218 protein-coding genes, 1 tRNA gene, 3 pseudogenes and 1 riboswitch (2 of these 223 only partly in view) are annotated in these 227,412 nt (G+C 59.9%); of the genes and pseudogenes, 90 read left to right on the top strand and 132 right to left on the bottom strand.

The genetic code is table 11. The annotated features are described in order from the left end of the window. The 3 genes from ACZ5FP_RS05040 to rpsO all read right to left on the bottom strand — a co-directional run. Window positions 1-499, bottom strand: partial view of a class I SAM-dependent methyltransferase gene (locus ACZ5FP_RS05040; protein WP_464662521.1) — the beginning only. It extends 521 nt beyond the left edge of the window; only the first 499 of its 1,020 coding nucleotides appear in the window; its start codon is at window positions 497-499; its stop codon lies beyond the left edge, outside the window. A gap of 133 nt (window positions 500-632) precedes the next feature. Further along, window positions 633-2,777 carry a polyribonucleotide nucleotidyltransferase gene (gene pnp / locus ACZ5FP_RS05035; RefSeq protein ID WP_464662519.1) on the bottom strand — a complete coding sequence of 715 codons (2,145 nt, stop codon included), beginning with the start codon at window positions 2,775-2,777 and terminating at the stop codon, window positions 633-635. A gap of 214 nt (window positions 2,778-2,991) precedes the next feature. Next, window positions 2,992-3,261 carry a 30S ribosomal protein S15 gene (gene rpsO, locus ACZ5FP_RS05030; protein ID WP_105736700.1) on the bottom strand — a complete coding sequence of 90 codons (270 nt, stop codon included), beginning with the start codon at window positions 3,259-3,261 and terminating at the stop codon, window positions 2,992-2,994. A 307-nt stretch (window positions 3,262-3,568) separates the two neighbouring features. Between rpsO and ACZ5FP_RS05025 the strand changes: the two genes are divergently transcribed. Next, window positions 3,569-4,336: a class I SAM-dependent methyltransferase gene (locus ACZ5FP_RS05025; protein WP_464662516.1), complete on the top strand. Its 768-nt coding sequence runs from the start codon at window positions 3,569-3,571 to the stop codon at window positions 4,334-4,336. Between the two features lie 38 nt (window positions 4,337-4,374). After that, window positions 4,375-4,722: a gamma-glutamylcyclotransferase family protein gene (locus ACZ5FP_RS05020; RefSeq protein WP_464662514.1), complete on the top strand. Its 348-nt coding sequence runs from the start codon at window positions 4,375-4,377 to the stop codon at window positions 4,720-4,722. On the opposite strand, the gene truB is transcribed toward ACZ5FP_RS05020, so the two are convergent. The 6 genes from truB to rimP all read right to left on the bottom strand — a co-directional run bounded on the left by truB (window position 4,719) and on the right by rimP (window position 12,030). After that, window positions 4,719-5,693, bottom strand: a complete 975-nt coding sequence (gene truB, locus ACZ5FP_RS05015) for a tRNA pseudouridine(55) synthase TruB (protein ID WP_464662512.1) — start codon at window positions 5,691-5,693, stop codon at window positions 4,719-4,721. The genes ACZ5FP_RS05020 and truB overlap by 4 nt on opposite strands. Continuing rightward, window positions 5,694-6,167 (bottom strand): 30S ribosome-binding factor RbfA, encoded by a 474-nt coding sequence (gene rbfA / locus ACZ5FP_RS05010; RefSeq protein WP_223612059.1) that lies wholly within the window; start codon window positions 6,165-6,167, stop codon window positions 5,694-5,696. It abuts the gene before it with no gap. A 94-nt stretch (window positions 6,168-6,261) separates the two neighbouring features. Next, on the bottom strand, window positions 6,262-9,033 hold the full coding sequence (gene infB / locus ACZ5FP_RS05005; protein ID WP_464662510.1) for a translation initiation factor IF-2: 2,772 nt from the start codon (window positions 9,031-9,033) through the stop codon (window positions 6,262-6,264). After that, window positions 9,030-9,671: an RNA-binding protein gene (locus ACZ5FP_RS05000; RefSeq protein WP_374042649.1), complete on the bottom strand. Its 642-nt coding sequence runs from the start codon at window positions 9,669-9,671 to the stop codon at window positions 9,030-9,032. Before ACZ5FP_RS05000 ends, infB begins: the two co-directional genes overlap by 4 nt. 31 nt (window positions 9,672-9,702) lie before the next feature. Then, on the bottom strand, window positions 9,703-11,304 hold the full coding sequence (gene nusA, locus ACZ5FP_RS04995; RefSeq protein ID WP_464662508.1) for a transcription termination factor NusA: 1,602 nt from the start codon (window positions 11,302-11,304) through the stop codon (window positions 9,703-9,705). Between the two features lie 63 nt (window positions 11,305-11,367). Continuing rightward, complete coding sequence (gene rimP, locus ACZ5FP_RS04990; protein ID WP_464662506.1) at window positions 11,368-12,030, bottom strand: ribosome maturation factor RimP; 663 nt, start codon at window positions 12,028-12,030, stop codon at window positions 11,368-11,370. A 412-nt stretch (window positions 12,031-12,442) separates the two neighbouring features. On the opposite strand from rimP, the gene ACZ5FP_RS04985 reads away from it, so the two are divergent. Further along, window positions 12,443-12,607, top strand: a complete 165-nt coding sequence (locus tag ACZ5FP_RS04985) for a hypothetical protein (protein WP_165403430.1) — start codon at window positions 12,443-12,445, stop codon at window positions 12,605-12,607. Window positions 12,608-12,635: 28 nt separating this feature from the next. Here ACZ5FP_RS04985 and ACZ5FP_RS04980 read toward each other — a convergent pair whose 3' ends face one another. The 19 genes from ACZ5FP_RS04980 to ACZ5FP_RS04890 form a co-directional block, all read right to left on the bottom strand. Continuing rightward, window positions 12,636-14,153 carry a tripartite tricarboxylate transporter permease gene (locus tag ACZ5FP_RS04980; protein ID WP_463011878.1) on the bottom strand — a complete coding sequence of 506 codons (1,518 nt, stop codon included), beginning with the start codon at window positions 14,151-14,153 and terminating at the stop codon, window positions 12,636-12,638. Window positions 14,154-14,167: 14 nt separating this feature from the next. Beyond that, a complete protein-coding gene (locus ACZ5FP_RS04975) occupies window positions 14,168-14,650 on the bottom strand; it encodes a tripartite tricarboxylate transporter TctB family protein (RefSeq protein ID WP_464662503.1) in 483 nt (160 codons plus the stop codon). Continuing rightward, window positions 14,647-15,597 (bottom strand): Bug family tripartite tricarboxylate transporter substrate binding protein, encoded by a 951-nt coding sequence (locus ACZ5FP_RS04970; protein ID WP_464662501.1) that lies wholly within the window; start codon window positions 15,595-15,597, stop codon window positions 14,647-14,649. The genes ACZ5FP_RS04975 and ACZ5FP_RS04970 overlap by 4 nt, the downstream gene beginning before the upstream one ends. 236 nt (window positions 15,598-15,833) lie before the next feature. After that, the gene (gene trmB / locus ACZ5FP_RS04965) at window positions 15,834-16,541 is read right to left on the bottom strand and encodes a tRNA (guanine(46)-N(7))-methyltransferase TrmB (RefSeq protein WP_288191783.1); all 708 of its coding nucleotides are present in this window, start codon (window positions 16,539-16,541) and stop codon (window positions 15,834-15,836) included. Window positions 16,542-16,563: 22 nt separating this feature from the next. After that, window positions 16,564-17,829: a methionine adenosyltransferase gene (metK, locus tag ACZ5FP_RS04960; RefSeq protein WP_199537979.1), complete on the bottom strand. Its 1,266-nt coding sequence runs from the start codon at window positions 17,827-17,829 to the stop codon at window positions 16,564-16,566. Between the two features lie 165 nt (window positions 17,830-17,994). Further along, window positions 17,995-18,414 (bottom strand): helix-turn-helix domain-containing protein, encoded by a 420-nt coding sequence (locus tag ACZ5FP_RS04955; RefSeq protein WP_223612073.1) that lies wholly within the window; start codon window positions 18,412-18,414, stop codon window positions 17,995-17,997. A gap of 100 nt (window positions 18,415-18,514) precedes the next feature. Further along, window positions 18,515-20,104 (bottom strand): apolipoprotein N-acyltransferase, encoded by a 1,590-nt coding sequence (gene lnt / locus ACZ5FP_RS04950; RefSeq protein WP_464662498.1) that lies wholly within the window; start codon window positions 20,102-20,104, stop codon window positions 18,515-18,517. A gap of 57 nt (window positions 20,105-20,161) precedes the next feature. Further along, on the bottom strand, window positions 20,162-21,250 hold the full coding sequence (locus ACZ5FP_RS04945) for a hemolysin family protein (protein WP_346305927.1): 1,089 nt from the start codon (window positions 21,248-21,250) through the stop codon (window positions 20,162-20,164). A gap of 5 nt (window positions 21,251-21,255) precedes the next feature. Next, complete coding sequence (gene ybeY / locus ACZ5FP_RS04940; RefSeq protein ID WP_464662497.1) at window positions 21,256-21,753, bottom strand: rRNA maturation RNase YbeY; 498 nt, start codon at window positions 21,751-21,753, stop codon at window positions 21,256-21,258. Between the two features lie 161 nt (window positions 21,754-21,914). Next, a complete protein-coding gene (locus tag ACZ5FP_RS04935) occupies window positions 21,915-22,934 on the bottom strand; it encodes a PhoH family protein (RefSeq protein ID WP_463011880.1) in 1,020 nt (339 codons plus the stop codon). A 31-nt stretch (window positions 22,935-22,965) separates the two neighbouring features. Further along, complete coding sequence (miaB, locus tag ACZ5FP_RS04930) at window positions 22,966-24,405, bottom strand: tRNA (N6-isopentenyl adenosine(37)-C2)-methylthiotransferase MiaB (RefSeq protein ID WP_464662496.1); 1,440 nt, start codon at window positions 24,403-24,405, stop codon at window positions 22,966-22,968. Window positions 24,406-24,414: 9 nt separating this feature from the next. Then, window positions 24,415-25,281, bottom strand: coding sequence for a lyso-ornithine lipid O-acyltransferase (olsA, locus tag ACZ5FP_RS04925; protein WP_464663174.1), 867 nt, complete (start codon window positions 25,279-25,281; stop codon window positions 24,415-24,417). 4 nt (window positions 25,282-25,285) lie between these two features. Further along, on the bottom strand, window positions 25,286-25,789 hold the full coding sequence (rimI, locus tag ACZ5FP_RS04920; RefSeq protein WP_464662494.1) for a ribosomal protein S18-alanine N-acetyltransferase: 504 nt from the start codon (window positions 25,787-25,789) through the stop codon (window positions 25,286-25,288). Continuing rightward, window positions 25,786-26,475, bottom strand: coding sequence for a tRNA (adenosine(37)-N6)-threonylcarbamoyltransferase complex dimerization subunit type 1 TsaB (gene tsaB, locus ACZ5FP_RS04915; RefSeq protein ID WP_464662493.1), 690 nt, complete (start codon window positions 26,473-26,475; stop codon window positions 25,786-25,788). The genes rimI and tsaB overlap by 4 nt, the downstream gene beginning before the upstream one ends. A 67-nt stretch (window positions 26,476-26,542) precedes the next feature. Then, complete coding sequence (locus tag ACZ5FP_RS04910) at window positions 26,543-26,764, bottom strand: hypothetical protein (RefSeq protein WP_464662492.1); 222 nt, start codon at window positions 26,762-26,764, stop codon at window positions 26,543-26,545. Further along, the gene (locus ACZ5FP_RS04905) at window positions 26,761-28,803 is read right to left on the bottom strand and encodes a GAF domain-containing protein (RefSeq protein WP_464662491.1); all 2,043 of its coding nucleotides are present in this window, start codon (window positions 28,801-28,803) and stop codon (window positions 26,761-26,763) included. The genes ACZ5FP_RS04910 and ACZ5FP_RS04905 overlap by 4 nt, the downstream gene beginning before the upstream one ends. A gap of 167 nt (window positions 28,804-28,970) precedes the next feature. Further along, on the bottom strand, window positions 28,971-29,486 hold the full coding sequence (locus tag ACZ5FP_RS04900) for a DUF3859 domain-containing protein (RefSeq protein WP_464662489.1): 516 nt from the start codon (window positions 29,484-29,486) through the stop codon (window positions 28,971-28,973). Between the two features lie 6 nt (window positions 29,487-29,492). Further along, window positions 29,493-31,673, bottom strand: coding sequence for a malate synthase G (locus ACZ5FP_RS04895; protein ID WP_464662487.1), 2,181 nt, complete (start codon window positions 31,671-31,673; stop codon window positions 29,493-29,495). 107 nt (window positions 31,674-31,780) lie between these two features. Further along, the gene (locus tag ACZ5FP_RS04890; protein WP_464662486.1) at window positions 31,781-33,796 is read right to left on the bottom strand and encodes a hydantoinase/oxoprolinase N-terminal domain-containing protein; all 2,016 of its coding nucleotides are present in this window, start codon (window positions 33,794-33,796) and stop codon (window positions 31,781-31,783) included. Window positions 33,797-33,939: 143 nt separating this feature from the next. Between ACZ5FP_RS04890 and ACZ5FP_RS04885 the strand changes: the two genes are divergently transcribed. Further along, window positions 33,940-34,899, top strand: coding sequence for a cation diffusion facilitator family transporter (locus tag ACZ5FP_RS04885; RefSeq protein WP_464662484.1), 960 nt, complete (start codon window positions 33,940-33,942; stop codon window positions 34,897-34,899). Here the strand turns inward: ACZ5FP_RS04885 and ACZ5FP_RS04880 are convergent. Next, window positions 34,896-36,131 carry a DNA recombination protein RmuC gene (locus tag ACZ5FP_RS04880; RefSeq protein WP_464662483.1) on the bottom strand — a complete coding sequence of 412 codons (1,236 nt, stop codon included), beginning with the start codon at window positions 36,129-36,131 and terminating at the stop codon, window positions 34,896-34,898. The genes ACZ5FP_RS04885 and ACZ5FP_RS04880 overlap by 4 nt on opposite strands. A gap of 114 nt (window positions 36,132-36,245) precedes the next feature. Here ACZ5FP_RS04880 and def point away from each other — a divergent pair, with 114 nt between their 5' ends. From def to truA, 4 genes are read left to right on the top strand one after another with little or no spacing between them, the layout of a single operon-like run. Next, window positions 36,246-36,776, top strand: coding sequence for a peptide deformylase (gene def / locus ACZ5FP_RS04875; RefSeq protein ID WP_105737786.1), 531 nt, complete (start codon window positions 36,246-36,248; stop codon window positions 36,774-36,776). Window positions 36,777-36,785: 9 nt separating this feature from the next. Next, window positions 36,786-37,715 carry a methionyl-tRNA formyltransferase gene (fmt, locus tag ACZ5FP_RS04870; protein ID WP_464663173.1) on the top strand — a complete coding sequence of 310 codons (930 nt, stop codon included), beginning with the start codon at window positions 36,786-36,788 and terminating at the stop codon, window positions 37,713-37,715. Continuing rightward, window positions 37,712-38,209, top strand: coding sequence for a GNAT family N-acetyltransferase (locus tag ACZ5FP_RS04865; RefSeq protein ID WP_464662481.1), 498 nt, complete (start codon window positions 37,712-37,714; stop codon window positions 38,207-38,209). Before fmt ends, ACZ5FP_RS04865 begins: the two co-directional genes overlap by 4 nt. Then, the gene (gene truA / locus ACZ5FP_RS04860) at window positions 38,209-38,994 is read left to right on the top strand and encodes a tRNA pseudouridine(38-40) synthase TruA (RefSeq protein WP_346308141.1); all 786 of its coding nucleotides are present in this window, start codon (window positions 38,209-38,211) and stop codon (window positions 38,992-38,994) included. Before ACZ5FP_RS04865 ends, truA begins: the two co-directional genes overlap by 1 nt. Here the strand turns inward: truA and ACZ5FP_RS04855 are convergent. Both ACZ5FP_RS04855 and dapE read right to left on the bottom strand, forming a co-directional pair. After that, entirely contained in the window at window positions 38,946-39,557 is a 612-nt protein-coding gene (locus tag ACZ5FP_RS04855; RefSeq protein WP_464662479.1) for a hypothetical protein, read from the bottom strand. The two genes, truA and ACZ5FP_RS04855, sit on opposite strands and share 49 nt — an antisense overlap. 6 nt (window positions 39,558-39,563) lie before the next feature. Beyond that, entirely contained in the window at window positions 39,564-40,751 is a 1,188-nt protein-coding gene (gene dapE / locus ACZ5FP_RS04850; RefSeq protein WP_464662477.1) for a succinyl-diaminopimelate desuccinylase, read from the bottom strand. 101 nt (window positions 40,752-40,852) lie between these two features. On the opposite strand from dapE, the gene ACZ5FP_RS04845 reads away from it, so the two are divergent. Further along, window positions 40,853-41,881: a 2-dehydropantoate 2-reductase gene (locus ACZ5FP_RS04845; protein ID WP_464662475.1), complete on the top strand. Its 1,029-nt coding sequence runs from the start codon at window positions 40,853-40,855 to the stop codon at window positions 41,879-41,881. Window positions 41,882-41,886: 5 nt separating this feature from the next. Here ACZ5FP_RS04845 and ACZ5FP_RS04840 read toward each other — a convergent pair whose 3' ends face one another. Both ACZ5FP_RS04840 and dapD read right to left on the bottom strand, forming a co-directional pair. Continuing rightward, on the bottom strand, window positions 41,887-43,182 hold the full coding sequence (locus tag ACZ5FP_RS04840; RefSeq protein ID WP_464662473.1) for an MFS transporter: 1,296 nt from the start codon (window positions 43,180-43,182) through the stop codon (window positions 41,887-41,889). Between the two features lie 83 nt (window positions 43,183-43,265). Further along, complete coding sequence (dapD, locus tag ACZ5FP_RS04835) at window positions 43,266-44,120, bottom strand: 2,3,4,5-tetrahydropyridine-2,6-dicarboxylate N-succinyltransferase (RefSeq protein WP_223612111.1); 855 nt, start codon at window positions 44,118-44,120, stop codon at window positions 43,266-43,268. A 153-nt stretch (window positions 44,121-44,273) separates the two neighbouring features. Between dapD and ACZ5FP_RS04830 the strand changes: the two genes are divergently transcribed. Continuing rightward, window positions 44,274-45,116: an LOG family protein gene (locus ACZ5FP_RS04830; protein WP_223612113.1), complete on the top strand. Its 843-nt coding sequence runs from the start codon at window positions 44,274-44,276 to the stop codon at window positions 45,114-45,116. Window positions 45,117-45,202: 86 nt separating this feature from the next. Here ACZ5FP_RS04830 and ACZ5FP_RS04825 read toward each other — a convergent pair whose 3' ends face one another. Then, window positions 45,203-45,928 carry a pyrimidine 5'-nucleotidase gene (locus ACZ5FP_RS04825; RefSeq protein WP_464662471.1) on the bottom strand — a complete coding sequence of 242 codons (726 nt, stop codon included), beginning with the start codon at window positions 45,926-45,928 and terminating at the stop codon, window positions 45,203-45,205. A gap of 240 nt (window positions 45,929-46,168) precedes the next feature. Between ACZ5FP_RS04825 and ACZ5FP_RS04820 the strand changes: the two genes are divergently transcribed. Further along, window positions 46,169-46,846, top strand: a complete 678-nt coding sequence (locus ACZ5FP_RS04820; RefSeq protein ID WP_464662469.1) for a GGDEF domain-containing protein — start codon at window positions 46,169-46,171, stop codon at window positions 46,844-46,846. Here the strand turns inward: ACZ5FP_RS04820 and phhA are convergent. Then, window positions 46,843-47,676 carry a phenylalanine 4-monooxygenase gene (gene phhA, locus ACZ5FP_RS04815; RefSeq protein ID WP_464662468.1) on the bottom strand — a complete coding sequence of 278 codons (834 nt, stop codon included), beginning with the start codon at window positions 47,674-47,676 and terminating at the stop codon, window positions 46,843-46,845. The two genes, ACZ5FP_RS04820 and phhA, sit on opposite strands and share 4 nt — an antisense overlap. A gap of 122 nt (window positions 47,677-47,798) precedes the next feature. On the opposite strand from phhA, the gene ACZ5FP_RS04810 reads away from it, so the two are divergent. Further along, window positions 47,799-48,281, top strand: a complete 483-nt coding sequence (locus ACZ5FP_RS04810) for an Lrp/AsnC family transcriptional regulator (RefSeq protein ID WP_464662467.1) — start codon at window positions 47,799-47,801, stop codon at window positions 48,279-48,281. Here the strand turns inward: ACZ5FP_RS04810 and argB are convergent, their stop codons facing one another. Further along, the gene (gene argB, locus ACZ5FP_RS04805) at window positions 48,282-49,175 is read right to left on the bottom strand and encodes an acetylglutamate kinase (RefSeq protein ID WP_105737814.1); all 894 of its coding nucleotides are present in this window, start codon (window positions 49,173-49,175) and stop codon (window positions 48,282-48,284) included. A 183-nt stretch (window positions 49,176-49,358) separates the two neighbouring features. On the opposite strand from argB, the gene ACZ5FP_RS04800 reads away from it, so the two are divergent. Continuing rightward, entirely contained in the window at window positions 49,359-49,898 is a 540-nt protein-coding gene (locus ACZ5FP_RS04800; RefSeq protein WP_464662465.1) for a sigma-70 family RNA polymerase sigma factor, read from the top strand. Continuing rightward, a complete protein-coding gene (locus ACZ5FP_RS04795; RefSeq protein ID WP_464662463.1) occupies window positions 49,895-50,614 on the top strand; it encodes an anti-sigma factor in 720 nt (239 codons plus the stop codon). Before ACZ5FP_RS04800 ends, ACZ5FP_RS04795 begins: the two co-directional genes overlap by 4 nt. A gap of 22 nt (window positions 50,615-50,636) precedes the next feature. Here the strand turns inward: ACZ5FP_RS04795 and yihA are convergent, their stop codons facing one another. From yihA to rpmH, 4 genes and pseudogenes are all read right to left on the bottom strand, one after another. Further along, the gene (gene yihA / locus ACZ5FP_RS04790) at window positions 50,637-51,260 is read right to left on the bottom strand and encodes a ribosome biogenesis GTP-binding protein YihA/YsxC (protein ID WP_288191831.1); all 624 of its coding nucleotides are present in this window, start codon (window positions 51,258-51,260) and stop codon (window positions 50,637-50,639) included. Window positions 51,261-51,452: 192 nt separating this feature from the next. Beyond that, entirely contained in the window at window positions 51,453-53,291 is a 1,839-nt protein-coding gene (gene yidC / locus ACZ5FP_RS04785; RefSeq protein ID WP_346308421.1) for a membrane protein insertase YidC, read from the bottom strand. Then, a pseudogene (gene rnpA, locus ACZ5FP_RS04780) lies at window positions 53,275-53,674 on the bottom strand (ribonuclease P protein component). Before rnpA ends, yidC begins: the two are co-directional and overlap by 17 nt. A 48-nt stretch (window positions 53,675-53,722) precedes the next feature. After that, entirely contained in the window at window positions 53,723-53,857 is a 135-nt protein-coding gene (rpmH, locus tag ACZ5FP_RS04775) for a 50S ribosomal protein L34 (protein ID WP_040853797.1), read from the bottom strand. A 242-nt stretch (window positions 53,858-54,099) separates the two neighbouring features. Here rpmH and ACZ5FP_RS04770 point away from each other — a divergent pair, with 242 nt between their 5' ends. Both ACZ5FP_RS04770 and ACZ5FP_RS04765 read left to right on the top strand, forming a co-directional pair. Further along, complete coding sequence (locus tag ACZ5FP_RS04770) at window positions 54,100-55,599, top strand: ATP-binding protein (RefSeq protein ID WP_464662460.1); 1,500 nt, start codon at window positions 54,100-54,102, stop codon at window positions 55,597-55,599. A 14-nt stretch (window positions 55,600-55,613) separates the two neighbouring features. Continuing rightward, window positions 55,614-57,074: a phospholipase D-like domain-containing protein gene (locus ACZ5FP_RS04765; RefSeq protein WP_223612127.1), complete on the top strand. Its 1,461-nt coding sequence runs from the start codon at window positions 55,614-55,616 to the stop codon at window positions 57,072-57,074. On the opposite strand, the gene ACZ5FP_RS04760 is transcribed toward ACZ5FP_RS04765, so the two are convergent. Further along, on the bottom strand, window positions 57,046-57,891 hold the full coding sequence (locus tag ACZ5FP_RS04760) for an endonuclease/exonuclease/phosphatase family protein (protein WP_346308419.1): 846 nt from the start codon (window positions 57,889-57,891) through the stop codon (window positions 57,046-57,048). The two genes, ACZ5FP_RS04765 and ACZ5FP_RS04760, sit on opposite strands and share 29 nt — an antisense overlap. A 176-nt stretch (window positions 57,892-58,067) precedes the next feature. On the opposite strand from ACZ5FP_RS04760, the gene ACZ5FP_RS04755 reads away from it, so the two are divergent. Then, window positions 58,068-58,310: a type II toxin-antitoxin system HicA family toxin gene (locus tag ACZ5FP_RS04755; RefSeq protein WP_464662458.1), complete on the top strand. Its 243-nt coding sequence runs from the start codon at window positions 58,068-58,070 to the stop codon at window positions 58,308-58,310. Further along, window positions 58,307-58,531, top strand: coding sequence for a type II toxin-antitoxin system HicB family antitoxin (locus tag ACZ5FP_RS04750; RefSeq protein ID WP_464662456.1), 225 nt, complete (start codon window positions 58,307-58,309; stop codon window positions 58,529-58,531). Before ACZ5FP_RS04755 ends, ACZ5FP_RS04750 begins: the two co-directional genes overlap by 4 nt. Before the next feature lie 26 nt (window positions 58,532-58,557). Here ACZ5FP_RS04750 and ACZ5FP_RS04745 read toward each other — a convergent pair whose 3' ends face one another. Continuing rightward, entirely contained in the window at window positions 58,558-59,841 is a 1,284-nt protein-coding gene (locus tag ACZ5FP_RS04745) for an NAD(P)/FAD-dependent oxidoreductase (RefSeq protein ID WP_464662454.1), read from the bottom strand. Between the two features lie 147 nt (window positions 59,842-59,988). After that, window positions 59,989-60,894, bottom strand: a complete 906-nt coding sequence (locus ACZ5FP_RS04740) for a LysR family transcriptional regulator (protein WP_464662452.1) — start codon at window positions 60,892-60,894, stop codon at window positions 59,989-59,991. 124 nt (window positions 60,895-61,018) lie between these two features. Here ACZ5FP_RS04740 and hglS point away from each other — a divergent pair, with 124 nt between their 5' ends. From hglS to ACZ5FP_RS04715, 5 genes are all read left to right on the top strand, one after another. Then, complete coding sequence (gene hglS, locus ACZ5FP_RS04735; RefSeq protein ID WP_464662450.1) at window positions 61,019-62,422, top strand: 2-oxoadipate dioxygenase/decarboxylase HglS; 1,404 nt, start codon at window positions 61,019-61,021, stop codon at window positions 62,420-62,422. A gap of 88 nt (window positions 62,423-62,510) precedes the next feature. After that, a complete protein-coding gene (gene amaB / locus ACZ5FP_RS04730; protein WP_464662449.1) occupies window positions 62,511-64,022 on the top strand; it encodes an L-piperidine-6-carboxylate dehydrogenase in 1,512 nt (503 codons plus the stop codon). Window positions 64,023-64,346: 324 nt separating this feature from the next. Continuing rightward, window positions 64,347-66,734 carry an EAL domain-containing protein gene (locus ACZ5FP_RS04725; RefSeq protein ID WP_464662447.1) on the top strand — a complete coding sequence of 796 codons (2,388 nt, stop codon included), beginning with the start codon at window positions 64,347-64,349 and terminating at the stop codon, window positions 66,732-66,734. Between the two features lie 270 nt (window positions 66,735-67,004). Beyond that, window positions 67,005-67,298, top strand: coding sequence for a hypothetical protein (locus tag ACZ5FP_RS04720; protein WP_426136614.1), 294 nt, complete (start codon window positions 67,005-67,007; stop codon window positions 67,296-67,298). 41 nt (window positions 67,299-67,339) lie between these two features. Continuing rightward, a complete protein-coding gene (locus ACZ5FP_RS04715) occupies window positions 67,340-67,525 on the top strand; it encodes a hypothetical protein (protein ID WP_105737844.1) in 186 nt (61 codons plus the stop codon). Window positions 67,526-67,645: 120 nt separating this feature from the next. On the opposite strand, the gene ACZ5FP_RS04710 is transcribed toward ACZ5FP_RS04715, so the two are convergent. From ACZ5FP_RS04710 to ACZ5FP_RS04655, 12 genes are all read right to left on the bottom strand, one after another. Continuing rightward, window positions 67,646-68,818 carry a TrbL/VirB6 family protein gene (locus tag ACZ5FP_RS04710; protein ID WP_464662445.1) on the bottom strand — a complete coding sequence of 391 codons (1,173 nt, stop codon included), beginning with the start codon at window positions 68,816-68,818 and terminating at the stop codon, window positions 67,646-67,648. A gap of 3 nt (window positions 68,819-68,821) precedes the next feature. Further along, entirely contained in the window at window positions 68,822-69,007 is a 186-nt protein-coding gene (locus tag ACZ5FP_RS04705) for a hypothetical protein (protein WP_464662443.1), read from the bottom strand. Then, complete coding sequence (locus ACZ5FP_RS04700; RefSeq protein WP_464662441.1) at window positions 69,004-71,424, bottom strand: VirB4 family type IV secretion/conjugal transfer ATPase; 2,421 nt, start codon at window positions 71,422-71,424, stop codon at window positions 69,004-69,006. Before ACZ5FP_RS04700 ends, ACZ5FP_RS04705 begins: the two co-directional genes overlap by 4 nt. Further along, window positions 71,421-71,723, bottom strand: coding sequence for a VirB3 family type IV secretion system protein (locus tag ACZ5FP_RS04695; RefSeq protein ID WP_464662439.1), 303 nt, complete (start codon window positions 71,721-71,723; stop codon window positions 71,421-71,423). Before ACZ5FP_RS04695 ends, ACZ5FP_RS04700 begins: the two co-directional genes overlap by 4 nt. A 1-nt stretch (window position 71,724) precedes the next feature. Continuing rightward, a complete protein-coding gene (locus ACZ5FP_RS04690; RefSeq protein ID WP_464663171.1) occupies window positions 71,725-72,012 on the bottom strand; it encodes a TrbC/VirB2 family type IV secretion system protein in 288 nt (95 codons plus the stop codon). Window positions 72,013-72,074: 62 nt separating this feature from the next. Further along, complete coding sequence (locus ACZ5FP_RS04685) at window positions 72,075-72,824, bottom strand: lytic transglycosylase domain-containing protein (protein WP_464662437.1); 750 nt, start codon at window positions 72,822-72,824, stop codon at window positions 72,075-72,077. Then, a complete protein-coding gene (virB11, locus tag ACZ5FP_RS04680; RefSeq protein ID WP_464662436.1) occupies window positions 72,821-73,924 on the bottom strand; it encodes a P-type DNA transfer ATPase VirB11 in 1,104 nt (367 codons plus the stop codon). Before virB11 ends, ACZ5FP_RS04685 begins: the two co-directional genes overlap by 4 nt. A 51-nt stretch (window positions 73,925-73,975) precedes the next feature. Beyond that, a complete protein-coding gene (gene virB10 / locus ACZ5FP_RS04675) occupies window positions 73,976-75,274 on the bottom strand; it encodes a type IV secretion system protein VirB10 (protein ID WP_464662434.1) in 1,299 nt (432 codons plus the stop codon). Between the two features lie 3 nt (window positions 75,275-75,277). Next, window positions 75,278-76,045 carry a TrbG/VirB9 family P-type conjugative transfer protein gene (locus tag ACZ5FP_RS04670; RefSeq protein WP_464662433.1) on the bottom strand — a complete coding sequence of 256 codons (768 nt, stop codon included), beginning with the start codon at window positions 76,043-76,045 and terminating at the stop codon, window positions 75,278-75,280. Window positions 76,046-76,095: 50 nt separating this feature from the next. After that, window positions 76,096-76,797 (bottom strand): VirB8 family type IV secretion system protein, encoded by a 702-nt coding sequence (locus tag ACZ5FP_RS04665; RefSeq protein ID WP_464662432.1) that lies wholly within the window; start codon window positions 76,795-76,797, stop codon window positions 76,096-76,098. Between the two features lie 267 nt (window positions 76,798-77,064). Continuing rightward, window positions 77,065-77,949 (bottom strand): EamA family transporter, encoded by an 885-nt coding sequence (locus ACZ5FP_RS04660; RefSeq protein WP_464662430.1) that lies wholly within the window; start codon window positions 77,947-77,949, stop codon window positions 77,065-77,067. After that, window positions 77,946-78,560 (bottom strand): nitroreductase family protein, encoded by a 615-nt coding sequence (locus tag ACZ5FP_RS04655; RefSeq protein ID WP_464662428.1) that lies wholly within the window; start codon window positions 78,558-78,560, stop codon window positions 77,946-77,948. Before ACZ5FP_RS04655 ends, ACZ5FP_RS04660 begins: the two co-directional genes overlap by 4 nt. 109 nt (window positions 78,561-78,669) lie before the next feature. Here ACZ5FP_RS04655 and ACZ5FP_RS04650 point away from each other — a divergent pair, with 109 nt between their 5' ends. The 8 genes from ACZ5FP_RS04650 (at window position 78,670) to ACZ5FP_RS04615 (ending at window position 86,348) form a co-directional block, all read left to right on the top strand. Further along, on the top strand, window positions 78,670-79,560 hold the full coding sequence (locus ACZ5FP_RS04650) for a LysR family transcriptional regulator (protein ID WP_464662426.1): 891 nt from the start codon (window positions 78,670-78,672) through the stop codon (window positions 79,558-79,560). A 185-nt stretch (window positions 79,561-79,745) separates the two neighbouring features. Continuing rightward, window positions 79,746-79,822, top strand: a tRNA-Arg gene (locus tag ACZ5FP_RS04645). A gap of 328 nt (window positions 79,823-80,150) precedes the next feature. Continuing rightward, a complete protein-coding gene (locus ACZ5FP_RS04640; protein WP_464662425.1) occupies window positions 80,151-80,705 on the top strand; it encodes a heme NO-binding domain-containing protein in 555 nt (184 codons plus the stop codon). Continuing rightward, complete coding sequence (locus ACZ5FP_RS04635; RefSeq protein WP_464662423.1) at window positions 80,706-82,244, top strand: putative bifunctional diguanylate cyclase/phosphodiesterase; 1,539 nt, start codon at window positions 80,706-80,708, stop codon at window positions 82,242-82,244. It begins immediately after the preceding gene. 186 nt (window positions 82,245-82,430) lie between these two features. Further along, entirely contained in the window at window positions 82,431-83,459 is a 1,029-nt protein-coding gene (locus ACZ5FP_RS04630; protein WP_464662421.1) for a fatty acid desaturase, read from the top strand. A gap of 219 nt (window positions 83,460-83,678) precedes the next feature. Continuing rightward, the gene (locus tag ACZ5FP_RS04625; protein ID WP_464662420.1) at window positions 83,679-84,593 is read left to right on the top strand and encodes a hypothetical protein; all 915 of its coding nucleotides are present in this window, start codon (window positions 83,679-83,681) and stop codon (window positions 84,591-84,593) included. A 155-nt stretch (window positions 84,594-84,748) separates the two neighbouring features. Beyond that, on the top strand, window positions 84,749-85,252 hold the full coding sequence (locus tag ACZ5FP_RS04620) for an ankyrin repeat domain-containing protein (RefSeq protein WP_464662419.1): 504 nt from the start codon (window positions 84,749-84,751) through the stop codon (window positions 85,250-85,252). Between the two features lie 91 nt (window positions 85,253-85,343). Beyond that, window positions 85,344-86,348 (top strand): DUF930 domain-containing protein, encoded by a 1,005-nt coding sequence (locus tag ACZ5FP_RS04615; protein WP_464662417.1) that lies wholly within the window; start codon window positions 85,344-85,346, stop codon window positions 86,346-86,348. Between the two features lie 77 nt (window positions 86,349-86,425). Here the strand turns inward: ACZ5FP_RS04615 and ACZ5FP_RS04610 are convergent, their stop codons facing one another. Further along, window positions 86,426-86,683 (bottom strand): GlsB/YeaQ/YmgE family stress response membrane protein, encoded by a 258-nt coding sequence (locus ACZ5FP_RS04610; protein ID WP_464662416.1) that lies wholly within the window; start codon window positions 86,681-86,683, stop codon window positions 86,426-86,428. A gap of 160 nt (window positions 86,684-86,843) precedes the next feature. On the opposite strand from ACZ5FP_RS04610, the gene ACZ5FP_RS04605 reads away from it, so the two are divergent. Continuing rightward, on the top strand, window positions 86,844-87,302 hold the full coding sequence (locus tag ACZ5FP_RS04605) for a YidB family protein (protein WP_464662414.1): 459 nt from the start codon (window positions 86,844-86,846) through the stop codon (window positions 87,300-87,302). 61 nt (window positions 87,303-87,363) lie between these two features. Here the strand turns inward: ACZ5FP_RS04605 and ACZ5FP_RS04600 are convergent, their stop codons facing one another. After that, complete coding sequence (locus tag ACZ5FP_RS04600) at window positions 87,364-88,539, bottom strand: MFS transporter (protein ID WP_464662412.1); 1,176 nt, start codon at window positions 88,537-88,539, stop codon at window positions 87,364-87,366. 122 nt (window positions 88,540-88,661) lie between these two features. Between ACZ5FP_RS04600 and ACZ5FP_RS04595 the strand changes: the two genes are divergently transcribed. From ACZ5FP_RS04595 to ACZ5FP_RS04585, 3 genes are all read left to right on the top strand, one after another. Then, window positions 88,662-89,042, top strand: a complete 381-nt coding sequence (locus ACZ5FP_RS04595) for an ArsR/SmtB family transcription factor (protein ID WP_464662411.1) — start codon at window positions 88,662-88,664, stop codon at window positions 89,040-89,042. Beyond that, window positions 89,033-89,434, top strand: coding sequence for a (R)-mandelonitrile lyase (locus tag ACZ5FP_RS04590; RefSeq protein ID WP_223612180.1), 402 nt, complete (start codon window positions 89,033-89,035; stop codon window positions 89,432-89,434). The genes ACZ5FP_RS04595 and ACZ5FP_RS04590 overlap by 10 nt, the downstream gene beginning before the upstream one ends. Before the next feature lie 61 nt (window positions 89,435-89,495). Next, window positions 89,496-89,684: a hypothetical protein gene (locus ACZ5FP_RS04585; protein WP_223612181.1), complete on the top strand. Its 189-nt coding sequence runs from the start codon at window positions 89,496-89,498 to the stop codon at window positions 89,682-89,684. Between the two features lie 9 nt (window positions 89,685-89,693). Here the strand turns inward: ACZ5FP_RS04585 and ACZ5FP_RS04580 are convergent, their stop codons facing one another. Next, on the bottom strand, window positions 89,694-89,930 hold the full coding sequence (locus ACZ5FP_RS04580) for a hypothetical protein (protein WP_464662408.1): 237 nt from the start codon (window positions 89,928-89,930) through the stop codon (window positions 89,694-89,696). Between the two features lie 117 nt (window positions 89,931-90,047). Here ACZ5FP_RS04580 and ACZ5FP_RS04575 point away from each other — a divergent pair, with 117 nt between their 5' ends. After that, entirely contained in the window at window positions 90,048-90,941 is an 894-nt protein-coding gene (locus tag ACZ5FP_RS04575) for a LysR substrate-binding domain-containing protein (RefSeq protein WP_464662407.1), read from the top strand. A gap of 40 nt (window positions 90,942-90,981) precedes the next feature. On the opposite strand, the gene ACZ5FP_RS04570 is transcribed toward ACZ5FP_RS04575, so the two are convergent. Then, on the bottom strand, window positions 90,982-91,143 hold the full coding sequence (locus ACZ5FP_RS04570; RefSeq protein WP_105737901.1) for a Thivi_2564 family membrane protein: 162 nt from the start codon (window positions 91,141-91,143) through the stop codon (window positions 90,982-90,984). A 215-nt stretch (window positions 91,144-91,358) separates the two neighbouring features. On the opposite strand from ACZ5FP_RS04570, the gene ACZ5FP_RS04565 reads away from it, so the two are divergent. Next, a complete protein-coding gene (locus ACZ5FP_RS04565; protein WP_464662405.1) occupies window positions 91,359-91,772 on the top strand; it encodes a VOC family protein in 414 nt (137 codons plus the stop codon). An 8-nt stretch (window positions 91,773-91,780) separates the two neighbouring features. Beyond that, window positions 91,781-92,662, top strand: coding sequence for a DMT family transporter (locus ACZ5FP_RS04560; RefSeq protein ID WP_464662404.1), 882 nt, complete (start codon window positions 91,781-91,783; stop codon window positions 92,660-92,662). A 36-nt stretch (window positions 92,663-92,698) separates the two neighbouring features. Here the strand turns inward: ACZ5FP_RS04560 and ACZ5FP_RS04555 are convergent, their stop codons facing one another. Next, window positions 92,699-93,337 carry a glutathione S-transferase gene (locus ACZ5FP_RS04555; RefSeq protein WP_464662402.1) on the bottom strand — a complete coding sequence of 213 codons (639 nt, stop codon included), beginning with the start codon at window positions 93,335-93,337 and terminating at the stop codon, window positions 92,699-92,701. Window positions 93,338-93,559: 222 nt separating this feature from the next. On the opposite strand from ACZ5FP_RS04555, the gene ACZ5FP_RS04550 reads away from it, so the two are divergent. Together ACZ5FP_RS04550 and ACZ5FP_RS04545 are read left to right on the top strand one after the other, a co-directional pair. Then, the gene (locus ACZ5FP_RS04550; RefSeq protein ID WP_464662400.1) at window positions 93,560-94,744 is read left to right on the top strand and encodes an MFS transporter; all 1,185 of its coding nucleotides are present in this window, start codon (window positions 93,560-93,562) and stop codon (window positions 94,742-94,744) included. Window positions 94,745-94,815: 71 nt separating this feature from the next. After that, window positions 94,816-96,114 carry a hypothetical protein gene (locus tag ACZ5FP_RS04545; RefSeq protein WP_464662399.1) on the top strand — a complete coding sequence of 433 codons (1,299 nt, stop codon included), beginning with the start codon at window positions 94,816-94,818 and terminating at the stop codon, window positions 96,112-96,114. Window positions 96,115-96,118: 4 nt separating this feature from the next. Here the strand turns inward: ACZ5FP_RS04545 and ACZ5FP_RS04540 are convergent, their stop codons facing one another. The 5 genes from ACZ5FP_RS04540 to ACZ5FP_RS04520 form a co-directional block, all read right to left on the bottom strand. Continuing rightward, window positions 96,119-96,694, bottom strand: a complete 576-nt coding sequence (locus tag ACZ5FP_RS04540) for a hypothetical protein (RefSeq protein ID WP_464662397.1) — start codon at window positions 96,692-96,694, stop codon at window positions 96,119-96,121. Window positions 96,695-96,698: 4 nt separating this feature from the next. Beyond that, window positions 96,699-97,286, bottom strand: a complete 588-nt coding sequence (locus ACZ5FP_RS04535; RefSeq protein WP_464662396.1) for a hypothetical protein — start codon at window positions 97,284-97,286, stop codon at window positions 96,699-96,701. Next, a complete protein-coding gene (locus ACZ5FP_RS04530) occupies window positions 97,286-97,870 on the bottom strand; it encodes a hypothetical protein (RefSeq protein ID WP_464662394.1) in 585 nt (194 codons plus the stop codon). The genes ACZ5FP_RS04535 and ACZ5FP_RS04530 overlap by 1 nt, the downstream gene beginning before the upstream one ends. A 113-nt stretch (window positions 97,871-97,983) precedes the next feature. Next, window positions 97,984-98,862 (bottom strand): D-alanyl-D-alanine carboxypeptidase family protein, encoded by an 879-nt coding sequence (locus ACZ5FP_RS04525; protein ID WP_223612191.1) that lies wholly within the window; start codon window positions 98,860-98,862, stop codon window positions 97,984-97,986. 139 nt (window positions 98,863-99,001) lie between these two features. After that, window positions 99,002-100,042, bottom strand: a complete 1,041-nt coding sequence (locus ACZ5FP_RS04520; protein ID WP_464662392.1) for an L-idonate 5-dehydrogenase — start codon at window positions 100,040-100,042, stop codon at window positions 99,002-99,004. A gap of 256 nt (window positions 100,043-100,298) precedes the next feature. Here ACZ5FP_RS04520 and ACZ5FP_RS04515 point away from each other — a divergent pair, with 256 nt between their 5' ends. Beyond that, a complete protein-coding gene (locus ACZ5FP_RS04515) occupies window positions 100,299-101,105 on the top strand; it encodes a transglycosylase SLT domain-containing protein (protein ID WP_464662391.1) in 807 nt (268 codons plus the stop codon). 72 nt (window positions 101,106-101,177) lie between these two features. Next, complete coding sequence (locus ACZ5FP_RS04510) at window positions 101,178-104,018, top strand: DUF2339 domain-containing protein (RefSeq protein ID WP_464662389.1); 2,841 nt, start codon at window positions 101,178-101,180, stop codon at window positions 104,016-104,018. Here ACZ5FP_RS04510 and thiD read toward each other — a convergent pair. The 11 genes from thiD to ACZ5FP_RS04455 form a co-directional block, all read right to left on the bottom strand. After that, window positions 103,960-104,760, bottom strand: a complete 801-nt coding sequence (gene thiD, locus ACZ5FP_RS04505) for a bifunctional hydroxymethylpyrimidine kinase/phosphomethylpyrimidine kinase (RefSeq protein ID WP_464662387.1) — start codon at window positions 104,758-104,760, stop codon at window positions 103,960-103,962. The two genes, ACZ5FP_RS04510 and thiD, sit on opposite strands and share 59 nt — an antisense overlap. Then, window positions 104,757-105,419, bottom strand: coding sequence for a thiamine phosphate synthase (gene thiE, locus ACZ5FP_RS04500; RefSeq protein ID WP_464662385.1), 663 nt, complete (start codon window positions 105,417-105,419; stop codon window positions 104,757-104,759). The genes thiD and thiE overlap by 4 nt, the downstream gene beginning before the upstream one ends. 25 nt (window positions 105,420-105,444) lie before the next feature. After that, window positions 105,445-106,398 (bottom strand): ABC transporter substrate-binding protein, encoded by a 954-nt coding sequence (locus ACZ5FP_RS04495; RefSeq protein WP_464662383.1) that lies wholly within the window; start codon window positions 106,396-106,398, stop codon window positions 105,445-105,447. A gap of 38 nt (window positions 106,399-106,436) precedes the next feature. Continuing rightward, on the bottom strand, window positions 106,437-107,180 hold the full coding sequence (locus tag ACZ5FP_RS04490) for an ABC transporter permease (RefSeq protein ID WP_464662381.1): 744 nt from the start codon (window positions 107,178-107,180) through the stop codon (window positions 106,437-106,439). 111 nt (window positions 107,181-107,291) lie between these two features. Further along, a riboswitch (TPP riboswitch) is annotated at window positions 107,292-107,394 on the bottom strand. 55 nt (window positions 107,395-107,449) lie between these two features. Continuing rightward, window positions 107,450-108,457: a TadE/TadG family type IV pilus assembly protein gene (locus ACZ5FP_RS04485; RefSeq protein WP_464662379.1), complete on the bottom strand. Its 1,008-nt coding sequence runs from the start codon at window positions 108,455-108,457 to the stop codon at window positions 107,450-107,452. 125 nt (window positions 108,458-108,582) lie between these two features. Then, window positions 108,583-109,356 (bottom strand): ABC transporter ATP-binding protein, encoded by a 774-nt coding sequence (locus ACZ5FP_RS04480; RefSeq protein ID WP_464662378.1) that lies wholly within the window; start codon window positions 109,354-109,356, stop codon window positions 108,583-108,585. Then, entirely contained in the window at window positions 109,353-110,186 is an 834-nt protein-coding gene (locus ACZ5FP_RS04475; protein WP_223612200.1) for an ABC transporter ATP-binding protein, read from the bottom strand. Before ACZ5FP_RS04475 ends, ACZ5FP_RS04480 begins: the two co-directional genes overlap by 4 nt. Continuing rightward, entirely contained in the window at window positions 110,183-111,118 is a 936-nt protein-coding gene (nikC, locus tag ACZ5FP_RS04470; RefSeq protein WP_223612201.1) for a nickel transporter permease, read from the bottom strand. The genes ACZ5FP_RS04475 and nikC overlap by 4 nt, the downstream gene beginning before the upstream one ends. Further along, complete coding sequence (locus ACZ5FP_RS04465) at window positions 111,115-112,182, bottom strand: ABC transporter permease (protein WP_223612202.1); 1,068 nt, start codon at window positions 112,180-112,182, stop codon at window positions 111,115-111,117. Before ACZ5FP_RS04465 ends, nikC begins: the two co-directional genes overlap by 4 nt. Window positions 112,183-112,209: 27 nt before the next feature. Beyond that, a complete protein-coding gene (locus ACZ5FP_RS04460) occupies window positions 112,210-113,820 on the bottom strand; it encodes an ABC transporter substrate-binding protein (RefSeq protein WP_464662375.1) in 1,611 nt (536 codons plus the stop codon). Window positions 113,821-113,848: 28 nt separating this feature from the next. Beyond that, window positions 113,849-114,904 (bottom strand): dipeptidase, encoded by a 1,056-nt coding sequence (locus ACZ5FP_RS04455; protein ID WP_464662373.1) that lies wholly within the window; start codon window positions 114,902-114,904, stop codon window positions 113,849-113,851. Window positions 114,905-115,183: 279 nt separating this feature from the next. Between ACZ5FP_RS04455 and ACZ5FP_RS04450 the strand changes: the two genes are divergently transcribed. Continuing rightward, the gene (locus ACZ5FP_RS04450; protein WP_464662371.1) at window positions 115,184-115,462 is read left to right on the top strand and encodes a type II toxin-antitoxin system RelE/ParE family toxin; all 279 of its coding nucleotides are present in this window, start codon (window positions 115,184-115,186) and stop codon (window positions 115,460-115,462) included. 8 nt (window positions 115,463-115,470) lie between these two features. Then, window positions 115,471-115,761, top strand: coding sequence for a HigA family addiction module antitoxin (locus ACZ5FP_RS04445; RefSeq protein WP_464662369.1), 291 nt, complete (start codon window positions 115,471-115,473; stop codon window positions 115,759-115,761). Window positions 115,762-115,881: 120 nt separating this feature from the next. Here ACZ5FP_RS04445 and gyrB read toward each other — a convergent pair whose 3' ends face one another. The 3 genes from gyrB to ACZ5FP_RS04430 all read right to left on the bottom strand — a co-directional run bounded on the left by gyrB (window position 115,882) and on the right by ACZ5FP_RS04430 (window position 120,830). Continuing rightward, on the bottom strand, window positions 115,882-118,323 hold the full coding sequence (gene gyrB, locus ACZ5FP_RS04440) for a DNA topoisomerase (ATP-hydrolyzing) subunit B (RefSeq protein ID WP_464662368.1): 2,442 nt from the start codon (window positions 118,321-118,323) through the stop codon (window positions 115,882-115,884). Between the two features lie 271 nt (window positions 118,324-118,594). Continuing rightward, entirely contained in the window at window positions 118,595-119,023 is a 429-nt protein-coding gene (locus tag ACZ5FP_RS04435; protein ID WP_464662366.1) for a hypothetical protein, read from the bottom strand. After that, on the bottom strand, window positions 119,016-120,830 hold the full coding sequence (locus ACZ5FP_RS04430) for a S10 family serine carboxypeptidase-like protein (protein ID WP_464662364.1): 1,815 nt from the start codon (window positions 120,828-120,830) through the stop codon (window positions 119,016-119,018). Before ACZ5FP_RS04430 ends, ACZ5FP_RS04435 begins: the two co-directional genes overlap by 8 nt. A 281-nt stretch (window positions 120,831-121,111) precedes the next feature. On the opposite strand from ACZ5FP_RS04430, the gene ACZ5FP_RS04425 reads away from it, so the two are divergent. The 3 genes from ACZ5FP_RS04425 to ACZ5FP_RS04415 all read left to right on the top strand — a co-directional run bounded on the left by ACZ5FP_RS04425 (window position 121,112) and on the right by ACZ5FP_RS04415 (window position 123,682). Continuing rightward, a complete protein-coding gene (locus ACZ5FP_RS04425; RefSeq protein WP_464662363.1) occupies window positions 121,112-122,491 on the top strand; it encodes a cytochrome P450 in 1,380 nt (459 codons plus the stop codon). 86 nt (window positions 122,492-122,577) lie between these two features. Then, the gene (locus ACZ5FP_RS04420) at window positions 122,578-122,961 is read left to right on the top strand and encodes an MbcA/ParS/Xre antitoxin family protein (protein ID WP_223612210.1); all 384 of its coding nucleotides are present in this window, start codon (window positions 122,578-122,580) and stop codon (window positions 122,959-122,961) included. Further along, complete coding sequence (locus ACZ5FP_RS04415) at window positions 122,921-123,682, top strand: RES family NAD+ phosphorylase (protein WP_464662361.1); 762 nt, start codon at window positions 122,921-122,923, stop codon at window positions 123,680-123,682. Before ACZ5FP_RS04420 ends, ACZ5FP_RS04415 begins: the two co-directional genes overlap by 41 nt. Window positions 123,683-123,691: 9 nt before the next feature. On the opposite strand, the gene fghA is transcribed toward ACZ5FP_RS04415, so the two are convergent. Genes fghA through ACZ5FP_RS04395 form a run of 4 tightly spaced genes read right to left on the bottom strand, consistent with a single transcriptional unit; the run spans window position 123,692 to window position 126,798 of the window. Next, complete coding sequence (gene fghA / locus ACZ5FP_RS04410) at window positions 123,692-124,525, bottom strand: S-formylglutathione hydrolase (protein ID WP_464662359.1); 834 nt, start codon at window positions 124,523-124,525, stop codon at window positions 123,692-123,694. Window positions 124,526-124,552: 27 nt separating this feature from the next. After that, window positions 124,553-125,203, bottom strand: coding sequence for a DUF1345 domain-containing protein (locus ACZ5FP_RS04405; protein WP_464662357.1), 651 nt, complete (start codon window positions 125,201-125,203; stop codon window positions 124,553-124,555). A gap of 6 nt (window positions 125,204-125,209) precedes the next feature. After that, a complete protein-coding gene (locus ACZ5FP_RS04400) occupies window positions 125,210-125,686 on the bottom strand; it encodes a GNAT family N-acetyltransferase (protein ID WP_464662355.1) in 477 nt (158 codons plus the stop codon). Continuing rightward, a complete protein-coding gene (locus ACZ5FP_RS04395) occupies window positions 125,686-126,798 on the bottom strand; it encodes an S-(hydroxymethyl)glutathione dehydrogenase/class III alcohol dehydrogenase (protein WP_223612215.1) in 1,113 nt (370 codons plus the stop codon). Before ACZ5FP_RS04395 ends, ACZ5FP_RS04400 begins: the two co-directional genes overlap by 1 nt. A gap of 239 nt (window positions 126,799-127,037) precedes the next feature. Between ACZ5FP_RS04395 and hrpB the strand changes: the two genes are divergently transcribed. The 3 genes from hrpB to ACZ5FP_RS04380 all read left to right on the top strand — a co-directional run bounded on the left by hrpB (window position 127,038) and on the right by ACZ5FP_RS04380 (window position 131,485). Then, complete coding sequence (hrpB, locus tag ACZ5FP_RS04390) at window positions 127,038-129,485, top strand: ATP-dependent helicase HrpB (RefSeq protein ID WP_464662353.1); 2,448 nt, start codon at window positions 127,038-127,040, stop codon at window positions 129,483-129,485. Window positions 129,486-129,548: 63 nt separating this feature from the next. After that, window positions 129,549-130,853, top strand: coding sequence for an ActS/PrrB/RegB family redox-sensitive histidine kinase (locus ACZ5FP_RS04385; protein ID WP_223612219.1), 1,305 nt, complete (start codon window positions 129,549-129,551; stop codon window positions 130,851-130,853). Between the two features lie 68 nt (window positions 130,854-130,921). Next, on the top strand, window positions 130,922-131,485 hold the full coding sequence (locus tag ACZ5FP_RS04380; RefSeq protein WP_105737977.1) for an ActR/PrrA/RegA family redox response regulator transcription factor: 564 nt from the start codon (window positions 130,922-130,924) through the stop codon (window positions 131,483-131,485). Between the two features lies 1 nt (window position 131,486). Here ACZ5FP_RS04380 and ACZ5FP_RS04375 read toward each other — a convergent pair whose 3' ends face one another. Next, the gene (locus tag ACZ5FP_RS04375) at window positions 131,487-131,981 is read right to left on the bottom strand and encodes an MmcB family DNA repair protein (RefSeq protein ID WP_464662351.1); all 495 of its coding nucleotides are present in this window, start codon (window positions 131,979-131,981) and stop codon (window positions 131,487-131,489) included. Window positions 131,982-132,161: 180 nt separating this feature from the next. Here ACZ5FP_RS04375 and ACZ5FP_RS04370 point away from each other — a divergent pair, with 180 nt between their 5' ends. Continuing rightward, window positions 132,162-132,779 (top strand): L,D-transpeptidase, encoded by a 618-nt coding sequence (locus ACZ5FP_RS04370; RefSeq protein WP_223612221.1) that lies wholly within the window; start codon window positions 132,162-132,164, stop codon window positions 132,777-132,779. 48 nt (window positions 132,780-132,827) lie between these two features. On the opposite strand, the gene ACZ5FP_RS04365 is transcribed toward ACZ5FP_RS04370, so the two are convergent. Further along, window positions 132,828-133,241, bottom strand: coding sequence for a PIN domain-containing protein (locus ACZ5FP_RS04365; protein WP_464662349.1), 414 nt, complete (start codon window positions 133,239-133,241; stop codon window positions 132,828-132,830). Beyond that, the gene (locus tag ACZ5FP_RS04360) at window positions 133,241-133,495 is read right to left on the bottom strand and encodes a type II toxin-antitoxin system Phd/YefM family antitoxin (protein WP_223612223.1); all 255 of its coding nucleotides are present in this window, start codon (window positions 133,493-133,495) and stop codon (window positions 133,241-133,243) included. The genes ACZ5FP_RS04365 and ACZ5FP_RS04360 overlap by 1 nt, the downstream gene beginning before the upstream one ends. A gap of 167 nt (window positions 133,496-133,662) precedes the next feature. Here ACZ5FP_RS04360 and ACZ5FP_RS04355 point away from each other — a divergent pair, with 167 nt between their 5' ends. Further along, a complete protein-coding gene (locus tag ACZ5FP_RS04355; RefSeq protein WP_464662347.1) occupies window positions 133,663-135,291 on the top strand; it encodes an alpha-D-glucose phosphate-specific phosphoglucomutase in 1,629 nt (542 codons plus the stop codon). A gap of 77 nt (window positions 135,292-135,368) precedes the next feature. Here the strand turns inward: ACZ5FP_RS04355 and ACZ5FP_RS04350 are convergent, their stop codons facing one another. Both ACZ5FP_RS04350 and ACZ5FP_RS04345 read right to left on the bottom strand, forming a co-directional pair. After that, entirely contained in the window at window positions 135,369-136,583 is a 1,215-nt protein-coding gene (locus ACZ5FP_RS04350; RefSeq protein ID WP_464662345.1) for an Mrp/NBP35 family ATP-binding protein, read from the bottom strand. A gap of 134 nt (window positions 136,584-136,717) precedes the next feature. After that, complete coding sequence (locus ACZ5FP_RS04345) at window positions 136,718-137,176, bottom strand: carboxymuconolactone decarboxylase family protein (RefSeq protein ID WP_223612419.1); 459 nt, start codon at window positions 137,174-137,176, stop codon at window positions 136,718-136,720. 144 nt (window positions 137,177-137,320) lie between these two features. On the opposite strand from ACZ5FP_RS04345, the gene ACZ5FP_RS04340 reads away from it, so the two are divergent. Further along, entirely contained in the window at window positions 137,321-138,214 is an 894-nt protein-coding gene (locus ACZ5FP_RS04340) for a sigma-70 family RNA polymerase sigma factor (protein ID WP_464662343.1), read from the top strand. A 39-nt stretch (window positions 138,215-138,253) separates the two neighbouring features. Here ACZ5FP_RS04340 and ACZ5FP_RS04335 read toward each other — a convergent pair whose 3' ends face one another. The 9 genes from ACZ5FP_RS04335 to hutI form a co-directional block, all read right to left on the bottom strand. Further along, window positions 138,254-138,844, bottom strand: a complete 591-nt coding sequence (locus tag ACZ5FP_RS04335) for an SCO family protein (protein WP_464662341.1) — start codon at window positions 138,842-138,844, stop codon at window positions 138,254-138,256. After that, window positions 138,844-139,380 carry a copper chaperone PCu(A)C gene (locus ACZ5FP_RS04330; protein ID WP_464662340.1) on the bottom strand — a complete coding sequence of 179 codons (537 nt, stop codon included), beginning with the start codon at window positions 139,378-139,380 and terminating at the stop codon, window positions 138,844-138,846. The genes ACZ5FP_RS04335 and ACZ5FP_RS04330 overlap by 1 nt, the downstream gene beginning before the upstream one ends. 22 nt (window positions 139,381-139,402) lie before the next feature. Then, window positions 139,403-140,767, bottom strand: coding sequence for a PepSY-associated TM helix domain-containing protein (locus ACZ5FP_RS04325; protein WP_464662338.1), 1,365 nt, complete (start codon window positions 140,765-140,767; stop codon window positions 139,403-139,405). Window positions 140,768-140,881: 114 nt separating this feature from the next. After that, window positions 140,882-141,265 carry a hypothetical protein gene (locus ACZ5FP_RS04320; RefSeq protein WP_403169282.1) on the bottom strand — a complete coding sequence of 128 codons (384 nt, stop codon included), beginning with the start codon at window positions 141,263-141,265 and terminating at the stop codon, window positions 140,882-140,884. 86 nt (window positions 141,266-141,351) lie between these two features. Continuing rightward, complete coding sequence (locus ACZ5FP_RS04315) at window positions 141,352-141,870, bottom strand: HutD/Ves family protein (protein ID WP_464662336.1); 519 nt, start codon at window positions 141,868-141,870, stop codon at window positions 141,352-141,354. 32 nt (window positions 141,871-141,902) lie between these two features. Next, window positions 141,903-143,573 carry a urocanate hydratase gene (gene hutU, locus ACZ5FP_RS04310; protein ID WP_464662334.1) on the bottom strand — a complete coding sequence of 557 codons (1,671 nt, stop codon included), beginning with the start codon at window positions 143,571-143,573 and terminating at the stop codon, window positions 141,903-141,905. Then, on the bottom strand, window positions 143,570-144,376 hold the full coding sequence (gene hutG, locus ACZ5FP_RS04305; RefSeq protein ID WP_464662332.1) for an N-formylglutamate deformylase: 807 nt from the start codon (window positions 144,374-144,376) through the stop codon (window positions 143,570-143,572). Before hutG ends, hutU begins: the two co-directional genes overlap by 4 nt. Next, window positions 144,373-145,914 (bottom strand): histidine ammonia-lyase, encoded by a 1,542-nt coding sequence (gene hutH / locus ACZ5FP_RS04300; protein ID WP_464662330.1) that lies wholly within the window; start codon window positions 145,912-145,914, stop codon window positions 144,373-144,375. Before hutH ends, hutG begins: the two co-directional genes overlap by 4 nt. Window positions 145,915-145,916: 2 nt before the next feature. Further along, window positions 145,917-147,110 carry an imidazolonepropionase gene (hutI, locus tag ACZ5FP_RS04295; RefSeq protein ID WP_464662329.1) on the bottom strand — a complete coding sequence of 398 codons (1,194 nt, stop codon included), beginning with the start codon at window positions 147,108-147,110 and terminating at the stop codon, window positions 145,917-145,919. Between the two features lie 85 nt (window positions 147,111-147,195). On the opposite strand from hutI, the gene ACZ5FP_RS04290 reads away from it, so the two are divergent. The 10 genes from ACZ5FP_RS04290 (at window position 147,196) to ACZ5FP_RS04245 (ending at window position 163,378) form a co-directional block, all read left to right on the top strand. Then, window positions 147,196-148,578 (top strand): formimidoylglutamate deiminase, encoded by a 1,383-nt coding sequence (locus ACZ5FP_RS04290; protein WP_464662327.1) that lies wholly within the window; start codon window positions 147,196-147,198, stop codon window positions 148,576-148,578. Next, window positions 148,575-149,276 (top strand): GntR family transcriptional regulator, encoded by a 702-nt coding sequence (locus ACZ5FP_RS04285; RefSeq protein WP_223612238.1) that lies wholly within the window; start codon window positions 148,575-148,577, stop codon window positions 149,274-149,276. The genes ACZ5FP_RS04290 and ACZ5FP_RS04285 overlap by 4 nt, the downstream gene beginning before the upstream one ends. A gap of 251 nt (window positions 149,277-149,527) precedes the next feature. Beyond that, window positions 149,528-149,686 carry a hypothetical protein gene (locus tag ACZ5FP_RS04280; protein ID WP_223612239.1) on the top strand — a complete coding sequence of 53 codons (159 nt, stop codon included), beginning with the start codon at window positions 149,528-149,530 and terminating at the stop codon, window positions 149,684-149,686. Continuing rightward, complete coding sequence (locus tag ACZ5FP_RS04275) at window positions 149,667-150,173, top strand: hypothetical protein (RefSeq protein ID WP_464662325.1); 507 nt, start codon at window positions 149,667-149,669, stop codon at window positions 150,171-150,173. The genes ACZ5FP_RS04280 and ACZ5FP_RS04275 overlap by 20 nt, the downstream gene beginning before the upstream one ends. A 17-nt stretch (window positions 150,174-150,190) precedes the next feature. Beyond that, the gene (locus tag ACZ5FP_RS04270) at window positions 150,191-150,367 is read left to right on the top strand and encodes a hypothetical protein (RefSeq protein WP_346307838.1); all 177 of its coding nucleotides are present in this window, start codon (window positions 150,191-150,193) and stop codon (window positions 150,365-150,367) included. 226 nt (window positions 150,368-150,593) lie between these two features. Then, a complete protein-coding gene (locus ACZ5FP_RS04265) occupies window positions 150,594-151,625 on the top strand; it encodes a sulfate ABC transporter substrate-binding protein (RefSeq protein WP_464662323.1) in 1,032 nt (343 codons plus the stop codon). A 4-nt stretch (window positions 151,626-151,629) separates the two neighbouring features. Next, window positions 151,630-152,490: a sulfate ABC transporter permease subunit CysT gene (gene cysT / locus ACZ5FP_RS04260; RefSeq protein ID WP_403169255.1), complete on the top strand. Its 861-nt coding sequence runs from the start codon at window positions 151,630-151,632 to the stop codon at window positions 152,488-152,490. After that, window positions 152,480-153,364: a sulfate ABC transporter permease subunit CysW gene (gene cysW, locus ACZ5FP_RS04255; RefSeq protein ID WP_223612244.1), complete on the top strand. Its 885-nt coding sequence runs from the start codon at window positions 152,480-152,482 to the stop codon at window positions 153,362-153,364. The genes cysT and cysW overlap by 11 nt, the downstream gene beginning before the upstream one ends. A gap of 11 nt (window positions 153,365-153,375) precedes the next feature. Then, entirely contained in the window at window positions 153,376-154,413 is a 1,038-nt protein-coding gene (locus ACZ5FP_RS04250; RefSeq protein WP_223612245.1) for a sulfate/molybdate ABC transporter ATP-binding protein, read from the top strand. Window positions 154,414-154,774: 361 nt separating this feature from the next. Beyond that, complete coding sequence (locus ACZ5FP_RS04245; protein WP_464662320.1) at window positions 154,775-163,378, top strand: GH36-type glycosyl hydrolase domain-containing protein; 8,604 nt, start codon at window positions 154,775-154,777, stop codon at window positions 163,376-163,378. A 36-nt stretch (window positions 163,379-163,414) separates the two neighbouring features. Here ACZ5FP_RS04245 and ACZ5FP_RS04240 read toward each other — a convergent pair whose 3' ends face one another. From ACZ5FP_RS04240 to ACZ5FP_RS04225, 4 genes are read right to left on the bottom strand one after another with little or no spacing between them, the layout of a single operon-like run. Next, window positions 163,415-164,266: a metal ABC transporter permease gene (locus tag ACZ5FP_RS04240; RefSeq protein ID WP_464662318.1), complete on the bottom strand. Its 852-nt coding sequence runs from the start codon at window positions 164,264-164,266 to the stop codon at window positions 163,415-163,417. Beyond that, window positions 164,263-165,123: a metal ABC transporter permease gene (locus ACZ5FP_RS04235; RefSeq protein WP_464662316.1), complete on the bottom strand. Its 861-nt coding sequence runs from the start codon at window positions 165,121-165,123 to the stop codon at window positions 164,263-164,265. The genes ACZ5FP_RS04240 and ACZ5FP_RS04235 overlap by 4 nt, the downstream gene beginning before the upstream one ends. Continuing rightward, window positions 165,120-166,016: a manganese/iron ABC transporter ATP-binding protein gene (locus tag ACZ5FP_RS04230; protein ID WP_464662314.1), complete on the bottom strand. Its 897-nt coding sequence runs from the start codon at window positions 166,014-166,016 to the stop codon at window positions 165,120-165,122. The genes ACZ5FP_RS04235 and ACZ5FP_RS04230 overlap by 4 nt, the downstream gene beginning before the upstream one ends. Further along, the gene (locus ACZ5FP_RS04225; protein WP_464662313.1) at window positions 166,013-166,906 is read right to left on the bottom strand and encodes a metal ABC transporter substrate-binding protein; all 894 of its coding nucleotides are present in this window, start codon (window positions 166,904-166,906) and stop codon (window positions 166,013-166,015) included. The genes ACZ5FP_RS04230 and ACZ5FP_RS04225 overlap by 4 nt, the downstream gene beginning before the upstream one ends. A gap of 235 nt (window positions 166,907-167,141) precedes the next feature. On the opposite strand from ACZ5FP_RS04225, the gene ACZ5FP_RS04220 reads away from it, so the two are divergent. After that, entirely contained in the window at window positions 167,142-167,576 is a 435-nt protein-coding gene (locus ACZ5FP_RS04220; RefSeq protein ID WP_464662311.1) for a Fur family transcriptional regulator, read from the top strand. Between the two features lie 77 nt (window positions 167,577-167,653). Next, window positions 167,654-168,037, top strand: a complete 384-nt coding sequence (locus ACZ5FP_RS04215) for a cupin domain-containing protein (protein ID WP_464662309.1) — start codon at window positions 167,654-167,656, stop codon at window positions 168,035-168,037. Between the two features lie 6 nt (window positions 168,038-168,043). Here ACZ5FP_RS04215 and ACZ5FP_RS04210 read toward each other — a convergent pair whose 3' ends face one another. Next, window positions 168,044-168,901, bottom strand: coding sequence for a LysR substrate-binding domain-containing protein (locus ACZ5FP_RS04210; RefSeq protein ID WP_223612251.1), 858 nt, complete (start codon window positions 168,899-168,901; stop codon window positions 168,044-168,046). Between the two features lie 101 nt (window positions 168,902-169,002). On the opposite strand from ACZ5FP_RS04210, the gene ACZ5FP_RS04205 reads away from it, so the two are divergent. Beyond that, window positions 169,003-169,899 (top strand): DMT family transporter, encoded by an 897-nt coding sequence (locus tag ACZ5FP_RS04205; RefSeq protein WP_464662307.1) that lies wholly within the window; start codon window positions 169,003-169,005, stop codon window positions 169,897-169,899. Between the two features lie 246 nt (window positions 169,900-170,145). On the opposite strand, the gene ptsN is transcribed toward ACZ5FP_RS04205, so the two are convergent. From ptsN to lptC, 6 genes and pseudogenes are all read right to left on the bottom strand, one after another. After that, complete coding sequence (gene ptsN / locus ACZ5FP_RS04200) at window positions 170,146-170,610, bottom strand: PTS IIA-like nitrogen regulatory protein PtsN (RefSeq protein ID WP_105738035.1); 465 nt, start codon at window positions 170,608-170,610, stop codon at window positions 170,146-170,148. Between the two features lie 60 nt (window positions 170,611-170,670). Next, entirely contained in the window at window positions 170,671-171,264 is a 594-nt protein-coding gene (gene hpf, locus ACZ5FP_RS04195; RefSeq protein WP_091878871.1) for a ribosome hibernation-promoting factor, HPF/YfiA family, read from the bottom strand. A gap of 207 nt (window positions 171,265-171,471) precedes the next feature. Continuing rightward, window positions 171,472-173,136 (bottom strand): RNA polymerase factor sigma-54, encoded by a 1,665-nt coding sequence (gene rpoN, locus ACZ5FP_RS04190; RefSeq protein ID WP_288192576.1) that lies wholly within the window; start codon window positions 173,134-173,136, stop codon window positions 171,472-171,474. Window positions 173,137-173,303: 167 nt separating this feature from the next. Then, window positions 173,304-174,032: pseudogene (gene lptB, locus ACZ5FP_RS04185) on the bottom strand (LPS export ABC transporter ATP-binding protein); the annotation flags it as partial. Window positions 174,033-174,141: 109 nt separating this feature from the next. Next, the gene (locus ACZ5FP_RS04180) at window positions 174,142-174,777 is read right to left on the bottom strand and encodes an LptA/OstA family protein (RefSeq protein WP_288192577.1); all 636 of its coding nucleotides are present in this window, start codon (window positions 174,775-174,777) and stop codon (window positions 174,142-174,144) included. Window positions 174,778-174,821: 44 nt separating this feature from the next. Further along, window positions 174,822-175,559, bottom strand: coding sequence for an LPS export ABC transporter periplasmic protein LptC (gene lptC, locus ACZ5FP_RS04175; RefSeq protein WP_223612255.1), 738 nt, complete (start codon window positions 175,557-175,559; stop codon window positions 174,822-174,824). A 259-nt stretch (window positions 175,560-175,818) separates the two neighbouring features. On the opposite strand from lptC, the gene sppA reads away from it, so the two are divergent. From sppA to ACZ5FP_RS04100, 15 genes are all read left to right on the top strand, one after another. Beyond that, the gene (gene sppA, locus ACZ5FP_RS04170) at window positions 175,819-176,805 is read left to right on the top strand and encodes a signal peptide peptidase SppA (RefSeq protein WP_223612256.1); all 987 of its coding nucleotides are present in this window, start codon (window positions 175,819-175,821) and stop codon (window positions 176,803-176,805) included. Window positions 176,806-176,883: 78 nt separating this feature from the next. After that, window positions 176,884-177,165 (top strand): integration host factor subunit beta, encoded by a 282-nt coding sequence (locus ACZ5FP_RS04165; RefSeq protein WP_091878879.1) that lies wholly within the window; start codon window positions 176,884-176,886, stop codon window positions 177,163-177,165. Window positions 177,166-177,234: 69 nt separating this feature from the next. Continuing rightward, window positions 177,235-177,564: a LapA family protein gene (locus ACZ5FP_RS04160; protein ID WP_105738045.1), complete on the top strand. Its 330-nt coding sequence runs from the start codon at window positions 177,235-177,237 to the stop codon at window positions 177,562-177,564. Window positions 177,565-177,588: 24 nt separating this feature from the next. Next, entirely contained in the window at window positions 177,589-178,563 is a 975-nt protein-coding gene (lhpI, locus tag ACZ5FP_RS04155; protein ID WP_403169228.1) for a bifunctional Delta(1)-pyrroline-2-carboxylate/Delta(1)-piperideine-2-carboxylate reductase, read from the top strand. Between the two features lie 83 nt (window positions 178,564-178,646). Further along, window positions 178,647-179,753 carry an RsmD family RNA methyltransferase gene (locus ACZ5FP_RS04150; RefSeq protein ID WP_464662303.1) on the top strand — a complete coding sequence of 369 codons (1,107 nt, stop codon included), beginning with the start codon at window positions 178,647-178,649 and terminating at the stop codon, window positions 179,751-179,753. Beyond that, window positions 179,750-180,628 (top strand): TrmH family RNA methyltransferase, encoded by an 879-nt coding sequence (locus ACZ5FP_RS04145; RefSeq protein ID WP_464662301.1) that lies wholly within the window; start codon window positions 179,750-179,752, stop codon window positions 180,626-180,628. The genes ACZ5FP_RS04150 and ACZ5FP_RS04145 overlap by 4 nt, the downstream gene beginning before the upstream one ends. A gap of 5 nt (window positions 180,629-180,633) precedes the next feature. Next, window positions 180,634-181,137 (top strand): signal peptidase II, encoded by a 504-nt coding sequence (gene lspA / locus ACZ5FP_RS04140; protein ID WP_464662299.1) that lies wholly within the window; start codon window positions 180,634-180,636, stop codon window positions 181,135-181,137. Window positions 181,138-181,294: 157 nt separating this feature from the next. Next, entirely contained in the window at window positions 181,295-182,134 is an 840-nt protein-coding gene (olsB, locus tag ACZ5FP_RS04135) for a l-ornithine N(alpha)-acyltransferase (protein ID WP_464662297.1), read from the top strand. A 147-nt stretch (window positions 182,135-182,281) separates the two neighbouring features. Continuing rightward, complete coding sequence (mutS, locus tag ACZ5FP_RS04130; RefSeq protein WP_464663169.1) at window positions 182,282-185,002, top strand: DNA mismatch repair protein MutS; 2,721 nt, start codon at window positions 182,282-182,284, stop codon at window positions 185,000-185,002. Between the two features lie 111 nt (window positions 185,003-185,113). After that, on the top strand, window positions 185,114-187,924 hold the full coding sequence (locus tag ACZ5FP_RS04125) for a [protein-PII] uridylyltransferase (protein WP_464662295.1): 2,811 nt from the start codon (window positions 185,114-185,116) through the stop codon (window positions 187,922-187,924). Window positions 187,925-187,961: 37 nt separating this feature from the next. Next, the gene (murJ, locus tag ACZ5FP_RS04120; RefSeq protein ID WP_464662293.1) at window positions 187,962-189,560 is read left to right on the top strand and encodes a murein biosynthesis integral membrane protein MurJ; all 1,599 of its coding nucleotides are present in this window, start codon (window positions 187,962-187,964) and stop codon (window positions 189,558-189,560) included. Next, on the top strand, window positions 189,557-189,943 hold the full coding sequence (locus ACZ5FP_RS04115; RefSeq protein WP_346305976.1) for a VOC family protein: 387 nt from the start codon (window positions 189,557-189,559) through the stop codon (window positions 189,941-189,943). Before murJ ends, ACZ5FP_RS04115 begins: the two co-directional genes overlap by 4 nt. A 109-nt stretch (window positions 189,944-190,052) precedes the next feature. Then, the gene (gene trpS, locus ACZ5FP_RS04110; RefSeq protein ID WP_223612263.1) at window positions 190,053-191,132 is read left to right on the top strand and encodes a tryptophan--tRNA ligase; all 1,080 of its coding nucleotides are present in this window, start codon (window positions 190,053-190,055) and stop codon (window positions 191,130-191,132) included. 27 nt (window positions 191,133-191,159) lie between these two features. Further along, a complete protein-coding gene (locus tag ACZ5FP_RS04105) occupies window positions 191,160-191,648 on the top strand; it encodes a universal stress protein (protein ID WP_464662290.1) in 489 nt (162 codons plus the stop codon). 100 nt (window positions 191,649-191,748) lie between these two features. Further along, complete coding sequence (locus ACZ5FP_RS04100; protein ID WP_223612265.1) at window positions 191,749-192,327, top strand: NifU family protein; 579 nt, start codon at window positions 191,749-191,751, stop codon at window positions 192,325-192,327. A gap of 79 nt (window positions 192,328-192,406) precedes the next feature. Here the strand turns inward: ACZ5FP_RS04100 and ACZ5FP_RS04095 are convergent, their stop codons facing one another. The 5 genes from ACZ5FP_RS04095 to xylF form a co-directional block, all read right to left on the bottom strand. Then, a complete protein-coding gene (locus tag ACZ5FP_RS04095; RefSeq protein ID WP_464662288.1) occupies window positions 192,407-192,823 on the bottom strand; it encodes a PIN domain-containing protein in 417 nt (138 codons plus the stop codon). After that, the gene (locus ACZ5FP_RS04090; RefSeq protein ID WP_464662287.1) at window positions 192,820-193,068 is read right to left on the bottom strand and encodes a FitA-like ribbon-helix-helix domain-containing protein; all 249 of its coding nucleotides are present in this window, start codon (window positions 193,066-193,068) and stop codon (window positions 192,820-192,822) included. Before ACZ5FP_RS04090 ends, ACZ5FP_RS04095 begins: the two co-directional genes overlap by 4 nt. 138 nt (window positions 193,069-193,206) lie before the next feature. Next, the gene (locus tag ACZ5FP_RS04085) at window positions 193,207-193,986 is read right to left on the bottom strand and encodes an ATP-binding cassette domain-containing protein (protein ID WP_464662285.1); all 780 of its coding nucleotides are present in this window, start codon (window positions 193,984-193,986) and stop codon (window positions 193,207-193,209) included. Window positions 193,987-193,999: 13 nt separating this feature from the next. Then, window positions 194,000-195,307 (bottom strand): sugar ABC transporter permease, encoded by a 1,308-nt coding sequence (locus ACZ5FP_RS04080; protein ID WP_464662283.1) that lies wholly within the window; start codon window positions 195,305-195,307, stop codon window positions 194,000-194,002. 86 nt (window positions 195,308-195,393) lie between these two features. Then, the gene (xylF, locus tag ACZ5FP_RS04075; protein ID WP_223612268.1) at window positions 195,394-196,434 is read right to left on the bottom strand and encodes a D-xylose ABC transporter substrate-binding protein; all 1,041 of its coding nucleotides are present in this window, start codon (window positions 196,432-196,434) and stop codon (window positions 195,394-195,396) included. Window positions 196,435-196,648: 214 nt separating this feature from the next. On the opposite strand from xylF, the gene ACZ5FP_RS04070 reads away from it, so the two are divergent. Genes ACZ5FP_RS04070 through xylA form a run of 3 tightly spaced genes read left to right on the top strand, consistent with a single transcriptional unit; the run spans window position 196,649 to window position 200,679 of the window. Further along, on the top strand, window positions 196,649-197,893 hold the full coding sequence (locus ACZ5FP_RS04070) for an ROK family transcriptional regulator (protein ID WP_223612269.1): 1,245 nt from the start codon (window positions 196,649-196,651) through the stop codon (window positions 197,891-197,893). 24 nt (window positions 197,894-197,917) lie between these two features. After that, window positions 197,918-199,372, top strand: coding sequence for a xylulokinase (gene xylB, locus ACZ5FP_RS04065; RefSeq protein ID WP_464662281.1), 1,455 nt, complete (start codon window positions 197,918-197,920; stop codon window positions 199,370-199,372). Then, window positions 199,369-200,679 (top strand): xylose isomerase, encoded by a 1,311-nt coding sequence (xylA, locus tag ACZ5FP_RS04060; RefSeq protein ID WP_346305971.1) that lies wholly within the window; start codon window positions 199,369-199,371, stop codon window positions 200,677-200,679. The genes xylB and xylA overlap by 4 nt, the downstream gene beginning before the upstream one ends. A gap of 197 nt (window positions 200,680-200,876) precedes the next feature. On the opposite strand, the gene ACZ5FP_RS04055 is transcribed toward xylA, so the two are convergent. The 6 genes from ACZ5FP_RS04055 to ACZ5FP_RS04030 form a co-directional block, all read right to left on the bottom strand. Then, a complete protein-coding gene (locus ACZ5FP_RS04055) occupies window positions 200,877-201,674 on the bottom strand; it encodes an SDR family NAD(P)-dependent oxidoreductase (RefSeq protein WP_403169197.1) in 798 nt (265 codons plus the stop codon). Between the two features lie 217 nt (window positions 201,675-201,891). After that, window positions 201,892-202,662 (bottom strand): amino acid ABC transporter ATP-binding protein, encoded by a 771-nt coding sequence (locus tag ACZ5FP_RS04050; RefSeq protein WP_223612272.1) that lies wholly within the window; start codon window positions 202,660-202,662, stop codon window positions 201,892-201,894. A gap of 12 nt (window positions 202,663-202,674) precedes the next feature. Beyond that, window positions 202,675-203,337, bottom strand: coding sequence for an amino acid ABC transporter permease (locus tag ACZ5FP_RS04045; RefSeq protein WP_105738078.1), 663 nt, complete (start codon window positions 203,335-203,337; stop codon window positions 202,675-202,677). Between the two features lie 4 nt (window positions 203,338-203,341). Then, entirely contained in the window at window positions 203,342-204,004 is a 663-nt protein-coding gene (locus tag ACZ5FP_RS04040; RefSeq protein WP_223612274.1) for an amino acid ABC transporter permease, read from the bottom strand. Window positions 204,005-204,071: 67 nt separating this feature from the next. Then, window positions 204,072-204,917, bottom strand: a complete 846-nt coding sequence (locus ACZ5FP_RS04035; protein ID WP_464662278.1) for a transporter substrate-binding domain-containing protein — start codon at window positions 204,915-204,917, stop codon at window positions 204,072-204,074. A gap of 193 nt (window positions 204,918-205,110) precedes the next feature. Further along, the gene (locus ACZ5FP_RS04030; protein WP_464662277.1) at window positions 205,111-207,306 is read right to left on the bottom strand and encodes a transglycosylase domain-containing protein; all 2,196 of its coding nucleotides are present in this window, start codon (window positions 207,304-207,306) and stop codon (window positions 205,111-205,113) included. A 196-nt stretch (window positions 207,307-207,502) separates the two neighbouring features. On the opposite strand from ACZ5FP_RS04030, the gene ACZ5FP_RS04025 reads away from it, so the two are divergent. After that, window positions 207,503-207,700: a hypothetical protein gene (locus ACZ5FP_RS04025; RefSeq protein ID WP_464662275.1), complete on the top strand. Its 198-nt coding sequence runs from the start codon at window positions 207,503-207,505 to the stop codon at window positions 207,698-207,700. 365 nt (window positions 207,701-208,065) lie between these two features. Then, window positions 208,066-209,193 carry an acyltransferase family protein gene (locus tag ACZ5FP_RS04020; RefSeq protein ID WP_464662274.1) on the top strand — a complete coding sequence of 376 codons (1,128 nt, stop codon included), beginning with the start codon at window positions 208,066-208,068 and terminating at the stop codon, window positions 209,191-209,193. 17 nt (window positions 209,194-209,210) lie between these two features. On the opposite strand, the gene ACZ5FP_RS04015 is transcribed toward ACZ5FP_RS04020, so the two are convergent. Both ACZ5FP_RS04015 and ACZ5FP_RS04010 read right to left on the bottom strand, forming a co-directional pair. Next, window positions 209,211-209,828, bottom strand: coding sequence for a ribonuclease D (locus ACZ5FP_RS04015; RefSeq protein ID WP_223612280.1), 618 nt, complete (start codon window positions 209,826-209,828; stop codon window positions 209,211-209,213). A gap of 14 nt (window positions 209,829-209,842) precedes the next feature. After that, on the bottom strand, window positions 209,843-211,231 hold the full coding sequence (locus tag ACZ5FP_RS04010) for a M20/M25/M40 family metallo-hydrolase (protein WP_464662273.1): 1,389 nt from the start codon (window positions 211,229-211,231) through the stop codon (window positions 209,843-209,845). A 377-nt stretch (window positions 211,232-211,608) separates the two neighbouring features. Here ACZ5FP_RS04010 and ACZ5FP_RS04005 point away from each other — a divergent pair, with 377 nt between their 5' ends. Both ACZ5FP_RS04005 and polA read left to right on the top strand, forming a co-directional pair. Continuing rightward, the gene (locus ACZ5FP_RS04005) at window positions 211,609-212,214 is read left to right on the top strand and encodes a YdeI/OmpD-associated family protein (RefSeq protein WP_464662271.1); all 606 of its coding nucleotides are present in this window, start codon (window positions 211,609-211,611) and stop codon (window positions 212,212-212,214) included. Between the two features lie 60 nt (window positions 212,215-212,274). Further along, a complete protein-coding gene (gene polA, locus ACZ5FP_RS04000; RefSeq protein WP_464662269.1) occupies window positions 212,275-215,259 on the top strand; it encodes a DNA polymerase I in 2,985 nt (994 codons plus the stop codon). A 16-nt stretch (window positions 215,260-215,275) separates the two neighbouring features. Here the strand turns inward: polA and ACZ5FP_RS03995 are convergent, their stop codons facing one another. From ACZ5FP_RS03995 to ACZ5FP_RS03950, 10 genes and pseudogenes are all read right to left on the bottom strand, one after another. After that, window positions 215,276-216,859, bottom strand: a complete 1,584-nt coding sequence (locus tag ACZ5FP_RS03995; RefSeq protein WP_464662268.1) for an FGGY-family carbohydrate kinase — start codon at window positions 216,857-216,859, stop codon at window positions 215,276-215,278. A 34-nt stretch (window positions 216,860-216,893) separates the two neighbouring features. Beyond that, entirely contained in the window at window positions 216,894-217,580 is a 687-nt protein-coding gene (locus ACZ5FP_RS03990; RefSeq protein WP_464662267.1) for an HAD family hydrolase, read from the bottom strand. A 4-nt stretch (window positions 217,581-217,584) separates the two neighbouring features. Continuing rightward, on the bottom strand, window positions 217,585-219,063 hold the full coding sequence (locus tag ACZ5FP_RS03985; RefSeq protein WP_464662265.1) for a mannitol dehydrogenase family protein: 1,479 nt from the start codon (window positions 219,061-219,063) through the stop codon (window positions 217,585-217,587). A gap of 75 nt (window positions 219,064-219,138) precedes the next feature. After that, window positions 219,139-219,915, bottom strand: a complete 777-nt coding sequence (locus tag ACZ5FP_RS03980; protein ID WP_288192593.1) for an L-iditol 2-dehydrogenase — start codon at window positions 219,913-219,915, stop codon at window positions 219,139-219,141. A gap of 1 nt (window position 219,916) precedes the next feature. Beyond that, the gene (locus tag ACZ5FP_RS03975) at window positions 219,917-220,915 is read right to left on the bottom strand and encodes an ABC transporter ATP-binding protein (protein WP_464662263.1); all 999 of its coding nucleotides are present in this window, start codon (window positions 220,913-220,915) and stop codon (window positions 219,917-219,919) included. A 42-nt stretch (window positions 220,916-220,957) separates the two neighbouring features. Then, window positions 220,958-221,788, bottom strand: a complete 831-nt coding sequence (locus tag ACZ5FP_RS03970) for a carbohydrate ABC transporter permease (protein ID WP_464662262.1) — start codon at window positions 221,786-221,788, stop codon at window positions 220,958-220,960. A 4-nt stretch (window positions 221,789-221,792) separates the two neighbouring features. Next, the gene (locus ACZ5FP_RS03965; protein WP_105738108.1) at window positions 221,793-222,665 is read right to left on the bottom strand and encodes a carbohydrate ABC transporter permease; all 873 of its coding nucleotides are present in this window, start codon (window positions 222,663-222,665) and stop codon (window positions 221,793-221,795) included. A 101-nt stretch (window positions 222,666-222,766) separates the two neighbouring features. Then, on the bottom strand, window positions 222,767-224,077 hold the full coding sequence (locus ACZ5FP_RS03960; RefSeq protein WP_223612290.1) for an ABC transporter substrate-binding protein: 1,311 nt from the start codon (window positions 224,075-224,077) through the stop codon (window positions 222,767-222,769). 134 nt (window positions 224,078-224,211) lie between these two features. Continuing rightward, window positions 224,212-225,168 (bottom strand): sugar-binding transcriptional regulator, encoded by a 957-nt coding sequence (locus tag ACZ5FP_RS03955; RefSeq protein WP_464662259.1) that lies wholly within the window; start codon window positions 225,166-225,168, stop codon window positions 224,212-224,214. A gap of 104 nt (window positions 225,169-225,272) precedes the next feature. Continuing rightward, window positions 225,273-225,545: pseudogene (locus tag ACZ5FP_RS03950) on the bottom strand (Rdx family protein); the annotation flags it as partial. 571 nt (window positions 225,546-226,116) lie between these two features. On the opposite strand from ACZ5FP_RS03950, the gene ACZ5FP_RS03945 reads away from it, so the two are divergent. Beyond that, a complete protein-coding gene (locus ACZ5FP_RS03945; protein WP_464662257.1) occupies window positions 226,117-226,593 on the top strand; it encodes a hypothetical protein in 477 nt (158 codons plus the stop codon). Between the two features lie 164 nt (window positions 226,594-226,757). Here the strand turns inward: ACZ5FP_RS03945 and ACZ5FP_RS03940 are convergent, their stop codons facing one another. Beyond that, window positions 226,758-227,033 carry a hypothetical protein gene (locus tag ACZ5FP_RS03940; RefSeq protein WP_464662256.1) on the bottom strand — a complete coding sequence of 92 codons (276 nt, stop codon included), beginning with the start codon at window positions 227,031-227,033 and terminating at the stop codon, window positions 226,758-226,760. A 79-nt stretch (window positions 227,034-227,112) separates the two neighbouring features. On the opposite strand from ACZ5FP_RS03940, the gene ACZ5FP_RS03935 reads away from it, so the two are divergent. After that, window positions 227,113-227,412 carry the 5' portion of a helix-turn-helix domain-containing protein gene (locus ACZ5FP_RS03935; protein ID WP_223612294.1) on the top strand. Its footprint extends 33 nt past the window's final position, so 300 of the gene's 333 nt are visible here — the first part of the coding sequence; the start codon lies at window positions 227,113-227,115; the stop codon falls past the right edge of the window.

Raw genomic sequence — 227,412 nt, 5'->3', positions numbered from 1 at the left:
CGTCGACCAGCGTCGGTTCAGCCACAAGCGCCTCCACCTGCACCTCATCGAGAGCCTCGGGCCGGGTAAACCAGAAAGCCACCGCATGGTGCTTGGACAAGCGGTCGGTGACCGGCGCAAATTTCTCGACTGTCTTGCGGAAACTGTCGATACCAAGTTTCTTGTCGCCGCCCACCACGATCAGGCCGCCCGCTTCGACGTGGCGCAAAGCCTGCGCCAGCCATGCCTCATTGCGCCCACGATGCTTGCCAAGAAGGATCAGCGCGCCCTTGAAGCTTTCCCTACCCTCAAGACGGGAAACCGCCTGGAAGCCGGCTTTCTGCAAGGCATTGTAATCCGGCCGGAACGGCTGGAGCGCTGTCAGGACATCTTTCCACGCAGGATCGATATCGCGCTTCACCTCGGCGCCAAGGAACAGCCAGGCGCCGCCCGCGCCGGGAACCGGCAATATCCCGTCTTCAAAGGGCAGAAAGAGCGTCTTGAGTGCGCCGTTGGCCATGGCAATGTCCATCCATCAATAGGTCTGTCTGAAGCGGAATTGACTGGAATGGCAACTTTCCATGCCAATCGAACCCCGCCAAGAAAAAAGCGCGCCACGGGGGGCGCGCTTTCATCACGTCAAAGCAAGAGGCTTATTCAGCGTCTTCTTCAGCCTGCTTCTTTTCCTGAACGATTTCCTTGCCGGTTTCCTGGTCGACAACCTTCATCGACAGGCGAACCTTGCCACGTTCGTCAAAGCCCATGAGCTTGACCCAGACCTTCTGGCCTTCCTTGACCACATCGGAGGTCTTGGCAACACGCTCGGAAGCGAGCTGGGAAATATGGACCAGACCATCGCGCGGACCGAAGAAATTGACGAATGCGCCGAAGTCTGCAGTCTTGACGACCGTGCCTTCGTAGATTTCGCCGACTTCAGGCTCAGCAACGATCGAATGAATCCACTTGCGGGCGGCTTCGATTTCCTTGGCAGAGGAGGACGCGATCTTGACCGTGCCATCGTCTTCGATGTTGATCTTCGCACCGGTCTTTTCGACGATTTCACGAATGACCTTGCCGCCAGAACCGATAACGTCACGGATCTTGTCGGTCGGGATGTTCATGACTTCGATGCGCGGTGCAAATTCGCCGAGTTCCGAACGGCCTTCGGTGATGGCCTTGGCCATTTCGCCGAGGATGTGCAGACGGCCGTCCTTGGCCTGACCCAGAGCAACCTTCATGATCTCTTCGGTGATACCGTCGATCTTGATGTCCATCTGCAGGGCAGTGATACCGCTTTCAGTACCGGCAACCTTGAAATCCATGTCGCCGAGGTGATCTTCGTCGCCGAGGATGTCGGACAGAACAGCGAACTTCTCGCCTTCGAGAATCAGGCCCATGGCAATACCGGCAACCGGACGGAGCAGCGGAACGCCGGCATCCATCAGGGCAAGCGATGTGCCGCAGACTGTCGCCATTGAGGACGAGCCGTTGGATTCGGTGATTTCCGAAACCGTGCGCAGCGTGTAGGGGAACTGTTCCTTGGCAGGCAGAACCGGATGGATAGCGCGCCAGGCGAGCTTGCCATGACCGATTTCACGACGGCCGGGCGAACCCATGCGACCTGTTTCACCGACCGAATAGGGCGGGAAATTGTAGTGAAGCATGAAGGTTTCTTTGTACATGCCGGTCAGCGAGTCGACATACTGTTCGTCTTCGCCGGTGCCGAGCGTTGCAACAACGATGGCCTGTGTTTCACCGCGGGTGAACAGGGCCGAACCGTGGGTGCGCGGCAGAAGGCCGACTTCCGATACGATCGGACGAACCGTCGAGAGGTCGCGGCCATCGATACGGCCGCCCGTGTCGAGGATGTTCCAGCGGACGATCTTCGCCTGTACCGACTTGAACACGGTTGCGATCTGTTCGGCGGAGAATTCCGGCTCTTCAACACCTTCCGGGAAGAAGTGTGCCTTGACCTTTGCCTTGGCCGCATCAACAGCGGCATAACGCTGCTGCTTGTCGGTGATCTTGTAGGCAGCGCGCAGATCGGCTTCGCAAACCTTAAGAACCGCAGCTTCAACAGCAGAAAGATCTTCTGCCTGGAAATCGCGTGGCTCTTTTGCAGCAACTTCAGCGAGCTTGATGATCGCGTCGATAACCGGCTGGAAGCTCTTGTGACCGAACATCACGGCGCCGAGCATGACGTCTTCAGCCAATTCCTTGGCTTCCGATTCAACCATCAGAACGGCTTCGCCTGTACCGGCAACAACGAGATCGAGGCTCGATTCAACCATTTCGTCGATGGTTGGGTTCAGCTTGTATTCGCCGCCGATGTAGCCGACGCGTGCGCCGCCGATCGGACCCATGAACGGAACACCAGACAGCGTCAGCGCTGCGGAAGCACCGATGAGCGAAATGATGTCAGGATTGTTTTCGAGGTCGTGCTGGATAACCGTCAGGACAACCTGTGTGTCGTTCTTGTAGCCATCGGCAAAGAGCGGGCGGATCGGACGGTCGATCAGGCGCGAAACCAGTGTTTCGTTTTCGCTCGGACGGCCTTCACGCTTGAAGTAGCCGCCTGGAATCTTGCCGGCCGCGTAGGTCTTTTCCTGGTAGTTTACGGTCAGCGGAAAGAAATCCTGACCTGGCTTTGGTTCCTTGGCGGAAACAACGGTGGCGAGAACGACGGTTTCGCCGTAGGTGGCGAGAACTGCGCCGTCAGCCTGGCGGGCAATCTTGCCCGTTTCCAGAATGAGCGGACGACCGCCCCATTCGATTTCAACTTTGTGTTGATTAAACATATCTTGTCCTTCAGTGGGGAAATACGCGCATCCCTTTGATGCAGCATGTTTCGCCCGTTTCGTTTCAGACCAATCACGGGCAAGACAACGTGCAACTCGTTTGGCCGAGTTGCCTGCAATCCTGCCCCATGACCTGCCTCATGGTAGCGTTCATCCCTGTCGGGGATGAACAGAGACCGGCGGAGCGACTGAACGCACCCGCCGGTCCAATCCGTTAGCGGCGCAGGCCGAGCTTTTCGATCAGCGTCTGGTAGCGGCCTTCGTCTACACCCTTGAGGTAGTCAAGGAGACTGCGGCGCGTCGAGACGAGCTTGAGAAGACCACGGCGGGAATGGTTATCCTTCTTGTGGTCCTTGAAGTGCTCGGTCAGGTTGACAATGCGCTCTGTCAGAACTGCAACCTGGACTTCCGGGGAACCGGTGTCGCCTGGCTTCGTTGCATATTCAGAGATCAGTGCCTGCTTGCGTTCAGCGGTAATCGACATCGTATGTCCTTTCTTTTGAAGGGAAAACGGGATGCCCACGGCCGGGATGTCGTCCAGCGGGGGCCGGTTAAAGCGGCAGGCAAAGCCTGTCGCTGCGGGCCGTATAGTCGAAAATGTGACAAATTACCAGCCGCAAATGATTCGACGGCTTTTCAGCTGTCGAACCGGGGGCAAAACGGTCATATACATTTTGCCATCTTATATTAGACGGGAACTGCGGCATGAGCATGGCATGTCCCTGCCCGCCCCGATTCCGCCAACCCGCCTTTCCATACTGGTTGGCGGGCCAATGATCCGGAGTAAAATCATGAACACCATTCATCACGCCGCTGCCACGGGTTTTGCCGCTAAGGCCGATAGCTATGTCCTGGGCCGTCCGGACTATCCGCCGGCGCTCGATGCGTGGCTGCGCGATGAACTGGATCTGGAACCCGGTAAGACCGTCGTCGATCTCGGCGCCGGAACCGGCAAGTTTACGCGCCGGCTCATGACGACGGGCGCTGCGGTCATCGCCATTGAACCCGTTGCCGAAATGCTGCAAAAACTCACCGATGAGCATCCTGAGATTTCGGCCAAATCAGGCACTGCCGAATCGATCCCTCTTGCCGATGCATCCGTGGATGCGGTCGTCTGCGCGCAGGCATTCCACTGGTTTGCCACCAAAGCCGCACTCACGGAAATTCACAGGGTGCTCAAACCCGGCGGCAGCCTGGGGCTGGTATGGAACACGCGGGACGCGCGCATTCCCTGGGTGGCAAAACTTGCCGATATCTTTGCGCCCTACGAAGGCGACACGCCGCGGCACCATACCGGTGAGTGGAAAAAGCCTTTTCCGTTCAATGGCTTCAGCGCGTTGAGGGAACATCACTTTTCCAACAACCATACCGGTGCGCCAGAAGACGTCATCGTCAACCGGGTGCTGTCGACCAGCTTCATCGCCGCCCTGCCGCCGGAGAAACAGGAACGGGTTGCCGCCGACGTTCGCACCCTTATCGCAAACGAACCGACGCTCGCCGGAAAAGCGGAAGTCACCCTGCCCTACGACACAGCAGCCTACAGTTGCATCAAGGAATGATATTCGCCACTAAGGACGAAGCGCCCGAGGAGCACAGCATGAATGACACACCGGCGATCCATCTGTTTTCCTATGGAACCCTGCAGCAGGAGGGTGTCCAGCTGTCTTCCTTCGGCCGCCTTCTGCAAGGCACGCCGGATGCGATGCCAGGTTTCAGGAAATCGATGATCGAAATCACCGATCCCGATGTCATCCGTGCCAGCGGCAGCAATTTCCATCCCATCGTGGTACCAAGCGGCGATGCCGGCGACGAGGTCGCGGGGACGGTTTTCAAGATCACGGCGAGCGAACTCGCCGCGGCGGACGCCTACGAAGTGTCCGATTACAAACGCATCGAAGTGCGGTTGAAATCAGGAATCGATGCCTGGGTTTACGTGAAAGCTTAAGCGGTGAAAACGCGCTTGGGCTTGAACTGACCCTGTTCGATGAAGCCGATGGCAAGAAGCTTGCCCTTGCTCGTTACGCAGGCTTCGTCAGCCTCCACCGGCGCGTCGCGGCCACGCAGGATGACCGGGTTGCCCATGCGGATACGGTGCGCCTGATCGTCGGAGAGGGCGACCTGCGGCAGGCTCTCCAGCGCGGCGCCGGTATCGATCAGGAATGCATCCATCACCGAGAAACGCGCCTCGATGGCTTCGTAGGAACGGTCCTCCCCTTCCTCACCCTCGACAGGGGCCGGCGGGTGAGCCGCTTCCAGTTCCTCGAGCGTGACGAAATCCTGTTCGTCAAAGGGAGCAACTTCAATGCGGCGCAGATCGGAGATATGACCATAACAACCGAGATCCCGCCCCATGTCCCGGGCGAGTGAGCGGACATAGGTGCCCTTGCCGCATTCGACTTCGAAAATCGCGGTGGACGCGTCGGGCTGTTCAATCAGTTCGAGCCGGTCGATTTCGACTTCGCGTGAAGGGATTTCCACGTCTTCACCGCCGCGTGCCAAATCATAGGCGCGCTCGCCGGCAATCTTGATGGCGGAGAATTTTGGCGGAATCTGCTGAATCACACCGGTATATCTGGCAAGAATGGCCTTGATCGATGCCTCGTCCGGGCGATGCTCCGATGTGACGGTGATCTCGCCTTCCATGTCGTCCGTGGTGCGTTCAGCACCCCACGTGACCGTGAAGCGGTAAATCTTGGTTCCGTCCATGACATAGGGGACGGTCTTCGTCGCTTCGCCCAGCGCGATCGGCAGCATGCCGGATGCGAGGGGGTCGAGCGTGCCGGCATGTCCGGCTTTTTCAGCCTTGAACAGCCACTTGACCTTGGAGACGGCTTCGGTCGAGCCCATGCCCTTCGGCTTGTCAAAGATCAGCCAGCCGGAGACGGGCCGGCCTTTTTTCTTGCGCTGTCTCGACATTCAATTGTTTCCGTTGCCGTCAGGGCCATGTCCCGGCACATCGCCAGGGTTGGGATCATCATGATCATCATCGTGGTCGTGATGATCATCGAGATCGCGGGTCACCTCGGGCTTGCGCAGCAGCGCATCGATCTTGGCGTAGTTGTCAAAGCTCGAGTCGATGCGGAACCGGAATTCCGGCATGTATTTCATCTGCTTCAGATAGGCCGCTGCCCGGCCGCGGATGAATTTTGCATGCTGGTTCAGCGCGGCAATCACCGCATCGCTGTCTTTCGCGCCAATGGGCGAGACAAAGCAGGTGGCGATCTTGAGATCCGGCGACATGCGCACTTCAGAAATGGCGACAACGGCGTTTTCCAGCGTGTCATCACGCACGTCGCCGCGCTGAAGCACCTGAGAAACCGCGTGACGCACCTGCTCACTGACGCGCAGCTGGCGTTGCGAGGGGCCGGACGATGAGGCAAAACGAGACATATTTATCGTATCCCAAGATACAGGAGATCGCCGGTTTTTGTTCCGGCGATCCTGTTATCGATGATTTAAACGCTGCCCTTGCAGGGGCTTGGCGTCAAAGTGTGCGGGTAATGTGTTCGACGCGGAACGCTTCGATCGTATCGCCTGCGCGAATATCGTCATAGTTCTCGAACGCCATACCGCATTCCTGACCCGCAGGCACTTCGGACACTTCGTCCTTGAAGCGCTTGAGCGTCTTGAGCTTGCCTTCGTGAATGACAACGTTGTCGCGGATAAGGCGTACGCCTGCACCACGTTCGACCTTGCCTTCCGTGACACGGCAACCCGCAACCTTGCCGACCTTGGTAATGTTGAAGACCTCGAGGATCTCCGCATTGCCGAGGAAGGTTTCGCGGCGTTCCGGCGACAGCAGGCCGGACATGGCTGCCTTCACATCATCCACCAGATCGTAGATGATGTTGTAGTAGCGGATCTCGATGCCTTCACGCTCGGCCAGGTCACGTGCCTGCTTGTTGGCACGTACGTTGAAGCCGATGATCGCAGCATTGGAGGCTTCGGCAAGAGCAATATCGCTCTCGGTGATGCCGCCAGCACCCGAATGGATGATGCGCGCCCGGACTTCGTCGGTTCCGAGCTTGTCCAGCGCACCGGCAATGGCTTCGATGGAACCCTGTACGTCGCCCTTGATGAGCAGCGGGAATTCCTTCAGGCCGGTGACCTGCAACTGGCTCATCATCTGTTCGAGCGAGCCGCGCGAGCCAGCCTGACGTGCCACTGCCTTTTCACGGGCAAGACGCGTGCGGTATTCGGAAATCTCGCGGGCCTTGGCTTCGTTTTCCACCACGGCAAAGCGATCGCCAGCCTGGGGCGGACCCTGAAGGCCCAGAACTTCGACCGGCGTTGCCGGACCGACTTCCTTGACCGTTTCACCGCGATCATTGACGAGGGCGCGGACACGGCCCCATTCGCTGCCGGCAACGATGATGTCGCCCGGACGCAATGTACCCTTCTGGACGAGAACGGTCGCAACCGAACCACGACCGCGGTCGAGCTTGGCTTCGATGACCACACCTTCGGCCGTCCGTGAAGGATCGGCTTTCAGGTCGAGAATTTCAGCCTGGAGCAGGATCGTTTCGAGCAGCTTGTCGAGACCGGCACCGGTCTTTGCCGACACTTCCACGTCGAGCGTTTCACCGCCCATCGATTCCACGAAGACTTCGTGTTGCAACAGGCCATTGCGGACCTTCTGCGGATCGGCGGACGGCTTGTCGATCTTGTTGATCGCCACGATGATCGGAACACCCGCTGCCTTGGCATGGTTGATCGATTCAATCGTCTGCGGCATCACGCTGTCGTCGGCGGCAACCACAAGGATAGCGATATCCGTGGCCTGTGCACCGCGTGCGCGCATCGCTGTAAAGGCGGCGTGGCCGGGCGTATCGATGAACGTGATCTTGTGACCGTTCTGCTCAACCTGGTAGGCACCGATGTGCTGGGTGATGCCACCGGCTTCGCCGGACACCACGTTGGCCTTGCGGATGGCATCGAGCAGCGACGTCTTGCCGTGGTCGACGTGACCCATGATCGTGACAACAGGCGGACGGGATTCGAACGCACCTTCGTCATCCTGCACGTTGAAGATGCCTTCTTCAACGTCGGATTCCGCAACGCGGCGAACCGTGTGACCGAATTCTTCGGCAATCAGCTGAGCCGTATCGGCGTCGATCAGATCGCCCGGCTTCATCATCTGGCCTTCCTTCATCAGGAACTTGATGACGTCAACCGAACGCTCGGCCATACGCTGTGCAAGTTCCTGAATGGTGATGGTCTCCGGCAGAATGACTTCGCGCGCGATTTTCTCGCGGGTGTCCTGCTGCATGCCACGCTTGAACTTTTCCTGGCGGCGGCGCATCGCGGACAGCGAACGGCTGCGGCCTTCATCGTTCAGAGCTGTGCCCAGAGTGAGCTTGCCGCGACGACGCTCGTCTTCGCCCTTGACGACCTTGGGTGTGCGCACTTCCGGCTTGGCCGGAGCGGCACTGCTGCCACGGCGGGCACCCGCAGGACCACGACGTTCTTCTTCCTCGTCAGCGACGGGCTTGCGGACGGCACCCTTCGGCGCAGCGGTATCTTCGGCCGCTTTCGCGGTTTCAGGCTGGCGCTTGCGGGCTTCCTCTTCCGAACGCTGCTTGGCTTCGGCTTCCTTGCGCAGGCGCTCTTCTTCCTCGGCCTGACGGCGGGCGGATTCTTCGCGCTCCTTGGCGCGCAAAGCATCTTCCTCTGCACGGCGGGCAGCTTCGACTGCCGCACGCGCACGATCTTCCGCATCACGAACTTTTGAACCCTCGAGTGCCTTGCGGCGGGCTTCAAGCTCGGCGGACGACAATGTGTTCAGCACCATGCCCGAACGGTCGTTCGGACGCGATGAACGGTAGGGCTGCTGGGCAGGCCGCTGCGAATGCGCCGGAGCAGCGGGACGCGCGCTCGCGGATGCAGAAGCGGCTGAGGTGCTTGGCGCAGGAGCCGCCGGACGCGGCGCTGGCGCAGGAGCAGCACTTGATGTCGTCGCCTGCACGGGTGCAGGGGCCGGCTGGGGGGCCGCCGGGCGCACAACCGGTGCAGAAGGAGCAGGTGCCGCAGATGCGGGCGCCGGTGTTGCCGGTGCAGGCGCAGCAGGCGGCGTTACCTCCGGCTTCTGATCCGGAAGGCTAAACTTGCGCTTCTTGGTTTCAACGACAACAGACTTCGTGCGGCCATGACTGAAATTCTGACGCACAGTACTCTGTTCAACGCCAGGCCGCTTCAGGGTCAGGGTCTTTTTATTGACGCCAAGCGTCTTGTCGTCTGTCGATTTTGTATCGCTCATTCCGTTTCCGTTTCCTTCGCGGCAGATGCCGCTTTAGCGTCGGCCAGATCCGTACGGCCATCGCGAAAATGCTGTAGCAGCCAAGCTCGCTCGACGAACCCGGCAGCTGCCTTCCCCTTGAGTACGGCAGCATGTATCACATTTACCCCGCCTAGTGCCAAATCCATTTCACTGCTTTCAAACAATGAAAGGGCGGGAATTTCCGGTCCGCCGGCATAAACTACCGAACGGCGGGCCTGGTCAAGCTTGCGGATGCCATCTTCCGCTGCTTCACGGGCATGAAGAACCATCGCTGCGGTGCCGTTGCGGATAGCTGAGTCCACCTTTGCGGCCCCTGTTACCACAACACCGGCCTTGCGCGCCAACCCAAAACTGCCAAGCGCGAATTTTACCAGCATCTGCTCAACAACCAACCCGAAATCGTCCGGGACAGTCACATTGGTTTTCAATGCGCGCGGGAAGAGCTTTCGCTTGACCGCTTCATCAATATAACGCCGCTGGGCCTTCACCCAACACCCCCGCCCGGGAAGATTGCGCTTCAAATCAGCGACAACCGCCCCGTCCGGGCTTGCGACGAACCGGATCATGTCATCGACAGAACCGCCTTCGCGCGTGACAATGCATGTCCTGTCATTCATTTCCGGTTCCACGTACAAAGGCCTCTCGCTCTCAGCCAGCGACCTCTTCGTCCGGCACTTCATCCGTCTCAACAGCAACCAGATCGTCTTCGGTGATCCAGCCGGCCTTGAGGCGCGCTGTCAGAACCATCTGCTCCGCATCGGTACGGCTGACTTCGAAAGCCGAGAGAATGCCGGGATGGTTGATTGTCTCACCATCCTTGCGCTCACGCCAGCCGGTCAGTTCATCCACCGCATAACCGGCGAAATCTTCAATCGTCTTGACGCCGTCTTCGCCGACAGCAACCAGAATGGCATTCGTCATGCCAGGCAGATCGCGCAGTTCGTCCGAAACACCCAGCTCCTTGCGGCGGGCATCGCGTTCAGCTTCGATGCGGCCGAGATATTCCTGGGCGCGCTGCTGGATTTCGCTTGCCGTCTCCTCATCGAAACCATCGATGGAGGAAATTTCATCGCCATCCACATAGGCGATTTCCTCGACACTGGCAAAACCTTCCGATGCAAGAACCTGACCGACCATCTCGTCGACATCAAGCGCTTCCATGAACAGGTTGGAGCGTTCGACGAATTCCTTCTGGCGGCGTTCCGACTCTTCCTGCTCGGTGAGGATATCGATATCCCAGCCGGTCAGCTGCGATGCAAGGCGCACATTCTGGCCGCGACGACCGATTGCCAGGGATAGCTGGTCATCCGGAACCACAACTTCAATACGTTCCGCATCTTCATCAAGCACAACCTTGGCGACTTCCGCCGGCTGCAGCGCGTTGACGATGAAGGACGCCGGTTCAGGCGACCACGGAATGATGTCGATCTTTTCGCCCTGGAGTTCACCGACAACCGCCTGAACGCGCGAGCCGCGCATACCAACGCAGGCGCCGACAGGATCGATCGAGGAATCACGCGAAATCACGGCAATCTTGGCGCGCGAGCCGGGATCACGGGCAACCGACTTGATTTCGATGATGCCGTCATAAATCTCAGGCACTTCCATGGTGAACAGCTTCGCCATGAACTGCGGATGAGTGCGGCTCAGGAAAATCTGCGGGCCGCGCTGTTCGCGGCGCACGTCATACACATAGGCGCGAACACGGTCACCGTAGCGGAATGTCTCGCGCGGGATCAGTTCATCGCGGCGGACGATCGCTTCACCACGACCGAGATCGACGATGACATTGCCGTATTCAACGCGCTTGACGCTGCCGTTGATGATTTCGCCGACACGATCCTTGTATTCGTCATACTGGCGGTCACGCTCGGCTTCACGCACCTTCTGCACGATAACCTGCTTGGCGGACTGGGCGGCAATACGGCCGAAATCCATCGGCGGGAGCTGATCGGCAAGGAAATCGCCGGGCTGCGCATCGGGATTGCGGTCGCGCGCGGCATCCATGCTGATCTGCGTCACCGGATCTTCAACATCTTCGACAACTTCCAGCAGGCGCTGCAGCTTGATCTCGCCGGTCTTGGCATTGATATCGGCGCGGATATTGGTTTCCTGACCGTAACGCGAACGCGCGGCCTTCTGAATGGCATCGGCCATTGCCGCAATGACGATCTCGCGGTCAATCGACTTCTCGCGGGCCACCGCATCGGCGATCTGCAGAAGTTCTAGCCTGTTTGCACTGACTGCCATGTCTTTCTCCTTGAAGTTCCCCTTGGGGGTTCATCGCACCGCTTCTCCCGCGGCGTATGAAGATCAATCCTGTTTTGTCTGTTCCCGCTCAGCGGATTCGGCGTCGTCAGGCGCTACGGCGCCCTCCTCGGGAATCCGGCCTTCGCGTAAGTCCTTGTCGCGGCGCAAGGCATCGCGAATAAGATCGTCCGTCAAAATGAGCCGTGCATCCGAGATCAACTCGAATGGCACCTCGATCACCGGCTCATCACCATAACTCGCCTGATCGCTTTCTATCGTGACACTGTCATCGGTAACGGAGGCAATGCGGCCGCGGAATTTCTTGCGTCCATTCAGAACGGCAGATGTATCAACCTTGACGATGTGACCGGACCACGTGCTGAAATCCGACTTGCGCACCAGCGGGCGATCGATACCCGGCGACGATACTTCCAAGTGGTAATGACGGTCGATTGGGTCTTCCACATCGAGAACCGGCGACATCGTCCGGCTGACCAGTTCGCAATCCTCGACGGTCATGGTGCCATCGAAGCGTTCGGTCATGATCTGCAAGGTCAGGCCGTTCAGTCCGGAAAGCCGAACACGCACAAGGCGGAAACCAATGGATTCCAGCACTGGCTCGATAATACCGGCAATACGGGCATCGACGCCCGTCTCGGTGATAATGCGCTCTTCATGCGCGGTTGTTTCAACCGCTTGGTGTTCTGTTTTGGTGCCGTCTGTCACGCAGAATTTTCCCTGTTTCGGCCCCAAGAAACAAAAAAGAGCGGGACCTGTGTGGACCCACCCCTGTTCTATCGACCAAGAATATGACTTCTATATATCGAAATGAGGGGAGAGTTTCAAGCTCTGTGACGAATTTCTGCGCGTCCGCCACAGTTCGGCGATTTCAACGCCGCATGCAGCCGCACATACCGCTTCCCGCGTTGCAAGGGCCTGCCGTTCAAACCGCGATATGCCGGATTGGTCAAAAATCATCCAAACAAATGGATTCAGGCTTTTGTAAGGGCCGAAAATGCCGAATTCATGCCACCGCAATGCATTTTCGCATGGCTGCCGTGCGCTGCGGGGCCTAACCCTTTCGAGCCAACTCCCCTATCTATGCTGCATCGCAATATAACTGCGAAAGGAATGAGCCATGACCAAGAGACATATGCCTTACAAGATCAGCCGCTTTCTCAACGTATTCGGCAGTGCCGTTGCTGTTGCTTCTGCAACACGCCTCGGTCATCAGCCGATCCCGTCGGATCTGCGCAATCTTGGCATTGACCCTGTTCAGTTCAGCACGATCCACCGGAATTAATATCCCGGTGGACTGGGCTGATCACTGATCAGTCCTCGTTCGCAGCAAGCTGCGACAGTACCTTGCCTTTGCCCCGTGCCCGCAAGATCAGTGGCACGACCACGGCACAGACCGCCAAAACAAGCAGAATGATCGCAATGGGCGACCCGACCAGCACGGTAACGTCGCCCTGGCTGATCGCCAGCGCACGGCGCAATTGCTGCTCCGCCATCGGCCCGAGGATCAGGCCGACCACAACCGGCGCGATCGGATAACCGAACCGGCGCAGAATATACCCCATGACACCGAATGCCAGCAGCATGCCAAGCTCGAATGTCGACGGGTTGGCGCCGATGGTGCCAAGCGTGGCAAACACGAGAATGCCGGCATAAAGCCAGTGCCTCGGGATGGACAGCAAGCGCACCCAGAGCCCGATCATCGGCAGATTCAGCACCAGCAGCATGAAATTGGCCACGAGAAGACTGGCAATCAATCCCCAGACAATCTGCGGATTGGTGGCGAACAGCAGCGGTCCGGGCTGCAGACCGAACTGCTGGAAACCGGCCAGCATGATCGCTGCGGTTGCCGTCGTCGGCAGCCCAAGCGTCAGCAGCGGGACCAGTGTTCCGGCAGCCGATGCATTGTTGGCGGCTTCCGGGCCTGCAACACCTTCAATGGCGCCATGGCCAAATTCCTCCGGCTTCTTCGCCAGCTGCTTCTCCACCGAATAGGACAGGAATGTACCGATCTCGGCGCCGCCTGCCGGCATGGCGCCGATCGGGAAACCGATGACCGTGCCGCGCAGCCATGGTTTCCACGACCGCGACCAGTCTTCCCTGTTCATCCACACCGATCCCTTGACCGGCTCGATCTTTTCATCCCCGCCGTAGCGGGCAGCCGCAACACTGAGGGTCTCGCCGATTGCAAACAGGGCAACAGCAAGAGTGGTGACTTCCACACCATCCAGAAGGTCGGGAATACCGAAAGCCAGACGCGCCTGCCCCGTCTGGAGGTCGATACCAACCAATCCGAGGGCAAGGCCGAGAAAGAGCGCTGTGAGGCCGCGCAAGGTTGAATCGCCGAAGGCGGCGGATACGGTCATGAACGCCAGGATCATCAGGGCAAAATATTCGGCCGGACCGAACGACAGGGCAAATTTGACGATTGTCGGCGCAATCAGCGCAAGCCCAAGCGTTGCGATCAGGCCGGCAACGAAGGAACCGATGGCGGCCGTTGCCAGCGCAGGCCCTCCACGGCCGGCGCGGGCCATCTTGTTGCCCTCCAGCGCCGTAACGATGGAAGCGCTTTCCCCCGGCGTGTTCAAAAGGATCGACGTGGTCGACCCCCCATACATGCCGCCATAGTAAATGCCGGCAAACATGATGAGTGAACCCGCCGGGTCAAGCTTGTAGGTGACCGGCAAAAGCAGCGCCACCGTCAGCGCCGGCCCGATGCCGGGCAGAACGCCGACAGCGGTACCGAGCGTGACACCGACGAGCGCGTAAAACAGGTTCATCGGCTCCAGCGCGACCAGAAAGCCGTGGGCGAGGAGTGTAAATGTATCCATGGCTGTGATGCCTTTTAAATGAGGTGCTCAAGCGGCCCGGCAGGAAGCGACAATTGCAGCCCCTTGGCGAAAATGATCCAGACGACGAAAGAAAGGACGATCCCGATCGGAATGGTCATCCACAGCGGCCTTTTGCCAAAACCGCGGGCTGTCGCCGCAAACAATATGCCGGTTGCAATGGAAAAGCCGACCGTGTTCAGGAGCAGCATCTGCGCGGCAAGCCCGCCGACAATCCAGATGACAGGGCCAAATTCCTGCGCCTCGCGCTCGGGAAAATCCCCGCGCCAGGCTTCAATGCCGGTCCAGACGGACAGCACGAAAAGACAGCCGGATATGGTGTAGGGAAATGCGCCAGGGCCGATGCGCGTGGTGCTTCCACCGTGGGCGGTCGCTGTACTGTAGACGATGACAGCTGCAACCAGGGCGAGAACGACGGCTATGACAAGCGCCGCCCGGTCAGGGCGGCGCGTTGCGGATGCAGACACGTTGTTTGTCATTTTACAAGGCCGATATCTTTCAGGATTGCCGATGTTGCTTCGGTATCCTTCGCCAGCTGCGTCTTGAACGCATCACCTGCAAGATAGGTGTCTGCCCAACCCTTGGTGGCAAGCTGATCCTGCCACGCCTTCGACTTCACCATCTTCTCGACATCGGCGCTGATCACAGCTTCCTGTTCTTTGGAAATGCCGGGGGCCGCGGCAACCATGCGCCAGTTCTGGATGGCCACATCAATGCCGCCCTCCTTGAACGTCGGTGCATCGACGCCCGCTACCTTCGCATCGCTGGAAATGCCGATAATGCGCAGCGTACCAGCCTTGATCTGCGATTCGAATTCACCATAACCGGAAATGCCCACCGTCACCTGATTGCCGAGAATGGCAGCCAGCGCTTCGCCGCCACCAGAGAAGGCGATATAATTGACCTTGGTCGGGTCAACACCCGCTGCCTTGGCGATCAGGCCAGCCGTGATGTGGTCCGTACCGCCAGCCGAGCCGCCGCCCCACGACACCGAACCTGGATCGGACTTCAGCTTTTCCGCGAGATCGGCCATGCTCTTGATGGGCGATGCTGCGGGGACAACCAGCGCTTCGAATTCGCCGGTCAGCCGGGCGATGGGAGTAACCTGGCTGAGATTGACCGGCGACGCATTGGTCAGGATGGCGCCGACCATGACGTAACCGCCGACGATCAGCTGCGCCGGATCACCTTTTGCCGAATTGGCAAACTGGGCAAGACCGATGGTGCCGCCGGCGCCGGGAACATTGACCACCTGAACGCTTCCGGAAATCTTCTCATCCTGCAACACGGACTGGATGGTGCGGGCGGTCTGGTCCCAGCCACCGCCGGGGGCAGCCGGTGCCATGATCTTGTAATCGGCAGCAAAGGCCGAACCCGACACAATCATCGCGCCGGCAGCAGCGAAAGCAAGCAACATTTTACGCATTGTAGAAATCCTCCCGTGACAGCATTCCGCCGTCTGTTTTTGCTGGATCTTTGAAGAAGCCGGGAGGCGGCAACAGTCAAAGTCTTGAACTGACGTCAAGCGCGCAATTCAACGTACACCAATACACTATAGGACAGCCTCCCAGCGGTCTCCTCATGCTCAGATTGACAGGAGAAAACTGTCTGGAAGCTGTCACGTATTGGGGAAGACCGGCCAATATCGGCCGGATCGGCAATTCAGCGGCGTGAAAAAGTCAGGTAGGCACCGACACGCCCTTCGCGATGCGCTTTCTGCTCATAGCGGGTGCCGGGCCAGGCCTCATAGGGCGTGTGCCAGTCGGCGGATGTCTCAGCCTGCCACGCGAACGCCCCATGAGCGCGGCAATGCTGCAATGTCCAGTTGACGTAAGTATCGATATCCGATGCAAAACGGAACGGGCTGCCCGGCTTCAACACCCGGGCAAAACGGTCAAGGTTCTTCTGGCTGACGAAGCGGCGCTTCCAATGTTTCTTTTTCGGCCAAGGATCCGGATAAAACAGATCGATACCGTCAAGCGATGCGTCCGGCAGCCAGTCCAGGACCTGCGTTGCATCGTCATCGTACAGGCGAATGTTCTGCAGGGGATTTTCGTGCAGATCGACAACCAGCTTTGCCATGCTGTTGACGAAAGGCTCGACACCGATAAAGCCGGACTTGGGAAAACGGGCAGCTTCATGCAGCAGATGTTCGCCGCCGCCAAAGCCGATTTCGAGCCGAACCTTGTCGACCTCCGCAGTAAAAAGACTGCGAAGGTCGCCGGGTGCAGGTTCCGACAGATCCAGTTTCAGCAGCGGCAGCAACTCGTCGCGGATGGAGCGTTGCAGGGGCCGCAGTGTCTTGCCATTGCGTCTGCCGAAAAACGCTTCCGTTGAGCGCTCGCGCCTGGGCTCTTCTGTATCTGTCATCATCTTCAATCAAACTGGCTGCTTACGCAGCCAGTGCACTCTTCAACTGCTTGGCCAGATCAGTCTTTTCCCAGGAGAACGAACCGTCACGACCGGGCTTGCGGCCGAAATGGCCATAGGCGGATGTCTTGGCGTAGATCGGCTTGTTCAGGTCAAGATGCTTGCGGATGCCTGTCGGCGACAGGTCCATGACCTTGCGCAGGGCAGCTTCCACGGCATCTTCATTCACCTTGCCGGTGCCATGCAGGTCAACATAGACCGACAGAGGCTGAGCAACGCCGATGGCATAGGACAGCTGGATCGTGCAGCGATCGGCAAAGCCGGCGGCGACAACATTCTTGGCGAGATAGCGCGCCGCATAGGCAGCAGAGCGATCAACCTTGGTGGTGTCCTTGCCGGAGAAAGCACCGCCGCCATGGGGCGCCGCGCCGCCATAGGTGTCCACGATGATCTTGCGGCCTGTCAGGCCTGCGTCACCATCCGGTCCGCCGATGACAAACTTGCCGGTCGGGTTGATGTACCAGACGCAATTGTCGGCAATCTTGAGATCGCCCAGCGCTTCGCGGATGTAGGGTTCAACGACCTTGCGAACCTTCTTGGAATCCCAGCTTGCATCCAGATGCTGTGTCGAAAGAACGATCTGCGTCGCTTCCGCCGCTACGCCATCGACGTAACGAACCGTCACCTGGCTCTTGGCATCGGGGCCAAGCCGGCCAGCCTCGCCCTCGCCCTTGTGGCGGGCAGCGGCGAGAAGCTCGAGAATCTTGTGCGAATAATAGATCGGAGCCGGCATCAGGTCCGGTGTTTCCCGGCAGGCATAGCCGAACATGATGCCCTGGTCGCCTGCACCCTCTTCGCCCTGACGGTCAGACGCATTGTCGACGCCCTGCGCAATGTCGGCCGACTGCGGATGCAGCAGCACGTCAATCTTTGCAGTCTTCCAGCTGAAGCCATCCTGCTCATAGCCGATATCGCGGATCGCACGGCGGGCGGCAGCGCGGAAGCGGGAGGGATTGATGACCGGATGACCCTTGGCGTCATGAACAACAGCGCCGTTCTTGTCCTTCTTGAGCAGCGTGTCGGGGACACGCACTTCACCGGCAATAACAACCCGGTTGGTCGTTGCCAAGGTTTCACAGGCAATACGCACAGTCCACGGATCAACACCCGTTTTCTTTGCTTCCTTATAAATCATGTCGACGATTTCATCGGAAATACGGTCGCAAACCTTATCTGGATGACCTTCCGATACAGACTCACTGGTAAAAAGATAGGAACTGCGTGTCACGGGAAACCCCTCTTAAAACAAACGTACGCCCATTCCACAGGGAACGAGCCTGCGTAGTGTTTGCCAAGGTCCAAGGATTCAGTCAATCGCTTTCGTTTTCAAACAAACAGCATTGGAAGAATTTTTCTACTGTTTGAACGGAAAGATCGGCAGGCTAACGGGAATCTATCCTTCGGGATCTTCTTCGTGACTCAATGTCCGCACCAGATCGAGGATTTTCCGGCGAATCTTCGGGTCGCCGATCTTGGCGAAGGCACGCGCAAGCTGTATCCCCTCGGAGCTGTTGAGAAAGCCCACAACGTATGTGTTGTCACTTTCCTCCTCGAAACCCTGCACCTTCTCCGGCTGGTCGGGCATATCATCAAAGAAAAACGTGACGGGTACGTTGAGAACGTTGCCAATCGCTTGCAGACGGCTGGCACCTACCCGGTTGACACCCTTCTCGTATTTTTGAATTTGCTGAAATGTAATTCCCAGGCTATCGCCTAGTCTTTCCTGGCTGAGGCCAACCATGTTCCGGCGCAGACGGATTCGGGCGCCCACGTGGACGTCAACTGGGTTCGGTCGCTTTTTATTATCGGGCATGAAAATCTCATTCGTATGAAATGGGGCTGAAAACTAATTTTATCATCAATGTATCAACAGACCAAATATAACGGTATTCGACAGGGCAAAGGTAAAAAAGTCAACCGAGACGCCTTCTATCCCGATAAAAATACGCCAGTACGGCAGCAAAAAGCAGACCGAGTACAATCAGAAATTGAAATCTGCGTAAGCCTTCACTTAATGGTAGTTGAACCCTACCGGGAAGCGCCACATCGACCACACCCACTGCATTCAGTGCCAGGGCATCGATGATTCGACCGTAGGGATCGACAACCGCTGATAGTCCATTGTTGGCGGCACGGACAAGCGGCAAACCCTGCTCGACCGCGCGCAATTGCGCCTGGCGGAAGTGCTGATACGGACCTGGCGTATCGCCATACCATGCATCATTGGTCACATTGATGATCGCGTCGGCCGCCGGCCCCTGATACCCCATTTCAGCCGGAAAGATCGCTTCATAGCAGATGAGCGGCAAAGCGGTGAGATTGTCGTTCACCTTGAGCGACTGCTTGGAAGCGCCTGCGGTAAACCCGCCAGGCATTCCAGCAATTTCGTTCAAACCCAGGCTGCGCAGAATGCCTTCGAGCGGCAGATATTCCCCGAACGGAACCAGATGCACCTTGTCGGCAGCACCGGTAATCTCACCGGCATCATTGATGCTGTAGATCGTGTTGTAATACAGCGGCGGCTGATTGCCTCCCGGCTCCTCCATTCGCACGGCCCCGGCGAGCAGGACTTGCCCCTCTTTCAGCATTCCGGCAATGGCCCGCAACGCGTCGGGTGTTCTCGTCAGGATATAGGGGACCGCTGTTTCCGGCCAGACAATCACGTCGGGTGCCGGGGCACCGGATCGTGGCGGCTTGCCGCTCATGGCGAGATATTTATCAAGAATATCGCGGCGCGCTTCCACGTCAAACTTCAGATCCTGCGCGATCGACGGCTGAACGATACGAACATTGGGACCCTTTGCGACAAGGCTGGCTGTCTGCAGCCTGTAAAACCCGTAACCCGCATGGGCGCACACCAGGATCAGCGCGACGACCAGGCCCGTTCTGATATCCCGGCGGCCAGCAAGCAAGGCGGGCATGGAAAACACCGCGACGGCCAGCGCATTCATGCCCAGGAGGCCGACAAAAACCGATGACTGCATGAGAACGGGAACCGGCATCGCTGCATAACCGATCGCATTCCAGGGGAAACCGGTGAGCACAACGGAACGCAGCCACTCGGTAATACCGAAGGCAAACGCCAGCGACAGAACACGGCCCATCCCTTCACTCCAGAACAGTCGGGCCAGCGCTGCGGCAAAAGCGTAGAAAACGGCGAGAACGGCCGGCAGTCCAAGCACGGCAAGCGGAATTGCCCAGGCAAAGCCGGCAGCGTCCACCAGCAGTGCATTCCCCAGCCACCAGAGGCCAAAGACGAAATAGCCGAAACCAAACCACCAGCCAATCATGGCAGCCGGCCAAAGCCTGCGGAGAGGCCCGGCACCCGCATTGTCGACTGCACCGTCAATCAGCCAGACAAGAACCGGAAAGGAGATGAAGCAGACGGCAAAAAAATCATAGGGCGGCAGCGCGAAACTGGCCAGCGCACCCATGAGAAATGCCAGCGCAACACGCTTCCATCCCCACAGCAGGATGATTTTTCCGGCCAGACGCTGGATCATGCCATGCCCCACCCTCGGTGATTTTTCGTCAGTATAAGCGGGTGAGACTTGCGCCAATCATTCGTCCATTTCAGCGGGTTCATCCGCCGCGCCGGGACGCGGCGCGCGCGGGCGGCGCTCGGCATGGCGCAGCGGCACGATGCGAACCTTGCGGATACGGCGCGGGTCGGCTTCGAGCACATGGAACTCATAACCCGGAACCGCCTGGACCATCTCGCCGCGCACGGGAATACGCCCGAGAATCGAGAAGATCAGACCGCCGACCGTGTCGACGTCTTCGCCATGCTCGCCAACGACAAAGCCGGGCCCGATCTTTCCGGCGACCTCTTCAAGATCGGCGCGGGCATCGGCGATGAAGACGCCTTCCGGCTCCTCCATGATCATCACTTCATCGTCGTCGTGCTCGTCTTCAATATTGCCGACGACCATTTCGACGATATCTTCCAGCGACACCAGGCCGTCGGTCCCGCCATACTCATCGATAACCAGCGCGATCTGAATGCGTTGTGCCTGCATACGGCCCATCAGGTCATTGGCAAGCATCGAGGGCGGCACGAAAAGGATCGGCCGCATAAGACTGAGCTCTGCAATGGTCTTGGTCAGCTCGACATTGCCCAGATCAAACTTGGCAGCAGCCGGTGCCTTGGGTGCCTTCGCCGAAGTTCGGCGCTGGGTCTTCACCCTGGAAATCTTGGTGATGTAATTGACCACATCACGGATATGCACCATGCCACGCGGATCATCCAGGGTTTCCGCGAAAACCGGCATGCGCGAATGGCCGGATTTTTCGAAAACCTCCAGCAGATCGCCGAGAGTCGTGGTGATATCGACCGCCTCGATATCCGCGCGGGGGATCATCACATCCTCCACGCGCAATTCACGCAGGCGCAGGATGTTGTGAAGCATGGCGCGTTCTTCCGGCGAAAACGCCGTATCGCCATTATCCGTGCCCGCCAGCGCCGCATCGATATCCTCTCGCAGGGATGTGCCCGGGCGAGCGCGCAGAAAAGGAAAGATTGCAGTGAGAAGCGAGCGCTTTTCGGTTGCGGGCGCTCTGGTGCTACTTTGCCCCTCGGCGTCACTCTCCTGCCCGGTTATGCCCTTGGCGGGCGCGGCAGGATCGTTCTGGTGCGACGTGTCAGACATGGTCCTCAATCGGATTGATCGTCAGTGACCGATAGCGCATATGGGTCGGGAATGGCAAGATGCGCGAGAATTTTACGCTCCAGATCTTCCATCTCTTCCGCTTCGCTCTCGATAATATGATCATAGCCCAGCAGATGCAAAAAGCCGTGCACGATCAGATGCGTCAAATGATGGTCGAAAGGTTTCTGTTCATCGGCAGCTTCACGCTCGACCGTTTCCCGAGCGATGACGATGTCGCCGAGCATGGGGCCGGGTTTCTGGCCGGGCTTGATCGGAAAGGCGGGGAATGACAGCACATTGGTTGGCTTGTCCTTGTCGCGCCAGTCATTGTTGAGTTCGCGGATCGCCGCGTCGTCGGTAAAGACGAGGCTGAGTTCACTCGCCGGTTGCGGGCCGCCATCCAATGTCTGCCATGCGGCAGCAATGGCCCTTTCGGCAAGCGCCTGCAGGGTGGCCTCCTCGGGCCAGCCGTCGGTTTCAACGAGAATATCGGTATCGATCAAAATTGTACCATCAAGCGTTGGATATCTTTCGAGCACGCAGCCCGTTGAGTCGGATAGCGCGGTTTTCAAGAACCGGAGCGCCGTGGACATTGTAGTCCATAAACGCCGGAAGTGCAGAAAATCGCATCAGACGGCCAACGGGATGGAGTGATCGAAATATCTCAGGGCTTGGCGCCTTCCTTGTCGTAGGCACGGACGATTGCCGCAACAAGCGGATGGCGGACAACGTCCACATCCGAGAAGCGGACTGTGACGATCCCGCTGACGCCATCGAGAATTCTCAGCGCTTCAACCAGACCGGATTTCTGGCCAGGAGGAAGATCGACCTGACTGGGATCACCGGTGATGATCATGCGTCCGTTTTCACCAAGGCGGGTGAGAAACATCTTCATCTGCATGGCTGTCGTGTTCTGCGCCTCATCAAGAATGATGGCAGAATGCGCCAGCGTGCGTCCGCGCATGAAAGCCAGCGGTGCAATTTCGATGACACCGGCAGCAATGGCCCGCTCGACCTTGTCGGCGGGCATCATGTCATACAGCGCATCATAAAGCGGCCGCAGATACGGATCGACCTTTTCCTTCATATCGCCGGGCAGGAAGCCAAGACGTTCACCAGCCTCCACGGCCGGACGCGACAGAATGATCCGGTCCACCAGACCACGCTCCAGAAGCATGGCGGCATGGGCAACGGCCAGATAGGTCTTGCCGGTACCGGCAGGGCCGACGCCGAACACCATTTCCGAGCGGTCCATTGCCCGCATATAGGCATCCTGTGTTGGCGTGCGGGCAAAAATCGTCTTCTTGCGGGTCGATATCTGGGCTGCAGCCATCTTGCTCTTGTTTTCCATGCTGGGAAGCGTCAGTTGATCGTCGGCGGCAATAGCCATGCGCAATGCGCCATCCACATCGGATGCCGAAATATCATGGCCCTTCTGCAGCTGTTCATAGAGCTGATCGAGGGCCCTTCGGGCCTGTTCGGTCGCGCCCGGTTCACCGCGAATCGCAAGCTGGTTTCCCTTGGAGCGGACATCGACACCCAACTTCTGCTCGATGCGGGCAAGGTTCTCGTCGAACTGACCGAACAAGGCGCTTGCCAGCCGGTTATTGTCGAATGTCAGTACGATATGCGCCAGATCCGAGGCCCCTGACGGAGCGGGTTTCAGCTTTTCGGTGGCGGTCAATCGGCTCTCCTTACCAAAAGGTGTTCAGTGCTTATATAGTCCCGTCGCTTGTCGTTTCCATCTCACGAACCCCAATCAGGCTGTTGGTTCCCGTGCTGATGATTCGTACGCTGATTATGTCGCCGATTTCCCCGCCATGTACATCGATAATTACAGGTTGTAACCAGGGAGATCGGCCAACCATCTGTCCGGGTTCCCGCCCGACCTTTTCGATCAGCACGTCCATGGTTTGACCGACCAGACTGCGCTGGAATGCATATTGCTGTTCGGACAGCAGTGCCTGCAGGCGCTGCAACCTTTCGTCCTTCACGGCTTCAGGGACATGGTCTTCCATATCCGCACCGGGCGTGCCGGGGCGGGGCGAGTATTTGAACGAATAAGCCGCGGCATAGGTGACGTCGCGCACGATCTGCAGTGTCGCTTCGAAATCCTCGTCGGTCTCGCCGGGAAAGCCGACGATGAAATCCCCGGAAAGGGCAATGTCCGAGCGCGCCTCGCGAATCCGGTTGATCAGCCGCACATATTCCGCAGCCGTATGTCTGCGGTTCATGGCCTTGAGAATGCGGTCCGACCCCGCCTGTACCGGCAGATGCAGATAGGGCATGAGCATCGGTAGGTCACGGTGGGCATGGATCAGCGTGTCGTCCATATCGCGCGGATGGCTGGTCACGTAGCGCAGGCGCGCAATGCCGGGTATCTCAGCCAGCCGGTAGAGCAGCTCGCCCAATCCCCACTCGCGCCCGTCGGCGCCTTCGCCATGCCAGGCATTGACGTTCTGGCCGAGCAGAGTCAGTTCGCGCACACCGGCATCAGCCAGCTTTTCGGCTTCCTTCAAGATCTGCGCGACCGGTCGCGAGACTTCCGAACCGCGGGTATAGGGCACCACGCAGAATGTGCAGAACTTGTCGCACCCCTCCTGGACAGTCAAAAAAGCCGTCACACCACGGCTTCTTGTCTGCTCCTTGCGGGGGGCCGGCAGATGCTCGAACTTGTCTTCGATCGCATATTCCGTCTCGACGACCCGCTCGCCCTGCCGCACACGGGCAAGCGCCTGCGGCAGGCGATGATAGGTCTGCGGACCGACCACCAGATCCACCACCGGCGCGCGGCGGGTGATCTCGTCGCCTTCCGCCTGCGCCACGCAACCGGCAACACCGACGGTCAGCTCGCGGCCTTCTTTGGCGCGGGCATCCTTCATCTTGCGCAGGCGGCCGAGCGCTGAATAGAGTTTTTCCGAGGCTTTCTCGCGAATATGACAGGTGTTGATCAATACCAGATCGGCGTCCTCCGCCGTATCGGTGGGGCTGTAGCCTTCCGCCGCCAGACTGTCCGTCATACGCTGGCTGTCATAGACATTCATCTGGCAGCCATAGGTCTTCACATAGACCTTGCGCGTGTTCGCAAGTGCTGGCGAAATGGGTACGGTTCCGGATGTCTCGTCCGGTTTATGCGAGGTGCTGATATCGTCCATGCGAGGCTTCTAAAGCTTTTTGAGGCCTTTGAGAATAGCAGAGTCACCCGGAATGGCTGACTCCGGCGTTTCTCCTGCCGCCGTGACAAGATCCCGGCCAAGGAGCGACGACAACGTCATCTCCCTCACCCGCTTCTCCATCAACCGTGCCAGCATCTTGCGGTTTGTCTTGCTGTCGATGGTCATCGGTTCGCCGAACCAGACATCGACATCGATCGCACCGTCCTTCAAAAGCCCGATCAGGCTCGGTCCCAGCGGCACGTCGCCCGGCCAGGAAATGATCGGGCGATGGAAGCGACCCATCGGCACGCCATGCACCCGCGTATAGGCAATCGCGACGGGTTGCACCGTCACCGTTTCCACGCTGGTTTCGCGGATTGCCACTTGGGCGGCACCGAAAAGCGACGTCTTGAAGGGCAGGACACGATTGCCGTCGGACGTGGTTCCCTCGGCAAACAGCACCATGACGTCACCGGCGGCCAGACGCGTTGCAATCTCGCTCGCCTGATCATGGGTCTTGCCGCGCTTTTCCCTCTCCACGAAGACGGAGCGCTGCAGTTTGGAGAGCATGCCGAACAGTGGCCAGCTCGCCACTTCGATCTTGGCGATGAAGGACAATTCCTTGAGCGCACCCAGCACCACGATATCGGTCCACGATGCGTGGTTTGCCGCCAGCAGCAGCGGGCGCTGCGTTGCCATGTCCCCATGCATGTGGATGCGCAAGCCAAGCAGTTTGGCGACGATGCGGTGATAGAAAATCGGAAACCGCTTGCGCAAGCCCCAGCCGGCCTTGAGGAAAAAGTACTGCAATGGCACCGAGATCAGGGTGACCAGCGCAAAAGCCGTTGCCGTGACAGTAAAACGGACCCAGGACATCATGTCAGCGTGCCCGCTTCAGGTCACGGCGCATGGTCAGGGCCGCGGAACGGCCGCCCGCAGTTTCATAATAGCCGGGACGTTTGCCCACCTGTTTGAATCCAAGGCGGCGGTAGAGCGCCAGGGCCGGCATATTTGTCTCGTCCACCTCCAGAAACAGCATTTCCGCCCGGGCATTGTGCAGATGGCGCAGGGTCGCGTCCATCAGGGCATGGCCAAGACCACGCCGTTGCGCGGACGGCGCCACCGCAATCGTCAGGATTTCCGCCTCGTCGACAACGAGCCTTGCCAGCACGAAGCCGCCGGGAGGCGCAGATCGCCTGCCCTCTTCCCGCGCAATGAAACCGAAGACATTCCCTTGCATCATCAGCGCATGGAATTCCTCATCGCTCCATGGCTGGCTGAACGTCAGGGCGTGCAGCTTTGCCAGGTGAATCGAATCCGTGCTTGCCAACGGTTCAATGACAAAAGGACGGTTGCGCAGATTACCCAGGGGAAAGCTCATCATTCCGAGACCTTCCTTCGCAGGACAAAACCCTGCTGCGGCTTGACGTCGAGCCCGCGCAGATAAAGCGGCTTCGGCGCTTCGCCATCAACCGCGCGCAGAGCGCCCAGCCGGGCAAAGGCTTCAATCGTTCCCGTCGACGTGGTCACGGCCACAGCGAGCTTGTGTTCCTTGCCATCATTGACGAGAGCCGCACCCGAACCGGACAGCACGACATCGTCCGGCCGTTCCGACAAGGCAGAGAACACGTCCGGTAGGGTTGTCACACCGGGCACCGAACCGGCAGAACCATCCGGCGCAAAGAACTGCGCATAGATCTCGTCGCGCCGTGCATCGATGATCGACAGGACAGGACGTTCCGGAAACACACGCCGCGCGTCAAAAGCCAATGCTTCAAGCGTGCTGACACCCACGACCGGACATTGCAAGGCAAAACCAAAGCCGCGCGCCGTGGAAACGCCGACACGCACGCCGGTGAACGATCCCGGACCGATGCTGACCGCGATCTTGCCGATGGCACTGATCGGTACCGCTGCATGGTTCAACGTCTGTTCAATGAAGGCCATCAAACGCTCCGCATGTCCCTTGCCAATATCCTCACTCGTTGCGGCAAGCACTGTCCCGGTTTCGACATCGAGAACAGCAACGGAGCAAAGAGTGGAGGCCGTATCAAGCGCAAGCAGTTTCATGGCCAATCGCGTAAACAAGAATCAGCCAGCAAACAAGTAGTGTTCGGGGAGGCACGCATTAATCTGGTCAAAATTGCACGTTGAGTTGCAGACGAGCGGCAGCGGCAGCCAATCTCCTGTCTCTGCCCCACAGCCGCGTGCCGGGTGTTAGCCGCGTTGCCGCCAGCAAGTGCGCGTCGACGTAGCCGATACCAAGACCGAACAGCGCTTCGGCATCGATAAAATGTATACCAAAGTCGACCCATGCGCCGCCGACCATCCGCGCGGATTGACCAAAGATCTTGATCAATTGTCCATGATCAGTGCCAGCGGCGCCCTGAACCGCGCCACAAGCCCTTCTTTCTCATATTGAATATCGGCATCCCCGGTGCCCGACAGGCCGAAACGGATCAGGCGCGAGCCAAATCCTTTCTTTTCGGGAGCAGTTGCGGCCGGGCCGCCGCTCTCGCGCCATGTCAGGACAAATTCCATCTGCGACGGAGCACGCTGGATTTCCCAACTGATCTCCACCTTGCCCTGTGTGTTGGACAGCGATCCATATTTCAGCGCGTTCGTGGCAAGTTCATGCAGCAGCAGCGACAGGGAAAGAACGGCCTTTGGCCCGAGATTGAGATTGGGTCCGCGCAAGACAAACTGCGCTGTTTCGCCGTGCAGCGCCAGGACGCTCTCCAGTACCGAACGGATACGCGCCGCCGACCAGTTCTGGTGCAGCAGCACATTGTGCGCCGAGCTGAGCGCCATCAGGCGCTGCTTGAATGCCTCGACCGCGTCCTGCGGCGCATCGCGCAGCGTTTGCGTTGCAATGGCCTGAACCATGGTAAGCGTGTTTTTCAGGCGATGGCTCAATTCCTGATTGAGAATACCCTGTTCATGCTCGGCCTGCAGCTTGGCAATCGCCGCGTAGGTTCGGTCGGCAATGCTGACGACAAACTGAATCTCGTCGGTCTGCCAATCCCTCGGATTCTCGCCGTGAACAAACATCAGCCCCACGAGTTCACCGGCGTGCATCAGAGGTACATTGATGAACGACCGGGCTTGAAGGGCTGCATAGCCCTCGTAGTCCTGCGCCAGCCAGTCCGTTCCCGGTATGTCGGAGACGGCAATCGGAATCCCGATCTGCGAGTTCTTGATCGTTGCCTTGAAGTTCACCAGCGAGTGGCGGCCGGCCATGGACTTCAGTGCGGCCGCTGTCCAATCCCGCTCGACATTGAAAAGATCCGCCGTCAAATCGATGATGGCAAATCCCGCACGACCGGCATTCAGGTTTTCACCGAGAATCCGTGAGGCAATTTCCGCAGCTTCGCCCGTTGTATGGGCGTCGCGAATACTGTCACCCAGTTCGAGAAGGGCAGCCTGACGGATCTCCGCCTGCTTGCGCTTGGTGACATCCTGGACCGTGCCGCGGAAGAACGCGGGTTGGCCAACGTCGTCATAGGCAAGCTCGCCACGGCGGCTCAGCCAGCGCAGCGACCCGTCATCGGCGCGGCGGATCCGGTATTCGATATCAAGCATGACGTTTCCATCAAGGCGCGATGGTTGATCGGAGACCAGATGCCTGTCGTCCGCATAGGTCAGCACCTCGAACGTCGGAGCGGAATATTGCTCGCTCTCCGGCAGTCCGTATAGCCGGCACATTTCGGGTGTAACGCGCGCAATATTGGTTTTGAGATTGAGTTCGAATGCCCCGATACCCCCCGCCTGCTGCGCCGGACCAAGCCATCCGTCGACCCGGTACTGCTTGTTGCGCGCCGCTTCACTCGACAGGGCCCGTTTCAGGCTGGAGCGAATCGAACGCCGCTGCTGGAGAACAACGTCGTTGCGGTCTTCCAGCACCCGGCGCAGTTCGAGGATGGTAATGACCTGCTCGGCAAGGTCCTGAAGGGCCTCGGTCTGCGCATCGGTCAACCCGCCGGGGCGCGGCACGCTGTCGATCACGCACAGGGTTCCGATCGCCTCGCCGCTGGGTGTATTGAGAACAGCCCCGGCATAAAACCGGATATGGGGTTCTCCCGTCACCAGGGTGTTGTGCCTGGTGCGCTCATCCAGTGTGAGGTCCGGAATGACGAGGACGGAGCCCGTCGGCAGCGCATGTGCACAAACCGATTGCTCCAAAGGTGTTTCACACGTCTCAAAGCCGGACCGCGCTTTGAACCATTGCCGGTCTCCGGCGACCAGGCTGATCAAAGCAACCGGTGTCTCGCAAATCTGCTTGGCAAGAGAGACAATATTATCGAATGCCGGCTCTGACGGCGTATCGAGAACATCATATTCAGCAAGGGCAGCCAGCCGATGGGCGTCCTGAAGAACTGAATGGGGCAAATCGCTCATGGATAAACCCAATCGCCAGATTATGTGAGAGACACGGGAGTTTTCGTGATTATCAAATAGTCTAATTTTACTCCGTGACAATTGCTATTTGCGAATTCCCGCGATCCGCGTCGCCGCAGAGAGGGAAATGCTCATCCAGCCCGATATCCGGAAGGGCTCAGCCATTATCAGGATATGGGACAGCTGCCGGCGGTCACGTCGAAACTCCTGGTGGCAAACTCACGTCCATGCGTGTCCTGCAGGGAAAAGGTCCAGACACCGGAAACCAGTTCGTAGCTCTTTTCGAACACCCAGCCCGCATAGCGCTGCTGCCGGATAGCACCGTCGGGCCAGCTGCTGCGCTGCATGCTGCGGCCATCAGGCGTGTGAATCACCGGATGCCGGACAACGATCATGATCGGCACGACCTGGAAATCGGGGACATTGAACGCGGCATACATCACGCCGAAACTGGTCCCGAGGCAGGCGGTTATTTTGTCGGCCCTGACAACGTCCACCGGCCCATCCACGAGCCGGTTATATCCTGTCGGCGTATCCGGTGCCGCTTCAGTGCCGACATCCTTGGCCCGCGTCAGACCCCAGTTGAGGATTTCAATGACCGGTTCTGCGCCCTGCGGCCTCGCAAGCCCCGCCCCGGTCAACAATGCCGGAAACACCAGGGCCAGGAGGCGAACAGCGCGCATCGGCTGCTATGCAGCCGCGCGCTTGGCTTTCAGTTCCAGTCTGCGGCGGTGCAGGACCGGTTCGGTGTAGCCGTTCGGCTGTGCCCGCCCCTTGAACACCAGATCGCAAGCGGCCTGAAACGCCACCGATGCATCGAAATCCGCAGCCATCGGCTGATAGTGCGGATCGCCCTCATTCTGCTTGTCGACGACCCCGGCCATGCGCTTCAGCGTTTCCAGAACCTGCGCCTCGCCGGCAACGCCGTGATGCAGCCAGTTGGCGATGTGCTGGGCGGAAATGCGCAACGTGGCGCGATCCTCCATCAGGCCGACATTGTTGATATCCGGGACCTTGGAGCAACCGACGCCCTGATCCACCCAGCGCACGACATACCCCAGAATGCCCTGGGCGTTGTTGTCGAGCTCGCGCTGGATATCTTCCGGTGTCCAGTTGGGCCGCGAAGCGACCGGCACCGACAGGATATCACCGAGTTTGGCGCGGCCGCGCGACTTCAGCTTTGCCTGTACCTCGGCCACGTCAACCCTGTGATAGTGGGTGGCATGCAGCGTGGCGGCCGTCGGCGACGGCACCCATGCGGTGTTGGCACCGGCCTTCGGATGGGCAATCTTCTGTTCAAGCATGGCTGCCATCAGGTCCGGCATGGCCCACATGCCCTTGCCGATCTGCGCGTGGCCGGAAAGGCCGCATTCAAGCCCGACATCGACATTCCAGTTTTCATAGGCGCCGATCCACGATGCCTGCTTCATGTCACCCTTGCGGATCATCGGACCCGCCTCCATCGAGGTGTGAATCTCGTCGCCGGTGCGGTCGAGGAAGCCGGTATTGATGAAAACAACCCGCTCCTTCGCCGCGCGGATGGCTTCCTTGAGGTTGACCGTCGTGCGGCGCTCCTCATCCATGATGCCCATCTTCATCGTGTTGGGCTGCATGCCGAGCAGGGCTTCAACGCGCCCAAACAGCTCCGAGGCAAAGGCGACTTCTTCCGGGCCGTGCATTTTCGGCTTGACGACATACATCGAACCGGCGCGCGAGTTCATGCGGCGGCCCTTGGGGCCGACGTCGTGCAGGGCGATCAGGCCGGTGATTGCCGCATCCATGATGCCTTCCGGCACTTCGTTGCCATCCTTGTCGAGGATGGCCGGATTGGTCATGAGATGACCGACATTGCGCACCAGCATGAGCGAACGTCCGGGCAGCGTCAGCGGCTTGCCGTCTTTCCCGGTGTAGTCCCGGTCGGGATTGAGCTTGCGCGTGACCGATTTGCCGCCCTTTTCAAACGTATCCTGCAAATCGCCGTTCATCAGGCCGAGCCAGTTGCGGTAGACGACAACCTTGTCTTCCGCATCGACGGCAGCAACGGAATCCTCGCAATCCTGAATCGTGGTGAGTGCCGATTCCAGTACCACGTCGGCAATATTGGCCGGGTCGGTTTTTCCAATGGGATGATCGGCGTTGATGACGATCTCCACATGCATGCTGTTCTTCACCAGGAGAATGGAGGATGGCCTGGAAGCATCGCCCTTATAGCCAACGAACTGTGCCTGCTCCTTCAGCGACGGTGAGACCCCATCGGCGGTCTTGAGCACAAGCGTGCCATGATCAACGGTAAGACTCGCAACATCAGCCCAGTGTGCGCCATCGAGCGGCGCACTGTCGTCGAGAAAGGCCTTGGCCCAGGCGATGACCTTGGCGCCGCGCAGCGGATTGAATGCCTTGCCCTTTTCCGCGCCGTCGGTTTCTGGAATGGCATCGGTGCCATAAAGCGCATCGTAAAGCGAACCCCAGCGCGCATTGGCCGCGTTGAGCGCATAGCGGGCGTTCATGACAGGCACCACCAGTTGCGGTCCGGCCGTTACCGCGATTTCCGGATCCACATTGTCGGTCGAGACGGAGAATGTTCCGCCCTCGGGCAGCAGATAGCCAATTTCCCGCAGGAACGCTTCATATTGCTCTGGCGTATATCCTGCCTGCCGCTTTTCACGATAGAACGCATCGAGCTTTTCCTGAAATGCATCGCGCTTGGCGAGCAAGGCCCGGTTCTTGGGCGACAGATCATCGACAATTGCTGCCAGGCCCTGAAAAAAGGCGTCGGCATTGACCGATGTTCCGACCACCGCTTCATTAGCCACGAAGTCGTAGAGCTCTTTCGCCACCTTCAGACCATCGATCTCGACCCGCTCGCTCATACCATACTCCTTAAGATTTTCTGTTAGCGTACCCTTGAACACACCAAAGCATTCCCCGTCAATTCGGCCTAAATGAACATGATTTATGCCAGAAGGGAAACAATCAATCAGTGGGCAATGCGAGGCCTGCCGGTTGCGGTTGCGACCAGCACCGCTTCGATGAATTTTCGCTGGTCTTCAACAGTCGCAGCGCTGATGTTTCGGGCGATGGTGACCTGTGCCTCGTCGGTGCCAGCTTCCAGCGCGAAACTGCGAACCTGCCCTTGCAGCGTTTCTTCGGCGAAGGCAATCGCGAGATCTTCCTCCTGAAAATCCTTCACCGCCTCTCCCGCTGCCACGCGAAAAATCCCTTCGGCGGGCTGGCTGATGTAGGCTTCGACCGATACGCGCACCTGCCCGACCACGGCACCGAGCGCATTGGCAACGTCCGTATCGACAGGAACAATGCTTGGCGCACCCAGCATGGCTCCAACGGCGGGATAATAAACGGGAGCGGAAGCACCCAATCCGATCAGCGGCCGGTCAATATCAAGCTTGACGCCGGCAATACCACCCTGCCCGGAAAGCGCGCGCTGAGTCAGCGGACTGGCCACCATGTCAGGTCCATCCAACCCATCCTCGGCAAAGACGGTTTCCAGCACCACTTCCGATGAACGGCGAATGAGTGCGTCATAGGTGCGCCGCGAAATTTCCTCCGGCGTATCGCACAGCGGGCGGCCCGCACCGTCCTTGCGCCTGGCATAGAGAATGGCGCCATAGCGCCCCGCTTCGCCGTTCCAATTGTTCTGCAGATGGAGAACATGGCAGGCATCGGACGGCGTGAACCCCGAGAGATGAACAAGCCCCCGCGCGACCAGCCGATTGATCGTCGCGGTCTGGGAAACGGAGTTCAGAAGCCGGTCGAGCGGCTGCGGTTCCCGGGTAATCCGCTGATAGAGCTCGGCTTCGCCCTTGCTCAATCCGGATGCCATTTGCTCGGGAACGCCGGTCAGCAGGGCGAACCGGCCATCCAGGCGGCCGGGATTGGCCGTCTTCACCTGCCGCGCCAGATGATCGATGACGATGGCACCGTGATTGGCCGCAAGCAGGGACAGCGGCACCAGCCGCCTTGGTCCAAGCATGATGCGCGGTGCCATGGCATTGTCGTCCAGCGACACCTCAGAATCGCCGCCCAGTCCGAACGTGCGCATGGCCACCGCCTCGACCATGGTGCGGAAACCGCCAACGGTGGCGCCATTGGGATCGAGCCGTGGACGGCCATTGTCGAGAACGGCAACGTCCGTGGTCGTCCCGCCAATATCGGACACGATGGCATTGTCGAGGCCCGTCATGTGGCGGGCACCGACAAGGCTGGCAGCCGGTCCCGACAGGATGGTTTCGATCGGGCGGTGCCGAGCAAAAGCCGCCGAGACCAGTGCACCATCGCCGCGCACCACCATGAGCGGCGCATGAATGCCGCGCCGGTCCAGAAATCCTTCCGTTGCCGCGACGAGGCGGTCAATCATGGCGATGAGCCGCGCATTGAGGACCGTTGTCAGGGCCCGGCGCGGGCCGTTCAGCTTGGCCGAAAGCTCGTGACTGCAGGTAACAGGCAGACCCGTCTCAACGCGTACAAGATCGCGAATGGCAATTTCATGCTCGGGGTTGCGCACCGCAAAATAGGCGCAGACTGCAAAGCCTGTCACCTCCTCCTTGAGGCGCGGCAAGGCCTCCTGCAGCGCCGAGACATCGAAAGGTTGCGGGCGGCCGTAGACATCGTGCCCGCCGGGCAGGAAGACGACGGGATCGGAGCCAAGGGCAGACCCGAGGTCCGCCTTCTCCAGATCGGCCGGCGAGAACCCGACCATGACAAGCGCGATCCGTCCGCCCTGCCCTTCGACAAGGGCATTGGTGGCCAGGGTCGTCGACATGGACACAAGGCGGATATGGCCGGGATCAACCAAAGCCTCTTCGACAATGCGCTCGACAGCGCCGGCGATGCCGACACTCAGATCGTGGCGCGTCGTCAAAGCCTTGGCCTTGGCGATAACGCCGCGCGCCTCCGACCAGAGAACCGCATCCGTATAGGTGCCGCCCGTATCAATACCGAGGAAAATTGCGTTCTCTACCTGTGAATCAGCCATGATGCCCTGCGCCGTTTGTGGCAGGGTTATCCCATGACGGCACGAACGACTAGCGTCATTCCGACCATTTGCCGCCGCAACGACACAACACTGCCGGAACCATTCAAATCCTGCTACGTTGACGCGTGGGAAAAGGGGCTTCTATGGCATCACAATCTGGCAGTCATGCGGGATCGAAGAAGGTTATCTATGCCGCCATCCTCGGCAATCTTCTGATCGCGGCCACCAAGTTCATTGCCGCCTTCTTCACCGGCAGTTCCGCCATGCTGTCGGAAGGCGTTCATTCGCTGGTGGATACGGGAAATGGCGGCCTGCTTCTCTACGGTCTGCGGCGGGCCGCCAAGCCAGCCGACAAGGCGCATCCGCTCGGCCATGGACGCGAGCTTTACTTCTGGAGTTTCATTGTTGCCCTGCTGGTGTTTGCCGTGGGTGCCGGTGTTTCGTTCTATGAAGGCCTCACCCACATTCTTGAGCCGGAGCCCATCGCCAATCCCACTGTCAACTATGTCGTGCTTGGCTTTGCGCTGCTGTTCGAGGGCATCTCATGGACAGTCGCGCTGAAAGAATTCCGAACCATGAAGGGCAAGCTTGGCTATCTCGAAGCCGTGCAACAGAGCAAGGATCCGAGCGTCTTTACCGTCCTCTTTGAGGATACGGCTGCACTGCTGGGACTCATCATAGCGTTTGCCGGCATTTCAGCGGCGCAATTCTTCGACATGCCCGAATTCGACGGGGTTGCCTCCATCGGCATTGCCATCATCCTCGGTGCAACCGCAATTTTCCTCGCCCGGGAAAGCAAGGGCCTGCTGATCGGCGAGTCCGCGCTGCCGGAAGCGGAACAGCAAATTCTTGACATCGCCGGCAAGGACCCGGCCATTCAGCAGGCAAATGGGGTGCTGACCGTCCATATGGGACCCAAGCAGATCGTTGCCGGGCTCAGCATTGAATTTGAGGATCATCTTACCGCACCCGACATCGAAGCCTGCGTCGAGCGTATCGAAACAGCGATCCGTCAGGCCAACCCGGACATCGTGTCCGTCTTCGTCAAACCGCAGACTGCAAGTAGCTGGAAGACGCGGCGGCAAAAAATCGTTGAGGGCTAATCTTCATCCACCACGCGTAGGCGCAACTGGCCTGTTGCCGATGCCGCTGAGCGGTTGGCATCCGGCCCCTTCGCGGGTTCGCCGGCCGCCGGATCGACGAACTCCAGCGCCTCGATCTTCTGGCCGCGCTTCGTCACCTTGCTGGACGAGACGAGAATATCGTCAATATCCTTGCTCGCCTGACCGAAATGCGTCTGCAGCCGCCGGACCCGGTCGTCCAGGCGCCCGACATCTTCCATCAGGCGGATCACCTCACCCTGGATGAGATGTGCCTGCTCGCGCATGCGCACATCCTTGAGCACCGCCTGAATGACCTGAATGGACAGCATCAGCAGCGACGGCGATACGATGACGATGCGCGAACGATGGGCTTTCTGCACAATGCCTTCGAAATTCTCGTGAATTTCGGCAAAGATGGATTCCGATGGGACAAAGAGAAATGCCGTATCCTGGGTTTCGCCATTGATCAGGTATTTCTCTGAGACATCGCGAATATGGATTTCGATATCCCGGCGAAACTGGGCAAGCGCCAGTTTCTTCGTATCCGGTGTCTCGGACTCGCGGATGGCGTTCCATGCTTCCAGCGGAAATTTGGCGTCGATGACCAGATTGGGGGCGCCATTCGGCATGCGGACGATACAATCCGGGCGGCTTCCATTGGAAAGCGTGGCCTGAAACTCATAGGCCCCTTGCGGCAAGCCATCGGCAATAATGGTTTCCATGCGCGCCTGACCGAAGGCGCCGCGCGTCTGCTTGTTGGCGAGGATCGCCTGCAGCTGGACAACCTGTCCGGCCAGCGACTGGATATTGTTCTGCGCGGTATCAATGACCGCCAGCCGCTCCTGCAATTTGGCCAGATTTTCGTGGGTTGACTGCGTCTGTTCCGTCATGGTCTGGCCGATACGGCTGGTCATGCCGTCGAGGCGTTCGCGGATCGACTGATTGAGCTCCGCCTGGCGCGAACCAAACAGTTCCGCCATGGTCTGCATGCGGCCCTGCATCTCCGACTGGCTCTTCAGTATCTCGGCCATCCGCACTTCCGCATCACGCGCACGGTCTTCCGCCTGGAATTCCGCGATCAGCCGTACCCGTGCCGAACGCCAGAGAGCAATCCCGCACAGGACAATGGCAAGTGCAACGATGACAGCCGCTATTACCAGCGCGGTACCGACCGATATCGACGTGGCACCGAGCTGAAACAGTGGCTGGTCGAGTGAATGTGATGTTTCCATGGGAAGCAGACTAACCGATTCGGATGGCAAATGTGAGATCAAAACGAGAACATTTTCACAAATGCCATTTATGCCGGGATTGACGGTTGAAAGCCGAGATATTAGGTGATGCTCATGTCTATCAAACCGCTTGTCATTCTTCCCGATCCGCTGTTGCGCCAGGTTTCCAAACCCGTGGAGCGCTTTGACGCCGATTTGCGCAAATTCTCCAACGACATGCTCGACACCATGTATGACGCGCCGGGGATCGGCCTCGCCGCCATTCAGGTGGCGGAACCGCTGCGCATGCTGGTAATCGACCTTGCCAAGGAAGACGAACCGAAGGCACCTCAGGTTTTCATCAACCCCGAGATTTTGTCGTCGAGCACCGAACGCAACGTCTATGAAGAAGGCTGCCTCTCCATTCCGGACTATTATGCGGAAGTGGAACGTCCGGCAAAAGTGCGCGTTGCCTATTTCGATATCGAAGGCAAGAAGCACGAGATCGAGGCTGACGGTTTGCTGGCAACCTGCCTTCAGCACGAGATCGACCACCTCAACGGCGTTCTGTTCATCGATTACATCTCGCGGCTCAAGCGTGAAATGGTGATGAAGAAGTTCAAGAAGCTTGCCAAGGATCGCGTTCCGAGCCGGCTGGCGGTGTAAGCCATGAGTCTGCGTATCGTCTTCATGGGAACCCCGGAATTCTCCGTGCCGGTTCTCAACGCGCTCATTGGCCAGGGCCATGAGATCGTCGCCGTCTACAGTCAGCCGCCGCGTCCGGCAGGCCGGCGCGGACTGGAACTGACCCCCTCGCCCGTTCATCGCAATGCCGAAGAATTCGGCATTGAAGTGCGCACGCCCAAAAGCCTTCGAAGCCCCGAGGAACAGCAGGCGTTCCGCGATCTCAATGCGGATGTTGCCATCGTGGTGGCTTACGGCCTGATCTTGCCCACCGCCATTCTCGAAGGCACGCGCCTTGGCTGCTACAACGGCCATGCCTCGCTTCTTCCGCGCTGGCGCGGCGCCGCACCGATCCAGCGGGCCATCATGGCGGGTGACAGCGAAACCGGCATGATGATCATGAAAATGGATGAAGGGCTGGATACCGGCCCGGTCGCCATGGCCGAAAAGGTCAAGATCACACCCGACACGACCGCGGGCGAGTTGCATGACCAGCTTAGCATGATCGGGGCAGACCTGATGGTGCGCGCCATGGCCGCGCTGGAACGGGACAGCCTCACCCTGACCCCGCAACCGGAAGACGGCGTCACCTACGCGTCGAAGATCACCAAGGTTGAAACCCGCATCGACTGGACCCTGCCGGCCATTGACATCCATAACCGTATTCGCGGTCTTGCACCGTTTCCGGGCGCCTGGTGCGAGATGGAGATCGGTGACGGCCTCGAACGCGTCAAGTTGCTGCGCTCGCTGCTTGCAACCGGTGCCGGCGTGCCGGGCACGGCGCTCGATGACGATCTGCGCATTGCCTGCGGAGAAGGTGCAGTGCGTTTGCGCGCGCTGCAGCGGGCGGGCGGCAAGGCGATGGACGGGCAGGAATTCCAGCGCGGCGCCAAGATTGCGCAAGGGGCGAAGCTGCCATGAGCAGCATCACCATTCGTCGCGTACAGCCCGCGGACCGCGCGTTGATCTCAGCTATCGTCGAAGACGCTTTTGCGGGACCGGATGAGGCAAGGCTGGTCGAGCAACTCGGTGGCAACGGCGATATCGTGCTCGAACTGGTTGCGGAGTTCGATGGTGGCCTGGCGGGCCACATCCTTTTTTCAAGGCTGCGCGTTGAGAATGGAACCAGCTTTGACGGGGTTGCACTGGCGCCGCTCAGTGTCGTCTCCGGTCACCAGGGCAAAGGCGTCGGATCGGCACTGATCAGGGCCGCGCATCAGGAATTGGTGCTTATGGGCGAAACCCTTTCCATTGTCCTCGGCGATCCTGGCTATTACGGCCGCTTCGGCTATACGAATGCACGGGCATCGGGTTTTGCCAGCCAATATCAGGGCGAGTATCTCCAGGCGCTGGCTTTCGCTGATGCACCTCTGTCAGGAACGCTGGTCTATTCCAGAGCGTTCGAGGGCCTTTGATGCCGCGCTACAAACTCACCATCGAATATGACGGCACCCCCTATGCGGGTTGGCAGCGACAGGAAAACGGCCATACCGTTCAGGCAGCCATCGAGCAGGCTATCTTCAAGTTTTGCGGCGAAACCATCTCCCTTGGCGCAGCGGGCCGCACGGATTCCGGCGTGCATGCGATTGCCCAGATTGCCCATGTGGATCTGACCAAGGACTGGAGCAGCGCCAAGGTGCGCGAGGCGCTCAACGCCCATCTGGTTGTGGCCGGAGAAACGGTCGGGATCATCAATGTCGAGCGGATGACCGAGAATTTCGATGCGCGTTTCTCCGCGACGGGCAGGCATTATCTCTACCGCATCATCAATCGCCGTCCGCCGGCACCGCTGGAAGCATTCCGCGCGTGGTGGGTGAAGAAGCCGCTCGATGCGGAGGCAATGCACGAGGCGGCACAACGGCTGGTCGGAACCCACGACTTTACCACCTTTCGCGCCACCCAGTGCCAGGCAAAAAGCCCGGTCAAATCGCTCGATCACCTCAGTGTGCTCCGCAACGGGGAAATCATCGAAATCAGGGCATCCGCGCGCTCGTTCCTGCACAACCAGATCAGGTCATTTGCAGGAACGTTGAACGAAGTGGGTTGCGGGCGCTGGACAGCCGATGATGTCAGCGATGCCCTTGCCGCCCGGGACCGCAAGGCCTGCGGGCCTGTCGCGCCGCCTTACGGGCTCTACCTCGTCGGCGTGGATTATCCGAGTGTGACCGGCTCCGGCATGGCAATGCCCAGCACACTCTGAAGAACAACCACCAGAACAATATATCCAGTGACCAGAATGGCGAAGAACGCAGTCGTATAGGCGTAGGTTTTCTTCAATGCCACATGCGTCAATCGATAGGTCAAAACAAGCGCAACGGCGTTGAGGATGAGGTCGACACCCAGCGAGAGCTGGGGCCGAGTCGGAATGAAAATATGAACCAGTGTGGCCGGCACAACCAGCCAGTTCACCAATGCGGAACCCCAGTTGCTGGTGATCACATAGACACTGAAACGGTTGCGCAGGCCAATTCGCGGTGCAACAAACAGCAGCACCACCAATGGCAGGACCCACGCGGTCAAATCGACAAAGGCGATCCGGCCGATCAGGGAAAGCCGGGTTCCTGTTTCCGGCCGGAAGGCCACCGCATCATTGGCAAAAACAATCCAGCTCAAAATCAGGGGCGGCAGCGACACCGTGATGGCCTGGAATGATTGCCAGAAACCGTCTTCGGAAAGGTCGAAGAACTCCAGACCGTCGGCATGGCCGTTCATGATCCGCCACGAGCCCCAGAAATAACGCTGGATGTCTTCAAAATTCAGCATGGTCGCTCAGGCAAAAAAGTCGGCAATGAACCGCTCGTAAATTTGTGTCAGCGTTTCCAGGTCTGCGACCGCCACGCGCTCATCCACCATGTGCATGGTCTGCCCCACAAGCCCGAATTCGACCACCGGGCAATAATCCTTGATAAAGCGCGCATCGGATGTACCGCCCGACGTCGACAGCTGCGGCCGCTTGCCGGTCACGGCCTCGACCGAAGCCGTCAGCGTGCCGATGAGTTTTTCATCATGGGTGAGAAAGACATGGCTCGGCCGGTCGCGCCAGACAAGCTCGTAATTGACCGGGGTTTTCCGGCCCGGCCGCAGTTTGCGCCGCCCGGATGCCTTGTCGAGACGGTTGTGGATTTCCGCCATCAGCGTCTCATCGGTCCATGTGTCGTTGAAACGGATATTGAACGTTGCGGTTGCCTTGGCCGGGATGACATTAACAACAGGATTCCCGACATCGATCGTCGTGACTTCCAGGTTGGTCGCCTGAAAGTTCTTCGTCCCCTTGTCGAAAGCCGGATAAAGCAGGCTGTCCACCAGCGTCACCAGCCCGCGAACCGGGCTGTCGGCCAGATGCGGATAGGCCGCGTGCCCCTGGACGCCATGGACGGTGATTGTTCCCGAGAGCGAACCGCGCCGGCCGATCTTGATCATATCGCCCAGCTTGTCGGGATTGGTCGGCTCGCCGACGATGGCCGCATCCCAGGTTTCGCCCCTCGCCTTGGCCCATTCCAGCAATTTACCGGTACCGTTGATCGACGGGCCTTCCTCATCGCCGGTGATCAGGAACGAAATCGAGCCCTTCAAAGCACCGTTCTTCGCGATATGGCGGGCAACGGCGGCGGCAAAGCAGGCGATGCCACCCTTCATATCGACCGCACCGCGACCGTACATCTCGCCCTTGTGGATCGCCGCCGAAAACGGCGGATAGGTCCAGGCCGCCGCGTCACCGACGGGAACAACATCGGTATGACCGGCAAACATCAGATGCGGCCCGTTGCCCGAACGTCTGGCGTAGAGGTTTTCAACGTCCGGCGTCCCGTCTTCGCTGAAGATGGGGCGCTCGACGGAAAAGCCCAGCGGCGCCAGCATGGCTTCGAGCGTGGTGAGAGCACCGCCCTCCGCTGGCGTAACCGATGGACAAGCAATGAGTTGGGCGAGGTTTTTTACGGGATCTGTCGAGGATGTCATGTGCAAAGCGATAATCCAAAAGCAGCATCCTGTCACGCACTGGATCACAATGCGTGCATCTGTTTTAATGGCTGACGATTGCGTCAAACCGGGGCCCGCCAATGCTTGAAAACACCAGCCGCATTGTTGTCGCAGGTGCCGGTTCCATTGGCTGTTATGTCGGCGGGCAGCTTGCCGCCGCTGGAAAAGCCGTCACGTTCCTGGCACGGCCGCGCGTGGCGGAGGAAATCCGGCGCGCAGGCCTGAAAATTGTCAATCTCGACGGCACGGAGCGGCTTCTATCGCCGGACCGGCTTTCTCTCACGCAGGACCCTGCCACTGCCTTCGACAAGGCGCGGATCATTCTCGTTGCGGTCAAGAGCGGCGCGACACACGAGATGGCGGGACTGATCGCCAGATACGCTCCTGCTGACAGCATTGTCGTCAGCCTGCAGAACGGCGTTGGCAACGCTGACGTTCTGCAAAAGAACCTCCCGGAGAGCATGACGGTGATTGCCGGGATGGTGCCTTTCAACGTTGTCCAATCGGATGCGGGCGCACTGCCGCTGAGCGTACGCCGCACCACGCAGGGCACGATCCTTGTCGAAAACAAGGTCGAAGGCTTTGCCGAAGCCCTGTCGACGCCGGACCTTCCGGTCAGCCACCACGACAATATGCAAGGCATTCTCTGGGGCAAGCTGATGATGAACCTGAACAACGCGCTCAACGCCCTATCAAACCTGCCGCTTGCCGCACAGCTTGCGGACCGTGACTGGCGCGTCTTGCTTGCCGATCAGATGGGCGAAGGCCTAAAAGTCATGCGTGCACATGGCATTGTTGCAGCCCCGGTCCAAGGCGTATCACCCGCGATACTCCCATGGATTCTGCGATTGCCCGATTTTCTCTTCCGCCGCATCGCCCGCAGGATGCTGGCTATCGACCCGCGTGCCCGCTCATCCATGTGGGAGGATTTTTCCCGTGGCCGGACCACCGAAATCGATTACCTCCAGGGTGTCATCGTGAAACTGGCCCGGGAAAAGAATGTCCCCACGCCCCTGGCGCAAAAGGTCATTGCCTGCGTCAAACAGGCCGAGGGGCAGCCGGTCCGCTGCCATGCGGTGGCCGAGATCCGCCAGAAATTCGTCGCGTAAACGGTTCAGTCGATCGGCCTTCCCGTCTTGTCCTTCATGGTCAGAAGCGTCAGCGCGCTCACCAGCGCCGCCGCCATCACATAAAAACTCGGAGCCAGTTTCGTACCTGTCGCCTCGATCAGGAGCGTGACGATGACAGCGGCAAAACCGCCGAAAATGGTCACGGCGAAATTATAGGCCAGTGACAGCCCGGTGGAGCGCAGCCCGGCAGGAAACTGCTCGGCCAGCAGTGCCGGTGCCGGTCCGGTGAATGCGGCGAGAAGCAGCCCGAGAATGCCCTGGACAATGGCGAGAGTCATCAGATCTGGCTTGGCATTGACCCACGCGAACAGAGGATAGATCAGCACGCCGATGGCAATGGCGGCGGCCAGCAACAGCCGCTTGCGCCCCACGCGGTCCGACAAGGCCCCGGCAATGGGACAACCCAGCATCAGCACCAGCCCGCCAATGGTCGTCGCAACGAATGCATCGGCGAGCGGAATGTTGAGCTGCTTGACCGCATAGGTCGTCATGTAGAACAGCAGCACATAGGTGCATACCGTCCAGAGAATGGTGACGCCAAAGCCGGATGCGATACCGCGCGGATGATCCCTGAGCGCGTCACGCAGCGGCGACTCGCTCTTCTGCGTGTGGCTGTCGGTAAAGACCGGCGTCTCGTCGACGCGGGCACGGATATAGAACCCGACCGGTCCGATCAGCAAACCCAGAAGGAACGGCACACGCCAGCCCCAGCTGTCGATGGCAGCGGGATCAAGCGCGTGCGTGACGATGGTGCCGCAGATACCGCCGAGCACGACGGCCAGCGCCTGACTTGTCTGCTGCCAGCTGGCATAGAATCCGCGTTTTTCCGGCGGCGCATACTCGATGAGAAAAGCTGTCGCGCCGCCAATCTCTCCACCAGCGGAAAAACCCTGGATCAACCGCGCCAGAACAATAACCAGCGGTCCGACAATGCCTGCTTGCGCATAGGTCGGCGCGAAGCCGAGCAGTGCCGTGCCGAACGCCATCATCAGGATTGTCAGGGTCAATGCCGCCTTGCGCCCCTTCCGGTCGGCGTAGACACCAAGAACCACTGCCCCGACCGGACGCATGAAAAAGCCGACGCCATAGGTGCCGACCGTGAGCAGGATCGAGGTCAGGTCATTGATCGCGGGAAAGAACAGGCGCGCGATGATCGGCGTGAAGAAGCCGTAGACGGTAAAATCAAACCATTCGAGGCCATTGCCGATGGTGGCGGCGGCAATGGCATGGCGCCGCTTGGCGTCATAGTCGCGGGTCAGAAGGGAAGCCTGCACAGTCATACTGGTACCTCAGCTGAGATGGAATCGGCTTGGGTACCAGCTTCTGTCGGGAATCTCCGTCTGTCCAGATGTAAATCGCCTAATCAGTCACGCAGCAATTCATTGATCGAGGTCTTGGAGCGGGTCTTCTCGTCGACGCGCTTGACGATCACCGCGCAATAGAGGCTCGGGCCCGGTTCATTGTTCGGGAAAGGCTTGCCCGGCAAGGTGCCCGCGACAACGACCGAATAGGGCGGTACCTCGCCATAGAAAATCTCACCGGTGGCGCGGTCGACGATCTTTGTCGATTTGCCGATGAACACGCCCATGCCGAGGACCGCGCCTTCACGCACGATGCAGCCTTCGACCACTTCCGAGCGGGCGCCGATGAAGCAATTGTCTTCGATGATGGTCGGGCCTGCCTGCATGGGCTCAAGAACGCCGCCGATGCCGACGCCGCCGGAAAGGTGCACATGCTTGCCGATCTGCGCGCAGGAGCCCACCGTGGCCCATGTATCCACCATCGTCCCCTCGCCGACATAGGCGCCGAGATTGACGAAGGACGGCATCAGGATGGCGCCGGGAGCAATATAGGCCGAACGGCGGACAATCGCGCTTGGCACCGTGCGGAAGCCCGCCTTGCTGAACTCGGTCGCGCCCCAGCCATCAAACTTGGAGGGAACCTTGTCCCACCACGGTGCACCGCCAGGTCCGCCGTCGATGATGCCCATGTGATTGAGACGGAAGGAAAGAAGCACAGCCTTTTTGAGCCACTGATTGACGGTCCATGCACCATCCGCCTGCCGTTCGGCAACACGGGCTTCGCCGCTGTCGAGAAGCAGCAATGACGTGTCAACCGCGTCGCGTATTTCGCCGCGCGTTTCGGTGTTCACGGCATCGCGTTCGTCAAAGGCCTTGTTGATGGTCTTTTCAAGACTGGCCAGGTCGGGCTTGGACATTTTCAGGTCACTCCATTGCACGGGCGGTTAAGGCTGATGTAAGGCCTAGTAAGATAAGTCTGTGAGAGGGTCAATCGCAGCGCCACAATGTTGGACGACGAATAGGATTTAATGTCTGTAAGCGTCACTTGCGTCCGCAGAAGGAGAATATAATTGAATACTGATGAAAAAAACGGCTGGACGCCATTTTCCCACTCCACCGAAGCCGTACGGCGGGTAGAAACCGCTCCCGAGACCCCGCAAACACAATCGGACACCTATCGTCTTGCCTTTGCCGATCCGGAGTTCATGACACGCCGCGATCTGCGCGCAGTACGGTTGCAGCTTGAATTGCTCAAGCCGGAAATGGCACTGACCCAGCGGGGTATCCGTTCGACAGTCGTGCTTTTCGGCGGCGCGCGTATTCCCGAGCCCGGCGGTGAAGCCTGGGCTGCGAAGAACGAAGTGCAGAAGAAGAACCTTGAAGCCAATTCGCGCTATTATGCCGAGGCGCGCAAGTTCGCCCAGCTGTGCTCGACCTATTCCGCGACCACCTACAACCGCGAGTTTGTCGTTGTTACCGGCGGCGGTCCCGGCGTGATGGAAGCTGGCAATCGCGGTGCAGCCGATATCGGAGCGCCGACGATCGGTCTCAACATCGTCCTGCCGCACGAACAGGCGCCAAACGAATATGTGACGCCGGAGCTCTGCTTCAATTTTCACTATTTTGCCATCCGGAAAATGCACTTCCTGATGCGGGCAAAAGCGCTTGCGATTTTCCCCGGCGGCTTCGGCACCATGGACGAGACATTCGAGACGCTGACACTCATCCAGACAGGGCGCATGGAGCGCATCCCGGTCCTCCTCTTCGGCCGGTCATTCTGGGAAAAGGCGATCAATTTTGAATTCCTGGCCGAACAGGGTGTCATTTCGCCGTCGGACAGGGAATTGATCACCTTTGTCGATGACGCCGAAGAGGCGTGGGACGTGATCAAGACCTTCTACGAGCTGCCCTGACCCTCTGCCTCATCGCGGCTGCGGGGGCCGGGCCAGGACCCGGTACACCGCAGCGTCGATGACCGCTTCGACCGATGTAAATCGCTTCAGGCGGGCAAGCCTGCGCGGACCTGCCCCGGCTGGATCGCATTGAGGAACGACGCCAGATCGTCGGTCACGTAATCGACATGATCGGTATAATCCGGATCGCGTTCCCATATCTCGGAGAACGTCGGCTCGAAATTGTGCGGCACGATCAGGACTGTCTTCATGCCGAGCGCCTTCGGCTCGACCAGATTGCGCGCGAGGTCCTCGAACATGGCGCTGCTCTTGGCATCGATCCCGTGCAGATCAAGAAAGCGGTCATAGGCCTGCCGCGCCGGCTTGGGCATCAGTTCGGCCGCGACAATATCGAAAATATCGTCGAACTGGTCGAGGACACCGAGTTGTCGGGCCGCCCGCTCCGCGTGGCCACGGTCACCATTGGTGAAAATGAACTTGCGCCCCGGCAGATGTTTGATCGCCATGGCCAGTGCCGGATTGGGAACCAGCCATGAGTAATCGATATCGTGGACCTTCTGCAGAAAATCGTCCGGATCGATATTGTAGCGATCCATCAGCCCTTTGAGGGTCGTCCCGTAATCCTTGTAGAACTGCTTCTGCATCTGGCGGGCATCCGCATGGGAAAGTTGCAGGAGATCCGCGATATAGCCCGTCATCTTCACATCGATCTGCGAAAACAGATTGGAATGATGCGGGTAAAGCGTGTTGTCCAGATCGAACACCCAGTCCGTTACATGGGCAAAATTCAGAGGATCGGGATTTTTCGTCATGCATACTCGCCATTGCAAGGACATCGGTAACGGGACAGGCAGTCTGTTGCCATAACGACTCAATAGACGAAAAAAGTCCGAACTACGACCGTTTTTACATTTTCCGCTAACAGCCGCTTCATGAATGCAGCATAGTAATCAGGTAGCAGCATTAGGGGTGAAATGTTCAGAATTCTGTACAAATGTGCGCTTGTCACACTGATCGCGATTGTCTGTTCTTTGCTGATCACCGGGAGCATCATGAGTGCTTTCGACATGCACAACAAAATGGGCTTCGTGATCGCCACGATCTGTCCGTTGACGATTACCCCGCCGATCTCGCTGATGGTGTTCCGGCAGTCCGAGCGACTGCGCGTGACCCTGATTCAACTCAGTCACGTCATGCTGCAGCTTGAGGAAACCAATGCCAAGCTCCTGGAGAAAGCCTCCCGCGACAGCATGACGGGCTTGCTCAACCGTGAAGCTTTTTTCACTCATGTGGACAGGGTCCGCCGGCAGATACCCGGATCCCTGCTGATCATTGACGCGGATCATTTCAAGAAAATCAACGACCAGCACGGCCATTACAATGGCGACGGCGCGCTGACCGCCATTGCCCATTGCATATCACGCAGCATCGGCGAGAACGACAGCATCGGCCGCATCGGCGGCGAAGAGTTTGCGGTTTTCCTGGCGACGGAACACGAGGACGAGGTGCGCGCCATTGCCGAAATCATTCGCAAAGATGTGACGTTGATTGAATTCCGGACGCCTGAAAATGAGCGGGTTCCGCTCAGCGTCAGCATTGGCGGGGTGATCGATGTCTCGACAGGGGCGATCGCCGATCATTTCCAGACCGCCGATCGCAGGCTTTACGAGGCCAAGCGCAATGGCCGCAACTGCGTTATCGTGAAACCAGCGATGAAAACCGCAGCCTAGATTGCCGATGGGTCCAGCGGCGCGCTGTCCTTCCACCGGGCAACAAGGGTGGCCATATCGGCGGTTTCGAAGGCATCGCGCAGCGCGGCAAAGCTTGGGAGAACAAAATAGGCGCGCTGGAACTTGTCGATCTCGTAGGCGGTCCGCATGACCGTTTCCAGATCGAATGGAACGTGGTGTGCATCCGGGCTTTCGACCGCAAACTGCAATTCGCTGAACGATGACATCAGGCCGGCACCGAAAGCCTTGAGCGGGGCGCCCTCTTCCTGCATCAGACCGAATTCAGCCGTGTACCAGTAAAGCCGTGCGACCATCTGTTCACCGCCGATCCGGACCGCAGCGGCACCCTTTTCACCGTAGAGTTGCATGAAATCCGCAAACACCGGCTGGCTGAGAATGGGAACATGGCCGAAGAAGTCATGGAACATGTCCGGCTCGACGATGTAGTCCAGTTCCTTCTTGCTGCGCAACCAGTTGGTGACCGGGAAGCGGCGGTTGGCAAGATGATCGAAGAACGGCTCGTTCGGGATAAGACCGGGAACCGCCACGATCTCCCAGCCCGTCAATTTGCGCAGCCGTTCGCTTACTTCATGAAAATCGGGGATACGGTCGAGCAGGCCCAGCGCATCGACGCCGTCGAGGTAGCTGTGATGGGCAAGCCGCGACGTGAGCTTTGTCTGACGATCACAGAGGATACGCCACACCTCCTGATCTTCCGCCGAGTAGTCATATTGCTGTTCGACGGTAAAATCCGGCTGGCAGGCATGATAGTCACCGCGCAACCCTTGTGCTGCACATTCACGGGCATAGGCCTCAACACTGATGGTCATGAATTCCTCCTCAATTCCCATTCTGACATCCAGAATACTCCGAGAAATCGAGTGAATTTGACCTTATTGCCTCAATGAACCACTATCTGGAGAGGAAAATATAATATCCTGGAGAAAAACAAGTGACATCCCCTCGATTTGACGAATTTGAGATCAAGATGCTGCAGGTCCTGCGCGACAATGGCCGGGTGCCCATCACCGATCTGGCGCAGGCCATCGGGCTTTCGGCCACGCCCTGCGGTCGACGTTTTGACGCCCTGCAGGAAACCGGCGTCATCAAAGGCTTTGCCGCCGTGATCGACCGCCGGTCCATCGGGCTCATGGTCGAGGTCTTCGTTCAGGTGCGGCTGACATCGCACAGCGATGAATCGCCGGAACGGTTCATCACGGAAATCCAGCGCATGGACGAGGTATCATCCTGCTGGACGATGACCGGCGAGCACGATTTCCTGCTGCACGTAATGGTGCCCACCGTCGATGATCTCAACGATTTCGTCATGCACCGGCTGATGCGCCTCAAGGGTGTGCGCGACGTGCACACCCAGCTCGTGCTGCAGAACATCAAGGGGCCGGGCAAGATTCCGCTCGACCATCTGAAACGATGATCAGGGAACGATCAGCGTTCCCGCACCACGTTCCGTGAAGAGTTCGAGCAGAACCGAATGCGGGGTCTTGCCATTGAGGATGACGACCCCTTCGACACCGCGATTGATCGCATCGATGCAGGTTTCGACCTTGGGGATCATGCCGCCTGAAATCGTGCCGTCCTTGATCAGCGCGCGGGCCTGACCGACGGACAGTTCCTTGATGAGCTTCTTGTCCTTGTCGAGAACGCCGGGGACATCCGTGAGGAACAACAGGCGCGAAGCGGCCAATGCACCGGCAATGGCGCCCGCAAAGGTGTCGGCATTGATGTTGTAGGTATGGCCGTCGCGGCCTGGCGCAACCGGCGCGATGACCGGGATCATCTCCGAGCGGGCAAGCAGGTCCAGCAGGGTGCGGTCCACTTCGACCGGTTCACCAACAAAGCCAAGGTCAACAATCTTCTCGATATTGGAATCAGGATCGACAATCGTCTTCTTGGCCTTTTCGGCGAAGACCATGTTGCCATCCTTGCCGCACAGGCCAATGGCCCATTCGCCTTCCGCATTGATCAGCGCAACGATTTCCTTGTTGATCGAACCGGCAAGAACCATCTCGACGATTTCGAGCGTCTTCGCATCGGTAACGCGCAGGCCGCCTTCGAATTTCGATTCGATGCCCATGCGCGCAAGCATCGATGCAATCTGCGGGCCACCGCCATGCACAACGATCGGATTGATACCGGATTGCTTCAACAGGGCGATATCGCGGGCAAAGGCCTTGCCAAGCTCCACATTGCCCATGGCATGGCCGCCATATTTCACAACAACGGTCTTGTTTTCGTATCGCTGCATATAGGGAAGAGCCGCGGATAGAAGGCTTGCCTGAATTTCTGCGGTGTGCTCAGTCTCGGACATGGGGGAAGCAAGCTCCAGCTTGAAAAGGACGGGGTCTCATAACCCTAAAGACGGTCATGGGCAAACATGATTTAGGGTGGGCGGGAACGTTTTTGCATGCGGCCCATTGACAGGACAACATATCCGCAGATTTAACTTAGGGGCAGGACTCTGGATAGTCAAAGAGTTGGAAACGCCGGTCGCATGACACCCGAAGGCATATCAGAGCTGATTTCACGGGTCGCTTTGCGGGATCGCTCGGCGTTCGATAAGCTTTATACCTCCACGAGCGCGAAACTATTCGGCGTATGCCTGCGTATCTTGGGCAATCGCTCGGAAGCAGAGGATGCACTGCAGGATATTTTCGTCAAAATCTGGAACAAGGCTGACCGGTTTGCCGTCACGGATACAAGCCCCATCTCGTGGCTGGTGGCTATTGCGCGCAATCATTCGATTGACGTACTGCGTGCCCGCAAGCCAGCAACAGCTGAACTGGAAAAGGCGGTCGGTCTCGCGGAACCGTCCCTCAATCCCGAGCAGTCTGCCATTGCATCCGGTGAAACAAAGCGCATCAACGAGTGTCTCGATCAGCTGGATTCTGACCGGGCCGCAGCCGTGCGGGGCGCCTATCTGAACGGCGAAAGCTATGATCTCCTGGCGATCCGTCACCGGGTGCCATTGAATACGATGAGAACCTGGCTGCGCCGCAGCCTGATGAAACTGAAGGAATGTCTGGAACGATGAGCACGATACCACCCGATGACACAATGCCGGAAGGCGACGATTTCGTCGCAGCCGAGTATGTGCTGGGCGTGCTGCCGGATCAGGAGCGGCAGGATGCCGCCCGCCGCATCGAAACCGATGCTTCCTTTGCGCGCCTCGTATCCGACTGGCAGAACCGGTTCGACCCATTGAACGTGCAATTTCAGCCGGTGACGGCACCCAGCTATCTGAAGAGCCAGATCGACCAGCGCCTGTTTGGCATCGACTCGGGCCGCGTGGCGGCCGGCGCCTCCTTCTGGAACAGTCTGGCATTCTGGCGAACGGTTGCCGTTGCAGCGCTTGCACTGGTCCTGTTCAACTTCGGCAGGGAGTACGTTCTGCGCCAGACCGGACCAGCGCCTGCGCAGCTTGTTGCCTCCATGGCAAGCGACAGCGGTCCAATGCGAAGCCTTGCTGTTTTTGACAGCAAGTCGAGAAAGCTCAGGATTACGCTGGTTTCAGGAGATATTCCGCAGAACAAGTCGCTGGAACTCTGGCTGATTGCGGGAAAGGACGCTCCCGTGTCGCTGGGCGTTCTCAAATCGCCCAAGGTGACGGAGTTCGATGTACCCGCGCCAACTGCCGCAAAGCTTAGGGATGGAACGACCCTGGCCATTTCGGTTGAACCGGCAGGCGGCTCTCCAAGCGGAGCGCCCACCGGCGCTGTCCTCGCAGCGGGCGCTGTGAGCAGCATCTGAAATCAAGGAAGCTGGTAAGGCTCTATTCTTCGAGGAGAAGCGCGATTGCAGCGCGCAGCTCATCCAGCCCGCCGCCCTTTTCCGACGACGTGGCAAGGATCGTTGGATAGGCAGCGGCGCGCTTTTTGATGGCCTGCGCCGTTTCTTCCATGAGGCGCGGCACACCGGCAGGCTTGATCTTGTCGATCTTGGTCAGAACGATCTGGTAGGACACCGCCGCGCGATCCAGGAGATCGAGCACTTCCGCATCGTTCTTCTTCACACCATGACGGGCATCGATAAGCAGATAGACGCGCTTCAGCGTCGTACGGCCGCGCAGGTAATCGAAGACAAGCCGCGTCCATGCATCGACCTGTTCCTTCGGTGCTTCCGCAAAGCCGTAACCCGGCATATCGACCACAGCGAGCGGCGGCAGATCGCCATTTTCACCGGAATGGCCATCCGGGACGAAATAGTTGAGTTCCTGCGTGCGCCCCGGCGTGTTGGAGGTGCGCGCCAGACCCTTCTGGCCGATGATCGCATTGATGAGCGACGACTTGCCTACATTGGAGCGCCCGGCGAAGGCGATTTCGATGGGTCCTTCGGGCGGCAGGAATTTCATGGACGGAACGCCGCGAATGAAAACCCAGCCCTGCGCAAAGAGCATCCGGCCCTTCTCGATCAGCCGGTTCGTATTGTCGTTGGTTTCGCTCACGTTGTTTTCCGTCCGTTCATGGGGTGGCCGCAGCCATCTGCATTCAATGTTATCGCCGCCTTGTCAACTGAACGGCGCCGTTCACCGGCAAATGAAAAGCCCCCGGTATGACGCGGGGGCTTTCGGCATTCGAGTGAAACCCGCCTATTCCGCGGGTTTGGGTTTCTTCTTGAAGAGCCCCGCGAGATTGTCCCACAGTTCGATCTTCGCGCCCTGCCGCTTCATGATGATGCCCTGCTGGGTGATCGACAGGAAGTTGTTCCACGCCCAGTAAATCACCAGACCGGCCGGGAAGCTGGACAGCATGAACGTGAAGATCAGCGGCATCCAGTTGAAGATCATGGCCTGCGTCGGATCGGGAGGCGTCGGGTTCATGCGCATCTGCAGGAACATCGTCACACCCATGATCAGCGGCCAGACACCGATCATCAGGAACGCCGGAACAGTCCATGGAATGAGACCGAACAGGTTGAACACCGATGTCGGATCCGGCGCGGCCAGATCCTGGATCCAGCCGAAGAACGGCGCGTGGCGCATTTCAATGGTGACGTACAGCACCTTGTAGAGCGCGAAGAAGACCGGAATCTGGATCAGGATGGGCCAGCAACCGGCGATCGGGTTGATCTTCTCGGTCTTGTAGAGCTCCATCATGGCCTGCTGCTGCTTGACCTTGTCATCCGCATATTTTTCGCGGATTTCAGTCATCTTCGGCTGAACCAGCTTCATGCGCGCCATCGACGCATAGGACTTGTTGGCAAGCGGGAAGAACAGCGCCTTGAGCAGGACCGTGACAACGAGAATGGCCACGCCGAAGTTACCGATGGCCTTGTACAGCCAGTCGATGAGATAGAACATCGGCTCGGTGATGAAGTAGAACCAGCCCCAGTCGATCAGATTCTTGAACAATGGAATATGCAGGTTGTTCATATAGCCGTTGATCTTGCCAACTTCCTTGGCGCCGGCAAAAACGAGGTTCTCGATCGTTGTGGATTGGCCTGGCTCAATCGTTGTCGGATCGGACAGATAGTCGCTCTGATACTGCGGACGGCCATTGTCGAAGTAGGACATGCGCGCCTTGAAAGGCTTCGTTTGCGATGGAACAAGCGCAGCGGCCCAATATTTATCGGTGATGCCGATCCAGCCGCCAGTGTCCGTTTTCTCCGGAGAAACCTCTTTTTCCTTCTCGATTGCCGCGAATTTGTATTCGACCAGCTTTCCAGCGATCACGCCGATCGGACCTTCATGCAACACATAGGTGCTGGCATGCAGAGGCTTGTAGAACCGCGTGACACGACCGTAGGAGGCCAGTGAAACCGGTACGGACGTCCCGTTCGTCACGGCATCCTTGACCGTGAACATATAATTGTCGTCGACACTGAAGGTACGCTTGAAAACCAGGCCCTTTTCGTTGGTAAACGTCAGGGTAACCGGGGTCGACGGGCTAAGCTTGCTGTTGCCGTCCACTGTCCATACGGTCGTCGGACCGGGAACCGTGCCCGATGTCTCGTTGCCGGTGAACCCGATTTCGACAAATTGCCCGTCTGCCATTTGCGAAGGGCTTAACAGCTGAATGGTCGGTGAATTGTTGTCGACCGTTTCATGATACTGCTTGAGCTGCAGGTCATCCAGACGAGCGCCGGTCAGGCTGATGGATCCGCTGAGGCTTGGCGTGTCGATCTGCACGCGCGACGTCTGCCCGAGCGCGGCGGCACGGGTGATACTGCCGGCCTGAGCGGCATCCGGCGTCTGGCCGGGAATATTGGCACCGGGTGCGGCGGGTGTGGATGCCGGCAGATTGTTTGCTGGCGTACCGGCTGGCGTCGCGGGCTGCCCGGCAGCCTTGGTCTGCGCCTGGCGCGTGGCTTCAATCTGTGCCTGCTGCCGCTCGGCCTCGATCTTGGGGCCCATATAGAACACCTGCCACAGTCCCAGAATAACGACGGACAAGGCGATGGTGATAAAGAAATTACGATTGGTTTCCATTATCGGGTCCTGTTGGGCCGGTCATGTCTTGGGGAAACGCCGGTTTGGTATTTTTTGGAAACCCGTTTCGAGAGTTCCCGGGATAAGTCCGCAAATGGCGCATCAAGCGCGTCACGGCGAGCAACGATCACATAGTCGGTTCCGGGGGCCATGTCACCTGCAACATTGACGCGTACAGCCTCTTTCAGCCGGCGCTTGATGCGATTGCGGATAACGGCATTTCCGTTCTTTTTTGTGACTGTAAAACCAACACGCGGCGGACCTTTCCGGTCTTCGCGCTCCTTGACTTCGAGCAGAAAAAAGCCGCCGCGGCGTTTTTCTCCGGCCCGAACAGCCAAAAACTCCGCTCTCTTGCGAAGGCGGAGTGGTTTTTGATCATTCATTCCTGTAATGCCAACTTCGGCCAACCGCGCAAACCTGCGCGGAACGCCTTATGCCGACAACCGCTTGCGACCGCGAGCACGACGTGCAGCGATAACCTTGCGGCCGCCTGCAGTAGCCATACGGGCGCGAAACCCGTGACGACGTGCGCGGACAAGTTTGGATGGCTGATAAGTACGCTTCATTTGTTTAATACCGCGGTGTGCGGCCCTTCTTGTGGTCTGTTCTTTGACAGGAGCATATCAGGACCGCCATTGGCGCATACCAACACGCCGCCGGGGCGGTCAACCCGGACGTGCGCGGCTTATAGAGGCATGATACAGAGAAGTCAATTGATACCGGACAATTCACGCATAGGCAAAAATCGGGAAGTGATTTATTGTACGGGCGCAACGTTTGTCCTACATCGGGCATTGATGGAGCAAATATGGCGGTAACGCAACAGGATCAGCAACCGGCAGGCGCGCGTATGCACGCGGGTCGGCGCTTGCCGATCCTCAAACGCCTTTCGGGCAAGCTGTTGCGCCTCACCATCCTGTTCGGCCTCTTGGCCGAAGTGATGATTTTCGTTCCGACCATGGCCGATATGCGCATGCGCTGGCTTTCGGACCGCCTCAATACCGTTGCGGCGGCGAGTGTCGTGCTGGCGGCAAGCGACGACAAGGATATTCCGCAGAGCGTACAGAACGATGTGCTTCTTGCCACGGGCACCAAGGCGATTGCCCTGCGCGAAATGGGCGCGTCACGATTGCTGGCCGTGTCGGACATGCCGTCCAAGGTCGACCGGCATATCGACATGAGCGTCACTGACCCGTTGACCACGATCCGCGACGCATTCGATACACTCATCAATGGCGGCAACCGCATCATCCGCGTTTACGGTCCTATCGGCGAGACGGGCAAGGTCATCGAGCTCATCACGTCCGATGCGCCCCTGCGCAACGCGATGTTGCGTTATGCCCGCAATCTGACGCTGATTTCGATGTTCATTTCGGTCATTACCGCCGGCCTGGTCTTCCTTGCCATCAGCCACCTGCTTATCCGGCCGATCCAGCGCATGAGCGCAAACATGCTGGCCTTTGCCCAGCAGCCGGATGATCCGCAGCGGGTCATCCAGCCGGACAATCGCGAGGACGAGCTTGGCATTGCCCAGCGCGAGCTGGCCGACATGCAGCAGCGCTTGCAGCGCACATTGTCCGAGCAGAAACACCTGGCCGACCTTGGACTTGCCGTTTCCAAAATCAACCACGACATGCGCAACATTCTTGCGTCTGCCCAGCTCATGTCCGACCACCTCGCCAATGCCAGCGACCCCGCCATTCAACGCATGGTGCCGAAACTCGTACGGACGATCGACCGAGCCATCAACTACTCCCAGACCGTGCTTGCCTATGGCGGAACACAGGAACCGCCGCCACAGCGGCGCCGGGTGAAGCTGCACACCATCGTCAGCGACGTGGAAGAAATGCTCAATCTTGATACAAAGTCGGGGATTGAATTCAAAAACCTCGTACCGGAGAGTTTTGAGGTCGACGCGGATCCGGACCAGTTCTTCCGCGTGATTTCGAATCTCTGCCGCAATTCCGTTCAAGCCATGAGCGGCGTTACGGGTGATGACATCTCCATCGTCAAACGGCTGACAATTACGGCAGGACAAATTGGCGCCACATCGATCATCGGCATTGAGGATACCGGCCCGGGACTGCCGCCCAAGGCGCGCGAGAACCTGTTCACCGCATTCAAAGGCTCGGCCCGCTCCGGCGGCACCGGGCTCGGCCTTGCCATTGTGCACGAGCTGGTTCGGGCGCATGGCGGCACCATTGAACTGCGCGGCGGCGAAGGCGCCGGCACAAGTTTTGAAATCCGCATACCGGATCAACCCGTCTCTCTCGCCGAATGGCGCTCGCGCCGGGATTCAATATCGTGATATGACACTCGCAAATGAGTGATTATCTTCCCACCTACTGGCCCCAGATCTTCTTTGTCCTTTCCATCGTCCTCGGTGTTCCCGCCGCGGTCCATGCGGCCATGACGAAGGAGGAGGTGCGCGCGGCCATTGGCTGGGTCGGCGTCATCATCCTCTCCCCGGTGATCGGCGCGGTCATTTATGCGGTCGCCGGCATCAACCGGATCAGGCGCTCCTCCATAAGCTCGCAGCGCGCTTTCCTCCACGAAATCGGTCAGGATCACCTGATGCGTTTCGATGCGGATGAAGGGAATGTCCTTGCGCATTTCGGGCAACGCTTTGCCGCCATGAAAACGCTCGGCGACCGGGTGAGCCGCTGCCGCCTGACAACCGGCAACGACGTCGCCATGCTGCAAAGCGGAGACGATGCCTACCGTTCGATGATCGACCATATCAACGCAGCTCAGCGCAGCATTCTGCTCGAGACCTACATTTTCGACCGGGACAAGATCGGCTTTCGCGTGGCAGATGCGTTGATTGCCGCTGTTCAGCGCGGCATTGAAGTCCGTGTTCTCATCGACGCTGTCGGGGCCCGCTATTCCATACCGAGTATTGTCGGCTATCTGAAAAAAGGCGGCGTGCGCACCGACGTGTTCAATGGCAACATCATCATCGGCTTGCGCCTGCCCTATGCGAACCTGCGGACCCACCGCAAGATTCTGATTGTCGACGGGACGACGGCGTTTACCGGCGGCATGAACATTCGCGCCGGTTTTTCCGAAGAAATTGCCGGCAAGGACCATGCGCGCGATACCCATTTCCGATTGACCGGCCCGATTGTCACCGACCTCTTCCATATCGCGTCGGAAGACTGGCGCTTCACCACCGGCGAACAGCTGGCTGGCGATCCCTGGCTGATCGCTTCACCGGACACGCCGGCGGGCGATCCCGTCTTTATCCGGGCTGTCCCGGCCGGGCCGGACAAGAGCGTGGAAGCCAATCATCGCATGCTGATGGGGGCGTTTTCCGTGGCGCGAAACCATATCCGGATCATGTCGCCCTATTTCCTGCCGGATCGCGAACTGATCAGCGCTCTGGTGACCGCAGCGCGGCGGGGCGTCGAGGTTGATATCGTCGTGCCGGCGGTCAACAATCTGAAACTCGTTGATCGCGCGATGACCGCGCAATTCGACCAGATTCTCAAGAGCCATTGCCGCATCTGGCGCGCCAGCGGCAATTTCAACCATTCCAAACTTCTGGCCATTGACGGACAGTGGGCCTATGTCGGGTCGTCGAATCTTGATCCGCGGTCATTGCGCCTCAACTTCGAAGTTGACCTGGAGATCATAGACGCGGCATTTGCGGAAAAAGTGGAAGGGCTCATCGAGACGGCCATTGAAACCGCAAAGCCGGTCCTGTTGCAAAGCCTGCGCGCCCGTTCATTCTGGGTGCGGCTGCTCGACCGGATTATCTGGCTAGGCTCGCCCTATCTCTGATCTCCGCCGTTTCGGCCAAGGCCCCCTTCAGGTCGACATAGGCCTTGATCGGCAGGTGATCCGATGCCACGCGGGCAAGCGGCGTGTCATGCACCTCGATGCCAGTGACCAGACTGTGCGGATGGCCGAGCACGCGATCCAGCGCCAGAACCGGAAAACGCGAGGGGAAACTGGGCACTGCATTCTTCATCGGATCGAAGACCGGATGCAGGAAATGCAATGACGATCCCCTGCCGACACGCCATTCATTCAGATCGCCGAGCAAAAGCGTCGGGCGAGAAGGATCCGCATGAACTGCATCGAGGATCGCCTCGGATTGCTGCATGCGGGAATGCCGCAGCAGGCCAAGATGCGCGGCGATGATGCGCAGAGGACCCGCTTCAAGATCGAGGTCGACCACCAGAGCGCCGCGCGGCTCAAGCCCCGGCAGTCTCAGCTGCTGCACCCGCCGCACGACACCTTCACGGAAAAGCAGCAGATTGCCGTGCCAGCCGTGTCCCTTGGGGTAGAGCGACGCCACACGCACGGGCACAAGATTGTTCTCGCGTTCCAGCCGGGCAAGATCGAGCAGGCCGGACCGTTCGCCGAAGCGTTTGTCCGCCTCCTGCACAGCGACAACGTCTGCGCCAAGTTCACCGATGACGTGGGCAATGCGGTCCGGATCGAACTTCTTATCGATGCCGACGCACTTATGGACATTGTAGGACGCAATGACGGTATCGTTCCGCACGACCTTGGTCACGCCAGTCGGGCGCTTGTTGCGGTTCTTGACCGCCGCGAGGATGCTGGCTGAGACACTGGGTCTTGTGTGCCGCATTGGCTTCTTGCTGTCCATGCATAAGAGATATGTCGGGTTCGCGCGAATGGCAAGCAAATGAAGTGGGCGCGCCGCCAAGATAACGATTGCTCCTTTCGTCTCTGCTACCAAGGACCAATTTCACCCAGAATAATCCGCTGATACATAGTTCTGACTACAGCAACTGACATCAAGCTATGAGCAAACGGTTTGAGCAAATGCAACGCAATCCGAATGCCGATTGGCGGATTGAAGATGTTGCAGCGATTTGCATGGAGTTTGAACTGCGGTGCGAAAAACCTCGTTCCGGCAGTTCCCACTATAAAATCTCGCATCCGTCGCAGCGCGCAATTTTGACCGTGCCTTTTAATAGACCCGTCAAACCTGTATATATACGCAAACTCATTGAGTTCATTGAAGCGGTGAAAAGTGCACCATGACCTACTATGATTATTCGGTGATTGTTTCCCCGCTACCCCATGCAGACGGTGGCGGTTTCATTGCCTATGTTCCAGATCTACCCGGCTGCATGAGCGACGGGAACACGCCCGAGGAAGCGGTGCGCAATGCGCACGATGCCATAACGGCATGGCTCGAAGCCGCAACCGATCACGGATTGCCCATTCCACCGGTATCGCAGAAACCAGCGCTCGCGAAATAACGCTCGAAAACAGCTGCAGATTTGGTCTAAACCCGGTTGCCAACGAAATGCGCCAGCTGGGCACCCACTTCGTAGTATCCCTCGCGCAGGGTGCGCAGGCCTTCTTCCCGGGGTTTCGTCACCGGCAAAGGCAGGTCGGCATCGGATATCCTGCCGGCGATGTGTTCAGCCAGGACCCGGCCGAAGACCGTGCCCGGAGCGATGCCGCGTCCGTTGTAACCGCTGAAACTGATGATCTTCGGCGCGAGGGTGTGGAATCGCGGCAGGTTGTCGTTGGTCATGCCGATCTGGCCGTACCAGCCCGCCTCAAACGTCACATCCCTGATCTGCGGGAACAGTTTGCGGATCGACCGGGCAGCCCATGCCTTGTGGACGGCCATTCCCGTACCGCGCAGCGCACCCACACTGCCGAACACGAGGCGGCCGCGCTGGTCCATCCGGAACGAACTCAGTATCTCCTTGGTGTCCCAGCCGCCCTGGCGCTCGGGCAAAACCGTGTTGCGCACGTCTTCCGGCAGCGGCGTCGTGGCAAAATTGAAATAGGGCAGATGCAGGAGTTCGGCCCGCAGTTCCGGCCAGGGTGACGTCGTATAGGCGTTGGTTGCCACGACGACCCATTCGGCCGACACGGTTCCTGATGGCATATTGACGATCCAGCGGTCGCCGGAGCGGGTCGTGGATGTCACCGGGGTTCCCGTATGGACGGCAACGCCAGCGGCAATGGCAGCGGTTGCAAGGCCGCGCACATAGGCCAGCGGCTGGATCGTGCCGGCGCGATTGTCCAGCAGCGAAGCGGCATAGGCGGTCGAGCCGACCTTCTCTGCGGTTTCCTCTGCGCCCAGCAGGCGGACGGCCGCGCCGCGTGCCAGCCACTGCTCAGCCCGCTGTTCCAGCTGTTTGACGCCGCTCTTACCGACGGCGCAGTGCAAGGTACCCTTGCGCTCGAGTTCGCAGGCGATCTTGTGCTTGTCGACGAGATTGAACACGGATTGCGGTGCATTGCCGAGCAGTTCCAGCAAACGTTCGCCATGCACCTGCCCCAGAACCTGCGGCAGGTCATTGGGCATTACCCACATGCCGGCATTGACCAGACCGACATTGCGGCCTGATCCGCCATAGCCGATGTCGACGGCATCGAGAACGGCAACGCTTGCGCCTGTTTCAGCCAGATGCAGGGCGGCTGACAATCCGGTAAAACCGGCGCCGATGACGGCGACATCAACGGAAATATTGCCCGCCAGCTTCTGTGTTGCGGGCGCGGGCGGCGCGGTCTTTTCCCAGAGGCCGTGGGAGCGTTCATCATTCAGCATGGGGTCACCGTCGGGTCGGTCCGGCCTTTGCCGGCAATCTTGCACAGACTCATCGTCCATTCTGCTTATAAGCCGCGTTTTCGGCAACGAAAGTGAAATTCGTTGAAGAGGTGATGCGGTGGGCGAATGACCCACAAGGTCTGGACCCTAGGGACGTTTGCTGACCTGATCAGCGATCCATGCAAAAAAGCTCTGGGCCATGGGATTTTCTTTCTTGTGGTCCGGCACGACGAGATAATAGCTGTTCTCTGTCGTCAGCGGCTGATCGAACAACACCTGCAAGCGGCCGGACGCCAATTCGTGCTCGATGAGATAACGCGGCACCAGGGCAAAACCAAGTCCTGCCAGCGCAGCTTCGATCACCATGGAAAAATGCTCGAAACGATGGCCCTTATAGGGGCTGACCACCTCCGCCTGTACCAATTCAAACCAGTCGGCCCAGGCTTTCGGCCGCGTCGAAAGGTGCAGCAGCGGTGCCGAGCCGGCAAGCTCGGCCGGGGTGACGACGGGATTGGCGGCCAGCAGTTCCGGGCTGCCGACGGGAACAATCATTTCACTGCAAAGATATGTGCAGGTGGCATGAGCCCAGACCGGCTGACCGTAATGGATTGCCAGATCAAACGGCTCTTCCTCGAAATCAAAGGGTTGCGAGCGCGATGCAACGCTCAAGGCCATATCCGGATAGAGCCGCAGAAAATCCGGCAGGCGCGGCATCAGCCAGCGGCTGCCGAAGGTCGGCAATGTTGCAATGCTCAGGGATGACGCCGATTGCGATGCCGCCATGGCCCGCAGCATGGTTTCCTCGGTCAGCCCAAGCAGGCGGCGCACTTCGGGCAGGAATTTCTGCCCGGCGTCGGACAGAACCACCCTTTGCCGGATGCGCTCGAAAAGCAGGACGCCGATCTGGCTTTCCAGCTCGCTCATCTGGCGGCTGACGGCACTCTGCGTGAGGTTCAGCTCCTTTGCCGCCTGCGTGAAGCTGCCATGGCGCGCCGCGCACTCGAAGGTTTGCAGGATATCGATGTCAGGAATCAGACGGCGGCTCAACTTCATTCTTATCTCGCATCAACCCAGTTCAATTCATCGCAATCTTTGGCGATATCATCACTCTATAATCCAGTTTGAGCATGACAGCGATAGTTTATGCTGTTGCAGCAACAAAGCGGAACAGAACACGATGAAATCAGGCACGTTTACGTCATCCGACGTGATCAGGGCGTCCTTTTCGGCCGCCATGTCATCCATGTACCGGACAGAGGTTCCTGCCTATGGCACACTCATGTCCCTGGTTGCCGAGGTGAACGGCAAGACACTGGCAACATCCCCGGAACTGAAGGACCAGTTGCAGGAAACCGATACGCTTGACCGCATATCGGAAGAGCGCCACGGCGCGATCCGCGTCGGCACGCCGGAAGAGCTGTCCATGCTGCGCCGCGTCTTCGCTGTTATGGGCATGTATCCCGTCGGCTATTACGATTTGAGCGAGGCGGGTGTTCCCGTCCATTCCACGGCTTTCCGTCCGGTCGATGATGCCGCGCTGAAGATCAATCCGTTTCGGGTGTTCACGTCGCTGCTGCGCCTCAACCTGATCGGCGATGCCGGCTTGCGGAAAAAGGCGCGTGCCATTCTGGACGCGCGGCAGATTTTCACCGACAAGGCCATTGCGCTCGTTGAAAAGGCTGAAGCCCAAGGCGGCCTTGGTTCTGACGACGCCGCAATATTCGTGAGCGAAATTCTCGAGACATTTCGCTGGCACGACCGGGCGAGCGTCAGCGGCACGCTGTACCAGCGCCTGCACGATGCCCACCGGCTCATTGCCGATGTCGTCTCGTTCAAGGGACCGCACATCAATCACCTGACGCCGCGCACCCTCGACATCGATGCGGTGCAGGAGCTGATGCCGGAACACGGCATTTCTCCCAAGGCGGTCATTGAAGGCCCGCCCACGCGCGCCTGCCCCATCCTCTTGCGCCAGACATCGTTCAAGGCGCTGGAAGAGAATGTATCGTTTCAAAATCTCGACGGCACATGGGAAACGGGCTCGCATACCGCACGCTTTGGCGAAATCGAACAGCGCGGCATTGCACTGACACCAAAGGGCCGGGCCCTCTATGACAGACTGCTGAATGACACCCGCAAGATCATTCGTCCGGCGGCTGATGGCTCCAACGCGAAAGCTTATATCGCCGCCCTGTCGGACACGTTCAAAGCGTTTCCCGACAATTGGGCGGACATTCGCCGCGACGGTCTCGGCTATTTCCGCTATTCGGTCGTCGAGAGTTTTGCGGGCCGCGTGACCACGCGCGAGGCCGGGGATATCGAGATCTTGATCGCACGCGGTGCCGTGCGGTTCGACCCGATCGTCTACGAGGATTTTCTCCCCGTCAGCGCTGCAGGTATTTTCCAATCCAATCTTGGAGATGAAGCGAGCCAGAAATTTGTCGCCAGCCCCAGCCAGCGCGAATTCGAAAATGATCTCGGTACGGCGGTCCTCGACGAATTTGCCCATTATGCCGGGCTCGAACAGGCCTCCATCCAACAATGCCTGCAAATACTGCGCCCTGCGGCACTTGCAAGTTGAACACTCATTTGACCTTATTGCGGCCTCTCCGGCAAAAGTCCGGCGCTCACCGCACGGTCAGACAAAAGATATGTAAAGGGAAGGCAAAATGACGATTGCTCAAGATGTAAAAACACTCCTCGCAAAGCTTGGCGTGGCCGAAGCCGCCTATACCGGTGGAACAATGGCTTCCTACAGCCCGGTCACCGGCGAGAAGATTGCCGATATTGCCGTTCATTCGGCGGCCGATACAGCCAAGGCCATTGAACAGGCCGATGCGGCCTTCCGCGAATGGCGCCTTGTTCCGGCACCCAAGCGCGGTGAACTTGTTCGCCTCTTTGGCGAAGAGCTGCGGGCACTGAAGACGGAACTCGGACGCCTCGTCTCGATTGAAGCGGGAAAAATTCCATCCGAAGGGCTCGGCGAAGTGCAGGAAATGATCGACATCTGCGATTTCGCGGTCGGCCTTTCCCGCCAGCTCTACGGCCTGACCATTGCAACGGAACGTCCGGGGCATCGCATGATGGAAACCTGGCATCCCCTCGGCGTTGTCGGCGTCATTTCCGCCTTCAACTTCCCGGTTGCCGTCTGGTCGTGGAATACGGCGCTTGCCCTCGTGTGCGGCAACGCCGTTGTCTGGAAGCCATCGGAAAAGACACCGCTCACCGCCCTCGCCTGCCAGGCCATCTTCGACCGGGCGGTCGCGCGCTTCGGTGACGTGCCGGCCGGCCTGACCAAGACATTGATGGGTGACCGGACCATCGGCGAAGCTCTGGTCGATCATCCCAAGGTTGCGCTCGTCTCGGCAACCGGCTCGACCCGCATGGGCCGCGAAGTCGGCCCGCGTCTGGCCAAGCGTTTTGCCCGTTCGATCCTTGAGCTCGGCGGCAACAATGCCGGTATCGTCTGCCCGTCAGCCGATCTCGACATGGCGCTGCGCGCCATCGCCTTCGGTGCCATGGGAACGGCCGGTCAGCGCTGCACCACCCTGCGCCGCCTCTTCGTGCATGAAAGCGTCTACGACACGCTCGTTCCACGCCTGAAGAAGGCCTATGAGAGCGTTTCCGTCGGCAGCCCGATCGAGACATCGGCCCTCGTCGGCCCGTTGATCGACAAGGCCGCTTTCGACAATATGCAGAAGGCAGTGCAAGAAGCCGTCACCCACGGCGGCAAGGTTACCGGCGGCGCCCGCGTGGATACATCGCATCCGAATGCCTACTACGTCCGTCCTGCCCTTATCGAAATGCCGAAGCAGGCCGGTCCGGTGACCGAGGAGACCTTTGCTCCAATCCTCTACGTGATGAAATACAGCGATTTCGACAAGGCGATTGCCGATCACAACGCGGTTGGCGCGGGCCTGTCGTCGTCCATCTTCACCCTCGACCTGCAGGAAGCCGAACGCTTCCTCAGCGCGGATGGATCGGACTGCGGTATTGCCAACGTCAACATCGGCACCTCAGGCGCTGAAATCGGCGGCGCTTTCGGCGGCGAAAAGGAAACGGGCGGCGGCCGCGAATCCGGCTCGGATGCCTGGAAGGCCTATATGCGCCGCGCCACAAACACCGTCAATTACTCCAAGGCATTGCCTTTGGCCCAGGGTGTTTCCTTCGACATCGACTGATCGATATCCCTGACCGCAACAATACAGCCCCCGGCCTTTCAGTCCGGGGGCTTCTTATTGTCGAGACAAGGCTCAAGCAGCGTCTATTCGAATGGAGTCATCGCCAGCAGGCCGCATGTTTTATTAAAATTTTATACTTTGGGTAATCCCATCCATTCATTTGCGTAAATACTTCTTTCGCCCATTTTATATTTGTTTACTTAAATATCACTCTGACCATTTCAAACCTGTTCAAAACAGCAAATAACTCTCCTCTTAAGTTAGACTTAAGATGACAAACAATAGAGTTATCCAAGAAAAGAATTCAAAGCAGGGAACAAACGTATGTTGACAGTATACAATTGTATCGTCAATCAGCACGATATCAGGCTTGTCTTTCTTGCCGCCGCCATCTGTATCTTTTCTTGCCTGACAGCTGTTGATCTTCTTCGCCACGCCCGCAACTCGGCACATCAAGCCGTTTGGCTGAGCGTTTCCGCGGTTTCCTGCGGCTTCGGCATCTGGGCCACGCATTTCATTGCGATGATGGCGTTTTCACCCGGCCTGCCCAACGGCTATGATGGCCTTCTCACCATACTATCCCTCGTCATAGCCGTGCTCGTCACAGGTCTTGGTGCGTATACCGCAATCACCGCCAGATGGCAGAATGCGGATCTTGCCGGCGGAGCCATTATCGGCGCCGGTATCGCCGCCATGCATTTTACCGGCATGGCCGCCTTTGAGGTTGAAGGCAGAATTACCTGGGATCCCACTCTTGTCGCGGTGTCCATTGGTGCCGGCATTGTCCTTGGCGCTTTCGCCGTCCGCCTAGCGCTGGCCAAAGCGGAGGACAAAACCCGTCATGCGGCAGCCGGCATGCTGACCCTGGCGATTTGCAGCCACCATTTCATTGCCATGGGCGCGGTCGCGATCATTCCGGATTCGTCCATCTCCGTTCCGGCAAATGCACTACCCGCCAGCCTTATTGCCATAACCGTGGCGCTGGTGAGCACCCTTATTCTCGTCGCCAGCTCGATTGCGTTCACGGTCGACGTTCATAACCGCAGAAACAAGCTCGAACTGCAGCGCATGCACAAGCTGGTCAACGCAGCTGTGGAAGGATTGGTCATCTGCGACGGAGACCTCATTGTAACCGCCAATGAAAGTTTCCTGACATTGGCAACCATGGAGAGCGCCTCCCTTGAAGGCACCTCGCTGGCAACCTTCCTGCCCGATACGCGCCTGCGCTCCAAATTGCTGAGTGATCAGAATGAACTGATCGAGGCCGATCTTGTGGGCGGCGATGGCCAACTCGTCCCTGTGGAACTCATCGCCCACACGATCGACTTCAATGGCAAATGGCATCGCGCTCTTGCGGTCCGCGACCTGCGTTCGCGCAAGGAAGCGGAGGCGCACATCAGCTATCTCGCGCACCATGACGCGCTCACCGGACTGCCCAACCGCCGCAATTTCAATGCCCGTCTCGACCAGTTGATTGCAACTGCGGCAAGCGGCGAAGAAACCTATCTCGCATTGTTCTGCCTCGACCTTGACCGGTTCAAGGAAGTCAACGACCTGTTCGGCCATGCGGCCGGCGACGATATACTGCAGCGGGTTTCGGGGGCGATCACGCGGCTGCTCGGCAAGGACGACATGCTGGCGCGCCTTGGCGGCGATGAATTTGCCGTTCTCGTCCCCGGGCTCGTCACACCGACGGCGGCCTGCCGTCTGGCTGACAGAATCCTCGAAGCACTGCAGTCGGAGAATTCGAACTCCCCGATCGGTTTCCTGATTTCAACCAGCATCGGGATTGCCATCTTTCCTGTCGACGCGACCGATCGCGAAACCTTGCTAAACCAGGCCGACACGGCCCTTTACCAGGCCAAGGCGGAAGGCCGTAACACCTATCGTTTCTTTGAAGCAAAAATGGGGGCCCAGGCCAGGGAGCGGCGCCTGATAGAGCACGACCTGCGCAATGCCCTGCAGCGCAATGAGCTGCGGCTGGTCTATCAGCCGCAGATCCGGATGGACACGGGCGCGATCACCGGCTTCGAAGCCCTGATGCGCTGGCACAATCCGCGCCAGGGCGATATTTCGCCTACGGTCTTTATCCCCATCGCCGAAGAGAGCGGCATCATTTTGCAGCTTGGCGAATGGGCGTTGCGGGAAGCTTGCCGCGAAGCGGCCAGCTGGGACAAGCCCCTGTCTGTTGCCGTCAATGTCTCCGCCGTGCAACTCTACAGCCACGATTTTACCCAACGCGTGCACAGCGCCTTGCTGCACACGGGCCTGCCGGCACACCGGCTTGAGCTCGAGATCACCGAAACCGCACTTATAAAGGATACCAACCGCGCCCTGACCACGTTGCGCCAGTTGAAGACACTCGGCGTGCGTATCGCCATGGACGATTTCGGTACGGGCTATTCCTCGCTGTCGAACGTCCGCGCCTTCCCGTTTGACATGATCAAGATTGACCGCTCCTTCATCAAATCGGTCGACAAGAACGAACAGGCCGCCGCCATCGTCAAGGCGGTGCTCGGCCTTGGCCGGGGTCTGGGCATGCCGGTTCTTGCTGAAGGCATTGAAACCCCGGACGAACTGGAGTTCCTGATGGGCGAATCATGCAGCGCCGGGCAAGGATTCTATCTGGGCATGCCGGGCCCCATGGAGGGTTTCCGGCATCTCGTCAGCGACGGGACGCAACCGGTGGACAAGAAACTCGTCGCACTCTGACATCGTTCTGGACGCGGCGCCGCGCAGGGGAGCCGCTTTCCATCGATTGACCCACGGCACCTCTGTCCCATCCTTTCCCGCGACACGCTGTTCAGGCACGGGACTGCTTTACGCGTCGGAATATTGTCGCCTTATTTTAGAAACATCACGGAAACAAAACGCTACAAACCGGAAATATTGTCGCAATGTTCCCGCTCCATAAAGAGCAAGTAAAATGATTTTGTATTCTCGAATCACAGAAGAATACATTTCTTCTTCCCGCAGGTGGCCGTGAGAAATATTTCGACTTTACCAACAATACTGCTAGCCGGAATGATGCTCTCCACAAGCGCTGACAGTGTATTTGCTGCAGAGCGGCCACCATCACGCAAAGAGCTTTGCGTGAAATTCCAGGCAGAGGTTCATCAAGCAATCATCGAGCATGCCGAGGCTCCCCGGGCGGCCAAGGCAAAATCACTGCAGAAAAAGGCTATCCGCTTTTGTGCAAGCAATCGGCAGGCACAGGGCATACGGACCTTTGCAAAAGCACTGAAAGTACTCGGTGTGCAACCCGCCAATAATTGACGGTTGCATCACAACAGCCCCAACTGAGAGGAAACGGCATTATGAAAAAGTCACTCTACACAGCACTCGGTCTTGCACTTGCCCTTGCATTCTCTGCGCCTGTGCTCGCCACCAGCAGCACCACGGCATCGGCAGCACCGATGAAGAAGCATCATCACATGAAGAAGCATCATCGCCACATGAAGAAGCATCATCGCCATCATCGTCATCATGCAAAGAAGATGTAACAACAGCGGCTTGATTTGAACGACCCTTAAAATGATGCTGGCCAGCGGACGCCGTTGACTGGCATCATTTTGTTTTGACGCTTGATCATCTGCATTCTTGACCTGCCTCGGCGGGGATCACTACCGGTTGCGGGTCTGCCGGTTTATCGCAAGGTTCCGGTCCTGAATATCCCGTATCAACGTATCATTCATCTCGGACAGGGATGACGGGGCGCCCTGCATCCCCGGCGGAACGGGGCTCATGCCCGATGGTTTTGTGCGGATCGCCCTCCCGCTGTTTCCGCGCACGGCGGCAAGGGAGGCAGGGACCATCCGGCCGGCCCCGCCTTGCAAGACATCGCCGATCCATTGTTGGGCGCCGCCAGCTATGCGGGCGCTCAATGGGACAATCTGCGCGAGAAGAAACAATCCCGAAAAACAGACCAGCACAAAGGGCGCGATTTCCTTGATGGTTGGAACCGCCCCCTGATCCATCGACACTTTCAAGGCGATCACAACCTCTTTGATGATCAGCAGGAAGAAACTCAGAAACGCATAGAAGAAAATCGGCACGAGCATTGTCTGAATGGCAACGCTCAGCCAGCCGGAAAAGAACCGCGACACGCCCTGAAACAGCAGCATCACAATGAAACCGGGGGCCAATGCCAGGACAATCCACAATGCGAGCTTCGAGAACAGCATCAGGAAAACTGCATATCCGACAAACAAGGCTGCAGCGATCCAGACAATGCCGGAATGCAAGGAAGACAACAGCCCGTCTGCCGGCGGCGCTCCCCTGATGCCCGGGCCGGATTTGGCTGCGGGATCGGCATCCGGCGGCGCCTGTTTTGCCACCGGAACTGGCGTGACCACACCCGCGGCCGGCGCAGACATCCGCGCCGAAGCCATAAGCGCTATCTGATAGAAATCATGGAGATCCCGTTCAACCGTCGTTTGCGACATGGCGCCACGCCCGACATTGACGATGTTGTTCATCATGACCGCAGAGATGGCCGTGGGAATGCCCGAGATGACACCATAGGCCAAGGTTTGAATTGGTCCCCACCCCGTGGCAATCGAGAAGATGATGGCGATGCGAAACAGGCGGAAGGCGATGTCAATGACGCTGCTTTCACCCCGGCCCTGCCAAAACCTGAATCCCCAGAATACCAGGTAGAGCACCAGCAGCCCGGACAAGACAGGCGTGAGCTGATTGGCAAAAGCCCCGTATGTGGACGCCGTGAAACTTCTGCCAAGACGATCGATATTGTCCGACATCAGAGCGATGTAATTGGGTGCTTCCGGCAAGGCCATGGTTCAGGTCTCAAACCCGAACAAGGCAACCAGCGCTTCATTCACCGGCCTGAGCGGCCCGCAGTCGCGTGTCGTTGCGGCAAACGAGAACAAACCTGGGGAACAGGGGGCTTTCAACCTCTGATCGCTCCCGCAGGCGGTGCCCGTCATCAGGATGCACAGCAGCAGGCAGATGGTGCGAAACGTCATGTCTTGTCTCCGGGGCGGCAAAAGGCAGGCAGCCATTTCTGCGGATCATCACCCAGATGACGGCGCAGGGCAGTCAGTTCCTCGATTGTATCGGCGCGGGCGGATAAAACCTTGATCAGGTCATCCATGCCGTTCAGGCGCAGCCGTGCAATGACCGATTCCTGTCCATGCTTGATCAGGAACGACCGGCTTGACGCGTCGGCTGTCCGTATCCACTGAATTTCCCGTGCCGAGAGACCAAAGCCCGTGGTGTGGCTTTGCAGATCGGCATGCGGATTGGGGAAAAAGATGTGCGTTGCACTCTGCTCCATCAGCGTATTGGCAAGCGCAGAGGACGCGATGTCCGATGCACTTTGCGTGCCGAAGCCGACAACGCCGTTGAACTTCCGGATGGTCTTCATCTTGTCCTTGATGAAGGCGGCAAAAATATCGTCATCGAGAAGCCGCCAGCCCTCATCCAGGAAAATCAGCAGCGGGTTGCCGTCGAGCAATTCGTCCAGCCGATGGAAAATATACATCAGCGCCGCACTGCGGATGAGCGGGTCATCGAGCACCTTTGTCATGTCAAATCCCGCAACATCGGACCATGTGAAGTGATCCCTGGGGTTGTTGAACAACCAGCCAAGCTGGTCCGGGCGCAGCCATTTGTCGAAACGGGAGAGAAGATCATCGCCGCCGGCGCGCAGGCGCCCGCGCAGCAGGGAACCGAAGGCGCCCAACGAGCGCATGTCCGGACCTGAGGCAAAGATTTGCGCAATGGCCGAGCGGAGGACGCTTTCCTCCCCGGCGGGCAGCCTTGTGCCATCCGGCCGCCGCACCATGAGCGAAAACAGCTGGAACAGGAATTCGCGGTTGGGTCCCGTGTCAGGCAGGGACAGCGGATTGAAGCCCGAGGGCTCTCCGGGCTCCAGGACGGCATAATTGCCTCCCAGCGCCCGGATGAAGATTTCGGCACCGCGATCCTTGTCGAAGAAAATGCAGCGTGGCTTTGGCGCGATGCGTTGCGACTGCGCCATCAGAAACGAAAGGGCCACCGTCTTGCCGGAGCCGGAGGGGCCGATCATGGTGAAATTTCCAAGATCGCGCACGTGGAAATTGAAAAAATAGGCGGTTTGACTCGTCGTCTCCAGCAATGAAATCGCGCTGCCCCAATGATTGCCGTCGGATTTGCCGCTCGGGAAATTATGCAATGACAGGAACCCCGAAAAGTTCTTCGAGGAGATCATGGCCGAGCGGGCGATATAGGAGAAATTCCCGGGCAATTGCGCCCAGAAGGCCGGTTCGCAATTCAGGTCTTCGCGCAACCAGAGAATGGCCTGATCCGTCAGGGTGGCGCCGACGGCGCGGATGCAGTGATCAAGCTCTGTCTTGTCGTCGCCGAGGCACATGATGGAGAAATGGTGACTGCCGTAAATCGAACGCGCGCCCAGCAGTTCGTCACGAGCGCTGTTGAGCTGGCTGCCCACCACGGAACCGGCTTCATCGGCCATGGCGATCTGCCGGGAGACGCGCTCTATCTGCGCCTGCACCACAGGCTTGTCGACAATCGCGAAGCTTTGGCTGACGATAAACTCATGCGGGACCTTCAAAAGCCCATCGAGCAGCAGCGGTCCGGTATAGGGTGGATATTCCCGGATGGAAAGCATGGCGCCCAGCCTGCTGTTGTCAGGCGGGGTCGATCCGACGAACTCGATGGCATTGCGGCCGAAGTGCAGCCGTTTCATCGCCAGCGCCCCGTCAAGCGGCATGCGCGGCAACCGCATTTTGACCGGTTCCAGGCCGTTCACGATCTGGACGAGGAACTCCAGCGGTTCGGAAAAATAGACCCCCGGTTGCGGCTCGCGAATACCAAGGCATCGCGCGCCGTAATCCTGCAGGACATCCCGGATGTTGAGAACGGCATCCTGCAGTTCGCGCAGATCCTGCGCTTCGCCGGAGGCCCCGCCATCATCGGACGCCTTGGCAAACAGACGCCGCGTCACCTTGTCGATGACGCCGACCTGCCCGCGCAGGGGACGGCGGACGATGGTGACGTACATGTCATTGACGAACATGCGCTGCTGCTTGAGTTGCGCCATGTATCGCCGGTTCAATTCATCGGCGAAGGGGTTGTCGAACCTGCCTGCGAGGCCCGGTTGAATGCGGCGGCGTATCATATGGCCATAGACGGCATAGCGGCTGCTGCCGAGGGATCGCAACAGGGTGTTGCGTGCTTCCAGCTTGCCGTTCAACTGCGCCATATCGGCTGTCTCGAAACAGAAGCCGTCGAGTTTCAGAACACTCAACAGATAGCCATCCCGGGTGCGCAACACCGTGTCATCCACGTGGCGTGTATAGGGGATGTGGGCCGCAACGGAGCGCTCGCGCTGGCTCGACGAACCAAACCACATCTCCCGGCGGACGGGACGGCTGGTCATGGACGGTCACCGGCTGCATAGCTTCTGATGCCCCAGACCGCTTTGGATTGCGGCGGCGCCTTCGACATCTTCACGCGCAGAATGGTGAAAATCTGATCGTCCAGCAATGTGAGAAAATAACCAAGGCTGTGGATCGGCAGGACAAGCAAAAGCATGAGCAGGTTCTTCGTTGCCAGGAATGTGCATGCGGTCACGACGATGTTGAACATGGCGAACATGTAGGGAACCCCGAACAGCGTCGGCGCGCGGGTCAGGGCTTTGACCAGAGGCACGAGATCTGGCGCATCATCCGTGATCATCTCAGTGCCCCAACGCACTCTGGAAGAAGGCGACGATCTGCGTCGACCCGAACACCAGGACAATCCCCATGATCACCGACCCGGCAATGCCCCAGGTGAAGCGCCCGGTCCAGGCGAGAAACCCGCAGCTGATGACGGCCAGGATGGCAATCATCGAGGCAATCGGCCCGGTGAGGATGCCGATGAGGGTCTGCAGGACAGACTGCACCGGCTGCAGCCCCGTCTGGGCATGGGCGCCCTGGACCAGAACGCAAAGAGCTATCCAGGCCGCTATCCCGCGGGTGACGATACGCCCGGCGAGCGACGGCGACAGGGCGATTTTGACAATAAACGAATGAAAAAACACTTTGATTACTCCACGTGAAGAACAAATCCTTGCGTCCATGCGCCGATACTGACTGCATCGGGTTTGTCCGGCGCTTTCCTGCCTTGATGGGCGGCTTTCCCAAGCACTTTGCGATCACCGAGCGGCCGCCAGTCGTAGACGTCGGAAAGCACGGCCGCGATGTAACGGACCGTCTCTGGATAGAGCGGAATGCCACCGTTTTGCTCCACGGCAAGCTCGCCGGCATTGTAGGCGGCGAGGACATAGAGCGGATTGGCATATTTCGCTTGCAGGTGTTTCAGATACCGCACGCCGCCACGGACATTGTCCTCCGGGTCGCAAATATCCACCTCGAACCTGCGTGCGGTTGCCGGCATCAGTTGCATCAGGCCGATGGCACCGGCGCTGGAGACGCTATCCATGCGAAAGCCGCTTTCCTGCCGGGCCACAGCGACGACAAGCGCCACATCGGCATGCTCCTCCCTGGCGATGCGCTGGACCAGCGCCTTGCCATCTTCGGCCGAAGGCACGCGTTTGAACTGACATACCGCCATATCCGCCGCCGGTTGCGGTGCTGTGGTTCTTTCGCCGGATGCCGTGATCTTGACCGGCGGCATGCCGGGATCGTTGGCTTCGACGGCGCGGGCTGCTTCCGGGACAGTCAGGCCAAGCAGGCAAAGACCGATCAGAACCCGCCTTGGCCGATGCGCTGTGCGGGCAAAACGGCCTGTGTAGACGGCAGCAGGACTGCTGAACCTGTTTGCCACGCTGCTCATGGGGCACCGCGCGCGCGACGGCCGGAGGCGTTCCACAACATGTTTCCCTGTACGGCAGCGGGGCGCCCGGTCTGCCTGACATAGGGAGCGTAAAAAATCTCGGATACGGCGCCGGGCCGACCCTCTTTACGGCCCAGTTGCACGACAATCGGCAGCGTTGCATGCAGATGATCGATGATTTCCGGTTTTGAAAGACCGCCACCCCCGCCAAAGCCGCTTTGCATGACCAGCATTGCCAAGCGTTCATAGGCCGCACGCGGAGAATTTGCGTGAACCGTGGAAAGCGAACCGGGATGCCCCGTGTTGATGGCCTGCAGGAAATCCAGCGCCTCGCCGCCGCGCACTTCCCCAAGGAGCAGGCGGTCGGGGCGCAAGCGCAGCGACGCTTCCACCAAACGCCGCATGTCCACCTGTGCGATGTTCTGATTGCCCCGTGATGCGATCAGCCGGACATGGTTGCCATGCGGCGGCATGAGTTCGGGTGTATCCTCGATTGTGATGATCCGCTCATGCCCCGGTATTTCCCGCATCAAGGCGTTGAGAAACGTCGTCTTTCCCGTTCCCGTCCCGCCTGAAATGATTATGGAGATACGATGACGCAGCGCCGAATGGAGGAATTGCGCGATATCGCCCGCATCGAGGTGGTCGCACAGGGCCTGTTCCTCGTCGGTCAAGGCATCGGCCCCACCGGTTACCCGCGCGCAGAGAAGCGCACCGGCCTCGGCATAGTCGGAGAGCGACAGATCACGAACGATCTTCCGCCGGATGGCGATGGCGCCTCCGTCCGGTGCCGCGGGCGGCAGCACCACCTGAACACGCGAACCATCCGGCAGGGATGCGGAAAGCAGCGGTTCTTCTTCATTGACAAACTGATGACTGGCGGCGGCGACCCGCTCCGCCATGAAGCAGATCCGCTCGCGCGTCATCTCCGGAAGGTTGAGTGCAACCATACCCGCCTGCAGCGCGCCTGAACCATATTCGACGAAAACCCTGTGCGGTTCATTGATGCAGATCTCGATGACATCCTGCCGTTCCAGCAGCGATTGCAGTGGCGCAAAGGCCAGCGAGATCAGATCGTCGTTGCGGGAGACCATGCCCATCAGGAAGCCTCGTGCGGCACAAAACCCCGGAAGGCGGGTGCGTGCGGGTTTCTATTGCCCATAGCCGTCGCGCCCCCGTTTGAGCTCCCGCAGCTTTTCGCGCACCGGATCCGGGTAGAGATCGGAAAAATCGAGATCACGGCGGACAAAGATGGCAACCGGCGTTCCCTGATTGATGGTGATCGTGGGTGGAATGTTCAGTGATCCCTTCAAGGCCTCCCCTGCGACCTGAGCAAAGGTTTGCGTCGCAACCGCAGCGCCCTTTGCCGCCATGTTCGCGCCGATATCGATATTGGGACGGGTCGTGACGGTCCGGACTTCATTGGTCTTCGGATCAACATAGGTCGTCGTCACCGGGCCTGAATTCAGGCTGGACGATGTGTCCGTGGAAGCCAATATTTGACCGCCGGCGGAAATCGCACTGAGCAGGATCGCAGAACCATACCGCTCGAAAACATGCCTGTTCACATGGCCGTCCATTCCGGAGCGGCCAAGCTCATCCGTTCCGATGGAAGCGAGATTGATGGACACGCCGTCCGACCGCAACAGCCGGGTCCAGACGATGAATGCCCTTGTCTGTCCCTGCGCCAGTCCTGCGTTGTATTCGCCGATCAGCCGCGTGCCCGATGGCACGAGAATCCGCCTTCCGTCGAACGACCAGACATCATCCGTTGTTATGGCCCGCACCATTCCCGGCAGGTCGGTTTGGACTGACGTTTCGAGGACACCCCGCACAATAGTGCCCTGCGGCACCAGTGCGTCGATGCGCGGGTTCTTTTCAGCCTTGGCCGTTTCGGCGGATTTTCCGGACAGGGAGGCGAGAAACTGGTCGTTCGGATTGGCGGCCTGAAACGTATCCGGGCTTTTCGGTTTCTCGTCGGTACCCCTCTCATTGTGGGCCGGCTCACCCGCGGTGCCCAGTTCCGAAACGATCATCGGCGAACGGTAGCGGTCCTGTTGCTTCGCATGATAGGCCGCCTCCTCCGCCTCGGCACGGCGGCGTGCTTCTTCCTCGGCGCTGCGCCGCTGACGTTCCGCATCGTCACTGTTGCCCGCCCTTCCTTCAATCACCGCCGCGGCTTGCGGCAGAAGCGGTGCTGCTTTCCGTTCGGGCGGCGGCGTGAGATTGAGCTGGCCCGCACGGGATGGCAGGAAAGCTTCGTCGGACACAGCGCGCTCGCCTTGCGGCGGCCGCGGGTGGCTGAACAGCGGCAAGGCAAAAAGCCCGGTTGCCCCTGCCGCAAGACATAGGCCAACGATGCCGGCCCGCAACGTGCGCTTTGGTTCCAGCAGGCGGGAACCTGTCCCTGCCTCGATATCCAGACTGCGATGGTAGTCGAGATCGGGCATCGCTTATCTCCAGCGCCGCTTGGAGGCGGGAGCATCGGCGATGACAGCCGGCGCTGCGACAACCGATGGCGCTGTTTGCCTGTTCAGATTGAACAGGCAGGTCGCATAACCGCCGTGCCGCAGCATCCACTGCTTCGCAATCTTGTCGACAACGATATAGTCTCCCTCACGCCGGTAATTGGCGAGGATTTCGCGCTTGCCTCCTTCAACACTGAAGATCGCCGGAACATCGCCCCGGAACCGGAACCATGTCTTCACGCCGTCATCAAAAGCCTCGGCTGGTTTAAGCGCACGGTCGCCGCGAAAATGATAATCCGTATTGGCATCTTCATGGCGGAACCCGGCGCGGTTTGGTTCCGATACCAGCCGCTGCGCCTGAGCCAGAAGCTTGGCGTCCATCTCCACGTCGGGATACCGGAACCTGATCATGTAGGTCTGGTCAGACTGCGAATCCGGATGCGCACGCAGGACGAAAGTGTAGACATGCTTGTCGCTGACGATGTTCATGTTCGTCGCGGCTTTCGGCTCCACCGGCTTGAGGAAAATGATATTGCCCTTCTTGTTGGGCTCGATTTTCCAGGAAATACTGTCGCCAACGGCAACCGTTTCGATTTTTTCCGTGTCGCCCAAAACGATCATCGTCGACACGCCGTAGGTTGCATCGACCGCGACGACGTTGCTGGGGTTGTAACTCACCGTCCTGACACGGGCATCCGTGGTGCCGCGGCGCGGCACCACTTCCGCCTGCGCCACATGGACGACCGCTGCCATCGTTAATGCGACGCCAACCGGCAATACCATACAGGCGCGGGCACGTGTCCTCATGGCTGGTACCGGTCACCAGGCGTGCCTTGCCCGGACAGGCTTTCCTGATCCCGGCGATAGTCGACGACCTGAAAACCAAGCGGATTTTCGAACCGCCATTCATTGGGCATGGGCGCTTTGGAATACTGGAAATGCAGGAGAGAAACCCAGTGTTCCTCTGCGCCGGGCTCGCGGCCTGTCCGCTGTGTGGAAAACCGGACCACGGCCGTAAGCCTGTTGGGAAGCTGTATGGATTTGATCTTCAGTTCCACCCGGGTCTCGCGGCCGAAGCGCGTCACCGGATTGTCCGCATTGGATGGACTGTAGAGCGCAAAGAGATCCCGCGCGGCATCGCGTGTCGACAGCAGCTGGGCAAGATCAAAATTGTCTTTCACCGTTGCCGGATCATAGGTCTCGCGCGCTTTCAGGTAACGGACCACATACATGCGTGCGATCGCTTCGTTCTGCGTCAGATCACCGTCGGCAAGTGGTTGTTTTATCTCCATAAACCCGGTTGTCTTGTCGACTTCGATGACATAGGGCTCGAAGCTCTTGAGCGGAAGCAGCAAGGCGAGACAGGTCAACGTCAGGCAGGCCAGGGCAAAGCTGATCACAGCCACCAGCCACGCGGTCAGCCGGGACCGCTTCACGGTGCGGATGACATCGTTTTCCCAGCGGATGGCTTCGCTGAAATAGCGCCTGTCCGGCCCGGGTGCCAATCCCGCCTCGATTATGTTTTCGTTGGATCCAGACGCATTCATCACTGCCGGCGAAACCTTGAAATCGGTAAAACTGAAAATTCTGAAATGAAAATTTTATGATATGACCGCGCGCCCTGCCTCGATTGCGCAGCGCCCGAAGAACCGTTCAAGTTGTAAATATCATGCGAACGCGGAACACAATTCGACTTTGGTCTGATGCCTTTCGCCCAGGCAGGAGAAGATGAGGTTTTGCCGCTTCCTGCGGTAGGCCGCCGGCCGACTTTCCTAGCGGGTTTCAACGGCTCCGGGGGCGGAGACCGGAGCCGCGCTGGCCCGTTGTCCGAGCCAGATGCTGCCAATGACGAGAACGAGCCCCCCGATCTGCGGTGAGGTCAATGTCTGATTGAGGAATAGCCATCCGAGCAGCACGGCGGTCAACGGGCTGAGGAACAGGAGCAAGGACACCACCGCAGATTGCATTCGTGCAATGCCCCGGAACCACAGGACATAGGTCAGGGCAGCGCCGATCAGCCCAAGCCACCCCAAGCCAAGCAGATTGGCCGCACTCGGGAACGGCATGGGCGGCTCGAAAAGCAGCGCCATCGGAACGAGAAGCAGCCCTCCGGCCGTCAATTGCCAGGCCGTGAAGGTGAGTAGCGATACCGGCGGTTGCCACTTGCGGGTCAATACATTTCCGAGGGCCATGGAGACCGCTCCGGCAAGGCCGGCTGCAACACCAACCCCGTCGAGCGCCGCATTGGGGGCCAGCACCAGCAGCGCGACACCGGCGATCCCGACAAGGGCGGCATAGATCGATACCGGGCGGGCCGGACTGGCCAGAACGAACGAAGCGAGGAAAACCACGATCAACGGCTGGACCGCCAGCACCGTCGCAGCAACGCCGCCCGGAAGCCGGTAGGCCGCGATGAACAGCATGCTCAGAAAGATCGCGATATTGAGGGCGCCGAGAACAAAACTGCGCAGCCACCAGATGCCGGCCGGAAGCTGCCGAACGATCAGGAGCAGCAGCAGTCCTGCCGGCAAGGCGCGCAGCATGGCGACCGTCATCGGGGAAAATCCCGGCAGGAACGCGGTGGTGACGATATAGGTACTGCCCCAGATGACAGGGGCAATTGCCGTCAGCAGCAGGTCGGAACCGCGCGCGCTCATGATAGTTCCAGAACCTCGGCCAGGGGACGGCGGGGCTTCTGCGGCCAGTTTCCAGGCGCGGCGCGGCCAACGGTGACGAGCATCACCGGCACTTCATTCGGCTCAAGGCTGAATGCGCGCGCAACGCCTTCGGCATTGAATCCGACCATCGGGCCGGTGACGAGGCCGAGCGCTTCGGCGGCAAAAATCAGAGTTGCGGCACCAAGGCTCGCCGAGCGCACGGCTTCATCGCGCGCTGTCTGAGGATCGGCATATTGCGCGCGGGCTCCTTCCTGCCATACCGCGGCCATGTCGGCCGGCATGAAACCAGCCTCGATGAAGGGACGCAACCGTTCGGGAAGGGCAGCATGGTCGGGAAGTTGCCCGCAGACAATGAACGTCACGGCGGCATCGCGCACCTTGGTTTGACCGTAGGCCAGATGCTGCAACCGGACCTTGGACTCCGGTGCGCGCACTGCAATGAAGCGCCAGTTCTGCAGGTTGTAAGCGGTCGGGGCACGCGTTGCCAGACGCGTCAGCTCCCTGATTTCCGCATCCGACAGTGTGTGCGAGGCGTCGAAACGATTGGCTGAAACACGCTGTTCGATCAGAGCGATTGTAGGATTGGTCATCACGTCATTCCAAACTTGGTATGTGGCTTTGACATCACATAGATAATTCACCTGATGATGATAATATGCGATATACGAAAGTGATAATTCACTATTGGAAAACTATGTCATGGATCATCTCACGGCCCTGCGGGTCTTTTGCCAGGTAGCGGAGCGCAACAGCTTTGCCGAAGCCGGGCGCCGTCTCGGCCTGTCGCCGCCAGCGATCAGCAAGAACATTGCCGAGCTGGAGGCGCATCTGGGCGTTCGGCTCATCAACCGGACGACGCGGCGCATGGCGCTGACCGAGGAAGGCCGGATTTATCTGGAACATGTGATACGCGGGCTCAATGCACTGGCCGAGGCGGACGAAGCCCTATGTCCGATCAAGGCGGAAGCGAGCGGCACATTGCGGGTCAGCGCACCGATGACGGTGACGTTGACACGGCTTTCGGCCGCTATTCCCGGTTTCCTGTCGCGCTATCCCGGCCTGCACCTCGACCTGCATCTCGACGACAGGCGGGTCGACATCGTCCGGGAAGGCTTTGACCTTGCCATTCGCGGCAGCGACAATCTGGAGGATTCCAGCCTGATTGCGCGAAAACTCGCTGTTATGCCCCATGTCCTCTGTGCGGCGCCCTCCTATTTCGAGGCGCACGGCAAACCTGAAGAACCGTCGGATCTGAAGGCGCACACCTGTGTCCGGTTCAGCCTTTCCGGCCATGCCGACCTTTGGGAGTTCCGCAAGTTCGGCCGCACGGAGAGCATCGCCGTCAACAGCCGATACTCGGTCACCTCAAGCCTTGCTGTGCGTGACGCGCTGCGGGCGGGCTTCGGCGTGAGTTTGATGCCCTATCCCTATGTCGCAGACGACCTGAAGGAGGGCCGGCTTCAATCGGCACTGGATGACTGGAGCACGGTGGAAACCACGCTCTATGCCATCTATCCGTCCCGGCAGCACGTCGCGCCGAAAATCCGCGCCTTTCTTGATTTCCTCATCAACGCATTCAGCCGGGAATAAATGAACGAGGCGGCCCCCGCTCTGACCGACCCATGCGCCGGCTTGTCTGGGGAATGGCGACCTGTCCGATGCGCGGCGTGCGGCAGGCACAATCATTTCTTTCGGGAAGGTGCGAAATTCGCCATTGAAGCCAAGGGCCGCATCGGTTAGAACCGCTTCGCGCATGCGAGCTATCGCAGCCTCATGCACCCGTAGCTCAGCTGGATAGAGCGCTGCCCTCCGAAGGCAGAGGTCACAGGTTCGAATCCTGTCGGGTGCGCCATATCTGGCGAGGAGCAGCATCCCGGACTTATCAGAACCATCGGCTTCCAATCGAGATCGCAACGGATTGAACAACCGTGCGGAGCATTCCAGTCCCGTTTTCGCAATGGCGGATGAGAATTCCCCGCACGCGGATGTCGCCGCATGATCACATCACGTTGAAGCAGAACCAATTAAGTAAAGCATCTATATTTATCCCACGCGTTCCCACATAAAGTACTGTGTGGAAAACTTTCTTTCATTCTTAATTTGATTATTAATTATGCATTTTCTCCTGCAGTTTATCATTGGAAATCGACATGGTTCGATGTTCTGGTAGGGGGGACAACATGAAGGGCATGGTATTCACCGAATTGCTGGGTTTCGTAGAGCATATCTACGGGGCGGATGCCGTGGATGATCTCATCGAAGCTTCCGACCTGCCGAGTGGTGGCGCCTATACTGCGGTGGGTACTTACGACCACAAGGAGATGCAATCGCTTGTCGCCAACTTGTCTGCGCAAAGCAACACGCCGCCAAACGAATTGTTGGATTTGTTCGGTCAACATTTGATCGGGCGTTTCAAGGCTTCATTCCCTGATTTCTTCAAGACCGCAGCCACCCTGTTTGATTTCCTCGAAAGCATCGACAGCCATATCCATGTGGAGGTACGAAAACTCTACCCCGATGCCGAGCTGCCGGAATTCCGGGCCGAACGCCTTGGGACCGGGGCAATGCACCTCGATTATCGCAGCAATCGTCCCTTCGCGGCGCTTGCCTCGGGCCTCATTCTTGGCGCCGCTCAGCTCTATGGCGAGACCGTGCTTATAGAGCGAAGCGCGCACGAACACGATGGCGAGAAATTCGTCCGGTTCTCAATCCAGAAGACGGATGCGATAGCGTAAATGCTGGAAACCGACACGCCCGGTGATCGCGTTGCACGTCTCGAACGGCGCCTCATACGGGAACGCCGGGCCCGCGAAGAGGCGGAATGGCTGCTCGAGGCGAAGTCGCTGGAATTGTACAACGCCAACAACCACCTGACGGTGCTGGCGAACGACCTTGAAATGCGCGTCCTCGATCGCACGCACGAATTGGAGGTTTCTCGCCAGCAGGCCCTGTTCCTTGCCGAGCGCGACCCTCTGACCACGCTCGCAAACCGGGTCAGTTTCACGCGCGATCTGGAAACGGCCATCCGAGAGGCTCGTGTTCAAAGCGGGATGGTACAGCTTCTGTTTGTCGATCTCGATCGGTTCAAGGAGATCAATGACAATTACGGCCATGCCGTCGGCGATGCGGTGCTGCTGGAAGTTGCTGCTCGGTTGCGCGCAATCTGCCGGGAGCGAGAGGTGCCCGGACGGCTGGGCGGTGACGAGTTTGGCGTCATCTGCGTGACACCGGCTCACAGCGGACGCGCCCGCCAGATCGCGGCAGACGTCATGGAGGTCATGAGCAGGCCGATCGATTGCGGCCGCCTGCAGCTGATCGTCAGCTGCTCGGTCGGCTTTGCAAGCTTCCCCCGCAATGCCATGGATTCACCGACACTGCAGCGCTTTGCCGATTTCGCCCTGTACCATTCGAAGTCGGCCGGACGCTCGACATGGACGGAGTTCGACGACACCATGGCGGGCGAGCTTCAGAGCCGCCAGGGCCTGGAAGCAGAACTGCGCACCGCGGTGGCGGCGGGAGAGATCGAGCCCTGGTACCAGCCAATCATCTCCACCAAGGGCAACGAAATCGTCGGGGTGGAGGCGCTGGCGCGGTGGCAGCATGCCGAGCGGGGGCTCATTCTTCCCGGCCTGTTTATTCCGCTGGCCGAAGAAAGTTCGTTGATCGTCGAGCTTGGCCGGGCGATGATCGACCGCTGCTGCCGGGAGATGCACCCGTTCATCCGCGACGGTCATCTCGATTACGTATCGATCAATCTGTCGCCGCGTCACCTGCGTTCCCCCTCGGTTGTCGAACATATCGCCGCGACGTTGGCCCATCACCATTTCCCTCCCTCCGCCCTTCAACTGGAAATCACGGAAAGCCTGCTGCTCATCGATTTCGAGCAGGCCCAGGAATGCCTTTCCCGCTTTCGCGCGCTCGGCATCCGAATTGCCCTTGACGATTTTGGAACAGGCTATTCGAGCCTTTCATACATCAGGCGCTTGCCATTGGACGTCATCAAGATCGATCGCTCCTTTGCCAGGGACATCAGTGCTGACCAGCAGGCCGAAGCCGTGGTCAAGGCAATTGTTCAGCTCGCACAGGCGCTGGAACTCCGCGTCATCGCCGAAGGCGTCGAGACGGAAAGCCAGGCGCTCAGGCTGACCAGTTGCGGCTGTTTCGTACAGCAGGGATATCTGTTTGGACGGCCGATGCCCCTGAATGAAATCACCCGATATCTTGAGGCCCGTGCAAATCCGACGCCATTCGCCCACAATATTTCAGCCTCCTGAGCCTGAAACGTCATCTGTCGATACAGGACGGAGGGCCAATATCAAGCCAATGGGACTGTCACGTCGTACCCAGTCGGCTCTGCCTCGATTTCCGTGATGACCGGCGGATTTGCACATAAATCTGCCTATTACGACAAAAGAACGGGAAGCTCTCTTGTGTCGCCCCATGTCGCAAGCCTATGATAGATGATGAAAAACACCTCTCCCATTTCCGAAGCTGGATTAGGCGGTCGAGCCTGGCCGAAAATCCTTTTGAATTATCGCAAACCGCACCGCGGCCGCAGCATTTTCGAGCTCGCGGTGACGGTCATTCCCTTCGCAATCCTGTGGGCGGTCTGCTGGGCTGCTGTCCACTACGGTTTCTGGTGGGGGTTGCTGTTCATCATTCCGGCAGCCGGCTTCCTGCTTCGCCTGTTCATGATCCAGCATGATTGCGGCCATGGTTCCTTCTTCGCCCACCGGCATTCCGACGACTGGACCGGCCGGGCGATCGGCGTTCTTACCTTGACCCCCTATGATTACTGGCGCCGTGCCCATGCACTGCACCATGCTTCGGCCGGCAACCTGGATGAGCGCGGTGTCGGCGATATCACGACCCTGACCGTTGCCGAATACCGAGCCTTGTCCCGCTGGGGCCGCCTGGGCTACCGCCTGTACCGGCATCCGGTGATCATGTTCGGCATCGGGCCGGCCTGGCTTTTCATTTTCAAACAGAGATTGCCGTTCGGCATGATGCGCTCCGGCGCCCAGCCATGGATCTCCACCATGGCGACGAATTTTGCCATTGCGCTGCTGGCGGCCGTTCTGATCTGGCTGGTGGGTGTCATTCCCTTCCTGATGGTGCATCTGCCCATCGTCGTTCTCGCCGGGGCTGCAGGCATCTGGTTGTTCTACGTCCAGCACCAGTTCGAGGAAACCCATTGGTCGCAAGGCGCTGACTGGCAGTTCCAGGAGGCCGCCCTGCACGGTTCCTCGCATTACGTCCTGCCGCTTCCCCTGCGCTGGCTGACCGGCAACATCGGCATCCACCATGTCCACCATCTTTCCAGCCGCGTGCCCTATTACCGGCTGCCGGAAGTTCTGCGGGACTATCCGGAGCTGAGCAATGTCGGGCGCATCACCATTCTGCAGAGCCTGCGCTGCGTAAAACTGGTCCTGTGGGATGAAGGCCGCAAGAGGCTCATCACGTTTCGCGAGGCGCGCAGCCTGGCCTGACGCGAACCGCTTTCCAGACCATCTGTACACCTGCCTTGCAGCCTGCGCACACCGCGCAGGCATACACGAACGCGGCTTTTGTTCCCGCGCCCGTGCAAAATATATCCGCCTACCGATCTGGAACCAACGGTATCCGGGTGTGTTTCCATCCTGACCTCGCCGGGCGCTTGCACCCCCGCAGGGACTTTATCTGAAGAACAGGATGAATGGAGACACACCATGGTTTCGTATGATCGGGACACAGTGGATACAATCGCGGTTGACCGACAGCGCCTCGCATGGGGCGGTATTTTTGGCGGCACGCTTCTCACCATCGCCATCCAGGTGCTGTTCGCAGCCCTCGGTCTGGGCATTGGCCTCAGCACGGTCAGCACCACCGGCGACGGCGCCTCCGCGCAGGGCCTGGGTATCGGCGGCGGTATCTGGAGCGCCGTTGCGATGATTATTGCCCTGGCTATCGGCGGTTACGTCGCTGCCTATTTTTCAGGCCAGTATGCGCGCTGGAGCGGCGTGCTGCACGGTCTGGTTGTCTGGGCTGCGGGACTGGCTATCGGACTATATCTGCTTGGCACCGCCGTTGGCGGGGCCTTCGGCGTCCTCGGCAGCGTCGCGTCCTCGGTCGGATCGACGGCAGGTCAGGCCGTGTCCGGCGCGGCCTCGACCGCCAAGGACATGATCCCGCCGGCTGTTCAAGCCAGCGGCATCACCAAGGAACAGGCCGGCGCGGAAGTCGACCGTCTGGTAGACGGCGTGCTCAACCGCGATCCCTCGGGGACCACATCCCTGACGCCGGAACAGGCCCGCAAGGAAGTCGTATCGGCGTTGACCAGTCATGCCCTGGGTGAGGAGACATCCCAGGAAACCAAACAGCGCGTGACGGCCATCATTGCAGCACAGCTCGGCATCTCGCCCGATGAAGCCAACAAGCGATACGATGCGGCTGTTGCCAAGATCGACGAGGTCAAGGCCAAAGCCACGGCCAAGGTTGAGGAACTGAAGGCTCAGGCCAAGCAGACGGCTGACAAGTCGGCAAGGATTGCCGCAAGCGGCAGTTTTGCAGCCTTCATCGCCATGCTGATCGGCGCCCTCGCCGCAGCGGTCGGCGGTGCGGCCGGAATCCGGCGCAATCGGTAGACCCGCTTGAATGCCAGCACATCCCGCAGCGCACGCTGCGGGATGTTTTTGCGCCGTTGCCGCCGCCCTTGCCCATCCGGTTAAAAGCCCTGTAGAAAGCCGGGATCGATCCGTCGCGGATGACGGACGCAATCCAAATTGGTGAGGACGACAGCGTGCGGAGATTGGTTTCAAATGTGGCCCTGTTCGGGCTGGTTCTGACGGCGGTCAGTGCGGTTGTTCCGGTTTCCGGGGCCAGCGCGGCGCCCACGGCCGCGCAGTGCAAAAAACTCGATCCGAACGGGCGGGACATAGGCGGCGATACGCATTTCAGCATCGCGATCCGCGACAAGAAAGCCGATCTTGTCGCCAAGATGCTGGCCTGCGGCGCCGATGTGAACCTGAAGACCCAGGAGGGCTGGGCACCCCTGCACACTGCAGCCTATTATGGCCCGGCAAGCGTCATCGATCTGCTGATTTCCAAGGGCGCGAAGGTCAACTTCGTCGGTGACTACGACAGGATGACGCCGCTGCACATGGCGGCAAGTTACAGCGATGATCCCGCCGTGGTTCAGGCTCTGCTCAAACACGGAGCGGATAAATCCGCCAGGACTGCAGGTGGCAAGACAGCACTGGAACTGGCGGCCGACAAGCCGGCCATTGCCGCACTGTTGAAATAGAAGGAACCGGCCTGCGTCCTTCCCCCTTGTTGCGGGCCGGTCAAGCTCCTAGGTTTCAGGCATGCGGTCGATAATCGTTTAAGCAATGCTAGTGTTCGCCAAAAAGCTGCGGGACGAAGTTGGAGGGGGCGTCCTGACGTCCCTCGCCCTGCATCTTTTGGTGGCGGCATTGCTGTTCCTCCAGCTTCCGCAATGGAAAACCACACCGCCGGAGCCGGAAAGCGTGGAGGTGAAGGTCGTTCCGCCGCCGGAACCCGAACCGCAGCCAAAGCCGGAACCGGAACCGGAACCGGAAAAGAAGGAAGAGAAGGCAGAGGCGCCAAAACCGCAGCCCGCCTCGGCCCCCGCCGCAGCGGCCGCCTCTTCGCGGGCTACTTTTCCAATCTTGCCCAGGTCCGAGAAGGAATCGACGGAGGAAAAAAAGCCCGCTTCCGGCGAGGGTACAACACAAGATGAGGCGTCAACGCCGCAGAATTCTGACGCTGAAACGGCAAAGACGGACGCCGGTCCGAGTGCTTCTCCCATTGAAGCCAAACCGGTGACACCGGATATAGCTGAATCACAATCTTCCCCCAAGCCCAGCGAGACCGCTGGGCAGGCAGAGCTACAATCTCCCGCCCCTACCATGTCACTTGAAAATGCAGCGGTATCCCAACAAAAATCTCAGCCTATTCCTAAGAAAATGGAGCAGGTGTCTAAACCCGACGGATCCAAAGCAATGAAAAGCTCTGACCCGTTCGCAAACTTGACCCAGAAGTTCTTACCAAATCCAAGGCTTGATCCAAGAATGGGTCGGGTTGTCACACATCTTTCACCACAAGAGCGTCTCAAAAGCCTCTGCACGTCAGAGGCAATTGGACAACTGGGTTTAGGGTGGAACGATGCGCTGGTCCTTACAGGACCTTCAAGCGGGTTTGTATCGAATACTTTGTACAAGGGCGTCGGCGTATTTTTTCGCCGTAGCGGGGACTGGTACAACTGGGACTTTCAGTGTTCTACCGATTCTGATGTAAGTCGTATCTCTTCATTCCGCTTCAAAATCGGCAACGCTATTCCAAAAAATGAAGCGCGTAAGCGCGGCCTGCCAATGGATTAGCAAGTACAAATCTTCCCAATTGCTCTAGCGCGGCACGGATGCCACGCTGTTCATTCCAAAAAACAAGCGGTTTCAGGTCAAGCAGATCTGTTGCCGGTGATCGCGTGATAGAGCCAGAGCACGACGACAGAACCGATTACAGCGACGATCAGACTGTAGATGTTGAAGCCGGTGACGCCGGTGGCACCGAGCAAGCTGAAAATGTAGCCGCCGGCAACAGCGCCGACAATGCCCAGAACGATGTCAAAGATTAAGCCCTGACCGCTCTTGTTGACGATCTTGCTGCCAATAAATCCAGCAACAAGTCCAAGTACAATCCAACCGATAACAGACATGCGAACATTCCTTCCTATCCATTGGCTTAATGTCGTCATGTTTTCGCATAGATTGCATAAAAGCAAGATGGTTGTGCTTTCTCCCGGAATGAACAAATATCTTTGCGGGGGAGAACGACGGATTTGAGCTGAAACCGAGCAACATTGAAGGGAGATCGAGATGGGAATTTTCGATAATGCGGTACCAGGCGGAAATATATCGAAGCCGCTGATCATTGCGCTTGGAGCACTTCTGGTCGGTAAAATGCTGAGCGGCGGCTCGAGCCAGCCCGCGCAGGCTCCCGACAATCCGCAGACGGCCGACAACGGCAATACAGCAGCCGGCGGCGGGCTTCTCGGCGGGCTCGGCGGTCTCCTGAACAGCCTGACCAATGCGGGTCATGGCGAGACGGCAAATTCCTGGCTTCAGCCAGGTGAAAACAAGCCCATCGCCCCCGGCGATCTGGGCAGCGCGCTCGGCCAGAAAACCATCAGCGAGATTGCCCAGCAAACCGGGATGAGTGAACAAGAGCTTCTCGCGCAGCTGTCGAAGATCTTGCCAGGCGTGGTCGACCAGCTCACGCCGAATGGCCAGGTGCCCAGCACGCAACAGATTGCTTCACTCCTGAAATCGTCTTGATAAACACCAGACTGGCCGGAACGGGTTTCGTTTCGGCCAGCCTTTGTTCGGTCGCCGGGGATCAGGCGACGGAAAGTTCGGTCTTGCGCGCGTTGACGCTGGCGAGCCGCATCACGACGAGCCCGAGCAGCGGGAAAGCGCCGCCGATCCAGCCCAGATATTCAAGGCCCAGATTGGCGATGATCAGCCCGCCGATGAACGACCCCGAAGCAATGCCGAGATAGAGCGCCGAGCCATTGAGCGACAGCGCGAGCGGCGCACTTTCCGGTGCGATCGCCAGAACCCGGCTGGCCTGCGCGGGCGGGAACATCCAGGCGGCAATTCCCCAGAGAACCATGATCGTCATCAGCGCAGGACCGGCGATTTCATGCGGCCATTGCATGATCCAGCTGATCGCCATCAACGATGCGGCATTGAGGAAGGAGGCGGCGATCACCGTGCGCGTCGGGCCGAAGCGATCCGACAATTGTCCGCCGACAACATTGCCAAGGGCAGCACCAAGACCAAAGGCCAGCAGCACCAGCGGCACCATCGCGCGGGAAAGACCAGTGCCCTGCACCGCGATGGCGGCGATATAGGTGAAAACGATGAAGCCGCCGGCCATGTAGAGCAGCATGGTGACAAGCGCGGGCAAGAGCCCGGGGTGGCGGATCACGCCGAGCCGCTGCCGCAGGGTCAAGCGGTCGGCGCGCAATCCGCGCGGCAGGAGAAACCAGACGAAGGTTGTCGCGGCCGCCCCGATCAGGGCAATGAAGATGTAGGTGCCGCGCCAGCCGGCAAACGATGCGATCAGCGCGCCAAGCGGCGCACCAAAGGCCACCGCCAGCGTGGTCCCGCCGACGATGACGGAAATCGCCCGCGCCCGGTGATGCGCTTCAGAGATGGCGACGGCCGTTGCCTGCGCCGTGGCCGCGTATAGGCCCGCCGACATGCCGATCAGCAGCCGGGCGGCCGTGAGAAACGCATAGGACGGAGCAAATGCCGCCAGAATTGCCCCGATGACGAAGGTGGTGGCACTGCCTGCCAGGATGAGACGGCGGTCTGCAGACCCGGTAAGCGCCGCAAGAACCGGCGCGCCCAGCGCATAGGCAAGCGCGAACATGACCACGAGATAACCGGCCTGAACCAGCGTCACGCCGGTATCCCCGGCAATCTGCGGCAGAAGGCTGGCGACGACAAAACCCTCAATGCCAATGGCGAATGTACCCAACGCCAGACCGACAAGGCGAATGTCCATGGGAGATATCCTTTGTTCAATGATCCTTGAACTATTGAGCTCACCGGCATGTGAAGTCAAGAACAAAGTTCAACGATTATTGAACATTGAACTTTTCCCGCGTACTTGCTACGTAGGAGGACATGACCCATCCCCTGTTTCATCCGGATGCTGAAGAGATTTCACTTCCCGCCATCTTCACAGCGCTTGGCGACGAGACGCGTTTGAACATCATCGCCATTCTGGCGCGCAATGGCGAACGCGCCATGACATGCGGGCAATTTACCCAGCTTGGTTCCAAAACAGCCCTGAGCTATCATGTCGCCAAGCTGCGGGAGGCAGGCGTGATCAATGTGCGGCCCGATGGAACGAAACGGTTTCTGACCTTGCGCCGTGCCGATCTCGACAATCGCTTCCCCGGCTTTCTCGACTCCGTCATCGCCTCGGCAAGCATGATGCCGTTGCCTGAAAGCCAGCCTTCGGCCGGTCCGGCCGAAACCCCGGGAGAAACCGAATGGACATAAAATCGAGCGGCTCCATACCGACGCGCCGCGCGCCGGAAGAATGGTTCACCGGCACAGTCTGGCAGGACCCGATCATCCAGACCCCTTCCCCGGCGCGGCTGATCGCCGTCGTCGTGCATTTCGAGCCGGGCGCCCGAACCGCGTGGCACACCCATCCGCTTGGACAGACGCTTTATGTGGTTTCCGGGGCGGGCCTCGCGCAGGTCTGGGGCGAACAAATCCGCGAGATCAGGACTGGTGATGTCGTCTGGATTCCGCCCGGCGAAAAACACTGGCATGGTGCGGGTCCAGCAAACTCCATGTCGCACATCGCCATGCAGGAGGCGTTGGACGGCAATGCCGTCGAGTGGATGGAAAAGGTTTCCGATACGCAATATTCCGGCGCACAATAATCTGCTAGCATGTGTGCAGGTGTAAAAACCCGGCTTTGCGGTTGCGTTGAAAGGAAAAATCATGGCGTTCGAAGACATCAAGGCACAGATCGCACTCCTGCTTGAAGAGATGGTGCAACGGCCGGCTGACGCCCATGAAATTCACGAGACTCTGCGTGAGCATCTCAACGAACTGAAAGCCATGGGCATGCCGCTTCCCGCGGACCTTGTCGCCCTCGAGAAGCAGTTGGAAGTCGACTTTGATTCCTGAACGGCACGCTTAGACGGACCCTTTGAAAATGTCCTTCTTCAGGTCGGGGTGCGATGTGAATAGGTCTCCCCGCCCGGGACGACCGTCCCTCATGCCGATGTCGCGCAGCATGTGATCGGAAAAATCCCCGGCATTGACGGTGATCGGCACGGTGGGCCTCACCAGCGCCCGCCCGAGGGTCGCGAACCAACCCCAGCGGGATCCGGGGTTGTCGATGGATGTGCAGTGCGATGGTGAGGGGTTCATGACCTCAGCTCCGGTTTGTATGCGACGTTCGTGTCTTGGGTATGCATTCAATGCGCCTGTTCGCGCTTGTTTTCCAACAAAACGACGAGTATCTTCCATAAGGACAGCTTATGGATCATGCCGATGAATCTTCCGCCCCTTGCCGCTATCCGTGTTTTCGAGGCCGCTGCCCGCCATGGCAATTTCACCAAGGCGGCGGAGGAGCTCGGCATGACGCAAGCCGCCGTCAGCTATCAGATCAAACTGCTGGAAGAGCGGGTGGGGTCGCCGCTGTTTCTGCGGCTGCCGCGTCAGGTTGTTCTGACGGAAATCGGGGCGCGGCTGGCCCCGGCAACGACCGAGGCATTCGAAATCCTGCGTGCCGCCTTTGCAACGACACGCGAAAGCGCCGACGGCATCCTGACCATCGCGACGATTCCGACCTTTGCCGCCACGTGGCTGGTTCCGCGGCTGGGTTCGTTTCAAATGGAGAACCCGGCACTGGCCGTCCGGCTGAAATCCGGCCGCGAAATGACGGATTTCGTGCGTCAGGAGGCAGATGTCGGCATTCGCAGCGGCACAAAGGAGTGGCCCGGCCTTGTCTGTCACAAGCTTTTCCAGGCCTATTTCACGCCCATGCTGTCACCGGCACTCGCCGCCTCGGTCGGCGGTGTCAAGACACCAACCGACCTGCTCAAACTGCCCATTCTCGACCCCGGCGACCCCTGGTGGAACATCTGGTTCAGCCTGGTGGGTATCGAAAAGCCGGCTCTGCGCGGCGACCTGCGCAACCGGCTGGGCGATCAGCATCTGGAAGGGCGGGCGGTGCTGGCCGGACAGGGCGTGGGAATACTGACACCGTTCTTCTTCCAGCCCGAGCTGCAACAAGGACAGCTTATCCAACCCTTCGATATTGTGGGATCGTCAGAGCACGCCTACTGGCTGGTTTATCCGGAAGCCCGGCGGAATGTCCCGAAAATCCGCGCGTTCCGCGACTGGATGCTGGGGCAGCTCGGTGAGGTAAAGAAATAGCGAGGATGCGGCAGAGCCTTGAGCCCCGCCGCAGCGATCCCTAGAAAACTGCGAGATAGCGCAGCAGTGAGATAATCCCGATCACCACAACGATCACCTGGACGATCTGCTTGGCGCGGCCATCGAGCGGCAGCATCTGGACGAGATAGAGCACAAGAAAGATCACCAGAACGGTGATCAGAAGACTGATAAGAAGGGACATCGCAAACTTCCTGTTTTCGGGATCAGAACAATCGTAGCGTGGCAAAACTCTTTGCTGGCTATTTTTGTTCCACGCAAACAGCAGTCCACGCGCTGCAATATCCGGACGTGCTGCCGGCACCGGATACTGCGCGCAATTTCGAACCACCGTGCATTGCATTGCCCGTTCAGTTGCTGATAGCTTCGCCATCATCCCCGTTTCTCAGGATTCTTCCCATGCGCTCGCTGTTTCATCTTGCCTACCACGTCCATGATCTCGACAAGGCGCGCGGCTTCTATGGCGATATCCTCGGCTGTGCCGAGGGGCGAAGCACCGACAGCTGGGTGGATTTCGATTTCTTCGGTCATCAGATCTCGCTGCATCTCGGCAAGCCGTTCGAAACGACCAACACCGGCAAGGTGGGCGATCACATGGTGCCCATGCCGCATCTCGGCGTCATTCTCCCGCTGGAAGACTGGAATGCCCTTGCCGGCCGGCTCAAGCGCGCAGAGGTCGACTTCGTCATGCCTCCCGTGGTGCGGTTCAAGGGCGAACCGGGCGAGCAATGGACGATGTTTTTCCGTGATCCCTCGGGCAACCCGATCGAAGTGAAGGGCTTTGCGGATTTCGCCAGCGTCTACGCGAAATAGCGGCCGCCATGGAATTCAAGCCATCAAACCTGAAGGCGGCGTTCTGGATGTCCGGGTCGCTGGCCGCCATTCTCATGATGGCGATCTCCGGCCGGGAAGCCTCGAAGGAACTCAACGTCTTCCAGATCATGGAAATGCGGTCGCTGATCGGGCTAGCCATGCTCTATCCGCTGATCCGGTCTTCCGGCGGCGTGCGCGCCATGCGAACCGGCCGCATCTGGCAGCACATCGGACGCAATACCGCCCATTATGCCGGCCAGTTCGCCTGGCTGCAGGCGCTGTCCATGATCCCGCTGGCGCAGGTGATCGCCATTGAATTCACCACACCGGCCTGGACGGCCGTCATGGCCGTCGTCTTTCTCGGCGAGCGGTTCAATCTCTGGCGCACGCTGACGATCCTTCTCGGCATCATCGGTGTCGTCATCATTGTGCGCCCCGGCATCGGAACGATCGAAATGGGACAGTTGATCGTGCTCGGCGCGGCCTTCACGTTCGGCATTTCCTTCACCATGGTCAAATCCCTGACCCGCACGGAAAGCGTGGTGAAAATCATCTTCTGGATGCTGGTGATCCAGTCAGCCATCGGGTTGCTGCCGGCGCTGCATGTCTGGCAATGGCCGACCCTGCATGCCTGGCCCTGGGTGGTGATCATCGCCTTCACCGGCACATTCTCGCATTTCTGCATGGCGAAGGCCCTGCTGTATGCGGATGCCACCGTGGTGATACCGATGGATTTTCTGCGCGTGCCGCTCATGGCCGTGCTGGGCTGGCTCATCTATGCGGAACGGATCGATATCTACACGGCGCTCGGCGCAGCCCTCATCCTGTCAGGCAACCTTCTGAATCTGAAAAACAAGAGCGTGCCGGCAAAGGCCATTCAAGCGGATTGAAACGTTTCATCCGCTCGAAGCCGTTGCAATCGATGCTCAGGCGTTGCCGAAAAGGGTCTGGGCATCGCCGGCCTGCCATTTCGGATATTTCAGCATCACCGCGTCGAACCGGCCGGATGACACGAACTCATCCAGCCACCGCTTCACGTGCGGGCGGGCAAGCCCGCTCCACCAGTCCGCATCCACGCTGGCAAACTGCCGGACAAACGGCAGGATCGCCATGTCGGCAAGCGACGGCGTCGCCCGGAAGAGACAGCGCGACCAGGCCAGCCGTTCCTCGTATTCATCCAGTATCGCCAATGCTTTTTCGCGTTCTGCCAGCCGATCGGTTTTATCAAAGCGGGTGGGGTATTTGTAGCGGTCAAGGCTGCGCTTGAACGATCCGTCATTGCGGGCAATCCAGCCGCCATCATCCACCTCAAGCCAATGTTCCGGGTCATGCCGGCTCAAGGCCCAGCGCATGATGTCGAGGCTTTCATCAATCACTGTCCCGTCGGGCAGCAGCAGCATCGGCACCGTTCCCGATGGCGAAACACCGAGAAACTCCGGCGCCTTGTCTCGCAATACGATTTCCCGGAGCTCGCAGGCCTGGTGCGCGGCCTGAATGGCGAGCCGGGCCCGCATGGCATAGGGACAGCGGCGAAAAGAATACAGAACGGGCAGAGCATGCGTCATGGGGGCCTCGGTTGACACAAGTTTTCATGAAACCGGTGCCGATAACAAGCCTTGCGCGTGCATTGCCCCGATCCGTGAATTCAATTCACGATTATCCCGCGATATCACACGATTATCAATGGAATGCGCTTCGACCATATTCAGCACAACCGGATTGCCATCCGTCGTCATTCCATTCGCGGGCCGGATCAAATTCCCGCCTGCCATTCAAAGGACAAGACAATGCCTCTCGCACTTCTGGCGTTGACAATCAGCGCCTATGCCATCGGCACGACAGAATTCGTGATCGTTGGCCTCCTGCCCACCGTTGCCGGCGATCTCGGCATCACCCTGCCGCTCGCCGGTCTCATCGTCAGCGTCTATGCGCTGGGTGTCACCTTCGGCGCACCGGTTCTGACCGCCCTCACCGGCAAGATTGATCGCAAGCCGCTCCTGCTCGGGCTGATGGCGCTTTTCATCGTCGGCAATACCGCTGCGGCGCTCTCGCCAACCTATGAACTGCTGCTCGTCGCCCGCGTGCTGAGCGCCTTCGCGCATGGCGTGTTCTTCTCGGTTGGTGCCACCATTGCCGCCGATCTGGTTGCGCCCAACAAGCGCGCATCGGCCATCGCCATGATGTTCCTCGGCTTGACCGTCGCCATCGTCACCGGTGTTCCGCTTGGTACTTTTATCGGCCAGCAGCTGGGCTGGCGTGCAACATTCTGGGCGGTTGCCGGCCTTGGTGTCATCGCCTTCATCGCCATTGCCGTGCTTCTACCTGCAACCATCGCTAAGGCCGCTCCTGCACGCCTGATCGACCAGGTTCGCGTGCTGGGCAGCGGACGCCTGCTGCTCGCCTTCGCCATGACCGCGCTCGGCTATGGCGGGACCTTCGTGATGTTCACATTCCTTGCCCCGGTGCTGCAGGAAATCACCGGCTATGCAGGCTCGACTGTCAGTCTCATCCTCGTGCTGTACGGCCTGTCGATTGCCGTGGGCAACATGGTTGGCGGACGTGTGGCCGACGGCAACCCGGTTGGCGCGCTGGTCGTGATGTTTGCGCTGCAGGCGCTTGTGCTGGCCATCTTCACCTTCACCGCTGTCTCGCCGGTCTGGTCATTGGTCACGCTGGCCGCCCTCGGTGCATTGTCCTTCTCCAATGTCCCCGGCCTGCAGCTTTATGTGGTGCAGCTGGCGAAGATCCACACGCCGGAGACGGTCGACGTTGCCTCGGCGATGAACATCGCCGCGTTCAACCTCGGCATTGCCGGGGGTGCCTTCCTCGGCGGCATCATCGTGGCGTCACCCCTCGGTCTTGGCGCGACACCATGGGTCGGCGCCATTCTCGTGGTCGGCGCCCTTGGGCTGACACTCTGGAGCCAGGCACTCGACCGGCGCGCGGCAACGCAGATTCTGGCTACGTGCTAGAGCCTTTCCCCGCGGGGTGACACGCCCCGCGATTTTGATACAGTCCGCATGAGATTCGCAGGGAATTGATCATGCTGGCCGACGTTATGCTGCCCCTGAGGCTGACATTCCGGCTGTGGCTGAGGTTCTGGCCACAGCTTTTTGCCGTCCTGCTGCTCGGGGTCATTGCATCGCATGTGCTGATGCAACTGGCCGTCGACGCTGCCTACATCAATCACTATGCGGGACTGGCCGTGCTGACGCTGGTGGCCCTTGCACAACTTGTGACAACTGTTTCCATGATCCAGATTGTCCGGCCCGGTCTGCCGGCATTGAACGCGGCACAAGAGAACGTCGCGGCAGCGGACCCGGACGATGACACGCGCCGGGGATTTTCGGGACTGGCCGCCATGGTCTCGGTCGCGCTCATCCCGTTCTTTGCCTACTACGCCGCCTGGGGCTTTCTGGGCAATACGGTGCGGCAGTATTCCCGCGCCGCGCTCGACCAGATGCCCTTCGGCGAAAGCGGCGGCAATGTGCTTGATGTGCTGGATTCGAAATGGCTGCTTCTGTCCGTTGCCATCTCCTGGGTCATCCGCAAGCTGGCAAAAACCATGAAGGAGAAGACCGGCCGTTCCATCTGGCAGATCATCATGGTGGTGTGCGAGACCAACTGGGTCTTCATCGGCCTCTACATCATCAGCCGCTGGAAGGACAGCTGGATGAAAGCCCTGAGCGAGGGCAATCTCTGGACCTACGCCAAATCCCTGCTTGCCGGTCTGCCGGAGCCGGTCGCATCGGCCCATGCCGCAGCACTGATACCCGTCGAGCAGGTTCCCGAAGCGTTCGGCACCGTTGCCATCGGCCTGTTCTTCCATGCGCTGTTACCGGTGATCTGGCTTGTGATGGTGGCCCTGGTCTATGGCTACGACGTGCGCGACGAAAAAGAAATTCTGCATCTGCACCGCCGCGCCGAACAGTTCGGCGAGCGTTACAAATCGATCCCGAAATTCCTGCGCGACTTCGTGGAACATTTCATTGGCGGCTACCGCTCGCGTTACCTGCCCATCGCCAACGGCGTCAAGCTGACCCTCAACGCCGGACTGCTGCTCATCCTCACGCTGATCCTCGGATATCGTTTCATCGAGTGGGCCGCCGCCTGGATGTGGCTGGGCACCGCACGGCTGATCGGCCCGCATGCGCTGGACGTCTGGCAAGCCCTTTCCAATGGCGTCAGCTTCCTGTTCGGCAGCCCCCTGCAGGACTCCTCCACCGGGATACTGGTCGAACCGCTGCGCATCTGCTTTCTTGCCGCAATTATGGAAACGGCATTCTCGATGCGGCGCAATCCGCAGCCAGCAGAGGCGGAACCGGTCGCTGCCGGCAGCTAGCCAGCTATTGCGGACGGGCAAAGCGCAGATAATAGGGCCGCTCGCTGCGCATGCCGATGGTCGGTCTCAGCTCCCCAACGACATTGGCGGGAACAAGATAGGTCTCCTCGACCACCCGCCGCATGCCCCGGCTGACCCCGGCAAAGATAGTGGAGGTGCAGGTTTCTATCCCCTCGGCGGGACGCGGCAGGCCGGGCACCGATGCCGGCGACCAGGATCGCCCGGTTGCGTCCACAAGCCTGATCGAACACATCAGCCAGAGGTTTTTCAGGTCCGGATCGCCAATTTCGACGATGAAACGCGCGATGACCGGAACGGCGTTTTTCGGCAACGCCCCCGGTTTCATGCCCTCGGTGACCGTACGCAGCTCGATAAACTGCCAGTCGCTGCCGCCGTAGCGGGCACTCTGGCCAGCCGCGACGTCAATCGGCACGACATTGTTGCTTTTTCCCATTTCCTTGACATCGCCGTACGACACGACGAACAGCGCAAGAGGAATGAGCAGCACCAGCGTCCACAGGCTGCGCCGGCGCCAGCGGCGTTCCGAAAGATCCGGCGTCTCGTCAAGCGCGAGGGTCATGCGATCAGTTCCCTGAAACAGGCACGGGTTTTGCAAGGTCATAGCTGTCCGCTATCAGCGGTTGGCCATCGTTGAACTTTCTGAAATCATCGATGGCGATGCGTGCCTCGGAATCGAGCCGTGGCGCCATCCGGCTGGAAAGCGTGAACATTGCCCCATTCACTTGATCCGGCAGGATTTCGAAGACAAAACGAACTTTCCTCGGCATGCCCGGATCAAGCAGCGGCGGCATCTGGCTGCTCAGGGTGCCGACCCGATCGGTCTTTTCGTAATGCAGGCCCGTAGGGCCCACCCACGTCGCTGCAGCAACCGTTGCCGATGCAGTCGTTGCCGCCAATTCCGCCGTCGCCACAGCCCAAAGGCCCGATGTCGTTAGCGTCTTGCGCTGCCCGTACTGCGTGAACGCCAATTCGCGGGCAAAATCCACCTGCTCCAACCGGAGGTCGACCAGCCGGGTATGAACCGTTTCATGCATCTTGCCATAGGCGGGGATGGGACCGGTCAAATCCTCGTAATGCGGCTTTGTCTGCTGCATGGCATACAGCACAATGACGGCAAGACAGACCACCAGAATATTGCCGAGCGGGCGCATCAGCCCTGTCCTCCGGCAAGGGCCAGACTGGCCTTGGCCGCCGTGTATGGGTTGAACCATCCGGGCATGCCGTACAAATTATCGCGTGGTTTGAACTTCTCTGCCTCGACGCTGAAATCTATCCGGCCTTCGGGTATCGCAGCCGCCGGCATCAGCCAGACATAGGCCATTTTTTCCGGCAGACCCGGCTGGAGCGACGGCATCAGTGCGTCATCCCGCGCAAGATAGATCATCGGTTTTTCCGCCTTTGCCCCAATCGCGGGGGGCAGATGGACTGTGCTGTAGTAGCTTTTGTCCGACCGCGTTGTCCGGTTTGTCAGCTCGACCTCAAGCACCAGCGCCTTCTGATCCGCCTTCGGCACCAGACCATGGATTTTCTGATCCGTCACCCAGGCTTTCAGGGGCTTGATGCGCCACTTGCCGGCATCAAGCGACTGTCCGGGAAGAATTTGGCTGATGGTAGCCTGCGGTTGGGCTTCGAACACCCCGAGGGCCACGGCCACGACGAGCGCGGCAAAGGTGCCGAGGCCAGCGGTTATCCAGGCGCGTGCCTTGCTGGAGAGATTGCGCACATAGGACCACATCGGGCGATCTTCCTCCGATCAGCGCCATAGCACGCGCTGAATTCTGAGTCGCATTCCGTGGAACCATGCAACGGTTGCGCGCTGCATGGCAAGTCCTGACCGCGTGAGGCGGTTTAGCGCGAGGCAGCCATGGGCAGATAGCTATGAACCAGATCGACAACCTGCTGGTCGCGCGCTCTTGCCGTGTCGCCGCCCATCACCACCGCAACGAGCTTGCGGCCATTGTCATTCACCGATGTGACGATGTTGAAGCCGGAGGCCCGGACATAGCCTGTCTTGATGCCATCTGCACCGTTGAGCTTTGCCAGGACGCGGTTGTGGCCTTCCACCAGCCTGCCGTTGAACATGAAGTCATGCAGCGAAAAATAGTAATATTGCTGCGGGAAATGCCGGCGCAGCGCCATGCCGAGCAGCGCCATATCGCGGGCGGTGGTGACCTGCATGGGATCGGGGAGACCCGAGGCATTGTTGAACGTCGTGCCCTTCATGCCGAGCTGCCGGGCCTTGGCCGTCATCAATGCGGCGAACTGCGGTTCAGAGCCGCCAATGGCTTCGGCAAGCGCAACGGCAACGTCATTGGCCGACTTGACCACGATCGCCTTGATCGCCGTATCCACATCAATCGACTGACCGGGCCGGAAGCCGAGCTTGCTCGGCGCCTGGGAAGCGGCGTGGGCGGAAACGGGAATGACCGTGTTCTTGGTAAGACGGCCGGATTCCAGCGCTTCGAACGTCAGATACAATGTCATCATCTTGGTCAGCGATGCCGGGATGCGCGGAAGATCGGCGCTGGCCTGGTAAAGCACCGCACCGGTACTGCCATCGACGACAATCGAGGCGGACTTTTCCGTGATGGAAGCGGGCACGGTCGTTGCAACCGGCTGCAGCGCCGATGTGGTCGTGCAACCGCTCGCCACGCCAACAACCAGAACAAACAATGCCACACATTTTGACATCAACGACAGAGGGTAAAAAACACGCGGCACGTTCATTTTGAGCGGTCTGATTTCCAAAGGTGGAGATGAATGGTTCTAGCGCATCATTGTTAATAATCCGCTGCTCTGCCACCCTGTTAGCGGATTTCCGCCGCCAGACCAAGCTGCGGCGTGACGGCAAATGGTCGCCGGGCCCTCAGGCGGTCAGGACGACCTTGACACTGCGCGATCTGTCCAGCGCCACGGCGAAGGCTTCGGGGGCCTCTTCAAGCGTGAATTCACCCGTGACAAGCCGCAACACGCCGATTTCTCCGGAGACGATCAGTTCAACGGCTTCGTAGAATTCTTCGCCGAAACGGAACGTGCCTTTCAGGTCGAGTTCCCGCGCCATCACCGCATTGGCGGGCACCGGAATAGACCCGCCGGGCAGGTTGCCGACCTGCACAACCGTACCGCCGCGCCGCACGGTGCGGATGGCCGAGGCAAGGCCAGCGGCCGTTCCGGAAATTTCAAAGCCGACATCGAACGGCGTCGCGACGGCCAGTTTGGCAAGCTTGTCCTCGCCTTCCGATAGGTCGAACACCCGGTCGGCACCCAGTTCAAGCGCGAATTTCAGCGGAGCGGCGGCGAGATCGACCATCGCGACGGATTCCGCCCCGGCATGTTTCAGCGCCAGAAGGGTGAGAAGCCCGATCGGACCCGCACCGAATATGATGGCCGAATGCCCTTTGACATGTCCGGCCCGGCGAACGGCGTGCAGGCATACCGCAAGCGGTTCGGCCAGCGCCGCCGCCTGAAACGGGAAATCCCTGGGCACCTTTACGCATTGCGCCGGCGTTGCATCAAAAAAGCTGGCAAAGCCGCCCTGCATGTGCGGCGTCTTCGATGCCGACCCCATGAAATAAATATTCTCGCACAGGTTGGCGCGGCCCTCGTGACAGTAGGCACAGGTGCCGCACCAGCGCGACGGGTTGACCGCGACACGGTCGCCAACACTGAGCCCCGTGACTTCAGACCCCAGTTGCATCACCTCCCCCGCCACTTCGTGACCGAGAATCAGCGGCGATGTCACGACGAAATCGCCGGTCCTCGCATGACGGAAATAGTGCATGTCCGAGCCGCAAATGCCGCCTGCGCCGAAGCGGATGCGCACCATATTGGGCTTCAACGCGGAGAGCGTGTGTTCCGCCATACGCAAATCCTCCGGGCCGAAAAGGGTGGCAGCGATTGTCTTCATGTGATCCGTCCCGAAATGGCGATAACGGCGATCGTATCGAGAAAATGGTGGACAAACAACACGCGCGGATTGATCGGGACCGGGAGCATCCGCAGGGGGCCGCAAGGGGCTGGGGAGCGTCCAAAAATCGCCCTGCAGACCTGTGGAAACGGCATTTGTTACAGAGTGTTGCGGAAAGTGATTGCCTGGGAAGCCGCCGAACAGGCTATGAGAAGAGATTAACAGGCCGTAAACGGTCGCTCAGAACTGGTGGACAATGGTTTCAAACATTCGATTGCTGCGCCCGCTCGCCTGCCTCGGTCTGGTACTGAGCCTGGCAGCCTGCACCACGGCCAACCCGACATTGCCGACCAGCACAGCGTCGATTCCTGTTCCTGAGACTGCACCCCGCACCACCGCGCTGACCGTGACCGGCGCGCCTGTACAGATGGCCTATGCCGGCCCCGCAGCCAACCCGGCCGCCCTCGCAACCGCCAATGCCACGGCGCAGGCTGCCCCGGCCGAGACAGCTAAAATTGCCGCACCGGCAAAGACAGAGACCTACGGCCCGCGGGTCGACAATCTGATTTCACAATATTCTGCCGCCTATGCGGTGCCGGAAGCGCTGGTGCGCCGTGTTGTCCACCGCGAAAGCCGTGGCCGTCCGGAAGCCCGCAACGGCAAGTATTGGGGCTTGATGCAGATTCTGCCGTCCACGGCGCGCGCCATGGGGCACAACGGCACGCCAAAGGACCTGCTCGATGCGGAAACCAACCTCAAATACGGCGTGAAATACCTGGCCGGCGCCTACAAGGTTGCCGACCGCAATTTTGACCGCGCTGTTCGCCTCTATGCCAGCGGTTACTATTACCAGGCCAAGCGCAAGGGCATGCTGGATGAAACCGGCCTGAAGGGCGGCACCACACCTGTCCAGTCCACACAGATTGCTTCGCTGCCCATGGCGCCTGTGCCGGCAATCAGCCAGCCGGCCGCGACTGTGCAGACGGTGGCCTATGCGCCGGACCCGGCTCCCGTGCGTCCCGGCTTTATCGCCATTCCGGCTGATCGCCCTTACGGACTATAAACCCCACTTATCAACGCCTAGTTGAATAATGAGCCGATTCATGGCGTTGTGTGCTCAATCTGGAGCACACACATGGGTCTTTCCATCATTCTGTCGATCTTCGCACTGGTTGTAGCGGCCACGGCGCGTCAGCAAGTAACCGCGCTGCGCAAGCAGGTCGAAGAATTGCGACGGCAGATTGCGGAAAGAACGCAACCGGCACCGGTAGCCAGCGATACCGCAAAACCGATTCGCCGCTTCCGGGCCGACGAGGCCTTGACGGAGGCACCGGCACGCGCAGTCCCCCCGGCCGAGCCCGTGGGAACACCGATACCGGCCATGGCGGCATCCGCGCGGCTGGACCCGAAAAAGGTCGCGCAAATCATGTCTGGCAAGCCGTCGGCAACGCCTGTCACCGTCCGCGCAACACCGGCACCATCCATACCGGCAGCCCGGCCAAAGAAGTCCTACGGCGATTTCGAGCGGTCGCTTGGCCGCAACTGGCCCGTGTGGATCGGCGGCGTGGCGCTGTTCCTTGGCGGTATCTTCGTCGTCCAGTATTCCATCGAGAACGAACTGCTCGGCCCCGGCATCCGGCTCTGCCTTGGTGCGATTTTCGGCCTGCTGCTTCTGGGCGCGGGTGAATATCTGCGCCGCAAGGAAAAGCCGCTCGGCCTGTCCGTCGAGGGCCCGGACTATATCCCGGGTGTTCTCACCGCCGCGGGATCAGCGGCTCTCTTTGCCGTCGTCTATGCCGCCCATGGCATTTACGGCTTTATCGGCAGTTCGACCGCCTTTCTCGCATTGGGCGCCGTCGGCCTTGCCACCCTTGCCCTCGCTATCAAACACGGTCCGTGGATTGCCGGCCTCGGCCTTATCGGCTCCTACCTGACACCGGCCCTGGTCAATGCACAGGCACCGGCACCCTACAGCTTCATGACCTATCTGTCGGTCGTCACGCTCGTCGCGGTTGTCCTCGCCCGGGCGAAGGCATGGCCGTTGATCGGCGGCGCGGCGATACTTCTCGCGGCGCTCTGGGGGGCGGCCTATACCGGGTTCGACCCAATGCCGAATGGCGAGGCCCTTGGCTTGTTGACGGTCAGCCTACTGGCCCTCTCCATCTTCAGCCATCTGAAGCCGGGCGGCTACACCCTGTTCGACCGCACCGAGGAGCCGTGGTACGATCCTATCACCATAGCGGGTGCCGCTGGTGCGGTTCTTCTCGGTCTTGGCTATGTCTCGCACGATCTTTTCGGACTGGCATCGTCGCGCTATCTGGTCCTGGCAACACTGATTATTGCCGTGTCGGCATTGGCACCGCTCCTGATACGCCGGGCCCTGCCCTTCCTTGTTCCAGCCGCCCTCATCGCGCTTGTTCCGCTCTCCCTCGCGGATATGCATCATCTGCTGGACAGCGGCTATAACGGTTCGGGATTGTCACTCTACGATCCGGCGAAATATCGCAGCTTTGCCATTGTCATCGCACTTGCCTTCACCGCCATCGGTGTTCTCGCCGCAACGGTGCTTGCGCGGCTGCCTGACATCGTGCGCGGCCTTGCCTATGCGGCGCTGGGAACCGCCATTCCCTTCGTGATGATCACAGTGATGCTCTATATCTTCGGCAATACACCGGCCGCAACCGAAGAAATACTCACCGTCGGGCTCGCAATCACCGGCTTCGGCGCTGCGACATGGTTGACGCGCCTGTGGAAGGACGATGTGAAGCCGGCATCCCCGGCCTGGCTGTTTGACGCCGCATCCATCGGTTTCGCTGTGCTCGCCCTTTTCGTGGTGTTCGACCCGCAATGGCGTGTTCTGGCCGCCTGCGCCCTGTCGGTTGTCTATGCCTTCGCCACACGGACCCGCCTTGCACCGGTGCTGCGCTTTGCGCCTGCGGTGTTTGCCGTTGTCATCCTCGGGCATATCCTCTTCGATCCGACGATCGTCGGCAGCGACCGCCTGTCGACCACGCCGTTCTTCAACCAGCTCCTGCTCAATTACGGCGGCTTCTTCGCGGCCATGATCGTTGCGCAGCTCGTGCTGGCCAAAGGGATCAAGGACACCGCCTACCGGCTTGCACAGGCCCTTGCCGTGCTGGCAGGCTTCGTTCTCGTCAATATCCTCGTCCGCCACTGGATGAACGGTGGCACGCTCGACAGCGGCGGCGATGTAACGTTGAGCGAGCAGTCACTCTACACGCTCATCGCACTCGGCGGATCATTGACGCTGATGATGCTGAGCCGGGGCGGCCAGGACTGGCTCTACCGCATCGCCGCGCTCATTGTCGGTTACATCGGCATCCTTGTGGCCGTGACGCAGCATTTCATTCTCCTCAATCCGCTGTTTGACGGCTCGGTCGGCGGCGGTCTGATCTTCAACAGCCTGTTCATGGGCTACCTGCTGCCGGGCCTTCTGGCGGCCCTCGTGGCGCTCAACGCCTTCGGCGAACCGCAGATAAAGCTGTTCGGCCTGCCGCTGGTCATGGCGCAGGCCAACCGCCCCCGGCACTACGCCATGGCCTTGGCGATCCTGTCCGGCCTCATGCTGTTCACATGGGTGACGCTCACCATCCGGGTGTTCTTCTGGGGCAGCAGCATTCATCTGTGGAAGGGCGTGGACTCGATGGAAATGTTCACCTATTCGGCCGTCTGGCTGCTGTTCGGCCTTGGCCTCTTCGGATTGGGCGCGTGGCGGCAGAACAGGCCATTGCGCCTGATCTCGGCTCCGATCGTGTTCCTTGTGATCGCCAAGGTCTTCCTGCTCGACATGTCGAACCTTGAAGGCATCCTGCGGGCCCTCTCCTTCATCGGATTGGGTCTGTCACTGGTTGGCGTCGGCCTGTTCTACCAGCGCATTCTCAATGCGGGGGCGGCGGCTACGCCGCCCACCAGCGATGAAAATGGTGCACCGGGCCGCGCCCCTGACCCACATTGAGCCCGTCAGCGGCCGCCATGGCTGCCGTCAGATAGGCTTTCGCCTCGCCGATTGCCGCCGGCAGATCAAGACCCTTGGCCAGCCCGCTGGCAATCGCCGCCGCCAGGGTGCAGCCCGTGCCATGGTCATGGGTAGTGGCGAGCCGCGGTCCGTCGAAGCGCGTGACAGACGCACCGTCGAACAGAAGGTCGGTACTGAGGCTTGTGTGCCCGTGACCACCCTTGATCAGCACCGCTGCCGGGCCAAGCTTCAGCAGCAGCTCCGCCTGCCGTGCCATCTCCCGTTCGGTTTCCGCTACGGGGGTGCCGGTCAGCAATGCGGCTTCCGGCAGGTTGGGCGTGAGCACAAGTGCCAGCGGCAGGAGCTGTTGGCGCAGCGCCTCCACCGCCTCCGGCTGCAAAAGCCGATCGCCCGATGTTGCCACCATCACCGGATCGACGACCGCCTTGCGCTGCCAGCGGTTCAAGGCTTCCGCGATGGTGTCAATGGTTTCGACCGTGGAAACCATACCGATCTTTATGGCCCCGACCGCTATATCCGAGAGAACGGCATCGATCTGGGCGCGGATGATAGCCGGGCTCAGGTTCTCAATGGCGGTAACGCCGCGCGTGTTCTGTGCGGTGATCGCGGTCAGCACGCTCGTGCCATAGACACCGAGCGCCGAGAACGTCTTGATGTCGGCCTGGATACCGGCGCCACCGCCGCTGTCGGAACCGGCAATGGTCAGGGCAATGGCGGTCATGCGGTTGCCCTCAATGCCTCGTCGACGGCATCGCGAAGCACCTGTGCGGCGGCGCGCGGATCCGCCTGACGGAAGATCGCCGAAATCACCGCAACCCCATCGGCACCCGCGCGAATAGCCGGCGGGACCCGGCCGAGATCGATGCCCGCGATGGCGCCGACCGGCAGATCGGGCTTTGCCGCGCGGATGATGGCTGCCAGCCGGGCAAACCCGTCAAAACCGATCGGGCCGTCGGGATTGTGCTTGGCAGGGGTTTCGAACAGGCCGCCCACGCAGGCATAGTCGATGGCAGAGCTTATGGCCACCTGCGCATCGGCTTCATTCTTCACCGTCAGGCCGATGATTGCATCGGGGCCAAGCAGCGTGCGGGCGTCGGCGACCAGCATGTCCTCGCGCCCCACATGCACACCCTCGACACCCGCCACCAGCGCGACGTCGATGCGGTCATTCACAAGCAGGGGGATGCCTGTGCCGTGCAGGGCCGCATGGATGGCACGGGCGCGCTCCACCATCTTGCGCGTCGGCGAATTCTTGTCGCGATACTGGATGATTGTGGCCCCGCCCCGCGCGGCCTGCAAAGCCAGGGCACCCAGATCGGCATCACCGCCGATGGCATCGACATCGACAATGGCATTCAGGCGGAAATCTACTTTTGGCATGGTCTTTTTCTCCGAATAAATCGTTTCACTGCAGTTCAACGGCGAGGTCATCCACCTTGGGCACCGATTTGATCAGCCCCGCCTCGTGCATGAACACGCCGAGCCGTTCATAACGGCTGCGGTCGAGGGCGGCGGGACGCTTGGCAAAACGCGGCAATGTATCGATCCATGCCTGCCGGTTCAGCGCATTGTCGAGATCGGGATAGGCCTTGACGAACAGCGACCAGGACTCATCGGGATGGTTGGTCAGATAGATCGCGCCCTTTTCCACGGCGCCGATGAAACGTTTCAAACGGTCGTCTTTCGCCAGATCGGGATGCGTCAGGAAGATCAGCTCGTCATAGACGGGAACACCATGCTCCTCGGGAAAGAATGCCGTTCCCTTGTGACCTTCCTGCGCCATCTGCGTCAGCTCGAAATTGCGGTAGCCGCCCACCGTGGCATCCACCTGATTGGCGATCAACGATGCCGACAGGGCGAAGTTGACATTGATCAGCTCGACATCTCCCGTCTTCAGGCCTTCGGATTTCAGCATCGCGCCAAGCATGGCATCCTCAAAACCAGCCACGGAGAACCCGACTTTTTTGCCCTTCAGGTCCTTCAGGCTCTTGATCGGACCATCGGCGAGGACGGTCACCGTGTTGAGCGGCGTCTCCACCAGGGTGCCGAAACGAACCAGCGGCAGGCCTTCGTCATGGCTGAGATAGAGGTTGGGCTGGTAGCCGATGGCGATGTCCGCCTGCTTGGCCGCCACGAGGCGCGGCGGCGCTGCCGGATCGGCCGGCGGGATCAGATCCACGTCCAGTCCGGCTTCGCTGAAGAAGCCCTTTTCGCGGGCAACAACCAGCGGTGCATGGTCGGGGTTGACGAACCATTCCAGCAGGACAGACAGCTTGTCTGCCGCCGCGGCGGGAGATGCGAGGAGAGACAAGGCGGCCAACAGTATGATGGCGGGGGCAAACGCGCGGCGGCGAAACATGGGCATTCCTTTATCAACGGGACGGGAAAACGGGGCGGTCATGATGCCTGCACCCAGGGCGTGAGACGTGCGGCGAAGGCATCGACGAGGAAACGCAGAACGATGGTCAGAACGGCGAGGATGATGAGGGCGGCAAACAGCGTATCGGTCTGCATGCGGGCATTGGCCTGCAGCATGACGAAGCCAAGTCCGCGCGAGGCACCGACCCATTCGCCGATCACCGCGCCAATGGGGGCAAAGACCGCCGCAACACGCAGGCCCGAACCGAGGCCGGGCAAGGCGCTGGGCACACGGATGAGGAACAGCGTCGCCAGCGGCGAAGCCTGTGTCAGGGCGGCGGCATCCAGCAGGTCCTGACTGGTCCGGCGCAGTGCATCGGCAAAGGACGAGGCGACGGGGAAGAAGATGATCAGGCTGGCCATGACGACCTTGGACGCGAGGCCGAAGCCGAACCAGAGAACCAGCAGCGGCGCAATGGCAAAGACCGGAAGCGCCTGCAGGACCAGCAGGAGAGGCCAGACGATCTGGCCGAAACCCGGCAGGCCAGCCACCAGAAGCGCAACAAGGATTCCGGCCATGGCACCGAAGAACAGCCCGAGCACGATTTCAAGCACCGTGATGGCGGCGTTGCTCAGGAGATAATGCTGCTGCTCGACCAGGGCGGCAATGACAGAACCGGGGCCGGGCAGGATGAAGCGCGGCGGCTGCAGCATCCAGACAGCGAGCTGCCAGCAAGCAAGCACAGCCAGCAGGGCTCCGGCGATGCGGACGAGCATGCGCATGGCGGGCCGTCACAAACTCGGCGATTGGTGGTTCAGCGAAAACGGCATCTGCAGGACTCCATCAAACGTGTGGAGATCCGGATATGTGCGAAGACAAGGCAGAGTGCGTGAAGAATGCTCAATTCCCGTTCCTACGCCGGCATAACCCGGATCAGGTTCAAGGGTCCAGCTCGACGCTATCTCAGCACTGTACAGTGCCCCCCTCGGAATGAAGTCATGATGGAGCGGCGGGGGCTTAAAGTCAATCGCGCCGCCTTTGCATTTGGAAATTACTGCGTGAGCAGAATTTTTGAGTAATCAAATGCACAACCGGTTTTGAGCGTATACTCAAAGTCTGGTGTACCGCCGCCGCCATCTTCCCAGCCATGCCTTCTCGTAGAACCGTCGCAACTCAGGAGATCGTTCATGATCACCGGCGGTCCTTCTTTTTCCGTGGTTGATTGAGCACCATCGAGGGCCAGACGCCACGCGTCGTTTGCCCTGTCACTTCTAACCAGGAAGGCATTCGCATTATCTTTGAGTGTCTTCTCCTGTTGAAACGTCAAATTGTCCGGTGTGGGCGTTATCTGATCGTTGGAACTGGTGGAAGTCGTACATTTCTTGTTGACATTCTTTTTGCCGACAGGGCAGCCGTCCTTCTTGACGACCATGGTAAAATAGAAGGTCTTGAACTTTCCCAATGAGAACGTTTGGGATTGTGCATTTACGGGCGGTACCGATGTTCCCTTGCCGTCGGTCTGGCTGGCATTGGTATACTCAAGAGCTGCCACTTCCTCCGTTGCGCCATTTTCTCTGACAACCATTACCGATATTCTTTTGTAATAAGTTCCCTTAACCTTTGTGATGGTGAAGGTGGCATCAACCGGCGTCAATGCTCCGGATGCTATCGACGTGGTGGCAATGTCCATTGAATTCAGATTCAACACCTGCATGAACGTCGTTTGCATCGGCCGCGCAACAGAGAGTTTGATCCGTGCCGGGACATCGTTTGTCACCGTCACATTGTACGTAGCGCCACTGCTGTCGAAGTTAGGGACGTTCGCGCGCAAGCTTTTTTGAATGCGGCTCTTCACGTCATCCAGATTGTTTCCTGTATAGGTCGATGCACCCCACAGCACCGCGGCATCCGCTGCGTTCTGCAGTTCAGCACGCTGACTGCTTGCACGGGTATAATCAACTGCAAGACCGGTCATGCCCATAAGCGGCACAAGCAGCAGACCGAAGGTCAGTGCCGTGGCCCCACGCTTGTCTCTCAGGAATTGTTTGAATTTGCTCATAGCCCGCTCCGGTTGTTGAGCGAACCATGAAGGCCATGCCGTAAATGCCTGCTTAGCAAATTCGTTCAGATTGTCTCAATCCGCGATAAGTCGTGCACCATGGTAAAAATCCGATAAAGCACGACCTAGGCAGCGGGCGCGCCCGGCCGCACAAAACCCTCGCTGGCAACGAGCAGATTGCGCGTATAGGCCTGCGTCACCTTGCGGGCGGCAAGATCGGCGGCGGAAAGGCGCTCCACCTCGGCACCGCTCTGCATGACCATCAGCCGGTCGCACATGTGGGTGACCACCGCCAGATCGTGACTGACCATCAGGAAGGTCAGCTTGCGGTCGCGGCGTATCTGTTCCAGCAGGTTCAGCACTTCGGCCTGTACGGATGCGTCGAGCGCCGATGTCGGTTCATCGAGCAGCAGGATCGACGGCTCCAGGATCAATGCCCGGGCGATGGCGACACGCTGGCGCTGGCCGCCGGACAGCTGATGCGAATAACGGAAGCGGAAGCTGGAGCCGAGGCCCACCTCGTCGAGCGCGCGCAGAATGCGCTTTTCAATGTCGGTAAATCCGTGGACCGCCAGTGGTTCGAGCAGAAGCCGGTCGACGGTCTGGCGCGGGTGCAGCGAACCATAGGGGTCCTGGAACACCATCTGCACTTCACGATAGAACGCCTTGGTGCGCTTCTTGTCCAGCAGCTTGCCGTTCACGGTGATCGAGCCGCCGCTGGTCGGCGCAAGCCCGGCAACCGCCCGCAGCAATGTCGATTTGCCGGAGCCGGATTCACCGACGAGTCCGAAGGATTCACCCGGCAGCACATCGAGGCTGACACCCCGCAAGGCGCGGAAACGGTCGAACGTGACTTCAAGCTTGTCGACGACAAGCGCTTTGGCAGGAGATGTCGTCATGCCGCCCACTCCGGCTTGCGATCAAGGACAGGGAGAGGATGGGTATCGGCACCAATTTTCGGCATGCAGTTCAGAAGCCCCTGCGTATAGGGATGTTTGGCATTGTGCAGGTCCTTGGCGGCGATCTCCTCGACGATGTGGCCCGCATACATGACGATGACCCGGTCGCAGAACGACGAGACCAGCCGCAGATCATGCGAAATGAAGATCAGCCCCATGCCGCGATCGCGCACCAGATTGTCGAGGATGGCGAGAACATCCAGCTGGACAGTCACGTCGAGCGCCGAGGTCGGTTCATCGGCGATCAGCAGTTCCGGGCCGGTGATCAACATCATGGCAATCATGGCGCGCTGCCCCATGCCGCCCGAAACCTCATGCGGGTGGAGATCGAAGACGCGCTCGGGATCGCGAATCTGCACGGCGGCCAGCATGTCGAGCGCACGCTTGCGCGCCTCGGATTTGCTGACCCGTTCGTGGGTGCGCAGCGTCTCGACGATCTGCCGCCCGATGCTCATGACCGGATTGAGCGAATATTTCGGGTCCTGCAAAATCATGGCAATCCGGTTGCCGCGCAGCGACCGCCGTTCGGCAGCCGAGACTTTCAGCAGGTCGATGCCATCGAAATTCAACGTCTCCGCGGTAATTTTCGCATGCGGCGGCGTCAGCCCCATGATGGCGCGCCCGGTCTGGGACTTGCCCGAACCGGATTCGCCGACGATGCCGAGACGTTCGCGGCCGAGCGTGAAGGATACACCGCGCACGGCATCGACCACACCCGTCCGGGTCGGAAACTGGACCCGCAGGTCCTTGACAGTCAAAAGGGTGCTCATTGGTTATTGCCTCGCGGATCAAGCGCGTCGCGCAGGCCATCGCCCAACAGATTGAAGCCAAGGCTGACGATCAGGATGGCAAAGCCCGGTGCTGCGGCAACCCACCACTGATCCATGATGAAACGGCGGCCCGACGCAATCATCGCCCCCCATTCCGGCAATGGCGGCTGAGCGCCGAGACCAAGAAAGCCAAGACCCGCGGCAATCAGGATGATACCGGCCATGTCCAGGGTCACACGGACAATCAGCGAGGACAGGCAGAGCGGCATGATGTGCCGCAGGACGATGCGGACCGGCGAGGCCCCCATCAGGCGGACGGCTGCAATATAGTCGGAATTGCGAATCGTCAGTGTTTCAGCGCGCGCGATACGCGCATAGGGTGGCCAGGACGTCACCGCGATGGCAAAGACCGCATTTTCGATACCAGGTCCCAGGGCTGCGACGAGCGCAAGCGCAAGAATAAGCTTTGGGAAGGCCAGAAAAATATCGGTGAGGCGCATGAGGATGGAATCGACCCAGCCTCCCGCATAACCCGCGGCAGTGCCGACGATCAGGCCAATGGGCGCTGCGATGATCGCTACGAGTATCACGACATAGAGCGTGAGGCGCGAGCCATAGATGAGGCGTGAGAGAATATCACGGCCCTGATCATCGGTGCCGAGCCAATAATCACCACCGGGTGGCAACAGGCGCGCATTGCGCAGGTCGCCGATAACGGGTGAATGTGGCGCAAGAACATTGGCCAATGCTGCAACCACCAGCAGGGCGACGATAATGGCAAGGCCGGCAAGCGCCAGCCGGTTGCTGGCGAAGCGGCCCCACACCAGATAGGCGCGGCCAAGCCTTGCCTGCAGGCGCGATTGCGGACGGTCACTCATCAGCCATTGACGGCGCGACATGGGTGGAGGCGGTGTATGGATTGTCTGGCTCATCGTGCGCGCGTCCGTGGGTCAAGCGCCTGATACAGAAGATCAGACAGGAGATTGATGGCAATGAACACTGCGCCAATGATGATGGTGCCGCCAAGGACCGCGTTCATATCCGCGTTTTGCAGGGAATTGGTGATGTACAGGCCGAGGCCCGGCCACGAGAAGACGGTTTCGGTCAGGACTGAACCTTCAAGCAAATTGGCATAGGACAGGGCAATGACCGTCACCAGTGGCACGGCGGCGTTGCGCAAGGCATGGGCCCAGATGATGCGGGTTTCCGACAGGCCCTTGGCGCGGGCGGCAACGATATATTCCTGCTCCAGCTCATTGAGCATGAAACTGCGGGTCATGCGGCTGATATAGGCAAGCGAGAAATAACCGAGCAGCGAAGCGGGCAGGATGATGAATGAGAAGATGTTCCAGAAGGCATCCCAATTGCCCTGCAGCACCGCGTCAAGCAGATAAAAGCCGGTAATGGGTGTAAAGGTGTATTCATAGATGACGTCGATGCGGCCCGGCCCCGAAGTCCAGCCAAGCTTGGCATAAAAGACCAGCAACGCCAGCAATCCGAGCCAGAAGATCGGCATGGAATAGCCGATAAGACCGATAAGACGCACGATCTGGTCGATCAGGCTGCCACGTTTGACGGCGGCAAGAACCCCAAGCGGTACGCCGAAAAGCGTGCCGATGAGCGTGCCGAACGTGGCAAGCTCCATGGTGGCGGGAAACACCCGGCGGATGTCGGTCATGACAGGATTGGAGGTCAAGACCGAATTGCCGAAATTACCCTGCAGCGCGCCTTTCACATAGATGAAAAACTGCTCATAGAGCGGCAGGTTCAGGCCATATTCCTCACGCACGCGCTCGACCACATGGGCCGGGGCCCGATCGCCGACGATCGCCAGGGCGGGATCGATGGGAATGACCCGTCCGATAAAGAAGGTCACGGCGAGAAGGCCGAGGAAAGTGATCGCGCCGATCAGCACGAAGCGGCCAATAGCAATGGCAAGGCCGGAGGCCCAGGCGCCTGAACGCCTGGCCTCCAGTTGTGTTTCTGTGGTCGTCATAATTTCAGCCTTGGGCGCTTGCCCTGATCATTTCGATACGGTGAAAACGTAATTGGTATCGAAAGATGGTCCGAGCTTGAAACCCTTGAGATTCGAGCGGATACCGGCAACTTCCGTCTGCTGGAACAGGAGAACGAACGGGCTGGTTGCCAGAACCTTCTTCTGCAGATCCTCATAGGTCTTGGCGCGCTTGGCAGTGTCGCGTTCCAGCAGGGCCGACTTGGTTTCCTTGGTCAGATCCGGCACATCCCAGGCATTGCGCCATGCGAGCGTCTTGTTGGTGCCCGTATCGGCATTGTCCGGATTGCTGGTGAAGGTTTCCGCATTGGAGTTCGGATCCCAGTAATCCACGCCCCACTGACCGATATAGATATCGTGGGTGCGGGCGCGGTATTTGGTCAGCGTCTGCTTGCCGTCGCCGGGAATGATCTCCAGCTTCACGCCGCCCTGGGCAAAGGTCTGCTGCACGGATTCGGCAATGCCCGTCACCGGCTGGCCGTTGCGCACATCCATCGTCACCGAGAAACCATCCTTCAGGCCGGCCTTGGCCAGAAGTTCCTTGGCCTTCGCCACGTTGAGGGAATAGGGCTTTTCGTCCAGCTCGCCCAGAATGCCCTTCGGCAGGAAGGTCTGGTGGATTTCGCCGATGCCCTTGATCAGCTTTTCGCCGATGGCGTCATAATCGACGAGGTATTTCAGCGCTTCACGCACTTCCGGCTTGGCCAGGTTCGCATTCTTCTGGTTGAGGCTGAAATAATAGATCGTGCCCTTGGCTGCGCTGGTCGTCTTGATGTCGCTGTTCTTGACCACCTGTTCCAGATCGTTGGGCTCCAGATTGCGGGCAACGTCGATATCGCCCTTTTCCAGAAGCAGGCGCTGCGTGGCGCTTTCCTTGACGTGGCGGTAGATCACGCGGTTGAGCGGCGCCTTGGTGCCGTGATAATTGTCGTTGCGCTCCAGAACGAGGATTTCGTTGGCGCGCCAGTCGCGGATCTTCATCGGGCCGGAACCGGCATAATTGGTCTTCATCCAGGCATTGCCATAGTCATTGTCAACCACATGCTGCGAGATCAGCTTCTTGTCGACGACGGATGCAACCGTCGATGTCAGGCAGTTGAGCACGAAGCTTGGGGCATAGGGCTGGTCAACGGTGAAAACGAAGGTGCTCGGATCCGTTGCCTTGGCCTTTGCGGTGACATTGTCCGGCTTCAGGCCGAACTGGGTGAGGATGAAGGCGGGGCTCTTGTCGATCTTGATGGCGCGTTCGAAGGAATAGGCGACGTCTTCAGCCGTCAGCGGATTGCCGGAAGCAAATTTGAGGCCCGGCTTCAGCTTGAACGTATAGGTCAGGCCATCGTCGGAAACCGTCCAGCTCTCGGCAACGTCCGGAATGATCTTCGAGGGGTCATTGATGTCGAGGCGCACCAGCTTGTCATAGGTATTGCCGTTGATCTCGCCCATGGTGAGCTCGAAGGCCTCGCCCGGATCAAGTGTAATCACATCGTCGATGGCAAAAGCTTCGACCAGCGTATCGGCTGGCGTTGCGGCCCATGCAGGCACGCCGGATATCACGAGCGCGGAGAGCGCCGCACTTCCAACAAGCAGCCGGAATTTCGCGTTTAACTGGTTGATCAACATAATAGTCACCCCTGTTTTTTGTGTTGTTTCAGTTCGTTTCATGCCAAGCGGACCGCAGGATACGCATCCAGTTTCCGTAGCAAATCTTTGCAAGATCCTCGTTTGAATATCCAGCGTCCGTCAGCGCTTTGACAAGCGCCTGATTGCCCGCCGCGTCAGCGATTTCGCTGGGGATTTTAGCACCATCAAAATCCGAGCCAAGGGCCACGCAGTCGATTCCCATGCGATTGACCATATAGTCGATGTGGCGAACCATGTCGCTGAGCGGCGTGTCGGCATTCTCGCGGGCGTCCGGACGCAGCATCGCGACCGCATAGTTCAGGCCAACCAGCCCCTTGCGCTCGCGAATGGCATCGAACTGCTTGTCCGTCAGATTGCGTGCGATCGGCGTGAGCGCGTGAACATTGGAATGGCTGGCAACCAGCGGCTGATCGCTGATCCGGGCGACATCCCAGAAGCCTTTTTCCGTGATATGGGCAAGATCAACGAGAATGCCGAGGCGGTTGCACGCCCTGACCAGATCCTCGCCCGCCGCTGTCAGACCGGGACCGGTATCCGGGTCGGACGGATAGGCGAATGGAACCCCGTGAGCGAAAACATTGTTGCGGCTCCAGACCGGCCCGAGTGAGCGCAGTCCCGCCGCATAGAAAACCTCGAGTGCGGCCAGATCGGCATCGATCGCTTCGCAGCCCTCGATGTGCAGAACCGCAGCGAACTGGTCGTTGGCCACCGACTCCTCGATATCGGCAGTGGAACGGCACAGCTTCCATCCGCCCGCCTGTTCCAGACGCAGCGCAATCGAGGCCATTTCCAGGGAGATGTCGAGGGAGGGTGCACGCTCAAGCGGCGCAGCGAGCGGCGTAAAATAGTGCCCCTTGGCATCGGGCGCCTTGAAGGCAAGATCGCCTGACGGAACATAGATGGCGCACAGGCCGCCAACGAGCCCGCCCTTCAGGGCGCGGCTTTTGTCGATATGGCCTGAGGTGGTGCCTTCAATGAATTCGCGGACCGGGTCGGCGCCGTCTTTTGAATGTTTCCACAACCGGTAAAGCACATCGTTGTGACCATCAAAGACAGGCTGCATTTCAATTCCCACTCAGGTTACCCAACAAGGCACGCCCACCGACAAATCGTTTCATCAACGTCCGGTGCTGCGTGCTTCTTCTTGGACAAAAGATCATGTCGCAGAGGAACAGGCAAGATAGGAATTGTACAAAAGTATAAGAGCAACCCCATTTGTGCCGGGCGACCGATGGGAACGGGTTGCAACCTGTGGATCGTGGTCGTTACTGCTGCGGTGTGATAGCAACAAAACCCAGGCGCACAACACAGTTGTATTGCGTGCCGTTACGGGTTACATCTTATGATAATCAGTTTCAGACATAAGGGACTTGAAACCTTCTATCGCACTGGTTCGGCCCGAGGGATACAGGCCGCGCATTCAGCAAAGCTGACACTGATTCTGACTGCATTGGATGCTGCGGAAACAACCAAACAACTGGAACTGCCGGCTTTCAGACTGCATCCCCTCAAAGGTCCGCTGAACGGGTTTTGGTCTATCTGGGTCAACGGCAATTGGCGCGTGATTTTTCGCTTCAACAATCAGAACGTCGAGCTAGTCGACTATCGGGATTATCACTAGGAGCAACCATGATGAAAAGCCCAGCACACCCGGGAATTGTCTTGAAGGAAACCGTGCTCAACCCGCTTGGCATTAACGTCAGCGAGGCCGCAGAACGGTTAGGCATGTCGAGACCTGCACTTTCCCGGGTTCTCAATGGGCATGCTGCAATCAGCCCTGAGCTCGCTCTTCGCTTGGAGGCGGCGGGAGTTAGCGAAGCCAAGTTCTGGTTGAATATGCAAATCAACTACGATCTTGCACGAGCACGGGCATCTGCCAGACCTGCCGTAAAGACGATTCAGCCGCCAAAAGCTGCGTAAGACCATGGATTGTCTACAGGACGTAAAACGGCGCTTCCCATGCCGACATCATTCACGCCGATTTTGACCTGCGGGCGGTGGCCTGACGGCAACGCCCGCAGCCGGGACTATTGTCAGGGATCAGACGTCCAGATTGGCAACGCTGAGCGCATTGTCCTGAATGAACTCGCGGCGCGGCTCGACATCATCGCCCATCAGCCTTGAGAACAGGCTGTCGGCGTCCGTCGCGTCATTGACCTTGACCTGCAACAGCGAGCGGGCATTGGGATCAAGCGTGGTTTCCCACAATTGATCGGCGTTCATTTCGCCCAGTCCCTTGTAACGCTGCAGCGACAGGCCCTTGCGTCCCGTGGCAAAGACCGCCTCAAGCAGGGCAATCGGTCCTGCCAGGGATTCGGACTTTTCCTTGCGGCGCAGGACAGGCGGCTTGCCGTAGACTTCCTGCAGACGCGGGGAATAGCGGTCGAGCTGGCGTGCATCGGCCGAACCGATCAAGGCCATGTCGAGCGTCACGGTTTCTTTCACGCCGCGCAGCGAACGTTCCAGGACATAGCCATCGACACCGTCATCCGGCGTTGCAAGCCGGCCGGTCCAGCCTTTTTCCGTCTCTTCGGCGATCAGGTCGAGGCGGGCAGCGACTTCCTTCACCAAAAGCTCGGCGCGCGGCGTATCGGAAATGGCCTCCGGATTGAGCGCACCGGCGATCGTCGCCTGCTCGACAACGGCGCGGTCGTAGCGGGTGTTGAGGCCCAGCAGCAGATGACGGACAGCCAGCGCATCATTGATGACAGACCGCAGATCCGTACCGGCCCGCACTTCGCCGCCGGTCAGTTCCAGCGATGCTTCTTCAAGGCCTGAATCAATCAGGAACTCCTCGAAGGCCGCTTCATTCTTGATATATTGCGAGGACTTGCCGCGCGACACCTTATAAAGCGGTGGCTGGGCGATATAGATATGGCCGCGCTCGATCAGTTCCGGCATCTGGCGGAAGAAGAACGTCAGCAGCAGCGTGCGAATGTGCGCCCCGTCGACGTCGGCGTCGGTCATGATGATGATCTTGTGATAACGCAGCTTGTCCGGGTTGAACTCGTCCTTGCCGATGCTGGTTCCCAGCGCCAGGATCAGCGTGCCGATCTGGTCGGAGGACAGCATACGGTCGAGTTTGACACGCTCGACGTTCAGGATCTTGCCGCGCAGCGGCAGGATCGCCTGGTTCTGGCGCGAGCGGCCGCCCTTGGCCGAACCACCGGCGGAATCGCCCTCGACGATGAAGATTTCCGACTTGGCCGGATCGCGCTCCTGGCAGTCGGCAAGCTTGCCCGGCAACGAGCTGATGCTCAGCGAATTCTTGCGGGTGATGTCGCGCGCCTTGCGGGCAGCCTCGCGGGCGGATGCAGCCTGGATGACCTTTTCCACCAGAACCTTGCCTTCGGCGGGATGTTCTTCCAGCCAGCTCGACAAGGCCTCGTTGACGAGACTTTCGACGACCGCGCGCACTTCGGATGAAACGAGCTTGTCCTTGGTCTGCGACGAGAATTTCGGGTCCGGCACCTTGACGGAGAGAACGGCGGTCAGACCTTCACGGCAATCGTCGCCCGTCAGCGATACCTTTGCCTTTTTCGCCTGCCCGGTGTTTTCGGCATAGCCCGTCATCTGGCGCGTCAGCGCACCGCGGAAACCGGCGAGATGCGTCCCGCCATCGCGCTGCGGAATGTTGTTGGTGAAACACAGAACATTCTCGTGATAGCTGTCATTCCACCACATGGCGACTTCCACTGTGGTGTCATCGCGTTCACCGCGAATATAGATCGGTTCGTTGACCAGTTCCTTTTTGGTGCGATCGAGATATTTGACGTAGGCCGTCAGCCCGCCCTCATAAAACAGCTCGAGCTCGACCGGATCGGCATGGCGGCGGTCAGCCAGAAGGATGCGAACACCGGAATTCAGGAAAGCCAGTTCGCGCAGACGATGTTCCAGCGTCTTGAAATCGAACTCGACCATGGTGAATGTGTCGGTCGAGGGCAGGAACGACACTTCCGTGCCGGTCTCGCCATTGGACTCGCCGATTTCCCGCAGCGGAGCATCGGCAACGCCATGGGTGAAACTCATTTCATGGATTTTGCCCTGACGGCGAATCTTGAGGCGCAGCCAGACCGACAGGGCGTTGACCACGGAAACACCCACGCCATGCAGACCGCCCGACACCTTGTAGGAGTTCTGATCGAACTTACCGCCGGCGTGCAGCTGGGTCATGATGACCTCGGCTGCGGAGACGCCTTCCTCGTGCATATCGGTGGGAATTCCGCGTCCGTTATCCGTGACAGTGCAGGACCCGTCGGGATTGAGCGTGACAGTGACGCGCGTCGCATGACCGGCTAGCGCCTCGTCAATGGCGTTGTCGACGACTTCATAGACCATGTGGTGCAAGCCGGAACCGTCGTCCGTATCACCGATATACATACCCGGGCGTTTGCGGACAGCATCCAACCCCTTGAGAACCTTGATAGAATCTGCACCATATTCCGGTGAAGTTCCGGTCGTCATCTCAGGTGTATCACTCATATAAATTCAATCTTTTCTTGGCGCCGTGAACTGGCGTGAAGGACCCGGGCGAATCATGCCCGGCTGCAAACCTAGATATAGTGGTTAATGTACGTTTTTCCAATTCTTAGCCTATAGGCTATCCACGGATCATGGCTAAAAAACGCCTGATCGACGCGGAAATCCGTGCCTGAACCTTGCGGTATGGCACAGATTCAGGCTGAGCCCGGCCCGCCTTCTCGCGTAATTCATTCCGGGCGCCACACCATGGACCGGAACACAGCGGTGCACGCTACCTGATAATCTGGATTCCGGTCGACGCCGGCCTTGCAATGGGAGACTGGGCGTCGAAAAACGCATTGACCTCGGCGAAATCAAGACTGCCGGTTTCATCGCGATCGATTTCCCGGAAATGATCGGAAAAATAGCCCACACCGGCTTTTTCCGCCGAAGCGACGGTGACACGCTGCGTGGCAGGGTCAGCGGCCCGGTCGAACAGAAAACGGATACGGCGGTCGACAGCGCTGTCCACACTCTCCGGCGTGACCGGCTCCGGATTTCCCTGTCCCGGCTGGTCATGCGGCGGAATGGCGCGCAGCACGCGCGTCCGCATGTCCGGATCCGGCTGGGTCAAACTGATGGAATCCCCGGCATGGGAGGCTGGCGCCTGCCCGCTGACAGCGAGCAAAACCGTGACCATCGACAAAGCAAACTTACTCATGGCTATCCCCTGATGCGAGAGGTGCACTCAATGCGGCAATCACGTTTGTCTGGGGCTGAGTATAGAATGCATCAAGATCCTGCATGACACGCTCATAGGAACGGGTCTTGCCGGGTAGGACGCCGTGACCGCCCTCATAGGTTTTGACCGGTACCTTCGCCGCCAAGCCAGCGCGCGTTATGTTCAGTTCCGTCTGATGAAACACGGTGTTGAGGTCGTAATAACCGTGCTGGACGAGAACCTTCAGGTTCGGGTTCAAGGTCAAGGCAAAAGCCATATCCGGGAGACTGGCTCCCAACCTGCCTTCGGCACCAGGCAGCCTTGGATCAGGCAAGAACTCCCAGTTGCTGATGATGCTTCCGTTGAGATTCAGATAAGGTGATGTCGACCTGTAGTTCATGAAACCAGCCTGATAGGTCTCTATGAAACTATAATAAATATCCGTCCGATCCAACATCGGATCGATTGCCTGTCTGGGCAAAAACTCCCGTCCGTCGTTGATGACAAGCTTACCCTGCACCGGATCAAACTTTTCAAGGAATTGCATGGGATTGAGATTGGGCGTTTCGATCCAGGGATTGTCCTTGGACATATTCCCTTTCTGGTACGGTTTGCCTATTCCGGTAAGCGAGTAGAGCCTATTGAGGAAATCTTCAGCATTGGGTTGACCTGCGTCCGAAACGGACCAGTTGGGTGCTTTGAGGTAAGCGTCCCATTGGATTCGGTCAGAGGCCGCTTGCGAAACGCCCGGGAATACGGCCAGATACAGGCTGTTGAAGGTGACGGCAAATGTGCGGACATCCGACAGAAATCTCGCGATCCTTGACGCCGCAGTTGCTGGATCGGCCGTTTTCAGATCCTCGGCCGTCAGATCCTGACGTCCGGCGGGTTTGCCATGATAGGCGGCAACCATGGCATAGGTCGGCAGCGCTCCCCCGCAGGAGAAGTTGGATTGGCGGCAGTCTGTTTTAAAGTCCAGCATCGGCGAGTTCAGGATCAGTCCGGCCAGGATATTGGCCGGCTTGCCGTCCGGGCCAGCCGCATAATCTCGGGTGCCGCTTTCGATGAGCCGGCGCCCGATGATCGGCGCACGCATGCCGCCATAGGATAGACCGTAAATATATTTCGGCGAGCTTTGCCGGCCGGTGAGGTTGATGTAACGGGTGATAAAGTCACGCAGGACCTTGGCGTCGCTGTCGACGCCCCAGAAATCCGCGTTTTCATACGGCCGGATCGCTGCGGAATAACCCGTTCCAACCGGATCGACAAACACAAGATCGGTTTTGTTGAGCAGAGTATCGGGATTGTCGAGCAGCTTCAATTCCGGCGACACCGGATCAACTTTCTTCGGTCCAAGAAAATCGAGATCAAGATCTGCCGATGCGTTGCCCGGCCCGCCATTGAAAACGAAGGTGACCGGGCGGGTTTCACGCGGCAGGTCATCACGCGTATAGGCCGTATAGAAAATGGCGGCTTGCGCATCGAGTCGCGCCAGATCAACCGGCTTCGCCGGGGCGCCCGCCCAGTCATAGGCAATCATATGACCGGCGGTTGCGGTGAACTGAATGACACTCCCCTTGAGGTTGATCGTCTGCGCCTTGCTGGAAGCCGTTTCGCTCACAGCCAGGCGGTCCACCGCATCGTGGAACCCATAGGCAAAGACGGCACTCCCGGGCACCGGCTGCACGGGCTTGGGGGCGGTAAAAGTTCCTGACGAGGCGGTTGAAGCGGATTTATCGGAATCGGAACCGCCACTGCAGGAGACGAGAAACGCCGCCAGCAGGAGCCAGTACAGGCGGAAAGCCATGGTCACAACCTCATAATACAAATCGATAAAATACTTAAGCTATTGATAGAATGAGATAAAAATTGAGAACAAATCTGATTTTCGGCCAGTCGTATCGACTGTCTCACAAAAATGGCGGTGCATGGAATGAGTACACCCTGCCCGGCCACACCTCGTCAATTAGCCATTGGTCGATACGCCGATGGCGAACCGGCGAAGAGCCGGGACATTGCAGGAATCGGGGTTGAATGGCTGGACATCGGGAAACAACATCCCCACATCGTGGGTCTGGAGGCCGCCACATGGACACTGTCAGAACCGCATTCATTCCCCCCGCGCCGGTGCCGCGCACAGGCCCGGTCGGCACGATTGAGCTGATCCGCACCATTTACCGCAATCCGCTCGAATTGTGGGGAGAGCCGTCCTACAACGAACCATGGGTATCCATCGACTGGGCCTTCCAGCACACGATCATCGCCAATGATCCCGGTCTGATCCGCCACGTCCTCGTCGACAATGCCAAGAATTACAAGATGGCGGCGGTGCGCCAGCGCATCCTGCGCCCGATCCTGCGCGATGGGCTGCTCACAGCCGAAGGCGAGACCTGGAAGCGCTCGCGCAGGGCCATGGCGCCCGTTTTTACCCCGCGCCACATCAACGGTTTTGCCGAAGCGATGAAGCGGACCACGGAAAGCTTTGCCGAGCGCTATGAAAGCGTGGCGGGCACCGTCGATGTGTCCCGCGACATGACGATGCTCACCTATGATATCCTGGCGGAAACCCTGTTTTCCGGCGAAATTGCCGGTGAACCCGACGAATTCGCCCATGAAGTCGACCGCCTGTTCGAGACAATGGGGCGCGTCGACCCGCTGGACCTCCTCGGTGCGCCGAGCTGGCTGCCGCGCTTCACCCAGATCCGCGGCCGCAGGGCACTGGCCTTCTTCCGCAAGATCGTTGCCGAGACGATCGTCCTGCGCAAGGCGCGCATGGACCGGGATGGCGACGCCGTTCCCAACGATTTCCTGACATTGCTGCTGCGTGCGGAAGGACCGGACGGGCTGTCGCGCGCCGAGATCGAAGACAATATCATCACCTTCATTGGCGCCGGGCATGAAACCACGGCGCGGGCGCTGGGCTGGACGTTCTATCTGCTGGCACAGGCGCCGTGGGAACGCGATCTGATCGAACAGGAAATCGACGCCTTCATGCAGCAGGACCCGCTGCCGGCGCCGCATGACTGGCTGAACGCCCTGCCCTTCACGCGGGCCGCGTTCGAGGAAGCCATGCGCCTCTACCCGCCAGCGCCTTCAATCAATCGCGAGCCGGTGGAGGACGATCAGTACAAGGATCTGCATATTCCCAAGGGGTCCGCCATTCTGGTCATGCCATGGACGGTGCATCGCCACCGCCTCTATTGGGACAATCCCGAAGCCTTCGTGCCCTCGCGCTTCCATCCGGAAAACCGCGACACGATCGACCGCTTCCAGTACCTGCCGTTCGGCGCCGGACCGCGCGTGTGCATCGGCGCCAGCTTTGCCCTGCAGGAGGCCATCATCGCGCTGGCAACGCTGCTGCACAGATACCGTTTCGATACGGTGGGCACAGCAAAGCCATGGCCGGTGCAGAAACTGACGACGCAACCCGACGGCGGACTGCCCATGGCGGTTTCGGCAAGGCGGTAGGGAATGGCTTCCAGACAACCAAAATCTCTGCCCATTGATTTCACCTGAAATTAAAGCTATATTCCTTTCAGATGAAAGGTATAGACATGTCGGCACTCACCCAACGCACACCGGAACACACCAGCAAGACCGCCGTTGTTTCCAAGGCTTTGCTGCGGTCGTCCGAACTGCTCGGACTGACCGCCAAGGAACTGTCGACCGTGGTCGGCCTGTCGGAGCCCAGCATATCGCGCCTGAAGCGCAGCGAGGATGGCACGCCGCTCACCGGCAAGAGTTATGAGCTGGCGCTGCTTTTCATCCGGCTCTACCGTTCGCTGGACGCCATTGTCGGCGGTGACGACAGCGTCGCCCGGCAGTGGATCCGCACCGACAACAGCATGCTGGGGGGCAAGCCGCTCAACCGCATCAAAACCATTGACGGTCTCGCCCATGTCCTTGCCTATCTGGACGCCCGACGCGCTCCGATCTGAGGCGCGCGACCGGCACGGCGCCTGCTGGCGTCTCGTTGAGGCGCAACACCGCGTTTCCACCATGAAACTTGTCGATACACTCGACGAGCAGGCCTTGCTCGAGGACGAAATCGAAGCGACCAAGCCGCCCCTGCCGCCGGATTGCGCCCGGCTCGATTATCTCCTGGCAACGCCCTTTCGCTATGGCCGCTATCCCGGCAATTCACGCTTCCGGCGCGAGGGCTATTCCCCCGGCGTGTTCTATGCCAGCGAAGTGGTTGAAACGGCGGTAGCCGAGACGGCATTCTACCGGCTCTTGTTCTTCAGCGAGAGCCCGGGGACGCCTTGGCCGCGCAATGCACTGGAATTCACCGCTTTCGAGAGCCGCTATGCGACGAAGCGCGGTATCGATCTGCTGGCACCGCCCTTTGCCCGGCATGCAGAGCATTGGACGCACCTGACCGACTATACGGCCTGCCTTGCGCTGGCCGACGCGGCGCATCAGGCGGGCATCGAGATCATCCGCTACCAGTCGGTGCGCGACCCCGCGGGCGGTGCCAATCTGGCGCTGCTCTCCTGCGGTGCCTTCGCCATGCCGCGCCCCACGCACACGACCACCTGGCGGTTGGTGTTTTCCGATTATGGCGTCAAAGCCATCTGCGACCAGCCGGACATCCGGCTGGGTTTCAGCCGCGCGATCTTTGCCGGCGACCCCCGCATGGCAAGGATGCTGCGCCCGTAAGACGAAGGCCTAACCGAGCCGCGCGGCATGCCAGGCGACATGATCGGCCATGAAGGTGGAAATGAAGAAATAGGAATGGTCGTAGCCATCGCGCATGTGGAGCGTCAGCGGAATGTTGGCCTGCCGGCACGCCTCTTCCAGGAGCCATGGCCGCAGGCCATCGTCGAGAAAACCATCAGCCTTGCCCTGATCCACCAGCAGTTCCGGCAGCCGGTGGCCATCCTCGATCAGCAGCACGCTGTCATAGGCGCGCCAGGCCGTCTCGTCGGCGCCGAGATATTTTTCAAAGGCCGGACGCGACCAGCCCGCGACACCCGGCCGGACGATGGGGGCAAAGGCGGAAACGGAGCGGTAACGGCCGGGGTGTTTCAGCGCCAGCGTGATGGCGCCGTGCCCGCCCATGGAATGGCCGAAAATACCCTGCCGCGCCATATCGACGGGAAAATTGGCGGCGATCAGCGCCGGCAGTTCCTGCGCGATATAACTCGCCATGCGGTAGTTGTCGGCATAGGGCGCCTCGGTCGCATCGAGATAAAACCCGGCGCCTGACCCGAACTGCCAATTGTCCTTTTCATCAGGCACGTGATCGCCGCGCGGACTGGTATCCGGGCAGACGATGGCAACGCCCTGCTCGGCCGCCGCCCGGCGGTATTCACCCTTGTCCATAACGTTCTGGTGGGTGCAGGTGAGACCCGAGAGATACCACAGCACCGGCACCGGACCATCCTTGGCCTGCGGCGGCAGAAACACCGCGAAGGTCATGTCGCACTGGCAGACATCGCTGTGATGGCGATAGACTCCCTGCGTGCCTTCAAAACTCTTGGCGATCGATAGCGTTTCCATGACAATTCCCGTGGTTTTTTGAGCTGATTACTGGCCGAGCGCGACAGCGACATTGACCGCCGCTGCCACAAGCACCGTGTTGAAGAAGAAGGAAACGATGGCGTGCAGCAGGTTGACCTTGCGCATTTCGGTGCTGGTGACCGCCGTATCGGAGGTTTGCGCGGTCATGCCGATGACAAAGGAAAAATACAGAAACTCGATGCCGCCCGGCTCCTTTTCGCCGGGGAAATCCAGCCCGCCGACATGTTTGCGCGGCTTGTCCTTGGTGCCCTCTGCCGTTTCATCCGGCTGCCAGTAGAGATGGGCATAATGGATGGCGGCCATGGCATGGATGGTCGCCCAGCCCAGCGGCACGGCGGCCAGCGCGGGAACAAGATTGATCAGCTGCGGATGCTTGCCGCTGTTGATCAGCACGAAAAGCGACCCCACCGCCACGACAACCGTGCCGAGGGTAACGGCAAAAATGACCGCCATGGGCTCGTCGGAACGGGCCGCATTCTTCCTGAGAAAATCCGCCGTCAGCCGGCGGATCTTGAACGCCGTCAGGATGAGATAGACGATGAAGAAGGTGTTTGCACCGAGCACATAGGCAAGGTGCGGGTAGAACACCAGGGCGAGCGCCAGCGCGGCGAGACCGGCAACAGCTGCGATGTAAAAGGGATTGTGCCGCCGCAGCATCGCCTTCTACCCCGCCGTTTGCGCCGTCACCGGCTGCTGCATGTCGACATGCGGAATACCGTCTTCCAGATATTCGCCCGACACCGGCAGAAAGCCGAAGGATTCATAAAACCGCTGCAGGTGGCTTTGCGCCGACAGCGCGATGGGGCGGCCGGGAAAGCGGGTTTCGCAGGCGGCAATGGCCTCGGCCATCAGCTTTTCGCCAAGCCGCTTGCCGCGATGCGCAGGCGAGACGACGACCCGGCCGATGCGCGCCGCATCCATGCCGCCATGCGGCGGGCGCAGGCGGGCGCTCGCCACCAGTTCATCCCCGAGGAGAAGCCGCAGGTGCAGCGCGTCGCGGTCCTTGCCATCAAGTTCCGGATAGGGGCATTTCTGCTCGACGACGAAAACATCGACCCGCAGGCGCAGCATGGCATAGAGATCGCGCGGGCTGAACTCATCCATCCCGCGCACATCCACCGTATAGCCGTCAACGGCCATCAGAAGACGACGACCGAGCGGATCGATTTGCCTTCGTGCATCAGGTCGAAGGCGGTGTTGATTTCCTCGAGCGGCATGGTGTGGGTGATGAGCGGGTCGATCTCGATCTTGCCTTCCATGTACCAGTCGACGATTTTCGGCACGTCGGTGCGCCCGCGCGCACCGCCGAAGGCCGTGCCGCGCCAGTTGCGCCCGGTGACCAGCTGGAACGGCCGTGTTGCGATTTCCTTGCCGGCTTCAGCCACGCCGATGACGATGCTGGTGCCCCAGCCGCGATGGCAGCATTCGAGCGCCTGGCGCATGACATTGGTGTTGCCGGTTGCATCGAAGGAGAAATCCGCGCCGCCATCGGTCAGGTCCTGGATGGCCTGCACCACCTTGTCATTGCCGACCTCATTGGGGTTGACGAAATGGGTCATGCCGAATCTTTTCGCCATCTCGACCTTGGCAGGGTTGAGATCGACACCGATGATCTTGTCGGCGCCGACCATGCGCGCACCCTGGATCACATTGAGGCCGATGCCGCCGAGCCCGAAGACCACCACATTGGCGCCGGGCCAGACCTTGCCGGTATAGATCACCGCGCCGATGCCGGTGGTCACGCCGCAGCCGATATAGCAGATCTTGTCGAAGGGCGCGTCTTCGCGCACCTTGGCCAGCGCGATTTCCGGCAGGATGGTGAAATTGGAGAAGGTCGAGCAGCCCATGTAATGGAAGACTTCGCCGCCATCGCAGGAAAAGCGGCTGGTGCCGTCGGGCATGACGCCCTGTCCTTGAGTCGAGCGGATGGAGGTGCACAGGTTCGAGCGCTGCGACAGGCAGGTCTTGCACTGGCGGCATTCCGGTGTGTAGAGCGGAATGACATGGTCGCCGACCTTCAGCGAGGTCACGCCTGCGCCGAGCTCGCGCACGATGCCGGCGCCTTCATGGCCGAGAATGGCGGGAAATTTGCCTTCGGAATCAAGGCCGGAGAGCGTATAGGCATCCGTATGGCACACGCCGGTGGCCATGACTTCCACCAGAACCTCGCCCGGCTTCGGCCCGCCGATCTCGATGGTTTCGATGGTCAGTGGCTTCCTGGCTTCCCAGGCAACGGCGGCGCGCGATTTCATGCGGATTCTCCCTGATGCGTCTTACAACATGCGGTCTACTGATTTGCAGTTGTGCACTATCAGGATCACACCGGGGATCGTCAATCAAATCGGCGACATTTCTGGTCGCCGATCAAGACACTCGGTAGGAGCCGCCTGGTGGGCCTTGTCTAAGATTGCAGTGACATATTCACAAAACAATGGACTTCGCGCGGCAAACCTTGTCAAAACGGCCGGAGATTTCACCACTGGATTTTGCCGTGCCTGACCTGCCTCTCCTGCCTGTCACCGAGATTTTTCCCGCGCTGGACGGAGCGCTGGCGGGCGGCACGGCGGCGGTCGTCGTGGCACCGCCCGGCGCGGGCAAGACGACACTCATTCCGCTGCATCTGCTCGGCGCGCCATGGCGCGGGGACAGGACCATCATCCTCCTGGAACCGCGCCGTCTTGCGGCGCGCGCCGCCGCCAGCCGCATGGCCAGCCTGCTGGGCGAGGAGGTGGGTGCCACCGTCGGTTACCGCATGCGGCTGGAAAACAAGGTGTCGGCCAGGACGCGCATCCTGGTGGTGACCGAGGGCGTGTTCGCCCGCATGATCCTCGACGATCCCGATCTTGCCGGTGTCGTCGCCGTGCTGTTCGACGAATTCCACGAGCGCAGCCTCGATGCCGATTTCGGCCTGGCGCTGGCGCTCGACGTGCAGGCGGCGCTGCGGCCGGACCTGAAGCTCCTTGTCATGTCGGCAACGCTCGATGGCGCGCGCGTGGCGCAGCTTCTCGGCGATGCGCCGGTGCTGGAAAGCAAGGGCCGCTCCTTTCCCATCGAAACGCGCTACCGCGAGAGAAAACCGGACGAGAGGATCGAAGATGCCATGGCGCGGGCGATCCGCGACACGCTGGCCACCGAGACCGGCAGCATTCTGGCGTTTCTTCCCGGACAGCGTGAAATCGAGCGCACCGCCGAAGCGCTGGACGGGCGCGTGGGCGCGGACACGATGATCGTGCCGCTCTATGGCGCGCTGGAGGGCCGCGATCAGGATGCGGCAATCCGGCCGGCGCCGCAGGGCAGGCGCAAAGTGGTGCTGGCGACATCCATTGCCGAGACATCGATCACCATCGACGGCGTGCGCGTCGTCATCGACAGCGGTCTGGCACGGCTGCCGAAATTCGAACCGGCCACCGGCCTGACCCGGCTGGAGACTGTGCGGGCGGCACGCGCGGCAGTTGACCAGCGTGCGGGCCGTGCCGGACGCACGGAACCGGGCATTGCCTTGCGCCTGTGGCGCGCGGAACAGACGGCGGCGCTCGAAGCCTTTGCCCCACCGGAAATTCTCGAGGCAGACCTTACAGGACTTGTGCTTGATTGTGCCGCCTGGGGCGTTGCCGATCCGCGCAGCCTGGCCTTTCTCGATGCACCACCCGCCCCAGCGATCAGGGAGGCCAAAGTCCTGCTCGAAAATCTCGGTGCGTTGGACAGCGACCGCATCACCCCGATGGGCCATGCCATGCGCGCGCTCGCCCTGCCGGCGCGGCTTGCGCATATGGTGCTGACGGCGCGGGAACGCGGACAGGGCGGGCGCGCGGCGGACCTCGCCGTGCTCCTCACCGAACGCGGGTTGGGCGGCAATGATATTGACCTCGACGTGCGGCTCAGCCGTTTTCAGCGCGAACGCGGGGAGCGGGCAACGCGGGCGCGCGGGCTGGCAAAGCGGCTGGCCGGACGTGATGTTGTGCAGGGGGCGGAGCCGGACAGTGCCGGACGCCTGCTGATCGATGCCTATCCCGACCGGATTGCCAAGGCGCGCGGCAACGGCCAGTTCACGCTGGCCAACGGCCGCGGCGGCGAAATGGATGCGGCGACCTCGCTGGCACGCGCGCCATGGCTCGTCGTCGCCGATCTTGCGGGCCGGGCCGGCAAGGCCCGGATACTGGCAGCGGCGGAAACAACCGAAGCCGACATCCGCGAAGCGCTGGGCGATCGCATCATCAGCGGCCGGCAGGTCAGCTACGACGCAAACCGCAATGCCCTGCAGGCGCGCGATGCCACCCGGATCGGGGCCATCGCGCTGGCGGAAAAGACCCTGCCCGCCCCCAGCGGCGATCAGGCCAATCAGGGCGTCGTCGAGGCGGTGCGCAGCCATGGTCTCGATATCCTGCCCTGGTCGAAGGAGGCGACGATCCTGCGCCGCCGGCTTGCCTGGCTGCACAAGGGCCTCGGCGCTCCATGGCCATCCATGGCCGATGCGGATCTGATTGCCATGCTGGATGAATGGCTGCTGCCGTTCCTGCCGGGAACCGCCAATCTCAACCAGATACCGGCGCATGTGCTGAGCGAGGGGCTGCGCGCGCTGGTGCCGCATGATCTGCAGCGCCGGATCGATGCGCTGGCTCCGACGCATTTCGCGGTGCCGACCGGCTCGAACATTCCGATCCGCTACGATGCGGACGACCCTGTTCTCGCCGTGCGCGTGCAGGAACTGTTCGGGCTCGGGGTTCATCCTGCCATTGCCGGCGGGACAATCCCGCTGCTCTTGGAACTGCTCTCCCCGGCGCACCGGCCGATCCAGATCACCCGTGACCTGCCCGGTTTCTGGAAAGGCTCCTGGGCCGATGTGCGCAGCGACATGCGCGGGCGTTATCCCCGGCACGTCTGGCCGGAAGACCCGGCGCAGGCACTGCCCACGGCCCGGGCCAAACCGCGCGGAACATAGGCGAGCCGCAAACGATGCAAAACGAGAATTCCCTTTGCATCGGGTTTGTTCTAAAGCTCGCCCATGGTTCAAGAATTCAGCATACGTTCCTCATACCTGTCGCGGCGGCTGCGGCTGACGACGCTGATCCGCCTGCGCTGGCTGGCCGTCGCGGGCCAGAGCATCGCGGTCCTCTTCGTGGCGCTCTACCTGAAGTTTCCCTTCCCCGTCAGCATCTGTTTTGCGCTGATCGCCTGCTCGGCGTGGCTGAATCTCCTCCTGTCGTTCCGCTACCCGATCAACCACCGGCTTGAACCGCGGGCGGCCATCACGGTTCTTGCCTTCGATATCCTGCAGGTGGCGGGCCTGCTCTACATGACCGGCGGGCTGCAAAATCCCTTTGCCGTGCTGATGATCGTCCCTGTCATCATCTCCGCAACCTCCCTGCCCGCCTCGTCAACCGTGACGCTCGGCGTCCTCGTGACGGTCTGCGCGACGGCCCTTGCCTATTTCCATCTGCCCCTGCCCTGGTACCCCGACCAAGCCTTGCAACTGCCGTTCGTGCTGATTGCAGGGGTGTGGTGTTCCGTTGTTTCGGCGCTGGTCTTCACCGCCGTCTATGCCTACCGCGTTGCCGAAGAAGCGCGGCTTCTGGCGGATGCGCTCACCGCGACTGAACTGATCCTGCAGCGCGAGCAACATCTTTCCGCACTCGACGGTCTCGCGGCGGCGGCGGCGCACGAACTCGGCACACCGCTTGCGACCATCGCGCTCGTTGCCAAGGAAATGCAGCGGGCATTGGCGCAGGACGATCGCTTTGCCGAGGATATCGAACTCCTGCGCTCGCAGACCGACCGCTGCCGGGAAATCCTCAAGCGCCTTACCAGCCTGTCCTCGGAAAGCGAGGAACACATGTCGCGGCTGAAGATTTCCTCGCTGATCGAGGAAGTCATCGAGCCCAACCGCAATTTCGGCATCAGCATCGAGGTGACGAAGCTGCGCGGCGAAGGCAACGAACCGGTCATCCGCCGCAATCCGGGAATCATTTACGGCCTCGGCAATCTGGTGGAGAACGCGGTGGATTTTGCCCGCGAGACCATTCAGGTCAGCTGGGGCTGGACCGACAAGACGGTGCAGATCGTCGTTGCCGATGACGGCAAAGGTTTCCCGGCTGATATTCTCGATCGAATCGGCGAGCCCTATACCACCGGCCGCGACCGCGAGACCAATGAACATGGCGGCGGGCTGGGGCTGGGGCTGTTCATCGCCAAAACCTTGCTGGAGCGTTCCGGTGCGGCCATCACCTTCCGCAATCGCAATGATCCGGGGCAAGGCGCAGAAGTTGTCGTGACATGGCCGCGCAATCAACTTGATGAACAAAACGGATAACCTTTGACTTTTTGTTCATTGCGAACCATTAACGGAGTATATTTATAAGAAATGAGCAGGAAACCCTGATGGAACACACGGATCAGGACGATATTGCGGCCATAGGCGGCGATCGGACACTGTTGCTGGTCGACGACGACAAGCCCTTTTTGCAGCGCCTGGCGCGTGCCATGGAATCCCGTGGTTTCACCGTTGCAACGGCTGAATCGGTCGAAGCGGGACTTGCCAGCGTCAAGACGCACGCACCGGCCTATGCCGTGGTCGACATGCGGCTGGGCGACGGCAACGGCCTCGATATCATCGAGGCAATCCGGGCGCGCCGCGAAGACACCCGCGCCATTGTCCTGACCGGCTACGGCAACATTGCGACAGCGGTCAACGCCGTCAAGCTCGGTGCTATCGACTACCTGTCGAAGCCCGCCGATGCCGATGAGGTGTTTGCCGCGCTGACCCGCCGGTCCGGTGCCAAGGTTGCCCCGCCGGAAAACCCGATGTCGGCGGATCGCGTCCGCTGGGAACATATCCAGCGCGTTTACGAGATGTGCGACCGCAATGTTTCCGAAACGGCCCGCCGCCTCAACATGCACCGGCGCACCCTGCAGCGCATCCTCGCAAAGCGCGCGCCGCGCTGACCTATTCCATATCCGTTTCGGGCAAGTGAATTCCGGACAATTCGGCCAGAGTCATCCGCGCCGCGCTCACCCGCGCAAAGCGCAGGGTCATCGCCTTGCGCGTCGCCCCGGACAATTTGTGCTCGGGCGCTTCGCGCAGGATTTCCGCGCCATAGCCGTCCGACAGGATGAATCCGCAGTCCTGCGGGAAAATATCCGCGGGAACGCCGGGATGGGTGGCAAAGAACAGCCGGTCGCAGTGGGCCCGGTAATCCGGCCATTTCTTGTCGACCTTCCAGTCCTCGATTGATGATTTGATCTCGACGATCCAGATTTCACCGGTGCGCGACATGGCAACGAGGTCGGCCCGCCGTCCCGAAGCCAGCGGCAACTCCGGCATCACCGCCAGATTAAGCTCAAGAAACAGCCGCTGCACGCCGCGGCGCACCAGCATGGCGTTCTCTGACTGACGACCATCGATGAGCGGGCTGGTCTGACCGGGAATCACAAGGGGCATGATGCAAGTATCACTGAGATCGCTACAACCGCATACGGCAAAAATGCACCACTTGGTTGAGGATAAGTATGGTTAACAGAAAACTACGCTTTACGGTTAATCAAGCATTAACAATAATGGCAGTAATGAGGGAAGACAACTGAATCGCCTTAGATTCGGCCAATACTTGATGGGGTGACTATGCAACTCAAGACAATCGTCCTGGCAGTTGGACTGATGGGTGCAACTGCTCTGACCGGCTGTTCCACGATCGGCTTCAACTATTCCACTGCCTCCTACTCCTCCGTGACTGATGCCGGTTATGTGCTTCCAGCCATTCCCCGCGCCAAGATTCCGCCGCAGTTCCTGCGTCAGGAAGTTCGCTACGATGGCGGTGAAGCCGCAGGGACAATCGTTGTCGATACCAAGGCAAAGTTCCTCTACTTCGTCCTCGGCGACGGACGCGCCATGCGCTACGGCATCGGCGTGGGCAAGCAGGGCTTTGAATGGCAGGGTTCGGCGCGCATAGCCATGAAGCGCGAATGGCCAACCTGGACGCCGCCGAAGGAAATGATCAAGCGCAAGCCTGAACTGGCCGAATTCCGCGAGGGCATGGATCCGGGCCTGCAGAATCCGCTGGGTGCCCGTGCGCTTTACCTCTTCAACAAGGGCGGCGATACCGGCTATCGCCTGCACGGAACGCCGGAATGGTGGTCCATCGGCAAGGCGATGTCCTCGGGCTGCATCCGCCTGATGAATCAGGACATCATCGACCTCTTCAACCGCGCCGAAGTGGGTGCGAAAGTGGTCGTGCTGTAATTCTCCGGCTTATGAATTGCTTGAAAAGGCTGCCCTTGGGTGGCCTTTTCACACGCTCCAGGGGTTGATGGTCTTGACCCCTGTTGATGCAAAATCCGCTATGTTGCGGGTTACCACAACCATGCCATGGACCAGGGCCGTTGCAGCGATAAGCGCATCGCGCTCCGATTGAGGGTTCGGGACGTGCAGGTGCGCGCAGCGTTGTGCGACAGCCGTGTCCACTGCAAGAACTCTTCCCTCGAACCGAGGCAACACCCAATTGTCCCGCCACAGGCGCAGGATCGCCCCCTGTTGCGCATCCCTCCGGTCCACCAGCAGCAGCCCCTGTTCAATCTCCAGTATCGTAATGGCCGATAGGAAAAAATGCGAAAAAGGTATAGTCGATGCCCAAGCCATGACGTTCGCATCGGCTCTGTCCTGTCGGCGCATTTCGGAAATGAAATTGGTATCCAGAATAAACATCAGGACAGATCGGCCGGACGAAACCGGACATTCAGACTGGGTATTTCGAAATCGAAATCCGAGGGTTCCTGTTGCGCCAGGACGTCGGCAAGACTCTCCTGCCCCCCGGTGAGCTTCAGATATTCTTCCATGCTCAGGAGGACATGGGCGGGCCTGCCCCGATCCGTGATGAACACGGGGCCGTTGTTTGCCGCCTTCTTGACGTCGCTGGCATGCTGATTGAATTCTCTGCTCGAAACAGTTGTAATGCCCATCACACACCTCTTTGAATTGTAGATATGTTACTACAAACTGGCGATGTAGACAAACCTATCCCGGCCGCCGCAATCCGATTTATTTGCCGAACTGATTTTTGCCGTGTTGACCTGATCGACAAGGGGCTCATAGATTGCTGCCGATGCGCATAACCGGGAAGGTCCACATGTTCAAAACCATTGCCACCACGCCATTCGATGACCAGAAGCCGGGAACGTCCGGTCTGCGCAAGAAGGTTCCCGAATTCCAGCAGCCGAATTACGTCGAGAATTTCATCCAGTCGGTCTTCGATTCGCTCGACGGTTTCAAGGGCAAGACCTTGGTAATCGGCGGCGACGGCCGCTATTACAATCGCGACGTCGTGCAGATTGCCGTGAAAATGGCCGCTGCCAACGGGTTTGGCCGCGTTCTCGTCGGCCAGGGCGGCATTCTTTCAACGCCGGCGGCGTCCAATGTCATCCGCAAGTACAAGGCGTTCGGCGGACTCATCCTGTCCGCCAGCCACAACCCCGGCGGGCCGACCGAAGATTTCGGTATCAAGTACAATATCAGCAATGGCGGCCCTGCCCCGGAAAAAATCACCGAGGCCGTGTTTGCCCGCTCCAAGGTCATCGACCGCTATCTGATCGCGGATGCCGCCGACATCGACATCGACACCGTTGGCAAGCAGCAGCTTGCCGGCATGGATGTCGAGATCATCGATTCCGTCTCGGACTACGCCGAACTGATGGAAACGCTGTTCGACTTCGATGCGATCCGCGCATTGATCAAGTCCGGTTTCACCTTGCGGTTCGATTCCATGCATGCGGTGACCGGCCCCTACGGCAAGGAAATCCTTGAACACCGCCTCGGGGCACCGGATGGAACCTGTGTGAACTTCGTGCCGCTGGAGGATTTCGGCGGGCATCACCCCGATCCCAATCTCGTCTATGCCAAGGATCTCTATGACCTGCTGATGTCGCCGGACGGTCCGGATTTCGGCGCGGCATCCGACGGCGACGGCGACCGCAACCTGATCATCGGCAAGGGCATTTACGTCACGCCGTCCGACTCGCTGGCGATGCTGGCCGCCAATGCCCATCTCGCGCCGGGCTACAAGGCCGGGCTGAAGGGCATTGCCCGCTCCATGCCGACCAGCGGTGCGGCCGACCGCGTCGCCGAAAAGCTGAAGATCGGCATGTATGAAACACCGACGGGCTGGAAATTCTTCGGCAACCTGCTCGATGCCGGCATGGCAACGATCTGCGGCGAGGAAAGCTCCGGCACCGGCTCCAACCATGTGCGCGAAAAGGATGGCCTCTGGGCTGTGCTGCTCTGGTTGAACATCCTGGCCGTGCGCAAGGAGAGCGTCCAGCAGATCGCGCGGGAACATTGGGCCGCCTATGGACGCAACTACTACACCCGTCACGATTACGAGGAAGTGGATTCAGGCGCGGCCAACGGCCTGATCGACGCCTTGCGGGCCAAGCTGCCGACGCTTGCGGGCAAGACCGTGCAGGGACTGACGATCACCAAGGCCGATGACTTCGCCTACCATGACCCCGTCGACAAATCGGTAAGCGAACATCAGGGCATCCGCATTCTCTTCGAGGGCGGATCGCGCATTGTCCTGCGCCTTTCCGGGACAGGCACGTCGGGCGCAACGCTGCGGCTCTACATCGAACGCTACGAGGCCGATGCCGCGCGCCACGATCTTGAAACGCAAAGCGCGCTTGCCGACCTTATCCGCGCCGCCGATGACATCACTGAAATCAAGACACGCACCGGCCGCGACAAGCCGAGCGTGATTACATAATAAGTGCTTCAATTAAAACAGAAAGCCCGCCAGAAAGGCGGGCTTTTTCTTTGTCCGGTTGCGGGGAAAATCCCCTGCTACTCGAAAACAATCGCCGGTGCCGTCCGGCCGGGATTGGCTTTCGCGGCCTGCAGCTGATCCCAGACCTTGGCCGCAATCTCGCGATAGACCTTGGCCTGCGGTCCCTCCGGATTGCTGATGACGACGGGCGTTCCAGCATCGGACATTTCACGGATTTCCATCACCAGCGGCACCTCGCCGAGGAAGGGAACGCCGAGCCGTTCGGCTTCATTGCGCGCGCCGCCATGACCGAAAATGTCGTAGCGGTTGCCGGTGTCGGGCGCGATGAAATAGCTCATGTTCTCGACAATGCCGAGCAGAGGCACATCGACCTTCTTGAACATGTTGAGCCCCTTTCGCGCATCGATCAGCGCCAGATCCTGCGGTGTCGAGACGATGACGGCCCCGGCAAGCGGCACCTGCTGCGCCATGGTCAATTGCGCATCGCCGGTGCCGGGCGGCATATCGACCACGAGCACATCGAGATCACCCCACTGCACTTCGCGCAGCATCTGCGTCAGGGCCGACATCACCATCGGGCCACGCCAGATCATCGGGGTCTCTTCATCGACGAGAAAGCCGATCGACATGACTTTCAGGCCATAGCCTTCCATGGGCTTGAGCACACGGCCCGAGACGACTTCCGGGCGGCCGGAGAGATGCAGCAGGCGCGGCATGGACGGACCGTAAATATCCGCATCGAGAATGCCGACACGATGGCCGTTGGCCTGCAGACCGAGCGCCAGATTGACTGCCGTGGTCGACTTGCCGACGCCGCCCTTGCCCGAGGCGACGGCAATGATCGCGCCAACGCCGGGAACGCCCGATTTGACAGGCGCGGCCGCATGGCCGTGCCCGGACAGCGGCTGGGCCGGAACGCGCGGCGGCGGGACTGCACCGGCGGGTGCCGGACGCTGCGCGGGACGTTGCGGTGCTGCCGGTGCGGGACGCGGCACCGCGTCATCGCTGGTCGGACCGCCGCGCTTTTCGGCGGTCAGGGCGACAATGGCCCCGGCGACACCCTGCATGTTCTTGACAACGCGTTCGGCAGCGGCACGCAGCGGCTCCAGTTCCTGCGCGCGCGCCGCCGGAACAGTGATGGAGAAAAACACCTTGTTGTCAGCAATGAAAATATCCGAGACAAGGCCCAGATCGACAATGTTGCTGTTGAAATCAGGCCCGGTCACCGTCTTCAGCTGATCGAGAACCTGATCTTTGCTCACGCCTGCCATGCTTGCTGTCCCTTTTGTTTCTTACCGCATCACATAGTGCAGTTGAGCAGAAACGCCAATGGGGCAAAGCGTACCTTCGCGCGCGAACCGCCACGCTGAGCGAGGCGGTCTGCAGAGCAATCCGCGCAAGCAGATCAGACTTTCCATACGCCTGGCACCTGCCGGGTCGCGATGTTGAGACGGTTCCAGACATTGACGTTGGCGATGGCCAGCACCAGATTGCCGAGCCGCTTTTCATCGAAATGTCTGGCGGCTTCGTTCCAGACGTCATCCGGCACCGGATCGGCCCGATCCGCAACACGGGTCACCGCTTCGGTCAGGGCCAGGGCGGCGCGCTCCGCCTCGGAGAAGTACGGCGTATCGCGCCACACGGACACGGCGAAGAGCCGTTCATCGGTTTCACCCGCCTTGCGGGCAAGGCGCGGATGCATGTCGACGCAGACACTGCAGCCGTTGATCTGGCTGGCGCGCAGATGCACGAGTTCAAGCAGGCCTTTCGGGAACTCGCTGTCACCGGTGGACGCAGCCAGTGCCTGCAGGGCTTTCATTGCTTCAGGGTTGATCATTGCCGGGTTGCTCATACGTGCTTGCATCATTTTTTCCTCTCGTTTGACTGACGCCCGAAACCAGATATCCGGGCTTTTGCTCTTGACGGTTTCCCGGTCCCGATTTCTTGTCACATCGGCCGGATTTCGTTCGTCATTGCTTTGACGGAACAGGGCGAGGAAACGTGACAGATGAACGAGAAAAAATTTCTGACCGAGCAATTCGAGGCCAATCGCACCCATCTGCGGCGGGTAGCCTACCGGATGCTCGGCTCGATGACCGAAGCCGATGACGCCGTACAGGAGGCCTGGCTGCGCTTCAGCCGGGCGCATACGGACGACGTCGGCAACTTGGCTGGTTGGCTGACAACTGTCGTCTCACGCGTATGCCTCGATATGCTGCGCTCGCGCACATCACGGCGCGAGGACCAACTGACTCCGCAAACACCAGAACCCGTGGCAGGCCGCGAGTCAGGCGGCGATCCCGAACATGACATTGTAATGGCAGATTCGGTGGGGGCGGCTCTGCTCGTGGTGCTCGAACGGCTGGCCCCGGCGGAGCGGCTGGCTTTCGTGTTGCACGACATGTTCGGCATATCGTTCGACGAGATTGCGCCGATTGTCGATCGCACGCCGGAAGCGGCAAGGCAGTTGGCCAGCCGGGCGCGTCGCCGGGTGCAGGGAACGGATACCATTCCGGCCCGCAGTCTTGCCCGCCAGCGCGAGATCGTGAATGCCTTTCTGGCGGCTTCCCGCGGTGGCGATTTCAACGCGCTTCTGGCCGTGCTCGATCCGGATGTGGTGTTCCGTGCGGACAAAGCGGCGGTGCAATTGGGCGCAATGTCGGAAATTCGCGGTGCGGAAGCCGTGGCCAATACGTTCAAAGGACGCGCACAGGGTGCAGTGCCGGCGCTTGTCGATGGCGTGCTTGGTCTCGTGGTCAAGGTTCGAGGCAGATTGCACGTGGTCCTGAACCTGACGATTGCAGGGGACAGGATCACTGCCATTGAAGCTGTTGCCGAGTCTTCGCGCCTCAACGCACTTGACCTGGTGGTGCTCAGGAAAGGCAAGGGCCGAACAGAATGAGACCAGATGCCGGTCTCATTCTGTTTTGGAGGAAAATCTTCAGGAGCCGATGAGAAGCCGCAGCTTCTTCAAAGCCACGTCGGTGCTTTCCTTGTAGTCAATGGTGCTCTTCAGGCGGGCATCCCGGTCGAGCAGCATCACCGATGCCGTGTGGTCCATGGTGTAGTCCCCATTTTCCGTCGGCACCTTGCGGGCATAGATCTTCCAGCCCTTGATGACCTTCTCCACTTCCTTGGGATCGCCGGTGATACCGGTGATCCGGTCGGTGAAGGCGGCCGTGTAGCCCTTCATCACCTCGGGCGTGTCCCGTTCGGGATCGACCGAGATGAAGAAAACGCGCAAATCCTTGCCTTCATCGCCCAATGCCTTGAGCCAGCCCGCCATCTCGAACAGCGTTGTCGGGCAAACCTCGGGACAATGGGTGAAACCGAAGAACAGCGCCGTTGGATGTCCCTGGAATGCCGCTTCGGTGATCGGCGCGCCATTCTGGTCGATCAGCGAAAACGGCACACCAAGCTTCACCGGCTCTATCTCGTTGCCCTTGCGGGCGCTGTAATAGGTGAAGGCAAGGAAGATCATCAGAACGGCGATGACCGACCACAGTGCAATGCGGACGCGGCGAACGTTCATCACTGGCCATGCTCCATGGAGGTTGCACCGGCAGCTTCCACGTGCAGTTTGAGCTCAACCTTGCCGGCCTTCTCGAATTCGAGGGTTACCGGGACGTCTTCGCCCTTCTTCAAGGGCTGCTTGATCTCCAGCAGCATCAGGTGCATGCCGCCGGGCTCGAGTTCGACGGTTCCGCCCGCGGGAATTTGCACACCGTCCGCAAGCTTGCGCATCTTCATCACTTCGCCGTCCATCTTCATTTCATGGACTTCGACGCGCGCCGCAACAGGGCTGGAGCCGCCGAGCAGGCGGTCCGCTTCCTTGGCCTCATTGGTGATCGAGATATAGCCGCCGCCAACCTTGGCGCCCGGCAATGTGGCGCGGGTGAAGGCATCGGTGAACACGAGATTGCCGACTTTGACCGCATCCGTGGCTTCGTGTTTCCGCATCTTGCCGGCATCGCCCTTGCTCATGGCGGAGTGATCGTGGGCCAGCACAGGCGAGGCAACCGAGGTGGCCAGCAATGCAAACATTGCAAATTTGAGAGTGGATTTCATGGACGTTCTCCAGTTCCGTTGTTTATGAGAATACGCGTTTGAGCGGGGAAGGAACACGCTGGATCAACTGATCGAGAACCAGCATGGCGAGAATGGCAAAACCCGTGAGCGGGAAGAGCACGCCGAAGCCGAGGATGACCAGCGTCAACGCGGCAAAGACGCTCTTTTGCGATGGCATGGGCGGCACCCCCAGACGCCCCGAGGGACGACGCTTCCACCACATGACCACGGCGGAAACCGCAGCGAGAATGATGGCAAAGCACGTGACCAACATGACGATCTGGTTCAGGAGGCCCCAATACTGCCCCATATGGACGCCGATGCCGAACTCGATGGCCTTGGCACCCGCGCCATAATCGGCAAACTTCAGATCGACCAGTGATTTGCCGCTGTACTGATCGAAATGGATCGTCCGCTGCATGGCGATATCGTCCGGGAAAATCGCCGCGGTATAGACCCCTTCCGGTCCCGACGGCAGCGATACCTCGAAGCCCGGCGTGATGCCTTCGGCCCTGGCGGACGCCACGATCCGGTCAAGGCCGACGCTTTTCATCGCCCCATCGGCTGTCGATGCCGGAACCGGGGCGTTTTCGATGGTCCAGCCCGCCTCGGTCAGCACATCCTTTGTCGGAATTTTCGACACCGGAACGTCGTTCCACAGCTGCGTGGGGTATCCGAGGCCCTTATCCGCCAGGGTGGCATTGAGCTTGTCGCCCCAATAGGCCGACCACGGCATGCCCGTAATGGCGAGGAAGAAGATCAAAGCCCCGGCAACAGCACCGGTCACCGCATGCAGATCACGCCAGAAGATGCGCTTGTCGGGCGTGCCGCGAACCGTGATGACGCCGCCCTTCTGTTTGCGCGGCCACCACAGATAAAAGCCGGTGACAACAAGGATCAAGGCAAGACCGCCAACGGCCTCGACCACCCGGTCAAGCGCCAGCCCGAAATAGACGAGGCTGTGAATCTTGCGCACGACCCAATTGAATTCCTGCTTCTCGGCAACCTTGCCGAGTACCGAGCCGGTATAGGGATCGACGAAAACAAGGACCTTCCCGGCATCCGTACCGAGGATAACCCGGGCGGACTGGGTCGGCGTGGAGGGGTCGCGATAACGCAGGATGGTTGCGCCGGGGACTGCAGCCCCGGCATTCTTGATCAGCAGCGACGGCGCAAGCACCTCGCTGCGCGGCGTAACGACATTGCGGTAGGCAAACACCGTGTTGTCGATTTCATCCTTGAAGAGATAGAGCCCGCCGGTGATGGCGAGATTGAGCATGAAGGGGATGACCAGAAGGCCGGCGAAAAAATGCCAGCGCCAGATGGCGCGGTAGAGGGATTGACTGATGTCCTTGGGCTTCTGCGAAGCCATGCTTGAGACGCTCATGCGTGTTCCAATCGTCTGACAGCAACAATGATTGGCCTGTGAAAGACCAATGGGCGCGCCCAAAACGGCGCAACCTTTCCGACCGATGGCGGACCAGCGTTCGAAAAGTTTGTGTCAGACGAGAGGGGGAGCCTGGGGCGGTGCTGCCGGAGGATAGAGGCTGCGGGCAATCAGCACCGCTTCGCGCTTGATGGCGAGCGATACCGCCGGTTCGACGCGCTGACCGCCGGTGTGAGGCGGAACAGGGAGAATGAACGATGCGGAAATACGGCAGGCTTCGCAGCCCGTGCCGTGCCATGCGCTCTTGTGCGGGTCCTGGTCACCGCTGCCGGGAAGGCAGAGCACGGGAACGGTGCCGTCGGGCAGCGTATAGGCGGCAAGATCAATCTGATTATTGGATGCCGCAATGACCGGCTGATGGGCAAAGGCGACGAAGACAAGCGCCAGCGCGCACAGCATGCGCACCGCCAGTTGCCAATCGTATCCGTATTTGCGCATCACATCCCCGTTTTGCGGTTCCTGCCAACCAGATAACGCAGCTTGCGCGGGAAATCTATGCGGCAAAGCGACAAATGCCGGATCGCCTAGGCTGAAAGACGGTCGATCTCCACCAGCCATGCGCTCGAGGGCACATCTTTGAACGTCACCGTTTCGGCTTGGGCGAGTTGCAGAACATCATTTGCGCCGAGCGTTTCGCCGCTCGTGAGTTCTGCCTCGCCGCACAGAACCACAAATGCATGGCCGTACTTGCCCGCAATTACCGTGTCATCACACCTTCTGACCTGCGCTGTAAATTTTCCGCGCCGGACCATGACATTGAGGTCCGTAACCTCGCGCAGCACCACCGCGCTTGTCGGGGTATCGCCGGGAAAGGCAATCGCCGGAGACAATGGACCGAGCGTTTCAGGCGGCCGGCCATCCACACTCAATATCATGTCGCCTTCCAGCACGGCCAGCACGCGGTCGACGCCCGGAAAGGCCGAGAACGGGCCGGACTCCGGAACGTTTGCCATGCTGATACGCCAGTCAAAGCTGTCGACCGATGCGCCTTCGGGAAAGACGGCAATCTCGGTGGTGACACCCTTGCCGTTTTTCCAAGGCATCTGCCGGTGTCCGGCCGAACGCAGGATGCGCATCAGCCGAGAATACCCGGCAGGTTGAGGCCCTTTTCCCGGGCGCAATCGATGGCGATCTCGTAGCCCGCATCCGCATGGCGCATGACGCCGGTGGCCGGATCGTTCCACAGAACCCGTTCGATGCGGCGCTTGGCATCATCCGTACCGTCGGCGCAGATCACCATGCCCGCATGCTGCGAGAAGCCCATGCCGACACCGCCGCCATGATGCAGCGACACCCATGTGGCGCCCGATGCCGTGTTGAGCAGGGCATTGAGCAGCGGCCAGTCGGAAACCGCATCCGAACCGTCCTTCATCGCTTCGGTCTCGCGGTTCGGCGAGGCGACGGAACCGGAATCGAGATGATCGCGCCCGATGACGATAGGTGCCTTGAGTTCGCCGTTGCGCACCATCTCGTTGAAGGCAAGACCCAGGCGATGCCGATCACCCAGACCGATCCAGCAAATGCGTGCCGGCAGGCCCTGGAAGGCGATGCGGTCACGCGCCATGTCGAGCCAGTTGTGCAGATGGGTATTGCCGGGGGTGAGTTCCTTCACCTTGGCGTCCGTCTTGTAGATATCCTCCGGATCGCCCGACAGCGCCGCCCAGCGGAACGGACCGATACCGCGGCAGAACAGCGGACGGATATAGGCGGGAACGAAGCCGGGGAAAGCGAAGGCATTTTCCAGTCCTTCGTCCTTGGCGACCTGACGGATATTGTTGCCATAATCGAGCGTCGGTACGCCGGCGTTCCAGAAAGCAATCATCGCCTCCACATGCTCGCGCATGGAGGCACGGGCAGCCTTTTCGACAGCCTTGGGGTCGCTTTCGCGCTTGGCCTTCCATTCGGCGATCGACCAGCCCTTGGGCAGATAGCCATTGATCGGATCATGCGCCGAGGTCTGGTCGGTAACAATGTCGGGACGCACGCCGCGGCGCACCAGTTCCGGCAGGATTTCCGCTGCATTGCCGAGGAGACCGACGGACTTGGCTTCACCCGCCTTGGTCCAGCGGTCGATCATTGCAAGCGCCTCATCCAGCGTTTCGGCCTTGGCATCGACATAACGGGTGCGCAGGCGGAAATCGATCGAATCCGGATTGCACTCGATGGCGAGACAGCAGGCACCGGCCATGACAGCCGCCAGTGGCTGTGCGCCGCCCATGCCGCCAAGGCCGCCGGTGAGAATCCACTTGCCCTTGAGATTGCCGCCGTAATGCTGGCGGCCCGCCTCGACGAAGGTCTCGTAGGTGCCCTGCACGATGCCCTGCGTGCCGATGTAGATCCACGAACCGGCGGTCATCTGGCCGTACATGGCCAGGCCCTTCTTATCCAGTTCGTTGAAATGATCCCATGTCGCCCAATGGGGAACGAGGTTGGAATTGGCGATGAGGACGCGCGGCGCATCCGCATGGGTGCGGAACACGCCGACCGGCTTGCCGGACTGCACCAGCAGGGTCTCGTCCTCGTTCAAGGTCTTCAGGGTCGCGACGATCTTGTCGAAATCGTCCCATGTGCGGGTGGCGCGGCCGATGCCGCCATAGACCACCAGTTCATTGGGATTTTCAGCCACGTCCGGATCAAGATTGTTCATCAGCATGCGCAGGGGCGCCTCTGTCATCCAGGATTTGGTATTGAGTTCCGGACCGCGGGGACTGCGGATTTCACGGATATTGTGACGTGGATTGTTCATTTTAAGCTCCCGAGCTTGAAGGCGGTTTGTTCGAGATTTTCGAGAATGTCCTTGAGATGCTTGCGCAGGCGCTCGGCCTTCGTCTCGTCATAGGCAAAGGGCGGCGCTTCGGTCTGCAGATGGGTAGACTGCGCCAGCTCCATCTGGATGGCATGCACACCCTTTTCCGGCTTGCCGTAGTGGCGCGTGGTCCAGCCGCCCTTGAAGCGCCCGTTCATCACGCCGTCGTAACCCGGTGCGGCAAAGGCAAACCGGCCGGTGGCTGCCGCCACCTCCGGGGCACAGCTCGCGCCCTGATTGGTGCCGATGTTGAAATCCGGCAGCTTGCCCTGAAACAGAAACGGGATGTGCGAGCGGATGGAGTGGCAATCATAGAGAATGGCGAGGCCGTGAATGTCCTGCACGCGCTTGATCTCCGCCGCCAGGGCGGCGTGATAGGGCTTGTGGAAATGCTCCAGCCGTTTTTGCGTATCGGCAGCAGCGGGTTTTTCGCCGTCACGCCAGATCGCCCTGCCGTCGAAATCCGTTTCCGGGATGAGGCCGGTGGTGTTCTGTCCGGGATAGAGGCTGACGCCTTCCGGATCGCGGTTGGCATCGATCACATAGCGGTGGAAGGTGGCGCGCACGGTCGTCGCTTCCGGCAGAAGCCCGTCATAAAGCGTATGGATATGCCAGTCCGTATCGGCCAGCAGCTGTCCGTTCTCGTTCAGCCGTGCCCAGATATCGGCGGGAACCTCGGTGCCGGTGTGCGGCAGGCCAAGAATGACCGGGGACGCCCCCTGCTTGACGTCAACAACACTCATAGGCCGGTATCCAGTGCAGGCAGGATGTCGGGGGAGATTGCTGAATTGAGCGCCCCGGAACCAATGAGATCGGACACGGCCTTCAGGTCCGGCGCCATGTAGCGGTCCTCGTCCAGCGTCGGCACGACGGAACGGATCGCGGCATGGGCGCGGGTAAGTTCCGGGCTCGTCTGCAGCGGGCTGCGCAGGTCGATGCCTTGCGCTGCGGTGAGTGCCTCGATGCCAATGATGGAGAACAGATTGTCCGTCATCTGCAACAGGCGGCGCGCGCCGTGGCAGGCCATGGACACGTGGTCTTCCTGATTGGCCGAGGTCGGCGTGGAATCAACCGAGGCCGGATGCGACATCTGCTTGTTTTCCGACATCAGCGCCGCTGAGGTGACCTCGGCGATCATCAGGCCGGAATTCAAACCCGGTTTGCGGGCAAGGAAAGCAGGCAGGCCGTAGCTCAAGGCCGGATCGACCAGCAGCGCAATACGGCGCTGGGCGATCGAGCCGATTTCGCAGATGGCAAGCGCAATCTGATCGGCGGCGAAAGCAACAGGTTCCGCATGGAAGTTGCCGCCCGATACCACCGAGCCGTCACTGAGCACCAGTGGATTGTCGGTGACCGCATTGGCTTCGATTTCCAGCGTACGCGCCGCCATACGCAAGAGATCGAGGCAGGCGCCGTCGACCTGCGGCTGGCAGCGGATGCAGTAGGGATCCTGGACGCGCTCGTCACCTTCGATATGGCTTTCGCGGATCGGCGAATTTTCGAGCAGGCGGCGCAACGCGGCGCCCGTATCGATCTGGCCGCGATGGCCGCGCAGGGTGTGAATATCGGGGTGGAACGGCGCTGAGGAACCCATCGCCGCATCGGTGGACAGGGCCCCCGTGATCAAGGCCGACTGCGCAGAGCGATGCGCCCGGAACAGGCCCGCGAGCGCCAGCGCCGTTGAAACCTGCGTGCCGTTGATGAGCGCAAGCCCTTCCTTGGCGGCGAGCACGACCGGCGTGAGGCCGGCCTTGGCGAGGCCTTCGCCGGCATGCATCCGCGCCCCGCCAAAGGTCACGTCACCCTCGCCGATCATCGCCGCGGCCATATGCGCGAGCGGCGCCAGATCGCCGGAAGCGCCCACGGAACCTTTCTCGGGAATGACAGGAATGACGCCCTTGGCCAGCATCGCTTCGATAAGGCTGATCAGTTCCGGGCGCACGCCCGAAGCGCCGCGGCCGAGCGAGATCAGCTTCAGGGCCATGATCAGGCGGACAATGTTTTCCGGCAGCGCGTTGCCGACACCGCAGCAATGCGACAGGATCAGATTGCGCTGGAGCGTCCCCACATCGGCGGCGTCGATGCGGATCGAAGCAAGCTTGCCGAACCCGGTGTTGATGCCATAAACCGGCGCGCTGCCGGCTGCGATTTCGGCGATGCGCGCAGCTGCGGCTGCAATCCCCTTATGAAACGAGGCATCGAGCCGGACAGGCGTGCCCTGCCAATAGATTTTCTCCAGTTCAGCCAGAGGAACGGAACCGGGGTGGAGGACGACAGTCATGGTCAAGCCTTCAAGATAAGCTGGTGGAGGGGATTGAAGCCGATGCGGTAGCAGAGTTCTGCGGGCTGCGCGGCGTTCCAGATGGCGATTTCGGCGCGTTTGCCGGGAGCGATGGTGCCAAGATCGTTTTGCAATCCCAGCGCATGCGCCGCCTCGCGCGTTGCACCCGCCAGCGCTTCCTCGGCGGTCAGGCGGAACAGGGTGCAGGCCATGTTCATGGTCAGGAGCAGCGATGTCAGCGGCGATGTACCGGGGTTGCAGTCCGTGGCGATGGCGATGCGGGCACCGGCGGCACGCAGGGCTTTGACCGGCGGCGCCTGTTCTTCCCGCAATGCATAGAAGGCACCGGGCAGAAGCACCGCAACCGTGCCTGCGGCGGCCATGGCACTGGCGCCGTCTTCGTCGAGATATTCAAGATGATCGGCAGACAGTGCGCCATAGGATGCGGCAAGCTTGGCACCGCCGAGATTGGACAGCTGTTCCGCATGCAGCTTGACCGGAATGCCAAGAGCTTTCGCCCGGTCAAACACACGCGTGATCTGGGCCGGCGAGAAGGCAATACCTTCGCAAAAGCCGTCGACCGCATCGACCAGACCTTCCGCATGGGCGGCATCGAGACCCGGCAGCACAACTTCGCTGATGTAATCATCGGCGCGGCCGCGATATTCCGGCGGCACCGCATGGGCAGCGAGATAGCTGGTGCGGATGCGCACGGGACGCAGCGTGCCGAGGCGGCGCGCCACCCGCAGCATTTTCAGCTCCGCCTCGATGTTGAGGCCATAGCCGGACTTGATTTCAACGGTGGAAATGCCCTCCGCCAGCAGGGTGTCAAGCCGCGGCAGGCTTTGCGCGACGAGTTCATCTTCCGACAGACCATTGGTCGATTTCACCGAGGAAACAATGCCGCCGCCAGCCCGGGCGATTTCCTCATAGCTGGCGCCCTCGAGGCGCATTTCAAACTCGCGGGCGCGGTTGCCGCCGAAAACCAGATGAGTGTGGCAGTCGATCAGTGCCGGCGTCGCCAGGCGGCCGCCGAAATCCTGCACCTCGACAGCTTTCCAGTCATCCGGAACAGCGGTACCAACCCAGGAAATACGATCCCCTTCAATGCCGATCGCACCCGCGTCGATCAGACCATAGGGCGCACCGGTATTCTCCAGCGTCGCGATCCTCAATCCGGACAGAATTTTCCTCATCAGCCTTGATACCATCCCCATTAGTGCTTGCTCATGACGTTATTATGTATATACATATTATGTCAATCCGGGGATGAGAGAAGAAATGAGCGAAGCCAAAAAATCTGTTTTTGCGAGCACGGCCCTCACGGAAAAAGGCTGGGAACGCGACGTCCTCGTGCAGTTCAGCGCGAGCGGGCAGATCGTGTCGGTGGACGCAAACAGCACTGCGCCCGCTGACAGTCATCGCACAGCTGTTCTCCTCCCGGCGCAAGCCAATCTGCACAGCCACACATTCCAGCGGGCCATGGCCGGCCTTTCCGAAGCGCGTAGCCCGGCAGGCCGCGACAGTTTCTGGACGTGGCGCGAAATCATGTATCGTTTCCTCGATATTCTCGATCCGGACGACATCGAAGCCATCGCGACCTTCGCATTCGTAGAAATGCTCGAATCCGGCTATTCCAGCGTGGCCGAATTTCACTATGTCCATCACCAGCCGGGCGGCACCCCCTATGCCAGCCTCGGCGAATTGTCGGAGCGCATCGCCGCTGCCGCCAGCGCGAGCGGTATCGGCCTGACGCTGCTGCCGGTTGCCTATGCGCAGGGCGGCGTCGATGGACGCGTGCTGGCGGGCGGGCAATTGCGTTTCGGCAATGATGTCGAACGCTTTTCCAAACTGGCGCAGGCCGCGGAAAAATCGGCGCGCCAAACAGGTCCCGATGCGGGTTTCGGCGTCGCACCGCATTCGATCCGCGCCGTCAGCGAACGCGACCTTCTGGAGCTGGAGCGCCGGTTTGCCGCGATGCCCTTCCACATCCACATCGCCGAACAGCTGCCGGAACTGGAAGAGGTACAGGCGGCCTACGGCCAGCGCTCCATGAGCTGGCTGCTGGACCATCTGCCCGTCAATGAGCGCTGGTGCCTCATTCATTCGACGCACATGACACCGGAAGAGACCTTGCGCGTTGCTGCCAGCGGCGCGGTGGTCGGCCTCTGCCCGCTGACCGAGGCAAGCCTCGGCGATGGCATTTTTGATGGCGTGCGCTACCTGGGTGCGGGCGGGCGGTTCGGTACGGGATCGGATTCCAACATCCGTATTTCGCCATCCGAGGAACTGCGGCAGCTCGAATACAGCCAGCGTTTGCGCGATGTCTCGCGGGTCACGCTTTCCGTTGACGGCAAATCCAACGGCCGTACGCTCTATGACACCGCGCTTGCGGGCGGAATGCAGGCCTTGGGCCGCAATGGCGGCAGTCTTGCCGTCGGACAATGGGCCGACATGGTTGCACTCGATGCCGATAATCCCGCGATCCTCGGCCTCCGGGGTGACCGGTTGCTTGACGGCTGGATTTTTGCAGGCGACAGACACGCGGTGACCGATGTGTGGTCGGCGGGCCGTCATGTGGTGCATGAGGGGCGCCACCACGCGCGGGAACAAATCTTTGCAACCTACAAGACGCGGCTTGCGTCGGTTCTGGAGCGGGTGTGACGGCAACAGCGCGAAAATCCTTCCATGCCATCAAAGCGGAAATGGCCCGGCGCATCGCCGAGCGGGTCTGGGCACCCGGCGCACTGATCCCCGGAGAGGAAGTGCTGTCCATTGAATTCGGCTGCGCCCGCGCCACGGTCAACCGCGCCTTGCAGGAACTGGCGCGGGGCGGCGTCCTCGTGCGCAAGCGCAAGGCCGGAACCCGGGTTGCCCTGCACCCGATGCGGGAAGCGCGCTTTGTCATTCCCATCGTCCGGCAGGAAATCGAGACAAAGGGCGGCGCCTACCAGTTCAGGCTGCTTTCCAACCAGGTGGAGAAAGCACCGGGAGACGTTGCCCGCCGCATGGGCCTCGCCAAGGCCAAGGACATGCTGCACGTGCGCTGCCTGCACCTCTCCGACGGCAAGCCGTATCAATATGAGGATCGTTGGATCAATCTCGATGCGGTGCCTTCCATTCGCGGCGAGACATTCGAGACCATCAGCCCGAACGAATGGCTGGTGACCCACTCGCCGTTCTCGCAGGCCGAGATCGTCTTTCACGCCGGCGTGGCGAGCGCGCAGGAGGCTGATATTCTCGGTGTCAGCGAAAAGGACGCCGTGTTCATTGTGGAACGCGTCACCTTCGTGCCGCAGAAGCCGATCACATTCGTGCGGATGATCCACCCCGCCTCGCACCGCATGGTCACACAGCTCTAGAAGACATTCGGCTGGATGACGCAAGGAACGGACCGTCGCGCGCCGTCGGGGTGCGATGATTTGTCAGCTTGCCAGAGCAATTGTCTACTAAAAAACTCATAATTTCCTAGAATCATTCTAAGTTATTGATATTTTTCATGCTTTTCGAAAATTATCATTTGACTTTGCAATAAGTCATTGCCTTTATGCACAAGCACACGAGTGCATACCTTTGATGTCTGGGCCTTGAACCCGTTCGATTGGAGGACCCTATGATAGGTCTTTTTCTGCCACGCCTGCGCGTGGTTTTCATGCTGCATGCGCAGCTTCCACGTCCCGCACCCGGCCTGAACCGGCTGACGCAGCCCGTTGCCCGCCCATGCCGCAACAATGAACAGGATGGGAGTGGGCATGTATCCACGCGCATCTGAAGCAGGGCAAGGGACAGGCTGCTATTTCGACCGGGCTCCGGAGAAGCTCGTGCTGGAAGGCTATCGCCGGTGGACTGCCGGTTTTGAAACCGGTTCGGTGATTGCCTGGGAAATGGCGTTTGGCCTGTACAGCGAAATTCTCGGCAGCCGTGAAGGCAACCGCGCCCTGTCGGAACTCTCGTTCTTCATCCGCACCTTGCGCCACTGCGCCCTGTGCCCGCTGAAGACGTTTCCATTCGGCTCGCACCACGTGTGCAAGGAAGAATGCCTGACTTTGGGGCTGATCGCCGGACTTCAAAATTGCGACATGCTTGCGGCACGAACCTGCCTCAATGCCATGGCATGCCCCTCCCGCCAGGAAGAGGTTGAGAACGCAGCCATCGGTTTTGCCGAAACCTTGGCCGAGCTGGATCAAGTGCTTTTGCCGATCCCTAAATTTGCCATCGACGACATCATTTCCCGCCCGCTGCGGGCAAAATACCACTAGGACGAAGGGGAAAACCAATGATCATCAACGCACGCATGGAACGACGCCTTTCAATCGCCGCCACCGCATTGCTGACCCTGGCGATCTTTGTCACGCCACTCACGGTGCGCGCCTCGATCGAAGCCAGGACAGTGACCAGCACATACACCGAAGTCGCAGAGATCACGCCGGTTGACCTGCTGATACGCAAATAAGGGCCTCCAGCCCGGTACCGGCCGCAGGCCGGTACCACTTCCCTGCTGCCGGGAAAGAATCCTGCTGCGGTCAGATTCCACCACCGATCCCGAATAGACTACCATTTCTGTAGACTATGGTATTCAGGTAGAATTTTCTAATTTATCGATATAAAAGGAATTCTTTCCAACGCCCGCTCTGCGGGACGCTCTGCTACGCTCTAGGTCACACTACACGGAGGCAGGCATGAAACATTCCCGTATATCCCTATCGCTTGCGGCTGCTTTACTCGCCGCAACAGTTTCCTTTCAATCGCTGTCTGCCGCCCATGCGGATACGACGCTGCTGAACGTCTCGTATGACCCGACCCGCGAGCTCTACAAGGACTACAACGCGGCTTTTGCGGCGAAATGGAAGGCGGATACCGGGGAAACGCTGACCATCCAGACATCGCATGGCGGGTCCGGCGCGCAGGCCCGTTCGGTGATTGACGGGCTCGATGCCGATGTGGTGACGCTGGCGCTTGAAAGCGACATCTCCGCCATCGCCAAGGCAACGAAAAAGATCAATCCCGACTGGCGCACCAAATATCCGCACAATTCCGCACCGTATACGTCAACCATCGTCTTCCTGGTGCGCAAGGGCAATCCGAAGGGCATCAAGGACTGGGGCGATCTCATCAAGGATGGCGTCGAAGTCATCACGCCGAACCCCAAGACATCGGGCGGCGCGCGCTGGAATTATCTTGCGGCCTGGGCCTGGGCCAATGGCCAATACGGCGGCGACGAAGCCAAGATCAAGGACTATATCGGCAATCTGTTCCAGCATGTCCCGGTGCTTGACTCGGGCGCACGCGGATCGACCACGACCTTTGCCCAGCGTGAACTTGGCGACGTGCTGCTTGCCTGGGAAAACGAAGCCTATCTTGCCTCCAATGAATTCGGCGCCGACAAATTCGACATTGTCGTGCCGCCGCAATCCATCCTTGCCGAGCCGCCCGTTGCCGTTGTCGACGGCAATGTCGATGCCAAGGGCACGCGCAAGGTGGCTGAAGCCTATCTCCAGTATCTCTACTCGGCAGAAGGCCAGACCATTGCAGCGAAGCACTTTTATCGCCCTTCCGAGCCCAAGCTGGTATCGGCGGATCTCCTGAAAAAACTGCCGGAGTTGAAACTGGTGACAATCGATGATCCAATCTTCGGCGGGTGGGCAAAAGCACAGCCCTATCACTTCGGAGATGGCGGAACGTTTGACCAGATTTACAAGCCGAAAAAGTAACAGCATGATCTCCAACCTTGCCAAGGCAGGTTGGCGGTTTAAGAGGCCGAGTGTTATTCCAGGGTTCGGAATGACGCTCGGCTTCACTCTTGCCTACCTGACCCTCATCGTCCTCATCCCGCTGGCTGGACTGGTCTGGCGCTCCGCCTCGCTGGGCTGGGGCGGCATGTGGCACGTCGCGACGGACGCGCGCACGCTGAACGCCTTGAAAATCAGCTTTGGCACATCGCTGATCGCCGCCCTGATCAACGTCGTGTTCGGCGTTATCGTGGCTTGGGTTCTGGTGCGCTACCGCTTTCCCGGCCGCCGGATCATCGATGCCATCGTCGATCTGCCCTTCGCCCTACCCACCGCCGTTGCCGGCATTGCCCTGACAGCCCTCTATTCGAAGAACGGCTGGATCGGCCGCTGGCTCGATCCGCTGGGCATCAAGGTCGCCTTCACGCCTGTTGGCATCACCATCGCGCTGATCTTCATTGGATTGCCCTTTGTCGTGCGCACGGTGCAGCCGGTCATGGAAGAAATCCGCAAGGAAGTGGAGGAAGCGGCGGCCACCCTCGGCGCGACGCGCTTCCAGACCATCTCGCGCGTTCTGCTGCCCGGCCTGACTCCGGCAATCCTCACTGGCTTTGCCCTCGCCTTCGCCCGCGCGGTCGGCGAATATGGTTCGGTGATCTTCATCGCCGGGAACCTTCCCTACATCTCGGAAATCGCACCGCTGCTGATCGTCATCCGCCTGGAAGAGTTCGATTACACCGGCGCAACGGCCATCGCCGCCATCATGCTTCTGATTTCGTTCACGATGCTCTTCGTCATCAATCTGATCCAGGCCTGGAGCCGCAGGAGGTATGGCTATGCGACATGAGTTGCCGCAACCGCCGGAAGCCGCATCCAATGTCTGGCACCCGGCAACCACCGAGAGCCGCACGGCGCGCTTCATCCTCGTCGGCGTGGCGCTGGTCTTTCTCGGGCTGTTCCTGCTTCTGCCCCTGATCGCGGTTTTCTTCGAGGCCTTCCGCAAGGGCCCCGCCGCCTATTTCGCAGCCTTCGCCGACCATGATGCGCTCGCCGCGATCCGCCTGACCCTTCTGGTTGCGGCCATTGCCGTTCCGCTCAATCTCGTCTTCGGGGTGGTGGCGGCCTGGACCATTGCCAAGTTCGAGTTCAAGGGAAAGGCGTTCCTGACGACGCTGATCGACCTGCCGTTCTCGGTTTCCCCTGTGATATCGGGTCTCGTCTACGTGCTCTTGTTCAGCACGCACAGCGCGCTCGGCCCCTGGCTCAAATCACAGGGAATCGAGATTCTGTTCGCCGTTCCCGGCATCGTGCTCGCAACGGTGTTCGTGACATTTCCCTTCGTTGCGCGCGAACTCATCCCGCTGATGCAGGAGCAGGGCACGACCGACGAGGAAGCGGCGCTTTCCCTCGGGGCAAACGGCTGGCAGACCTTCTGGCATGTCACCCTCCCCAACATCAAATGGGGCTTGCTCTACGGCGTGCTTTTGTGCAACGCCCGGGCCATGGGGGAGTTTGGCGCGGTATCCGTCGTTTCAGGCCATATTCGCGGCCTGACCAACACGATGCCGCTGCAGGTCGAAATTCTCTATAATGAATTCAATACGGTCGCTGCTTTTGCGGTGGCTTCGCTTCTGGCGCTTCTGGCGCTGGTGACGCTCGTTCTCAAGACCCTGCTGGAGTTGAGATACGGTGCGGAACTGGCAGCCAATGGCGGACACTGAGAGGAATAAACATGGACGTTCGCGTAAGTGGTGTGCGCAAGGAATTCGATCGCTTCCCGGCGTTGCACGACGTATCGCTCGATATCAATTCGGGTGAACTGATTGCACTGCTCGGCCCCTCCGGTTCCGGCAAGACGACGCTTCTGCGCCTGATCGCGGGGCTGGAAACCCCAACCGAAGGCAAGGTGTTTTTCGGCGACGAGGATGCATCGCTCAAATCCGTACAGGAGCGCAATGTCGGCTTCGTGTTCCAGCACTATGCCCTGTTCCGCCATATGACCGTGATCGACAATGTCGGCTTCGGGCTCAAGGTTCGCCCCTCCGCCAGCCGGCCGAGCAATGAGGAAATCCGCCGCCGTTCGTCCGAGCTGCTCGATTTCGTCCAGCTCGGCGGCCTGGAAAAGCGCTATCCGGCCCAGCTTTCCGGCGGCCAGCGCCAGCGCGTTGCCCTTGCCCGCGCCATGGCCATCGAACCGCGCGTGTTGCTGCTCGACGAACCGTTCGGCGCACTGGATGCGAAAGTGCGCAAGGAACTGCGCCGCTGGCTGCGGGAAATTCACGACAAGACCATGCACACGACGGTTTTCGTGACCCATGACCAGGACGAAGCCCTGGAGCTCGCCGACCGCGTGGTGGTGATGAGCCAGGGCAAGATCGAGCAGATCGGAACGCCGGATCAGGTTTATGACACGCCCAATTCGCCGTTTGTCTATGGCTTCATCGGCGAATCAAGTTCACTGACCGTGCGCATCGACAATGGCGAAGTATGGCTCGCGGACCGCACACTCGGCCTGAAAAGCGATGCACCCGACGGCAACGCCACGCTTTATTTCCGCCCGCACGATGTCGAACTGATCGACGGCTGCGGTGGCTGCATTGCCGGAACCGTCATTGCCAGCCGCCGTGTCGGTGCGACAAGGCGCGTGGAGCTCGAAATCGGCGGCGCGGCGGAACGCGTCGAGATTGAAATTCCGGCCGATCATCCGGCCCGGGAAAAGAGCCGCATCGCCTTTCGGCCAAAGCATTGGCGGGTCTTTCCGCAGGCCTGACCCTTTCGGCCTTTGCCCCCGAAGCCGGAGTTCCATGAGCTCCGGCTTTTTGCTGCCCGGCCGTCATAGGCTTGTTCATCAAAACAGAAACAGTCTGTTCACAAAGCCCATCGCCGTTCGCAAACAGCTGCAAAGGAGTTTGCGCGCTGTGCCCCTGTGCAGCCCGCTACGAATTGCTTAAGATAAACAAATGGCAATCTGACTCATTTTCATCAAAACTGATCGGCAAGGATGAAAGTGATGGTAGCTTAGTTGATCGTACCCGATTAGATCGTAAACTTCTCCATGGGTCGGTCGACCCGTTATTATCGTCTGTGTTGCAGCCCTGAAGATTTTTTCTTCACAACCGAAACGAAGGCAAATGGCCCTACTGTCTTTTTTTAAATCTTTCACACCACAGAAGAATGCCGTTGGTCAGATTTTTTCGGTCCAACCCAATCCAATCAGAGCCCATTACAAATCCATTGACGACCTACGGGACCTGGGCGCGCGCGTGGCGCGCGGGGAAGATATCCGCCTGCCCGACTACGAACCGATGGTGTTCGAACAGCGCACGGTCGAAAATGCCCGGCTGATCCTCCATTCCTATCGTTCCTCCGACGCGGCTGCACGCAAGGGCGAAACGATTACTCCGGCGGCCCAGTGGCTCCTCGACAATTACTACCTCGTCGACCAGAACATCCAGCAGGTGGAGCGCGATCTTCCGAAGAAGTTCTTCCGCCAGCTGCCGCCGCTGGCCGGCAAGCCGGAAATCCCGCGCGTCATGGCGCTGGCCTGGCTCTATGCGGCCCATACGGACAGCCAGTTCTCGCTCAACAGCCTGACAGCGGTGGTCGAAGGATTCCAGACGGTTGCGCCCCTGCATATCGGCGAACTCTGGGCCCTGCCCTCCGCCGTGCGCTTCATTCTCATTGAAAACGCCCGCCGGTTGTCGTTGCGCGTCGAACGGGCGCGGCGCATGCGCGCCTATGCCAACAGCGTGGCCGACGAAATCACGCTGAACGCCGACAAGGATACCCTGCCGCAACTTCTGGCTCAGTACACCACTGCCGCGCGTGACAGCACCTTCGCCACGCATCTGCTTTACCGCCTGCGCGGCGGCGCCATGCACTCCGGTGCGGCTGTCGCCTGGCTTGAGGAAGAGCTGGAAAAGAACGGCAGCGACGCCGAGGACGCCATTATCCAGGAACATACGCGCCAGTCCACCGGCGGCGTGACCATGGGCAACCTCATCCGCAGCCTGAAGGCTATCGACGACGTCGACTGGATCACCTGGTTCGAGACGGTCAGCGGCGTCGATGCGGTGCTGCGCGAACATTCCAATTTTGATGCGCTCGATTTCCATTCCCGCAATGCCTATCGCGTGGCGATTGAAAAGATCGCGCGCCGTTCGGGCAAGAGCGAGCAGGACATCACCCAGGCCGCCCTTGACCTCGCCCACCACAGCGCCGAAACCAAGGGGGACGAGAAGAGCGTTACCGTGCAGCGCAAGCGCGACGTCGGCTATTATCTCGCCGGCGACGGCCGCTCGGAGCTGGAAGAAACCTGCGGCTCGACCCCAACCGTGCTGCAGCGCTGGGTCCGGTTCTACAAGACACTCGGGCTCGCCGGCCTGTGGATTCCGGCTTCGGTCATTTCCATCGGTATTCTGTTCCTGATCCATTACTGGCTGCGCCGTTACGGCCTGCCGAGCGATACGGTTCTGCTGCTGACGGTCCTGGCGGTGTTCCCGACGATGGAAACCGCTAATGGTTTCGTCAACTGGATCATTCCGATGTTCATGCCGCCGACACGGCTGATCGGTTTTGAATACAAGAATGGCCTGCCCCCCGAGGCGAAGACCCTCGTCGCAGTGCCGACACTCATCACCTCGCGCGATTCCGTCGATGAGCATATCCGCAACCTCGAAGTGCATTATCTGACCAATCCGCGCGGCGAAATCTATTTCGCCCTGCTCACCGACTGGGCGGACAGCAAGGTCGAGCAGAACGAGAACGATCTCGACATTCTCGACTATGCCCGAGAAAAGGTCACTGCGCTCAACCTGCACTATACGCAGGGCGGCAACCCGCGTTTCTTCCTCCTGCACCGCAAGCGCCTGTACAATGCACAGGAAGGCCGCTGGATGGGCTGGGAGCGCAAGCGCGGCAAGCTGCACGAGCTGAACCTTTTGCTGCGCGGCGACAAGGATACAACCTATTTCCCCAGCAATGAGGAAGTGCCCGGCGACATCAAATTCGTGATGACGCTCGACTCCGATACACGCCTCACGCCGGATTCGGTCAACCGCCTGGCGGGCAAGCTGAGCCATCCGCTCAATCGCCCGATCTACAAGGAAAAATCCGGCCGCGTGACCAGCGGCTATGCGATCCTGCAGCCGCGTGTCACCCCCTCGCTGACCACCGGTGACGATGCCTCGTTCCTGCAGCGCGTCTTCTCGGTCAACCGCGGTATCGACCCCTACGTCTTTGCCGTCTCGGACGTCTATCAGGACGTGCTGGGTGAAGGGACATTCACCGGCAAGGGCCTCTATGATGTCGATTTCTTCGAATTGGCGCTCGACGGCAAGATCGACGAGAACACCGTTCTCAGCCATGATCTTCTGGAAGGCGGCTATGCCCGTGCGGCGCTCGTCAGTGACGTCGAGGTGGTTGAAGACTATCCGACAGGCTATAACGTCGACATCTCGCGCCACCATCGCTGGACGCGCGGCGACTGGCAGCTCCTGCCCTACCTGTTCAGCACAAAGCCGGGTGTGACCGCCGTCACACGCTGGAAGATGACCGACAATCTGCGCCGCTCGCTGACGCCGGTCTTCTGGATCATCGCCTCCATCGCCGGCTGGACATTGCTGCCGCCTGGCGTCGCTGCCCTGTGGCAGTTCTTCATGATCTTCAGCATGTTCATCGTCCCGACGATGATCCTGTTCACCAATCTTGTTCCGACAAACATGAACCTGTCGCTGAAGGGCCATTTCCAGGCGATCCTCACCGACATTTTCTCCGGCGCCGCCGATATCGCCCTGCGCATCACCTTCATTGCCAACATGGCCTGCCTGATGGCCGATGCCATTGCACGCACGCTCTACCGCGTCTTCATATCGCGCAAGAACCTGCTGGAATGGCGTGCGGCGGCACAGGCGAAAGCCAGCGCCCCTGACACGCTGCAGTATTACACCCGTCTGATGTGGCCTGCGATCATCGTGGCTGCCGTCGCCATCGCGCTGCCGCTGGCCACCCACAGCCGTGCCTGGTATCTGGCCGTGCCGTTTGCCGTGATCTGGTTCTTCTCGCCGATCATTGCCTGGCTGGTCAGCCGTTCGGCCAAGCCGCTCGATGATCTCAATGTCCGCTCTTCCGACAAGAGCGAATTGCGCCGCTTCGCCCGCCGCACCTGGCACTACTACGATACGTTCGTCACCAAGGAACAGAATTTCATTCCGCCTGATAATTTCCAGGAAGACCCGCATCCGGTTATCGCCACGCGTACATCGCCGACCAATATCGGCATGTACCTGCTGTCGACCGTGGCGGCCCGGGATTTCGGCTGGATCGGCTTCAACGAGACGCTGACCCGTATCGACGACACGCTCTCCACGCTGGAAAAGATGGAGAAGTATCGCGGCCATCTCTACAACTGGTACGAAACAACCACGCTGCGGCCGCTTCTGCCGCTTTACGTCTCGTCGGTGGACAGCGGCAATCTTGCCGGCCATCTCGTGGCACTGTCTTCCGCGCTGGAAAAATGGGCGGAGGCTCCGTCCGTCTATCTGCAAAGCGATCTCGACGGCATTCTCGATGTCAGCGATATTCTTGAAGAGGCGATCAACGACATTCCGGATGAACGCCGTGTCCTGCGGCCCCTGCGCCGCCGCCTGGATGAGCGGGTGGCCAATTTCCGCCGCGCCATCACGACCATCAAGGAAGAGCCGGAAACGGCATCGCTGCGCACCATCAACCTTTCGCTGTTCGCCGGTGACATCCAGCGTCTGACGGAAGAACTGCACGGCGAACTCGAAAGCCCGCTCAGCACCACCGCAAACGGCTGGGCGTTGATTCTGGTCAAGACCTGTCAGGCCCATACGGATGACGCCATCGGCACCCACGAGGGAACCGACAGCCTGCGCGAGCGGCTGGTTTCGCTGGCCACCCGCGCCCGCCAGCTGGCCTTCGACACCGACTTCACCTTCCTTGAACGCAAGGAGCGGCGCCTGCTGTCGATCGGCTTCCGCGTCGATACCAACGAGCTGGACGCGAGCTGCTACGATCTTCTCGCTTCGGAAGCGCGTCTCGCCAGCCTGTTTGCCATCGCCAAGGGCGATATCCCGGTCGATCACTGGTTCCGCCTCGGCCGTCTCCTGGTGCCGGTTGGCTGGCGTGGTGCGCTTATCTCCTGGTCGGGCTCCATGTTCGAATATCTCATGCCGCCGCTGGTCATGATCGAACCGCTGGGCTCGATGCTGGATCAGACCAACAAGCTGATCGTCCAACGCCAGATCGAATATGGTGATTCCAAGGGCCTGCCCTGGGGCATTTCCGAAGCCGCCTACAATGCGCGCGATCCGGAGATGAACTACCAGTACACCAATTTCGGCGTCCCGACGCTGGGACTGAAACGCGGCCTGTCCAAGAACTATGTGGTTGCGCCCTATGCCAGCATCATGGCGAGCCAGTATCGCCCGGCGGAAGCCGTGGCCAATCTGAAACGCCTGCGCGCGATGGGTGCGCTCGGTCAGTACGGTTTCTATGATGCCGTCGACTTCACCCGCTCCCGCGTGCGCGAAGATGAGGAATATGCCATCGTGCGCAACTACATGGCGCACCATCACGGCATGTCGATCGTTGCCGTCAACAACGTGGTGTTCGAAGGCCGCATGCGCGACCGTTTCCACTCGGATCCCGTCATCGAAGCCGCCGAACTGCTGCTGCAGGAAAAGGCACCGCGCGAAATCCCTGTCCTGCAGGCCAAGGCCGACAATCCGATGCGCAAGGCCGTGGAAAGCGGCGAAGAAACGGCCTCCATCCGCTTCATCAAGAACCCGCTTTCCGCTCCGCGCGCCACGCAGATCATGTCGAACGGCCACTACTCGGTCATGGTCACCGCCAATGGCGGCGGCTACAGCCGCTGGAATGGCCTGGCGATCACCCGCTTCCAGCCGGATCCGCTGGAAAGCGGCTACGGAACATTCCTGTTCCTGCGCGATCTCGACAGCGGTGAGTGGTGGTCGGCAACCGGCGATCCCGTGCGGGCAGCCGGCGAAAAGAGCACAACCATCTTCGCCGACTACAAGGCCGAATTCGTCAAGGAAAACGGCACGATCCAGTCGACGGTGGAAACCATCGTCGCTTCGGATTCCGACGGCGAAGGCCGCCGCATCATCATCACCAATACCGGCACGAAAGACCGGATCATTGAAGTGACGTCCTATGCCGAACTGGTGCTCACCGCAGACGATACGGACACGGCGCATCCGGCATTCGCCAAGATGTTCGTGGAAACCGAGATCGTTCCGCGCGGCGACACAATCTACGCCACCCGCCGCAAGCGCGGCAGCAACGAACCCGATATTCACGTGGCGCACGTGGTCACGGACGGATCGGGCGCCATGCGTGAAATCCAGGCGGAAACCGACCGCCGGGCCTTCATCGGCCGGGGCCGCAACCTGCGCAATCCGGTTGCCTTCGACGAGGGTGTAACCCTCAACGGCAGCCAGGGCTTTGTGCTGGACCCCATCGCGTCGCTGCGCTGCCGCGTCCGCGTTCCCGCGCACAAGCGCGTCACGCTGGTTTTCTGGACCCTTGTCGGCCCGGACCGGCACGAGCTGGAGGAGGTCGTTTCACGCTTCCGCCATCCCGACTGCTTTGCCCGCGAATTCTCGCTGTCCTGGACAAGCTCGCAGGTGCGGCTGCACCATATCGAGATCAATCCGGACGAAGCCGCTGATTTCCAGCGCGTCGCCACCAGCCTGATCTATCCGGACAAGGCCCTGCGCATGCCCGCCGAAAGCATCGCTTCCGGCCTTGGCAGCCAGTCCGACCTCTGGCCGATGTCGATCTCCGGCGACTTCCCCATCCTTGCCCTGCGCATCGATGACGAAGCAGACATGGACACGCTGAAGAACGTCCTGAAGGCGCAGGAATACTGGCGGGCAAAGGGGCTTGTGGTTGACGTCGTCGTCATCAACGAACGCTCCTTCTCCTACGCCCAGGACTTCCAGCGCGGGCTCGAAGCGATCTGCGAGAACAGCCGCAACCGCGGCGGCCAGTATGGCCCGCGCGTCCACATCTTCACCGTGCGCAAGGACCAGATGAGCGATGCGAGCTACAACACCCTGCTCGCCTCTGCCCGCATTGTCATGCACGCGCAGAACGGCACGCTGGTTGAACAACTGAAGCGCACGGAGGAACTGTCCGCCGACCTGCAGCCGGTTGCCGCCATACCGGCCGGCAAGACTCTGGCGAGCGGCGATACCGGCCTTGATGAGATGCGCAGCATCGCACCGGCACCGACGCAGCTGGTGGGCAAGCGCCGTCAGAAAACAGACGGCAATGAACTGGCCTTCTGGAACGGCTTTGGCGGCTTTGACATGAAGACCGGTGAGTACGTGGTCCGTCTTGCCGACCGGACCACCACGCCGCAGCCCTGGATCAATGTGATCTCCAATGCGGGCTTCGGCTTCCACGTGTCGGCGGAAGGTGCAGGTTTCACCTGGTCGAGCAACAGCCGCGACTATCAGCTGACCCAGTGGTCGAATGATCCCGTGATCAACCGGTCCGGCGAAGCGCTCTACGTCGTTGATCTGGACAAGGGAACTGCATTCTCGCCGACCGCCTCGGTGCTGCGCGATCCATCGGTTCAGTATGAAACCCGGCACGGCCAGGGCTATTCGACATTCCTGTCGCGCCACGGCAATGTCGGCCTTGAACTGACCCATACCATCGATACGGATATGCCGGTGCGCGTGTCCAGCCTCAAGATCACCAACCATGGCGGGACAGCCAAGCAGTTGCGTGTCTATGGCTTTGTCGAATGGATGCTCGGCAATTCCCGCGCCAAGACGGCTCCGTTCATCGTGCCGTCGCATGATACGGAAAGCGGCGCGCTCTTTGCCCGCAATCCCTACGGCACCGACCGCAAGGATCACGTGGCATTCTTCGCCGCAAACGTGAAGCCGCAATCGGTGACATCGGACCGGACCGAGTTCTTCGGGCCCTTGGGATCGGTGGACCAGCCGGCTGCCGTCCTGCAGGCAAAAACCCTGTCCAACGTCGTTGAGGCGGGGGGCGATCCCTGCGCGGCGCTTGCCGTCGATGTGGAGATCGCGGCGGGCGAAACCAGGGAAATCCTGTTCTATATCGGCGATACCGCCGGTGCCAACGAGGCACGGCGTGTTCTCGCAGAACAGTTGAAGCGTCCGTTTGAAAAGACGCTTGCGGCCTCCAAGGCGATCTGGACCAGCTTCCTCGATGGCCTGCAGGTGGATACGCCTGATGATGCATTCGATGTGATGGTCAACCGCTGGCTGCCCTATCAGAGCCTTGCCTGCCGCATCTGGGCGCGCACGGCCTTCTATCAGGCCAGCGGCGCCTTCGGCTTCCGCGACCAGCTGCAGGACACGTTGTCCATGCTGGTGCTCGATCCGTCACTGGCCCGGCACCAGATCCTCAATGTCGCCGCCCGCCAGTTCAAGGAGGGCGATGTCCAACACTGGTGGTTGCCGACATCCGGTGCCGGTGTGCGGACGATGATTTCCGATGACGTGGTGTGGCTCGGTTATGCCATTGCCCACTACACGTCGGTGACCGGCGATATGAACATCCTCGACGAGCAGATCGCCTTCATCGAAGGCAAGGCTCTCGAAAACGGCGAGCATGATGCTTTCTATCAGCCGACAATCGCGGCTGATAAGGTCACGGTCTACGAACACGCGGCGCGCGCGCTCGATCTGGCAATCGCCCGTACCGGCGCGCACGGGCTGCCGCTCATGCTCACCGGCGACTGGAACGACGGCATGAACCGGGTCGGCGAAGAGGGCAAGGGCGAGAGCATCTGGCTGGGCTGGTTCCTGATCAGCACCCTGCGCGATATCCTGCCGATTGCCCGCCAGCGCAAGGATGCCGACCGCATCAAGCGGTGGGAAGCCCATATCGAAAGCCTCAAGGCGGCGCTGGAAAAGGATGGCTGGGACGGCGAATGGTATCGCCGCGGCTATTTCGACGACGGTTCGCCGCTGGGTTCCAAGACCAGCGACGAGTGCCGGATCGACTCCATTGCCCAGTCCTGGAGCGTTCTCTCCGGCTATGGTGATCCCGATCGCGCCAAGCAGGCCATGCAGTCCGTTGCAACGCATCTGGTCGATGACGAGGTTGATATCATCAAACTGTTCACACCGCCGTTCAACAAGACGCGGCATGAGCCCGGTTATATCAAGGGTTATCCGCCGGGTGTGCGTGAGAATGGCGGGCAGTATACCCATGCCGCAACCTGGGCAGTCTTGGCCATGGCCAAGCTTGGAAATGCCGACGAAGCCTATCGCTGGTTCAGCAAGCTCAATCCGGTGAACCATTCGCTGGATGCCGACAAGGCCGAGTCCTACCGGGTCGAGCCCTACGTCGTTGCTGCGGACGTCTATTCGGTTGATCCGATGCGCGGGCGCGGCGGCTGGACCTGGTACACGGGTTCCGCCGGCTGGCTCTACCGCGTGGCAACGGAAGGCATTCTCGGCATCAGCCGCAGGAATGACCGGCTGTTCGTCGATCCGGCCCTGCCGACGGCATGGACCGACGGCTTCAGCTTCGCGCTGCGCAACGGCAAGGCGCGCTATACCGTCGAGGTGAAACCGGCCGCCAAGGGCGGCAGGAAGATTACTGTGGACGGCAAGAAGCTGGCCAAAGCCGATGCGGGCATTCCGCTCGAGACATCGGGCGAACACACGGTACTCGTGGAAGTCGTGCCCGGAAAATAGCCAGCGGCCTGGTGGCCGCTGACTGAGTTGACGACCCTATTCCGCCGCCTGTGCTTCCGCGCTGGCGGCGGTTCCTTTTCTGGAGAAGACAAAGGCCAGAATGAAGCTTGCCGTCAGCAAAAGTACGATGGTCGGCGCCGGGGCGCTGTCGAGGAAGAAACTCAGATAGATACCGGCGAGCGATGTTGAAACCGCGACAGCTGCCGAGACCAGCAGCATGCGTTCGAACCGTTTGGTCAAGAGGAAGGCGATGGAGCCCGGCGCAATCAGCATGGCGACGGCAAGGATGATGCCAACGGCCTTGAGCGCGCCGACGATGGTCAGCGACAGGATGCACAGCAGTCCGTAGTGCAGGAATTTGACCGGCAGACCGATGGCCTGCGCGTGCTGCGGGTCAAAGGCATGCAACAGCAAATCCCGCCGCCAGATGCCGAGGGCCAACAGAGACACGGCTGCTATCACCCCGGTTTCGGCAATATCGCGCCACGCCACGCCGAGCATGTCGCCGAAGAGGATGTGGTCGAGATGCACGTCGGACTGGATCTTGGTGTAGAGGACAATGCCAAGGCCGAACATGCCGGAGAAGACCACGCCCATAACCGTGTCTTCCTTCACCCGGCTGTTCTGCTTGAGGAAGCCGGTGGCAAGGGCGCAGATCATGCCTGCCGCAAAGGCTCCGATTGCCAATGGGATACCCGCGATATAGGCGAGCACCACGCCGGGCAGCACCGCATGCGAGATCGCATCCCCCATCAGCGACCAGCCCTTCAGAACCAGAAAGGGCGAGAGCAGGCCCATGGGAATTGCCACGAGAAGCGTGATGACAAAGGCCTGCTGCATGAAGCCGAAGCTGAACGGCTGCAACAAAAGCTGGATCAGGTCGCTCATAGCCCCTCCTCCAATGCCAACCGAGCGCGGCGGCGCGCGGCCAGCGTTCCATGCTTGGGTGCGAAAACAAAAGCGATGAGAAAGACCAGCGTCTGCAGCACGACAATGATGCCGCCGGTGGCCCCATCGAGGAAATAGCTGAGATAGGCGCCGATAAAACTGGTCAAGGCCCCGATCAGCACACTGGTCTGGATCAGGCGCGGGAAACGGTCATGCAGGAGATAGGCGGTTGCGCCGGGGGTGACAACCATCGCTACAACCAGAAACGCCCCCACGGTCTGCATGGCGGCCACCGTCGACGCGCTGAGCAGCGTGAAGAACAGGATTTTGAGGAGCGGCGGGTTGAGGCCGATGGAACGGGCATGATTTTCGTCAAAGAATGTCACCATCAGGTCCTTCCATTTGACCAAGAGGACAGCCAGCGACACCCCGCAGATGATGACCAGTTGCAGCGTATCCTCCGGCGTGATCGCCAGGATATTGCCGAGCACGATGGTCTGGATATTCACCGAGGCGGGTGACAGTGACATCATGAACAGGCCGAGCCCGAAGAAGGAGGTGAAGATCAGGCCGATGATGGCGTCCTCCTTCAGCTTTGTCCGCTGGTTGAGAAACAGCATGGCGACTGCGGCGAGACCGCCGGAAAAGAACGCGCCGATGGAAAACGGCAAGCCGAGCAGGTAGGCCCCGGCGACGCCGGGCACGATGGAATGGGAAAGCGCATCGCCGATCAGCGACCATCCCTTCAGCATGAGATAGGCGGAAAGGAATGCGCAGACACCACCAACCAGCGCACTGACCCACATGGCATTGATCATGTAGTTGTAGGAAAAGGGTTCGAGAAGCAGCTGCATCATGATTGCGGCTTACCTTTCCCCTTGGGTTCGCCATAGATCACGAAGGGGCGTTCATCGTCGCTGAGCACCGTCACACTACGCGGATCCGCATCGGCGTGCAGATCGACGCCACCGAGGATGAAGTGTCGCAGCACGCCGCCGAAGGTCATTTCCAGATTGGCCTGTGTGAACACCTCTACTGTGGGTCCGGAGGCCAGGACGGTGCGGTTGACCAGCACGGCCCGGTCACAGAATTCGGGCACGCTGCCGAGATTGTGGGTGGAGACCAGCATGACCTTGCCGTCATCGCGCAGGGATCGCAAAAGGCCGATGATGGCCTCTTCTGTCCGCACGTCGACGCCGGTAAAGGGCTCGTCCAGAAGAATGATATCGCCTTCCTGCGCCAGCGCGCGGGCGAGAAAGACGCGCTTCTTCTGACCGCCCGAGAGCTCGCCGATCTGGCGCTTGCGGAAATCCGTCATGCCGACCCGCTCCAGCGCGGCGGTCACCATGTGCTGGTCACGCTTTTTCGGCATGCGCAGAAAATTCATATGGCCATATCGTCCCATCATCACAACGTCTTCGACCAGAACCGGAAAATTCCAGTCGACATCCTCGCTCTGCGGCACATAGGCCACCACATTGCGTTTGAGCGCCCGTCCCGCCTGTTCACCCAGAATCGAGACCGATCCCCTGGCGAGGGGCACGAAGCCCATGATGGCCTTGAACAGGGTGGACTTGCCGCTGCCATTGACGCCGACCAATGCGGTGATCGACCCGCGCGGGATATCGAAGCTGGCATTGCGCAAAGCCGTGTGGCCGTTGCGATAGGTCACGGTCACGTCATGCACGGAAAGACCAGCCCCCCGCTTTGCAGCGGAGGGGCCGGCGAGCGCTTGGGAGGACGCGCTCACTGGGTAAAGCCTTTGGCAACGGTTTGTGCCGTGACGCGCAGAAGGTCGAGATAGGTGGGCACCGGACCATCGGGATCGCTGAGTGAATCGACATAGAGAACACCGCCATATTTGGCACCGGTCTCGCGGGCGACCTGCTTGGCGGGCGAAGCGGAAATCGTGCCTTCACTGAAAACCACCGGGATTTTCTCGGCGCGCACCTTGTCGATCACCTTGCGCACCTGCTGGGGCGTGCCCTGCTGATCGGCATTGATCGGCCAGAGATAAAGCTCCTTCATGTCGAAATCGCGTACGAGATAGCTGAAGGCGCCTTCACTCGTCACCAGCCAGCGGCGCTCGGCAGGAACAGCAGCGAGACTGTCGCGGATGGGCGCAACCGTTGCCCGGATCTTCTCCGAATAGGTCGCGGCGTTGCGGTCATAGACGGCGGCATTGGCCGGGTCGTAGGTGCCGAGTGCCTTGCGGATATTTTCCACATAAACCAGCGCGGCATTGGGCGACATCCAGGCATGCGGGTTCGGCTTGCCCTCATAGGGGCCCTCCGAAATGCCCATCGGCTCCACGCCTTCGCTGACAACGACGCTCGGAACATTCTTGACGTTGCCGAAGAATTTTTCGAACCAGCGTTCCAGACCAAGGCCGTTCCACAGGACGAGATTGGCATCCTGCGCCTTCAGGATATCGCCGGGTGTCGGCTGGTAGTCATGAATTTCCGCATTGGGTTTGGTGATCGAATCCACGTCGGCCGCGTCCCCCGCAACATTGCGGGCCATGTCGGCGATGATCGTAAAGGTGGTGACCACCTTGAACTTCTTGCCATCGGCAGCGGATGCCGGGCCAAGAATCGTCAAAAGAGCAAAAACAGCAATCAACAGTCGGGAAAATCTCATCTCGCCTCCAGCAAACCGGGAAAATGGTGAGCTTTTTCGTCACCATTGTTACTCCATAACGGCTTGCCGGAGGCGCGTCAATGCAAATGCGAATGATTTGCAAAAAGAAATCCATTCCCGTTTCCCGCAATATGCGGAAGGTCCGACGCCGAAATTCTGTGTACCAACGTGCGTATCTGACAAGGCCAGTTGAGAATCTTTGCAACTGAGCGCGTTCTGGCGCATAATCCCGCGCATGAAACATGCTATCAATCAGAAGCCGGATTACGAGAAGGAGCTGCGCAAGGCAGGCGTTCGCATCACCCGCCCGCGCCGAATCATTCTCGATATTCTGACCTCCACCGAAGACCACCCGGATGCGATGAAGATTTTCCATCGCGCCATCGAGATCGATGACAGCATTTCGCTTTCGACCGTGTACCGGACCATGAACCTCCTGGAAGAAATGGGCGCCATTCATCGCCACGCCTTCAATGGCGGCCCGTCACGCTTCGAACAGGCCCATGGCGAGCATCACGACCACCTGATCGATGTCGATACGGGTGACGTGATCGAATTCCAGTCGGACAAGATCGAGAAACTGCAGGAAGAGATCGCCCGCGCGCTCGGCTATGACATCATCCATCACCGGCTGGAACTCTACGGGCGGAAATCCAAGCAGCCGGAATAGCGCACGCACAAACGTCCAAGACGTTTGCTCTCGCGTGACGCATAACTTCCGCTGGCATTTGCCCGAGGGAGTTATGCATGCAAACAGTCCAGCCAAAATCCTACAAGGCCATCAATTTCTCGGAAAAGTTCGAGCTGTTTTCCGAACAGTGGTCACCCAAAGTGGTGGCAGAACTCAACGATTATCAATTCAAGATCGTCCGCATCGAGGGTGATTTTATCTGGCACGATCATCCGGAAACCGATGAAGCGTTCATTGTCCTGGACGGGGAACTGCGCATCGATTTCCGCGACGGGTTCGTGACGATCAGGCCGGGTGAAATGTATGTCGTCCCCAAAGGGGTCGAGCACAAGCCCTATGCCGAAAGGGAAGTCCGTCTGATGCTGATCGAACCCCGAGGTGTTCTCAATACCGGCCACGAGGGCGGTGAGCGGACAGCGCAGAACGACGTGTGGATCTGACAGACCTTACGCAATCTGCGCCAATTCGCGGCGCAGAAAATCATTCAGCCGGTCAATGGCCGGACTGGATGACACCGGGCTGCGCATGATGCCGATTTCCAGATCACGCAGCGGCGGCAGGCCTTCATTCTCGCCGATAACGCGCAGGGTCGACGGCACGCTGCAGGCGGCAAGCGCAGCCACCGCCAGCCCGGCCTGCACCACGGCGATCAGTCCGAGCAGGCTGGCGCTGGAATAGGTGCAGCGATAGCTGCGATCCGCATCGCCCAGCGCATCCAGCACGTTCATGCGCGCGGCGCAGCCGGGTTCAAACAGGGCGATGGGCAGCGGGTCATTTTCCCAGGCAACATGGGTCGGCGATGCCACCCAGATCAAGCGCTCGCGGCGGATCACCTCCAGCGGCTGGGTGGCCCCGCGGGTGACAATCGCCAGATTGACCCGGTCCTCATCGATCGCCTTGACCAGCGAGGTGGATTGCTCGCAGACCAGTTCGACGGTGACCAGCGGATGCTCCTCGGCAAACCGCGACAGAACAGGCGGCAGCAGGAATGCCGCATAGTCATCGGGCACGCCAAGCCGCACGCTGCCGGTTTCCTCGGGGCGGGTGACATTGGCCCACGCCTCGTCCGACAACCGCAGCAGCCGCCGCGCATAATTGAGAAAACTCTCGCCGGCCAGATTCGGCTCGACGGACCGGGGGTTGCGAATAAGCAGCTGTTTGCCCACCGCCTGTTCCAGCCGCTGCATCTGCATGCTGACGGCTGACTGGCTGCGGCCGACACGCGGGGCAGCCGCCGACAGGCTGCCGGTTTCGATGACAGTCACAAAGGTCCGCAGGAGATCGAGGTCGAGGGGTGCAGCCATAATGCCATCAATATAGCGAATAGTTCACTCCAAATCTATTCGTTTGTTTGGCGGCAGCCAAGAGCGCTAACTGGGCATCCTTTGCCACGGGAATGACCCATATGCCTGACCCGATATCCGATCGTTTTCCTGCAGCACGGCTGGCCATCGCCATGGCCATCATCGGGACGGTCGGTGCCTTTGCAACGGAAACACGGCTCGATCCGGTCACCATCGTCTTCTGGCGTTGTGTTTTCGGCATGGTCTTCCTCGCTGCCTGGTGTTTCCTGCGCGGCTACCTTCCCGACCGGACCCTCTCCTGGCCGCGGCTGGGCCGGGCAGCGCTTGGCGGCATCTGCATGGTGCTCAGTTGGGTATCGTTTTTTGCCGGGTTCCGCATGACATCGATTGCAACCACCACGATCATCTATCACATCCAGCCGTTCTTCGTTGTTCTCATCGGCGCAACCCTTTTGAAGGAACGCATCACCGTCGATCAGATCATCTGGATGCTCGGCGCCTTTCTCGGTGTCGTCCTGGCCAGCGGCCTTGTCGGCGCGACGGCACCGGTCAGCACGCTATGGATTCTTGGGATCGTCATGTCGCTCGGCGCCGCGATGCTTTATGCCGCTGCAACCATTCTCGCCAAGGGCCTGGGCGAGCAACGGCCGGAAATCACGGTGCTGTGCCAGACCATCGTCGGCATCGTCATGCTCGCGCCTTTTGCCAATTGGGCGGAGCCCGTGCCGCTGGCATCCTGGGGCTGGCTGGCCAGTATCGGCATCCTCCATACGGGCATTGCCTATATCCTGATCTATTCGGCCTATCCGCGCCTGTCGACGCCGGTCATCGGCGTCCTGACCTTCATCTATCCGATCGTCGCCATCATCGTGGACTGGGCAATTTACGGACACCCGCTGGGAACGGCGCAGGCCGCCGGCATGCTGCTGATTGCCTGCGGTACGCTGGGCGTGCGGCTCGGGTGGCAGTTTCCGTGGCGCAGGAGCATGGCAGTTTGAAGCGGGTGCTGTCCGTCAGCGTTGCGTCTTCATGGTGCGTGGTTCGACAAGCTCACCATGAGGGAAGGTGTTGGCTGCAAGCCAATCGCCAGTATTGCAGAATATACTTCTTTGCAATCCCCCATGCTCCCTCATGGTGAGCTTGTCGAACCACGCACGAGACTAGTGCAGAACATGCCCTAACCCTCATCCCACCCCAACAAAAAGCCGCCCGGAGGCGGCTTTCGTCCAAGGATGCAAAAAGAATCAGGCGGCGTTGGAGGCAGGCTGCGCCGTCAGCAATTCATAGATAAGGGTCGCATCATGGGCGGTGCGCAATTTGGCAATCCGCTCGGGATCGCGCAGCATGCGGGCAATCCGCGACAAGGCCTTCAGATGATCGGCACCGGCATTCTCCGGCGCAAGCAGAAGAAAAACAATATCGACGGGCTGATCGTCCAGCGCTTCGAAATCCACGGGGGTTTCGAGCTGTGCGAAGACCCCGGTGATGCGTTTGACGCTGTTGATCTTGCCATGCGGGATGGCAATGCCATTGCCAACGCCGGTCGAGCCAAGACGCTCGCGCTGCAGGACGGTGTCAAACACTTCCCGCTCCGTCAAACCGGTCAAGGCGGCAGCCTTCTCCGACATGATCTGCAAAAGCTGCTTTTTGGAATTGACTTTCAATGCGGGCAGGACAGCGTCGGGCTGAATGAGGTCACCCAGATCCATTATTCTCTTCCTTCCTGTTACCGTCCGCGCTTTTGGCGCGGACGGTAGTTCAAATTTCGCCTAAGACCCGGCGCCGTTCTGACCGGCCACGGCCGATGGATCGATCCAGCCGATGTTGCCGTCAGCGCGGCGGTATACGATATTCACCTGCGTACTGCCAGAGTTGCGGAAGACAACCACTGGACTATCTTTCAGATCGAGCTCGACCACGGCGGATGCGACACTCATGCTCCTGAGCGCCATCGATGTCTCAGCCACGATTGTCGGCGCGTAATCCTCCGGAATATCCTCATCTTCATCCGGTACGGGGGCGACGACCCGGTAGGAAATATCGTCGAAAACACCGTTCGAGCCGGGCGCCTGATGCGATTTCAGACGCCGCTTGTAACGGCGAAGGCGTTTGTCCACGCGTTCTCCGGCTGCATCAAAAGCAAGCTGAGGATCCTGTGCCTCGCCCGCTGCCTGCAGCACCGTGCCGGTATCGAGACGGATCAGGCAATCGGCGATGAAGCGCGACCCCTGTTTCTCCACTGTGACGTGGCCTGTATATCCGCCATCGAAATATTTGGTCACCATCTCACCGATCCGTTCGTCAATGCGAATGCGGAAAGCGTCACCAATGTCCATATGTTTCCCAGATACACGCAGACTCATGATACCTCACCTTCATTGTGACTTTTCATTGCCCGAGCCAATCTACACTGTTGTTGAGAGACGAGCAAAGACATCCCGCACATTCCATGCGAGTGATCCATCACATTTCACTTTCTGATTCTTCATCTCCAAAAGGCGCGCTTTCGCTTCAATCGATGCAAATTACCGGCGCTTCACTCTCCCTTGACCAAGCTTCTATGGCTCGGTTCATTTACCCGCTCGCCTCGATTCTACACCTGTGCGGCGGATGAATCCAGAGTTTCCGTCACCCTTGCGCACAGAAGCCTCCGCTTTTTTCTCCCGGCGCCTTTGCACCGAGGATGCGATGTTCATCGCCTCGCGGTACTTGGCAACCGTACGCCGTGCAATCTCAACGCCCTGGCCCTTCAAAAGATCCACGATCGTGTCGTCCGATAAAATATCATCCGGCTTTTCACTGTCGATCAGCAGCTTGATCTGATGCCGCACGGACTGGGAGGAATGCTGCTCACCGCCTTCGGTGGCCGAAATCCCCGCATTGAAAAAATAGCGCAGCTCGAAGACGCCGCGCTTCGTCAGCATGTATTTGTTGGCGGTGACGCGGCTCACGGTCGACTCGTGCATGCCGATGGCGTCAGCCACATTTCTCAAATTGAGCGGCTTCAGGTGGGCCACGCCGAATTGCAGGAACTCCGCCTGCTGGCGCACGATTTCCGTCGCCACCTTCAAAATGGTCTGGGCGCGCTGATCCAGGCTGCGCGTCAGCCAGTTGGCATTTTGCAGGCATTCGCTGAGAAACCCCTTTTCAGCCGGGGAAGCCGTTACCTTTGCAATGGTCGCATAATAGGTGTTGTTGACGAGGACCCGCGGCAGAGCATCCGGATTGAGCTCGATATTCCATGTCCCGTCCGGCGCCATGTCGACATGCACATCCGGGATGATGCTGTCGGCCACACCCGAGGAGAAGGCCGTTCCCGGCTTTGGATCGAGCAGGCGTATCTCCTGCAGCATATCGAGGAGATCGGCATCGGCGACCCGGCACAGCTTTCTCAGGCTTTGAAAATCCCGTTTCGCCAGGAGTTCCAGATTTTGCAGAAGCATCGTCATCGCCGGATCGAGCCGGTTTTTTGCACGCAGTTGCAGAGCCAGACATTCAGCCAGATCACGGGCAAACAGCCCCGCCGGTTCGAATGTCTGCAGAACCGCGATCAATCTGTCGATATGGGCCGCATCGGTGCCCAGCCGTTCGGCAATCTCCTCGACATCGACGCGCAGATAGCCCATTTCATCGAGGTAGTCGGCGAGTTCCGCTGCAATCAGGCGGTCCACCGCATCCTCAAAGGCAAAAATGATCTGCTCGCCGACGTGGTCGCGCAGCGTCAACGGCGATGCGGTCACCTGTTCGAGATTGAACCCCTCGCCGCCCGTCGACACATATCCGTCACCCGATGACGATTTCCATTGCGAGGCCAGATCGCCAGCGATGAAGTCGTGGGTTCCAGGATCATCCGGAAAAATATTCTCGAGAGAACTGTCGAACGTCTCGGACATGGAGCCTGAACTGGTCGACTCGCCGCTGACAAGCCAATGGTCGTTCTGCTCACTCGCGCTGCCGCCATCGCGGCTTTCGTCGGCGTCACCATGATTGACACCGCGCGAATAGTCGCCGGCTTCTCCCGGCCCGCGATCATCGGATGTATCCCGGCTTTCGAAGGAAAAATGTTCGTTTGCCGTTTCATCGCGCTCCAGGAGCGGATTCTTTTCGATCTCCTGCTCGATGAATTGCTCGAGTTCGACATGGGACAATTGCAGCAGCCGAATCGACTGCATGAGCAGCGGCGTCATCACCAGAGACTGGGTTTGTCTCAGATCGAGTTTTGGCGACAGGGCCATGGTGAACGCGGGTACTCCTGTACGAAATTCTTCTCAATGTACAGAAATGGCCCAATCCTTGCTTGTCAATTCCAGCAAGGCAAAAAACGACTCTTTTCGGAAAGATTCATCTGGATTCACGCAGGGGCGGGTAATTTCTGGCAAAAATCTGCCAGAAATTGATAAAATCAGAGCTTGAACTGATCACCGAGATAAAGACGCCGGACATCCGGATTCGCAATAATCTCGTCCGGGCGGCCGTGGGTCAGAACCTGCCCCGCATGAATGATGTAAGCGCGGTCGATCAGCTTCAGCGTTTCGCGCACATTGTGGTCCGTGATGAGGACGCCGATGCCGCGGCTGGTCAAATGGCGGACGAGCTGCTGAATATCGGAGACCGCAATGGGATCAACACCGGCAAACGGCTCGTCGAGCAGCATGAAATTGGGCCGCGAGGCCAAAGCGCGGGCGATCTCGAGCCGGCGGCGTTCACCGCCGGAGAGGGAAAGCGCCGGTGCCTTGCGCAGATGGGCGATGTGGAACTCTTCCAGGAGGGAATCCAGTTCCTGCGCCCGTGCGGTGCGGTCCTTCTCGACCACTTCGAGCACGGCCTTGATGTTGTTTTCCACGGACAGGCCGCGGAAAATCGAGGCTTCCTGCGGCAGGTAGCCGATGCCGAGGCGCGAGCGGCGATACATCGGCATCGTCGTCACATCAAAGCCATCGATTTCGATATTGCCCTTGTCGACCGGCACCAGGCCGGTGACCATATAGAAACAAGTGGTCTTCCCGGCGCCGTTCGGGCCGAGAATACCGACCGCTTCGCCGGCGCGCACACCGAAGGAAACACCATTGACCACCTGACGGCCATTATAGCTCTTGGTGATGCCGCGGGCGACAAGCGTACCCTTCATCCGGTCCGTCGCCGACGGATCGGCGGCACGCATCTCCTGGGAAATGCGCGCGTCTGGCGATGTGGGGGTTTTTGCGGATCGACGGGAAAACAGGGACACTTATACCGCCGGCCTAGTTCTTCGGAGCGCTCTTCGGCGCAACGACGATAGAAACGCGGCCTGTCTGTCCGTTCTTGCAGCTTTCCAGCTGGGCCTGACCGCTCTTCATCTGCACGGTCAGCTTGCAACCGACGCCAACATTATCGCCCTGCGAGAGAACGACCTTGCTGCCGGTCAGAACCAGAACCTGCGTCTTCATGTCGAACGTGCCATGGTCGCCCGTGGCAACCTGATCTTCGGACTTCACGTAGACCTTGTCGTTGACCTCGATGTGGTCGATGTCCTGGGCGCCTGCGCCCGCAGGCGCGGCTGCCTTGGTCTCTGTTTTGGCGGCTGCCTTGTCGGCGGCTTTTTCCGCGTCGGTCTTTTCCGGCTTCTTGACGTAGTAAACGATCATGGAGCCCGCCTTCATCAGCGTCGTTCCCTGGGTGACCGTTACATTGCCGGTGAAGGTGGCAGTACCCACATCATTATGCACGTCGAGGCGATCGGAATCGATCTGAATGGGCTGATCACTCGAAAGCTTCATGCCGTTGTTCAGGCCGCCGGCCTTGCTCGCATCCTGCGCTGCAACAGGACCAATCATGGAGGATGCCCAAATGCCCAATGCAACAGTCGAAATGCTGATCAGTCTTGTCCCGCGCGACATTGTCTCAATCTCCTAAATCCGGGATATCCCCACCTGGCCGGCAATCACTGCGGTGATTTGGCTTCGTTGCGACCTTCATGCAGCTTTGCGGGCTGAATGACAAGCCTGACCCCCTTTTCAAAGACCATTACTTTGCCACTCTGAGTAATTTTCATACTGTCTGCGACGATACTGGCACTGCTATTTTCGATCTTGACAGGCTGATCGGTCGACATCGAGTTTTCTTGTATATTGATATCGGCGGATTTCAACTGTGCTTTCATGCCGTCCGAGGTTGTCAGCGTTATGTTGTTGTCAAGCTTCAACTGGCGGTTGGCATTGTCGTAAAGGCCGCCCTTGGCGTTGACCTGCGCCCGCAGATCCTGGCCAACCGGAATTTCCGCGCTGATATTCTCAAGCGTGATCAGCGAGCTGTTGCCGACATCCTGCAGCGCCCGTTCCGCACTCATCTTGTAGGGAAGCTTGTCCTTGGTAAAGCCATCCAGCTTGGGATTGGTCATGACCAGCTTGCCATCCTGAATGCCGGCACTGTCCAATGTGATATTGCTCGGGATGTTCGTCGTGGAGAAAAATGTGAACCAGGAGAAAACCGCAGCGCCGATCACGGCGACGGCAGGCAAGGCAAATTTCATGAAGCGCACGCGCCGCGAATGGCGTTCCGCAGCGCGAAAAACGTGCGAATCCTTCTCGGTGGCAGAAAATTGCCGCGCAACTTCCGCATGCTGCGCAGCAGCCGCTGTTGCATCGCCGTTTGGATGCGTATGTTTCAGTTCAATGGACATGTATTGGCTATACTACCGATTGCGATGTGTTGGCGCCCTGTTAGTTGAACGCCAATATGGTTATTTTTCGATGAAATGAACCAGGGTCTATGGGACACGTTGCATTTGATCGAACAAATATGCCGTCATCCGTTCATATACAAGGTGCAGCGCCAATTGCCTATATGGGGCAATGTGCTGAACCCCGGGGTCTGGACTTCCTCGGAATGTTGCCGCAGAAGAATGCTTGCACTGAATTGCACAGGAAACGGACGATACGATGGCAAACACAGCTGACGCAATCATCGACAGGCGCCGTCTCCGGCGCAAGCTGACATTCTGGCGTGTGCTTTCCCTTCTGGTTGTCGCGCTCGCCCTGATCGGGCTTTACGGATTTCTCTCCGGTTCCGACCGCCTTTCCGGCAAAACCGCAGCGCATATCGCCAAAATCCGTGTTGAAGGCACGATTTTCGAGAATGACGAACTCATCAAGCGTCTGGGCGAAGTCGCCGATTCCACCGCTGTGAAGGGCGTCATTCTTTCGGTGGATTCACCGGGCGGCACCACGGCGGGCGGCGAAGCCATCTATGAGGCCGTGCGCAAGATTGCCGCGAAAAAGCCGGTTGTTGCGCAGGTCGGAACATTGGCGGCCTCGGCAGGCTACATGATTGCCAGCGGTTCGGACCATATTGTCGCACGCCAATCCTCCATCGTCGGATCGATCGGCGTGCTGTTCCAGTATCCCGATATTTCCGAGCTGCTGACGAAGGTCGGCGTCAAGGTGGAGACAATCAAATCCAGTCCGCTGAAAGCCGAACCGAACTTTTTCAACCCGGCCAGCGACGAAGCCAAAGCCATGATCCATCGCATGATCATGGATTCCTATGACTGGTTCGTCGGAATCGTTCAGGAACGGCGCAATTTCACCCGCGAACAGACGCTTGCGCTGGCAGATGGATCGGTCTTCACCGGCAGACAGGCGCTGGCCAACAAACTCATCGACGAACTTGGCGGGGAAGACAAGTCGATTGCCTGGCTGAAAACCAAGGGCGTTGACGAGAAATTGCCCGTCATCGAATGGAAACCCGCACAAAAGACAACTTTCAGCTCGTTTCTATCCCAATCCGCGCTGAAAATGCTGGCACAATATCTCGGTATTCCGCAGGAAAGCACCGGGTTGCTGCGCGATTTGACCGGAGATCGCATCTTCCTTGACGGGCTCGTTTCTGTTTGGCACGTTGACGGCAGGCCCGTAGGGGCGCAATAGAATATTTAAGCTTACAGGATCAGTGACATAGTCATAATGGCCGTGTCATTTGAACTTGAACCAGAAGGGGATTATGCCGTGATCAAATCAGAGCTCGTCCAGATCATTGCCAACCGCAATCCGCACCTGTTTCAACGCGATGTCGAGAATATCGTCGGCGCCATTTTCGACGAGATCACCGACGCTCTTGCGGAAGGGAATCGGGTCGAGCTTCGTGGCTTCGGTGCATTCTCGGTGAAAAACCGTCCCGCCCGCAGCGGCCGCAATCCCCGCACCGGCGACAGCGTCGAGGTCGAGGAAAAGTGGGTGCCATTCTTCAAGACCGGCAAAGAGCTGCGCGACCGGCTGAACGCCGACTGAATGTAGCAACAAGCTGGGGCGGCCTCATAGCCTGATGATACGTGAAGTGCTGTTACCCTGGAGAGAGATATGATCAATCGCGTCGTTGTCGTCCTCATTCTCGTGCCGCTGGCAGTGATCCTGATTGCACTGTCGGTGGCCAATCGCGGGCTGGTGACCTTTACGATCGATCCGTTCAATCCGGGCAATCCCGGCCTGTCCTATGCCGCACCCCTCTTCGTCTGGCTGTTTCTCGCTCTCTTCGTCGGGCTGATCCTTGGCAGTTTCGCCACCTGGATCAACCAGGGCCGGCACCGCAAACTGGCGCGCCAGCGCAAGCAGGAGACCGAACTCCTGCGCATGGAAGCGCGGAAATCGGCGGCCACGCAGTCCACGCCCAACCTTCCCTCTCTGCACTAAGCAGCATATTTTCAAGGATTTGCAATGAAACTGGTCTCTCCGGCTGACGTCGACGGGCTGTTGAACTGGCCGGACATGATCAACGCCATTGAAACGGCGTTCCGTCAGGGCGTTATCCAGCCCGTGCGCCACCATCACACGGTTGATCGCCCCGATGGCGCCGCATCGACGCTTCTGCTGATGCCGGCCTGGTCGGACTTCGACGCGCTCGGCGATTCGTCGAAAGGCTATATGGGCGTCAAGATCGTCACGGTATCGCCTGACAATGGGGCCATTGCCAAACCGGCCGTCATGGGCGTCTATCTGCTGCTCGACGGCAAGACCGGGGAACCCAAGGCCCTGATCGATGGCCAGCGTTTGACCACATGGCGCACCGCAGGCGCCTCCGCCCTTGCCGCCCGCTATCTCGCCCGCGAAGATGCATCCAAACTGGTCATCCTTGGCGCCGGCGCGCTCTCGGGCTTTCTTGCCCGTGCGCACAGCTCCGTCAGACCGATCCGCGAGATTTCCATCTGGAACCGCAGTATCGACAATGCGCGCAAAGTGGCGGCGGATCTCGTCGCTGACGGGTTCAACGCCAAGGCGGTCACCGACAAGGATGCGGCCATCGCCGATGCCGATATTATCGCCGCTGGCACACTGTCGACCGAACCGCTCATTCTCGGCAGGCATCTGAAGAAGGGCGCGCATGTCGATCTTATCGGTGCCTTTACCCCCGCCATGCGGGAAAGCGACGATGAGTGCGTCAAGCGCGCGCGGGTGTTTGTCGACACCAGGGAAGGCGCGCTGACGGAAGGCGGCGACCTTGTTCAGCCGATCAAGGCGGGCGTCATCGGCGACAGCCATGTGATCGGCGATCTGTTCGATCTCACCCGCGGAACGGTGAAGGGGCGTCAGTCGCCCGATGAAATCACGCTGTTCAAGTCGGTCGGCGCTGCGCTGGAAGACCTTGCCGCCGGCATTCTGGTCTATGAAAAGGCGATTGCAGCCTCTGCCTGAGTGTTTTTGCTTTCGCCTTTCCTCATCTTGGCATAGGAAACCACCATTGAACGATGGCCAAGGGCATATGAGGGCATAACGGTTTGAAATCGTCTGGCGGAAAAATCAGGAAGGCCAAGGGCACCGGCCCGAAAGGCGCGGGACCGAAAGCTGCGCCGCACAGGCAGCAGGCGACAAAACCCCGCCCGCAATTTGCCAAACCCTCTGCCCCGGCGGACAGTGATGCGCGCGTCAAGGCAGCGCCCCGTTCCGAACCGCTGCCCAAGCGGGTTCTGACCCGCCATACCGGCCCGCGCCCGACAGAAAAGACCGGCCTGATCCTCGAAACGCTGCCCTCCGATGATTACGCCCTGCTCGACAGCGGCAACGGCCTCAAGCTCGAGCAATATGGTCCCTACCGGATCATCCGCCCGGAAGGCCAGGCCATCTGGCTCCCGGCCTGGAACAAGGCCGAGTGGGACAAGGCTGACGCGATCTTTACCGGCAATACGGATGAGGAAGGCGTCGGACGCTGGCATTTCCCCAAGGTGCCGCTCGGCGAAACCTGGCCGCTTGCCTATGAGGGCATTCCCTTCTTCGGCCGCTTTACCTCCTTCCGGCATGTGGGCGTGTTTCCCGAACAGGGAACGCACTGGTCGCATATGGACAGCCTCATTCGCGGTGCAAAGCGCCCGGTGAAGGTGCTCAATCTTTTCGGCTATACCGGCGTCGCCTCGCTCGTTGCCGCACGTGCGGGCGCCGAGGTGACCCATGTCGATGCATCCAAGAAGGCAATCGTCTGGGCCCGCGAAAACCAGGAAATGGCCGGACTTTCCGGCAAGCCCATCCGCTGGATTTGCGAGGATGCGATGAAGTTCGTTGCCCGCGAAGAGCGGCGCGGCAGCGGTTATGACATCATCCTGCTGGATCCGCCCGCCTATGGCCGCGGCCCGAATGGCGAGGTCTGGCAGCTCTTCGACAATCTGCCCGATATGGTCGATTTGTGCCGGTCGATCCTGACGCCCAATCCGCTCGGCGTGGTGCTGACCGCCTATTCCATCCGCGCATCGTTCTTTGCCATTCACGAGCTGATGCGCGATGCCTTTACCGGTCTTGGCGGCGAAGTGCAGTCCGGCGAACTGATCCTGCGCGAACGGTCTTCCGGGCGCGCCCTTTCCACGTCCCTGTTCAGCCGCTGGGGTGCCAAATGACCAGACATGACGACCGCCAGCACGGCAGCTCCATCGCGCGGCCCGGCAAGGTCAAGGAAGTCACCAGCCTGACCAACCCGATCGTCAAGGATCTGCGATCCCTGGCGCTGAAGAAGTTCCGCGACCAGCAGGGGGTGTTTCTGGCCGAAGGCCTGAAACTCGTCATCGACGCGCTCGATCTCGGCTGGGTCATCAAGACGCTTGTCTATTCCAAGGCTGGCAAGGGCAATTCCCTTGTCGAGCAGGTGGCAGCCCGCACGATTGCCAAGGGCGGTGACGTGCTCGAGGTAAACGAGAAGGTGATTTCCGCCATCACCCGGCGCGACAATCCGCAAATGGTCGTCGGCGTGTTCGAGCAGCAGCTGCAGCCCCTATCGGCCACCCGACCGCAGGGCAACGATGTTTATGTTGCGCTCGACCGGGTGCGCGATCCGGGCAATCTCGGCACGATCATCCGGACAGCCGATGCGGCAGGTGCCAAGGGTATCATTCTGATCGGCGACACCACGGATCCGTTTTCGCTCGAAACCGTGCGCGCTACAATGGGTTCGGTCTTTGCCGTCCCGCTGATACGCACGAACGAAACGGAATTCCTTTCCTGGCGAAAGGGATTTTCGGGACTCATCGTCGGCACGCACCTCAAGGGCGCTGTCGACTACCGGACGATTCCCTACAAGGGCAAGCCGGTCATTCTGCTGATGGGCAATGAGCAGCAGGGCCTCCCGGACACGCTGGCCTCAACCTGTGACAAGCTGGCCCGCATTCCCCAGGAAGGCCGGGCGGATTCGCTCAATCTCGCCATTGCCACCGGCGTCATGCTGTTCGAGATCCGCCGCGAGGCGTTGACACTCGATGGCAGCAAACAGGATAAATAACCCCCATGAAAAGCAAATCCTTCTTCGGCCTGCTGGCGATTGTGGTGCTTGCCGTGGCGAGCGACCAGATCGTCAAATATCTCGTCGAGACCGGCATGGATTACCAGCAGCAGATCGATCTGCTGCCATTTCTGGCGCTTTTTCGTGTTCACAATAATGGCATTGCATTTTCGATGCTCAGCGGCATGCACGACCTCGCCCTGATCGGCTTGACCGTCGTCGTCATCGCCTTTGTCAGCTATCTCTGGTGGAGCACCGTACCGGCACGCTGGATCTCGCGCATCGGCTTTGCGCTGATCATCGGCGGTGCCATCGGCAATCTGATCGACCGCAGCCTGCTTGGCTATGTCGTTGATTATATTCTTTTCCATCTGCCGTCATGGTCATTTGCCGTCTTCAATCTGGCCGATGCCTACATTTCCGTCGGCGCCGCACTGGTCGTGCTTGAAGAAATTTTTGTCTGGCTGCGCGAGCGCAAGACACCAAAGGGGCAAGCTGGGGGAAACTGAGGAAAACCCAGCATCTGCGGTGTCTCCCGCGTCATGTGCCCGTCATCCAATTGTTGTATTCAAGCATCTAGTGATTGCCGATCAACCATGATGAGAGCGAATCGTTATGAGCTTCGCCTTGCTTGAACCTGCGTCTATCTTTAAAGATCAGCACACGATGTCGCAGGTTGATTCAACACCCTCGCCGTTTACGGCGCCACACCTTGTCGCGGTGCTTGGACGCATTGGGACGATGGAAGTTTGCCTTGCGCAAACCGAAGCCGAAATCGTCTCTGCCCAGCAGCTGCGTTTCAAGGTATTTTTCGATGAACTCGGTGCCAAGGGCTCGGCTACCCTGGAACAACGCGACGCAGACCGTTTCGATCCCGTATGCGATCACCTCCTGGTTTATGATACCTCGATCATTGGCCCCAAGCACAAGCAGATCGTCGGCACCTACCGGCTGATGCGCTCGGAAGTTGCCCACAAAACAGGCGGTTTTTACTCGGCTAGCGAATATACGATCGACAGTCTGGTTGCTGCCAAGCCGCAGATGCATTTCCTTGAGCTCGGCCGGTCCTGTGTTTTGCCGGAATACCGCTCGAAGCGCACAGTCGAACTGCTGTGGCAGGGCATCTGGAGCTATTGCCGGTATCACTCCATCGACGTGATGTTCGGCTGCGCATCCTTCCAGGGAACGGTGCCTGCGGCGCACGCCCTGCCGCTGTCGTTCCTGCATCACAATTGCCGTGCAACGCCGGACTGGGATGTCCAGGCCCTGCCATCGCTGTATCAGCCGATGGACCTCGTTCCCAGCGAAGCGGTCAATCCGAAGGTTGCCCTGTTTGCCATGCCGCCATTGATCAAGGGTTATCTGCGCCTTGGTGCCATGATCGGTGACGGTGCGGTGGTGGATCATGATTTCGGCACGACCGATGTGCTGATCATTCTGCCGGTCAGCCGCATTTCCACCCGCTACGTCAGCCATTACATCTCGAACGCCAAGCGTTTCGACTGAAATTCCACTTTCGCCTCATGCAGGACGAACATCATCTGTGGAGAAAACCGCCGATGATGCGCCTGCACGGTGTGTAAAGTTCCCGATAGCGCATAGATTGGTCTTCTGATCGGAATCGGTCAAAATCAGGAGAACGTCTTGGCCGACATGCCATTCACTGCGGAAACACCATCCTATGAGGCTGACAGCTCGGCGCGCCCAACGCCGATGATGGAGCAGTATATCGAGATCAAGGCGACCAATCCGGACAGCCTGCTGTTTTACCGGATGGGCGATTTCTACGAGCTGTTCTTCGACGATGCGATTGCCGCGTCGCGTGCACTCGGAATCACGCTGACCAAGCGCGGCAAGCATCTGGGCGAGGATATCCCGATGTGCGGCGTGCCGGTGCATGCGGCGGACGACTATCTGCAGAAGCTGATCATGCGCGGCTTCCGGGTTGCGGTGTGCGAACAGGTGGAAGACCCGGCTGAAGCGCGCAAGCGTGGATCGAAATCCGTGGTGAAGCGCGATGTCGTGCGGCTGGTCACCCCCGGCACGCTCACCGAGGAAAAGCTGCTCGATCCCTCCGAAGCCAACTATCTCATGACGCTGGGACGGGTGAAAGGCGCAGCGCAGGGCCAGTTCGCCCTCGCCTGGATCGATATTTCCACCGGCACGTTCCGGGTCAGCGAAACCGATCCGTCGCGGCTGCTTGCCGATATTCTGCGCGTCGATCCGCGCGAACTGATCGTTGCCGATCCGGTGTTTCACGATCCGGACCTGCGCCCGACATTCGATGTCATCGGGCGCTCGGTCAGCCCGCAGCCGCCGAGCCTTTTCGACAGCGCCACGGCGGAAAACCGCATACAGCGCTATTTCGACGTGGCCACGCTCGACGGCTTCGGACATTTTTCGCGCGCCGAACTGTCAGCCATATCGGGCGCCATTGCCTATGTGGAAAAGACACAGATTTCGGAACGACCGCCGCTGATGCGGCCCGAGCGGGAATCGGAAGGCTCCACGCTTTTCATCGACCCGGCCACCCGCGCCAATCTGGAAATGCTGCGCACCTTGTCGGGCAATCGCGACGGCAGCCTGCTCAAATCCATTGACCGCACGGTTACCGGCGGCGGCGCCCGGCTGTTGGCCGAGCGGCTGACCTCGCCGCTGACAAAACCCGCCGCCATTGCGGAGCGGCTCGATTCCGTCTCCTGCTTTCTCGCCGGACAATCCCTCGCCGATCTGGCCCGCGAAGCATTGAAGGGCGTGCCGGACATGCCCCGCGCCCTGTCGCGCCTTGCCGTCGGGCGCGGCGGTCCGCGCGATCTCGGCGCACTCGCGCGCGGACTCGAGGCTGCCGCCCAAATCGCTTCTTTCCTGGGCAGGGAAGTGCTTCCCGCTGAACTCTCCGCCGTTCGGGATTGCCTTGGCAGCCTGCCCCACGACTATGCCGCTCACCTTGACCGGGCGCTCGACGATGAACTGCCTCTGCTGAAGCGTGACGGCGGCTTCGTGCGGCCCGGATACAATACAGAACTCGATGAGATGCGCGCCTTGCGCGACCACTCCCGCCGCATCATTGCCGGTCTCCAGGCCGATTACATGGATCTGACCGGCATCCGCTCGCTCAAGATCAAGCACAACAATGTGCTTGGCTATTTCATCGAGGTCACGGCGAACAACGCATCCGTGATGACCGACACGGACGAGGCCAAGGGCAAATTCATCCATCGTCAGACCATCGCCAATGCGATGCGGTTCACGACAACGGAGCTCGCCGAACTCGAAACCAAGATCGCCAATGCCGCCGAACGGGCTTTGTCGATTGAACTGGGCATTTTCGACGTGCTGACCGGGGAAACGGTTGCCAATGCCGATGCAATCCGCGCCGGCGCAGCAGCGCTGGCAACCCTCGATGTGTCGGCATCGCTCGCTGCCCTTGCCGAAGAACAGGGCTATTGCCGCCCGCTGGTCGATGACACCCTCGCTTTCGAGATCGTTGCCGGACGTCACCCCGTCGTGGAACAGTCGCTGCGCCGGCAGGCGGCCAATCCATTCGTTGCCAATGACTGCAATCTCTCGCCCGAGGGTGCGGCCAAAGGCGCGATCTGGCTCCTGACCGGACCGAACATGGGCGGTAAATCGACATTCCTGCGCCAGAACGCATTGATTGCCATATTGGCGCAGATGGGATCGTTCGTCCCGGCCGGTTCGGCGCATATCGGCATTGTCGACCGGCTGTTCTCGCGCGTCGGCGCATCGGACGATCTGGCGCGCGGCCGGTCGACCTTCATGGTGGAGATGGTGGAAACAGCCGCCATCCTCAATCAGGCCAGCGACCATTCCCTGGTCATTCTCGATGAGATCGGCCGCGGCACCGCGACCTTCGACGGCCTGTCGATCGCCTGGGCGGCAGTGGAATATCTGCACGAGAAGAACCAGTGCCGGGCGATTTTCGCCACGCATTTCCATGAAATGACCTCGCTTTCGGAAAAGCTGACGCGCCTGAGCAATGTCACCATGCGGGTGAAGGAGTGGGACGGCGACGTCGTCTTCCTGCATGAGGTGGCCAAGGGCGCCGCAGACCGCTCCTATGGCGTGCAGGTGGCGCGGCTGGCCGGATTGCCGGAAGCCGTGGTCAACCGCGCCCGCGACGTTCTGCATCAGCTGGAAGCCGGTGAAACCTCGGGTAAGGCTGACAAGCTGATCGATGACCTGCCGCTGTTCTCGGTCGAGGTCAAACGCGAGGTGAAAGCGCCTGCCAAAGGCAAGGACAGTGCGCTGCTGGCAGCCCTTTCGACGGTCAATCCCGATGAAATGACGCCGCGCGAGGCGCTTGACGCGCTCTACCGGTTGAAAGGCCTCGCCACAAACCCGACATCGTGAAGACTTGGGGGCACGCTTGCCCCTGGCGGACACAGTGTCTTCAAAGGTAAGCATTTCGTTTATGGCAAATACGCGCTATAGCGTGCGGCCATCATTCATAAAGTCGTGTTCATGAGCGCAGACCTGAAACTGGAACAGATCGTCAGTCCGGCCAAACTTCATCGTCAGTTTGAAGATCTGGTCAAGGCGGCAAAAAAACAAGGCGCCGCTTCCGTCAATCGCAATGACGTGCTGCAGCTCCTGAAAGAGACACTCGTTTCGGGTCGCAAGACTGCCGAGGAGATGTTGAAAAAGGACGGCGGCGGCACACGCTGCTCCGTGCGCCTGTCCTATCTGATGGACCAGATCATTTCGGCGCTCTACGATTTTGCAATCACCCATGTCTATCATTCGGTCAATCCATCCACGGCTGAACGGATGACGGTGGTGGCGGTTGGCGGCTACGGCCGCGGCGGGCTGGCGCCCGGTTCCGATATCGACCTTCTGTTCCTGCTGCCCTACAAGCAGACCCCGTGGGGCGAGCAGGTGGTCGAGTATATCCTCTATATGCTCTGGGATATGGGCCTGAAGGTCGGCCACGCCACGCGCAATGTCGACGAATCCATCCGCCAGTCGCTCGCCGACATGACCATCCGCACCAGTATTCTCGAAGCCCGCTACGTCTGCGGCAATGACGAGCTTTTCACCACATTGGTGCGCCGCTTCGATACGGAAGTCGTCAAGGGGACGGGACCGGCCTTCATCGAGGCGAAGCTGACCGAGCGCAACGAACGGCACCGCAAGGCCGGTGCGACCCGCTATCTCGTCGAACCGAACGTCAAGGAAGGCAAAGGCGGCCAGCGCGATCTGCACACGCTGTTCTGGATCGCCAAATATTACTACCACGTCAAGACCAGTGACGAACTGGTCAAGCTCGGGGTGTTGTCGCGCGCCGAGCACAATATTTTCCGCAAGGCCGAAGACCTTTTATGGGCCGTGCGCTGCCATATGCATTTCTATACCGGCAAGGCGGAGGAAAGGCTGTCCTTCGATATCCAGAGCGAGATTGCCCAGCGGCTCGGCTATACGGCACATCCCGGTCAGCGCGATGTCGAGCGCTTCATGAAGCACTACTTCCTTGTCGCCAAGGAAGTGGGCGACCTGACGCGCATCATCTGCGCCGCGCTGGAAGAAGAACAGGCAAAGCATGTGCCCGGTTTCAACCGGATTTTCCTCACCTTCTCGCGCCGCAAGCGCAAACTGCCGGGAACGTCGGATTTCGTCGTCGACAACCACCGCATCACCATCGCCAATGACGGCGTTTTCCAGAAGGATCCGGTCAACCTCATCCGCCTGTTCCACCTGGCCGATCAGCATGGGCTCGAACTCCACCCCGATGCGATGCAGCTGGTGACCCGTTCCCTGTCGCTGATCAAGGCGGATTTGCGCGAAAATCCCGAGGCCAACCGCCTGTTTCTTGAAATCCTGACTTCCGAGCGCAATCCCGAACTCATCCTGCGGCGCATGAACGAATCCGGCGTTCTCGGCAGGTTCATCCCGGATTTCGGCAAGGTCGTCGCGATGATGCAGTTCAACATGTATCATCACTACACGGTCGACGAGCATCTCTTGCGCTGCATCGCCGTATTGTCCGAGATCGATCACGGCGACCTCAGCAATGAGCATCCGCTGGCCAACCAGATCATGCCAGCCCTGAAAAAGGACCGCAAACTCCTCTACGTCGCCCTTTTGCTGCATGATATCGCCAAGGGCCGGCCGGAGGACCACTCACTTGCCGGTGCGCGCATCGCCAAACGCGTCTGCCCGCGCCTGGGCTTGTCCAAGTCCGATACGGAAACCGTGTCGTGGCTGGTCGAGCAGCACCTGACCATGAGCATGGTCGCCCAGTCGCGCGATCTCAATGACCGCAAGACCATCGAGGACTTCGCTGAAATCGTCCAGACGCTCGACCGGATGAAACTGCTGCTGATCCTCACCGTGTGCGATATCAAGGCGGTCGGGCCGGGCGTGTGGAACGGCTGGAAGGGCCAGTTGCTGCGCACCCTGTTCTACGAAACCGAACTGATGCTGACCGGCGGTTTCTCGGAAGTGTCGCGCAAGGAACGCACCGACCACGCCCGCGCCCAGCTCGAACATGCCCTGTCATCCTTGCCGCAGCTCGAGCGCCAGTCCTATCTTGCCCTGCACTATCAGAACTACCTGCTGACGGTCAGCCTCGACGACCAGATCCGCCATGCCAATTTCGTGCGCGAATCCGACAGTTCGGAAAAAACCCTGGCGACCATGGTCAAAACCCATGACTTCGAGGGCGTCACCGAAATCACGGTGCTCTCGCCCGATCATCCGCGCCTTCTGTCGATCATCGCCGGCGCCTGCGCTGCCGCCGGCGCCAATATCGTCGACGCGCAGATCTTCACCACGAGCGACGGCCGCGCGCTCGATACGATCCTGATCAGCCGCGAATTCCCGACCGATGACGACGAGCGCCGCCGCGCCATGCGGGTTGGCCGCCTGATCGAGGATGTGCTGTCCGGCAAATCCTACCTGCCGGAGATGCTGGCATCGCGCACCAAGCCGAAACGCGCGGTCAAGGCGTTCCGCATCACGCCGCGCGTCGAAATCAACAACACGCTGTCGAACAAGTTCACCGTCATCGAGGTCGAGGGGCTGGACCGTCCGGGCCTGCTCTCCGAGATCACCGGCGTCATTTCCGACCTGTCGCTCGACATCGCCTCGGCGCATGTGACGACGTTCGGCGAAAAGGTCATCGACGTGTTCTACGTCACCGATCTTGTCGGCCACCAGGTCACCAACGGGGCGCGGCAGAACCGCATCCGCAAGAAGCTGCTCGCCCTGTTCGGCGAAGGCGATATCACCACGGCCCAGCCGCAGCGGCACAACATCCTGATGTCTGCAGAATAGGTTCAGCACCCATGTTTATTCGGAATCTGGAACAGATATGAGTCTGGTCAAAAAATTCGCGACGGTGGCCTCCGGCACCCTGATGAGCCGTGTCTTCGGGCTGACGCGTGAAATGCTGATGGCAGCGGCGCTTGGCACCGGCCCCGTCGCCGATGCCTTCAATGCCGCCTTCCGTTTCCCCAACACCTTCCGCCGCCTGTTTGCCGAGGGCGCGTTCAACGCGGCCTTCGTCCCGCTGTTTGCCAAGGAGATCGAGGCGAACGGCATGGATGGGGCAAAGCGCTTCTCCGAGGAGGTGTTCGGCGTCCTGTTCACCGTGCTGATGGCGCTAACCATTCTGATGGAACTGTCGATGCCGCTGATCGTGCGCACGGTGATCGCGCCTGGCTTCCTCGACGATCCGACCAAGTTCGGCAATACGGTGTCGATGGCGATCATCATGTTTCCCTATCTGGCCTGCATGTCGCTGGCGGCGATGATGAGCGGCATGCTGAACTCGCTGCACCGCTATTTTGCCGCTGCCGTCGCTCCGGTTTTCCTCAACGTGATCCTGATCGGCGTGCTCGCCTATGCCTGGTACAAGGGCCATGACGGCATCACGATCGGCTATGGCCTCTCCTGGGGCGTCATGGCGGCGGGACTGGTGCAACTGGCCATCGTCTGGTTTGCCGTGCGCAATGCCGGCATTTCCATCGGCTTCCGGCTGCCGCACTTCACGCCGAATGTGCGGCGCCTCTTGGTGCTGGCCCTGCCCGCCGCCATCACCGGCGGCATCACCCAGATCAACCTTCTGGTGAACACGAACATCGCTTCCGGCAAGGAGGGCGCGGTGACGTCGCTCGCCAATGCCGACCGCGTCTATCAGCTGCCCCTCGGCGTGGTGGGTATTGCCGTTGCAACGGTGCTGCTGCCCGAGCTTGCCCGTGCATTGCGCTCCGGCAACCACAGGGAAGCCGGCAGTCTGCAGAACCGGTCGGTGGAGTTCATCCTGTTTCTGACGCTGCCGGCAGCGGCGGCGCTGCTTGTCATGTCCGAGCCGATCATCCGCCTGCTGCTCGAGCGCGGTGAATTCACCGCCGAATCGACGCGGCGCGTGTCCAATATTCTCGCGGTCTACGGCCTTGGCCTGCCCGCCTTCGTGCTGATCAAGGCTTTCATTCCCGGCTTCTTCGCCCGCGAAGACACCAAGACACCGATGATCTATGCAGCGGTTTCCGTTGTTATCAATGTCAGCATGGCGCTGACGCTGTTTCCGCTGATGGCCGAAACCGGCATTGCTACGGCCGAAGTGACGGCCGGGTGGGTCAATGCCATTCTCCTCTTCGCAACGCTGGTGTGGCGCGGGCATTGGGGCCGCGACATTCCGCTGCTTACCCGCATTCCACGCCTGATCTTTTCGGCGGCGGCCATGGCTGTTGCCCTGTATTACGCCATCCATTGGGCCAAGCCCTATCTTGCCTCCCATACGCCGGTGCATATCCAGGCGCCCGTGGTCTTCGGCCTGATCATGCTGTCGATGGTTGTCTATTTCATCCTGGCCTTCGCAACCGGCGGCGCCAGTTTCAGCATGATCCGCCGCAATGTGAAACGCGGCGCCAAAGCACCGGTTGTGCCGCCGGAGGGCCCTGCGGCATGAGCCGGCATATCGGTATGGTCACCCTGGTCGTCCGCGATTATGACGAGGCGATTGCCTGGTACACCGGGGTGCTCGGCTTTTCGCTGGTCGGCGATACCGCCCTGTCGCCGACGAAGCGCTGGGTTGTTGTCGCACCTGAAAAGGATGGAGCAAAAATCCTGCTGGCACAGGCCGATGACGATGCGCAAACCGCCAGCATCGGCAATCAGACGGGCGGGCGGGTCGCGCTGTTTCTCCATACGGATGACTTCACCACAGACCACGCGGCGATGGTGAAAAGCGGCGTGCATTTTCTCGAGGAACCGCGCCATGAAGCCTATGGCAGCGTTGCGGTGTTTGAAGACCTTTACGGCAACACGTGGGATCTTCTGCAGCTCAAATAGCTCGTGCGGTCCCGATAGGGCTTGAATAGAGCGCCCTGCTCTGCCAAAACCTCCTCTCCATTGCCACCGGGCCGGAACGGCCCGGTCCCCGAACGATCAAGGACTGTTCATGAGCACGTTTGAGCCGCTCGTCTTTTCCGGTGTCCAGCCAACCGGTAATCTGCATCTCGGCAACTATCTGGGAGCGGTGCGGCGTTGGGTTGCCTTGCAGGAAAACAACAATTGCATCTACTGCGTGGTCGACCAGCACGCCATCACGCAGGCGGTTTCCGTCTGGGGCGGTCCGGCCGAGCTGCAGCGCAACACGCGCGAAGTAACCGCCGCGTTCCTCGCCGCCGGCATTGATGCCGAGAAGCATATTGTCTTCAACCAGAGCCGCGTGCGCCAGCATGCAGAGCTTGCCTGGGTGTTCAATTGCATCGCGCGCATGGGCTGGCTGAACCGCATGACCCAGTTCAAGGACAAGGCAGGCAAGGACCGCGAGAACGCCTCGGTCGGCCTCTTCGCCTACCCCAACCTGATGGCGGCCGATATCCTTGTCTACCGCGCCACCCATGTGCCCGTCGGCGAAGACCAGAAGCAGCATCTGGAGCTGACACGCGACATCGCCCAGAAATTCAACACGGACTTCTCCGATCGCATTGCGGAACTCGGCCTCGGCATCGAGACCCAGTCCGGCGATGAAACGATCCAGAGCTTTTTCCCGCTGACCGAACCGGTCATCGGCGGTCCGGCTGCGCGGGTGATGAGCCTGCGCGACGGCACGAAGAAGATGTCGAAATCCGATCCATCAGACCTGTCGCGCATCAACCTGACCGATGACGAGGACACGATTTCGAAGAAGATCCGCAAGGCGAAGACGGATTCCGAGCCTTTGCCATCGGATATCGAGGGCCTGAACGATCGCCCGGAAGCCGACAATCTCGTCGGCATCTATGCCGCCCTGACCGATACGGACAAGGCAGGCGTCATCCGCGATTTCGGCGGCCAGCAGTTCTCCGTGTTCAAGCCGGCGCTGGCTGATCTGGCGGTGGCAAAGCTTGCGCCGATTGCCAGCGAGATGCGCCGCCTTTCCGCCGATACCGCCTATATCGATTCCGTACTGAAAAATGGCGGCGAGCGTGCAGCTATATTGGCGGAGAAGACGATGCGCAATGTGCGTGATATTGTCGGATTCCTTCAGGATTAGTCTCAACAGGCAGGGCAGGTTGAACAGATGGTATCAAGACGTCTCAGCCGTGAAGCAGGGCACCGCCGCAAGTTCCTGGCGGTGATCGACGAAACGCCGGAATGCGAGCGGGCGGTTGCCTATGCCTCGCGCCGCGCCAAGACCACGAACGGCGTGCTGGTCCTGCTGTTTGTCATCGACTCCGCCGACTTCCAGCAGTTTCTGGGGGTCGAACAGATCATGCGGGCGGAAGCCGAGGAACGGGCACATTCGACGCTGAGCAAGTTTGCCGCTTCGGTGCGGGAAACCATCAATATCGAATCCGAGCTTGTGGTGCGCGAAGGCATTACCGCCGAACAGATCCAGAAGCTCATCGAGGAAGACCAGGATATCGCCATTCTGGTTCTGGCGGCAGGTTCCGGCAAGGAGGGACCAGGCCCGCTGGTCCAGACTTTGGCCGGGCGCGAATCCTTCTCGATTCCCGTCACCGTCGTACCCTATAATCTCTCGAACGAGGATATTGACGCAATCACATGATTGCATCTTGAAACCGTGATACACTCTTGCCTTGAAGAGACTGGCCGAAAGGCCTATATGCCTTTGAACTGTTCTAAACTAGACACGCGAGATATCCGCCATGTTCATCCAGACCGAAGCAACGCCCAACCCGGCGACCTTGAAATTCCTGCCTGGCAAGGTTGTGCTTGAGGAAGGCACGGCGGATTTCCGCGATGCGGCAACCGCTTCGGAAGCCTCGCTGCTCGCCGCCAAGATTTTTGCCGTTCCCGGCGTGACCGGTGTGTTCTTCGGCTATGATTTCGTCACCGTCACCAAGGCCGAAGGCCCGGAATGGCAGCACCTGAAGCCGGCCATCCTCGGCGCGATCATGGAACACTTCATGTCCGGTGCTCCTGTCATGGCGAGCGCCACATCGGTCGCAGCCACAGCGCAGCTGGAAGGCGACGGCGAGTTTTTCGATACGGCCGACACCGAGATCGTCGACACGATCAAGGAACTGCTGGAGACCCGTGTGCGCCCTGCCGTGGCGCAGGATGGCGGCGATATCACTTTCCGCGGTTTCGAGAACGGCACGGTTTACCTGCACATGAAGGGCGCCTGCTCCGGCTGCCCGTCTTCTACAGCAACGTTGAAGCATGGCATCCAGAACCTCCTGAAGCATTTCGTGCCGGAAGTTCAGCAGGTCGAAGCGATCTGAACCACTTCCAGATTGACCGGAACAAAGGCCGCGCAAGCGGCCTTTTTATTATCTCGAGAGACGCCTCATCCAACGGCGTTCATTGCCAGGGATCGACAATCTCCAGTCCGCAATCGGCAAAATCCTTGACATTGCGCGTCGCCAGCCTCGCTCCCCGGGAGTGCACGATGGCGGCGATCTGTGCGTCGAACTGGCTGATCGACTTGCCGGATCGGCGCCTCTCCGAAAAAATATCAGGGTAGGCCGCAGCGGCCGAACCATCGAATGGCAGGATGCGACCGGCGAAATCTTCGCTGAACATCAGCCGGGCCATATCTGTCAACGCGGATTTGCGTTTTCCCTCCGAAAGCAGCGACAGGCCGTACAAAATTTCCGCCTGGGTGATCGTGGTCGTGAACAGTGAGACCACCGGCTGCTCCGCAAGCCACTGCGCCACGCGCGGGTCGGGCTCGTGTTTCATCATTTCCGAAATGACGTTTGTATCGAGGACGATCATTCGTTGAAATCCACAGGGTTGCGCGGCGCTTCGCGTGGTGCCATCGGCAGGTCAACCCCGCCCAATGCCTTGAAGCGGCTGTGAATGGCTTCGGCAAGATTGGCTGGCGCAACTGATTCCTTCGACAAGGCCGCCCGCAGAATATCGCGTGCCTCGTCCTCCATGGACTTTCCGTGCTGTGCGGCCCGAACACGCAGCCGCGTCTTCAACTGTTCATCCAGATTCCGGATCGTCATGCTGGCCATCGGCATCTCCATTCATCAATGAGTACATATTAAGCAATGATTGCATTGCATTCAATGAAGATAATGATTTGTCGAACCGCCCAAATGCGAACAGCCCCGCAAGGCGGGGCTGTTGCGAAAGCGCTTGCAAACAAACTGTCAGTTCACGGCGCCGGGTCCGGGTATGGCGCCGGGCGGGCATTTGCCGAGGATGATCATGCCGAGCACCTCGTCCTCGGTGACATCCCCCACCTTGGCGGTGCCGACCACCTGGCCGTTTTTCATGACGGCCACCCGGTCCGCGAGATGAAAGACATCGTGGATGTCATGGCTGATCAGGAAGATGCCGATACCTTCGCTCTTCAGCTGCATGATCAGCTCGCCCACCTGCGCGGTTTCCTGTGGTCCGAGCGCGGCTGTCGGCTCGTCCATGATCAGGATGCGCGCATTGAACAGGATCGCCCGGGCAATGGCGACGGACTGCCGCTGCCCGCCGGACAGGGCCTTGACCGGATCCTTGAAGCGCTGGAAGCGCGGATTGAGCCGCCCCATCACCTCGCGCGCGCTGTGCTCCATGGCGACGTCATCGAGCGTGCCCCACGGCGTCATCAGTTCACGCCCGAGATAGAGATTGGCCGCCGTGTCGACATTGTCGGCCAGGGCCAGCGTCTGGTAGATCGTCTCGATGCCGTAGGCCTTGGCATCGCGCGGATTGCCGATCGAGGCTTCCTCGCCATTGACCTTGATCGTACCGCTGTCGCGCTTGTAGGCACCGGACAGGATCTTGATCAGCGTCGATTTGCCGGCGCCGTTATGGCCGAGCAGGGCCACCACTTCGCCCGGATAGAGATTGACGGACGCACCGTCGACCGCGCGGATACCGCCGAATGCGATCGAGATATTGTCCATGTCGATGAGAGGTGTCTGTGCACTGTTCATGATCTTTCCTCCCTCACGCGGTACGGCGACGATAGATGGTGTCGAGCCAGACGGCGATCACCAGGACGATACCGACAACAATGTTCTGCAGCGGCGTATCGAGGCCGAGAAGCACCATGCCCGAGCTCAGCGACTGCATGAGCAGCGCGCCGATCATCGCACCGGCGATGGTGCCGACGCCGCCGGCCAGCGACGTTCCGCCAATCACGGCGGCGGCAATGGTCAGAAGCTCGTCCAGCGTGCCCTGGGCATTGGTTGCCGCGTTGAGGCGGGCGGTGGAGATCGCACCGGCGATGGCGCAGAGAATGCCCATGATGATGAAGATCTTCATGGTGACCCAGCGCGTGTTGATACCGGCGAGATCGGCAGCTTCGGGATTGCCGCCCATGGCGAAGACATAGCGGCCGAAGCGCGTGCGCGTGGTCACGAAGGTCATGATGATCCCGGTTGCCACGGCAATCAGCACCGGTATGGCAATACCATGCGAGATGAACAGGCCGCCGTCGGGAATGGTGATGTTGTTGGCATCGGCATATTTGCGCACGATGCCGATGGGCCAGTAATAGGCATTGGCAATCGAGACGGCCCCGAGCACCAAGACGCAACTGATGGCGGCCATGAACACTTCGGCCCAGACGGGACGGCGCGGGAAATTGAAACGCTGACGCTGGCGGCGGCTGTTGGCCACCATGATCACGATGGCGACGCAGGCGGCGATGCCGAGAATCCAGCTCCACATGGAGCCGATGGAGCCTTCCGGACCGCCGCCCATCAGGCGGAAGGTCGAGTCCATCGGTGCGACCGTACGGCCCGACGTGACCCACCAGGCTGCACCGCGCCAGACGAGCAGGCCGCCGAGCGTCACGATGAAAGCAGGAACCCCGAGGAAGGCGATGATGAAGCCCTGAAAGCCGCCGATGACGGCACCGGCGACAATGCCAATGCCAAGCGTGATGATCCAGGTGGCGGGGTGTTCGAAGCCGATGAGTTTCGGCAGCATTTCCGTCTGCATGACGCCCATGATCATGCCGATGAAACCCAGCAGCGAACCGACCGACAGGTCGATGTTGCGCGTCACGATGATCAGCACCATACCGGTCGCCATCACGGCAACGGATGACGTCTGCACGGAAAGATTCCACAGGTTGCGCGGTGTGAGGAACTGGCCGCCGGAGAGAACCTGGAAAGCAATCCAGATGACAACCAGCGCACCGATCATACCCAGAAGCCGGGTATCAAGCTCGGTGGCTTTGAAGAAGCGGGCGGTAAGGCCAAGTTCGGAGGCGCGGGCCCGGTCAATACTGACTGCCGGATCACTCATTTGTCTCTCCCCAGTTTCAGGTTCTTTTTAAAACGCCGCCGATCCAGTGGACCAGCGGCGCTCAATATTAGCAGATTATTCAGGACTTACTTGCAGGCTGCGACCGAACCGGCCTTGACGCCCTGGCAGACAACGTCCTTCTTCACCCAACCCGCGTCGATAATGACGTTGAGGTTGTCCTTGGTGATCGGAACGGGCGTCAGGAACACGGCATTGACTTCAACCTTGTTCGCACCGCCGGCAAACTTCTGCACATGCGGAATGTCGCCCATCTTCTTGCCGTCGGCGAGTGCCGCAGCAATACCGGCTGCTTCCTTGCCCAGCTCACGCGAGTCTTTCCAGACCGAAACGGTCTGGGTGCCGAGCGCAATGCGGTTCAGGGCGGCGAAATCCGCATCCTGACCGGACACGGGCACCGTACCGGCAAGCCCCTGGGCCTGCAGGGCAGCGATGGCGCCGCCGGCAGTGCCGTCATTGGCCGCAACGACAGCGTCGATCTTGTTGTCGTTCTTGGTCAGGAACTGTTCCATGTTCTTCTGCGCATTGGCCGGCAGCCAGCCGTCCGTATAGGCTTCGCCGACATTCTTGATCTTGCCGGACGCGATGGCGTCCTTCAAAACTTCCTGCGCGCCGGAGAAGAGGAAATCGGCGTTCGGATCGGCCGAGCTGCCCTTGATGAAGGCGTAATTGCCTTCCGGCTTCACAGCCAGGACACCGCGTGCCTGCATGCGGCCAACTTCCTTGTTGTCGAAGGTGATGTAGAACGCATCCTTGTTTTCGATCAGGCGATCATAGCCGACGACCGGAATACCTTCAGCGACCGCCTTTTCAACAGCTGGTCCGATGGCGCTCGAATCCTGTGCAAGGATGATCAGGGCATTGGCGCCCTGGGCGATCAGGCTTTCAACGTCGGTGAGCTGCTTGGAAGCGGAAGACTGGGCATCGGCCGAAATATACTTGTCGCCATTGGCTTCAAGCGCTTTCTTGATGGCAGCTTCATCTGTCTTCCAGCGCTCTTCCTGAAAGTTGGACCAGGACACGCCAATGATCTTGTCTTTCGCCAGCGCAGGGCCAGCCAAAGAAACGGCAAGAGCAACACCCGCCAGAGCGGTTGCGTATTTTTTCATGATAATCCTCCCAGTGCACATGGCACGTTGATCCCGTCGGATGTCAGGCCTTTCACCTCCGGCCAGTCACCCAAACCTCTTTATTTCGAGGCTCGAAAAAAATAGTGACTTAATTTCATTTCCATGTCAACATAGAATCTGATCTGCTAAGTTATTGCGTTGCAACAATATTTTTGCATCGCATCAAAAAAAGATTTCGGGAGGAGATCGTTCGTTGGTAGATGAGATAGCCCGGCCGGACGATGTCCGGCGTCAGAATCGCAGGCTCGTCCTGGCCGCATTGCGCGGCCATGATCTCCTCTCGCGCACCGATATCGTGGCCCAGACCGGCCTCAGCGCATCGACGGTTTCAGCCATCACCACGGCCCTCATCGCCGAAGGCATTGTCAATGAAAGCCGCGACGGCGATGTCACGGCCAACCGCCGCGGCCGTCCGCAGGTGGCGCTGACGCTCAACCCGGAAATCGCGACAATCGCCACGGTTGAACTGGCGCTCAACCTCGCCCACACCGTGCTGTTCGACTACAAGGGACAGGTGATCGCGCAGGAAATCCGCCGTATCCCGACGCTCGATGCGAGCGCCGGCGACCTGACCCGGGCGATCTGCGAAATGCTTGACGGCCTGCTCGCCGCCATGCCGGGCAGCGCGGGCAGGCTCATGCATATCTCCATGGGCGTGCAGGGTGTCACCGATGCCGCCAGCGCGACCATGCTCTGGTCGCCGATCACGCCCGACATCAATGTGGCCTTCGGCGAAATCCTTTCCGCGCGCTACGGCGTCAGCGTTGCCGTTGCCAATGATTGCAGCATGATTGCCGAGGCGCTGCGCTGGACCGATCCGGAACATTACGCCGAAGACTTTGCCGCCATCCTCCTGTCGCACGGCATCGGCATGGGCCTTTATCTCAAGGGCAAGCCGTTTCTCGGCGTCCAGTCTTCGGGTGCCGAATTCGGCCATATGCTGCATGTCCCCAATGGCGCGCTCTGCCGCTGCGGCCGCCACGGCTGCATCGAGGCCTATGCCAGTGATTATGCCATCCTGCGCCGGACAGCGGGCGAGGACGAACAGGCCCAGCCGGCCCAGGATGTCGATGCCGCTTCCTTCAATGCCGTGGCCGACCGTGCCCGCAGCCGCGACGGTGCGGAGCGAGCGGCATTCCGCAAGGCGGGACAGGCCATCGGCTCCGGCCTGCGCAGTCTTTTCTCGCTGATCGATCCCGTGCCCATCGCGCTTGTCGGGCCCGGCGCCGGTGTCTTCGACCTCATCGAGGCGGACCTGCGGGAAATCGTATCCGGCACGACCGGCTGGGGCGGCAAGCCTGACCTGACCATCCGCTGCTATCCCGACGAGCATCCGCTCATCCTGCAGGGTTGCATGATGACGTCCCTGCTGCATCTCGATACCCAGCTTTTCGCCCCCGGCGATCTGCGTGAAGCACCGCTGCGGCGGGCGATCTAGCCTCCACATTTCAAAGGATCCTCCATGTATCTCGGTCTCGATTTAGGCACATCCGGCGTCAAGGCGCTGTTGATTGACGACAAGCAATCCGTCATTGGCTCCGGCACAGGAACACTGGATGTTTCGCGGCCGCATTCCGGTTGGTCCGAGCAGGACCCCGCGCACTGGATACGCGCGACCGAAGATGCCATTGCCGCGCTGAAGGCCAGTCACCCCAAAGAACTGGCTGCTGTGAGAGGCATCGGCCTGTCCGGCCAGATGCACGGCGCAACGCTGCTTGACGGCAACGACAGCGTGCTCCGGCCCTGCATGCTGTGGAACGACACGCGCAGCCATGCGGAAGCGGCCGAACTCGACGGCAACCCGATCTTTCGCGCGCTCAGCGGCAACATTGTTTTTCCCGGCTTTACTGCGCCGAAAGTGATGTGGGTGAAGAACAACGAGCCGGAGATTTTCGCCAGATTGCGGCGGGTGCTGCTGCCGAAGGATTATCTGCGGCTCTGGCTGACCGGCGAACACGTCTCCGAAATGTCCGATGCGGCGGGAACATCCTGGCTCGATGTCGGCAAACGCGCCTGGTCGGACGAGCTGCTCGGCGCATCCGGACTCGACAGGAGCCACATGCCATCCCTCGTCGAGGGAACCGAGGTTTCCGGCACGCTCAAGACCGATCTGGCCACGCGTTGGGGCATGGGCAGCGGGGTGGTTGTCGCCGGCGGCGCCGGGGACAATGCCGCTTCCGCCTGCGGCATGGGCACCGTGGCGGAAGGCCATGCCTTCGTCTCGCTCGGCACATCCGGCGTGCTGTTTGCCGCCAACAATGCCTATCTGCCCAACCCGGCCAGTGCCGTTCACACCTTCTGCCATGCCCTCCCCGACACGTGGCACCAGATGGGCGTGATCCTCTCCGCCACCGATGCGCTCAACTGGTATGCCGGCATCACCGCGCGCAAGCCGGCTGAATTGACGGATGAGCTGGGCGATACATTGCGGGCGCCTTCCGGCGTCACCTTCCTGCCTTATCTCTCCGGCGAACGCACGCCGCTCAATGATTCCGCCATCCGCGGCTCGTTCCAGGGACTGGAACATGCCAGCGACCGGGCGAGCCTGACACAAGCAGTGCTTGAGGGCGTCGCCTTTGCCTTCCGCGATTGCCTGCATGCGCTTGCCAGTGCGGGCACCAGGCTTGACCGGGTGACCGCCGTCGGCGGCGGCTCGCGGTCCGTTTACTGGCTGAAAACCATTGCCACGGCGCTCGACATCCCTGTCGATGTGCCTGCCGACGGGGATTTCGGCGCAGCCTTCGGTGCCGCAAGGCTTGGCCTCATCGCAGCGGAAAAGGCCGATCCCCGTGCCATCTGCACGCAGCCCGCAACGGAAAAGACCATCGAGCCCGACAAGGGGCTCACCGCCGATTTCGACATCGCCTACCGGCGCTACCACAACCTCTATCCAGCATTAAAGGGAGTTCAATCATGAGCAGCGGATTTTTTGGTGACATCAAACCAGTCAGATATGAGGGGCCGGACAGCACCAATCCGCTTGCCTATCGTTTTTACAATCCCGAAGAGCTGATCAATGGCAAGCGCATGGAAGACCACCTGCGCTTTGCGGTCGCCTACTGGCATTCCTTCACTTGGCCGGGCGGCGATCCCTTCGGCGGCCAGACCTTCGAACGCCCGTGGTTCAATGACACGATGCAGGGCGCGAAGCTGAAAGCTGACGTGGCTTTCGAGATGTTCTCGCTGCTGGGCGCACCGTATTTCTGCTTCCACGACGCCGACGTCCGTCCGGAAGGCGAGACTCTCGCCGAAAGCAACAAGCGCCTCTACGAGATTGCAGATTACTTCGCGGGCAAGATGGAAAAGACCGGCACCAAGCTGCTCTGGGGCACCGCCAATCTTTTCTCCAACCGGCGCTACATGGCCGGTGCAGCCACCAACCCCGATCCCGATGTCTTCGCCTATGCGGCCGCGACGGTGAAAACCTGTATCGATGTCACGCAGAAACTGAAGGGCGAGAACTACGTGCTCTGGGGCGGCCGCGAAGGCTACGAGACCCTGCTCAACACCGACATGAAGCGCGAACTCGACCAGATGGGCCGGTTCCTCAGCCTCGTCGTCGACTACAAGCACAAGATCGGCTTCAAGGGCGCGATCCTCATCGAGCCGAAGCCGCAGGAGCCGACCAAGCACCAGTACGACTACGATGCGGCGACAGTCTATGGCTTCCTCAAGCGCTTTGGCCTGGAGAACGAGGTCAAGGTCAATCTCGAACAGGGCCACGCCATCCTTGCCGGCCACTCCTTCGAACATGAACTGGCAACCGCTGCGGCACTCGGGATTTTCGGTTCCATCGACATGAACCGCAATGATTACCAGTCCGGCTGGGATACGGATCAGTTTCCCAACAACGTGCCCGAGGTGGCGCTGGCCTATTATGAAATCCTCAAAGCCGGCGGTTTCACCACGGGCGGCACCAATTTCGACTCCAAACTACGCCGCCAGTCGCTCGATCCGCAGGACCTGCTGATCGCGCATATCGGCGGCATGGATACCTGCGCCCGCGGCCTCAAGGCAGCGGCGAAGATGGTCGAGGACAAGGCCCTCACCGGTTTTGTCGAGGAGCGCTATGCGGGCTGGGCCAAGCCTGATGCGCAGGCCATGCTGTCGGGCAAGCTGTCGCTTGAGGATATCGCCAAGCACGTCGAGGACAAGAAGATCCAGCCGCAGCCGCGCTCCGGTCGCCAGGAATATCTGGAGAACGTAGTCAACCGCTACGTTTGAGGGAGAGATTTTACCCCCCTCTGGGCTACCGCCCATCTCCCCCACAAGGGGGGAGATCAGCCTGCATTACGGCTTCGACCAGTTCTGAGACCTCGCAAAGCAAGTAAAAATGTCGATGTCGATGTGATCTCCCCCCTTGTGGGGGAGATGTCCGGCAGGACAGAGGGGGGTGTTCACAGCCATCCCCCCTTCAAGCATCAGACGTGCTGGCCGCCATTGATGTGGATTTCCGAGCCGGTCACATAGGACGATGCCTCGGAGCACAGGAAATAGATCGTCTCGGCAACCTCAGCGGTCTTGCCGAGACGGCGCAGCGGCAGCTGTTCCACCAGCTTGTCGGTACCCGGCGACAGGATCGCCGTATCGATCTCGCCCGGCGCGATCGCGTTGACGCGTATGCCGTGCGGGCCGAAATCCGAGGCCATTTCCCGCGTCAGGGATGCCAGTGCAGCCTTCGATGTCGCATAGGCCGTTCCGGCAAAGGGATGCACACGGCTTCCGGCGATGGAGGTGACGTTGACAATCGATCCCTTGCCCGCTTCCAATTCCTTGAACAGGCCGCGCGCCAGCATGATGGGTGCGAAGAAATTCACCTGAAACACGGTCGACCAGGTGTGCATGGGGGTCTCGATCGAATCCAGCCGGTCACCGCCCGGATTCTTGGGCGAGATACCGGCATTGTTGATCAGGGCATGCAGCTTGCCGCCTTCGATCTCCAGCCTCTGGCGAATTTCCAGGACGGCGTGATCCACATCGGCGGGATCGGCGAGATCCACCTTGATATGATCGTCGGGACCGGCAGGCCAGGGACAATCATCGGAAAAATCCTGCCGCGAGCAGGTGATGACGCGCCAGCCGGCGCGGGAAAACCGCTTGACCGTGGCGTGGCCGATGCCACGGCTTGCGCCAGTCAAGACGAGGACTTTGCGTGCTTCATCGCTGCTCATGGGAAAACTCCGTTTGCAAGTGGAACGAATTTGACATTCGCATCCCATTTGACATGACGCGCAGCATGCGAATGTCAAATTCAAAGTTCCACTAGAATCTTATAGTTGCTAGTGGTCCTTTGATTCTGACATTTGCCTGAATGGCCTGTATCAACGGGGTGCAAATGTCAGAATCGGACCACTAGTGCCATAGAGCAAGCGCCGCCCAAAGGGAACTGTGCGCGCCGGTATTTTGACGTGTGCCTGCGAACAAACATCGCGAAATTCAGGAAAAACTCGACGTCTTCAGAAACTCGGCCAGGCGCTCGCTCTGCGGCTTGTGGAACATGTCGCGCGGGTTGCCTTCCTCGCCGATAAGCCCCTGGTTCATGAAGATCACCCGGTTGGAGACCTCGTAGGCAAAGCGCATCTCGTGGGTGACGAGCAGCATGCTCATGCCGTCCTGCGCCAGTGTCTTGATCACCTGCAGCACCTCGTTCACCAGTTCCGGATCGAGCGCCGAGGTGACTTCGTCGAACAGCATCAACCGGGGATTCATGGCAATGGCGCGGGCGATGGCGACACGCTGCTGCTGGCCACCGGACAATTGCCCGGGAAAATGATCGGCACGGGCGAGCAGGCCGACACGATCCAGCCATTTCAGCGCAATGGTGCGCGCCTCGTCCCTGTCCAGCTTCTTCACCTTGACCAGGCCAAGCATGACATTGTGAACGGCACTCATATGCGGGAACAGGTTGAACTGCTGGAAAGCCATGCCGGTCAGGGCGCGCTGGCGGGCGATTTCCTTCTCCTTCTTGCGCCGGCGCTGGCCGCCGACCATCTCATAACCGATCTCCTGACCGTCTATGCTGATCGACCCGCCCTGGAATTCTTCCAGCATGTTGATGCAGCGCAGCATGGTGGTCTTGCCGGAGCCGCTCGACCCGATGATGCTGACGACATCGCCCTGCTTCATGCTGCAATCGACGCCTTTGAGGACTTCCACCTCGCCATAGCTCTTGTGCAGGTTGCGGATTTCAAGAAGATTGTCTGGCATCCCGGAATCCCCTTAGGATGGAACCGCCATCTTGCGTTCGACGTAGCGGCCGAAACGTTCGATGGCATAGTTGATGACGAAATACAGGAAGCCGGCGAAGAAATAGAATTCGAGGCTCATGAAGGTTCTGGAAATCAGTTCTTGCGTGCGCAGCAGCAGCTCGGCCACGCCGATAATCGACAAAAGGGTAGAAGCCTTGACCATTTCGGCTGAGGTGTTGACCCAGGCCGGCAGCACCTGGCGCAGCGCCTGCGGACCGAGCACATAGGCGAAGGTCTGCGGAAAGGTCAGGCCAATAGCCTTGGCAGCTTCCGTCTGCCCCTTTGGTATGGATTGCAGCGCCCCCCGGACGATTTCCCCCACATGCGAACTGCAGAAGACGGCGAGCGCGAGAATGCCCGCCTGGAACGGCCCGAGGTCAAGGCCGATGGTGCCGAGCACGTAATAACTGGCGAGAACCAGCACGAGGACTGGTGTGCCGCGGATGAAATCGGTATAGCCGCGCACGATCCAGCGCAGCGGTGCCCTGGCATAGGTCAGCGCCAGACCAACACCAACCCCGAGCAGCGTGCCGCAGCAGATCGCCAGCAGCGAAATCGACAGGGTGACGCCGATACCCTTGAGGATCGGCCAGCGCGCCAGCCAGAGAACATCCGCGAAATGAACAATATCCATCACATCACCTCGGCAAGGCCAGACGGCGTTCGACGATGCGCATCAGCGCAGCCAGGATCGAACAGGTAAAGACGTAGAGGCAGCTTGCCACCATCCATGTCTCGATGACGCGAAAGGTTTCCACATTGATCTTGCGCGTTTCGAACGTCAGTTCCGGCACGGCGATGGCCGCGGCCAGCGACGTGTCCTTGAACAGCGAGATGATCGTGCTGCCGAGCGACGGCAGGATATTGCGAAACATCAGCGGCGCGATGATCGACGTGCGTATCTGCATTTCCGTCAGGCCGATGGCGAGGCCGGCCTCGCGCAGGCCGGCGGGGATCGACAGCAGTCCGGCGCGGAACACCTCCGCCAGATAGGCACCCGAATAGAGGGCGAGCGTGAAGACGAAGCTTTCGATCTTGCCCAGGCGCAACCCCCACTGGGGCAGCGCGAAATAGGTGAACAGCACGAGCACGAGGATCGGCGTGTTGCGGATGATGGAGACGTAGACCCCGGCCGGACGCTTTATCAGACCGTTTTTGGATATCAGACCAAAAGCCGTGCACAGCCCGATGACGGCGCCGATGAGGATGGAGCCGAAGGCAAGCGCAAGGCTGAGCGCCAGCCCCAACAGCAGGTCATCGAAGCTGCGCCAGACGGCAGCAAAATTCAGCGTATAGCCCATGAACAATGTCCCCGTTATCGCAAGACAAGGAGAAACGGCTCCAGACAACCCTGGAGCCGCCGGTTGACTACTTGTATTCGACGGGGAAGCCGATCTGCGGCGGCGTCAGGTCCTTGCCGAACCAGGTCTTGAACGATTTCGCATAGGTATCGAACTCGACACCGGTCATCGCCTCATGCAGCGCCGTGTTGACGAAGTTCAGCCAATCCTGATCGCCGCGCTTGACACCGCAGGCATAGGTCTGCGGATTCCAGCCGTAGCCGGCATCCTTGTAGCGACCCTTGTTCTGGGTCATGTACCAGGCAAGCGACGACTGATCCGTGGCGACCGCATCGGCACGGCCGGATTCCAGCGCCTGATAGATCAGATCGACCGATTCATACTGGTCGACCTTGGCCTCCGGCAGGGCCGCATGCACCATCGATTCGGCATAGACATTCTGCAGCACCGAGATTGTCACCGCAGAACCCGCCGCCTTGAGCGCGGCGTAGTCGGCATATTTGCTGTCGGCCTTCAGCATCAGCCCGACACCTTCCCGGTAGTACGGTATGGTGAAGGCGATCTGCTGTGCCCTCTCCCCGGTGACCGTCATGAACTGGCAGGTGATATCCACCTTGTTCGTGGTGATGTTGGGAATGCGGGCATCGGAAGACTGGTTGACGAACTCGACCTTGCTGGGATCGCTGAACAGCGCCTTGGCGATGATATGACCCATGTCGATATCGAAGCCCTGCAGCGTGTCGTCAGCACCCTTGAAGTGCCATGGCGCATTGGTGCTGCCGGTGCCGACAACCAGATGGCCGCGGGCCAGCACCTCATCGAGCTTGCTCTTGTTGTCCTGCGCGAAAGCCTGATTGAACGGCAATGCGAGCAGCGCGGCCACAGCGACCGTCGCGTAAAATACTTTAGACATTTTTCGTTCCCCTATCCGTCAAGCGAATATTATGTTTTAATCCATTACTATGGAATAGAATATCTAATAATGGATTTTCATAATACGAGGACAAGAGTCGCGACTTGTCAAGCGACATTTGGAATCGCCGCGTCAGGGGGTTTTCAGAAGCTGTATGGGAGCGTGGGGAAGCACGGACCGGACGGCTTGCCGGTCAGTTGCCCATGATCAGGTCGAAGAGCGTGGTCTTGCGCGGCTTCTGGCCATTGCCGCCCACGCCGGCCGGCGGCGTCGGATGGGTCGATCCGGTTTGATCGTCCAGCCCGACCGGCGGGACCGGCCCGCCCGGATTGAGCTGGGCTGATGGCACACCTTCGGCGGCCGGAACATCCGCGCCGGGCAAGGCATCGTTGCCGTCGATGACGGTTTCATTGACGCGGTAATTGCCGGGAAGCTCAGCCACGGGCACGCCCTTGTGCGCGGCGACCATGAATTCCTTCCAGGCCAGCGCGGGCAACGCGCCGCCTGTGACCTTCTTGGTCGGCTTGCCGTCATCATTGCCGAACCACACGCCCGTGGTCAGGTTCGAGGTGTAGCCGATGAACCAGGCATCGCGGAAATTCTGGCTGGTGCCGGTCTTGCCCGCAGCGGGCCAGCCGAATTTGGCTTTCGTCGCCGTGCCGCTTTCGACGGTCTGGCGCAGCATGGCATTCATCATGCCGACATTGCGCTCGCTGATCACCCGCTCCTGCTTGGGATTCTTGAATTCATACAGCACCTTGCCTTCATGCGTGGTGACGCGGCGGACAAGATGGACAGGCGCCTTGTAGCCGTCATTGGCAAAGGGCACGAAGGAATCGGTGAGTTCGAGCAGCGTGACTTCCGAGGTCCCAAGCGCCAGCGAGGCATTGGCGTTGAGGTTCGAAACGATCCCCAGGCGATGCGCCGTATCGACAACGGTGCTGGGGCCGACTTCCATGACCAATTGGGCGGATACCGAATTGAGCGACCGGGCCAGCGCCTCCGCCAGGGTCACCTTGCCGAAATATTTGCCGTTGTAGTTGCCGGGCGTCCAGTTGCCGATCCGGATGGGCGCATCGTTGCGCACCGATTCCGGCGTGCGCCCCTGCTCCAATGCGGAGAGATACACGAAAGGCTTGAAGGTGGAGCCGGGCTGGCGCTTGGCTTCGCTGGCGCGGTCGAACTGGCTGTTGGCATAGTCATAGCCGCCCACCAGTGCCCGCACCGCTCCGGTGCCATCGATGGAGACCAGCGCGCCCTGCGAAACATTGAGCCGGTCGCCGTTCTTCTGGATCAGATCGCGGATCGAGGCTTCTCCCAGCTTCTGCAGGCCGAGATCGACGGTGGTGTCGACAACCACATCCGCACGGACATCACCGATAAGCTCGGGCAACTCCTCCATCACCCGGTCGGCGACATAATGCTCGGAGCCGCTCCAATAGGCCGCCGCGCGGGTCGCCGGCTGCTTCATGGCGACGGTCAGTTCCTTGTCACCGATCATGCCCTGATCGCGCATGGCCGCCAGCACCAGCTGGGAACGCTCGACGGCGGCTTTCGGATCGCGCGCCGGCGACAGGCGCGAAGGCGCCTTGAGCAGGCCGGCAATGACCGCCGCTTCCGACAAATTGACGTCGTGCGCCGATTTGTTGAAGTAGCGCCGCGAGGCCGCGGCCACGCCGTAGGAACCCGAACCGAGATAAACCCGGTTCAGATACATCTCCAGAATCTGGTCTTTGGTATATTTGTGCTCCAGCCAGAGGGCGAGCAGGACTTCCTGGACCTTGCGCTCCAGCGTGCGGTCCGGCGTTAGAAACAGGTTCTTCGCCAGCTGCTGCGTGATGGTCGAACCGCCCTGCACCAGGCGCCCCGAGATCACATTGGTCGCCATGGCGCGGACGAAGCCGACGGGATCGACACCGAAGTGCGAATAGAAGCGGCGGTCTTCGATCGCCACCACCGCCTGCGGCAGGTAGGGCGACATCTGGTGCAGGCCGATCGCCTCGCCGCCGGTGGCGCCGCGATTGGCGATGAGGTCGCCTTCGACCGAAACAATCTTGACGTTGGGCGGGCGGTCGGGGATCGTCCAGGTGGTGGTCTGCGGCATCTTGGCGGCGAAATAGATCACCGTGCCCGCGACGGCGATACCGCCCCAGATGCACAGGACAAACGACCAGTAGATGGTGCGGCGGATGAGACCCAGGAAACCGCCACCCTGCCGGCGGCTGGAGCGGCCGCGCCCGGACTTGGCGGGTTTGCGCGATGAGGTCCGGCGCTTCTGGCTTCGCACGGGTCTGTCCTCCGGGTCGGCGCGCATGTCGTCGTCATCGGAACGGCGGTCCGAACTGAACCCCGGCTCGATGCGCTGCCTGCCCTTGTCACGTGGTGCCATTGACTGAAATACCCGCCCCAATCGGTGCCGCAAAATCCTTCGCGACGCGTTGCAGGGTAAATGCGGCGATTTAAGGTGCGGTTAAATTTGGCCGATGGCATCAAACTGAGCACGCGTGAAGGCGAACGGTTCGGTTCGCGCTTGAGAAATCCGCGCCGGACCGTTAGCTTCCCGCTCATTAGGAATGGAGTGGAAAATGCGATTTGTGGTCCTTGCCTGCGCTGCGATCATCCTCGGCGGTTGCGGTGGCGGTGCCATTGCCAGACTGAATCCCTCGCCCGAATCCGAAGCACAGTATCGCCTCGGCGGCTGCCAGCTGCGCGGTCACGGGACGTGCAAGGAGCCTCTCGACGCGACCGGCGCGCCCGCCCCGGCGGCTGCCGCCGTCAACTGAAACCGCGTTCAGGCCGCCGCAGCGCCGCTGTCGTTTTCTGTCAAATCTTGGCGCGCGAAAAGATTATTATTCTTGCGCCCTTGAAAATTAAACGCGGCAGGCATATTTTGGTGGTGCGTAACGAGCGGTTCTCCTCCCATTTTTCGCTCGTTGCGTGTTCCCCTCTGGACGCATTTGCGTTCACAATTCGCCGGGCTTCTGCCCGGCATTTTTGTATCCGGATGCAGCAACCGGGTACTTCCGGGACAATCAACCCTTCGGAAACGTGATCCGGCAGTCATTTCTGCGAACATCACCTGAATTTTACTTCCCGTTTTGAAATATCGCGTATCAAAGAGAGTAAAACGCGGGGGAACAAAGCAACGATGAGCACGGGCGAAAAAACACGTGTCGATTGGGTCGACATCGCCAAGGGCATCTGCATCATCTTTGTCGTCATGATGCACTCGGTGCTTGGCGTCGAGGACGATGCCGGCGCCCGCGGCTGGATGCATCCGGTCGTGTCGTTTGCCCAGCCGTTCCGCATGCCGGACTTCTTCCTGATCTCGGGTCTGTTTCTCGGACTGGTGATCGACCGCCCATGGCTGCGCTACGCCGACCGCAAGATCATCCATTTCGCCTATTTCTACCTGCTGTGGCTGACGATCCAGTTCCTGTTCAAGGCACCGGGCATTATCGCCGAGAGCGGCCCCGGCGGCGCTGTCGGCGCCTATCTCCTTGCCCTCGTCCAGCCCTTCGGAACCCTGTGGTTCATCTATCTGCTGCCGGTGTTCTTTGTCGTCACGCGCCTCGTCAGATCCGTCAATGTCTGGATCATCCTCGCCATTGCCGCCGCGCTTGAAACCGTCCCCATCCATACGGGATGGCTGGTCCTCGACGAATTCTGCAGCCGCTATGTCTTCTTCTTTGCCGGCTATGCCTTTGCACCCGTCATTTTCGACCTGGCGCAATGGCTGCGGCAACGGCCGCTCACCGCCCTTGCCATCCTCGGCGTATGGGCGCTCGCCAATGGCTGGCTGGTGTTTCACCCGGCATCACAACCCTTTGCCGCCTGGATACCGCTGGAGGCCTATACATCCGGCGGGCTCGGCGGCTGGAGCAATGTGCCCATCATCTCGCTGCTTGCCGGTTTTGCCGGGGCATTGGCCATTGTTTCGGTCTCGGCATTGCTGGCGCGACTGGGCTCGGCACCCGCTGCACAATGGCTTGTGCGTGCTTTGCGTTGGCTCGGCGCCCATTCCATTGTTGTCTACCTCGCCTTCTTCCTGCCCATGGCGGTGGCGCGAACCATCCTGCTCAAATCCGGCGTCATCACGGATATCGGCACGATTTCGCTCCTGACCGTCGTCAGCGGCGTCCTGGGGCCAGTGATCCTTTATGGGCTGGTGCAATGGACCGGCTATGGCCGGTTCCTGTTCAAACGGCCGCAATGGGCGCATATCGACCGCGCGCCCACACCGCAAGGCAGGGGCGCGCTTGCTTCTGCAGAATAGCAGGAGCCGTTTTCCGTTTAACTGTGGGCGAAAATATCCTGTTCGTCCCAGCCCATCAGATCGAGCTTGGACCGCGTCGGCAGGAACTGGAAGCAGGCAGCCGCCTCTTCCGCCCGTCCGTCACGCTTCAGGCGCTCGATCAGGATGGCGCTCAACCGGTGCAGGTAGAGAACGTCGGATGCCGCATATTCCAGCTGAGCCTGCGACAGTTCCGGCGCCGCCCAGTCCGATGACTGCTGCTGCTTGGACAGGTTGATATCCAGCAATTCGCTGCAAATCTCCTTCAGGCCATGCCGGTCCGTGTAGGTGCGGGTCAGGCGCGAGGCGATCTTGGTGCAGAAGACCGGCTGCGGCATCACACCGAAGGCGTGATAGAGCACGGCAAGATCAAACCGGCCGAAATGGAAAATCTTGGTGATGGCGGCATCACCAAGAAGTTTCACCAGATTGGGGGCGGATGTCTGCCCCTTGTCGATCTGGATGACATCAGCCGAGCCGTCACCGGGTGAAATCTGCACAACGCACAGCCGGTCGCGATGGGGGTTCAGCCCCAGCGTCTCCGTATCAATGGCAACGGCATTGACCTGATAGTTTGCAAGGTCGGGCAGATCATTGCGGTGAAAGCGGATGGTCATCAAATCTCTCCGGTTTATTTCGTCAGCACGTCAAGAATGCGTGCCCAGGAACGCTGGCCCTTGTGGAAGGAATTCAGCTCGTATTTTTCGTTGGGGGAATGGATGCGGTCGTCCTCAAGCCCGAAGCCGACGAGCAGCGATTCCATGCCCAGCATGTTCTGGAAATCGCCGACAATCGGGATCGATCCGCCCATGGCGATCAGCACGGCGGGCTTCGGCCATTCGTCGCTCAAGGCAGTCTTGGCCTTGGCCAGCAGCGGCGAGTCATAGGACAGCTGGATGGCGGGCGAGCCGCCATGCTCATGGAACTCCACAGAGCAGTCGGCAGGGACGCGCTCGCGCACAAAGGCGCGGAAGGCTTCGCGGATCTTGGCGGGGTTCTGCTTGTGCACGAGGCGGAACGAGACTTTGGCCGATGCCTGCGCGGCAATGACGGTCTTGAAGCCCTGTCCGGTATAACCGCCGATCACGCCGTTGATCTCGGCGGTCGGGCGCGCCCAGACCAGTTCCAGGATGGAACGGCCTTTTTCACCCGAGGGAATGGAAAGGCCGATGGGGCCGAGGAAGTTTTCCGGCGTGCAGCCGAGTCCGTTCCAGGTCTGCAGGATCTGCGTCGGGGTTTCCTCGACACCGTCATAGAAGCCGGGAATCGTCACAGCACCGGTTTCGTCGTGCAGGTCGGCGAGAATCTTCGTGAGAATGTGAATCGGGTTTGCCGCCGCACCGCCGAAGGAACCGGAGTGCAGGTCGCGATCGGCGGCCTTGATGACGATTTCCTCACCGACCAGCCCGCGCAGGCCGACGGAAATCGCCGGGGTCTGCCTGTCCCACATTCCGGTATCGCACACGAGGGCGAAGTCGGCCTTGAGCTCGTCCTTGCAGGCATTGAGGAAAGGCTTCAGCGACGGCGATCCCGACTCTTCTTCTCCTTCAAACAGGATGGAAATCTTGACCGGCAGCTTGCCATGCACCTCCTTGTAGGCGCGGCAGGCTTCGACGAAGGTCATCAGCTGGCCCTTGTCATCGGCCGTGCCGCGGCCGGTCAGAATCTTGCGGCCATCGCCCATGTCCTTGATGGCAGGGGCAAAGGGATCGTTCTCCCACAGTTCGAGCGGATCAACCGGCTGCACGTCATAGTGGCCATAGAAAAGGACATGGGGTGCATCGGCGCTCGGGCCTTCATGATGCGCCACAACCATCGGATGCCCCGGCGTGTCGCGCACGCTGGCGTCGAAACCGATGGTCTTCAGATCGGCGACCAGCCACTCGGCAGCCTTGCGGCATTCGGCCTTGAATGCCGGATCGGTCGAGATGGACTTGATCTTCAACAGTTCGAACAGCCGCTCCAGACTTTTATCCAGATTGGCATCAAGGGCGTTCAAGACAGGTTCAAGCGCTGACATGGTAATTCCTGAATTTGTTGGACCGGGATTCGTGAAGGGAGTTCTTCTTAGCCCATTTTCGGGGAAGCGGCAGAAAAAAGTGGAGCCGGAAAAGAAATGGCCGCCGTGGCGGGGGGACCACAGGCGACCAGATCACTACACTCAGATGCGGCGACCCGGAGAGGGGGGATGAGGTCACCGCAAGTCCGGGGCAGGCGGGGGACGAGCCTTAAATCCCGGACATCGATCTATCGTCGACAGCTAGGATTTGGGCCTCAAACCATGGCAATTCAAGGGCACGGAACATTACATCTTTGTAACAAACGCGTGATGCATAAGTGATATGTTCAAGGCCCGTCTGATCCGGCATAAAGCTGTCGTGAGCGGAGGCGAATTCCATGACGAAAGCAACGACAGAATTGCCGGTTCTGTTCTTTCCGGCAGGCGCAGACTGGGAGGCGTGGCTGGCAGCCAATCATGCGGCATCGCCGGGCGCGTGGCTCAAATTTTCCAAGAAGACCGCGCGGATCAAAAGCCTGTCCAAACAGGATGCGATTGATGGCGCACTTTGCCATGGCTGGATCGACGGCCAGATCGACGCATTCGATGAAGACTATTGGCTCATCCGCTTCACGCCGCGCAAGGCCGCAAGCCGCTGGTCCGACATCAATCGCAAGCGCGCCCTCGCGCTGATCGAACAGGGTCGCATCACACCCTCCGGTCTTGCGGAAATCGAACGCGCCAAGGCCGATGGACGCTGGGACAAGGCGTATCTTTCGCAAGGCAAGGCCACGATACCCGACGATCTGCAGGCAGCCCTCGACGCGAATGCCGAGGCAAAGCAGATGTTCGGGACATTGAGCAGCGCAAACCGCTACGCCATCATCTACCGTGTCAACGATGCCAAGAAACCCGAGACACGCCTGCAGCGCATCGAAAAATTCGTTGCCATGCTGGAGCGCGGCGAAACCATCCATCCGCAGAAGGCCAAACCCTCCCGATAAGCTGCGACGGCCCGGCGGATTTTGTCAGGAGGAGTCGGCTATCCCGCGATCTTTCGGTGCATGGGAAAGACAGATCATTTCCTTTTGCGGGATGATCATTTAATCGTAGGCACCATGAAAAAAGGTGATCATCTCTTTCTCGTCGACGGCTCCGGCTATATCTTCCGGGCCTATCATGCGCTGCCGCCCCTCACCCGCAAATCGGATGGCCTGCCGGTGGGCGCCGTGTCGGGTTTCTGCAACATGCTGTGGAAGCTGCTGCGGGAAGCCAGGGACACCTCGGTCCGGGTGACGCCGACGCATTTCGCCGTCATCTTCGACTATTCGTCGAACACCTTCCGCAAGGAAATCTATCCGGAATACAAGGCAAACCGCTCGGCCCCGCCGGAGGACCTCATTCCGCAGTTCGGCCTGATCCGCCAGGCCACCAAGGCCTTCAACCTTCCCTGCATCGAAAAGGAAGGCTACGAGGCGGACGATCTCATCGCCACCTATGCCCGGATGGCGGAAGCCGCCGGCGCGGATGTCACCATCATCTCCTCCGACAAGGACCTGATGCAGCTCGTCACCCCGCTGGTGTCGATGTATGACAGCATGAAGGACAAGCAGATCGGCATTCCCGACGTCGTCGAGAAATGGGGCGTGCCGCCGGAAAAGATGATCGACCTGCAGGCATTGACCGGCGATTCCACCGACAATGTTCCCGGCATTCCCGGCATCGGACCGAAGACCGCTGCGCAGCTTCTGGAAGAGTTCGGCGATCTCGATACGCTGCTTGCCCGTGCGGGTGAAATCAAGCAGCAGAAGCGCCGCGAAAACATCATTGCGTTCAGCGAACAGGCGCTTATCTCACGCCAGCTTGTCACCCTGAAGACCGATACCCCCGTCGAAGTGGGGCTTGATGACTTCGGGCTTGAGCCGCAGGATGGACCGAAGCTGGTTGCCTTCCTCAAGGCCATGGAGTTCACCTCCCTCACCCGGCGTGCCGCTGAAGCGACGGGCATCGATGCCGCCGCCATCGAACCATCTGAGGTCGCGGTGGACACTGTCGCCGAGGCACACGGACCGGACGTTGAAATCCCTGACGGAACTGCTCCCGCTTCAACGACCGAGAAGCCACAGGACAAATCGGATACCGGCGTCATGCTGCCCGCCGACCTGATCAAGGCGCGCGGCGACGAAGCGCTGGCTTCGAAGATCGACACGACGGCCTATACCTGCATCCGCGATCTTGCCACGCTGCAACTCTGGATCGATGAGGCGACCGAAGCCGGACTGGTGGCGTTCGACACGGAAACCACCTCGCTCGATCCGATGCAGACCGAGCTGGTCGGCTTCTCCCTGGCCATCCGGCCGGGACATGCGGCCTATGTCCCGCTCAACCACAAGTCCGGCAATGGCGATCTCCTCGGCGGTGGCACCGTCGAAGGACAGATTCCGCTCGACGATGCCTTGCGCGTATTGAAGCCGCTGCTCGAGGACCGTTCGGTGCTCAAGATCGCGCACAACATGAAGTATGACTGGCTGGTCATGCACCGCTACGGCATCGATCCGCACCCCTTCGACGATACGATGCTGATCTCCTACGTGCTCGATGCGGGTGAAGGCACCCATGGCATGGACGCCCTGTCCGAGCGCTGGCTGGGTCACACGCCCATCGCCTACAAGGATGTGGCCGGCAGCGGTAAGTCATCGGTTACATTCGACATGGTCGATATCGACCGCGCCACCGCCTATGCAGCCGAAGATGCTGATGTCACCCTGCGCCTGTGGCGCCTGCTCAAGCCGCGTCTGGTCGAGGATGGGCTCGTCTCGGTCTATGAACGGCTGGAGCGCCCGCTCGTTGCCGTGCTGGCGCGGATGGAAGAGCGCGGCATTTCCGTCGACCGGCAAATCCTGTCGCGCCTCTCCGGCGATCTGGCGCAGGCGGCAGCCGCCATCGAGCACGAGATTTACCAGCTTGCCGGGGAAAAGCTCAACATCGGCTCACCCAAACAGCTGGGCGACATCCTGTTCGGCAAGATGAGCCTTCCCGGCGGTTCGAAGACCAAGACCGGGCAGTGGTCGACATCGGCACAGGTGCTGGAAGACCTTGCGGCGGAAGGGCATGAACTGCCGCGCAAGATCGTCGACTGGCGCCAGCTGACCAAGCTCAAATCCACCTATACGGACGCCCTGCCCGGCTATATCCATCCCGATACCAAGCGGGTGCACACGTCCTATGCCATGGCCGCGACCTCCACGGGGCGGCTGTCCTCGTCGGAGCCGAACCTGCAGAACATTCCCGTGCGCACAGCCGAGGGCCGCAAGATCCGCACGGCCTTCATCGCCGCGCCGGGCAACAAGCTGATTTCCGCCGATTACAGCCAGATCGAGCTGCGGGTCCTGGCGCATGTCGCCGAGATTCCCCAGCTCACCCAGGCCTTCGCCGATGGCATCGACATTCATGCGATGACCGCATCGGAAATGTTCGGCGTTCCGGTCAAGGACATGCCCTCGGAAGTGCGCCGCCGCGCCAAGGCGATCAACTTCGGCATCATCTACGGCATTTCCGCGTTTGGCCTTGCCAACCAGCTGTCGATTCCGCGCGAAGAAGCCGGGCAGTATATCCGCACCTATTTCGAGCGCTTCCCCGGCATCAAGGACTATATGGAGGCGACCAAGGCCTTTGCCCGGCAGAACGGTTATGTCGAAACCATCTTCGGACGACGGGCGCATTATCCGGAAATCCGCTCCTCCAATCCGCAGGTTCGCGCTTTCAACGAGCGTGCCTCGATCAACGCGCCGATCCAGGGTTCGGCCGCCGACATCATCCGCCGCGCCATGGTGCGCATGGAACCGGCGCTCAACAAGGCAAAGCTTTCGGCCCGCATGCTGTTGCAGGTGCACGACGAACTGATCTTTGAAACCGCCGAAGGCGAAGTCGACGCGACCATTCCGATCATTCGCGAGATCATGGTCAATGCCGCCATGCCGGCGATTTCCCTGTCCGTGCCGCTGCAGGTGGATGCGCGCGCCGCACACAACTGGGACGAAGCGCACTAGAACCGGAAGCTGGGGCCTACTGCATGGAATCCAGCACTTTGCGCTGGGCATGCATTTCGAGGAAAATGCGGTAATCCCGGTCAAAGCGCTGGCGCGCCTTCGGTTCGGGCTGGCGCGGGCGCCCGCCCTGTTTCATCGCCATGCAGGCGGCGGGCAGATCCGGGTAAAGCCCGGCCGCCGTTGCCGCGACCATCGCCGTGCCGAGAAGCACGGCATCTTCGGCAGCCGACGTGATGACCGTACAGCCCGTGGCATCCGCATAGAGTTCCATCAGCAGCGGGTTCTTGGTGTGCCCGCCTGTCACATGCATCGTGTCGATGGCGTAGCCGCGCTCGTTCAGCGCATCGAGGACATGCCGCACGCCAAGGACAATGCCGACGGAGGTGCGCCAGTAGAGGCGGCACAGGCTGTCAAAGGAGGCGTCCAGCGTCAGGCCGCTGATGACGCCTACCGCATGCGGGTCAGCCAGCGGCGAGCGGTTGCCATGAAAATCCGGCAGGACATGCAGGCGGCCGGCCAGATCGAGCCCCTCCTTGTTCCGCAGTTCCATGACGCGGTCGGTGATCTTCTTGTGCAGGGCGGCGTTGGGCTCGCCCGCAGCCCCGTGCCAGCGGATGATGTGATCGAGAAGCGCGCCGGAGACCGACTGTCCGCCCTCGCTCAGCCAGCAATCCGGCAAAGCGGCGCCGTAATAGGGTCCCCAGACGCCGTTGAACGAAATCGGCTCCTGCGCCAGCGCCATCAGGCAGCTGGAGGTCCCGGCGATCAAAGCCAGATGCCGGTCGATCTGCGAGAGATCGCCGGCGAAGCCACCGAGGACGCCGAGTGCCCCGGCATAGGCGTCGATCAGCCCCGCGCCCACATGGCAGCGCGTGGTAAGGCCCAGCGCCTTGGCAGCCTCCGGCGTCAATGGCCCGACATCGGTCCCCACCGGGCTTGCCCGCTCCGGCAGGCTGCCGCGCTCGACCATGTCGCCGATGCCGACCTCTTTGAGATAATCGCTCTGCCAGCCCGGTTCCTTATGAGCCAGATAGGTCCATTTGCAGGTGATCGTGCATTGTGACCGTGCAAGCGATCCCGACGCCTTCCAGCTGAGGAAATCGGCAAGGTCGAAAAAATATCCGGCTTTGTCCCAGGAGTTGGGCAGATGCCGCTTGAGCCACATCAGCTTTGGCGTCTGCATTTCCGGCGACATGACCCCGCCGAGATATTTGAGGACGTCGTGGCCCGTTGCCGTGCATTCATCCGATTCGTCGAGCGCCCGGTGATCCAGCCAGACGATCGTGTCCCAGCGGTTGTCGCCACCTGTCGAGACAGTCAGCGGCTTGCCATCCCTGTCGCGCACAACCAGCGAGCAGGTGGCGTCGAAACTGATGCCGGTGATATCGGACGGATCGACCTTGGACGCCGCGACCGCGCCCTGCACCGCGATGCAGACCGATTTCCAGATGTCTTCTGAATCATGTTCGGCATGGTCAGGCAGCGGGCGGTTCATCAGGATCGGGTGTTCCACCCGCCCCAGAAGATTGCCCTTGATATCAAGAATGCCCGCCCGGGCGCTTCCCGTTCCCACATCCACAGCACATACAAAATCTGGCATTCGAACCTTCCGGCTTGTCGTGAACCGGAACGCTCTAATGAACGTTTGTTCGGGCCTGTGGTGATGACAACAGGCCGGGCAATTCCAGCATGTCGCCGAATATAAGGTCTGGCTCGAGAGACGCAAGCGCTGCTTCCAGCCGGCCGCCGCGCGCGTGGGTGCCGCCGGTGAAGGCGAAGACCCGCATGCCCGCCCGTTTGGCGGCTTCAATGCCCGCAGGACTGTCTTCAATGACCACGCAGTCTTCCGGCGGCGTGTTCATGACCTGCGCCGCATGCAGGAACAGGTCCGGCGCCGGCTTGCCGTGCTTGACCATGGTGGCGCTGAAAATATTCGGCTCCAGCAGATCGAGCAGGCCCGTCAGCTTGAGCGACAGGCGAATCCGGTCGGGCTGGCTCGACGAGGCAACACAACGTGGCAGATCGAGCCGATTGAGCGTCTCGGCTATGCCGGGGATCGGTTTCAGATCGGCACGGAACCGTGCGTAGAGATTGGCGCGCATATCCTCCAGGTCGGCCGCGCTGGCGGCAAAACCATAGTCCTCATGCAGGATTTTGCTGATCGTCGCCATGCTGCGGCCAAGAAACATCTCGTAGGCCTCTTCCTCGGACAGCGTCGTGCCGCTCCGGGAAATCATGTCGAGCAGGACAGCAATGGAGATCGGCTCGCTGTCGACGAGGACACCATCGCAATCGAAAATGACAAGAGCGGGCTTGGTCATGGCGTCAGAGCTTGTCTGCGAGGTAAAGCGTCAGGGTCTCGCGCGTACCCTTGTCCCAAAGGGTTTTCAAAATTCGCGAGAACGATTCGGCGAAGACGTGCGACGTACCGACATCGCCGAAAATATCGCTCATCGCCAGAAATGCCCTGGGATCGCTCCTGGCCTTCACCGCTTCCACCTTCAACCGCTCGGCGTTGGCGTCAAGATAATTCGTCGGCTTACCGCTATCGGTCGTTCCCTCGCAGAACCGGCACCAGAGCGCGGAAACCAGCGACAGGCCGGTGATGCTCTTGCCGGCCTTCAAGCGGTCCGCCGTGGTCGGCAGGATGAATTTGGGCTGGCGGTTGGACCCGTCCTGGCACAGGCGCTGGATCGTATCGCCGATCTTCGGGTTGGAGAACCGCCGGTCGATCAGGTCGTAATATTCCTCGAAGGTGATGCCGGGCACCGGCGGGAGAACGGGAATGATCTCTTCCCGTTCGAGCTTGCCGAGGAAGCCGCGGATCAGCGGTTCCTCCATGGCTTCATGCACGAAGTGAATGTCCATCAGTGCCGCGGGATAGGCAATGGTCGCGTGGCCGCCATTGAGGATGCGGATTTTTATCAGTTCATAGGGAGCAACGTCCTGAACGAAGGTGACGCCGACTTTTTCCAGTGCCGGGCGGCCGGTCGGGAAATGATCCTCGAGCACCCACTGCTTGAACGGTTCGCAGAACACCGGCCAATTGTCCTCGACGCCGAAATCGCTGGCAAGCATGCCGCGCTCGCGGTCGGAGGTTGCCGGGGTGATGCGGTCGACCATGCTGTTGGGGAAGGCGACATTGTCCTTCACCCATTTCGCCAGATCCGCATCGACAAGCGCCGCAAGACCGCTGACGGCATCGCTGGTGACATGCCCGTTGCCGGGAATGTTGTCACAGGACATCACCGTGAAAGGCGCCGTGCCCTCGGCGCGGCGGCGCATCAGTCCGGCGAGGATGAGACCGAACACCGTCCTGGGATCGCCGATATTGGCGGCGTCGGCGACGATCGCCAGATGCTGCGGGTTGAACACGCCGGAGGCCGGATCGATGAAATAGCCGCCTTCGGTGATGGTCAGCGACACGATGCGGATTTTCGGATCGGCAAGCCGCGCGATGGTGTTTTCGGTCTCACCCGGTTTCAGGTAGTCGATCATCGATGCGGTCACCCGCGCGGTGCGATGACCGCTGTCCTGTTCGACCACCGTGGTCAGCCAGTCCTGTTCCCGCAGTTTCTGCCGCATGGTTTCATCCGACGCCAGGACCCCGGCGCCGACGATCGCCCAGTCATGATCGCTGCCGGCGTTGAAAAGATCGTCGAGATAGACGGCCTGATGGGCGCGATGGAAATTGCCGATACCGAAATGGACGATGCCGGCGGTCAGATCGGCCTGCCTGTAGCCGGGTACAGCGACGTTGGCTGGAAGCTGCGACAGCGCGCTTTTGGAAAGTTTAACAGTCATCGGGCCTAACCCCTTTTTTCAAATGAAGCTGCGTCTGCGCCCGTGTTCAGGGCGCAGCAGGAGCCGGGCTTTCGCTCAGCTCATCCAGTTGCCGCCATCGACATTGTATGTCTGCGCCACCACGTAATCGCTGTCGCTGCTGGCGAGGAAAACCGCCATGCCGGTCAGATCTTCCGCCGTGCCCATGCGGCCATAGGGAACCGCCTCGCCGACCAGACGCTTCTTCTCGCCGAGCGGCCGGTTCTCGTATTTGGCAAAGAGCGCGTCGACCCCGGCCCAGTGCTCGCCATCGACAACACCCGGTGCAATCGCATTGACATTGATCCTGTGCTTGATCAGGTCCTGGCCCGTGGACTGGGTCAGGCTGATCACGGCGGCCTTGGTAGCGCAATAGATGGCGACCAGCGCTTCACCCCGGCGGCCGGCCTGGCTCGCCATGTTGATGATCTTGCCGCCCTTGCCGCGTGCGATCATGGTTTTGGCCACGGCCTGCAACGTGAACAGCGTGCCGGAAAAATTCACGGCGAACAGTTTTTCATAGCTGGCGCGGGTGATCTCGACAGTCGGCGACATATCGAACAGCGCCGCATTGTTGACGAGGATGTCGATGCCGCCGAACAGATCGACCGTCTCCTTGACGGCGGCGTCGATGGAAGCCTGGTCCGTCACATCCAGCTTGACCGCATGCGCGCCCTTGCCGAGTTCCGTCGCGGTCTGCTGCGCGCGCGCCAGATCGATATCGGCAATCACCACATGGGCGGCGCCTTCCTTGAGATAGGCCTCCGCAAAGGCCCGGCCGATGCCGCGTGCCGATCCCGTAATGAATGCCGTCTTGCCTGCCAGTCTGCTCATGTCAAATCACCTGTCCGTCCGCGCCAAATCGATGCAGCCGCGCCGGATCCGGCGTGAGGAAAATCGGCTGGCCGTGTTGAGAGTCAAAATCCCCGTCGGTGCGCACGGTCACCTGACCGATGCCGTCGATCTGGGTATGGATGAAGGTGTCGGAACCGAGATGTTCGGTCACGCCAACCTTGCCCGTCCAGGCACCTTCCGTTGCGGAAATGCGGATATGTTCCGGGCGGACGCCAAGGGTCGTCGCATTGTGCTTGGCGGCTTCCGCACCTTCGATGAGGTTCATGCGCGGCGAGCCGATGAACCCGGCGACAAACACGTTCTTCGGGCTGCGGTAGAGTTCCATGGGCGAGCCCACCTGTTCGATGCGCCCGGCATTCAGCACGACGATCTTGTCAGCCATGGTCATGGCCTCCACCTGGTCGTGGGTGACGTAGATCATCGTCGTCTTCAGCTGATGGTGCAGGTCGCTGATCTCCAGCCGCATATTGCCGCGCAGCGCCGCATCCAGGTTGGACAGCGGTTCGTCGAAGAGGAACGCCTTCGGCTGGCGAACAATCGCCCGGCCGATGGCAACGCGCTGGCGCTGGCCGCCGGAGAGCTGGCCCGGACGCCGGTCGAGATAGTTGGTGAGGTTGAGGATATGCGCGGCGTCCTTGACCTTCTTGTCGATAACGGATTTTTCCTGTCCGTCCATCTTCAGGGGAAAGGCGATGTTGCCGTAGACGGTCATATGCGGGTAGAGCGCATAGGACTGAAAGACCATGGACAGGCCGCGCTTGGCCGGCGCTTCGCTCGACATGTCCTTGCCGTCGATGATGATGCGCCCGCCGCTCAGGTCCTCGAGACCGGCGATCATGCGCAGCAGCGTGGACTTGCCGCAGCCCGACGGGCCGACAAACACGACGAACTCGCCATCGTTGATTTCAAGATCGATGTGCGGAATGACCGAGGTGGTTCCAAATGACTTGGATACTTTTTCGAGTGTAATGCTTCCCATAATATTCTTCCCATCTCTTTTGGCTGCGCCAAAGGCTGAAACCTATTTCACTGCGCCGAAGGTCAGGCCGCGCACCAGCTGCTTCTGCGAGAACCACCCCATGATCAGGATGGGCGCAATGGCCATGGTGGATGCGGCGGAGAGTTTGGCCCAGAACAAGCCCTCGGGACTTGAGTAGGATGCGATAAAGGCGGTGAGCGGCGCGGCGTTGGCGGCGGTCAGGTTCAGTGTCCAGAAAGCCTCGTTCCATGCCAGGATGATGTTGAGCAGCATGGTCGACGCGATGCCGGGGACGGCCATGGGCGTCAGCACATAGACGATCTCCTTCATCAGCGACGCGCCATCCATGCGCGCCGCTTCCAGAATCTCGCCGGGGATTTCCTTGAAATAGGTGTAGAGCATCCAGACGATGATCGGCAGGTTGATCATGGTCAGGACGGCGACAAGGCCGAGACGCGTGTCGAGCAGGCCCCAGTCACGGAAGATCAGATAGAGCGGCACCAGCACGCCGACCGCGGGCATCATCTTGGTGGAGAGCATCCACATCAGGATGTCCTTGGTGCGCTTGGTCGGCGAGAAGGCCATGGCCCAGGCGGCGGGAACGGCCAGCACCAGGCCGATCAGGGTGGAGCCCACCGAAATCACCACGGAATTGGTGAAATGCTTGAAGTAGTCGGAGCGGCTCTGCACCTCGCGGTAATTTTCCAGCGTCCAGTCAAAGAACAGGAACTGCGGCGGCGTTGCCACCGCGGCTCCCTCCGACTTGAAGCTAGTGAGGAACGTCCACAGGATCGGAAAGAAGATCAGGAAACCGATGGTCCAGCCGATGACGGTGAAGATGACTTTGCTGCGTGTCGTGGTTGCGCGGGCCATGATCCTACCTCTCTAAATTTTTGCCGATGAGGCGAATGAGGAAGAAGGCGACGATATTGGCAAGGACCACCGCGACGATACCGCCGGCGGATGCGCCGCCCACGTCGAACTGCAGCAATGCCTGCATGTAGATGAGATAGGTGATGTTGGTCGTCTGGATGCCCGGTCCGCCATTGGTCGTCACCAGAATCTCGGCGAAGACGCTGAGCAGGAAGATCGTCTGGATCAGGATGACCACGGTGATCGCCCGCGACAGATGCGGCAGCACCAGATAGATGAAGCGCGAGATCGCCCCGGCGCCGTCCATTTCGGCGGCCTCCTTCTGCTCGCCGTCCAGCGATTGCAGGGCGGTCAAAAGAATGAGCGTGGCGAAGGGCAGCCATTGCCAGGCGACGATCAGGATGATCGAAAACAGCGGCATCTGCGCGAACCAGTCGATCGGCTGGAAGCCGAACAGGCGGGCAATCCAGGCGAACAGGCCGTTGACCGGATGCATCAGCATGTTCTTCCACACCAGCGCCGATACCGTCGGCATGACGAAGAACGGCGCGATGACCAGGAGCCGCACGATGCCCTGGCCGAAGAACGGCTGATCCAGCACCAGCGCCAGAAGAATGCCGCCGATGACGGTGATGAGCAGCGTCCCGCCAACCAGAATGAGCGTATTGGCAAGCGCGGTGAAGAAGGCGGGATCGGTCAGAAAATACTGGTAGTTGAGAAAGCCGATATATTCCTCGGTCCCCGGCATCAGCAAGTTGTAGCGCAGGAACGAGAAGTACAGCGTCATGACAAGCGGCACGATCATCCACAGGAAGAGCAGGATGACGGCGGGCGACATCATGATACGGGCCGTTGCACGTGTCTGAAGCGTAGCCATGGTCAGGTTCCGATACGATAATTATCAAAAACGATAATGCAAAAGGAGGCCCGGGCGGCATCCGACATTCGCGTCGGAAGCCGTCCGGAGCCAGGAGGATTCTACTTGATGTAGCCGCCCTTTGTCATCTCGCGGGTGGTCAGCGCCTGGGCACCCTGCAGGGCCTGGTCGACACTCATCGAACCGGCGAGCGCAGCGGAGAACTGCTGGCCCACGGCGGTGCCGATGCCCTGGAATTCAGGGATGGCGACGAACTGGCCGCCCGTATAGGGCACCGGCTTGATTGTCGGCTTGCTGGTGTTCGCGGCGGTCATCGCGTCGAGCGTGATCTTGGCGAAAGGCGCGGCCTTCTGATACTCGGCATTGGCATAGAGCGAGGTGCGCGTGCCCGGAGGAACGTTGGCCCAGCCTTCCTTGGATGCGACGAGTTCCGTATAGGCCTTGTCGGTCGCCCAGGAGATGAACTTCTGCGCGGCTTCCGCCTTCTTGGTGCCGGCGGGAACGCCGAGGTTCCAGGCCCACAGCCAGTTGCCGTGGTTTTCAACGCCGCCGGTCGGGAAGAGCGCATAGCCCACCTTGTCGGCAACCTTGGATTCCTTCGGGTTGGTCACGAAGGACGCGGCCACCGTCGCATCGATCCAGATGCCGCACTTGCCGGTCTGGAACAGCGCGAGGTTTTCATTGAAGCCGTTGGAGGATGCACCGGGAGGTCCGGCTTCCTTCATCAGGTCGACATAGAACTTCAGCGCATGCTTCCATTCCGGCTGGTCGAACTGCGGATGCCACTTTTCATCGAACCAGCGCGCGCCGAACGAATTGGCGGTTGCCGTCAGCAGCGCCATGTTCTCGCCCCAGCCGGCCTTGCCGCGCAGACAGATGCCGTAGGTCTCGGTTGATTTGTCGGTCATCTTCTTCGCCGCTTCGGCGATCTGGTCCCAGGTCGGCTTTTCCGGAATGGTCACACCGGCCTTCTCGGCCAGGTCCTTGCGGTACATGACCATGGCGCTTTCGCCGTAGAACGGCGAGGCATAGAGCTTGCCATCCACCGAAACCGCATCGCGGATCGCCGGCAGGAGGTCGTCCTTGCTGTAATCCTTGGCAAGGCCGTCGAGCGGCAAGAGCCAGCCCTGCTTGGCCCAGATCGGCACTTCATAGGTGCCGATGGTCATGATGTCATACTGGCCGCCCTTGGTGGCGATATCGGTGGTGACACGCTGGCGCAGCACGTTTTCTTCGAGCGTGACCCATTCCAGCTTGATGTCGGGATTTTTCTTGGTGAAGTCGTCGGTCAATTTCTGCATGCGAACCATGTCGCCATTGTTGACCGTGGCAATGGTCAGCGTTTCGGCATTGGCGAAACTCGCCATGGCCAGAACTGACGCAGCGCCGAGCAGAAGCGTTCTCGTTAACATCTCATTCCTCCCGTGAATGTTATGAGCAATTGCTTGTCTTATGGGCAAATACTCACACAATCCCGAAACAAGTCAAGAGGCAATCGATGCTGCGCTGCAGCATCGAACCTTCGCTTCCAGCAAAACGGTGGAAATCAGGCGGGACGGAGGAGTGCTTCGGCGGTCTGTTCGTCCGTGATCAAGCCATTGATAAGACAGCCTTTAATCGCCGCGACAATACCAGGCAGCTTCTTGGCGCCCATGGCGATGGCGATCACCGTCGCGGTCTCGCGCGAGGGAATATGCGCACTGGCGACACGATCATTGGTGAGGCCCTCGATGGGCACGCCATTGCGGTCGAACGCCCGCCCGACGATCTCGCACACCGCACCCGCCCGGCGCAAAGCCAGGAGTTCATCGCGCGAAATGAAGCCGTCAACGAACAGCGGCGCGTCATCCTCAAGGTCGCCGATGCCGAGAAAGGCGACATTGGCCTGCGCCGACAATTCCAGCACCGGACGGATCATCGCCTGCGCGTGCAGCAGCTCGCGCTCCTCCGGCGAGGAGGCGATAACAGGCAGCGGCATTGGGAAGGAGCGCGCCTTGATCTTGTCGGCGATATTGAAAATGACGTTGTAATACGCGGCTGAACCATCCGGCGAAATATTGCCGGTCAGCGATACAACCTTATGTTGGGGACACTCAATGGGTGACAGCCGTTCGATGGCCGCTTTCAGCGTGCGTCCCGTGCCGATGCCGAGGACGATCGGCGCTTCCGACTTCAGCCAGCGGGTCATTTCATCCGCCGCCGCATCGGCCACGCCGAGCGTGGTCGAGGTCGAGCCCGGATCGGTCGGCACCACTTCCACCATCTTGAGGCCGAAGCGCTTTTTCAGCTGCGCCGCGAGGTCAAGACAGTGGGCGATGGGATGGTCGAGGCGCACCTTGACCAGCCCCTCCGACACGGCCAGCGACACCATGCGCTGCGCCGACTGGCGCGAAATACCGAGCTTGGCGGCGATCTCGTCCTGGGTGTTGCCGGCGACATAATAGAGCCAGCCGGCCCGCGCCGCATCGTCCAGCCTTGATGTGGTAATCTCGGGCTTACTCAACTGTCTGCCCCGCCCTTAAGCGCCTCGCTCCGCTCGTTGCTGGCGGGGACCCCATTGTCTGCCCCGTCCTTAAGCGCCTCGCCGGCGATAGCGGTCTTGTGCCCGTCGGAATGGCCGAGATCACGCTCGGGCCAGACGATGTCGCGCACCTTCTGCTTGAGCACCTTGGCTTCGGGGAAACCGCCATCGCGCTTGCGCTCCCAGATCAGGTCGCCCTCGACGCGGATTTCGAACACGCCGCCGGTGCCGGGGATCAAAGCCACCTCGCCGAGATCGGCGCCAAAGGTGGACAGCAGTTCCTGCGCCATCCAGGCGGAGCGGAGGAGCCAGCTGCATTGGGTGCAGTAAAGGATGGTGATGCGCGGTTTCGTTGTCATGCCGAGCTTCTTAGCATTTCCGCATCGGGATGTAAGCTGTTGTGTTGAATGTTCAATCGCAACGGGGTGGTGCGTGGTTCGACAGGCTCACCATGAGGGAGGCTGCATTTTGCAGAGCACTGGATTCCCTCATGGTGAGCCTGTCGAACCACGCACAACAGACATGCAATCCATTCCTCATCAAAAAAATCACGCCAACTTATCCACGTTCTCCCATCCGCGCTTATCCTTCTCGTGTCCTTTCCGGCGGGAATGCTTCCGGAAACCTTCGAAAGTCGGGAAAGGATCGGCGCTTCGGCCCTGCAGGGAGGAAAACCTGTGCGGCCGGGGAGGTTTGGCCCGGTGGTGGACCCATTGGGCAAAAACTTGAAAACGTCGGGGCGGGTGGTCCTTGGATCGCAAGCATTGCATACGGACTACCCTAGACCCGCGTTCCACGGACCGCCCGTCATTCTCCTCTTTCAACGGCCAGACGCAAAAGCGGGCGTGGCAACGGTTGCTCCTGACAGAAGGTTGTCAGCAGCCCTGCGCTATACCGCGCGCCCGGCAGACAGGCGCGAGGGAGGGCATCATGGACAACACGGAACAGACGACCGGCAGCGCGGCGGATTTCGATTTTCTCATCGGCGACTGGACCATCCGCAATCTGCGGCTGAAACGGCGGTTTGCCGGTTGCGACGACTGGGATGAATTTCCCGCCACGTCGCGCGTGCGCAAACTGCTGCAGGACACGGCCAATCTGGAAGAGATGGACATTCCGGCCAAGGGCTTTGCCGGGATCACGCTGCGCCTGTTCAACCCGCGCGACGGCTCGTGGTCGCTGCACTGGGCGGACAGCCGGAGCAACCGCCTGTTTGCGCCTGTTATCGGCCGGTTCGACCAGGATGAAGGCCTGTTCTACGGCGACGACACCGACGACGGCAGGCCAGTGCGCGTGCGGTTCCTCTGGGAACCCTGCCAGCACACCCCATGCTGGGAACAGGCGTTTTCCCGCGATGGCGGCGAAACTTGGGAAACCAACTGGATGATGCGGTTCACCCGGGTGTGATGCTGCAATCCCATCCTGCGTGGTTCGACAAGCTCACCATGAGGGAGGGTGAGGGTTGCAGGGAGTATGTCCTGCAACGCTGCCGATTGGCATTGCAACCAAACCACATCCCTCATGGTGAGCTTGTCGAACCACGCAAAATGGCTATGCAAGCGTTAGGTGTGTCATCCCCGCCGCCGCAACTCCCGCCGCACACGGCGCCAGACGCCCTGCCGCACCATGTCGCCGCGCCGCCACGCATAGTCCTCCTCGATCCAGGCCTGATACCCGGCAAACGCGCCATGCCTGGCGACAAGTGCGTCGGCCATGTCAGTGATTTCATCCCTCGGAACCAGCCGCGGCTTGATCGATGCTTCCCATGCATGGAAAAGCAGCGTGCCCCAGATCGGGGAAAGACAGATGATGAAAATGACCCATTCAAAACAATTGGAAAAATACATGGCAATGTCCACATATAGACGATATTAAATCGTCACATTGTAGATCGACCTGTGGTTTTTGCCAGAACAAATTGTTCTCATGGAATCATTTGCATCGAATCTACGCCTGCGAACCAAAGAGCTTGGCATTCATCAGGCGGATGTGGCGCGGCGCGCTGGCTTAAGCGAGAAGCGCTACAGCAATTATGTCACCGGCAGGCGTGAACCTGATCTGGCGACAGTCGTGCGTATTGCAAAAGTGCTGCAGACGACGCCGGACAGATTGCTGTCGTTCGGAGACGAGACCGATGCCGAGCCGATTGCGCAGCAACGCATCCGCGCGGCCATCGGGGTGCTGTCGCCGGATGACCTGGAAACCGTCGCGATCATGGTCGAGGCA

The organism is Phyllobacterium sp. T2-21 (assembly GCF_055378485.1).
Note: the sequence above shows the minus strand (reverse complement) of the source record. Positions and strands in the feature narration are given on the sequence as shown.

Coding starts and splice junctions, on each gene's coding strand:
- ACZ5FP_RS04970 (WP_464662501.1), bottom strand. CDS start 15,597: ATGCGTAAAATGTTGCTTGCTTTCGCTGCTGCCGGCGCGATGATTGTG.
- truA (WP_346308141.1), top strand. CDS start 38,209: ATGCCGCGCTACAAACTCACCATCGAATATGACGGCACCCCCTATGCG.
- dapD (WP_223612111.1), bottom strand. CDS start 44,120: ATGTCCAAGCCCGACCTGGCCAGTCTTGAAAAGACCATCAACAAGGCC.
- ACZ5FP_RS04545 (WP_464662399.1), top strand. CDS start 94,816: ATGCTGGCCGACGTTATGCTGCCCCTGAGGCTGACATTCCGGCTGTGG.
- olsB (WP_464662297.1), top strand. CDS start 181,295: ATGTCGCAGGTTGATTCAACACCCTCGCCGTTTACGGCGCCACACCTT.
- virB10 (WP_464662434.1), bottom strand. CDS start 75,274: ATGCCCGATCTCGACTACCATCGCAGTCTGGATATCGAGGCAGGGACA.
- ACZ5FP_RS04380 (WP_105737977.1), top strand. CDS start 130,922: ATGGAACACACGGATCAGGACGATATTGCGGCCATAGGCGGCGATCGG.
- ACZ5FP_RS04655 (WP_464662428.1), bottom strand. CDS start 78,560: ATGACCAATCCTACAATCGCTCTGATCGAACAGCGTGTTTCAGCCAAT.
- trmB (WP_288191783.1), bottom strand. CDS start 16,541: ATGACAGATACAGAAGAGCCCAGGCGCGAGCGCTCAACGGAAGCGTTT.
- ACZ5FP_RS04450 (WP_464662371.1), top strand. CDS start 115,184: ATGATAATCAGTTTCAGACATAAGGGACTTGAAACCTTCTATCGCACT.
- ACZ5FP_RS04905 (WP_464662491.1), bottom strand. CDS start 28,803: ATGAGCGATTTGCCCCATTCAGTTCTTCAGGACGCCCATCGGCTGGCT.
- ACZ5FP_RS04395 (WP_223612215.1), bottom strand. CDS start 126,798: ATGAAATCGCGCGCCGCCGTTGCCTGGGAAGCCAGGAAGCCACTGACC.
- ACZ5FP_RS04485 (WP_464662379.1), bottom strand. CDS start 108,457: ATGAGCAAATTCAAACAATTCCTGAGAGACAAGCGTGGGGCCACGGCA.
- ACZ5FP_RS04345 (WP_223612419.1), bottom strand. CDS start 137,176: ATGCAAGCACGTATGAGCAACCCGGCAATGATCAACCCTGAAGCAATG.
- yidC (WP_346308421.1), bottom strand. CDS start 53,291: ATGGAAACCAATCGTAATTTCTTTATCACCATCGCCTTGTCCGTCGTT.
- ACZ5FP_RS04705 (WP_464662443.1), bottom strand. CDS start 69,007: ATGACGTTTCGCACCATCTGCCTGCTGCTGTGCATCCTGATGACGGGC.
- ACZ5FP_RS04765 (WP_223612127.1), top strand. CDS start 55,614: ATGAGTGATTATCTTCCCACCTACTGGCCCCAGATCTTCTTTGTCCTT.
- ACZ5FP_RS05025 (WP_464662516.1), top strand. CDS start 3,569: ATGAACACCATTCATCACGCCGCTGCCACGGGTTTTGCCGCTAAGGCC.
- ACZ5FP_RS04335 (WP_464662341.1), bottom strand. CDS start 138,844: ATGAACGTTCGCCGCGTCCGCATTGCACTGTGGTCGGTCATCGCCGTT.
- ACZ5FP_RS04055 (WP_403169197.1), bottom strand. CDS start 201,674: ATGGGATGCGAATGTCAAATTCGTTCCACTTGCAAACGGAGTTTTCCC.
- ACZ5FP_RS04005 (WP_464662271.1), top strand. CDS start 211,609: ATGACGAAAGCAACGACAGAATTGCCGGTTCTGTTCTTTCCGGCAGGC.
- gyrB (WP_464662368.1), bottom strand. CDS start 118,323: ATGAGTGATACACCTGAGATGACGACCGGAACTTCACCGGAATATGGT.
- ACZ5FP_RS04800 (WP_464662465.1), top strand. CDS start 49,359: ATGACACCCGAAGGCATATCAGAGCTGATTTCACGGGTCGCTTTGCGG.
- truB (WP_464662512.1), bottom strand. CDS start 5,693: ATGTCGAGACAGCGCAAGAAAAAAGGCCGGCCCGTCTCCGGCTGGCTG.
- ACZ5FP_RS04430 (WP_464662364.1), bottom strand. CDS start 120,830: ATGGCTTTCCGCCTGTACTGGCTCCTGCTGGCGGCGTTTCTCGTCTCC.
- ACZ5FP_RS04400 (WP_464662355.1), bottom strand. CDS start 125,686: ATGGCCGTTGACGGCTATACGGTGGATGTGCGCGGGATGGATGAGTTC.
- ACZ5FP_RS04035 (WP_464662278.1), bottom strand. CDS start 204,917: ATGTCTAAAGTATTTTACGCGACGGTCGCTGTGGCCGCGCTGCTCGCA.
- ACZ5FP_RS04510 (WP_464662389.1), top strand. CDS start 101,178: ATGGGTCTTTCCATCATTCTGTCGATCTTCGCACTGGTTGTAGCGGCC.
- murJ (WP_464662293.1), top strand. CDS start 187,962: ATGAGTCTGGTCAAAAAATTCGCGACGGTGGCCTCCGGCACCCTGATG.
- ACZ5FP_RS04650 (WP_464662426.1), top strand. CDS start 78,670: ATGGATCATCTCACGGCCCTGCGGGTCTTTTGCCAGGTAGCGGAGCGC.
- ACZ5FP_RS04825 (WP_464662471.1), bottom strand. CDS start 45,928: ATGACGAAAAATCCCGATCCTCTGAATTTTGCCCATGTAACGGACTGG.
- ACZ5FP_RS04425 (WP_464662363.1), top strand. CDS start 121,112: ATGGACACTGTCAGAACCGCATTCATTCCCCCCGCGCCGGTGCCGCGC.
- polA (WP_464662269.1), top strand. CDS start 212,275: ATGGGAAAGACAGATCATTTCCTTTTGCGGGATGATCATTTAATCGTA.
- lptC (WP_223612255.1), bottom strand. CDS start 175,559: ATGTCCATTGAACTGAAACATACGCATCCAAACGGCGATGCAACAGCG.
- ACZ5FP_RS04550 (WP_464662400.1), top strand. CDS start 93,560: ATGCCTCTCGCACTTCTGGCGTTGACAATCAGCGCCTATGCCATCGGC.
- ACZ5FP_RS04525 (WP_223612191.1), bottom strand. CDS start 98,862: ATGAACGTGCCGCGTGTTTTTTACCCTCTGTCGTTGATGTCAAAATGT.
- ACZ5FP_RS04205 (WP_464662307.1), top strand. CDS start 169,003: ATGCCTGACCCGATATCCGATCGTTTTCCTGCAGCACGGCTGGCCATC.
- ACZ5FP_RS04240 (WP_464662318.1), bottom strand. CDS start 164,266: ATGAGCGACCTGATCCAGCTTTTGTTGCAGCCGTTCAGCTTCGGCTTC.
- ACZ5FP_RS04210 (WP_223612251.1), bottom strand. CDS start 168,901: ATGGCTGCACCCCTCGACCTCGATCTCCTGCGGACCTTTGTGACTGTC.
- ACZ5FP_RS04455 (WP_464662373.1), bottom strand. CDS start 114,904: ATGCAGCCTGTCTTTGATGGTCACAACGATGTGCTTTACCGGTTGTGG.
- olsA (WP_464663174.1), bottom strand. CDS start 25,281: ATGTCCTGGGTCCGTTTTACTGTCACGGCAACGGCTTTTGCGCTGGTC.
- ACZ5FP_RS04750 (WP_464662456.1), top strand. CDS start 58,307: ATGACCTACTATGATTATTCGGTGATTGTTTCCCCGCTACCCCATGCA.
- ACZ5FP_RS04220 (WP_464662311.1), top strand. CDS start 167,142: ATGAAACATGCTATCAATCAGAAGCCGGATTACGAGAAGGAGCTGCGC.
- nikC (WP_223612201.1), bottom strand. CDS start 111,118: ATGAGCCAGACAATCCATACACCGCCTCCACCCATGTCGCGCCGTCAA.
- ACZ5FP_RS04350 (WP_464662345.1), bottom strand. CDS start 136,583: ATGGCAGGCGTGAGCAAAGATCAGGTTCTCGATCAGCTGAAGACGGTG.
- ACZ5FP_RS04015 (WP_223612280.1), bottom strand. CDS start 209,828: ATGACCATCCGCTTTCACCGCAATGATCTGCCCGACCTTGCAAACTAT.
- ACZ5FP_RS04245 (WP_464662320.1), top strand. CDS start 154,775: ATGGCCCTACTGTCTTTTTTTAAATCTTTCACACCACAGAAGAATGCC.
- ACZ5FP_RS04315 (WP_464662336.1), bottom strand. CDS start 141,870: ATGCCTTGGAAAAACGGCAAGGGTGTCACCACCGAGATTGCCGTCTTT.
- ACZ5FP_RS04985 (WP_165403430.1), top strand. CDS start 12,443: ATGACCAAGAGACATATGCCTTACAAGATCAGCCGCTTTCTCAACGTA.
- ACZ5FP_RS04145 (WP_464662301.1), top strand. CDS start 179,750: ATGACCAGACATGACGACCGCCAGCACGGCAGCTCCATCGCGCGGCCC.
- ACZ5FP_RS04855 (WP_464662479.1), bottom strand. CDS start 39,557: ATGCTGAATTTTGAAGACATCCAGCGTTATTTCTGGGGCTCGTGGCGG.
- ACZ5FP_RS04420 (WP_223612210.1), top strand. CDS start 122,578: ATGTCGGCACTCACCCAACGCACACCGGAACACACCAGCAAGACCGCC.
- yihA (WP_288191831.1), bottom strand. CDS start 51,260: ATGCTCTTTGCGCAGGGCTGGGTTTTCATTCGCGGCGTTCCGTCCATG.
- lspA (WP_464662299.1), top strand. CDS start 180,634: ATGAAAAGCAAATCCTTCTTCGGCCTGCTGGCGATTGTGGTGCTTGCC.
- ACZ5FP_RS04080 (WP_464662283.1), bottom strand. CDS start 195,307: ATGAGTGATCCGGCAGTCAGTATTGACCGGGCCCGCGCCTCCGAACTT.
- thiD (WP_464662387.1), bottom strand. CDS start 104,760: ATGACCGCCATTGCCCTGACCATTGCCGGTTCCGACAGCGGCGGTGGC.
- ACZ5FP_RS04435 (WP_464662366.1), bottom strand. CDS start 119,023: ATGAGTAAGTTTGCTTTGTCGATGGTCACGGTTTTGCTCGCTGTCAGC.
- ACZ5FP_RS04370 (WP_223612221.1), top strand. CDS start 132,162: ATGCAACTCAAGACAATCGTCCTGGCAGTTGGACTGATGGGTGCAACT.
- ACZ5FP_RS04105 (WP_464662290.1), top strand. CDS start 191,160: ATGGTATCAAGACGTCTCAGCCGTGAAGCAGGGCACCGCCGCAAGTTC.
- ACZ5FP_RS04020 (WP_464662274.1), top strand. CDS start 208,066: ATGAGCACGGGCGAAAAAACACGTGTCGATTGGGTCGACATCGCCAAG.
- ACZ5FP_RS04595 (WP_464662411.1), top strand. CDS start 88,662: ATGACCCATCCCCTGTTTCATCCGGATGCTGAAGAGATTTCACTTCCC.
- ACZ5FP_RS04355 (WP_464662347.1), top strand. CDS start 133,663: ATGTTCAAAACCATTGCCACCACGCCATTCGATGACCAGAAGCCGGGA.
- ACZ5FP_RS04415 (WP_464662361.1), top strand. CDS start 122,921: ATGTCCTTGCCTATCTGGACGCCCGACGCGCTCCGATCTGAGGCGCGC.
- rpsO (WP_105736700.1), bottom strand. CDS start 3,261: ATGTCGATTACCGCTGAACGCAAGCAGGCACTGATCTCTGAATATGCA.
- ACZ5FP_RS04095 (WP_464662288.1), bottom strand. CDS start 192,823: ATGATCGTCCTCGATACAAACGTCATTTCGGAAATGATGAAACACGAG.
- ACZ5FP_RS04275 (WP_464662325.1), top strand. CDS start 149,667: ATGTATCCACGCGCATCTGAAGCAGGGCAAGGGACAGGCTGCTATTTC.
- ACZ5FP_RS04755 (WP_464662458.1), top strand. CDS start 58,068: ATGAGCAAACGGTTTGAGCAAATGCAACGCAATCCGAATGCCGATTGG.
- ACZ5FP_RS04745 (WP_464662454.1), bottom strand. CDS start 59,841: ATGCTGAATGATGAACGCTCCCACGGCCTCTGGGAAAAGACCGCGCCG.
- rpmH (WP_040853797.1), bottom strand. CDS start 53,857: ATGAAGCGTACTTATCAGCCATCCAAACTTGTCCGCGCACGTCGTCAC.
- ACZ5FP_RS04900 (WP_464662489.1), bottom strand. CDS start 29,486: ATGCGCGCTGTTCGCCTCCTGGCCCTGGTGTTTCCGGCATTGTTGACC.
- ACZ5FP_RS04980 (WP_463011878.1), bottom strand. CDS start 14,153: ATGGATACATTTACACTCCTCGCCCACGGCTTTCTGGTCGCGCTGGAG.
- ACZ5FP_RS04340 (WP_464662343.1), top strand. CDS start 137,321: ATGAACGAGAAAAAATTTCTGACCGAGCAATTCGAGGCCAATCGCACC.
- mutS (WP_464663169.1), top strand. CDS start 182,282: ATGCCATTCACTGCGGAAACACCATCCTATGAGGCTGACAGCTCGGCG.
- ACZ5FP_RS04215 (WP_464662309.1), top strand. CDS start 167,654: ATGCAAACAGTCCAGCCAAAATCCTACAAGGCCATCAATTTCTCGGAA.
- ACZ5FP_RS04895 (WP_464662487.1), bottom strand. CDS start 31,673: ATGAGCGAGCGGGTCGAGATCGATGGTCTGAAGGTGGCGAAAGAGCTC.
- ACZ5FP_RS04660 (WP_464662430.1), bottom strand. CDS start 77,949: ATGAGCGCGCGCGGTTCCGACCTGCTGCTGACGGCAATTGCCCCTGTC.
- ACZ5FP_RS04885 (WP_464662484.1), top strand. CDS start 33,940: ATGGCATCACAATCTGGCAGTCATGCGGGATCGAAGAAGGTTATCTAT.
- ACZ5FP_RS04670 (WP_464662433.1), bottom strand. CDS start 76,045: ATGGCAGCGGTCGTCCATGTGGCGCAGGCGGAAGTGGTGCCGCGCCGC.
- def (WP_105737786.1), top strand. CDS start 36,246: ATGTCTATCAAACCGCTTGTCATTCTTCCCGATCCGCTGTTGCGCCAG.
- ACZ5FP_RS04090 (WP_464662287.1), bottom strand. CDS start 193,068: ATGGCCAGCATGACGATCCGGAATCTGGATGAACAGTTGAAGACGCGG.
- ACZ5FP_RS04535 (WP_464662396.1), bottom strand. CDS start 97,286: ATGCGCCCGCTCGGCAATATTCTGGTGGTCTGTCTTGCCGTCATTGTG.
- infB (WP_464662510.1), bottom strand. CDS start 9,033: ATGAGCGATACAAAATCGACAGACGACAAGACGCTTGGCGTCAATAAA.
- ptsN (WP_105738035.1), bottom strand. CDS start 170,610: ATGGATCTGGGTGACCTCATTCAGCCCGACGCTGTCCTGCCCGCATTG.
- ACZ5FP_RS04325 (WP_464662338.1), bottom strand. CDS start 140,767: ATGAGCGTCTCAAGCATGGCTTCGCAGAAGCCCAAGGACATCAGTCAA.
- ACZ5FP_RS04480 (WP_464662378.1), bottom strand. CDS start 109,356: ATGACGACATCTCCTGCCAAAGCGCTTGTCGTCGACAAGCTTGAAGTC.
- ACZ5FP_RS04640 (WP_464662425.1), top strand. CDS start 80,151: ATGAAGGGCATGGTATTCACCGAATTGCTGGGTTTCGTAGAGCATATC.
- ACZ5FP_RS04495 (WP_464662383.1), bottom strand. CDS start 106,398: ATGTTTCGCCGCCGCGCGTTTGCCCCCGCCATCATACTGTTGGCCGCC.
- ACZ5FP_RS04880 (WP_464662483.1), bottom strand. CDS start 36,131: ATGGAAACATCACATTCACTCGACCAGCCACTGTTTCAGCTCGGTGCC.
- ACZ5FP_RS04740 (WP_464662452.1), bottom strand. CDS start 60,894: ATGAAGTTGAGCCGCCGTCTGATTCCTGACATCGATATCCTGCAAACC.
- ACZ5FP_RS04025 (WP_464662275.1), top strand. CDS start 207,503: ATGCGATTTGTGGTCCTTGCCTGCGCTGCGATCATCCTCGGCGGTTGC.
- ACZ5FP_RS04250 (WP_223612245.1), top strand. CDS start 153,376: ATGGACGTTCGCGTAAGTGGTGTGCGCAAGGAATTCGATCGCTTCCCG.
- ACZ5FP_RS04280 (WP_223612239.1), top strand. CDS start 149,528: ATGATAGGTCTTTTTCTGCCACGCCTGCGCGTGGTTTTCATGCTGCAT.
- ACZ5FP_RS04445 (WP_464662369.1), top strand. CDS start 115,471: ATGATGAAAAGCCCAGCACACCCGGGAATTGTCTTGAAGGAAACCGTG.
- ACZ5FP_RS03965 (WP_105738108.1), bottom strand. CDS start 222,665: ATGGCTACGCTTCAGACACGTGCAACGGCCCGTATCATGATGTCGCCC.
- hglS (WP_464662450.1), top strand. CDS start 61,019: ATGAAATCAGGCACGTTTACGTCATCCGACGTGATCAGGGCGTCCTTT.
- ACZ5FP_RS04490 (WP_464662381.1), bottom strand. CDS start 107,180: ATGCGCATGCTCGTCCGCATCGCCGGAGCCCTGCTGGCTGTGCTTGCT.
- ACZ5FP_RS04590 (WP_223612180.1), top strand. CDS start 89,033: ATGGACATAAAATCGAGCGGCTCCATACCGACGCGCCGCGCGCCGGAA.
- ACZ5FP_RS04710 (WP_464662445.1), bottom strand. CDS start 68,818: ATGGCCTTGCCGGAAGCACCCAATTACATCGCTCTGATGTCGGACAAT.
- sppA (WP_223612256.1), top strand. CDS start 175,819: ATGGCAAACACAGCTGACGCAATCATCGACAGGCGCCGTCTCCGGCGC.
- hutI (WP_464662329.1), bottom strand. CDS start 147,110: ATGAGGAAAATTCTGTCCGGATTGAGGATCGCGACGCTGGAGAATACC.
- ACZ5FP_RS04115 (WP_346305976.1), top strand. CDS start 189,557: ATGAGCCGGCATATCGGTATGGTCACCCTGGTCGTCCGCGATTATGAC.
- rpoN (WP_288192576.1), bottom strand. CDS start 173,136: ATGGCCCTGTCGCCAAAACTCGATCTGAGACAAACCCAGTCTCTGGTG.
- ACZ5FP_RS04585 (WP_223612181.1), top strand. CDS start 89,496: ATGGCGTTCGAAGACATCAAGGCACAGATCGCACTCCTGCTTGAAGAG.
- ACZ5FP_RS04975 (WP_464662503.1), bottom strand. CDS start 14,650: ATGACAAACAACGTGTCTGCATCCGCAACGCGCCGCCCTGACCGGGCG.
- dapE (WP_464662477.1), bottom strand. CDS start 40,751: ATGACATCCTCGACAGATCCCGTAAAAAACCTCGCCCAACTCATTGCT.
- ACZ5FP_RS04375 (WP_464662351.1), bottom strand. CDS start 131,981: ATGCCCCTTGTGATTCCCGGTCAGACCAGCCCGCTCATCGATGGTCGT.
- ACZ5FP_RS04030 (WP_464662277.1), bottom strand. CDS start 207,306: ATGGCACCACGTGACAAGGGCAGGCAGCGCATCGAGCCGGGGTTCAGT.
- fghA (WP_464662359.1), bottom strand. CDS start 124,525: ATGGAAACGCTATCGATCGCCAAGAGTTTTGAAGGCACGCAGGGAGTC.
- ACZ5FP_RS04955 (WP_223612073.1), bottom strand. CDS start 18,414: ATGCCCGATAATAAAAAGCGACCGAACCCAGTTGACGTCCACGTGGGC.
- ACZ5FP_RS03945 (WP_464662257.1), top strand. CDS start 226,117: ATGGACAACACGGAACAGACGACCGGCAGCGCGGCGGATTTCGATTTT.
- ACZ5FP_RS04605 (WP_464662414.1), top strand. CDS start 86,844: ATGGGAATTTTCGATAATGCGGTACCAGGCGGAAATATATCGAAGCCG.
- ACZ5FP_RS04365 (WP_464662349.1), bottom strand. CDS start 133,241: ATGTTTATTCTGGATACCAATTTCATTTCCGAAATGCGCCGACAGGAC.
- ACZ5FP_RS04180 (WP_288192577.1), bottom strand. CDS start 174,777: ATGTCGCGCGGGACAAGACTGATCAGCATTTCGACTGTTGCATTGGGC.
- ACZ5FP_RS04725 (WP_464662447.1), top strand. CDS start 64,347: ATGTTGACAGTATACAATTGTATCGTCAATCAGCACGATATCAGGCTT.
- miaB (WP_464662496.1), bottom strand. CDS start 24,405: ATGGACGATATCAGCACCTCGCATAAACCGGACGAGACATCCGGAACC.
- ACZ5FP_RS04520 (WP_464662392.1), bottom strand. CDS start 100,042: ATGAAGACAATCGCTGCCACCCTTTTCGGCCCGGAGGATTTGCGTATG.
- ACZ5FP_RS04700 (WP_464662441.1), bottom strand. CDS start 71,424: ATGACCAGCCGTCCCGTCCGCCGGGAGATGTGGTTTGGTTCGTCGAGC.
- ACZ5FP_RS04770 (WP_464662460.1), top strand. CDS start 54,100: ATGGCGGTAACGCAACAGGATCAGCAACCGGCAGGCGCGCGTATGCAC.
- ACZ5FP_RS04010 (WP_464662273.1), bottom strand. CDS start 211,231: ATGTCAGCGCTTGAACCTGTCTTGAACGCCCTTGATGCCAATCTGGAT.
- ACZ5FP_RS04570 (WP_105737901.1), bottom strand. CDS start 91,143: ATGTCCCTTCTTATCAGTCTTCTGATCACCGTTCTGGTGATCTTTCTT.
- ACZ5FP_RS04235 (WP_464662316.1), bottom strand. CDS start 165,123: ATGATGCAGCTGCTTCTCGAACCCTTTTCCTACAACTACATGATCAAT.
- ACZ5FP_RS04320 (WP_403169282.1), bottom strand. CDS start 141,265: ATGCGCAAATACGGATACGATTGGCAACTGGCGGTGCGCATGCTGTGC.
- ACZ5FP_RS04840 (WP_464662473.1), bottom strand. CDS start 43,182: ATGACTGTGCAGGCTTCCCTTCTGACCCGCGACTATGACGCCAAGCGG.
- ACZ5FP_RS04565 (WP_464662405.1), top strand. CDS start 91,359: ATGCGCTCGCTGTTTCATCTTGCCTACCACGTCCATGATCTCGACAAG.
- ACZ5FP_RS04890 (WP_464662486.1), bottom strand. CDS start 33,796: ATGGCTGATTCACAGGTAGAGAACGCAATTTTCCTCGGTATTGATACG.
- ACZ5FP_RS04040 (WP_223612274.1), bottom strand. CDS start 204,004: ATGGGCTATACGCTGAATTTTGCTGCCGTCTGGCGCAGCTTCGATGAC.
- ACZ5FP_RS04555 (WP_464662402.1), bottom strand. CDS start 93,337: ATGACGCATGCTCTGCCCGTTCTGTATTCTTTTCGCCGCTGTCCCTAT.
- ACZ5FP_RS04465 (WP_223612202.1), bottom strand. CDS start 112,182: ATGACGACCACAGAAACACAACTGGAGGCCAGGCGTTCAGGCGCCTGG.
- ACZ5FP_RS04100 (WP_223612265.1), top strand. CDS start 191,749: ATGTTCATCCAGACCGAAGCAACGCCCAACCCGGCGACCTTGAAATTC.
- ACZ5FP_RS04225 (WP_464662313.1), bottom strand. CDS start 166,906: ATGAGATTTTCCCGACTGTTGATTGCTGTTTTTGCTCTTTTGACGATT.
- ACZ5FP_RS04685 (WP_464662437.1), bottom strand. CDS start 72,824: ATGAGCAGCGTGGCAAACAGGTTCAGCAGTCCTGCTGCCGTCTACACA.
- ACZ5FP_RS04160 (WP_105738045.1), top strand. CDS start 177,235: ATGATCAATCGCGTCGTTGTCGTCCTCATTCTCGTGCCGCTGGCAGTG.
- ACZ5FP_RS04265 (WP_464662323.1), top strand. CDS start 150,594: ATGAAACATTCCCGTATATCCCTATCGCTTGCGGCTGCTTTACTCGCC.
- phhA (WP_464662468.1), bottom strand. CDS start 47,676: ATGACCATCAGTGTTGAGGCCTATGCCCGTGAATGTGCAGCACAAGGG.
- ACZ5FP_RS04515 (WP_464662391.1), top strand. CDS start 100,299: ATGGTTTCAAACATTCGATTGCTGCGCCCGCTCGCCTGCCTCGGTCTG.
- ACZ5FP_RS04820 (WP_464662469.1), top strand. CDS start 46,169: ATGAGTGCTTTCGACATGCACAACAAAATGGGCTTCGTGATCGCCACG.
- ACZ5FP_RS04125 (WP_464662295.1), top strand. CDS start 185,114: ATGAGCGCAGACCTGAAACTGGAACAGATCGTCAGTCCGGCCAAACTT.
- hutH (WP_464662330.1), bottom strand. CDS start 145,914: ATGACTGTCGTCCTCCACCCCGGTTCCGTTCCTCTGGCTGAACTGGAG.
- xylB (WP_464662281.1), top strand. CDS start 197,918: ATGTATCTCGGTCTCGATTTAGGCACATCCGGCGTCAAGGCGCTGTTG.
- lhpI (WP_403169228.1), top strand. CDS start 177,589: ATGAAACTGGTCTCTCCGGCTGACGTCGACGGGCTGTTGAACTGGCCG.
- ACZ5FP_RS04385 (WP_223612219.1), top strand. CDS start 129,549: ATGGTTCAAGAATTCAGCATACGTTCCTCATACCTGTCGCGGCGGCTG.
- cysT (WP_403169255.1), top strand. CDS start 151,630: ATGATCTCCAACCTTGCCAAGGCAGGTTGGCGGTTTAAGAGGCCGAGT.
- ACZ5FP_RS04625 (WP_464662420.1), top strand. CDS start 83,679: ATGGTTTCGTATGATCGGGACACAGTGGATACAATCGCGGTTGACCGA.
- ACZ5FP_RS03985 (WP_464662265.1), bottom strand. CDS start 219,063: ATGACTGTTAAACTTTCCAAAAGCGCGCTGTCGCAGCTTCCAGCCAAC.
- hutG (WP_464662332.1), bottom strand. CDS start 144,376: ATGAGTGTTGTTGACGTCAAGCAGGGGGCGTCCCCGGTCATTCTTGGC.
- ACZ5FP_RS04845 (WP_464662475.1), top strand. CDS start 40,853: ATGCTTGAAAACACCAGCCGCATTGTTGTCGCAGGTGCCGGTTCCATT.
- ACZ5FP_RS04270 (WP_346307838.1), top strand. CDS start 150,191: ATGATCATCAACGCACGCATGGAACGACGCCTTTCAATCGCCGCCACC.
- ACZ5FP_RS04560 (WP_464662404.1), top strand. CDS start 91,781: ATGGAATTCAAGCCATCAAACCTGAAGGCGGCGTTCTGGATGTCCGGG.
- ACZ5FP_RS03980 (WP_288192593.1), bottom strand. CDS start 219,915: ATGAGCAGACTGGCAGGCAAGACGGCATTCATTACGGGATCGGCACGC.
- argB (WP_105737814.1), bottom strand. CDS start 49,175: ATGTCCGAGACTGAGCACACCGCAGAAATTCAGGCAAGCCTTCTATCC.
- ACZ5FP_RS05020 (WP_464662514.1), top strand. CDS start 4,375: ATGAATGACACACCGGCGATCCATCTGTTTTCCTATGGAACCCTGCAG.
- trpS (WP_223612263.1), top strand. CDS start 190,053: ATGAGCACGTTTGAGCCGCTCGTCTTTTCCGGTGTCCAGCCAACCGGT.
- ACZ5FP_RS04475 (WP_223612200.1), bottom strand. CDS start 110,186: ATGAGCACCCTTTTGACTGTCAAGGACCTGCGGGTCCAGTTTCCGACC.
- ACZ5FP_RS04630 (WP_464662421.1), top strand. CDS start 82,431: ATGATGAAAAACACCTCTCCCATTTCCGAAGCTGGATTAGGCGGTCGA.
- cysW (WP_223612244.1), top strand. CDS start 152,480: ATGCGACATGAGTTGCCGCAACCGCCGGAAGCCGCATCCAATGTCTGG.
- xylA (WP_346305971.1), top strand. CDS start 199,369: ATGAGCAGCGGATTTTTTGGTGACATCAAACCAGTCAGATATGAGGGG.
- ACZ5FP_RS04600 (WP_464662412.1), bottom strand. CDS start 88,539: ATGGACATTCGCCTTGTCGGTCTGGCGTTGGGTACATTCGCCATTGGC.
- ACZ5FP_RS04610 (WP_464662416.1), bottom strand. CDS start 86,683: ATGTCTGTTATCGGTTGGATTGTACTTGGACTTGTTGCTGGATTTATT.
- ACZ5FP_RS04460 (WP_464662375.1), bottom strand. CDS start 113,820: ATGTTGATCAACCAGTTAAACGCGAAATTCCGGCTGCTTGTTGGAAGT.
- ACZ5FP_RS03940 (WP_464662256.1), bottom strand. CDS start 227,033: ATGTATTTTTCCAATTGTTTTGAATGGGTCATTTTCATCATCTGTCTT.
- hpf (WP_091878871.1), bottom strand. CDS start 171,264: ATGAGTCTGCGTGTATCTGGGAAACATATGGACATTGGTGACGCTTTC.
- lnt (WP_464662498.1), bottom strand. CDS start 20,104: ATGATCCAGCGTCTGGCCGGAAAAATCATCCTGCTGTGGGGATGGAAG.
- ACZ5FP_RS04695 (WP_464662439.1), bottom strand. CDS start 71,723: ATGATCACGGATGATGCGCCAGATCTCGTGCCTCTGGTCAAAGCCCTG.
- ACZ5FP_RS04760 (WP_346308419.1), bottom strand. CDS start 57,891: ATGCGGCACACAAGACCCAGTGTCTCAGCCAGCATCCTCGCGGCGGTC.
- ACZ5FP_RS05000 (WP_374042649.1), bottom strand. CDS start 9,671: ATGAATGACAGGACATGCATTGTCACGCGCGAAGGCGGTTCTGTCGAT.
- rimI (WP_464662494.1), bottom strand. CDS start 25,789: ATGATGAGCTTTCCCCTGGGTAATCTGCGCAACCGTCCTTTTGTCATT.
- ACZ5FP_RS04290 (WP_464662327.1), top strand. CDS start 147,196: ATGAGCGAAGCCAAAAAATCTGTTTTTGCGAGCACGGCCCTCACGGAA.
- ACZ5FP_RS03990 (WP_464662267.1), bottom strand. CDS start 217,580: ATGACCAAGCCCGCTCTTGTCATTTTCGATTGCGATGGTGTCCTCGTC.
- ACZ5FP_RS04580 (WP_464662408.1), bottom strand. CDS start 89,930: ATGAACCCCTCACCATCGCACTGCACATCCATCGACAACCCCGGATCC.
- ACZ5FP_RS04945 (WP_346305927.1), bottom strand. CDS start 21,250: ATGTCTGACACGTCGCACCAGAACGATCCTGCCGCGCCCGCCAAGGGC.
- ACZ5FP_RS04715 (WP_105737844.1), top strand. CDS start 67,340: ATGAAAAAGTCACTCTACACAGCACTCGGTCTTGCACTTGCCCTTGCA.
- ACZ5FP_RS04360 (WP_223612223.1), bottom strand. CDS start 133,495: ATGGGCATTACAACTGTTTCGAGCAGAGAATTCAATCAGCATGCCAGC.
- nusA (WP_464662508.1), bottom strand. CDS start 11,304: ATGGCAGTCAGTGCAAACAGGCTAGAACTTCTGCAGATCGCCGATGCG.
- ACZ5FP_RS04330 (WP_464662340.1), bottom strand. CDS start 139,380: ATGAAATCCACTCTCAAATTTGCAATGTTTGCATTGCTGGCCACCTCG.
- ACZ5FP_RS04795 (WP_464662463.1), top strand. CDS start 49,895: ATGAGCACGATACCACCCGATGACACAATGCCGGAAGGCGACGATTTC.
- rbfA (WP_223612059.1), bottom strand. CDS start 6,167: ATGTCTCGTTTTGCCTCATCGTCCGGCCCCTCGCAACGCCAGCTGCGC.
- ACZ5FP_RS04575 (WP_464662407.1), top strand. CDS start 90,048: ATGCCGATGAATCTTCCGCCCCTTGCCGCTATCCGTGTTTTCGAGGCC.
- amaB (WP_464662449.1), top strand. CDS start 62,511: ATGACGATTGCTCAAGATGTAAAAACACTCCTCGCAAAGCTTGGCGTG.
- ACZ5FP_RS04045 (WP_105738078.1), bottom strand. CDS start 203,337: ATGGATATTGTTCATTTCGCGGATGTTCTCTGGCTGGCGCGCTGGCCG.
- tsaB (WP_464662493.1), bottom strand. CDS start 26,475: ATGAAACTGCTTGCGCTTGATACGGCCTCCACTCTTTGCTCCGTTGCT.
- ACZ5FP_RS04540 (WP_464662397.1), bottom strand. CDS start 96,694: ATGACCCTCGCGCTTGACGAGACGCCGGATCTTTCGGAACGCCGCTGG.
- ACZ5FP_RS04085 (WP_464662285.1), bottom strand. CDS start 193,986: ATGAACAGTGCACAGACACCTCTCATCGACATGGACAATATCTCGATC.
- thiE (WP_464662385.1), bottom strand. CDS start 105,419: ATGCCAAAAGTAGATTTCCGCCTGAATGCCATTGTCGATGTCGATGCC.
- ACZ5FP_RS03970 (WP_464662262.1), bottom strand. CDS start 221,788: ATGGCCCGCGCAACCACGACACGCAGCAAAGTCATCTTCACCGTCATC.
- ACZ5FP_RS04050 (WP_223612272.1), bottom strand. CDS start 202,662: ATGCCAGACAATCTTCTTGAAATCCGCAACCTGCACAAGAGCTATGGC.
- ACZ5FP_RS04635 (WP_464662423.1), top strand. CDS start 80,706: ATGCTGGAAACCGACACGCCCGGTGATCGCGTTGCACGTCTCGAACGG.
- ACZ5FP_RS04405 (WP_464662357.1), bottom strand. CDS start 125,203: ATGCTGCGGCGGCACAATCCCTTTTACATCGCAGCTGTTGCCGGTCTC.
- ACZ5FP_RS04865 (WP_464662481.1), top strand. CDS start 37,712: ATGAGCAGCATCACCATTCGTCGCGTACAGCCCGCGGACCGCGCGTTG.
- xylF (WP_223612268.1), bottom strand. CDS start 196,434: ATGAAAAAATACGCAACCGCTCTGGCGGGTGTTGCTCTTGCCGTTTCT.
- ACZ5FP_RS03975 (WP_464662263.1), bottom strand. CDS start 220,915: ATGGGAAGCATTACACTCGAAAAAGTATCCAAGTCATTTGGAACCACC.
- ACZ5FP_RS04530 (WP_464662394.1), bottom strand. CDS start 97,870: ATGTGGTCCTATGTGCGCAATCTCTCCAGCAAGGCACGCGCCTGGATA.
- virB11 (WP_464662436.1), bottom strand. CDS start 73,924: ATGGGCATGGTCTCCCGCAACGACGATCTGATCTCGCTGGCCTTTGCG.
- pnp (WP_464662519.1), bottom strand. CDS start 2,777: ATGTTTAATCAACACAAAGTTGAAATCGAATGGGGCGGTCGTCCGCTC.
- hutU (WP_464662334.1), bottom strand. CDS start 143,573: ATGAACAATCCACGTCACAATATCCGTGAAATCCGCAGTCCCCGCGGT.
- ACZ5FP_RS03960 (WP_223612290.1), bottom strand. CDS start 224,077: ATGTTAACGAGAACGCTTCTGCTCGGCGCTGCGTCAGTTCTGGCCATG.
- ACZ5FP_RS03995 (WP_464662268.1), bottom strand. CDS start 216,859: ATGCCAGATTTTGTATGTGCTGTGGATGTGGGAACGGGAAGCGCCCGG.